General features: G+C 70.0%; 226 protein-coding genes, 3 tRNA genes and 1 riboswitch (1 of these 230 running past the window's edge). Of the genes, 126 read left to right on the forward strand and 103 right to left on the reverse strand.

Annotated features, from left to right (window positions below; genetic code table 11):
* Positions 1–826 carry the 3' portion of an ABC transporter ATP-binding protein gene (locus BLV96_RS19960; protein WP_086671650.1) on the forward strand. The gene continues 287 nt to the left of window position 1, outside the view, so 826 of the gene's 1113 nt are visible here — the last part of the coding sequence; the start codon falls outside the window, past its left edge; the stop codon is at positions 824–826.
* A 52-nt stretch (positions 827–878) separates the two neighbouring features.
* On the opposite strand, the gene BLV96_RS19965 is transcribed toward BLV96_RS19960, so the two are convergent.
* Positions 879–1301 carry a YybH family protein gene (locus BLV96_RS19965; protein ID WP_086671652.1) on the reverse strand — a complete coding sequence of 141 codons (423 nt, stop codon included), beginning with the start codon at positions 1299–1301 and terminating at the stop codon, positions 879–881.
* 81 nt (positions 1302–1382) lie between these two features.
* On the opposite strand from BLV96_RS19965, the gene BLV96_RS19970 reads away from it, so the two are divergent.
* The 3 genes from BLV96_RS19970 (at position 1383) to BLV96_RS19980 (ending at position 3818) form a co-directional block, all read left to right on the forward strand.
* Entirely contained in the window at positions 1383–1742 is a 360-nt protein-coding gene (locus BLV96_RS19970; protein ID WP_086671654.1) for a YciI family protein, read from the forward strand.
* Complete coding sequence (locus BLV96_RS19975) at positions 1739–2914, forward strand: RNA polymerase sigma factor (RefSeq protein ID WP_086671656.1); 1176 nt, start codon at positions 1739–1741, stop codon at positions 2912–2914. Before BLV96_RS19970 ends, BLV96_RS19975 begins: the two co-directional genes overlap by 4 nt.
* A 259-nt stretch (positions 2915–3173) precedes the next feature.
* Complete coding sequence (locus tag BLV96_RS19980) at positions 3174–3818, forward strand: DedA family protein (RefSeq protein ID WP_086671657.1); 645 nt, start codon at positions 3174–3176, stop codon at positions 3816–3818.
* On the opposite strand, the gene BLV96_RS19985 is transcribed toward BLV96_RS19980, so the two are convergent.
* Positions 3815–4711 (reverse strand): EamA family transporter, encoded by an 897-nt coding sequence (locus BLV96_RS19985; RefSeq protein ID WP_086671659.1) that lies wholly within the window; start codon positions 4709–4711, stop codon positions 3815–3817. The two genes, BLV96_RS19980 and BLV96_RS19985, sit on opposite strands and share 4 nt — an antisense overlap.
* A 204-nt stretch (positions 4712–4915) precedes the next feature.
* Here BLV96_RS19985 and BLV96_RS19990 point away from each other — a divergent pair, with 204 nt between their 5' ends.
* Both BLV96_RS19990 and BLV96_RS19995 read left to right on the forward strand, forming a co-directional pair.
* Positions 4916–5848 carry an EamA family transporter gene (locus BLV96_RS19990; RefSeq protein WP_086671661.1) on the forward strand — a complete coding sequence of 311 codons (933 nt, stop codon included), beginning with the start codon at positions 4916–4918 and terminating at the stop codon, positions 5846–5848.
* 24 nt (positions 5849–5872) lie between these two features.
* Positions 5873–6778 (forward strand): LysR family transcriptional regulator, encoded by a 906-nt coding sequence (locus BLV96_RS19995; protein ID WP_086671663.1) that lies wholly within the window; start codon positions 5873–5875, stop codon positions 6776–6778.
* Here BLV96_RS19995 and BLV96_RS20000 read toward each other — a convergent pair.
* On the reverse strand, positions 6768–7370 hold the full coding sequence (locus BLV96_RS20000; RefSeq protein ID WP_086671665.1) for a TetR/AcrR family transcriptional regulator: 603 nt from the start codon (positions 7368–7370) through the stop codon (positions 6768–6770). The two genes, BLV96_RS19995 and BLV96_RS20000, sit on opposite strands and share 11 nt — an antisense overlap.
* 60 nt (positions 7371–7430) lie before the next feature.
* On the opposite strand from BLV96_RS20000, the gene BLV96_RS20005 reads away from it, so the two are divergent.
* A complete protein-coding gene (locus BLV96_RS20005) occupies positions 7431–8042 on the forward strand; it encodes a peroxiredoxin-like family protein (protein WP_086671667.1) in 612 nt (203 codons plus the stop codon).
* On the opposite strand, the gene BLV96_RS20010 is transcribed toward BLV96_RS20005, so the two are convergent.
* Positions 8029–8580 carry a DedA family protein gene (locus BLV96_RS20010; RefSeq protein WP_086671669.1) on the reverse strand — a complete coding sequence of 184 codons (552 nt, stop codon included), beginning with the start codon at positions 8578–8580 and terminating at the stop codon, positions 8029–8031. The genes BLV96_RS20005 and BLV96_RS20010 overlap by 14 nt on opposite strands.
* 80 nt (positions 8581–8660) lie before the next feature.
* A complete protein-coding gene (gene leuA / locus BLV96_RS20015) occupies positions 8661–10421 on the reverse strand; it encodes a 2-isopropylmalate synthase (protein ID WP_167379658.1) in 1761 nt (586 codons plus the stop codon).
* A gap of 218 nt (positions 10422–10639) precedes the next feature.
* Here leuA and BLV96_RS20020 point away from each other — a divergent pair, with 218 nt between their 5' ends.
* A complete protein-coding gene (locus tag BLV96_RS20020; protein WP_091389359.1) occupies positions 10640–11026 on the forward strand; it encodes a hypothetical protein in 387 nt (128 codons plus the stop codon).
* Positions 11027–11107: 81 nt separating this feature from the next.
* Positions 11108–11803, forward strand: coding sequence for a helix-hairpin-helix domain-containing protein (locus BLV96_RS20025; RefSeq protein ID WP_091389422.1), 696 nt, complete (start codon positions 11108–11110; stop codon positions 11801–11803).
* Here the strand turns inward: BLV96_RS20025 and BLV96_RS20030 are convergent.
* Positions 11800–12390, reverse strand: a complete 591-nt coding sequence (locus tag BLV96_RS20030; RefSeq protein ID WP_244180339.1) for a nitroreductase family protein — start codon at positions 12388–12390, stop codon at positions 11800–11802. The two genes, BLV96_RS20025 and BLV96_RS20030, sit on opposite strands and share 4 nt — an antisense overlap.
* A 228-nt stretch (positions 12391–12618) precedes the next feature.
* Between BLV96_RS20030 and BLV96_RS20035 the strand changes: the two genes are divergently transcribed.
* From BLV96_RS20035 to BLV96_RS20050, 4 genes are all read left to right on the forward strand, one after another.
* Complete coding sequence (locus BLV96_RS20035; protein ID WP_091389363.1) at positions 12619–13884, forward strand: aspartate kinase; 1266 nt, start codon at positions 12619–12621, stop codon at positions 13882–13884.
* Entirely contained in the window at positions 13884–14918 is a 1035-nt protein-coding gene (locus BLV96_RS20040) for an aspartate-semialdehyde dehydrogenase (protein WP_086684824.1), read from the forward strand. The genes BLV96_RS20035 and BLV96_RS20040 overlap by 1 nt, the downstream gene beginning before the upstream one ends.
* 88 nt (positions 14919–15006) lie before the next feature.
* Positions 15007–16197, forward strand: a complete 1191-nt coding sequence (locus tag BLV96_RS20045) for an RtcB family protein (RefSeq protein WP_091389365.1) — start codon at positions 15007–15009, stop codon at positions 16195–16197.
* Positions 16198–16213: 16 nt separating this feature from the next.
* Positions 16214–16594, forward strand: a complete 381-nt coding sequence (locus tag BLV96_RS20050) for a hypothetical protein (RefSeq protein WP_208608277.1) — start codon at positions 16214–16216, stop codon at positions 16592–16594.
* Between the two features lie 67 nt (positions 16595–16661).
* Here the strand turns inward: BLV96_RS20050 and BLV96_RS20055 are convergent, their stop codons facing one another.
* Positions 16662–17798, reverse strand: a complete 1137-nt coding sequence (locus BLV96_RS20055; protein ID WP_091389427.1) for an MFS transporter — start codon at positions 17796–17798, stop codon at positions 16662–16664.
* 173 nt (positions 17799–17971) lie between these two features.
* Here BLV96_RS20055 and BLV96_RS20060 point away from each other — a divergent pair, with 173 nt between their 5' ends.
* The 3 genes from BLV96_RS20060 to BLV96_RS20070 all read left to right on the forward strand — a co-directional run bounded on the left by BLV96_RS20060 (position 17972) and on the right by BLV96_RS20070 (position 21323).
* A complete protein-coding gene (locus tag BLV96_RS20060) occupies positions 17972–19498 on the forward strand; it encodes a DHA2 family efflux MFS transporter permease subunit (RefSeq protein WP_244180341.1) in 1527 nt (508 codons plus the stop codon).
* Positions 19479–20078: an acyl-CoA-like ligand-binding transcription factor gene (locus BLV96_RS20065; protein ID WP_208608278.1), complete on the forward strand. Its 600-nt coding sequence runs from the start codon at positions 19479–19481 to the stop codon at positions 20076–20078. Before BLV96_RS20060 ends, BLV96_RS20065 begins: the two co-directional genes overlap by 20 nt.
* A gap of 714 nt (positions 20079–20792) precedes the next feature.
* Complete coding sequence (locus BLV96_RS20070) at positions 20793–21323, forward strand: hypothetical protein (RefSeq protein ID WP_091389369.1); 531 nt, start codon at positions 20793–20795, stop codon at positions 21321–21323.
* Between the two features lie 108 nt (positions 21324–21431).
* On the opposite strand, the gene BLV96_RS20075 is transcribed toward BLV96_RS20070, so the two are convergent.
* Complete coding sequence (locus tag BLV96_RS20075; protein WP_091389372.1) at positions 21432–22481, reverse strand: alpha/beta hydrolase; 1050 nt, start codon at positions 22479–22481, stop codon at positions 21432–21434.
* Positions 22482–22626: 145 nt separating this feature from the next.
* Between BLV96_RS20075 and BLV96_RS20080 the strand changes: the two genes are divergently transcribed.
* The 4 genes from BLV96_RS20080 to gad all read left to right on the forward strand — a co-directional run bounded on the left by BLV96_RS20080 (position 22627) and on the right by gad (position 25712).
* Positions 22627–23175, forward strand: coding sequence for an NADPH-dependent FMN reductase (locus BLV96_RS20080; protein WP_091389374.1), 549 nt, complete (start codon positions 22627–22629; stop codon positions 23173–23175).
* Positions 23176–23309: 134 nt separating this feature from the next.
* The gene (locus BLV96_RS20085) at positions 23310–23732 is read left to right on the forward strand and encodes an organic hydroperoxide resistance protein (protein WP_091389377.1); all 423 of its coding nucleotides are present in this window, start codon (positions 23310–23312) and stop codon (positions 23730–23732) included.
* A gap of 40 nt (positions 23733–23772) precedes the next feature.
* Entirely contained in the window at positions 23773–24249 is a 477-nt protein-coding gene (locus BLV96_RS20090; protein ID WP_091389379.1) for a Dps family protein, read from the forward strand.
* Between the two features lie 74 nt (positions 24250–24323).
* The gene (gene gad, locus BLV96_RS20095; RefSeq protein WP_091389382.1) at positions 24324–25712 is read left to right on the forward strand and encodes a glutamate decarboxylase; all 1389 of its coding nucleotides are present in this window, start codon (positions 24324–24326) and stop codon (positions 25710–25712) included.
* 28 nt (positions 25713–25740) lie between these two features.
* On the opposite strand, the gene BLV96_RS20100 is transcribed toward gad, so the two are convergent.
* Complete coding sequence (locus BLV96_RS20100) at positions 25741–26802, reverse strand: NADH:flavin oxidoreductase/NADH oxidase (RefSeq protein ID WP_086679260.1); 1062 nt, start codon at positions 26800–26802, stop codon at positions 25741–25743.
* Between the two features lie 74 nt (positions 26803–26876).
* Here BLV96_RS20100 and BLV96_RS20105 point away from each other — a divergent pair, with 74 nt between their 5' ends.
* Positions 26877–27503, forward strand: a complete 627-nt coding sequence (locus BLV96_RS20105; protein ID WP_086679217.1) for a TIGR03085 family metal-binding protein — start codon at positions 26877–26879, stop codon at positions 27501–27503.
* A 10-nt stretch (positions 27504–27513) separates the two neighbouring features.
* Positions 27514–27699 (forward strand): tautomerase family protein, encoded by a 186-nt coding sequence (locus tag BLV96_RS20110; RefSeq protein WP_086679218.1) that lies wholly within the window; start codon positions 27514–27516, stop codon positions 27697–27699.
* 63 nt (positions 27700–27762) lie between these two features.
* Here BLV96_RS20110 and BLV96_RS20115 read toward each other — a convergent pair whose 3' ends face one another.
* On the reverse strand, positions 27763–29613 hold the full coding sequence (locus BLV96_RS20115) for a prolyl oligopeptidase family serine peptidase (RefSeq protein WP_086679219.1): 1851 nt from the start codon (positions 29611–29613) through the stop codon (positions 27763–27765).
* A 39-nt stretch (positions 29614–29652) separates the two neighbouring features.
* Between BLV96_RS20115 and BLV96_RS20120 the strand changes: the two genes are divergently transcribed.
* Complete coding sequence (locus BLV96_RS20120; RefSeq protein ID WP_086679220.1) at positions 29653–30417, forward strand: methyltransferase domain-containing protein; 765 nt, start codon at positions 29653–29655, stop codon at positions 30415–30417.
* Between the two features lie 164 nt (positions 30418–30581).
* Here the strand turns inward: BLV96_RS20120 and BLV96_RS20125 are convergent.
* Together BLV96_RS20125 and BLV96_RS20130 are read right to left on the reverse strand one after the other, a co-directional pair.
* Positions 30582–30655 (reverse strand) — tRNA-Pro (locus tag BLV96_RS20125).
* Positions 30656–30684: 29 nt separating this feature from the next.
* Complete coding sequence (locus BLV96_RS20130) at positions 30685–31665, reverse strand: metallophosphoesterase (RefSeq protein ID WP_167379659.1); 981 nt, start codon at positions 31663–31665, stop codon at positions 30685–30687.
* Positions 31666–31784: 119 nt separating this feature from the next.
* On the opposite strand from BLV96_RS20130, the gene BLV96_RS20135 reads away from it, so the two are divergent.
* Positions 31785–33602 (forward strand): serine/threonine-protein kinase, encoded by a 1818-nt coding sequence (locus tag BLV96_RS20135; RefSeq protein WP_086679221.1) that lies wholly within the window; start codon positions 31785–31787, stop codon positions 33600–33602.
* A 39-nt stretch (positions 33603–33641) separates the two neighbouring features.
* Here the strand turns inward: BLV96_RS20135 and BLV96_RS20140 are convergent, their stop codons facing one another.
* Positions 33642–35819, reverse strand: a complete 2178-nt coding sequence (locus BLV96_RS20140; protein WP_208608280.1) for a transglycosylase domain-containing protein — start codon at positions 35817–35819, stop codon at positions 33642–33644.
* A gap of 342 nt (positions 35820–36161) precedes the next feature.
* Between BLV96_RS20140 and BLV96_RS20145 the strand changes: the two genes are divergently transcribed.
* The gene (locus BLV96_RS20145; RefSeq protein ID WP_086679223.1) at positions 36162–36458 is read left to right on the forward strand and encodes a WhiB family transcriptional regulator; all 297 of its coding nucleotides are present in this window, start codon (positions 36162–36164) and stop codon (positions 36456–36458) included.
* A 105-nt stretch (positions 36459–36563) separates the two neighbouring features.
* Here the strand turns inward: BLV96_RS20145 and bagB are convergent, their stop codons facing one another.
* The 3 genes from bagB to BLV96_RS20160 are packed head-to-tail and all read right to left on the reverse strand — an operon-like array spanning position 36564 to position 38947.
* Positions 36564–37673 (reverse strand): ATPase BagB, encoded by a 1110-nt coding sequence (gene bagB, locus BLV96_RS20150; protein ID WP_086679224.1) that lies wholly within the window; start codon positions 37671–37673, stop codon positions 36564–36566.
* Positions 37670–38677 (reverse strand): ATPase BagA, encoded by a 1008-nt coding sequence (gene bagA / locus BLV96_RS20155; protein WP_086679225.1) that lies wholly within the window; start codon positions 38675–38677, stop codon positions 37670–37672. Before bagA ends, bagB begins: the two co-directional genes overlap by 4 nt.
* A 21-nt stretch (positions 38678–38698) precedes the next feature.
* Positions 38699–38947 carry a hypothetical protein gene (locus BLV96_RS20160; protein WP_086679226.1) on the reverse strand — a complete coding sequence of 83 codons (249 nt, stop codon included), beginning with the start codon at positions 38945–38947 and terminating at the stop codon, positions 38699–38701.
* Positions 38948–39052: 105 nt separating this feature from the next.
* On the opposite strand from BLV96_RS20160, the gene sp36 reads away from it, so the two are divergent.
* The 7 genes from sp36 to BLV96_RS20195 all read left to right on the forward strand — a co-directional run bounded on the left by sp36 (position 39053) and on the right by BLV96_RS20195 (position 43434).
* Positions 39053–39214 (forward strand): Sp36 family protein, encoded by a 162-nt coding sequence (gene sp36, locus BLV96_RS20165; protein WP_086679227.1) that lies wholly within the window; start codon positions 39053–39055, stop codon positions 39212–39214.
* A 4-nt stretch (positions 39215–39218) separates the two neighbouring features.
* Positions 39219–39674 carry a RidA family protein gene (locus BLV96_RS20170; RefSeq protein ID WP_086679228.1) on the forward strand — a complete coding sequence of 152 codons (456 nt, stop codon included), beginning with the start codon at positions 39219–39221 and terminating at the stop codon, positions 39672–39674.
* The gene (locus BLV96_RS20175) at positions 39674–40300 is read left to right on the forward strand and encodes a hypothetical protein (protein ID WP_086679262.1); all 627 of its coding nucleotides are present in this window, start codon (positions 39674–39676) and stop codon (positions 40298–40300) included. Before BLV96_RS20170 ends, BLV96_RS20175 begins: the two co-directional genes overlap by 1 nt.
* Positions 40301–40336: 36 nt before the next feature.
* On the forward strand, positions 40337–41488 hold the full coding sequence (locus tag BLV96_RS20180; RefSeq protein ID WP_086679229.1) for a hypothetical protein: 1152 nt from the start codon (positions 40337–40339) through the stop codon (positions 41486–41488).
* Positions 41489–41597: 109 nt separating this feature from the next.
* Complete coding sequence (locus BLV96_RS20185; RefSeq protein WP_086679263.1) at positions 41598–42416, forward strand: NUDIX hydrolase; 819 nt, start codon at positions 41598–41600, stop codon at positions 42414–42416.
* Entirely contained in the window at positions 42413–43183 is a 771-nt protein-coding gene (locus BLV96_RS20190; RefSeq protein WP_086679230.1) for an MBL fold metallo-hydrolase, read from the forward strand. Before BLV96_RS20185 ends, BLV96_RS20190 begins: the two co-directional genes overlap by 4 nt.
* Complete coding sequence (locus BLV96_RS20195) at positions 43180–43434, forward strand: glutaredoxin family protein (RefSeq protein WP_086679231.1); 255 nt, start codon at positions 43180–43182, stop codon at positions 43432–43434. Before BLV96_RS20190 ends, BLV96_RS20195 begins: the two co-directional genes overlap by 4 nt.
* Here the strand turns inward: BLV96_RS20195 and BLV96_RS20200 are convergent.
* Both BLV96_RS20200 and BLV96_RS49235 read right to left on the reverse strand, forming a co-directional pair.
* Complete coding sequence (locus BLV96_RS20200; RefSeq protein ID WP_086679232.1) at positions 43412–44569, reverse strand: carboxylesterase family protein; 1158 nt, start codon at positions 44567–44569, stop codon at positions 43412–43414. The two genes, BLV96_RS20195 and BLV96_RS20200, sit on opposite strands and share 23 nt — an antisense overlap.
* Complete coding sequence (locus BLV96_RS49235; protein ID WP_244180344.1) at positions 44566–45381, reverse strand: VOC family protein; 816 nt, start codon at positions 45379–45381, stop codon at positions 44566–44568. Before BLV96_RS49235 ends, BLV96_RS20200 begins: the two co-directional genes overlap by 4 nt.
* An 83-nt stretch (positions 45382–45464) precedes the next feature.
* Here BLV96_RS49235 and BLV96_RS20210 point away from each other — a divergent pair, with 83 nt between their 5' ends.
* On the forward strand, positions 45465–46427 hold the full coding sequence (locus BLV96_RS20210) for an Lrp/AsnC family transcriptional regulator (protein ID WP_086679234.1): 963 nt from the start codon (positions 45465–45467) through the stop codon (positions 46425–46427).
* Here the strand turns inward: BLV96_RS20210 and BLV96_RS20215 are convergent.
* From BLV96_RS20215 to BLV96_RS20230, 4 genes are all read right to left on the reverse strand, one after another.
* Positions 46424–47482, reverse strand: a complete 1059-nt coding sequence (locus tag BLV96_RS20215; protein ID WP_086679235.1) for a DNA polymerase III subunit beta — start codon at positions 47480–47482, stop codon at positions 46424–46426. The genes BLV96_RS20210 and BLV96_RS20215 overlap by 4 nt on opposite strands.
* 64 nt (positions 47483–47546) lie before the next feature.
* Positions 47547–48794, reverse strand: coding sequence for an MFS transporter (locus BLV96_RS20220; RefSeq protein ID WP_425266185.1), 1248 nt, complete (start codon positions 48792–48794; stop codon positions 47547–47549).
* Between the two features lie 408 nt (positions 48795–49202).
* Entirely contained in the window at positions 49203–49877 is a 675-nt protein-coding gene (locus BLV96_RS20225; protein WP_003081747.1) for a Crp/Fnr family transcriptional regulator, read from the reverse strand.
* 149 nt (positions 49878–50026) lie between these two features.
* Positions 50027–50278 carry a hypothetical protein gene (locus tag BLV96_RS20230; protein ID WP_013230551.1) on the reverse strand — a complete coding sequence of 84 codons (252 nt, stop codon included), beginning with the start codon at positions 50276–50278 and terminating at the stop codon, positions 50027–50029.
* Positions 50279–50505: 227 nt separating this feature from the next.
* Between BLV96_RS20230 and nth the strand changes: the two genes are divergently transcribed.
* Genes nth through BLV96_RS20250 form a run of 4 tightly spaced genes read left to right on the forward strand, consistent with a single transcriptional unit; the run spans position 50506 to position 53666 of the window.
* Complete coding sequence (gene nth / locus BLV96_RS20235; RefSeq protein WP_086679236.1) at positions 50506–51189, forward strand: endonuclease III; 684 nt, start codon at positions 50506–50508, stop codon at positions 51187–51189.
* Entirely contained in the window at positions 51186–51785 is a 600-nt protein-coding gene (locus tag BLV96_RS20240) for a TlpA family protein disulfide reductase (RefSeq protein WP_086679237.1), read from the forward strand. Before nth ends, BLV96_RS20240 begins: the two co-directional genes overlap by 4 nt.
* Positions 51782–52477, forward strand: coding sequence for an NUDIX hydrolase (locus BLV96_RS20245; protein WP_086679238.1), 696 nt, complete (start codon positions 51782–51784; stop codon positions 52475–52477). The genes BLV96_RS20240 and BLV96_RS20245 overlap by 4 nt, the downstream gene beginning before the upstream one ends.
* 4 nt (positions 52478–52481) lie before the next feature.
* Positions 52482–53666 carry a MarP family serine protease gene (locus BLV96_RS20250; RefSeq protein ID WP_086679239.1) on the forward strand — a complete coding sequence of 395 codons (1185 nt, stop codon included), beginning with the start codon at positions 52482–52484 and terminating at the stop codon, positions 53664–53666.
* On the opposite strand, the gene BLV96_RS20255 is transcribed toward BLV96_RS20250, so the two are convergent.
* On the reverse strand, positions 53663–54544 hold the full coding sequence (locus BLV96_RS20255) for a GntR family transcriptional regulator (RefSeq protein ID WP_086679240.1): 882 nt from the start codon (positions 54542–54544) through the stop codon (positions 53663–53665). The two genes, BLV96_RS20250 and BLV96_RS20255, sit on opposite strands and share 4 nt — an antisense overlap.
* Before the next feature lie 109 nt (positions 54545–54653).
* On the opposite strand from BLV96_RS20255, the gene BLV96_RS20260 reads away from it, so the two are divergent.
* On the forward strand, positions 54654–55751 hold the full coding sequence (locus tag BLV96_RS20260) for an FAD-dependent monooxygenase (protein ID WP_086679241.1): 1098 nt from the start codon (positions 54654–54656) through the stop codon (positions 55749–55751).
* Here BLV96_RS20260 and BLV96_RS20265 read toward each other — a convergent pair.
* Genes BLV96_RS20265 through nhaA form a run of 3 tightly spaced genes read right to left on the reverse strand, consistent with a single transcriptional unit; the run spans position 55731 to position 58394 of the window.
* A complete protein-coding gene (locus tag BLV96_RS20265) occupies positions 55731–56651 on the reverse strand; it encodes an alpha/beta fold hydrolase (RefSeq protein ID WP_086679242.1) in 921 nt (306 codons plus the stop codon). The two genes, BLV96_RS20260 and BLV96_RS20265, sit on opposite strands and share 21 nt — an antisense overlap.
* A 4-nt stretch (positions 56652–56655) precedes the next feature.
* The gene (locus tag BLV96_RS20270; protein ID WP_086679243.1) at positions 56656–57156 is read right to left on the reverse strand and encodes a phage holin family protein; all 501 of its coding nucleotides are present in this window, start codon (positions 57154–57156) and stop codon (positions 56656–56658) included.
* Positions 57157–57215: 59 nt separating this feature from the next.
* A complete protein-coding gene (nhaA, locus tag BLV96_RS20275) occupies positions 57216–58394 on the reverse strand; it encodes a Na+/H+ antiporter NhaA (RefSeq protein ID WP_086679244.1) in 1179 nt (392 codons plus the stop codon).
* Between the two features lie 190 nt (positions 58395–58584).
* On the opposite strand from nhaA, the gene BLV96_RS20280 reads away from it, so the two are divergent.
* Positions 58585–60042, forward strand: a complete 1458-nt coding sequence (locus BLV96_RS20280; protein ID WP_086679245.1) for a peptide MFS transporter — start codon at positions 58585–58587, stop codon at positions 60040–60042.
* Here BLV96_RS20280 and BLV96_RS20285 read toward each other — a convergent pair.
* A complete protein-coding gene (locus tag BLV96_RS20285) occupies positions 60039–60755 on the reverse strand; it encodes a VIT1/CCC1 transporter family protein (protein WP_086679246.1) in 717 nt (238 codons plus the stop codon). The two genes, BLV96_RS20280 and BLV96_RS20285, sit on opposite strands and share 4 nt — an antisense overlap.
* 118 nt (positions 60756–60873) lie before the next feature.
* Between BLV96_RS20285 and BLV96_RS20290 the strand changes: the two genes are divergently transcribed.
* Entirely contained in the window at positions 60874–61227 is a 354-nt protein-coding gene (locus BLV96_RS20290) for a cupin domain-containing protein (RefSeq protein WP_086679247.1), read from the forward strand.
* A 58-nt stretch (positions 61228–61285) separates the two neighbouring features.
* Here BLV96_RS20290 and BLV96_RS20295 read toward each other — a convergent pair whose 3' ends face one another.
* The 3 genes from BLV96_RS20295 to BLV96_RS20305 all read right to left on the reverse strand — a co-directional run bounded on the left by BLV96_RS20295 (position 61286) and on the right by BLV96_RS20305 (position 64587).
* Complete coding sequence (locus BLV96_RS20295; protein ID WP_086679248.1) at positions 61286–61759, reverse strand: DUF6319 family protein; 474 nt, start codon at positions 61757–61759, stop codon at positions 61286–61288.
* 142 nt (positions 61760–61901) lie between these two features.
* Positions 61902–63884 (reverse strand): acetate--CoA ligase, encoded by a 1983-nt coding sequence (acs, locus tag BLV96_RS20300; protein ID WP_086679249.1) that lies wholly within the window; start codon positions 63882–63884, stop codon positions 61902–61904.
* 100 nt (positions 63885–63984) lie between these two features.
* Positions 63985–64587: a GNAT family N-acetyltransferase gene (locus BLV96_RS20305; RefSeq protein WP_086679250.1), complete on the reverse strand. Its 603-nt coding sequence runs from the start codon at positions 64585–64587 to the stop codon at positions 63985–63987.
* A 113-nt stretch (positions 64588–64700) separates the two neighbouring features.
* On the opposite strand from BLV96_RS20305, the gene BLV96_RS20310 reads away from it, so the two are divergent.
* Entirely contained in the window at positions 64701–65198 is a 498-nt protein-coding gene (locus BLV96_RS20310) for a phosphoribosyltransferase (protein WP_086679251.1), read from the forward strand.
* Positions 65195–65917, forward strand: a complete 723-nt coding sequence (locus BLV96_RS20315) for a Fic family protein (protein WP_086679252.1) — start codon at positions 65195–65197, stop codon at positions 65915–65917. The genes BLV96_RS20310 and BLV96_RS20315 overlap by 4 nt, the downstream gene beginning before the upstream one ends.
* Here BLV96_RS20315 and nicT read toward each other — a convergent pair.
* The 7 genes from nicT to BLV96_RS20350 form a co-directional block, all read right to left on the reverse strand.
* Positions 65914–67011: a Nickel transporter NicT gene (gene nicT / locus BLV96_RS20320; protein WP_086679253.1), complete on the reverse strand. Its 1098-nt coding sequence runs from the start codon at positions 67009–67011 to the stop codon at positions 65914–65916. The genes BLV96_RS20315 and nicT overlap by 4 nt on opposite strands.
* Before the next feature lie 52 nt (positions 67012–67063).
* Complete coding sequence (locus BLV96_RS20325; protein ID WP_086679254.1) at positions 67064–67993, reverse strand: N-acetylmuramic acid 6-phosphate etherase; 930 nt, start codon at positions 67991–67993, stop codon at positions 67064–67066.
* Between the two features lie 23 nt (positions 67994–68016).
* A complete protein-coding gene (locus BLV96_RS20330) occupies positions 68017–68991 on the reverse strand; it encodes a MurR/RpiR family transcriptional regulator (RefSeq protein ID WP_425266186.1) in 975 nt (324 codons plus the stop codon).
* 238 nt (positions 68992–69229) lie between these two features.
* A complete protein-coding gene (locus BLV96_RS20335) occupies positions 69230–70951 on the reverse strand; it encodes a serine hydrolase domain-containing protein (RefSeq protein ID WP_086679256.1) in 1722 nt (573 codons plus the stop codon).
* A gap of 46 nt (positions 70952–70997) precedes the next feature.
* The gene (locus BLV96_RS20340) at positions 70998–72257 is read right to left on the reverse strand and encodes an exo-beta-N-acetylmuramidase NamZ family protein (RefSeq protein ID WP_086679257.1); all 1260 of its coding nucleotides are present in this window, start codon (positions 72255–72257) and stop codon (positions 70998–71000) included.
* Positions 72254–73993 carry a glycoside hydrolase family 3 protein gene (locus BLV96_RS20345; protein WP_086679258.1) on the reverse strand — a complete coding sequence of 580 codons (1740 nt, stop codon included), beginning with the start codon at positions 73991–73993 and terminating at the stop codon, positions 72254–72256. Before BLV96_RS20345 ends, BLV96_RS20340 begins: the two co-directional genes overlap by 4 nt.
* A 704-nt stretch (positions 73994–74697) precedes the next feature.
* Complete coding sequence (locus BLV96_RS20350) at positions 74698–75528, reverse strand: HAD family hydrolase (RefSeq protein ID WP_086679259.1); 831 nt, start codon at positions 75526–75528, stop codon at positions 74698–74700.
* A gap of 600 nt (positions 75529–76128) precedes the next feature.
* Between BLV96_RS20350 and ssd the strand changes: the two genes are divergently transcribed.
* From ssd to BLV96_RS20390, 9 genes are all read left to right on the forward strand, one after another.
* Positions 76129–77202, forward strand: a complete 1074-nt coding sequence (gene ssd / locus BLV96_RS20355) for a septum site-determining protein Ssd (protein WP_086685002.1) — start codon at positions 76129–76131, stop codon at positions 77200–77202.
* Positions 77199–77372: a hypothetical protein gene (locus BLV96_RS49905; protein WP_158104245.1), complete on the forward strand. Its 174-nt coding sequence runs from the start codon at positions 77199–77201 to the stop codon at positions 77370–77372. Before ssd ends, BLV96_RS49905 begins: the two co-directional genes overlap by 4 nt.
* 246 nt (positions 77373–77618) lie before the next feature.
* Positions 77619–78770 (forward strand): TadA family conjugal transfer-associated ATPase, encoded by a 1152-nt coding sequence (locus BLV96_RS20360; RefSeq protein ID WP_086684999.1) that lies wholly within the window; start codon positions 77619–77621, stop codon positions 78768–78770.
* Positions 78764–79534 carry a type II secretion system F family protein gene (locus tag BLV96_RS20365; RefSeq protein ID WP_086684997.1) on the forward strand — a complete coding sequence of 257 codons (771 nt, stop codon included), beginning with the start codon at positions 78764–78766 and terminating at the stop codon, positions 79532–79534. The genes BLV96_RS20360 and BLV96_RS20365 overlap by 7 nt, the downstream gene beginning before the upstream one ends.
* A 177-nt stretch (positions 79535–79711) precedes the next feature.
* A complete protein-coding gene (locus tag BLV96_RS20370; RefSeq protein ID WP_091389385.1) occupies positions 79712–80425 on the forward strand; it encodes a type II secretion system F family protein in 714 nt (237 codons plus the stop codon).
* A 28-nt stretch (positions 80426–80453) separates the two neighbouring features.
* A complete protein-coding gene (locus tag BLV96_RS20375; protein ID WP_091389387.1) occupies positions 80454–80618 on the forward strand; it encodes a DUF4244 domain-containing protein in 165 nt (54 codons plus the stop codon).
* Between the two features lie 20 nt (positions 80619–80638).
* Positions 80639–80974 (forward strand): TadE family type IV pilus minor pilin, encoded by a 336-nt coding sequence (locus BLV96_RS20380; RefSeq protein ID WP_091389390.1) that lies wholly within the window; start codon positions 80639–80641, stop codon positions 80972–80974.
* Positions 80961–81326, forward strand: a complete 366-nt coding sequence (locus BLV96_RS20385) for an Rv3654c family TadE-like protein (protein ID WP_086685326.1) — start codon at positions 80961–80963, stop codon at positions 81324–81326. Before BLV96_RS20380 ends, BLV96_RS20385 begins: the two co-directional genes overlap by 14 nt.
* Before the next feature lie 637 nt (positions 81327–81963).
* On the forward strand, positions 81964–82578 hold the full coding sequence (locus BLV96_RS20390; RefSeq protein WP_086685184.1) for a bifunctional DNA primase/polymerase: 615 nt from the start codon (positions 81964–81966) through the stop codon (positions 82576–82578).
* A gap of 83 nt (positions 82579–82661) precedes the next feature.
* Here the strand turns inward: BLV96_RS20390 and BLV96_RS20395 are convergent, their stop codons facing one another.
* Entirely contained in the window at positions 82662–85130 is a 2469-nt protein-coding gene (locus BLV96_RS20395) for a DEAD/DEAH box helicase (RefSeq protein WP_091389433.1), read from the reverse strand.
* A 350-nt stretch (positions 85131–85480) separates the two neighbouring features.
* Here BLV96_RS20395 and BLV96_RS20400 point away from each other — a divergent pair, with 350 nt between their 5' ends.
* The 3 genes from BLV96_RS20400 to BLV96_RS20410 all read left to right on the forward strand — a co-directional run bounded on the left by BLV96_RS20400 (position 85481) and on the right by BLV96_RS20410 (position 89210).
* A complete protein-coding gene (locus BLV96_RS20400) occupies positions 85481–87778 on the forward strand; it encodes a sodium-translocating pyrophosphatase (RefSeq protein WP_086684261.1) in 2298 nt (765 codons plus the stop codon).
* Between the two features lie 149 nt (positions 87779–87927).
* Positions 87928–88518, forward strand: a complete 591-nt coding sequence (locus BLV96_RS20405) for a hypothetical protein (RefSeq protein ID WP_086684258.1) — start codon at positions 87928–87930, stop codon at positions 88516–88518.
* A 41-nt stretch (positions 88519–88559) separates the two neighbouring features.
* A complete protein-coding gene (locus BLV96_RS20410; RefSeq protein ID WP_086684255.1) occupies positions 88560–89210 on the forward strand; it encodes a hypothetical protein in 651 nt (216 codons plus the stop codon).
* Positions 89211–89228: 18 nt separating this feature from the next.
* On the opposite strand, the gene BLV96_RS20415 is transcribed toward BLV96_RS20410, so the two are convergent.
* Positions 89229–90035, reverse strand: coding sequence for a S1 family peptidase (locus tag BLV96_RS20415; protein ID WP_086684252.1), 807 nt, complete (start codon positions 90033–90035; stop codon positions 89229–89231).
* A gap of 296 nt (positions 90036–90331) precedes the next feature.
* Between BLV96_RS20415 and topA the strand changes: the two genes are divergently transcribed.
* The 8 genes from topA to BLV96_RS20455 all read left to right on the forward strand — a co-directional run bounded on the left by topA (position 90332) and on the right by BLV96_RS20455 (position 100803).
* Entirely contained in the window at positions 90332–93211 is a 2880-nt protein-coding gene (gene topA, locus BLV96_RS20420; RefSeq protein ID WP_208608281.1) for a type I DNA topoisomerase, read from the forward strand.
* 122 nt (positions 93212–93333) lie between these two features.
* Complete coding sequence (locus BLV96_RS20425; RefSeq protein WP_244180348.1) at positions 93334–93942, forward strand: hypothetical protein; 609 nt, start codon at positions 93334–93336, stop codon at positions 93940–93942.
* Between the two features lie 86 nt (positions 93943–94028).
* Entirely contained in the window at positions 94029–94820 is a 792-nt protein-coding gene (locus tag BLV96_RS20430; RefSeq protein WP_086684250.1) for an ESX secretion-associated protein EspG, read from the forward strand.
* On the forward strand, positions 94813–94995 hold the full coding sequence (locus BLV96_RS20435; RefSeq protein ID WP_086684247.1) for a hypothetical protein: 183 nt from the start codon (positions 94813–94815) through the stop codon (positions 94993–94995). The genes BLV96_RS20430 and BLV96_RS20435 overlap by 8 nt, the downstream gene beginning before the upstream one ends.
* The gene (locus tag BLV96_RS20440; protein ID WP_086684244.1) at positions 94988–95779 is read left to right on the forward strand and encodes a hypothetical protein; all 792 of its coding nucleotides are present in this window, start codon (positions 94988–94990) and stop codon (positions 95777–95779) included. The genes BLV96_RS20435 and BLV96_RS20440 overlap by 8 nt, the downstream gene beginning before the upstream one ends.
* Before the next feature lie 923 nt (positions 95780–96702).
* Positions 96703–97323 (forward strand): hypothetical protein, encoded by a 621-nt coding sequence (locus BLV96_RS20445; RefSeq protein WP_086680952.1) that lies wholly within the window; start codon positions 96703–96705, stop codon positions 97321–97323.
* Between the two features lie 148 nt (positions 97324–97471).
* Positions 97472–99601 carry a bifunctional MFS transporter/dTMP kinase gene (locus tag BLV96_RS20450; RefSeq protein WP_086680950.1) on the forward strand — a complete coding sequence of 710 codons (2130 nt, stop codon included), beginning with the start codon at positions 97472–97474 and terminating at the stop codon, positions 99599–99601.
* Positions 99598–100803 carry a DNA polymerase III subunit delta' gene (locus tag BLV96_RS20455; RefSeq protein ID WP_086680946.1) on the forward strand — a complete coding sequence of 402 codons (1206 nt, stop codon included), beginning with the start codon at positions 99598–99600 and terminating at the stop codon, positions 100801–100803. The genes BLV96_RS20450 and BLV96_RS20455 overlap by 4 nt, the downstream gene beginning before the upstream one ends.
* A gap of 52 nt (positions 100804–100855) precedes the next feature.
* On the opposite strand, the gene BLV96_RS20460 is transcribed toward BLV96_RS20455, so the two are convergent.
* The gene (locus BLV96_RS20460) at positions 100856–102520 is read right to left on the reverse strand and encodes a hypothetical protein (RefSeq protein ID WP_208608282.1); all 1665 of its coding nucleotides are present in this window, start codon (positions 102518–102520) and stop codon (positions 100856–100858) included.
* Positions 102521–102653: 133 nt separating this feature from the next.
* Here BLV96_RS20460 and BLV96_RS20465 point away from each other — a divergent pair.
* Positions 102654–102730: transfer RNA gene (locus BLV96_RS20465), tRNA-Thr, on the forward strand.
* A 163-nt stretch (positions 102731–102893) separates the two neighbouring features.
* The gene (locus BLV96_RS20470) at positions 102894–104393 is read left to right on the forward strand and encodes a tyrosine-type recombinase/integrase (protein WP_086680944.1); all 1500 of its coding nucleotides are present in this window, start codon (positions 102894–102896) and stop codon (positions 104391–104393) included.
* A gap of 1280 nt (positions 104394–105673) precedes the next feature.
* Here BLV96_RS20470 and BLV96_RS20475 read toward each other — a convergent pair.
* Positions 105674–106375 (reverse strand): NUDIX hydrolase, encoded by a 702-nt coding sequence (locus tag BLV96_RS20475; RefSeq protein ID WP_208608283.1) that lies wholly within the window; start codon positions 106373–106375, stop codon positions 105674–105676.
* A 115-nt stretch (positions 106376–106490) separates the two neighbouring features.
* On the opposite strand from BLV96_RS20475, the gene BLV96_RS20480 reads away from it, so the two are divergent.
* The 3 genes from BLV96_RS20480 to BLV96_RS51445 are packed head-to-tail and all read left to right on the forward strand — an operon-like array spanning position 106491 to position 107589.
* Positions 106491–106709, forward strand: coding sequence for a hypothetical protein (locus BLV96_RS20480; protein ID WP_244180350.1), 219 nt, complete (start codon positions 106491–106493; stop codon positions 106707–106709).
* Positions 106706–107011 (forward strand): hypothetical protein, encoded by a 306-nt coding sequence (locus BLV96_RS49240; protein WP_143051001.1) that lies wholly within the window; start codon positions 106706–106708, stop codon positions 107009–107011. Before BLV96_RS20480 ends, BLV96_RS49240 begins: the two co-directional genes overlap by 4 nt.
* On the forward strand, positions 107008–107589 hold the full coding sequence (locus tag BLV96_RS51445) for an ArsR family transcriptional regulator (protein ID WP_086680938.1): 582 nt from the start codon (positions 107008–107010) through the stop codon (positions 107587–107589). Before BLV96_RS49240 ends, BLV96_RS51445 begins: the two co-directional genes overlap by 4 nt.
* A gap of 167 nt (positions 107590–107756) precedes the next feature.
* Here BLV96_RS51445 and BLV96_RS20490 read toward each other — a convergent pair whose 3' ends face one another.
* From BLV96_RS20490 to BLV96_RS20510, 5 genes are read right to left on the reverse strand one after another with little or no spacing between them, the layout of a single operon-like run.
* Positions 107757–109949, reverse strand: coding sequence for an FtsK/SpoIIIE domain-containing protein (locus BLV96_RS20490; RefSeq protein ID WP_086680935.1), 2193 nt, complete (start codon positions 109947–109949; stop codon positions 107757–107759).
* Positions 109939–110751: a hypothetical protein gene (locus BLV96_RS20495; protein WP_086680934.1), complete on the reverse strand. Its 813-nt coding sequence runs from the start codon at positions 110749–110751 to the stop codon at positions 109939–109941. The genes BLV96_RS20490 and BLV96_RS20495 overlap by 11 nt, the downstream gene beginning before the upstream one ends.
* Positions 110748–111080, reverse strand: a complete 333-nt coding sequence (locus BLV96_RS20500; RefSeq protein WP_086680932.1) for a hypothetical protein — start codon at positions 111078–111080, stop codon at positions 110748–110750. The genes BLV96_RS20495 and BLV96_RS20500 overlap by 4 nt, the downstream gene beginning before the upstream one ends.
* A complete protein-coding gene (locus BLV96_RS20505) occupies positions 111077–111421 on the reverse strand; it encodes a WhiB family transcriptional regulator (protein ID WP_086680956.1) in 345 nt (114 codons plus the stop codon). The genes BLV96_RS20500 and BLV96_RS20505 overlap by 4 nt, the downstream gene beginning before the upstream one ends.
* The gene (locus BLV96_RS20510; RefSeq protein ID WP_086680930.1) at positions 111418–111693 is read right to left on the reverse strand and encodes a helix-turn-helix domain-containing protein; all 276 of its coding nucleotides are present in this window, start codon (positions 111691–111693) and stop codon (positions 111418–111420) included. The genes BLV96_RS20505 and BLV96_RS20510 overlap by 4 nt, the downstream gene beginning before the upstream one ends.
* Before the next feature lie 163 nt (positions 111694–111856).
* Here BLV96_RS20510 and BLV96_RS20515 point away from each other — a divergent pair, with 163 nt between their 5' ends.
* From BLV96_RS20515 to BLV96_RS20530, 4 genes are all read left to right on the forward strand, one after another.
* Positions 111857–112285, forward strand: coding sequence for a transcriptional regulator (locus BLV96_RS20515; protein ID WP_086680928.1), 429 nt, complete (start codon positions 111857–111859; stop codon positions 112283–112285).
* A gap of 134 nt (positions 112286–112419) precedes the next feature.
* A complete protein-coding gene (locus BLV96_RS20520) occupies positions 112420–113079 on the forward strand; it encodes an NUDIX hydrolase (protein ID WP_086680954.1) in 660 nt (219 codons plus the stop codon).
* Entirely contained in the window at positions 113076–113483 is a 408-nt protein-coding gene (locus tag BLV96_RS20525; protein ID WP_086680925.1) for an NUDIX hydrolase, read from the forward strand. The genes BLV96_RS20520 and BLV96_RS20525 overlap by 4 nt, the downstream gene beginning before the upstream one ends.
* A 238-nt stretch (positions 113484–113721) precedes the next feature.
* Positions 113722–114828: a three-Cys-motif partner protein TcmP gene (locus tag BLV96_RS20530; protein ID WP_158104212.1), complete on the forward strand. Its 1107-nt coding sequence runs from the start codon at positions 113722–113724 to the stop codon at positions 114826–114828.
* Here BLV96_RS20530 and BLV96_RS20535 read toward each other — a convergent pair.
* Positions 114825–115571 carry a DUF5131 family protein gene (locus BLV96_RS20535; RefSeq protein ID WP_086680921.1) on the reverse strand — a complete coding sequence of 249 codons (747 nt, stop codon included), beginning with the start codon at positions 115569–115571 and terminating at the stop codon, positions 114825–114827. The genes BLV96_RS20530 and BLV96_RS20535 overlap by 4 nt on opposite strands.
* Before the next feature lie 813 nt (positions 115572–116384).
* Here BLV96_RS20535 and BLV96_RS20540 point away from each other — a divergent pair.
* On the forward strand, positions 116385–119351 hold the full coding sequence (locus BLV96_RS20540; protein WP_091389393.1) for a tetratricopeptide repeat protein: 2967 nt from the start codon (positions 116385–116387) through the stop codon (positions 119349–119351).
* Between the two features lie 233 nt (positions 119352–119584).
* On the opposite strand, the gene BLV96_RS20545 is transcribed toward BLV96_RS20540, so the two are convergent.
* Positions 119585–119953: a tyrosine-type recombinase/integrase gene (locus BLV96_RS20545; RefSeq protein ID WP_158104211.1), complete on the reverse strand. Its 369-nt coding sequence runs from the start codon at positions 119951–119953 to the stop codon at positions 119585–119587.
* 119 nt (positions 119954–120072) lie between these two features.
* On the opposite strand from BLV96_RS20545, the gene BLV96_RS20550 reads away from it, so the two are divergent.
* Complete coding sequence (locus BLV96_RS20550; protein ID WP_086680914.1) at positions 120073–121287, forward strand: helix-turn-helix domain-containing protein; 1215 nt, start codon at positions 120073–120075, stop codon at positions 121285–121287.
* Positions 121288–121429: 142 nt separating this feature from the next.
* Here the strand turns inward: BLV96_RS20550 and BLV96_RS20555 are convergent, their stop codons facing one another.
* The 3 genes from BLV96_RS20555 to BLV96_RS20565 all read right to left on the reverse strand — a co-directional run bounded on the left by BLV96_RS20555 (position 121430) and on the right by BLV96_RS20565 (position 123735).
* On the reverse strand, positions 121430–122146 hold the full coding sequence (locus tag BLV96_RS20555; RefSeq protein WP_086680912.1) for a hypothetical protein: 717 nt from the start codon (positions 122144–122146) through the stop codon (positions 121430–121432).
* Positions 122143–122331 (reverse strand): hypothetical protein, encoded by a 189-nt coding sequence (locus BLV96_RS20560; protein WP_086680911.1) that lies wholly within the window; start codon positions 122329–122331, stop codon positions 122143–122145. Before BLV96_RS20560 ends, BLV96_RS20555 begins: the two co-directional genes overlap by 4 nt.
* Before the next feature lie 309 nt (positions 122332–122640).
* Entirely contained in the window at positions 122641–123735 is a 1095-nt protein-coding gene (locus BLV96_RS20565; RefSeq protein WP_143051002.1) for a hypothetical protein, read from the reverse strand.
* Between the two features lie 610 nt (positions 123736–124345).
* Here BLV96_RS20565 and BLV96_RS20570 point away from each other — a divergent pair.
* Positions 124346–125611, forward strand: a complete 1266-nt coding sequence (locus BLV96_RS20570) for a hypothetical protein (RefSeq protein ID WP_086671387.1) — start codon at positions 124346–124348, stop codon at positions 125609–125611.
* A gap of 78 nt (positions 125612–125689) precedes the next feature.
* Here the strand turns inward: BLV96_RS20570 and BLV96_RS20575 are convergent, their stop codons facing one another.
* Positions 125690–126145, reverse strand: a complete 456-nt coding sequence (locus BLV96_RS20575) for a GreA/GreB family elongation factor (RefSeq protein WP_086671423.1) — start codon at positions 126143–126145, stop codon at positions 125690–125692.
* Positions 126146–126268: 123 nt separating this feature from the next.
* Here BLV96_RS20575 and BLV96_RS20580 point away from each other — a divergent pair, with 123 nt between their 5' ends.
* From BLV96_RS20580 to BLV96_RS20600, 5 genes are all read left to right on the forward strand, one after another.
* Complete coding sequence (locus BLV96_RS20580) at positions 126269–126856, forward strand: TetR/AcrR family transcriptional regulator (protein ID WP_086671390.1); 588 nt, start codon at positions 126269–126271, stop codon at positions 126854–126856.
* Positions 126857–126962: 106 nt separating this feature from the next.
* Positions 126963–128165 carry a M14 family metallopeptidase gene (locus BLV96_RS20585; protein WP_086671426.1) on the forward strand — a complete coding sequence of 401 codons (1203 nt, stop codon included), beginning with the start codon at positions 126963–126965 and terminating at the stop codon, positions 128163–128165.
* Positions 128166–128193: 28 nt separating this feature from the next.
* Entirely contained in the window at positions 128194–128718 is a 525-nt protein-coding gene (locus tag BLV96_RS20590; RefSeq protein ID WP_086671391.1) for a gamma carbonic anhydrase family protein, read from the forward strand.
* A gap of 33 nt (positions 128719–128751) precedes the next feature.
* Positions 128752–129174: a 50S ribosomal protein L11 gene (rplK, locus tag BLV96_RS20595; RefSeq protein WP_086671393.1), complete on the forward strand. Its 423-nt coding sequence runs from the start codon at positions 128752–128754 to the stop codon at positions 129172–129174.
* A 335-nt stretch (positions 129175–129509) separates the two neighbouring features.
* Positions 129510–130778 carry a serine hydroxymethyltransferase gene (locus BLV96_RS20600; protein ID WP_086671394.1) on the forward strand — a complete coding sequence of 423 codons (1269 nt, stop codon included), beginning with the start codon at positions 129510–129512 and terminating at the stop codon, positions 130776–130778.
* Here BLV96_RS20600 and BLV96_RS20605 read toward each other — a convergent pair.
* Entirely contained in the window at positions 130766–131527 is a 762-nt protein-coding gene (locus BLV96_RS20605) for an inositol monophosphatase family protein (protein ID WP_167379660.1), read from the reverse strand. The genes BLV96_RS20600 and BLV96_RS20605 overlap by 13 nt on opposite strands.
* Before the next feature lie 82 nt (positions 131528–131609).
* Between BLV96_RS20605 and BLV96_RS20610 the strand changes: the two genes are divergently transcribed.
* Together BLV96_RS20610 and BLV96_RS20615 are read left to right on the forward strand one after the other, a co-directional pair.
* The gene (locus BLV96_RS20610) at positions 131610–132527 is read left to right on the forward strand and encodes an Lrp/AsnC family transcriptional regulator (protein ID WP_244180352.1); all 918 of its coding nucleotides are present in this window, start codon (positions 131610–131612) and stop codon (positions 132525–132527) included.
* A 91-nt stretch (positions 132528–132618) separates the two neighbouring features.
* Positions 132619–134274 carry an MDR family MFS transporter gene (locus tag BLV96_RS20615; protein WP_086671398.1) on the forward strand — a complete coding sequence of 552 codons (1656 nt, stop codon included), beginning with the start codon at positions 132619–132621 and terminating at the stop codon, positions 134272–134274.
* 53 nt (positions 134275–134327) lie between these two features.
* Here the strand turns inward: BLV96_RS20615 and BLV96_RS20620 are convergent, their stop codons facing one another.
* Entirely contained in the window at positions 134328–134846 is a 519-nt protein-coding gene (locus BLV96_RS20620) for an inorganic diphosphatase (protein WP_086671401.1), read from the reverse strand.
* Between the two features lie 176 nt (positions 134847–135022).
* On the opposite strand from BLV96_RS20620, the gene dacB reads away from it, so the two are divergent.
* From dacB to folK, 13 genes are all read left to right on the forward strand, one after another.
* Positions 135023–137347, forward strand: coding sequence for a D-alanyl-D-alanine carboxypeptidase/D-alanyl-D-alanine endopeptidase (gene dacB / locus BLV96_RS20625; protein WP_086671403.1), 2325 nt, complete (start codon positions 135023–135025; stop codon positions 137345–137347).
* Positions 137348–137428: 81 nt separating this feature from the next.
* A complete protein-coding gene (locus BLV96_RS20630) occupies positions 137429–138439 on the forward strand; it encodes a zinc-dependent metalloprotease (RefSeq protein WP_086671405.1) in 1011 nt (336 codons plus the stop codon).
* A complete protein-coding gene (gene tilS, locus BLV96_RS20635; RefSeq protein ID WP_086671407.1) occupies positions 138436–139386 on the forward strand; it encodes a tRNA lysidine(34) synthetase TilS in 951 nt (316 codons plus the stop codon). Before BLV96_RS20630 ends, tilS begins: the two co-directional genes overlap by 4 nt.
* 12 nt (positions 139387–139398) lie before the next feature.
* Positions 139399–139950: a hypoxanthine phosphoribosyltransferase gene (hpt, locus tag BLV96_RS20640; protein ID WP_086671409.1), complete on the forward strand. Its 552-nt coding sequence runs from the start codon at positions 139399–139401 to the stop codon at positions 139948–139950.
* 144 nt (positions 139951–140094) lie between these two features.
* On the forward strand, positions 140095–140460 hold the full coding sequence (locus BLV96_RS20645; RefSeq protein WP_086671412.1) for a hypothetical protein: 366 nt from the start codon (positions 140095–140097) through the stop codon (positions 140458–140460).
* Positions 140461–140482: 22 nt separating this feature from the next.
* Positions 140483–141868: a hypothetical protein gene (locus BLV96_RS20650; protein ID WP_086671414.1), complete on the forward strand. Its 1386-nt coding sequence runs from the start codon at positions 140483–140485 to the stop codon at positions 141866–141868.
* 61 nt (positions 141869–141929) lie between these two features.
* Entirely contained in the window at positions 141930–142715 is a 786-nt protein-coding gene (locus tag BLV96_RS20655; RefSeq protein WP_086671416.1) for an ESX secretion-associated protein EspG, read from the forward strand.
* Positions 142716–142836: 121 nt separating this feature from the next.
* The gene (locus BLV96_RS20660; protein WP_086671419.1) at positions 142837–143652 is read left to right on the forward strand and encodes an ESX secretion-associated protein EspG; all 816 of its coding nucleotides are present in this window, start codon (positions 142837–142839) and stop codon (positions 143650–143652) included.
* Between the two features lie 200 nt (positions 143653–143852).
* Positions 143853–146255, forward strand: coding sequence for an ATP-dependent zinc metalloprotease FtsH (gene ftsH / locus BLV96_RS20665; protein ID WP_086671421.1), 2403 nt, complete (start codon positions 143853–143855; stop codon positions 146253–146255).
* Entirely contained in the window at positions 146233–146838 is a 606-nt protein-coding gene (gene folE, locus BLV96_RS20670; RefSeq protein ID WP_167379683.1) for a GTP cyclohydrolase I FolE, read from the forward strand. The genes ftsH and folE overlap by 23 nt, the downstream gene beginning before the upstream one ends.
* 35 nt (positions 146839–146873) lie before the next feature.
* Positions 146874–147680 carry a dihydropteroate synthase gene (gene folP / locus BLV96_RS20675; RefSeq protein ID WP_167379684.1) on the forward strand — a complete coding sequence of 269 codons (807 nt, stop codon included), beginning with the start codon at positions 146874–146876 and terminating at the stop codon, positions 147678–147680.
* Complete coding sequence (folB, locus tag BLV96_RS20680) at positions 147673–148032, forward strand: dihydroneopterin aldolase (protein ID WP_086684890.1); 360 nt, start codon at positions 147673–147675, stop codon at positions 148030–148032. Before folP ends, folB begins: the two co-directional genes overlap by 8 nt.
* A complete protein-coding gene (gene folK, locus BLV96_RS20685) occupies positions 148029–148520 on the forward strand; it encodes a 2-amino-4-hydroxy-6-hydroxymethyldihydropteridine diphosphokinase (RefSeq protein ID WP_086684893.1) in 492 nt (163 codons plus the stop codon). The genes folB and folK overlap by 4 nt, the downstream gene beginning before the upstream one ends.
* 402 nt (positions 148521–148922) lie before the next feature.
* On the opposite strand, the gene BLV96_RS20690 is transcribed toward folK, so the two are convergent.
* Positions 148923–149858, reverse strand: coding sequence for a helix-turn-helix domain-containing protein (locus tag BLV96_RS20690; protein WP_086684896.1), 936 nt, complete (start codon positions 149856–149858; stop codon positions 148923–148925).
* Positions 149859–149919: 61 nt separating this feature from the next.
* Here BLV96_RS20690 and BLV96_RS20695 point away from each other — a divergent pair, with 61 nt between their 5' ends.
* From BLV96_RS20695 to BLV96_RS20725, 7 genes are all read left to right on the forward strand, one after another.
* Positions 149920–150381, forward strand: a complete 462-nt coding sequence (locus tag BLV96_RS20695; protein ID WP_086684899.1) for a DUF3180 domain-containing protein — start codon at positions 149920–149922, stop codon at positions 150379–150381.
* A 69-nt stretch (positions 150382–150450) separates the two neighbouring features.
* Positions 150451–152658: a DUF6779 domain-containing protein gene (locus tag BLV96_RS20700; protein WP_091389399.1), complete on the forward strand. Its 2208-nt coding sequence runs from the start codon at positions 150451–150453 to the stop codon at positions 152656–152658.
* A gap of 395 nt (positions 152659–153053) precedes the next feature.
* Positions 153054–154157 carry a PrsW family intramembrane metalloprotease gene (locus BLV96_RS20705; protein ID WP_086674443.1) on the forward strand — a complete coding sequence of 368 codons (1104 nt, stop codon included), beginning with the start codon at positions 153054–153056 and terminating at the stop codon, positions 154155–154157.
* A gap of 90 nt (positions 154158–154247) precedes the next feature.
* The gene (locus BLV96_RS20710) at positions 154248–155207 is read left to right on the forward strand and encodes a Rossmann-like and DUF2520 domain-containing protein (protein ID WP_425266189.1); all 960 of its coding nucleotides are present in this window, start codon (positions 154248–154250) and stop codon (positions 155205–155207) included.
* On the forward strand, positions 155204–156109 hold the full coding sequence (gene panC, locus BLV96_RS20715; RefSeq protein WP_086674445.1) for a pantoate--beta-alanine ligase: 906 nt from the start codon (positions 155204–155206) through the stop codon (positions 156107–156109). Before BLV96_RS20710 ends, panC begins: the two co-directional genes overlap by 4 nt.
* An 8-nt stretch (positions 156110–156117) precedes the next feature.
* Positions 156118–156615 (forward strand): aspartate 1-decarboxylase, encoded by a 498-nt coding sequence (panD, locus tag BLV96_RS20720; RefSeq protein ID WP_086674446.1) that lies wholly within the window; start codon positions 156118–156120, stop codon positions 156613–156615.
* Positions 156616–156620: 5 nt separating this feature from the next.
* Positions 156621–157400 carry a type III pantothenate kinase gene (locus tag BLV96_RS20725; protein ID WP_086674447.1) on the forward strand — a complete coding sequence of 260 codons (780 nt, stop codon included), beginning with the start codon at positions 156621–156623 and terminating at the stop codon, positions 157398–157400.
* Here the strand turns inward: BLV96_RS20725 and BLV96_RS20730 are convergent.
* From BLV96_RS20730 to BLV96_RS20740, 3 genes are all read right to left on the reverse strand, one after another.
* Positions 157397–157813: a DUF6640 family protein gene (locus BLV96_RS20730; RefSeq protein ID WP_167379661.1), complete on the reverse strand. Its 417-nt coding sequence runs from the start codon at positions 157811–157813 to the stop codon at positions 157397–157399. The genes BLV96_RS20725 and BLV96_RS20730 overlap by 4 nt on opposite strands.
* 33 nt (positions 157814–157846) lie before the next feature.
* Complete coding sequence (locus tag BLV96_RS20735; RefSeq protein WP_086674580.1) at positions 157847–158152, reverse strand: DMT family transporter; 306 nt, start codon at positions 158150–158152, stop codon at positions 157847–157849.
* Positions 158153–158179: 27 nt separating this feature from the next.
* A riboswitch (guanidine-III (ykkC-III) riboswitch) is annotated at positions 158180–158244 on the reverse strand.
* 25 nt (positions 158245–158269) lie between these two features.
* Positions 158270–159022, reverse strand: a complete 753-nt coding sequence (locus tag BLV96_RS20740; RefSeq protein WP_086674449.1) for a class I SAM-dependent methyltransferase — start codon at positions 159020–159022, stop codon at positions 158270–158272.
* A 77-nt stretch (positions 159023–159099) separates the two neighbouring features.
* Here BLV96_RS20740 and lysS point away from each other — a divergent pair, with 77 nt between their 5' ends.
* Entirely contained in the window at positions 159100–160611 is a 1512-nt protein-coding gene (gene lysS, locus BLV96_RS20745) for a lysine--tRNA ligase (RefSeq protein ID WP_086674450.1), read from the forward strand.
* Between the two features lie 134 nt (positions 160612–160745).
* The gene (locus BLV96_RS20750; RefSeq protein WP_086674451.1) at positions 160746–161096 is read left to right on the forward strand and encodes a histone-like nucleoid-structuring protein Lsr2; all 351 of its coding nucleotides are present in this window, start codon (positions 160746–160748) and stop codon (positions 161094–161096) included.
* A gap of 106 nt (positions 161097–161202) precedes the next feature.
* Here the strand turns inward: BLV96_RS20750 and BLV96_RS20755 are convergent, their stop codons facing one another.
* Positions 161203–162066 carry a helix-turn-helix domain-containing protein gene (locus BLV96_RS20755; RefSeq protein WP_086674581.1) on the reverse strand — a complete coding sequence of 288 codons (864 nt, stop codon included), beginning with the start codon at positions 162064–162066 and terminating at the stop codon, positions 161203–161205.
* Positions 162067–162099: 33 nt separating this feature from the next.
* Here BLV96_RS20755 and BLV96_RS20760 point away from each other — a divergent pair, with 33 nt between their 5' ends.
* Positions 162100–162669: a TIGR03086 family metal-binding protein gene (locus tag BLV96_RS20760; RefSeq protein WP_086674452.1), complete on the forward strand. Its 570-nt coding sequence runs from the start codon at positions 162100–162102 to the stop codon at positions 162667–162669.
* Between the two features lie 340 nt (positions 162670–163009).
* Here the strand turns inward: BLV96_RS20760 and BLV96_RS20765 are convergent, their stop codons facing one another.
* Positions 163010–163771: a (2Fe-2S)-binding protein gene (locus tag BLV96_RS20765; protein ID WP_086674453.1), complete on the reverse strand. Its 762-nt coding sequence runs from the start codon at positions 163769–163771 to the stop codon at positions 163010–163012.
* Positions 163772–164112: 341 nt separating this feature from the next.
* Between BLV96_RS20765 and BLV96_RS20770 the strand changes: the two genes are divergently transcribed.
* From BLV96_RS20770 to BLV96_RS20785, 4 genes are all read left to right on the forward strand, one after another.
* Positions 164113–166671, forward strand: a complete 2559-nt coding sequence (locus BLV96_RS20770; RefSeq protein WP_086674454.1) for an ATP-dependent Clp protease ATP-binding subunit — start codon at positions 164113–164115, stop codon at positions 166669–166671.
* Between the two features lie 102 nt (positions 166672–166773).
* The gene (locus BLV96_RS20775) at positions 166774–167139 is read left to right on the forward strand and encodes a type II toxin-antitoxin system RelE/ParE family toxin (protein ID WP_086674455.1); all 366 of its coding nucleotides are present in this window, start codon (positions 166774–166776) and stop codon (positions 167137–167139) included.
* Positions 167140–167143: 4 nt separating this feature from the next.
* Positions 167144–167497, forward strand: coding sequence for a helix-turn-helix domain-containing protein (locus BLV96_RS20780; protein ID WP_091389402.1), 354 nt, complete (start codon positions 167144–167146; stop codon positions 167495–167497).
* A gap of 58 nt (positions 167498–167555) precedes the next feature.
* Positions 167556–169262, forward strand: a complete 1707-nt coding sequence (locus BLV96_RS20785) for an Hsp70 family protein (RefSeq protein ID WP_086674456.1) — start codon at positions 167556–167558, stop codon at positions 169260–169262.
* A gap of 1 nt (position 169263) precedes the next feature.
* Here BLV96_RS20785 and BLV96_RS20790 read toward each other — a convergent pair whose 3' ends face one another.
* The 5 genes from BLV96_RS20790 to BLV96_RS20810 form a co-directional block, all read right to left on the reverse strand.
* Positions 169264–169713, reverse strand: a complete 450-nt coding sequence (locus tag BLV96_RS20790; protein ID WP_086674457.1) for a YbaB/EbfC family nucleoid-associated protein — start codon at positions 169711–169713, stop codon at positions 169264–169266.
* Positions 169706–170767 (reverse strand): hypothetical protein, encoded by a 1062-nt coding sequence (locus BLV96_RS20795; RefSeq protein WP_086674458.1) that lies wholly within the window; start codon positions 170765–170767, stop codon positions 169706–169708. The genes BLV96_RS20790 and BLV96_RS20795 overlap by 8 nt, the downstream gene beginning before the upstream one ends.
* 8 nt (positions 170768–170775) lie before the next feature.
* Positions 170776–171156 carry a hypothetical protein gene (locus BLV96_RS20800; RefSeq protein WP_086674459.1) on the reverse strand — a complete coding sequence of 127 codons (381 nt, stop codon included), beginning with the start codon at positions 171154–171156 and terminating at the stop codon, positions 170776–170778.
* A gap of 100 nt (positions 171157–171256) precedes the next feature.
* Positions 171257–171895 carry a pyroglutamyl-peptidase I gene (gene pcp, locus BLV96_RS20805; RefSeq protein WP_086674460.1) on the reverse strand — a complete coding sequence of 213 codons (639 nt, stop codon included), beginning with the start codon at positions 171893–171895 and terminating at the stop codon, positions 171257–171259.
* An 82-nt stretch (positions 171896–171977) separates the two neighbouring features.
* Positions 171978–173411: a M1 family metallopeptidase gene (locus tag BLV96_RS20810; RefSeq protein ID WP_086674461.1), complete on the reverse strand. Its 1434-nt coding sequence runs from the start codon at positions 173409–173411 to the stop codon at positions 171978–171980.
* Positions 173412–173559: 148 nt separating this feature from the next.
* Here BLV96_RS20810 and BLV96_RS20815 point away from each other — a divergent pair, with 148 nt between their 5' ends.
* Entirely contained in the window at positions 173560–176721 is a 3162-nt protein-coding gene (locus BLV96_RS20815) for an AfsR/SARP family transcriptional regulator (protein ID WP_086674462.1), read from the forward strand.
* Between the two features lie 112 nt (positions 176722–176833).
* Here the strand turns inward: BLV96_RS20815 and BLV96_RS20820 are convergent, their stop codons facing one another.
* Both BLV96_RS20820 and BLV96_RS20825 read right to left on the reverse strand, forming a co-directional pair.
* The gene (locus tag BLV96_RS20820) at positions 176834–177640 is read right to left on the reverse strand and encodes an ABC transporter permease (RefSeq protein ID WP_086674463.1); all 807 of its coding nucleotides are present in this window, start codon (positions 177638–177640) and stop codon (positions 176834–176836) included.
* A complete protein-coding gene (locus BLV96_RS20825) occupies positions 177637–178614 on the reverse strand; it encodes an ATP-binding cassette domain-containing protein (protein ID WP_086674464.1) in 978 nt (325 codons plus the stop codon). Before BLV96_RS20825 ends, BLV96_RS20820 begins: the two co-directional genes overlap by 4 nt.
* Positions 178615–178775: 161 nt before the next feature.
* Between BLV96_RS20825 and BLV96_RS20830 the strand changes: the two genes are divergently transcribed.
* The gene (locus BLV96_RS20830; RefSeq protein ID WP_086674465.1) at positions 178776–179735 is read left to right on the forward strand and encodes an endonuclease/exonuclease/phosphatase family protein; all 960 of its coding nucleotides are present in this window, start codon (positions 178776–178778) and stop codon (positions 179733–179735) included.
* Here BLV96_RS20830 and BLV96_RS20835 read toward each other — a convergent pair.
* The 4 genes from BLV96_RS20835 to BLV96_RS20850 are packed head-to-tail and all read right to left on the reverse strand — an operon-like array spanning position 179722 to position 182763.
* A complete protein-coding gene (locus tag BLV96_RS20835; protein WP_208608284.1) occupies positions 179722–180519 on the reverse strand; it encodes an SIR2 family NAD-dependent protein deacylase in 798 nt (265 codons plus the stop codon). The two genes, BLV96_RS20830 and BLV96_RS20835, sit on opposite strands and share 14 nt — an antisense overlap.
* Complete coding sequence (locus BLV96_RS20840) at positions 180512–180823, reverse strand: antibiotic biosynthesis monooxygenase family protein (RefSeq protein ID WP_086674466.1); 312 nt, start codon at positions 180821–180823, stop codon at positions 180512–180514. Before BLV96_RS20840 ends, BLV96_RS20835 begins: the two co-directional genes overlap by 8 nt.
* A 17-nt stretch (positions 180824–180840) precedes the next feature.
* Complete coding sequence (locus tag BLV96_RS20845) at positions 180841–181314, reverse strand: hypothetical protein (RefSeq protein WP_086674467.1); 474 nt, start codon at positions 181312–181314, stop codon at positions 180841–180843.
* Positions 181315–181356: 42 nt separating this feature from the next.
* Positions 181357–182763 carry a M1 family metallopeptidase gene (locus BLV96_RS20850; protein ID WP_167379662.1) on the reverse strand — a complete coding sequence of 469 codons (1407 nt, stop codon included), beginning with the start codon at positions 182761–182763 and terminating at the stop codon, positions 181357–181359.
* A 68-nt stretch (positions 182764–182831) separates the two neighbouring features.
* Between BLV96_RS20850 and BLV96_RS20855 the strand changes: the two genes are divergently transcribed.
* Positions 182832–183578: an alpha/beta fold hydrolase gene (locus tag BLV96_RS20855; RefSeq protein WP_086674469.1), complete on the forward strand. Its 747-nt coding sequence runs from the start codon at positions 182832–182834 to the stop codon at positions 183576–183578.
* Here BLV96_RS20855 and BLV96_RS20860 read toward each other — a convergent pair.
* The 5 genes from BLV96_RS20860 to BLV96_RS20880 all read right to left on the reverse strand — a co-directional run bounded on the left by BLV96_RS20860 (position 183568) and on the right by BLV96_RS20880 (position 188108).
* Positions 183568–184524: a peptidoglycan recognition protein family protein gene (locus tag BLV96_RS20860; RefSeq protein WP_086674470.1), complete on the reverse strand. Its 957-nt coding sequence runs from the start codon at positions 184522–184524 to the stop codon at positions 183568–183570. The two genes, BLV96_RS20855 and BLV96_RS20860, sit on opposite strands and share 11 nt — an antisense overlap.
* A gap of 62 nt (positions 184525–184586) precedes the next feature.
* Positions 184587–185462, reverse strand: coding sequence for an HhH-GPD family protein (locus BLV96_RS20865; protein WP_086674471.1), 876 nt, complete (start codon positions 185460–185462; stop codon positions 184587–184589).
* Between the two features lie 9 nt (positions 185463–185471).
* Positions 185472–186413 (reverse strand): glycosyltransferase, encoded by a 942-nt coding sequence (locus BLV96_RS20870; protein ID WP_086674472.1) that lies wholly within the window; start codon positions 186411–186413, stop codon positions 185472–185474.
* 3 nt (positions 186414–186416) lie between these two features.
* Entirely contained in the window at positions 186417–186908 is a 492-nt protein-coding gene (locus BLV96_RS20875; RefSeq protein WP_086674473.1) for a beta-class carbonic anhydrase, read from the reverse strand.
* 99 nt (positions 186909–187007) lie between these two features.
* On the reverse strand, positions 187008–188108 hold the full coding sequence (locus BLV96_RS20880) for a LacI family DNA-binding transcriptional regulator (RefSeq protein WP_086674474.1): 1101 nt from the start codon (positions 188106–188108) through the stop codon (positions 187008–187010).
* Between the two features lie 177 nt (positions 188109–188285).
* On the opposite strand from BLV96_RS20880, the gene BLV96_RS20885 reads away from it, so the two are divergent.
* Genes BLV96_RS20885 through BLV96_RS20895 form a run of 3 tightly spaced genes read left to right on the forward strand, consistent with a single transcriptional unit; the run spans position 188286 to position 190918 of the window.
* Positions 188286–189191 carry a metal ABC transporter solute-binding protein, Zn/Mn family gene (locus tag BLV96_RS20885; protein WP_086674475.1) on the forward strand — a complete coding sequence of 302 codons (906 nt, stop codon included), beginning with the start codon at positions 188286–188288 and terminating at the stop codon, positions 189189–189191.
* Between the two features lie 2 nt (positions 189192–189193).
* Positions 189194–190039 carry a metal ABC transporter ATP-binding protein gene (locus tag BLV96_RS20890; RefSeq protein WP_086674476.1) on the forward strand — a complete coding sequence of 282 codons (846 nt, stop codon included), beginning with the start codon at positions 189194–189196 and terminating at the stop codon, positions 190037–190039.
* A 3-nt stretch (positions 190040–190042) separates the two neighbouring features.
* A complete protein-coding gene (locus BLV96_RS20895) occupies positions 190043–190918 on the forward strand; it encodes a metal ABC transporter permease (RefSeq protein ID WP_086674477.1) in 876 nt (291 codons plus the stop codon).
* 28 nt (positions 190919–190946) lie between these two features.
* Here BLV96_RS20895 and BLV96_RS20900 read toward each other — a convergent pair whose 3' ends face one another.
* The 3 genes from BLV96_RS20900 to BLV96_RS20910 are packed head-to-tail and all read right to left on the reverse strand — an operon-like array spanning position 190947 to position 194599.
* Positions 190947–192155, reverse strand: a complete 1209-nt coding sequence (locus BLV96_RS20900) for a DUF445 domain-containing protein (RefSeq protein WP_086674478.1) — start codon at positions 192153–192155, stop codon at positions 190947–190949.
* A gap of 36 nt (positions 192156–192191) precedes the next feature.
* Positions 192192–193367, reverse strand: a complete 1176-nt coding sequence (locus tag BLV96_RS20905; protein WP_086674583.1) for a DUF445 domain-containing protein — start codon at positions 193365–193367, stop codon at positions 192192–192194.
* A 59-nt stretch (positions 193368–193426) separates the two neighbouring features.
* Positions 193427–194599 (reverse strand): DUF445 domain-containing protein, encoded by a 1173-nt coding sequence (locus BLV96_RS20910; RefSeq protein WP_208608295.1) that lies wholly within the window; start codon positions 194597–194599, stop codon positions 193427–193429.
* Positions 194600–194776: 177 nt separating this feature from the next.
* Between BLV96_RS20910 and BLV96_RS20915 the strand changes: the two genes are divergently transcribed.
* Complete coding sequence (locus tag BLV96_RS20915; protein ID WP_086674480.1) at positions 194777–195670, forward strand: coiled-coil domain-containing protein; 894 nt, start codon at positions 194777–194779, stop codon at positions 195668–195670.
* Between the two features lie 494 nt (positions 195671–196164).
* Positions 196165–196815, forward strand: a complete 651-nt coding sequence (locus tag BLV96_RS20920) for a class II aldolase/adducin family protein (RefSeq protein WP_086674481.1) — start codon at positions 196165–196167, stop codon at positions 196813–196815.
* Here BLV96_RS20920 and BLV96_RS20925 read toward each other — a convergent pair.
* The 14 genes from BLV96_RS20925 to BLV96_RS20990 form a co-directional block, all read right to left on the reverse strand.
* Positions 196812–197483 (reverse strand): HD domain-containing protein, encoded by a 672-nt coding sequence (locus BLV96_RS20925; protein WP_086674482.1) that lies wholly within the window; start codon positions 197481–197483, stop codon positions 196812–196814. The genes BLV96_RS20920 and BLV96_RS20925 overlap by 4 nt on opposite strands.
* Before the next feature lie 73 nt (positions 197484–197556).
* Positions 197557–198195, reverse strand: a complete 639-nt coding sequence (locus tag BLV96_RS20930) for a hypothetical protein (RefSeq protein ID WP_086674483.1) — start codon at positions 198193–198195, stop codon at positions 197557–197559.
* Between the two features lie 2 nt (positions 198196–198197).
* On the reverse strand, positions 198198–199211 hold the full coding sequence (locus BLV96_RS20935; RefSeq protein WP_167379663.1) for a hypothetical protein: 1014 nt from the start codon (positions 199209–199211) through the stop codon (positions 198198–198200).
* 183 nt (positions 199212–199394) lie between these two features.
* On the reverse strand, positions 199395–199976 hold the full coding sequence (locus tag BLV96_RS20940) for a transglutaminase-like domain-containing protein (protein ID WP_086674485.1): 582 nt from the start codon (positions 199974–199976) through the stop codon (positions 199395–199397).
* Between the two features lie 73 nt (positions 199977–200049).
* Complete coding sequence (locus BLV96_RS20945; protein WP_086674486.1) at positions 200050–200655, reverse strand: histidine phosphatase family protein; 606 nt, start codon at positions 200653–200655, stop codon at positions 200050–200052.
* Entirely contained in the window at positions 200655–201017 is a 363-nt protein-coding gene (locus BLV96_RS20950) for a hypothetical protein (RefSeq protein ID WP_086674487.1), read from the reverse strand. The genes BLV96_RS20945 and BLV96_RS20950 overlap by 1 nt, the downstream gene beginning before the upstream one ends.
* Before the next feature lie 14 nt (positions 201018–201031).
* A complete protein-coding gene (locus BLV96_RS20955; RefSeq protein WP_086674488.1) occupies positions 201032–202465 on the reverse strand; it encodes an MBOAT family O-acyltransferase in 1434 nt (477 codons plus the stop codon).
* Between the two features lie 53 nt (positions 202466–202518).
* Entirely contained in the window at positions 202519–203475 is a 957-nt protein-coding gene (gene rlmB / locus BLV96_RS20960) for a 23S rRNA (guanosine(2251)-2'-O)-methyltransferase RlmB (protein ID WP_086674489.1), read from the reverse strand.
* A 28-nt stretch (positions 203476–203503) separates the two neighbouring features.
* The gene (gene cysS / locus BLV96_RS20965) at positions 203504–204892 is read right to left on the reverse strand and encodes a cysteine--tRNA ligase (protein ID WP_086674490.1); all 1389 of its coding nucleotides are present in this window, start codon (positions 204890–204892) and stop codon (positions 203504–203506) included.
* A gap of 43 nt (positions 204893–204935) precedes the next feature.
* Positions 204936–205622: an HAD family hydrolase gene (locus BLV96_RS20970; protein ID WP_086674491.1), complete on the reverse strand. Its 687-nt coding sequence runs from the start codon at positions 205620–205622 to the stop codon at positions 204936–204938.
* A gap of 22 nt (positions 205623–205644) precedes the next feature.
* On the reverse strand, positions 205645–206031 hold the full coding sequence (locus BLV96_RS20975) for a PPOX class F420-dependent oxidoreductase (RefSeq protein WP_086674492.1): 387 nt from the start codon (positions 206029–206031) through the stop codon (positions 205645–205647).
* Positions 206032–206055: 24 nt separating this feature from the next.
* Positions 206056–206523: a 2-C-methyl-D-erythritol 2,4-cyclodiphosphate synthase gene (ispF, locus tag BLV96_RS20980; protein WP_086674493.1), complete on the reverse strand. Its 468-nt coding sequence runs from the start codon at positions 206521–206523 to the stop codon at positions 206056–206058.
* Positions 206520–207140 (reverse strand): IspD/TarI family cytidylyltransferase, encoded by a 621-nt coding sequence (locus BLV96_RS20985; RefSeq protein WP_086674494.1) that lies wholly within the window; start codon positions 207138–207140, stop codon positions 206520–206522. The genes ispF and BLV96_RS20985 overlap by 4 nt, the downstream gene beginning before the upstream one ends.
* Before the next feature lie 53 nt (positions 207141–207193).
* Positions 207194–207685 carry a CarD family transcriptional regulator gene (locus tag BLV96_RS20990; protein WP_004559016.1) on the reverse strand — a complete coding sequence of 164 codons (492 nt, stop codon included), beginning with the start codon at positions 207683–207685 and terminating at the stop codon, positions 207194–207196.
* Positions 207686–207960: 275 nt separating this feature from the next.
* Here BLV96_RS20990 and BLV96_RS20995 point away from each other — a divergent pair, with 275 nt between their 5' ends.
* Both BLV96_RS20995 and radA read left to right on the forward strand, forming a co-directional pair.
* Positions 207961–208626, forward strand: a complete 666-nt coding sequence (locus BLV96_RS20995; protein ID WP_086674495.1) for a copper chaperone PCu(A)C domain-containing protein — start codon at positions 207961–207963, stop codon at positions 208624–208626.
* Between the two features lie 39 nt (positions 208627–208665).
* Positions 208666–210024 (forward strand): DNA repair protein RadA, encoded by a 1359-nt coding sequence (gene radA, locus BLV96_RS21000; RefSeq protein ID WP_086674496.1) that lies wholly within the window; start codon positions 208666–208668, stop codon positions 210022–210024.
* Here radA and BLV96_RS21005 read toward each other — a convergent pair whose 3' ends face one another.
* Together BLV96_RS21005 and BLV96_RS21010 are read right to left on the reverse strand one after the other, a co-directional pair.
* Entirely contained in the window at positions 210025–211137 is a 1113-nt protein-coding gene (locus tag BLV96_RS21005) for a hypothetical protein (RefSeq protein ID WP_086674497.1), read from the reverse strand.
* A complete protein-coding gene (locus tag BLV96_RS21010; protein WP_086674498.1) occupies positions 211130–211723 on the reverse strand; it encodes an RNA polymerase sigma factor in 594 nt (197 codons plus the stop codon). The genes BLV96_RS21005 and BLV96_RS21010 overlap by 8 nt, the downstream gene beginning before the upstream one ends.
* A 56-nt stretch (positions 211724–211779) precedes the next feature.
* On the opposite strand from BLV96_RS21010, the gene BLV96_RS21015 reads away from it, so the two are divergent.
* The 3 genes from BLV96_RS21015 (at position 211780) to BLV96_RS21025 (ending at position 213561) form a co-directional block, all read left to right on the forward strand.
* Entirely contained in the window at positions 211780–212466 is a 687-nt protein-coding gene (locus BLV96_RS21015; RefSeq protein ID WP_086674499.1) for a contact-dependent growth inhibition system immunity protein, read from the forward strand.
* A 30-nt stretch (positions 212467–212496) separates the two neighbouring features.
* A complete protein-coding gene (locus BLV96_RS21020) occupies positions 212497–212871 on the forward strand; it encodes a contact-dependent growth inhibition system immunity protein (protein ID WP_086674500.1) in 375 nt (124 codons plus the stop codon).
* Positions 212872–212967: 96 nt separating this feature from the next.
* Positions 212968–213561, forward strand: a complete 594-nt coding sequence (locus BLV96_RS21025; protein ID WP_086674501.1) for a C39 family peptidase — start codon at positions 212968–212970, stop codon at positions 213559–213561.
* Here the strand turns inward: BLV96_RS21025 and BLV96_RS21030 are convergent.
* Both BLV96_RS21030 and BLV96_RS21035 read right to left on the reverse strand, forming a co-directional pair.
* Positions 213558–214799, reverse strand: a complete 1242-nt coding sequence (locus BLV96_RS21030) for an alpha/beta hydrolase family protein (RefSeq protein WP_086674502.1) — start codon at positions 214797–214799, stop codon at positions 213558–213560. The genes BLV96_RS21025 and BLV96_RS21030 overlap by 4 nt on opposite strands.
* A gap of 43 nt (positions 214800–214842) precedes the next feature.
* The gene (locus BLV96_RS21035; protein ID WP_086674503.1) at positions 214843–215415 is read right to left on the reverse strand and encodes an ArsR/SmtB family transcription factor; all 573 of its coding nucleotides are present in this window, start codon (positions 215413–215415) and stop codon (positions 214843–214845) included.
* 116 nt (positions 215416–215531) lie between these two features.
* Between BLV96_RS21035 and BLV96_RS21040 the strand changes: the two genes are divergently transcribed.
* Positions 215532–216362: a helix-turn-helix domain-containing protein gene (locus tag BLV96_RS21040; protein ID WP_244180355.1), complete on the forward strand. Its 831-nt coding sequence runs from the start codon at positions 215532–215534 to the stop codon at positions 216360–216362.
* A gap of 11 nt (positions 216363–216373) precedes the next feature.
* Positions 216374–216604 (forward strand): DUF397 domain-containing protein, encoded by a 231-nt coding sequence (locus BLV96_RS21045; protein ID WP_425266187.1) that lies wholly within the window; start codon positions 216374–216376, stop codon positions 216602–216604.
* On the opposite strand, the gene BLV96_RS21050 is transcribed toward BLV96_RS21045, so the two are convergent.
* The 4 genes from BLV96_RS21050 to BLV96_RS21065 all read right to left on the reverse strand — a co-directional run bounded on the left by BLV96_RS21050 (position 216582) and on the right by BLV96_RS21065 (position 222756).
* On the reverse strand, positions 216582–217085 hold the full coding sequence (locus BLV96_RS21050; protein ID WP_086674506.1) for a hypothetical protein: 504 nt from the start codon (positions 217083–217085) through the stop codon (positions 216582–216584). The two genes, BLV96_RS21045 and BLV96_RS21050, sit on opposite strands and share 23 nt — an antisense overlap.
* Before the next feature lie 87 nt (positions 217086–217172).
* Positions 217173–219704, reverse strand: a complete 2532-nt coding sequence (otsB, locus tag BLV96_RS21055; protein ID WP_167379664.1) for a trehalose-phosphatase — start codon at positions 219702–219704, stop codon at positions 217173–217175.
* 36 nt (positions 219705–219740) lie between these two features.
* Positions 219741–221180 carry an alpha,alpha-trehalose-phosphate synthase (UDP-forming) gene (locus tag BLV96_RS21060; RefSeq protein WP_086674508.1) on the reverse strand — a complete coding sequence of 480 codons (1440 nt, stop codon included), beginning with the start codon at positions 221178–221180 and terminating at the stop codon, positions 219741–219743.
* 82 nt (positions 221181–221262) lie between these two features.
* Positions 221263–222756, reverse strand: a complete 1494-nt coding sequence (locus BLV96_RS21065; protein WP_086674509.1) for a threonine/serine exporter family protein — start codon at positions 222754–222756, stop codon at positions 221263–221265.
* Between the two features lie 170 nt (positions 222757–222926).
* On the opposite strand from BLV96_RS21065, the gene BLV96_RS21070 reads away from it, so the two are divergent.
* Positions 222927–222999 (forward strand) — tRNA-Thr (locus BLV96_RS21070).
* Positions 223000–223002: 3 nt separating this feature from the next.
* On the opposite strand, the gene BLV96_RS21075 is transcribed toward BLV96_RS21070, so the two are convergent.
* The gene (locus BLV96_RS21075) at positions 223003–223224 is read right to left on the reverse strand and encodes a hypothetical protein (protein ID WP_086674510.1); all 222 of its coding nucleotides are present in this window, start codon (positions 223222–223224) and stop codon (positions 223003–223005) included.
* A complete protein-coding gene (locus BLV96_RS21080; RefSeq protein ID WP_143051003.1) occupies positions 223176–223559 on the reverse strand; it encodes a hypothetical protein in 384 nt (127 codons plus the stop codon). The genes BLV96_RS21075 and BLV96_RS21080 overlap by 49 nt, the downstream gene beginning before the upstream one ends.
* A 59-nt stretch (positions 223560–223618) precedes the next feature.
* On the opposite strand from BLV96_RS21080, the gene BLV96_RS21085 reads away from it, so the two are divergent.
* The gene (locus BLV96_RS21085) at positions 223619–224254 is read left to right on the forward strand and encodes a hypothetical protein (protein ID WP_086674512.1); all 636 of its coding nucleotides are present in this window, start codon (positions 223619–223621) and stop codon (positions 224252–224254) included.
* On the forward strand, positions 224251–226014 hold the full coding sequence (locus BLV96_RS21090; protein WP_086674513.1) for a hypothetical protein: 1764 nt from the start codon (positions 224251–224253) through the stop codon (positions 226012–226014). The genes BLV96_RS21085 and BLV96_RS21090 overlap by 4 nt, the downstream gene beginning before the upstream one ends.
* Positions 226015–226115 lie beyond the last annotated feature (101 nt).

Raw genomic sequence — 226115 nt, forward strand, 5'->3', positions numbered from 1 at the left:
CCGGCGCCGGATGCAGATGATCTTCCAGGACCCGATGTCCAGTTTGGACCCGCGCCAGTCGGTCGAGTCCATCCTGCTCGAGGGCATGCACGCGCACGGCCTCGACAAGGACAAGGAAGCCACCCAGCGGCGGCTGCGTCAGCTGCTGGCCGCGGTCGGGCTCCCGGAGACGTCGCTGCGCAAGTACCCGCACGAGTTCTCGGGCGGGCAGCGCCAGCGCATCGGCATCGCGCGGGCGCTGGCGGTGGAGCCGGACCTGATCGTCGCCGACGAGCCGGTGTCCGCACTGGACGTTTCGGTGCAGGCCCAGGTGGTGAACCTCCTAGAAGACCTGCAGGCCCAGCTCGGCCTGACGTACGTGGTGATCGCGCACGACCTCGCGGTGGTGCGGCACATCTCCGACCGCATCGGCGTGATGTACCTGGGTGCGCTGGTCGAGGAGACCGACGCAGACTCGCTGTACCGGGACCCGCTGCACCCGTACACGCGGGCGCTGCTGTCGGCCATCCCGGTGCCGGACCCGCAGGTCGAGGACACCCGCGAGCAGATCCTGCTCGCCGGTGACCTGCCCTCGCCGGCGAACCCGCCGTCGGGCTGCCGCTTCCACACGCGCTGCCCGTGGAAGCAGGCGAGCCTGTGCGACACCGACCGCCCGCAGCTGCGCGAGATCGGCGGCGGGCACCGGGTGGCGTGCCACTACGCGGAGGACATCCGCGACGGGCGCATCCAGCCGCACGAGGTCGAGCCGGAACTGGTGGAGCTCAGCGGGGCGCTGAACCCCGACCTGGGCCCGCCGGACGTCGGCACGGCCGCCGAGATCCTCTGAGTTCTCGTTCCGAGGGGGCCGGCCGGGGGTTTCGCCCCGGCCGGCCCCTTTTTCACGGCTTGAGGTCGAGCGCGGCGCTCATCGTGCCGTCCATGTGGAACGGCGTCGAGTCGTGGACGTGGGTGATCCGCCACTCGCCGTCCTCCTGGCGGAAGCAGACGGTCGAGCGGAACCACAGCTCGAACGGCTGCGGCATCCCCTTCGGCGTCGTCGACAGCCGCGTGAGCGCGTGGCAGTACGCGATGTCCCCGCCGACGGCGATTTCAAGGTCACGGGTCTCGTACTCGATCGGGCCGTCGAAGCCGCCGAACCACGCTTCGCGGGCTTCGACGTCTTCGCCGTGGTGCACCAGCGGCGGGGCGAGGGTGAACGCCACGGCGTCCGGTGCGTACTGCTCGGCCAGTGCCTTGGCGTCGCGGGCGGTCATCGCCGTCGCCCGGGCCGTCATCAGTTCGCGAATCCGCTGCTCGGTCATGCCATCCTCCTGTGTGCGGTGGGCGTTCGGAGGAGACGTAGGCGCCGCCGTACGGATTTCGACACTCTTGCGGAGGCGATCGTGAAATACGTGGTGCTGATCTACGGCAACCCCGAGTCGCGCCAGGCGTGGGAGGGGATGAGCGAGGAGCAGCGCGCCGCCGGGCTCGCGTACTACCAGCAGCTCAACGACGACCTCGACGAGTCCGGCGAGCGGATCGTCTCCGAGCGGCTGGCCTACCCCGAGCTGGCGACGAGGATCAGCGCCGGCACGACGACCGACGGGCCGTTCGCCGAGGCCAAGGAGTTCCTCGCCGGCTTCTACCTGCTCGACTGCGCGGATCGCGAGCGGGCGCTGGAGATCGCCGCGCGCGTCCCGGAGGCGGCGTTCGGGGTGGTGGAGGTGCGGCCGGTGATGGGGCTGCACGGGCCGGAGCTGTGAACCCGGAGCTGCTGCGGACGCTGGCGCCCCAGGTCCTGGCGGCGCTGGTCCGCCGCTACGGCGACTTCGAGGCGTGCGAGGACGCCGTCCAGGAGGCGTTGCTGGCGGCGTTGCGGCAGTGGCCGTCCGAGGGCATCCCGGAGCACCCGAAGGGGTGGCTGATCACGACGGCGTCCCGCCGGCGCATCGAGCAGCTGCGCAGCGATTCGGCCCGGCAGCGTCGCGAGGAGGCGGTCTTTTCGGCGGAGCCTCCGGACCCCTCGCCGGTCGCGGTCGACGACACGCTGACGTTGCTGCTGCTGTGCTGCCACCCGTCGCTGTCCCGGCCGTCGCAGGTGGCGTTGACCCTGCGCGCGGTGGGCGGCTTGACGACGGCGGAGATCGCCCGCGCGTTCCTGGTCCCCGAGGCGACGATCGGCCAGCGGATCAGCCGGGCGAAGCGTGCGCTTCGCGCCGAGCGCTTCTCCGGGGACGCGGATCCCGAGCGGCTGGCGGCGGTGCTGCAGGTGCTGTACTTGATCTTCACGGAGGGCCACACGGCCAGTTCGGGCGGGTCGGTCAGCCGTGTCGAGCTGACTTCCGAGGCGATCCGGCTGGTCCGCGGGTTGCGGGCGGAGTTGCCGGCCGACGGCGAGGTCACGGGCTTGCTGGCGCTGATGCTGCTGACGGAGGCCCGCCGCCCGGCCCGGATGTCCGCGGCGGGGGCGCTGGTGCCGTTGGCTTCGCAGGACCGTTCGCTGTGGCGGTCCGATTTCATCGCGGAGGGGGTCGCCTTGATCACTGAGGCGTTGGCTTCCGCACCGATCGGCCCGTACCAGCTCCAGGCGGCGATCGCGGCGGTCCACGCGGAGGCCGGTTCGGCGGAGTCGACGGACTGGGCGCAGATCTTGACGCTGTACGACCTGCTGCGGGTGGTGGCTCCGGGGCCGATGGTGACGTTGAACCGGGTGGTGGCGTTCGCGCAGGTCCATGGGGCCGAGGCGGGGTTGGTGGAGCTGGCGGGCGTGGAGTTGAAGGACCACTATCGGGTGGATGCCGTGCGGGCGCACTTGCTGGAGGAGGTGGGGGACTTCGCCGGGGCCCGGGAGGCGTATCTGGCGGCCGCTCGGCGGACGTTGAGTTTGCCGGAGCAGGGGTATCTGCAGATGCGGGCGGCGAAGCTGAAGCCCTGACCGGCAGCAGCAGAACCCCGCCCATCCCTGGGGGCCGTGCCCAAGTCCAGCCTACCGGCGTCCACCGACCGAAACCGCCGTTCACCCCCGCCGTCCCCAAGTTGTCCACATGGGGGTGAACCCTGTGGACAACTGCCACCCCAACCGGGTGACCCCGACTGAAGTAGTACCCCTGGCAATACCTGAGTAGGCCGCCTCCGGCACCCCGCCCCCGGTACCCTGCGAAAAGCAGATTCCGCGACAGCAGGGGGTACGGGCAGTGCACATCGACCAATGGCTGGAGGCGATCCCGCCGCTTTCGGTGTACCTGATCGTCGGCGCGGTGATCATGATCGAAAGCCTCGGCATTCCGCTGCCCGGCGAGATCGTGCTGGTCAGCGCCGCCCTCCTGGCGTCGCAGCACAGCAGCCTGAACCCCCTGTGGATCGGTGTTCTCGCCAGCGCCGGCGCCATCATCGGGGACAGCATCGGCTATCTGATCGGAAAGACCGGCGGGCAACGGCTGTTCGCGTGGGCGGGCCGGAAATTCCCGAAGCATTTCGGCCCGACGCACATCGCCAACGCCGAACGGATCTTCAACAAACGCGGTGTCTGGGCCGTCTTCCTCGGCCGCTTCATCGCGTTCCTGCGCATCCTCGCCGGGCCGCTCGCCGGTTCACTCCGGATGCACTACCCGAAGTTCCTGCTCGCCAACGCCGCCGGGGGCATCGTCTGGGCCGGGGGCACCACCGCCGCCGTCTACTACCTCGGTGTCGTCGCCGAAGAGTGGCTCGGGAACTTCTCCAAGTACGGCCTCGTCGCCGCGATCGTGATCGGCATCGTCGTCTTCTTCATCATGAAGAAGCGGCTCGGCAAGAAGCACGACAGCGAAGAAGCGCCGAAGCAGGAAGAGAACGCGGCCTAGACCGTCACCAGCTCCGGCGACCGCTTGCGCACCGGCCGGAGCGACCCCAGCAGCACCCCGGCGATCACGACCACGGCGGCGCCGACCTCGAGCCAGGTCGGCCGCTCGCCGAGGAACAGGAACGACGCCGTCAGCCCGACCACCGGCACCAGCAGCGAGAACGGCGACACCACGCCGGCCGGGTTGCGGCGCATCAGCGTCGTCCACACACCCGATCCGACGACCGTCCCGATCAGCACCACGTAGGTCAGGCCACCCAGCGCGGTCAGCCCGGTCGGTGTCCCCAGCGTGGCCAGCGAGTGCCACTGCGCGGCCGGGCCCTCCATGACCAGCGACAACGCGAACATCGGCAACGGCGGCACCACCGACATCCACAGCGTGAAGTGCAGCGGGTTGTCCGGCTCGGCCTTGCGCGTGCTCAGGTTGCCGAACGCCCAGCTCAGCGCGCCCAGCAGCGTCAGGACCATCGGTAGCAGGGCCGCGTGCCCGGACTGCTGCCACGCGATCGCCACCATCCCGGCGACGGCCAGCGCGATGCCGGCCAGCTGGTGCGGCGTGACGCGTTCGCGCAGGAAGACCGCGCCGAGCAGCACCGTGAACGGCGCCGACGCCTGCAGCACCAGCGACGCGAGCCCGGTCGGCATCCCGGTGTCCATCGCGATGAACAGGAACGCGAACTGCCCGGTGCCGAAGCCCAGGCCGTAGCCGAGCAGGTGCCGCACCTTCACCTTCGGCCACGGCACGAACAGGATCGTCGGCACGGCGATGACGGCGAACCGCAGCGCGCCCGCGAACACCGGCGGGAACTGGCCGAGCGTCGCGTGGATGGCGAGGAAGTTCAGTCCCCAGAGGACGGCGACGAGCACGGCGAGCAGGCGGTCACGGGTGGGCATGTCTCCACTGTCGCAAGGCCGACAGTGAAGGACCAGCGAGATTATCTGCACGAACCTTGTAGCGGAGCTTCACGAAAATGACCTCTGACCTGGGCCGATCGGTGGACGTCTCGTCTCGGGCGTTGCTCACCCGCCCCGGACGCTATTGCCCGGGATGTCCGGATCCGGTGACGATGGGCGTCCGCCGACGACTGGGAGTTTCCGATGCTGCGAGGCGTACTGCCACTGACCGGGTTCGCGGCGCTGACGGCGGCGCTCGACGTCTTCGCCGGCAACCAGCTGGAGCAGTTGCGGCCGGCGACCGTCGCCGCGGTGTCGTTCACCCTCGCCGCCGTGTTCTTCCTGGTGTTCGCGCTGGTGCGCGACGGCGTGGCCGTGACGTTCCGCCCGCTGCGCGAACTGCGCCGCGACGTCGTGATGATCAACGTGACGACGGCCGCGACCTGGCTTTCGATGCTCTTCGCGCTGCGCTACCTCGAACCGGCGGTGGTGAACGTCGTCGGCATCGCGCTCGGCCCGGTGCTGACGCTGGCGTTCAACCCGTTGCTGCGCAAGGGGACCGCGATCCTGCGCGCCGAATCCTGGGTCGCGATCGGGATCGGTTTGCTGATCGGGCTGCTGGTCTGGGGTTCCTTTACCGGCCACAGTGGACTCGACCGGACGCCCGGCGAGACGCTTACCGGTGTCGTGCTCGTGCTCATCACCGGGGTCGGCTCGGTCACCAACGTCATCTACTCGAAGCGCCTGAGCGACGCCGAACTGCCGCCGCGGCGGGTGCTCGCCGTGCGGTTCTTCCTGATCCTGGCGATGACCTGGGTGCTCGTCGCGATCGACGACGCGCCGGCCGTCGGGGCGGCGTTCGGGCCGTCCGCGCTGATCGCGCTGTTCGGCGTCGCGCTGCCGCTCTACCTGCTGCAGGTCGGCATCCGGCGGACCGAGCCGATCACCGCGTCGATCCTGCTGACGCTCTCGCCGCTGTTCGCCTACGTCATGCAGCTCGCCGACCACCGCCTGACGCCGTCGGTGCTCACGCTCGGCTGCGTCGCCGGGATCGTCGCGCTGGTCAGCGCCGGAACGGTCGCGCGGCTGCGTCACGACCGTGAAGCGAAGGTCACCGAAAGCGCCGCCACTGTGTAGCCGCGCTTCAACTACGCTGGGGCCGTGGATCTGGGTCGCCTGCGCACGCTGCGCGAGTTCGCCGACCGCGGCAGCGTGACGGCGGCCGCGCGGGCGCTGCACTGCACGCCGTCGGCGGTTTCGCAGCAGCTGCGCGCGCTCCAGGGCGAGGTCGGGCTGCCGCTCACCGAACCGGCCGGGCGGGGGCTGCGGCTGACCGACGCCGGCCGCGCGCTGGTCGCCCGCGCCGACGAGGTGCTGGCCGCGCTCGAACGCGCGGAGTCCGAATTGGACACCTACCGCAGCGCGCCGCGCGGGCGCGTGCGGATCGCGATCTTCCAGTCGGCCGGGCTGATGCTGCTGCCGGGCCTGCTGACCCGCGTCGCCGGGTACGACGGCCTGGAGGTCGACGTCCGCGACGTCGACATGACGCCGCCGGAGGTGCCCGGCCTGGTCGCGGACTACGACGTCGTCGTCGCGCACCGGGACGAGCACGCGCCGGAGTTCGACCAGGAGCGCCTGGACGTGGTGCCGCTGCTGCGGGAGCCGCTCGACGTCGCGCTCCCGGCCGGGCACCGGCTGGCGGCCAAGCGGCGGGTGGACCTGGCGGAGCTGGCCGACGAACGCTGGATCGGCGTCGACCACGGCTTCCCGGTGGACGACGTGCTGCGCTCGCTGACCGTCCGCACCGGCGTCCGGCCGGTGGTGGTGCAGCGGATCAACGACTTCCGCATCACCGAGCGGCTCGTCGCGGCGGGCCACGGGATCGCGCTGGTCCCGCGCTACACGATCGACACCCGCCGCGGCAGCGGCCTGGTCAGCCGGCCGCTGGCGGGCATCCGCGCGGCCCGGCTGGTGGAAGCGGTCTGCCGCACGGGAGCGCTGCAGCGTCCGGCGGTCGCCCAGGTGATCGACGAGCTGCGCGCGGAGGTCGCCCAGCTCACCGCTTGAAGCCGCGCAGGTAGGCCAGCGCGATGCCCAGCGCGTCTTCCAGCGCCGTGAGGTCGTGGCGGACGTGGGCCAGCAACAGTCCACCGTGGACGGACGTCATCGCTGCCTGCGCCAGCCGCGCCGGGTCGGCGCCGGGCGCGAGCTCTCCCTTGTCCCGCAACGCGGTCAGCCCGCGTTCCAGGTGGGACTCCCACGTCCGGTAGGCCTGGTCGACCAGCGGCGCGAGCTTCGGGTTGTCGCCCACCTCGCCGGCGAGGTTGCCCAGGGGGCACGCGATCGGCCCGCCCGCGCGGCGGTGGACGTCCAGCAGCTGCTCGGTCCACGTCTCCAGATCGGTCCAAGAAGCCAGTGTAAAGATCGCCGGCTGGTTGCCGAGGATCTGCTCGAGGTACCGGTCGATCACGGCCGCGACCAGCTGTTCCTTGTTCTTGAAGTAGTGGTACATCTGCGATTTCCCGGCGCCGCTCGCGGCGAGCACCTTGTCGACGCTCGTGCCCGCGACGCCGTCGACGTACATCAGCGCGGCCGCCGCGTCGACGATCGCGTCGCGGGTCCGCTTGCCGCGTGGGGTCGAAGCCGCTTGCGCCTCCATGTACTGGATAGTACAGTTCGCCTCACTGTACCGATCAGTACAACTGAACCAGGGGGTTCCATGACGCTCAACGAGGCCCTGACCGACGTCAACGCGAAGGCCCGCGGTGCGCTGCCGCCGGAGATCTTCGAGGTCTTCGAAGCGGCCCGGCGCCGAGCGGCCGAGACGAAGTTCGCCGAGGTGGGCGACAAGATCGAAGACTTCACGCTGCCCGGGGCCGACGGCACGCCGACGAGCCTGGGCGACCTCGTCGCCGACGGGCCGGCGGTGCTCGTCTTCTACCGCGGCCAGTGGTGCCCGTACTGCAACCTGACCCTGCGGACCTACCAGCGGGAACTCCTGCCCGAGCTGACGTCGCGCGGCGCGACGCTGACGGCGATCAGCCCGCAGATGCCGGACGGCACCGTGCCCGTGGAGGGCCTGGAGTTCCCGGTGCTGTCGGACGTCAGCAGCACCGTCGCTCGGGGACTCGGCCTGAGTTATCCCGTGTCCGCCCCGGTCCGCGAGGCGATGGAGCAGCTCGGCACGGACCTCGAGCAGGTCAACGGCACCTGGGAGCTGGTCCACCCGGCGGTCGTCGTGGTGGACCAGGACCGCACGCTGCGGTTCGTCGACGTCCACCCGGACTTCGTCACGCGGACCGAACCGGCGGACATCCTCAAATCGCTTTAGCGCCGCGCTTCACGCCGTAGGTGATCACCGAACCCAGGACCAGGGCGACGCCCAGGGAGAGCAGCATGCTGATCCCGGGTTCGGTGATGATCCGGCCGCCCGCGTAGCCGAGGAAGGCCACGTAGGACGTCCAGAGCGTGACGCCGATGGCGGAGGCGGTGAAGAACTCCGCCATCGGCCACCGCAGGGAGCCGGCGAGCAGCGCGCCGACCGTGCCGCCCGACGGCAGCCAGCGGGCGACCACCAGGACCGGCCGCGGGTGGCGCTGCAGCCGGCCGTCGAGCCAGCCGATGCCGGCGGCGATCTTCCGCCGCCGGCTCAGCCGGTTCAGCGCCGCCCGGCCACCGAACCGGCCGAGGGCGTAGAGCGCCTGGTCCGAGACCAGGCACCCGGCACTCGCGACCGCGATCACGACCGCCAGCGACGTCCCGCCCTGGGCCGCCGCGACGCCCATGCCGAGGAGCGTCACCTCGGTGGGCAGCAGCGGCACCAGCGAGACGACGAACAGCACCAGCAGTCCGGCCGTAGTCGCGTCCACATCTCCATTAACCGCTCGCCGGGCCCGGAAAACTCCTGATCAAGGAGTACTCACAGGAACCCGACAGGCGGCCCACAGGTTCAGCGGTTGGCGCGGTTCACCGCCGAGACGACCGCGCGCAGCGACGCCGTCACGATCGACGGGTCGATGCCGATGCCCCAGAACACCCGGTCCGAGATCGCGCACTCGATGTACGACGCCGCGCGCGCGTCGTCGCCCGGGGAGAGCGTGTGCTCGGAGTAGTCCAGCAGGCGCAGGTCGAAGCCCACCGTCGACAGCGCGTCGAAGAACGCCGCGATCGGGCCGTTGCCGCGGCCGGTGACCTCGTGCTCGTCACCTTCCACCTTCACGGTCGCGGTGATGTCGTACTCGCCGTCGCCGTTGTCGCGCACGTGCTGGCGGACCAGCTCCAGCGGCGTCTTCAGCTCCAGGTACTCGGCCGAGAAGGCGTTGTACATCGTGGCCGGGTCGACCTCGCCGCCCTCGGTGTCGGTGTAGCGCTGGATGACCTTCGAGAACTCGATCTGCAGCCGCCGCGGCAGGTCGAGCTGGTGCTCGGCCTTCATGATGTAGGCGACGCCGCCCTTGCCGGACTGCGAGTTCACCCGGATGACGGCCTCGTACGTGCGGCCGACGTCCTTCGGGTCGATCGGCAGGTACGGAACCTCCCACGGGTACTCGTCCAGCGGGACGCCCTGCTTGCCGGCGGCGTCCTTCAGCGCGTCGAGACCCTTGTTGATCGCGTCCTGGTGGCTGCCCGAGAAGGCCGTGAACACCAGGTCGCCACCCCACGGCGAGCGCTCGGGTACCGGCAGCTGGTTGCAGTACTCGACGGTCCGCTTGATCTCGTCCATGTCGGAGAAGTCGATCTGCGGGTCGATGCCCTGGCTGTAGAGGTTCATGCCCAGCGCGACCAGGTCGACGTTGCCGGTGCGCTCGCCGTTGCCGAACAGGCAGCCTTCGATCCGGTCGGCACCGGCCTGGTAGCCCAGCTCGGCGGCGGCGATGCCGGTGCCGCGGTCGTTGTGCGGGTGCAGCGACAGGATGACCGAGTCGCGGCGCGCCAGGTTGCGGGACATCCACTCGATCGAGTCGGCGTAGACGTTCGGCGTCGCCATCTCGACGGTCGCCGGCAGGTTCAGGATGACCGGCTTCTCCGGCGTCGGCTGCCAGATCTCGGTGACGGCGTTGCAGACCTCGAGCGCGTAGGACAGCTCGGTGCCGGTGTAGGACTCCGGCGAGTACTGGAAGCGGAAGTCGGTGTCCGGCTGCTTCGCGGCCAGCTCGACGACCAGTTCCGCGGCCTGCGTCGCGATCTTCTTGATGCCCTCGCGCTCCTCGCGGAACACGACGCGGCGCTGCAGGATCGACGTCGAGTTGTAGATGTGGACGATCGCCCGCGGCGCGCCTTCGAGGGCCTGGAAGGTCCGCTCGATCAGCTCGTGGCGGCACTGGGTCAGCACCTGGATGCTGACGTCGTCCGGGATGGCGCCCTCTTCGATGATCTCGCGGACGAAGTCGAAGTCGGTCTGCGACGCGGCCGGGAAGCCGACCTCGATCTCCTTGTAGCCCATGCGCACGAGCAGGTCGAAGAACTTGCGCTTGCGCGCGGGCGACATGGGGTCGATCAGGGCCTGGTTGCCGTCCCGCAGGTCGACGGCACACCACAGCGGCGCGCGCTCGATGCGCTTTTCCGGCCAGGTGCGGTCGGGCAGGTCGATGTTCTCGACGAGGTCGTACCAGGGGCGGTAGCGGTGGACCGGCATGGAGGTGCCGCGCTGGGTGTTCCAGGAGGGCTGGTCAGCGGGCGCGGTACGCGAAGGCTTGCGGATCTTGCTCATGGGATTTCGAAGGTCTCCAGCTCGACGGGTGCGACCGGCACCACGAAGCCCCGCGACGAGGAGCCGGTCAGATCAGGCCCCGTCGCGGCAGCGAAGCAGGAGAACACGCGCCACGCCCCCACCATAACCACGCAACGCGGGGTGAGGGAAGCCGGGCTTCTCCCCGTGGGGGTTACCTGTGGGTAGCAATTGGCCGGTCGCCGTGCGAAACTGCGACCATGGGTGAGCACGCAGAGTCGTCATCTTCGGCGGCGTCGTCGGAGGAGGAGACGAAGGTCTCCCGCCGAGCCCCGGTCGACTGGCGCGGCGCGAGCGGCCGGGCGGCCTCGGCGCTGGCGTCGATCGTCCGCTGGGTGGGGTTGATCTTCGCCGCGCTCCTGGTGATCCACGTGATCTTCACGGTCGGCTCGGCAAACCCGGACAACGGCATCGTGTCGTTCGTGAAGTCGTGGGCGGACGGGCTGGCGCTGGGGTTCAGCGATTTGTTCACGCCCAGTGATGAGAAGCTGCGGGTGCTGGTGAACTACGGCATCGCGGCGATCTTCTGGCTCGTGGTGTCGGGGATTCTCGCGAAGGTGATCCGCCGGGTGGGCGGAGGGGCTTGATCTCGCGGATGACGATCGGCGCGGCGTCGTAACGCACGGTCGCCGCCGGGCGACATCAGCACGCCGGAAGGAGTGCTGATCATGTCCGTTTCCCAGCCTGTCGTGCCGAAGCCGAGCGCGGTCGCCCGCGTGGGGAGCCGCTGGTACTTCGTCGTCACCATCGCCACCATCGGGCTGTTCGCCTGGGTGCCGTTCGTGCACGCCGCCGTCCGGCTCGGGCGGAAGTCGCTCTACGCGCGCGCCGCGGTCTTCGGGGCCGCCGCCGCGGTCATGTTCACGCTGCTGTCCCTGTCTCCGAAGGACGCCGCGGGCCACACGGTCGGCACCACCGGGAACCTGCTCACCTCGGTCGCGTCGGTACTGGGCCTCGTCGTCGTGGTGGTCGCCTGCGTCCAGCAGGTCAAGCTCCGCCGGCAGGTTCTCGGCCTCGCGCCGGCCGAACAGGGCGACCCGGCCCTCGCCGCCGCGCTGGCCGCGCGGGCGCGCCGCACCGAAGCACGGAAGCTGGTCGCGAGCGACCCGCTCATCGCGCGGGACCTCCGGATCGGCCGGCCCGACCTGCCGCGGAACTACGACGACGGCGGCCTCGTCGACCTCAACAACGCGCCGGCGGCCGTCATCGCGTCGGTTTGCGGGCTCGACGCCGAAACCGCCGAGGCCATCGTCGGCATCAGGGTGGAAGTCGGTGGGTTCGCCGCCGTCGACGATGTCGGCACCGTCGTTCCCTATGCCGCCCTCGACCGGGTGCGCGACCGGGCGATCGTCCTGCCGGCCTAGAACGCCGGCTTGCCCCACTGGTCGGTGAACGCGAACTCCTCCAACGGCACCCGCACGCGCTCCGACTTCTCGCGCTCGACCCGCCAGTCCTCCTCCAGCACCTCAGGCGCAGCCGGCGACCCCACCGCGATCGCCACCTTCGGGATCGCGTCGTCCGGCAGGCCGAAGGCCGCGCTCACGTCGGAAGCCGAGAAGCCCGCCATCTGGTGCGCCACCAAGCCCAGCTCCACCGCCTGCAGCACCAGGTTCTCCGAAGCCAACCCCAGCCCGTACTCCGCGTACGGCACCGACCCCTTCGCGTTCGTCGTCACCATCACGCCGATCAGCAACAGGCTCGCCCGCCGGGCCCAGGCCTGGTTCCCCGAGTTCAACGTCGACAAGATCGCGTCGAACGACGGTGTCCCGCGCAGGCCCACCAGATAGCGGGCCGGCTGGGTGTTGCCGAACGACGGGGCCCAGCGGGCCGCCTCCAGCAGGGCCCGCACCTGGTCGGACGTCACCGAAAACGACGAGTCCAACGCCCGCGGGCTCCACCGCTCGGCCATCAGGGCAGCGATCGGGACGCTCGTCACAGCTGGCTTTCGCACGATCAAGACGGTACCCGCGAGTGCTGTGCGTCACTCGGGAGGAAGGGCTTCGCGCATTTCCTTGGTGTTGCGGAAGATTTACTTCCGAGTGACCCACGCGAAGGGTCAGCCCCACGTCAAGAGGGTGGCGGGCGGTCCAACCCCCGGTAGGCTCCTCTTCAAATCATGGGACGCGGGGGCTCTCCGGTGCCCACCAGGGAGCCGCCCGGCCCGCGAGGAGGTTCGGGCGTGGCCCTCGTGGTCCAGAAGTACGGCGGATCGTCGCTGGAAAGTGCCGACCGGATCAAGCGCGTGGCGGAGCGGATCGTCGCGACGAAGAAGGCGGGCAACGACGTCGTCGTCGTCTGCTCGGCGATGGGTGACACCACCGACGAGCTGCTCGACCTGGCGCAGCAGGTCAACCCGGCGCCGCCGGAGCGGGAGATGGACATGCTGCTCACCGCCGGTGAGCGCATCTCGAACTCGCTCGTCGCCATGGCCATCGCGGCCCAGGGCGCCGAAGCCTGGTCGTTCACCGGTTCGCAGGCCGGCGTCGTCACGACGTCGGTGCACGGCAACGCGCGCATCATCGACGTCACCCCGAGCCGCGTCACCGAGGCGCTCGAGCAGGGCTACATCGCGCTGGTGGCGGGCTTCCAGGGCGTCGCGCAGGACACCAAGGACATCACCACGCTCGGCCGCGGCGGCTCGGACACCACCGCCGTCGCGCTGGCCGCCGCGCTGAACGCCGACGTCTGCGAGATCTACTCCGATGTGGACGGTGTGTACACCGCCGACCCGCGGGTGGTGCCGGACGCCAAGAAGCTCGACACCGTCACCTACGAAGAGATGCTGGAGCTCGCCGCCAGCGGTTCGAAGATCCTGCACCTGCGTTCGGTCGAGTACGCGCGCCGCTACGGCGTCCCGATCCGTGTCCGTTCTTCCTACAGTGACAAGCCGGGCACGACGGTGACCGGTTCTATCGAGGAGATCCCCGTGGAACAAGCCCTGATCACCGGTGTGGCGCACGACCGCTCCGAAGCCAAGATCACGGTCACCGGGGTGCCGGACCACGCCGGTGCCGCGGCCCGGATCTTCCGCGTGATCGCCGACGCCGAGATCGACATCGACATGGTGCTGCAGAACGTGTCCAGCACCGTGTCCGGCCGCACGGACATCACGTTCACGCTGTCGAAGGCCAACGGCGCCGCGGGCGTCAAGGAACTCGAGAAGGTCAAGGCGGAGATCGGCTTCGAGTCGGTCCTCTACGACGACCACGTCGGCAAGGTCTCGCTCGTCGGCGCCGGGATGCGCTCGCACCCGGGTGTCACGGCGACGTTCTGCGAAGCGCTGGCCAACGCCGGCGTCAACATCGAAATCATCAACACCTCGGAAATCCGGATCTCGGTGCTGATCCGCGACGCTCAGCTGGACGACGCCGTGCGCGCGATCCACGACGCGTTCGAGCTCGGCGGCGACGAGGAAGCCGTGGTCTACGCGGGGAGTGGTCGCTGATGGCGAATGGGTTGCGGGTCGGGGTGGTCGGTGCGACCGGCCAGGTCGGCGCGGTCATGCGCAAACTGCTGGCGGAGCGGGAGTTCCCGATCGCCGAACTGAGGTACTTCGCTTCGGCGCGCTCGGCGGGTTCGACGCTTCCTTGGCGCGACACCGAGATCACGATCGAAGACGCCGCAGAAGCGGATCCGTCCGGTTTGGACATCGCACTGTTCTCCGCGGGCGGGTCGACGTCGAAGGCGCAGGCGCCGCGGTTCGCCGAGGCGGGCGCGACGGTGATCGACAACTCCTCGGCGTTCCGGATGGACCCGGACGTGCCGCTGGTCGTCAGCGAGGTCAACCCGCAGGCCGTCAAGGAGGCGCGCAAGGGGATCATCGCGAACCCCAACTGCACCACCATGGCCGCGATGCCGGTGCTGAAGCCGCTGCACGACGAGGCCGGGCTGGTCCGGCTGGTCGCGTCGACCTACCAGGCGGTGTCCGGCAGCGGGCTGGCCGGCGTCGACGAGCTGGCGGGCCAGGTCAAGGCGGCCGCCGAGCACGCGGCGCTGCTGACCCACGACGGCGCGGCGATCGACTTCCCGAAGCCGGCGAAGTACGTCCGCCCGATCGCGTTCAACGTCCTCCCGATGGCCGGGTCCATTGTGGACGACGGTGAGTTCGAGACGGACGAAGAGAAGAAGTTCCGCAACGAGAGCCGGAAGATCCTCAGCATCCCGGGCCTCGGCGTCTCGTGCACCTGCGTGCGCGTGCCGGTGTTCTCGGGCCACTCGATCTCGGTGAACGCCCAGTTCGAGCGGGCGCTGACGGTCGAGCGCGCGACGGAGCTGCTGACGCACGCGCCGGGTGTCGAGCTGTCGGAGGTCCCGACCCCGTTGCAGGCGGCGGGCAACGACCCGAGCTACGTCGGCCGCATCCGCGTCGACCAGGGCGTCGAGAACGGCCTCGCGCTGTTCATCTCGAACGACAACCTGCGCAAGGGCGCGGCGCTCAACGCCGTGCAGATCGCGGAGCTGATCGCCGAGCAGTCGTAGTACACAGTGGACGAATAAACTCGCTTGGCCGTTTCGCGGTGCCCGGGGGATCCTGGGCACCGCGAAACGCTTTCCAGGGGAGGAAACCATGTACACCGCTGTCGACGGAGCCCGCGTCCCGATCCGGATGTGGGCGGATCCCGCGTCGGTCGAAGACCAGGCCATGCGGCAGCTGCAGAACGTCGCGAACCTGCCGTGGGTGCACGGGCTCGCCGTGATGCCCGACGTGCACTACGGCAAGGGCGCCACGGTCGGCAGCGTCATCGCCATGCGCGACGCCGTTTCGCCCGCCGCGGTCGGGGTCGACATCGGGTGCGGGATGAGCGCCGTGCGGACGTCGCTCACCGCCGCCGACCTGCCCGACGACCTCGGGAAGCTGCGTCGCCGGATCGAAAGCGCCGTGCCGGTCGGGTTCGGGCTGCACAAGTCGCCGGTGAACCCCGCGAAGGTGCACGGCGTCGGCGGCTGGGACGCGTTCTGGCAGGGCTTCGGCCGGCTGCACGAAGGCGTCCAGCAGTTGCACGACCGGGCCGCGCGGCAGATCGGCAGCCTCGGCGGCGGGAACCACTTCATCGAGGTCTGCCTCGAGCAGGGTGGCGCCGACTCGGGGCGCGTCTGGCTGATGCTGCACTCGGGTTCGCGCAACATCGGCAAGGAGCTCGCCGAGCGGCACATGGCGGTCGCGCGGAAGCTGCCGCACAACGCCGACCTGCCGGATCGGGACCTCGCGGTGTTCGTCGCGGGCACGCCCGAGATGGCGGCGTACCGGCGTGACCTGTTCTGGGCGCAGGACTACGCCGCGCGCAACCGCGCCACGATGGTCGCGCTCGTGAAGCTGGCGCTCGCCGAGGTGGTGCCGGGCACCACCTTCGACGACGCGATCTCGTGCCACCACAACTACGTCGCCGAGGAGACCTACGACGGCGTCGAGCTGCTCGTCACGCGGAAGGGCGCGATCCGCGCCGGCTCGGGTGACCTCGGGATCATCCCGGGCAGCATGGGGACCGGTTCGTACATCGTCCGCGGTCTCGGGAACAAGTCGTCCTTCGAGTCGGCGTCGCACGGCGCCGGCCGCCGGATGTCGCGCAACAAGGCCAAGAAGCTGTTCACGGCCGACGACCTCGCGGCGCAGACGGCGGGCGTCGAGTGCCGCAAGGACTCGGGGGTCGTCGACGAGATCCCGGCCGCGTACAAGGACATCGAAACGGTGATCCAGGCCCAGACGGACCTGGTCGAGGTCGTGGCGCACCTCAAGCAGGTGGTCTGCGTCAAGGGCTGAGCGGTACCTTGGCGCCATGACGAGGGGTGGAACGACGGCCGCGCTGCTGGCCGCCGCCGCACTGCTGTTGAGCGGGTGCGACGAGGTCGGCAACGCGGTCGATCAGGGGTCGAAGACGGTCGACAAGGTGGGTGTCTGCACCGAGGCGCTCGGGCTCGCGGACCTGAACCCGCTGGTCGACCCGGACAAGCTCAAGGCGCGGGCCGCGGACAAGGAGAAGCGGCTGCGGGAGCTCGCCGGGGACGTCCAGGACCAGGACGTCAAGAACGCGCTGCTCGGGATGGCCGGGTCGTACGTCGAGGTGCAGAAGGAACGCATCGAAGACGCCGGCGTCGTGGCCCAGTGGGTCCAGCGCAACGTCAAGAAGCTCGACGCCCTCCGCACCGCCTGCAGCTGACGCGCGAAAGCGTAGCTTTCACGTGAAAGCTACGCCCCAGGTGGGAGCTTTCACGTGAAAGCTACGGCTAACCCTCGGCCAGTGCCGGGACCGGCTCCGCGGCCGGTTCCGGTGCTCGCCGGTGGAGCAGGCCGGCCGCCGCGACCACCAGGCCGCCGAGCCCGGCCGCGGCGAAGCCCCACGCCGGGTTCGAGTGGTCGATCGCGAAGCCGACCACCGGGCTGCCCAGTGCCAGGCCGAGCCGCGTCGACGCGTCCTGCAACCCCATCGCCTCGCCGCGGACCTGCGGCGGCGCGATCCGGCTGACCGTCTCGGTGGTCGCCGCGAGCGTCGGCGCGCAGAGCAGGTTCGTCGGGATCAGCACCAGCGTCAGCAGCCACCACGAGTGCCCGGCCAGCCCGACCGGTACCACCAGCAGCGCGAGCAGCAGCATCAGCACGCCTTGGGGCAGCGACCGCTTCACGGCCCCGTGCACGATGCCGCCGGCGATCGACGCCGCGCACATCACCGCGATCACCAGCCCGGTCACGCCGAGGTCGCCGTTCTCCCGCAGCGTCGCGAGCGTCGCCAGCTCGGTGCCGACGAGCACGAACAGCGTGCCGGCGGCGATCAGCAGCGTCGCCACGAGCCGGCCGGTCAGCCAGCTCCGCAGCGGCGGCCGGGCGGTGGACGCGCCGGGCTCGACGGCTTCGCGGATCGGCGGGTTCACGAGCCAGATCAGGAACGCCGTGCCGCCGAACAACGCGCCGAGCGCGCTCAGCGTGAACGTCGGGGAGAGCGTCGTGATCGCCGCGATGCCGAGCGCCGGACCGATCATGAACGTCGCTTCGATCGAGATCGTGTCGAGCGAGTACGCCGCGCGGCGCTCCTCGACCGGCACGAGCGCGGCCAGGACCTGGCGCGCGAGCGACCCCGCGGGCACGGAGAGCATCCCGGCCGGGACCGCGACCGCGGCGAGCGCCGCGTAGGGCAGGTGCGGCGCGGCGAACCAGAACACCGTGGTGCCGGTGCCGCAGAGCGCGACGATCGGGCGCAGGCCGTAGCGGTCGAAGCAGCGGCCCAGCAGCGGCGCGCCGAGGGCCATGCCGAGGGTGATCCCCGCGCCGACCAGCCCCGCGGCGCCGTAGCCGTGGCCCAGCCCGGTGACGATGTACAGCGTCAGCAGCACGCCGTTCATGGTCATCGGCAGCCGCGCCAGGAACATCAGCGCCATCGTCGACGGGACGCGGGGGACGGACAGGACCCGGCGGTACGGCTGGAACGGCACGTACTCGATGAGAACCCAAGGTGGTACGCGCGTGCAAGTTATTTCCCCGTGGCGTTCACCGATTTTGAGAGCTACTCTCATTTGGCAGTAACTATCAATTGGGAGTAGCTATGACTCAACTCCAGCCACGCAGGTGGTGGGCGCTCGGAGCGCTCGCGGTGAGCCTGCTGACCGTCGGGCTCGACCTGACCGTGCTGAACGTCGCCGTGCCGACGCTCGCCGTCGACCTCGGCGCCACGACCACGCAGCTGCAGTGGTTCGGCAACGCGTACACGCTCGCGCTGGCCGCCCTGCTGCTGCCGGCGGGCCTGCTGGGCGACCGGTTCGGCCCGAAGAAACTGCTGCTCGGCGCGCTCGCGCTGTTCGGCCTGGCCTCCCTGGCCTGCGCCTACGCGAGCACGCCCGGCCAGCTGATCGCCGCCCGCGTCGTGCTCGGCGCCGGCGCGGCGTTCCTCATCCCGCTGTCGCTTTCGCTGCTCAACACCCTGTTCCCCCCGGAGGAGCGGGCGAAGGCGCTGACGACGTGGGTGATGGCGACGTTCGCCGGCATCCCGCTCGGGCCGCTGCTCGGCGGCTGGCTGCTCGACCACTACGCGTGGGGTTCGGTGTTCCTGATCAACGTCCCGTTGACCGTCGTCGGCCTGGTCGCGGTGCTGTTCCTGGTGCCGCTCACGCCCGGCTCCGGCCGCGGCCGGATCGACTTCACGGGCATCGCGCTCTCGGCGGCCGGGCTGGTCGCGCTGACGTACGGCTTCGTCCACGCGGGCGAGCACGGTTGGGCCGACCCGGTGACGTACGGCCTGATCGCACTCGGCGTCGCGGTGCTGGCGGTGTTCGGCTGGACGCAGACGCGCACGGCCGCGCCGCTCACCGACCTGGCGTTGTTCCGCGAGCCGCGGTTCGTCTGGGGCGCGGTGCTCGCGACGATGGCGTCGTTCGCGCTGATGGGTTTGCTGTTCGTGCTGCCGCAGCTGTTCCAGGCGGTGCAGGGGGCCGACGCGCTGCAGACCGGCGTGCGGCTGCTGCCGCTGATCGGCGGGATGCTGGTGTCGGCGAAGGTCGCCGAACGGCTGGTCGCGGTGGTGGGCGTGCGGGTGGTCGTCACAGCGGGGTTCGCGCTGCTCGCGGGTGGGTTGGCGTGGGGTTCGGCGACGTCGCCGTCGGACGGCTACGGCTTCACGGTGGCCTGGGCGAGCGTCATCGGGCTGGGCACGGGGTGCACGCTGCCGCCGCTGATGACGATGGCGATGGGCGCGCTCACCGAGGGGCGCTCGGGCGCCGGGTCGGCGCTGATCCAGGTGCTGCGCCAGGTCGGCGGCACGATCGGGGTGGCGGTGCTGGGCACGGTGCTCAACGGCGTCTACCGGGACGGTGTTGCCGTCGGAGGGTTGCCGGCGCCGGTGGCGGACGCGGTGCGCGGGAGTGCGTCGGGTGCGGTGGCCGTCGCGGAGAAGCTGCACCTGCCGTCGCTGGCGGAGTCGGCGCGGGTGGCGTTCACCGACGGCATGGCGGCGACCCTGTGGGTCTGCGCCGGGCTGGGGGTGGCGGGTGCGCTGCTCGCGCTGCTGTTCCTGCCCGGGCGGGCGGCCCCGGAGGTGCGGCCGCGAGAATCGGAGCATGACGTCGTCGCCAGCTGAGCCCTCGGGGCTGCGGGAACGCAAGAAGGCCAAGACGCGCGCCGCGATCCAGCGGCACGCGTTGCGGCTGTTCCGCGAGCAGGGGTACGCGGCCACGACGGTCGACCAGATCGCGGCGGCGGCGGAGATCTCCCCCAGCACGTTCTTCCGCTACTTCCCGACGAAGGAAGAGACGGTGCTGTACGACCCGTTCGACCCGCTCCTGATCGCGGCGGCCCTGGCCCAGCCGGCCGAGCTGAGCCCGATCGGCGCGTTGCGCGCGACGGTGGACGTGATCCGCGAGCAGTTGTCGGGCGAGGCGTGGGAGCAGGAGCGGCAGCGGCAGTTGCTGGTGTTCCGCGAGCCGGAGCTGCGGTTGGCGGTGATGGACAAGTTCGCGGAGGGGATCGAGCTGCTGGCGGGGATGGCGGCGGAGCGGACCGGCCGGTCGCCGGACGACTTCGAGGTCCGCAACTGGGCGGGGGCGGTGGTCGGGGTGGTGCTGGCCGCGTTCGTGGGGGCGGCGGCCGACCCGGAGATGGACACGCTGGTGGTGCTGGACCGAGCGGTGGCGCACTTGGAGGCGGGGCTGCCGCTGTAGGAGTGGGGCTGCGGCTGCGCGGTTGGGCGCGGGCGGCCGGGAGGGCGCCTGCTCGCGGCGGTGGCACGCGCGCTAGCGGTGGCGCCCGGCTGGCGGCCGCTTAGCGGGTGGGGTGCCCTGCCGGCGAATGGGCGCATGCGGCCGGTGGTGCTCGGGAAAGGCGCCAGCCCGCGGCGGGGCGGGTGCAACCCCACCGGCGAGGCTTGGCCGGTCGATGGCGCATGTGGCAGGCGGTGCTCGCGCGGCCGACCGCCGTAAGCCACCCGATCGGCCATCCGTGTCTCCCGCCCCACCTGTGGCCGTTTCCCCACCCTTCCCCGCGCCCGATTTCGGAATTGATTTCGCATTCCCACCCCCACCTCGGGGAACACCGTGTGGGTGGCGGTGCGAGCGTGGGGGACGACCCGTCTGGAGCAGTCTCGACACGCGGTCCGACGGAGTGATGAAGCCAAATGATCACCGTTTACACCCGCGTGAGTGACCGAACTGCTCCACAGTGGACTCCCACTACCACCAGTAACGACAACAACAGGCCAGGATGATCTTCAGGGGGAAGGGCAAGATTTCGACGTTAATCAATTGCGGGGCAGTTCACCTCAAACGCATCCGGCACGTAAGGGTTAGAAAACGTCCCCAACCGGTGATCGGGTGGCTTATCTCCGATACGGGGGGTATCGATTTACCCCGTCAGGTCTCGACGCCAGGAGGTAGGAAATGAAAGGCAAGTTCGGGCGGTCCATCGCCCTGGTAGCCGCGAGCAGTCTGCTGGCGGTCGGAATGGCGGGGCTCGCGGCCGCGAGCCCGGGCGGGGGCAAGGGTTCCTCCAGCACCCAGGCCCTCGCCGCGCAGGTGCTCCAGATGCGCGACGACCTGACCAAGGTGGCCTACGCGGGCAACGTCGGTGCCACGCGCACCGACCTCGGTCACCTGAGCCCGGTGCTCGCGGACATCGCCGCCGGGAAGCGCTACACCGTCCAGACCGACACCGAGCAGCTCGCCGGCCTGGCCAAGGGCCGGGCGGACGAGTCCAGCCGGCTCCTGGCCGACCCGACGGCCAAGGCCCGCCAGCTGCCGCCGCTGCCGGTGCCGATCCCGGCGCTGCCGGACCTGCCGGGGCCGCTGAAGATCGTCAGCGACCTGGTGAAAGCCCTGCTCGCCGCCGTCACCGGCATCCTGGGCGGGATCCTCGGCGGCCTGCCCGTGCCGCCGCTGCCGGTGCCCCCGCTGCCGGTCCCCGGCTCGTAGCCACCGAAAGCAGCCACCGAAAGCAGCCACCGAAAAACAGGGGGACCCGGAGCCCGGTCGCGGACATTCCTCCGCGCCGGGCTCCGGGTTCGTGGTCAAGCGAACGAGTCAGGCGAACGACAAACCCTGCCGCAACGCGCCCGCCGTCTCGGCCAGCGCCTCGCGGAACCGCGTACCCACGCCCGTGAAGTTGATGAACCCGTGGATCAGGTCCTCGTGCCGCCGCAGCGCCACTTCGACCCCCGCCGAGCGCAGCTTCTCCGCGTACGCCTCACCTTCGTCGCGCAGCGGGTCGAAACCCGCCGTGACGACCAGCGCCGGCGGCAAGCCGCTCAAGTCGTCCGCGTGCAACGGCGACAGCCGCGGGTCGGTCAGGTCCGTGCCCGAAGGCACGTAGTGGCCCTCGAACCACTTCATGTGCACGTCGGTCAGGAACAGGTCTTCGGCGAACAGGTCCTGCGAGCGGTACCGCCGCGAGAAGTCCGTCGCCGGGTAGATCAGCAGCTGGAACGCCGGCGCCGGGCCGCCCCGCTGCACGGCCTGCTGCGCCGTGACCGCCGCGAGGTTGCCGCCCGCGCTGTCGCCGCCGACGGCGATGCGCGCCGGGTCCGCGCCGAGGTCGCTCGCCTTCGCGACCGCGTACTCGAACGCCGCGAGCGCGTCCTCCGTCGCCGACGGGAACGGGAACTCCGGGGCCAGCCGGTACTCGATCGACAGCACCCGCACCCCGGCGTGCTTGGCCAGGAACCGGACGGCGTTGTCGTGGCTCTCGCGCGTCCCGATCACCCAGCCGCCGCCGTGGAAGAACACGAGCAGCGGCGACTTTTCGGGCAGCCCGACCGGCGTGTAGAGCGTCGCCGGCAAGTCGCCATCAGGCGTCGGAACGGCGATCTCGCGCACCGAAACCGGCTCGATCGGCTTGCCGCTGACCAGGTGCCGCCCGACGTCGAGCAGGGCGCGCGACTGCTCCACCGACCCCTGCACGAGCTCCGCGCCGGACAGCTTCTGCAGCCGGAGCAGCAGCTGGGCGTCGAGCGCGAGGTCCTGGCCGTCGATGCGCACCGGACGTCCCGCGAGGGCACGCTTCACCGGCGTGGGCAGCCAGAACGCGAGCTGGGACGCCGCGGCCTGGGCGCGGACCGGGAGCGGGATCGCCATCGTTGCCTCCTGGGGGTCGCCGGGGACGTTACTCGTCAGTAGGTATCCGGTCCAGCTGTGACGCGGCCCTCGGTCCCAAACTCTGGATGTCCACTTAAGTGGAGGGGTTAGCCTGAAAGACGTGACTTCAGCCAGGACGCTCAACGTGCTCGGGATCGGCGGCTCTCTGCGGGAGGGCTCCCAGTCCGAACGCGCGCTGCGGATCGCGCTCGAAGGCGCGGCCGAAGTCGGCGTCCGGACCCGGCTGCTTTCCGGGCCGGAACTGGTGCTGCCGTTCTACGACGCCGGGGAGCCGGACCGCGACGAGCGCGCCACCACCCTCATCGAAGCCGTCCGGCAGGCCGACGGGCTGATCGTCGTGTCGCCGGGCTACCACGGCGCGCTGTCCGGCCTGGTCAAGAACGCCCTGGACTACGTCGAGGACCTGCGTGACGACCAGCGGCCCTACCTCGACGGCCGCGCCGTCGGGCTGGCCGCCGTCGCGTACGGCTGGCAGGCCGCGGTCACCACGCTCGAGCAGCTGCGCACGATCACGCACGCGCTGCGCGGCTGGGCCACCCCGCTGGGTGGTTCGATCAACTCCGCCGAGACCAAGTTCGACGAAGGCGGTGGCGCGTCGGACGAGAAGAGCGTTCGCACGCTTCGCCTGATCGGGCGGCAGGTCGCCGAGTTCGCGGTGACGCGCGCCGCATGACGTTTTGCCCGGTGGCCGCCGGGTAATCGATCGACGTGATGCCCGCCATGTGGGGGCACTGTTCCGCGGGTGCGGGATGTTGTGCCCAGTGAGACGCTCGCTGTGGAGCGTCCGCGAACGAAGGCAGGCTGAGCATGGGTCAGGCGATCTACACCGCGGTGGCGACGGCGCGCGGCGACGGCCGCAACGGCGAGGTGACCTCGTCCGACGGCGTCATCGACGAGTCGCTGGCCATCCCGAAGGAGATGGGCGGCCCGGGCGGGGAGAAGACCAACCCCGAGCAGCTCTTCGCCGCCGGTTACTCGGCGTGCTTCCACAGCGCCCTGCAGCTGGTCGCGCGCCAGGCCAAGGTCCCGCTGAACGGCTCGACCGTCACCGCGGAGGTCAGCGTGCTCAAGCAGGACGTCGGGTTCGGTCTCGGCGTCGCGCTGAACGTCTCGCTGCCGGGCCTCGAGCAGGCCCAGGCCGACCAGCTGGTCGAGCAGGCCCACCAGGTGTGCCCCTACTCCAACGCGACCCGCGGCAACATCGAGGTCGCGCTTTCCGCCACCGTCTGACACCCAAGCCCGCACGAGTCCGAGGAAAGGATCACCAGAGATGAGCAAGTCTCCGATCAAGAGCCCGCTTTCCGAGGCCGACAAGGAGATCACCGGTAACGCCCTGCAGGCGACCCTGGTCGACCTGGTCGACCTGTCCCTCATCGCGAAGCAGGCGCACTGGAACGTCGTCGGCTCGAACTTCCGCAGCGCGCACCTGCAGCTCGACGAGCTGGTCAACACCGCGCGCCAGTACGTCGACGAAGTCGCCGAGCGCGCCAACGCCATCGGCATCTCGCCGAACGGCAAGGCCAAGACCGTCGTCGAGAGCTCGGGTGTGCCCGAGTACCCCGACAACTGGCAGTCCGTGGAGTCCACGGTCGCCGCGATCGTCGAGATCCTCGCGGCGCTCATCGAGCGGCTGCGCCAGCGCATCGACGAGACCGACAAGAGCGACCTCGTGACGCAGGACCTGCTGATCGAGATCACCCGCGCGCTCGAAGAGGCGCACTGGATGTGGCAGGCCCAGCAGGCTTGATTTTTTCGCGCGAAAGGGGTCGTTCCGGACGGGACGGCCCCTTTCGCGTTGCCGGGCTCAGTACGTTCGGTGGCATGGTCTTGCATCAGGGGAAAGCCGACCGCCCGGACCGAGCCGGCGGCACGAATCCGATGTACGCCGGGGCGAACCCGGCGCTCGCGGCGGGCTTCGTCATGCCGCACGACAAGCTGCGCGACGACTCGCTCCCGCCGGACTCCGCACTGCAGCTCGTGCGCGACGAGCTGATGCTCGACGGCAACGCGCGGCTCAACCTCGCCACGTTCGTCACGACGTGGATGGAGCCGCAGGCGCGTGAGCTGATGGCCGAGTGCGTCGACAAGAACATGATCGACAAGGACGAGTACCCGCAGACGGCCGAGCTGGAGCGCCGCTGCGTCAACATCCTCGCCGACCTGTGGCACGCGCCCGATCCGACGGACATCATGGGCTGCTCGACGACCGGGTCGTCGGAGGCCTGCATGCTCGCCGGGATGGCGCTGAAGCGGCGCTGGTCCAAGCTCGGGCGCACCGGGAAGCCGAACCTGGTGATGGGCGTGAACGTCCAGGTGTGCTGGGAGAAGTTCTGCGAGTACTGGGAGGTCGAGCCGCGGCTGGTGCCGATGGACGGCGAGCGGTACCACCTCTCGGCTTCAGAGGCCGTCGCACGGTGTGACGAGAACACGATCGGCGTGGTGGCGATCCTCGGCTCGACGTTCGACGGCAGCTACGAGCCGGTCGCGGAGATCGCGGCGGCGCTCGACGCGTTGCAGGAGCGGACCGGCTGGAACATCCCGGTGCACGTCGACGGCGCTTCCGGCGCGATGATCGCGCCCTTCCTCGACCCGGACCTGGAGTGGGACTTCCGGCTGCCGCGGGTGGCGTCGATCAACACGTCGGGCCACAAGTACGGGCTCGTGTACCCGGGCGTCGGCTGGGTGGTGTGGCGCGACCAGGCCGCGCTGCCGTCGGAGCTCGTGTTCAACGTGAACTACCTCGGCGGTGACATGCCGACGTTCGCGTTGAACTTCTCCCGCCCGGGCGCCGAGGTCGCGGCGCAGTACTACACGTTCGTGCGGCTCGGCCGCGAGGGATTCCGCGCGGTGCAGCAGGCTTCGCGCGACGTCGCTCTCCACCTGTCCGCCGGAATCGCCGGGCTCGGGCCGTTTGAGCTGCTGACCCGCGGGGACCAGCTGCCGGTGTTCGCGTTCACGACTCGCGCGGACGCGGGGTTCGACGTCTTCGACGTGTCACGACGGCTGCGCGAGCGGGGCTGGCTGGTGCCGGCGTACACGTTCCCGGAGCACCGGACGGACCTGGCGGTGTTGCGGATCGTCGTCCGCAACGGCTTCACGCACGACCTCGCGGACCTGCTGCTGGCCGACCTCGAGCGGGTGCTGCCGGAGCTGGCGAAGGAGGGCGGCCGCCCGAAGGACCCGTCGAAGGCGACCGCCTTCCACCACTGAGGCCGGAGCTTTCACGTGAAAGCTCCGGTCAGTGCCAGGACTTGGCGCGGGCGTACTGGTCGGGCCACGGGACGTCCGCGCCGAGCGCGTTCGCCGCGCGCAGCGGCCAGTGCGGGTCGCGCAGCAGCGCGCGGGCCAGGAACACGACGTCGGCCTGGTCGTTTTCGATGATCTCCTCGGCTTGCCGCGGGTCGGTGATCATGCCGACCGCGCCGGTCGGGAGGCCGGTTTCGGCGCGGATCCGCTCGGCGAACGGCACCTGGTAACCCGGGCCGACGGGGATGTCGGCGGCCGGGTTGTTGCCGCCGGTCGAGGTGTCGATCAGGTCGATCCCGCGCTCGGCCAGGAGCTTCGCGAGCCGGACGGAGTCGTCGAGGGTCCAGCCGCCCTCGGTCCAGTCGGTGGCGCTGAGGCGGGCGAAGAGGGGGACGTCCGTCGTCGCCCGCACGGCGTCGGCAATCTCCAGCGCGAGCCGGGTGCGGCCTTCGAAGTCGCCGCCGTAGCGGTCGGTGCGGGTGTTCGACAGCGGCGACAGGAACTGGTGGACGAGGTAGCCGTGCGCGAAGTGCAGTTCGAGCACGTCGAACCCGGCGCTTTCCGCTCGGCGCGCGGCCTCCGCGAACGCTTCCGGCAGGGCTTCCACTTCGGCCGTGGTGAGCGCGCGCGGGACGGCGTACTGGCCGAACGCCGTCGCGGACGGGCCGACGCTCTCCCAGCCACCTTCGGCGGGCGGGACGCTGCCGGGGCCTTCCCACGGCCGGTGCGCCGAGCCCTTGCGGCCGGCGTGGCCGAGCTGCATGCCGATGGCCGTGCCCTGGCCGTGCACGAAGTCCACGATCCGGCGCCAGGCTTCGACCTGGGTGTCGTTCCAGATGCCGGTGTCCTGCGGGCTGATCCGGCCCTCGGGGGTGACGGCGGTGGCTTCGGTCATGACGAGGCCGGCGCCACCGGTGGCGAACTGGCCGAGGTGCACGAGGTGCCAGTCACCCGGGACGCCGTCGGTCGCGGAGTACTGGCACATCGGCGACACCCACGCGCGGTTCGGCAGGGTGCGGCCGCGGACGGTGATCGGGCTGAAGAGTCGGCTCACGTAGAGGATCAACGACACGTGCCGGCCGTCTCTTCCCGTCGCCTCCGCGGGTACCGGCGAGTAACGTCGACCACATGGGTGTCGCTGCTGACGAACGCCAGGCCTTGAGCTCCCTCCTCGACGAACTCGGGCCGGATGCGCCCACGTTGTGCGAAGGGTGGACCACCCGGGACCTCGCCGCGCACCTCGTCGTGCGCGAGCACCGGCCGGACGCCGCTCCCGGAATCGTGGTGCCCGCGCTCGCCGGGTACACGCAGAAGGTCCAGGACCGCTACGCCGCCAAACCCTGGGAGACCCTCGTCGCGCAGGTCCGGCAGGGTCCGGGGAAGTTCTGGCCCACCGCCATCGGCCCGCTCGACGAGCTGACCAACACCGCCGAGTTCCTCGTCCACCACGAGGACGTCCGGCGCGCGCAGCCCGGCTGGGAGCCGCGGCCCGCCGACGCCACCCGGGACGCCGCCGCCTGGAAGTCCGCCCGGCAAGCCGCCAAGCTCAACCTCCGCAAAGCACCCGTCGGCGTCACCCTGCGCACGAAAGATGGCCGCGAAGCCGCCGTCAAGACCGGGCCCGACCCGGTCACCGTCGTCGGCGAGCCCGTCGACCTGCTGCTCTTCGTCTTCGGCCGGGACGCCGTCGACCTCGGCTTCGAAGGTGATGCGGCCGCCGTCACCAAGCTTCAGTCGGTGAACCGGGGGCTCTAGGCTGCGCGTCATGCCGATGATCAGCGTTGCCATGTTCCCCGGCCGCACCCCGGCCCAGAAGAGCGCCTTGGTCCGGGAACTGACCGACGCGTTCATCCGCACCTGCGGCGGCAAGCCCGAGGGGGTCCAGGTGACGCTCGTCGAGATCGGCGCCGACCACTGGGCCACCGGCGGCGTCCTGCACTCCGACCGCTGAAACGCCGTGAATGGCACATTGAGGGACTAAGTGTCCCTCAATGTGCCATTCACGGACTTGCGGTCAGCGCAGGCCGAGGGCCCGCAGGGCGAAGTGGACCTCGATCGACGTCTGCTTGATCGTCTCCGCGATCACCAGCGAGCCGTGGCCGGCGTCGTAGCGGTAGAACTCGTGGAGCAGGTCGCGGCCGCCGAGCCGGTCGAGGTAGTTCTCGATCTGGCGGATCGGGCAGCGCGGGTCGTTGTCGCCGGCCAGCACGAGCACCGGCGCCGTCACGGCGTCGACGTACGTGAGCGGCGAGCACTCCCGGTACACCGCCGGCACGTCCTCCGGCGAACCGCCGAAGAGCGCGCGGTCGAACGAGCGCAGCTGCTCCATCTCGTCCTCGTACGCGGCGACGTAGTCCGCCACCGGTACCCCGGCGACGCCCGCCGCCCACCGCGTCGGCTGCGTGCCGAGCGCGAGCAGCGACAGGTAGCCGCCCCACGAAGCGCCGTTCACGACGCACTTGGCCGGATCGCTGAGTCCACTTTGGACGGCCCAGTCGTGCACCGCGGCGACGTCCTCCAGTTCGGTCAGCCCGGGCCGGCCTTCGATGGCGTCGCGCCAGGCCGAGCCGTAGCCGGTCGAACCGCGGTAGTTGACCTCGACCACGGCGAACCCGGCGTCGAGCCAGGTCGCCCGGTAAGCGGAGAAGCGGTCTTCGTCGGCCGCGTGCGGGCCGCCGTGCAGCGAGAACACCGTCGGCAACGGGCCCTCCGGCGCGTCCGACGGCCGCGAGACCAGCGCGTGGATCCGCCCGCCGACGCCTTCGACGAACGCGTCGGTCACCGGCTCGGACCCCGGCGCGCGCTCGCCCGGCGGCTCGAGCAGCACCGAGTCGGTGCCGTCGGTGGTGCGCGACCGGACGGCGGCCGGCTCGGCGGCGCTGGACCACGAGTACTCGACCGTCCCGTCCGGACGGACGCCGGCGCCGCCGATGCGCCCGGCCGGTGTGTCCACAGAGGACAGTGCGGCCGTGTCGAGGTCGTAGCGGTACAACGAGCTGCGGCCTTCGTGGAAGTGGACGACGAGCAGGGCGCGCGCGTCCGGGTACCAGCCGGCGACGACTTCGCCGGGCAGGTCGAGTTCGATCTCGGTCTCGCTGTCGGCCCGGACGTCCCAGACGAGCAGCTCTTCGCGGCCACGGCGTTCGTGCAGCACCAGCAGGCGCTGGTCGCCGGGCAGCGGCGAGAACTCGAGGGCGGTCAGGCCCTTGCCCTCGCCGTCCCACTTGTCGGCCACCGCGGCGAACCCGTCGGTGGCGAGCACCCGCAGGGCGGGGTGGCGCGAGTCGCCGTGCTCGGAGTGGGAGATCGCGATCAGGCTCTCGTCGCGGGAGAGCGACGCGATGCCGGCGTCGTCGGCGTGGCTGTAGAAGCGCTGCGTCTCGCCGCCGATCCGGGCGAACAGCTCGCTGCCGTCGTCGGTCGAGACGCCGACCGCGACGAGGTTCGCGCCGATCTCGAGGCCGGCGGGGTAGCCGTCGTGGACGTCCGGCACGGCCTTTTCGGGCTCGCTGCCTTCGGTCGCGGCGAAGGGCTCGCGCACCCACGAGCCGAACTCGTCGCCGTCGGTGTCGTCGAACCACCAGATCCACGCGCCGTCCGGGGACGGCGTGGCGTGCAGGGTGCCGTTCGGCCGGTCGGTGACGCGGCGGTGCTCGCCGGTCGCGCGGTTCCAGGCGTAGACCTCCCAGACACCGCTGGAGTTGGAGACGTAGATGTTGGCGTCGGGGGCGTCGCGGGCCCACTCGGGCGAGGAGATGCGCGGCGCGTGGAAGCGGGCGCGCCAGCGGTTCTCGGCTTCGGCGTCGTCGAACAGCCGGTCCGGGACCTCCGCGGGCGGATATTGGTTCGCTGACTGCGTGCTCACCCCTCGATCCTGCCACCTTCTGGCCGTACTGTGTGCGGGGTGCTGGAGGGTTACGCGCCGGGCTACGGGCGAGACGCGGTTTCGATGATGTCCGCGCGCACGGCGGTGGAGCGCGCGACGTTCGCCCAGCCGCTGTTCGCACCGGGGACGTGGGTGGTCGACCTCGGCTGCGGCCCGGGCTCGATCACCCTCGGGCTGGCGGCGGAGTCCCGCGTCACCGGGCTCGACCTCGACGCGGGTCAGGTCGAGCTCGCCCGCGCTGCCGCGCGCCGCGCCGGAAGGTCCACTGTGGACTTTCTCGTGGCGTCGGCGTACGACTTGCCGTTCGCCACCGGCAGTGTGGACGTGGCGTTTTCGCACGCGCTGTTCGAGCACCTGTCCCGCCCGCTGGACGCGCTCGCGGAGCTGCGCCGGGTGCTGCGGCCGGGCGGCAGGCTGGCGTTGTCCACTTCGGACTGGAGCAAGGCGCGCCTGCGCCCGAAGACGGCGAACGTCGACGCGGCGCTGAGAGGGCACTACCTGCTGCGCCGCCAGGCGGGCGGCAACCCGTTCGCGGGCCGGGTCATCGCCGACCAGTGCGCGGCGGCGGGTTTCACCGACGTGGTGTCGAGAGCCCGCTACCGCTCGGACATGAGCTACCGCGATCTGGCGAGGTACGTGGAGACGCGGCTGGAGGCGGCGCTCAAGGAGGAGGGCCGGGACCGAGACCAGCTGGCGAGCGCGGCCCGTTCGGCGTGGATGTGGACCCGCGGCGGCGACGGGGACTTCAGCCAGTGCTGGGTCGAAGTGACGGCGACCCGCTGAAACCAGACGGAAACGGAGAGCCGGGTAACGCGCAGCGTGGCGTCGGGGGTCCAGGGGGCGAAGCCGCCCTGGCGGGGGTTTGGGGGTTCGACCCCCAAAGAACGCCGAGAGGGCCGGCAAGGTTGGCGCTTTCCGCCAACACACCGGCCCTCTCGGCTCTCTCGTCGGGGTGGCGGGATTCGAACCCACGACCTCCTCGACCCGAACGAGGCACGCTACCAAGCTGCGCCACACCCCGAGGTACTGCTTAACGGGTCGTGGAGAAGTCTAGCGGACGGTGTCGCGGGCTTTTCGGGGGGCCGTCTTACGCGATTTCGGCGACCCCGATCCGCGCGGGACCAGGGTCAACAAGCTCGCCTCGGGCGGGCACGCGAACCGAGCCGGCGCCCACGGCGACGTCCCCAAACCGGCCGAAACGTGCAGCCACATGTGCGCGCCCCACCGCGAGGCCCCGCGCGCGCGGCTGCGATCCAGCTCACAGTTCGTGACCAGCGCGCCGTAACCCGGGAGCCGGAGCTGGCCGCCGTGCGTGTGGCCCGCCAGGACCAGGTCGTAACCGTCCGTGGCGAACGTGTCGAGCACCCGCGGTTCCGGCGAGTGCGTCACGCCGATGCGGACCGCCGCGCCGCTGTCGGCCGGGCCAGCGATGTCGGTGTAGCGGTCGCGGCGCAGGTGGGGGTCGTCGACACCGGCCGCGAACACCGCCTGGCCGCCGACGTCGATCGTGCGGCGGACGTGCGTCAGGTCGGTCCAGCCGTGCTCGACGAACGCCGCCCGCAGGTCGCGCCACGGCAGCTGGACGCCGTGGATGCGCTTCTTCTTGCCCTTCGGCATCAGGTACCGGGCCGGGTTCTTGGGCTTCGGCGCGTAGTAGTCGTTGCTGCCGAAGACGAACAGGCCGGGGCGGTCGAGCAGCGGGCCCAGCGCGCGCAGCACGGACGGGACCGCCGTCCGGTGCGACAGGTTGTCGCCGGTGTTGACGACGAGGTCCGGGTTCAGCTCGTCCAGCGCGGCGACCCAGCGCTGCTTGCTGCGGTGGCCCGGCAGCATGTGCAGGTCCGAGACGTGCAGGATCGTGAAGGGCCGCGACCCGGGCGCCAGCACCGGAAGCTCGGCGGTGCGCAGGGTCCAGTGGCGCCGTTCGATGCCGACGGCGTAACCGAGGGTCGCGACGCCGAGCGCCACCGTCCCCGCGGCGAGGCGCTTCGCGGTCGCCCCCGACGTGCTTGTGTTACTGAGCGTGCTCACGAAGCCCAGGATACGTGCTCAACGGTTGGGTGAACTCGCCGCCGTTCCGGGGAACCTGCCGCTTAGCATTTGCGTCGGCCCGATAGACGGGAATCAAGCCGGGGGGCTTGGGGAGAACGATGGAGCAGTTCGGGCCGTACAAGATCGAAGGCCTGCTCGGCCGAGGGGGCATGGGCGAGGTCCACCGCGCGTACGACACGGCGCACGACCGCGTCGTCGCGCTGAAGCTGCTGTCCGGTCCGAACGCGGGCGACGAAGCCTTCCGGGCCCGGTTCCGCCGCGAGTCGCAGATCGTCGCGCGGCTGCGCGAACCGCACGTCATCCCGATCCACGCCTACGGCGAGATCGACGGGCAGCTGTACCTCGACATGCGGCTCGTCGAAGGCAAGGACCTCAAGGAGCTGCTGGAAGACGGCCCGCTCGAGCCCGCGCGGGCCGCCGGGATCGTCGAGCAGGTCGCCGGCGCGCTCGACGCCGCCCACGAAGACGGCCTGGTGCACCGGGACGTCAAGCCGTCCAACGTCCTGGTGACGAGCGCGGACTTCGTGTACCTCGTGGACTTCGGCATCGCGCGGTCGATGACCGCCGAAGGCACGTCGATCACCGGCACCGGCAACGTGATCGGCACGCTCGACTACATGGCGCCCGAACGCTTCGGCGACGCGCCGATCACCGGGCTCGTCGACGTCTACGCGCTCGCGTGCGTGTTCTTCGAATGCCTCACCGGACGGCGCCCGTTCCCGGCGGAGGGCGCGGCCGCGCAGCTGGGCGCGCACCTGAACGCGCCGCCGCCGGTGCCGTCGCAGGAGCGGCCCGGGCTGCCACCGGCGCTGGACGCGGTGGTGGCGCGCGGGATGGCTAAGAACCCGGCCGACCGCTACCCGACGGCCCAGGCGTTCGCCGAGGCCGCCCGCGCGGCCGTGAGTGCCCCGGCCGCTCCGCAGCCGACGTGGCAGAAGACCCTGCCGGGCCCGGTGACCCCGCCGCCGACCCTGGCCGCACCGCCGCCCACGCTGGCCGGGCCGCCACCCACCTTCTCCGGGCCGATCCCGCAGCAGCACGCGGTGTCCGCCCCGATGACCCCGCCGCGTCCGATGCCGGCCACCCCGTACGCGGGCCCGCCGACCGGTTCGTACCCCGGCCCGCGGACGGGCCCGCAGCCTTTCACCGGGCCGTCGGGCAAGCTCGCCCCGGCCGCGGCCAGGCCGCCGAAGTCCCAGCGGAACCGGTGGATCGCGCTGTGCGGCGCGCTCGCCGGCGTAGTCGTGGTCGCGCTGCTGATCACGTACCTGGTGACCAAGGACAACGCGCAGACCGCCGGCCCGGGCCCGCAGACGCCACCGGTGACGGTCGAGCCCCCGACGTCGTCGACGCCGGCTCCCGAGAGCTCGACGGAGAAGTCGAGCCCGCCACCGTCCACTTCGGACACAAAACCGGCACCTGACGGCAAGCTGTTCGCCGCGCTTCCCGCGGTGTACAAGCAGTACACGTGCGTGCCCGCCGCACCGCCGGCCGGCACGGCCGCGGCGGCCGAGTGCACGGACTCGACCGTCGGCGACGTGAAGATCGGCAACGTGGTGTTCCAGCAGCCGACCGGGGCGCGCTTCCTGCGTTTCGCGGACGCGGCGGCGATGGACGCGTTCTTCCAGGACGTCGTGAAGACCCAGGGCCTGACCCGCAACGACGCCCAGGGCGCGTGCCGGCCGGACAAGTACCCGAAGATCTGGGGGACGTACTACCGCGCGGAGGTCCCGAACCCGATCCCGGGCGAGTACCTGACGTGCTTCCTCGGCGACCCGGCCCAGCTGATCTGGACGGAGAAGAAGGATCTCGTCGCGGGGATCCTGTTGTCCACCAAGGTGACCGACAACGACGAGCTGGACAAGCTCTACCAGTGGTGGAACACCGAGATCCTGTCGGACATGCCGCAGAACTGAAGAAGGGCCCGCGGTTCCCCGCGGGCCCTTCTGCTCCGGCTACCGGGCGCCGCCGCCCATGTACCGCGGATCCGGTTGCGGCAGCTCCACTCTCGGCTGGCCTTCCATGATGTTCTTCATGGCGCCGAACCAAGTCCGGGCCGGCGCCTTGCCACCGAAGATGTTGCCGCTGGGACACACTCGGACCGAGCCCGGTGCGTTGCCGTCGCAGATGCCGCCCTGGCCGCCGCCGAACTTGAACGTCATGGCCGCGCCCGCCAGCTGCGGGGTGCCGCCGACGAACGTCGCCGAGACGTTGCCCTGCGTCGTGCCCGTCTTGCCGATGATCGGCCGGTCCCACTTCACCGCGCTCGCCGCGCCGGCCGACGTGCCGCCCGGCTGGTCGTCCTTGCTCATGCCGACCGCGAGGGTGTTCGCCAGGCCTTCGGGCACCGCCTGCTCGCACGGCGCTTCCTTGATCGGCACCGGCTGGCCGTTGCGGTCGGTCACGCCGGCGATCGGCGTCGGCGGGCACCAGACGCCGCCCGAGAGGATGGTCGCCGCCACGTTGCCCAGCTCCAGGCCGCTCAGCGGGCTGAAGCCCAGGGTGAACGCGCCGAAGCCCGGCCAGTTCCCCTTGGGGCCGTAGAACTCGGCCTGGCTCAGGCGCTTCTCGTCCTTCTCCGCCTTCGGGTCGACCGTGCCGCCGCCGGCGTTGCTCGCCATCGTGTCGCGCATGCCGAGCCGCTTGGCCATGTCGATGGCCGGCGCGGTGCTGCCGAGCCGGTCTTCGAGCTCGACGAACGCGGTGTTCGGCGACGTCGCGAGCGCCGTCTGCAGGGTCGCGCCCTGGGCGATCCGGCTGTAGTCACCGGCGTTGCCCACGCAGTACCAGCGCGAACGCAGCGGCGGCCCCGTGGACGGGCAGTTGTCGCCGCCACCGCTGAACACGTGGGACACGTAGGTGTCCGGCACCTGGACCGGCGAGTAGATCCCCGCCACGCCCTTTTCGAGCGCCGCGGCCGAGGTGAAGATCTTGTACGTCGACCCCGCGCCGCCGGTGTTGTAGACGCCGGTGGGCAGCGCGTACGTCGTCTGGCCGGCGTCCTGGTCCTGGCCGTAGTCGCGGTTCGCCGCCAGCGCGACCACCTCGTGCCGGTCCTTGCCCGGTCTGATCAGCGACAGCGTGTTCGCGACGTACTTCTGGGTCTTGTTGACCTGCGTCTCCGCCGAGACCTTCGCCTCGTGGTTGGCGCGCTCGTCCAGGGTGCTCTTGATCGTGTAGCCGCCGGTGTACAGCTGGTCCTTGGTCATCCCACCCGCCTTGAGCAGGTAGTCCTCGACGTACTGGCAGAAGAAGCCGGCTTCGGCACCGGCGCCGATGCAGTTCGCCGCGGGTTTGGCCGGGAAGTCCGGCACGACGCCCAGCGGCTCGCCCTTGAAGCGGTCGGCGTCGGCCTTGGCCAGCTTCTTGTTCTCCACCATCCGGTCGAGCACCAGGTTGCGGCGCGCGGTCGCCTTGTCCGGGTGCTTCCACGGGTCGTTGTTGATCGGGTTGTTCACCAGGCCGGCCAGCAGCGCGGCCTGCGGCACGGTGAGCTTCTCCGGCGTCGTGTTGAAGTACGCGTGCGCGGCCGCGCCGATCCCGTAGATCTGGCGGGAGAACTCGACGATGTTCAGGTAGCCCGCGAGGATCTGCTGCTTGGTCAGCTTCGTCTCGAGCTGGATCGCGATCCGCGCTTCCTTGAGCTTGCGGGCGATCGACTGCTCCTGGGCCTTCTTCTGGCCGATCGGGTCGTTCCGGTAGACGACGTTGATCAGGTAGTTCTTCGTGTACTGCTGGGTCAGCGTCGACGCGCCCTGCGTGTCCGCGCCGGTGCTGTTGCTGACGGCCGCGCGCAGGGTGCCCTGCCAGTCGACGCCGTGGTGCTCGTAGAACCGCTTGTCCTCGACCGAGACCAGGGCCCACTTCATGGCCTCGTTGATCTGGTCCGGCGTGATCGGCAGCCGGTACTGGTCGTACAGGGTCGCGATCGGCTTGCCGGTGCTGTCGGTGACGGTCGTCACCAGCGGCGGCGGGATGTCGGCGAGGTCCGACGACGTCTTCTCCACCGTCTCGCTCGCCTGGTTGGACATGACACCGGCCGCCCCCACGACGGGGAAGAGCATGCCGGCGACGAGCACCCCCGCGAGCAGACAGAGGCCGATGAGCTTGAACAAACCATCCGCTTTTCGCACGAGGGCCAGGCTACCCGGGGCGGGTGGGGTGCCGGTGACGCCGTGTCTCCGAGGGTGTGAATTCAGTGACAAAACCGACCCCCTTCGGTGACATCTGGTAACGGAAGGCATCCTGGGTCTCGACGGGGGGAACCGAGGGCCCCTACAGTCCGTCAACGTCTCACGTAGACAAGCCGACGGATGGATCAACGCGGGTGGGAGCTCGCTTGGTCCGATCGGCGGCACCGGCACCGGGGAGGTGCCCGGAACCGACGTGAGCAGAGGGAGACACGCTCGCGGGGGCAAGGAGCGCAGTGCCTTTCCCCGCTGGTGCGTCGATCACCAGGGTAGGGAGCTGGGGGTATGGAAACCAACCAGTCGAGCTGGCGAATCAACGCGTCCTGCCGGGACGCCGACCCGGACGGCCTGTTCGTCCGGGGCGCGGAGCAGAACCGGGCCAAGGCGGTCTGCATGGGCTGCCCGGTCCGGACGGAATGCCTCGCCGAAGCACTCGACGGCCGGATCAACTTCGGCGTGTGGGGAGGCATGACCGAGCGGGAGCGGCGGGCGTTGCTGCGCCGCCGCCCCGACGTGGTGAGCTGGGCGGACCTGCTCGACGCGGCCAAGAGGGACGCGGAGGAGCGGGTGGAAGTCGGCTGAGCGCCGCGGTGGGGTGCGCGGTCCTGCCACCGCGCACTCCCCCGAGCGGCACTTTCACGTGAAAGTGCCGCCCGCAGGGCGGAGCTTTCACGTGAAAGCTCCGCGTCAGCCGGCCAGCTTCACGCCGATGTCGCGCAGGCCCTCCAGGTCGTGCACGTCACCGGCCAGCGCGGGCACCCGTGCCAGCGCCACCTCGGGGTGGGCCCGGGTGAACCGCGCCAGCAACCGCTCCTCGCGCGCCGCCAAGCTGACCCGGTCCGCGTGCAGCCGCAGCACCGCCTCCGCCAGCGGTGCGTTCTGCAGCGTCTCGGCCGCCGCCAGCGCCTCCGCGCCCGACAGCGACGCCAGCACCGGGTGTGTCCGGTTCGCGATCAACCCCGCCAGCGGCATCGACTCCGACGACAGCCGCTCCACGAAGTAGGACGCCTCGCGCAGCGCGTCCGGCTCCGGTGCCGCCACCACCAGGAACGACGTCCCGGACGAACGCAGCAGTTCCGCCGTCTTGCGGGCGCGCTCGCGGAAGCCGCCGAACATGCTGTCGAACGCCTGCATGAACGCCGACGCGTCGGTCAGCAGCTGGCCGCCGATGATCGTCGACACCGCTTTCGCGAACATCGAGAAGCCCGCGTTGACGACCTTGCGCAGCCCCCAGCCGCCGGCCTTCGCCGGGCCCGTCAGGAGGCGGATCATCCGGCCGTCCAAAGCGGACGACAGCCGCGTCGGCGCGTCCAGGAAGTCCAGCGCGGACCGGCTCGGCGGGGTGTCCACGATGATCAGGTCCCAGTCGCCGGTCGCCGCGAGCTGGCCCAGCTTCTCCATCGCCATGTACTCCTGCGTGCCGGAGAACGACGTGGAAATGGTCTGGTAGAAGGGGTTCTTCAGCAGCGCTTCGGCGCGTTCCGGGCCGGCGTGCACGCGCACCATGTCGTCGAACGTGCGGCGCATGTCGAGCATCATCGCCCACAGCTCGCCCTTGGGCTCGAACCCGTCGACCCGCACCTGCTTCGGGTGGTTGCCGAGTTCGCGCAACCCCAGCGCCTGGGCGAGCCGGCGCGCGGGGTCGATCGTCAGCACGACGGTCTGCCGCCCGCGCTCGGCCGCGCGCAGGGCCAGCGCCGCGGCCGTCGTGGTCTTGCCGACGCCGCCGGAGCCGCAGCAGACGATCACGCGGCTCTCCTGGTCGTCGAGCAGCGCGTCGATGTCGATGGTGGTCACAACCGCACCCCCTGGTCGGTCAGGGCTTCGGCCAGGTCGTAGAGGGCCGCGACGTCGACGCCGTCGGTCAGGTCCGGCAGTTCGAGGGTCGGCAGGTCGGCCTCGGCGAGCTGCTCGCGCGCCCGCTGCTCGGCGGCGACGCGCACGGCGTGCTCGACGGTCTCGTCGACCAGCGCGTCCAGGGTCTCCTGCGGCAGCTTCAGCCCGGCCGTCGCGAGCCCGTCGCGGACGCGGGAGGCGTCGACGCGCCCGTCCGCCGCAGCGGTCACCGAGCGCGCGGGCAGCCGCGGCGGTCTGACCCGGTTGACCAGCACCGCGCCCGGGCGCAGGTCGGCGCCGTCCAGCTCGGCCACGGCCTCGACGGTCTCGCGGACCGGCATCTCCTCCAGCAGCGTCGCGAGGTGGATCACGGTCTCGCCGGAGTGCAGCAGCCGCACGACCCCCTCGGCCTGGCCGCGGATCGGGCCGGTCTTCGCGAGGTCGGTGAGGGCCTTGGTGACGTCGAGGAACTTGACGACCCGGCCGGTCGGCGGCGAGTCGACGACGACGGCGTCGTAGGTGTGCCGCCCGTCGGACTCGGTGCGCCCGACGCACTCCTTGACCTTCCCGGTGAGCAGGACGTCGCGGAGTCCCGGGGCAAGGGTGGTCGCGAACTCGATCGCGCCCATCCGCCGCAGCGTCCGGCCGGCGAAGCCCAGGTTGTAGAACATCTCGAAGTACTCGAGCAGCGCGGCTTCGACGTCGATGTGCAGCGCGCGCAGCTCGCCCCCGCCGGGGACGGACGCGATGCGCTGCTCGGCGTAGGGCAGCGGCTCGGTGTCGAAGAGCTGGGCGATGCCCTGGCGGCCCTCGACCTCGATGAGCAGCACGCGGCGGCCTTCGCGGGCGAGCGCGAGGCCGAGCGCGGCGGCCAGCGTCGTCTTGCCGGTCCCGCCCTTGCCGGTGACGAAGTGCAGCCGGGCGCGGGCAAGCTCGTCGGTCCAGCCGGCATGGGGAATGGTCACTTCTTCACCCTAAATCAGCTCTCAGCTGGCCAGCAGCATGACGCTGACCGCAGCGGCGACCGCCGCGACCAGCACCCAGGCGACGAGCCCGGGCAGCACCGTGAGGGTGAGCACACCCACGACGAGCAGCAGCGTGAAGGTGATCACGCCGCCGAGGGCGACCTGGCCCGAGCTCTGCGTCCGGTCGCGCACCTTGGCCATCACGACGAGCACCAGGGGCAGCCCGGCCGCCGCGAGCAGCGCCGTCGCGATCACGCGCCACGTATCCACGGGTCCACGCTAGCGACGTGAGATGAACCACACCCCGGCGCGTCGCACGCCGTTTTCCGGCGGTGGCCCCCGGCGGTCTTGCCCGCTTGGCTACGCTCCCGTTTCATGAGCGCCACCAAGTGGGAGTACGCGACCGTCCCCCTCCTGATCCACGCGACGAAGCAGATCCTCGACCAGTGGGGCGAGGACGGCTGGGAACTGGTCACCGTGCTGCCGAACCCGACGGGCGAGCAGCACGTCGCGTACCTCAAGCGTCCGAAGGGCTGACCTCGTGAGCTGGAGCGAACGGCTGAAGGAGCTCGGCCTCGAGCTGCCCGGCGTGGCGGCCCCGCTGGCCGCCTACGTGCCCGCCGTCCAGAGCGGCAACCACGTCTACACCTCCGGCCAGCTGCCCTTCGTCGACGGCGTCCTCGCCGCGACCGGCAAGGTCGGCGCGGAGATCAGCCCCGAAGAGGCGAAGGGCCACGCCCGCACGTCGGCGCTCAACGCGCTCGCGGCCGTGCACGCGTTGGTCGGCATTGACAACGTCACGCGGATCGTCAAGGTTGTCGGCTTCGTGGCTTCCGCGGAGGGCTTCACCGGCCAGCCGGCGGTCGTCAACGGCGCGTCCGAGCTGCTCGGCGAGGTCTTCGGCGACGCGGGCATCCACGCCCGCTCGGCCGTCGGCGTCGCGGAGCTGCCCATCGGGTCGCCGGTGGAGGTCGAACTGATCGTGGAGGTGCAGTGATGGACCCGGACATCGAGCAGTCCACCCACGAGCTGCTGCTCCGGCTGGCCGGGCGGCTGCCCGACCAGCTGCTGTGGCGGTTCCGCGACTGGCTCGGCGAGGGCGCCATGGGCACGCTCGCCCGGACCCTGCCGAGGTCTTTGCTTAAGCACAGGATTGACCTCGACCAGACGGAGTACCGCCTGCTCGTGGCCGGTCTCATCCCGCACGGCGCCGACTGGCACCAGGTCAGTTCGACGCTGGGGGTAGACGACGTTGCCGAGAACCGGTACACATTCACGGCGAGTGCGCCCGAATGGGTTAACTCGGTCGACTCCGTGTCCGTGTTGATCCACGCAACGTTGCGCGGTCGCCCGGACGTGGGGGAAGTGCGGCAGAGCTGGCGACACGTCGGTGTGGTCGGGCAGGGCACGGCCAAGCGCGTCCTGCTGATCACCGCGCTCAACGGTCTGCCGAGGTTGACCGGTGAACTGCAGCGGGTGCTGCGCGTGCTGGGCGACGAAGAGCCCAGCGTCGAGGTCATCCCGCCGCGCTTCGACCTGCCGGAGTACCACCGGGCCGCGCTGGCCGATTCGGAACTGGTCTGCGTGGGCGCCGCTGCGGGGAACCGGCTAGTAGCCGCATAACGCTCGCCCGCCAGCGAGCTGGGAGGGAGCAAGGCAATGGTGGAGGTCCACGACGGCCCGCCCATGGACGGGTTTTCGGTGCCCCTGCGCCTGCACAACCTGTTGCTGGCCCTGGCGGGCCGGATCGACGACAGCGCACTCACCGAAGCGCGTGAGCTGATCGCCCGGGCCCACATCGACGAGGCGGTCGAGCTGACCACCGGCACGCTCATCGCGGGCCGGATCCCGGTCAGCTCCGCCGAGCAGCGCGAGCTCGCGCTCGTCCTCGAGATGAGCCGCTCGGACGCGACGCTGGCGAACGACCTGCTGGTCGACGAGGCCGAGCCGGTCAACACGCACCGGTTCACCGGCGAGAACTCCCCGGAGTTCGGCATCGCCGAGGCGCTCGACCGGACGCTGCAGGTGCTGCCGGACGTCCGGTCGGTGCACGCGGTGTGGCGCAACACACCGGCCGGCAGCGTGCCGGGCGCGCTGCCGCAGCGGGTGGTGCTGGTCGAGCTGGGGCCGGAGGGCAACCCGCCCGCCGTCGCGTTCCGCGTCGACACGGCGCTGCGCCGGGCCGGGATCCACTCCGTCGTCGAGGTCAGCGGTCCGGGCGTCGCGCACTCCGAGTACCACCAGGCCGCTTCGGCGGCCGCGTCGCCCGCCTGGGTGACCGGGAGCACGACGTCGTCCGCTTCGGTGTACCGGCCCGAGCCGGTCAAGCCGCCGGTGACGGTGAAGGCCGAGCCGGTCGCGGAGTCTTCGGGCAGCCGGCACAGCATCCGGTCGAGCACGGCCACGACGACCCCGCCGGAGCCGGTGGCCCCGGTGGTGCCGATCGTGTCGCCGCCGCCCGCCCCGGAGCCGCCCCGCCAGTCGCGCGTGGAGCGGTCGTCCGACCGGTCCGAGACGCGGGCGGAGCGCACCGCCGACCTGACACCGGCCGAGGTCGCGCAGCTGCGGCAGGCGCTGGCCGAGGACCCGGAGAAGGGCCGCGAGATCGCCGCGGGCAAGCCGTCGATGCACGAGGTCGTCGAGCTGCCCGCGCTGGACCTGGACGACCCGAGCCTGAGCGAGCGCGACCGGGCGCTGCTGCGTGAGCTGCACGCGGAGCTGGCCGAGCGCGAGCGGGCCGAGGCGGCGAAGATGCGGCTCAACGGCGCTTCCCGCTCCGGCGGCGACCAGCGCGGCTGGACCGCTCCCTAGGTTCATCTTCGGCAAAGGCGGAGCTTTCACGTGAAAGCTCCGCCTTTCCGCTGTCTGGGATGCCACAACCGCGCGACGGAACGCGGGGGTCCGGAGGTATGTTCCGGTGGTGGAGCAGCCAACGGAGTTTGTCTTCGACCTCCCCGTCGGTGCCGGGGTAGCCACCCGCGCCAACGCCGACGGGCCGCCCGTCGTCCCGAAGGACGCGGCCACCGTGATCCTGGTCCGGGACGGCGCCGACGGCGTCGAGATCTTCCTGCAGCACCGGGTCAAGGGCATGCCGTTCGCGGGCGGGATGACTGTCTTCCCCGGCGGCGGGGTCGACAAGCGCGACGCTGACGCGTCGGTGGCGTGGGCCGGCCCGGAGCCGTCGTGGTGGGCCTCGCGGTTCGGCTGCGACGACGCGCTCGCGCGGGCGCTGACCTGCGCGGCGGTGCGCGAGACGTTCGAGGAGTCCGGCGTGCTGCTCGCGGGCGGTGCGGACGCCGTCCTCACCGACGTCACGCCGTACGCGGCCGCCCGGCAGGCCCTGGAGACGCGCGAGGTGTCCCTGGCGGGGTTCCTCACCGACGCGGGCCTGACCCTGCGGGCCGACCTGCTGCGCCCGTGGGCGCACTGGATCACCCCCGAGCAGGAGCCGCGCCGGTACGACACCCGCTTCTACGTCGCGAAGCTGCCGGACGGGCAGCAGGCCGACGGCGCGACGTCGGAGGCGTCGGGCTCCGGCTGGCAGCGCCCGGAAGACGCGATCGCGGACGCGCGCGAAGGCCGCCGCATGCTGATGCCGCCGACCTGGCTGACACTGAGCGAGCTGGCGAAGTTCGCGACCGCCGACGACATCCTGAACGAGCGGCGCGAGATCGTCCGCATCGCGCCGACGCTCGTCCGTGAGAACGACCACGTCCGCGTCGTACTGGAGAAGCGATGACTGCCCCCGCGTACGGCGTGCTGCGCCAGGTGTCCGAGACGGCGTCGGTGCTGCTGGAGAACAACCCGTCGTCGATGACGCTCGAAGGCACGAACAGCTGGGTGCTGCGGGCGACGCCGTCGACCCCGGCCGTGGTCGTCGACCCCGGCTACCGTGACCTCGAGCACCTCGAACTGCTGGCCGGCGTCGGCGACGTCGAGTTGGTGCTGCTCACGCACTTCCACCCCGACCACGCCGAGGGCGCGCCGTGGTTCGCCGAGCGCGTCGGCGCGCCGGTACGGGCGTTCGACCAGTCACTGTGCCTCGGCGCTTCGTCCTTTGTGGACGGTGAGGTGATCTCGGCGGGCGGTCTGTCGATTCGCGTGCTGCACACCCCCGGGCACACCGACGACTCCGTGTCGCTGGTGCTCGACGGCCAGGTGCTGACCGGCGACACCATCCTCGGCCGCGGTACGACGGTCCTGCACGACCTCGGCGACTACCTGCGCTCGCTGCGGAAGCTGATCGAGCTGCCGGCCGGCACGCTCGGCCTGCCGGGGCACGGTCCAGAGCTGCCCGATCTCGCCGCGACCGCCGGCGAGTACCTTGCCCACCGGGAACAGCGGCTGGACCAGGTGCGTTCGGCTCTGAAGGAGCTGGGTGCGGACGCGACCCCGCGCCAGGTCGTCGAAGTCGTGTACGCCGACGTCGACCGGGTGCTGTGGGCGCCGGCCGAACTGAGCGTGCAGGCGCAGCTGGACTACTTGCGGTCGGAGGAACAGGGATGAGCAACGTCGAGGTCGAGTTCTACTGGCGTCCGGGGTGCGGGTTCTGCGCCGCGCTGGACCGGCCGATGTCCAGGAGCGGCTTCAACATCCGCAAGATCAACATCTGGGAGGACCCCGACGCCGCCGCGCGCGTGCGCGAGGTCGCGAACGGCAACGAGACGGTGCCGACCGTGATCGTCGGGTCGACAGCGATGGTGAACCCCTCCTTCGCCGAGGTCGAGGCCGCGGTCAAGGCAGCTTCGGCGGGCTGAGCGCGCCGGGCCGCTCTCCGTGGAGGAAGGCGGCCCACACCTCGCGCAGCCCGGTTTCGTTCTCCAGGCCCGCCGGGGCGCCGTCGAGCATCGGCGCGTCCCAGACGTCGTGGGTGCCGAAGAGGAACGGGATGTCGATGCAGTGGCAGGCGCCGAACCGGTTGCCCGGTGCCTGCCAGTCGAAGCGGTAGGTGAAGGCGCCGAGTTTCTCCGTCAGCCGGTCGCTGGTGAAGAACTTGTTCGCCTCGTCGATCGCTTCCGGGGGAGCGTCGGGGACGAAGGCGCGCAGTTCTTCGCGGGTCCAGCTGATCAGCGCCGGGCCTTCGGGCGCGGCTTCGATGAGGTCGTCCGCGACGAGATCGCCGTCGGCGACCAGCTGGAACGGCGGTTCGATCGAGCCGGGCTTGCCGGGGACCGAGAGCTGGGCGGCGAGCAGCCGGTCGATCGGGACCGTGCGGATGTCGTCTTTCAGGGCTTCGGTGAAACGGCCGGCGGACACCGCGGCTTCGTCCGGTGTGGACGGTCGCATCCCGAGTGGCGCGCTCTGCAGGGCGATCCGCTTGATTTCGGTGCGCGGGGACGACCACAGGGCGAGCGTCGACTGCGCGCCGGCCGACTGCCCGCTGAGCGTGACCTCGGCCGGGTTCCCGCCGAAGGCGGCGATGTTGTCGCGAACCCAGTCGAGCGCGGCGAGCTGGTCGGCGATCCCGAGGTTCGGCGGAATCCCTTCGGCGCTCAGGAATCCGAGCACGCCGAGGCGGTAGTTGAGCGTCACGACGACGACGTCGGCCTCGCGGGCCAGGCGCGTGCCGGTGTACCAGACCTGGCCGCCCGAGCCGCTGGAGAACCCGCCGCCGTGGATCCAGACGAGCACCGGCCGGCTCCCGGTGGTCGACGGCGTGAAGACGTTGAGGCTCAGGCAGTCCTCACTCTGCGGCAGGGGCATCGGGCCCAGGGCGTGCTCCAGGCGTGACGGCGGTTGCGGCGCCGCGGGGCCGGGCTCCAGCGCGTCGCGGACTCCGGTCCACGGCCGCGGCCTGGTCGGCAGTTCGAAGCGTTTCGCTGTGGCGTAAGGGATTCCCTTAAACGCTCCGGCGTTGCCGCGAATCCGACCGGTGCTGGTTTCGACGATCATCGTGCCTCCTGTTCGAAGTAGACGGCGGCCCCCAGGGCGTCCTCGGCGCGGACGAAGAATCCCTTGCGGTGAGTCGTGGTCGGGACGTGCCGCTCGACCAGTGTCCGCGCTTTCGCGAGATCCGCCACCACGACGCCGTGGGCCGCGAAGTAAGGCAGTTCCTTCGGGGTTTCGCCGGGTAGGAGGTCGGTCACGCCGACGATGTCGACGAGGTCCTGGCCATCGGTGATCACGGCGTAGCGGCTCTTGTAGGCGGCGATTTCGTCATCGGGGACGACGAGGACGATCCCGGCGACGGCCTTGGCGCCGTTGGGATGGTCGAGGTAGCGCGGCTGGTGGACGTACTCGGGGGTGAGGTGCTCTGCGGTGTGGAGGATGCCTTCGGGAGTGCGGTCGCGTCTGATGTGGACACTGCGGAAGCGTGCGGTGCGAGTGCCTTCGGGTAGTTGGACGTCCCGTTGCAGCTTCAGGACTCCCGACGTCGAAAGACCGGCTTCTTGCAGCCTTCTCGCGGCTTCGTCGGAGTCGTCGACGCCGAAGGAGCAGCCGTGGAGGCCGTCGCCGCGGGCGTCGAGGATGGGCAGGACGTGCCACGGGTCGCCGGCGCCTTCGTCGACGATGCCGATGAGTTCGAGGAAGGAGCCGCCGAAGTAGGCGCAGCGGTTCGCGGTGCAGCTCGGGACCGGTTCGCTCGTGCCGGTCGGGGACGCGAAGTGCCGCGACGGCGGGCTGAGCGTGAAGCCGAGCTGCTCGTAGCGCTGCCAGGTGCGTTCGTAGTCCCGGGTCAGGAAGACGGTGTGGTCGATGTTCACGGCTCCAGCGTGGGCGCCTTCGGCCGTTCCTTCCCTCTGCGCTCGTATTGTGCGCGGAATCCGACAATGTCTAGGCTTGTTTGGTGGAATCCGGCCTGCTCGACGACCTGGACCGCTGTTTGGCGCACGCGTTGCAGCTGGACGGTCGGGCGTCGTTCAGCACGATCGCAGCGGTGCTGGGGGTCTCGGACCAGACGGTGGCGCGCCGCTACCGGAAGCTGCGTTCGTCCGGGGTGCTGCGGGTGGTGGGCGTCCCGGAGGCGGCGCCGCTGGGGCAGGTGCACTGGCTGGTCCGGCTGCGCTGCGTCCCGGACGCGGCAGGCGCGATCGCGGCGGCCCTGGCCCGCCGGCCGGACACGCAGTGGGTGAGCTTGATGTCCGGCGGAACGGAGATCGTGTGCTTCATCCGGGCGCCGCTGCGCGAGGAGGCGGACGGGCTGTTGCTGGGTCACCTGCCCCGGACGCCCCGGGTGGTGTCGATGACGGCGTACCGGCTGCTGCGCCGGTTCGCGGGCGGGCCGGCAGGGTGGTCAGGCCGGTCGAGTGCGTTGTCCGCTGCCCAGGTCGCTGCTTTGCGGCCGGTTCTTTCGGTGGCGTCTTACGTTCCAGAGCCGGGCGACGTGGAGCTGCTGACGGCGCTGGCCCAGGACGGTCGTGCCGACATGTCGACATTGTCGGCGGCATCGGGCCGTTCGGGGTCGACGGTCCGCCGTCGGTTGTCGGCGTTGCGAGGGTCGGGAGCGTTGTACTTCGACGTGGAGGTGGACGCGGCTTTGCTGGGCTACCCGCTGACGGCGACGTTGTGGTTGACGGTGGCCCCATCGGCATTGGAGTCGACGGGGCGGGCGTTGGCAAAGCACCCCCAGGTGGCCTTCGCGGCGGCGACCACGGGCCCGGCGAACATGGTGGCCAACGTGGGCTGCCGCGACGACGCGGCGCTGTACGAGTACTTGGCCGAGGACCTGGGTGGGTTGACGGGAGTTCAGCGGGTGGAGACGGCCCCGATGATCAGGACGTTGAAGCGCTTCGGCACCCTGCAGCCCTAACGGGCCAGCATCGGCATGAGGTAGTAAGTCAGCTCCACCTCCCCGGCCTCCGCCGCCCGCAAGATGCACGCCCGCATCCCCGGCTGGATCGACAACTCCACCCGCTCGCCCGCAAACGCCTGCAACGCGTCCAGCAAATACCGAGCCTGGAACGAAGGCGACGTCCGACCTCCGCTGACCTCGGCCTTCAGCGTCTCCTCCGCCTCACCCGTGTCCTGGCGGGCGCTCGCCAAGCGGACCTGGGCGTCGCCGACCTCCAGGGTCAGCACTCGCCTGTCCTCCGCGTACACCCCCACCCGGCGGACCGCCGCCGCCAGCGCGTCCGCCTCCACCGTCACCTTCGTGTCGACCGCGGAGGACGGGATCGAGTCCTCCGACAAGAACCCCGCGTCCAGGACCGCCGTGCCCACCAGGCCGCCCGGCCAGCTCAACCCGAACCGGCCCGGGCCCGCGTGCAGACCGACCGTGCCCTTCGCCTGGCGGGCCGCCTCGGTCAGCAGCGTCGCCGGGACCAAGACGTCCAACGACCCCGGGGACAGCAGCGGCAGCCGGGCCACCGCCATCCGGTAGCGGTCCGACGCCGTCAGCGTCAGCCGGGAGTCCGCCTGGAGCCGGACTCCCGTGAACAGCGGGAGCGGGTCGTCCTTCGACGCCGTTCCCGCCACGATCCGCAGCGCCGAGGCGAACGCGCCACCGTCCACTTCGGACACCCGGGGTGGCTCGGGGACCGGTGGGCCGGACTCGGTGGACAACAGCGGCAGCGCGAAACGGGCGTTGTCGAGCCGCAAGGCCAGGCGGCTGCCTTCGACGACCAAGCGCACGAGGCCGTCGAGCATCTTCAACGTCTCGGCGAGCGGGGCCGCCGGGACGGTGACCGAACCGTCCGTGTGCGCGGTCGCCGGGCAGTCGAACCGGACGGCCAGATCCGGGTCGCTGCCGGCGACCGTCAGCCCGGCCGCGTCCGCCCGCAACCGCAGCCCGGCGCGGGCGGGCAGCAGCCGCGAAGCGGCGGACACGGCCGCCGAGAGGCGGTGGGCAGGCGCGGTGACGTCCATACCCGCAAGCTAGCGGTGACCACCGACAAAAACGCCACCAGAAGCCGCTGACCTGCGAAAACGACTAGCGGGCGCCGACCAGCGACGGAGCCGCCGGGGCGGAGGCGGGAGCCCGGACCGTCCCCCGCAACAGCCAAACCAGCAGCGCGAGCACCAACCCGGCCACGCTCGCCGTCAAGAAGGCCGCCGACGGGCCGGCGTGCTCCACGACGTACCCGCTGACCGACTGACCGGCGGCCAAGCCGAGCGTCACCGCCGTCAGCACCCAGCCGAACGCCTCCGCCGCGGTCCCGGACGGCGCGACCAGCTCGATCGCCGACGAGTGCGCCGTCGACTGCGGGGTGATCAACGCACCGGCCAGCAGCATCATCAGCGCCAGCCCCCACAGCGAAGACGGCCACGCGAGCAGCGCGACCAGCGCCCCGAAGCCGCCGAGCAACGCCGGCAGCCGCTGGCCCATCCGGCGCGGCCACGGGCGGAGGCTGTACGCCACGCCGAACGCCACCGAGCTCAGCGACCACGCCGAAAGCAGCAGCCCGCCGAACGAAGGCGCGCCGGCCTCGGTCGCCGATGCCGGGACCGCCACCTCGACGAACCCGATCACCACGCCGAACCCGAGCGCGGCCAGCGCCAGCGTCCGCATGCCCGGGCTGGCCAGCGCGCCCAAGAGCGAGCCGGACGAAGATTCGGCGGGACCCCACGCGCGCACGGCCGGGCTCAGCGCGAACAGCACCGCGCCGGTGAACTGCACCGCGACGCCCAGCACCAGGCCGGTGCCCGCCCACGGGGCCAGCACCAGCAGCCCGGCGACACCGGGACCGAGGATGAAGAACACCTCCATGCTGATCGCCTCGTACGAGAACGCCGCGTTGCGCGCGCCACCCGGGGGCAGCAGGCGGGTCCACAGGGCGCGGGACGCCGAGCCGACCATCGGCTCCGACAGGCCGGTCGCCGCGGCGAACGCCACGAGCACCGTCGTCGGGGCGTGCGACTCGATGGCCGCGACCAGGGCGGTCATGGACAGCGCGAGCAGCGCCGACACGATGAGCAACGGCCGCGTCGGGCCGAATCGGTCGATCAGCCGGCCCTGGATCACCGCGCCCACCGAAACGCCGACGAGCGAGCCGGCCGAGACCAGCCCGGCGGCGGCGAAGGACCCGGTCTCGCGCTGGACGTAGAGCAGGGCCGAGATGCCGATCATGGCGATCGGCAGGCGCGCGAGCACGGACGCGACGGCGGGCCACCGGGCGGCGCGGGTCGTCAGCGCGCCGCGGTAGTCGGCCAGAGACGTACGACCTTCGGAGTGGGACACGCGTACCAGTATGCCGCAGAGTGGTACGTGAGTACCAGTTATTTGACGGTCAGCTGCGTCACCAGGTCTCGATCGGGTAACACTAACGATATTCTCCGTGAACTCGTGCAACGAAACGGCCGGGACGGCGTCCTTGAGAGTGAATGGCCTTGAATTCGTGGGTATGGGCCGTGATGGTTGAACAACAGCACAGAACCCAGCTCCCTCCGGCACTTGGGTCGGGGCCTGATCCCGGAGGGCGGGGAGCGCGGATCGTCGGGGGATGGTCCGCGCGACAAACGAAGAGCCGGTGCGCCACGTCGGGGGTGGCGCCCGGCTCTTTGTTTTGATCAAACACTGCGTTTTGGGTGACCAACGAAGAAGGCCCCCTCGCCCGAAAGGGTGAGGGGGCCTTCTTCGTGAAAGAACTCAGCGAGCCCGGCGAGCCAGCCGCTCGGGGTCCAGGATCAGCACGCTCTTGCCTTCGAGCCGCAGCCAGCCGCGGTGGGCGAAGTCGGCCAAAGCCTTGTTGACGGTCTCGCGGGACGCGCCGACGTACTGGGCGATCTCTTCCTGCGTCAGGTCGTGCGTGACCCGCAGCAGGCCCGCCTCCTGGCTGCCGAACCGCTGCGCGAGCTGCAGCAGCGCCCGTGCCACGCGGCCCGGGACGTCGGTGAAGATCAGTTCCGCGACCATGTTGTTCGTCCGGCGCAGGCGGCGCGCGACCACGCGCAGCAGCTGCTCGGCGATCTCCGGGCGGGTCGAGATCCACTGGCGCAGGGCCGGGCGGTCCATGGTGACCGCGCGGACCTCGGTGACCGTGGTCGCGCTCGACGTCCGGGGGCCGGGGTCGAAGATGGACAGCTCGCCGAACATGTCGGACGGGCCGAAGATGCCCAGCAGGTTCTCGCGGCCGTCGGGCGACTTGCGGCCGATCTTCACCTTGCCGGACTGGATGATGTACAGCTTGTCGCCGGGTTCACCCTCGTTGAAGATGACATGGCCGCGGGGGAACTCCACGGATTCCAAGGTCTGGGCCAGCGCCTCCGCCGCTGCCGGCTCCACACCCTGGAAAATGCCCGCACGGGCCAGGGTTTCGTCCACCTCGGGTGCCTCCTCGTCGAGAAACGTTCACGCCCTCCCTCGTGTGGAAGAGCGTGACGCCGATCACTTGCGCGTCAGTCTAGGGCGTACTCACGAGATCGCCCGTCGGACGCGCGCGCCCGCCGGATGATCTCGTTCGAACGTGGAGCCTAACTCCGCACGCGACGCGCGCGTAGCCTGGCTGCCCGTCCGCCCAGCCTACGCAGCCGGAACAGCTCCAGCGCACGGCCGATGCCGTGCCCGTAGAGCGCCCTGACCTCGTTGGGCTGCGCCTGCTCGAGGAACTCTTCGACCTCGTTCTCCTGCACCGCGACGTGCTTGAGCCGGCTCTCCACGCGTTCCATGAACAGCGCGAAGAACATGATCACCAGGGGGACCAGGATGACGAACCAGACGGTCATGACCGGACCCCGAAACACTCAGTGAAAAGCATCTACTCCAGATCCTCGCTCATGGCGGCCGGAAAACTGCGCCGAGGTGGTGCTCTGGCGTGTCGGTCGTCCACCGGTGCACTGACCGGCTCGTCCGACGGCGCCCGTAGGCTATCGGGGTGCCACCTGCCACCACGAACGCCCCCCGTGAGGGCGCTGGTGAAAGCCGGTTAGCTCTGGTGAGACGCGCCAGGCGGATGAAGCGTTGCTTGGACGACGTTTATCCGGACGCCCACTGTGAGCTCGACTTCACCACTCCGCTGGAACTGCTGGTCGCGGTCGTGCTGTCCGCGCAGACCACCGACGTCCGGGTGAACCTGGTCACGCCCGCGCTCTTCAAGCGCTACCGGACCGCCGCCGACTACGCCGGCGCCGACCGGACCGAGCTGGAGGAGTACCTCCGCAGCACCGGCTTCTACCGGGCCAAGGCGAACTCCGTCATGGGCCTGGGCGCGGCGCTGGTCGAGCGCTTCGACGGCGAGGTCCCGGCCAAGCTCGACGACCTCGTCACGCTGCCGGGCGTCGGCCGCAAGACGGCCAACGTCGTGCTCGGGAACGCCTTCGACGTCCCGGGCATCACCGTCGACACCCACTTCGGCCGGCTGGTCCGCCGCTGGGGCTGGACGGCCGAAGAGGACCCGGTCAAGGTCGAGCACGCGGTCGGCGCGCTGATCCCCCGCAAGGAGTGGACGATGCTCTCGCACCGGGTGATCTTCCACGGCCGGCGCGTCTGCCACGCCAAGAAGCCCGCCTGCGGCGCCTGCCCGCTGGCCCGGGACTGCCCGTCCTACGGCACCGGCCCGACCGGTTTCGAGGAAGCCGCGAAGCTGGTCAAAGGGGTCGAAAAGGACCACATCCTGGCCATGGCGGCGCCCCGGTGACGACCGTCACCAAGTGGGCGCTGGCCGCCGCCGTGCTGGCGGTGGCGCTCATCGTGGCGCTGCTGCCCCGCGGGGGTGACGACAGCGCCGCGAAGCCGTCGGAGGACCTGGCCCCGGCCCGGTCCGCGGCGGCGCTCCAAGCGTGTCCGGCTCCGAGTTCGACGCGGCCGGTGAAGCAGCTCGAAGGGGTCAAGGCGGAGTGCCTCGGCGACGGCGCGAGCGTCGACGTCGGCCAGGTCCTTGCCGGGGCTCCGGTGCTGGTCAACGTGTGGGCGTCGTGGTGCGAGCCGTGCCGGACCGAGCTGCCCGTGCTCCAGGAGTACGCGAAGCAGCCGGGGGCCGTGCGCGTGCTCGGCGTCCAGGTGCAGAGCCCCGCGAAGGACGGGCTGGAACTGCTCGCCAAGCTGGGCGTCCACCTGCCCTCGGTCTACGACGGCGACGGGCAGAGCGGGCCGATTCGCACCGCGCTGAAGGTGCCGCCGCGGCTCCCGGTCTCCTACCTCGTCACCGCGGCCGGCGAAGTGCGGTTCATCGCGAACCCGCCGACGTTCGGGAACACTGACCAGGTGCGCGCGGCTGTGGGAGGGACTTCATGATCGGACCGCTGGTCGAGCCGGAGTCCGTCCCCGAGTGGCTCCGTCCGCTGGTCAAGGTCAGCGGCGAGGTCGATTCGAAGACGTTCACCCGGTTCAGCCCGCCCGAGGGCACCTACACGCGCGCCGCCGCGGTGCTCATCCTCTTCGGCGAACGCGAGGCCGACGGCGAGCCCGACGTCCTGCTGCAGCGTCGCGCCGACACCCTGGGCTCGCACGCCGGCCAGGTCGCCTTCCCGGGCGGCGGCGCCGAGGACGGCGACGGCGGCCCGATCGGCACCGCGCTGCGCGAGGCCGAGGAGGAGACCGGGGTGGTCCCGTCCGGCGTCCGGCCGGTCGCGGTGCTGCCGGAGCTGTTCGTCCCGGTCTCGAAGTTCGCCGTGACGCCGGTGCTGGCGCACTGGGACACCCCCTCGCCGGTGCACGCCGTGGACCCGGGCGAGACGGCGTCCGTCGCCCGCGTCGCGCTCGCCGACCTGGCCGACCCGGCCAACCGGTTCACGGTCCAGAAGGCCGGCGCGCCCTGGAAGGGCCCGGCGTTCGAGGTCTCGGGCCTGTTCGTCTGGGGTTTCACCGCCGGGTTGCTGTCCGTCCTGCTCGGCCTGGGAGGCTGGGAGCGCGAATGGGACTCGGGCGACGTCCGGGACCTCGACGAGGCGCTCGCCGCCTACCAGGCGCGGCTGGCAGAGGGGTGACGGCGTGAACTGGGTCGATGTGCTGGTCCTGCTGCTGGCGGTGCTGGCGGCGGTGTCCGGTGCGTACCAGGGCGTGATCGTCGCGCTGCCGTCGCTCGTCGGCGTCGTGCTCGGCGCGCTCATCGGGATCAAGCTCGCGCCGGTGGTCGTCGCCTTCTTCGACGACCCGGTGTGGAAGGTCGCCTTCGCGGTCGCGACCGTCGTGTTCCTGGTCGCCTTCGGCGAGGCGATCGGCGTCTACGTCGGCCGCAAGCTCCGCCAGAAGATCAACCCCGACAAGCTCTCCGGCATCGACAAGACGCTCGGCGCGGTCGTCCAGGCCCTCGTCGTCTTCGTGGTGGCGTGGCTGATCGCGACGCCGCTGACGACCGTGTCCGGCGTGCCGGGGCTCGCCAAGGCGATCAACGGCTCAGTGGTGCTCGGCAAGGTCAACGACGCCATGCCCGAGGCCGCGCAGGGCTTCCCGAGCCAGCTGCGCAAGCTGCTCGACGCGTCCGGCTTCCCGTCCATCGTCGACCCGTTCCAGAAGGCCCCGACGGCCGACACGTCACCGCCGGACCCGGCGCTGCAGAGCAGCGGGACCGTCCAGCAGCTGCACGGCAGCGTCGTCAAGATCCGCGGCAGCGCCAGCTCGTGCTCGCGGTCCCTCGAAGGCAGCGGGTTCGTGATCGCGCCGCAGCGGGTGATGACGAACGCGCACGTCGTGGCCGGCACCGACACCGTCGGCATCGAGACGACCCAGGGCGACTACCCGGCGCGCGTCGTCTACTTCGACCCCGAGGTCGACATCGCGGTGCTCGCCGTGCCGCGGCTGCGCGCCCCGGCCCTGCAGTTCGCGTCCGAGACGGCCCTCGCCGGCGACAGCGCGATCGTGCTCGGCTACCCGCTCGACGGCCCGTACCGCGCGACACCCGCCCGCGTGCGCGGCCGGATCAACCTGCGCGGCCCGGACATCTACGACGCCAACACCGTGCAGCGGGACGTCTTCACCGTCCGCGCCGAGATCCGCAGCGGTAACTCGGGCGGCCCGATGGTGACGCCGGACGGCCGGGTCATCGGCGTCGTGTTCGGCGCGGCGGTCGAGGACCCGGAAACCGGCTTCACGCTGACCGCCGAGCAGGTGCGGGCCGAGGTCGACGCGGCGCCGTCGCAGACGACCAACGTGTCGACCGGCTCCTGCGCGGCCTAACGCCCGAACCGCAGCGCGAGACCGTCCAGCAGCGCCCGCATGCCCGACTCGAAGATGTCGTCGAGCACCAGGTCGTAGCCGGTTTCGCCCAGCTCCCGGAGCATCCGGGCGAACACCGGCCGGCCGCTGACCATCGGCGCCATCGCCGGAGCCTGCTTGTCCATCCACTGCTCCTCGGACAACCCGGACGCGGCCAGCGCGTGCTGCTCGCGTTCGAGGTGGATCGCGATGCCCTGGATGTAGCTGAAGAACAGCACGTGGAGATCGCACAGCGTCGCCGCGTCGACGCCGAGCTCGCTCAGCGCGGCCAGCGCCCATTCGGCGTGCAGGCCGAGGTTGCGCAGCGGCAACGGACGGGTGACCGGCGCGAGCTGGGCCAGCCAGGGGTGCCGGCGGTAGAGCGACCAGAGCGTGCGGCCGCCGAGCGTCAGCCGGTCGCGCCAGCCCGGCGGTGGGTTCTCCGGGTAGCCGCGCTCGCCGTACGCGGCGTCGGCCATCAGCAGCACGAGCTCGTCCTTGCCGCCGACGTACTTGTACGGCGCCATGGTCGCGGCGCCCAGGCGCGCGGCGACGCCGCGCATGGACAACGCGGCCAGGCCTTCCGCGTCGGCGATCTCGATCGCCGTGCGCACGATCCGATCGCGGGTCAGGCGCTGCTGGCTGCCGCGCCGCTCCCGGCTCGCGACGACCGTGCCCGAGCGCGGCTCGGCGCGCACCAGCCCCTCCTGGCTCAGCACGGCCAGGGCCTTGGCGGCCGTTGCCATCGCGACGCCGTGGTCGGCCGCGAGCCGCCGGGTCGAGGGCACCCGCGCCCCCGGCGGGAGCTCGCCGCGGGCGATCCGGCCGCGCAGCTCGTCGGCGATGACCGCGTACTTCACGCTTCCCCCTGATCCAGTACAGACAGCCGGCTGTACTAGTACAGATTTGCCTGTTCAGCTGCGGTAACTCCACTGTGGTGCGCAGCAGCGTACAACCCTGGAGGATCTCTTGCGAAACGTTCTGATCTCCGGCGCCGGTGTCGCCGGCGGCACCTTGGCCTGGTTCCTGTCCCGCGCGGGCTGGGCGGTCACCGTCGTGGAGCGTGCGCCCGGCCCGCGCACCGGCGGCCAGGCGATCGACGTGCGGGGGGCGGCGCTCGACGTCGTCGACCGGATGGGCCTCGGCGACCGGATGCGCGCCCTGCGCACCCGGATGCGGGGAATGTCCATGGTGGACGGTGAGGGCCAGGAGCTGTTCCGGTCCGAGGAGTTCACCTACAGCAGCGGACGGCTCGACAGCGAGGACTTCGAGGTCCTGCGCGACGACGTCGTCGCGATCCTGCACGAGGCGACCGACGTGGAGTACGTCTACGGCGACGTGATCACGGCGCTGACCGAGGAACCGCACGGCGTGCGCGTGGAGTTCGAGCACGGCGGCTTCCGGACGTTCGACCTGGTCGTCGGCGCGGACGGCCTGCACTCGGCGGTGCGGCGGCTGGCCTTCGGGCCGGAGGCGGAGTTCGTCCGCCACCTCGGCCAGTACCTGGCGATCTTCCCCACGGCCAATTTCCTGGGCCTCGAGGACTGGCAGGTCTGGTTCCGGCACGAGCACACCGGCGGCGTGGTCTACCCGGTCCGCGGCAACACCGAGCTGCGCGTGACGCTCGGCTTCGGCTCGGAGCCCCTGCCCCGGATGACGGTCCCCGAGCAGAAGCGGTTGATCGCCGAACGGCTCGGCGGCGTCGGCTGGGAGGTGCCGAAGCTGCTGGAAGCGATGGCGGCCGCGGACGTCTTCTACTTCGACGCGATGGCCCAGATCCACCTCGACCGCTGGTCGGCCGGCCGCGTGGTGCTCGTCGGGGACGCCGGCTACTGCGCGTCCGCGTTGTCCGGCCAGGGCACGAGCCTCGCGCTCGTCGGCGCGTACGTCCTCGCTCAGGAACTGGGCCGCGCGGAGCACGAAACCGCCTTCGCGGCTTACGAGCGTCGGATGCGGCCGTTCGTGGCGCTCAACCAGGCGCTGGCCACGGAAAACCCGACGGGAGGGCCTTCCGAGGAGTCGACCGAGCGCGCGAAGAACGCCATCTCACTCGAGGAAGTCCACTAGCGCCGCCGACGTGCGGTCCGGCGCTTCGAGGTGGGGGAAGTGCCCGACGCCCGGCCAGAGCTCCGGCTCGGCGTGCGGGCCCGCCCAGCGCACCGACGCCGTCGCCGTCTCGGGGAGGATGCAGGTGTCGTCGGCGCCGTGCAGCTGCAGGGTCGGCGCCGCGATCCGGCTTCCGACGGCGTCGGTGAACCGGCGGCCCTCACCGCGGAACTGCGCGCGGAACGCCCACCGGTAGTACTCGAGCGCGCTGTGCGCGACGCCGGGCACGAGCATCGCCTGCCGGAACGCCTCGACGCTGGCGGTGAAGTCCGAAGTGGACCGCCAGCCGCTCCCGGCCCAGCCGCCGAACAGGTCCGCGACGGCGCGGGCGTCGTCCTTCACGAGCCACTTCTCCGGCGCCATCGGCACCTGGAAGCGGAAGAGGTGCCCGGCCGCGCGGCCCTGGCCGCGCCACGGCCGGGCGGCGCCGGTCCGCAGCGCGAGGGGGTGGGCGGCGCCGATCGCCGTCACCGACGAGACGAGCCGGGGGTGCAGGGACGCGACCGTCCAGGCGAGCATGCCGCCCCACGCGTGCCCGACGAGGTGGGCGCGGCGCGCCCCGAGCGACTTGATCAGGCCGCCGACGTCACCGGCGAGCGTCCAGGCGTCGTAACCGCGCGGTGGCTTGTCCGAGTCGCCGTAGCCGCGCAGGTCGACGGCGACCGCGCGGAACCCGGCGTCGGCGAGTGCCCGCAGCTGGTGGTGCCAGGTCCACCAGAACTCGGCGAACCCGTGCAGCAGCACCACGACGGGCCCCTCGCCGAGCTCGGCGACGTGCAGCCGGATGCCGTTGGCGGACACGTCGCGGTGCGCCCACGGGCCGTCGAGCCGGACGCTCGACGGGTCGGGGGACGGGTGCAACGACTCAGTCGCGCGTGGTGGTCAAGTCGGCGTCGGCCGCCTTGTGCGGCTTGAGCGCGGAGGCCGTCTCCTTGACGCTGGCGATCGTCCGCTCGGGTGCCTTGAACTTCTTCACCTTGCGGTAGCCGAGGAACCCGGCCACCGCCGTGACGACCCACATCAGGCCCAGGACGACCAGGAACGCACCCCAGCGGTGAAGGCCGTGGAACCAGTCCGCGAGACCTTCGGAGAGGGCGAAAAAGAAGAAGAACGAGCTGTACAGCAGGACCGTCAGCGCGATCAGGAAGTAGATGGCCCCTTTGAGGCCCTTCTTCACCTCGCCGACCAGCTCGGACTTCGCGAGCTCCATCTCGGCCCGGACCAGGGTCGAGATGTGCTGGGTCGCGTCGCCGACGAGCCTGCCGATCGACTGGTCGCCGGGGACGTCGGTGTCGGAGGACAGCGGGAGGTAAGGCACGGCCCCCACGCCGTCGGGGCCGGTGCGTTCGTGTTTGGGGCTGCTCACCGGGTCATCGTGCCATGACGCCCTGGAGCGGGCGCGGCGGAGTACGCGAGTGTCGGCGATCAATCCGCTTCGGCGTGCACCCGGCTGCGCTTCAGGAGCAGAACCGCCGCGAGCAGGGACGCCACCGCGGAGGCGATCAGCACCGCCGCCTTCGCCAGTTCACTCGTGTCCCCCGGCAGCGCCAGCTCCGCGATCAGCAGGCTGACCGTGAACCCGACGCCGCCGAGCACGGACAACGCGCCGATGTCGCGCCAGCCCATGCCGCGGGGCATTTCGGCGGTCTTGAGCCGCACCGCGAGCCAGCTCGCGCCGAAGATCCCGACGACCTTGCCGCCGAGCAGCCCGGCGAGCACCGCGAGCGGCAACGCCGTCGTGAACACCGCGCCGAGGGCGTCGCCGCTGACCGAGATCCCGGCCGCGAACAGCGCGAACAGCGGTACGGCGACGGCCGCCGACCACGGCTGGAGCCGGTGTTCCAGCCGCAATGCGGGTGCTTCGGCCTCGCCTTCGTCGGCGCGGACGCGGGTGAGCAGGCCGAGCGCGACGCCGGCGATCGTCGCGTGGATGCCCGCCGAGTGCACGGCGACCCAGACGACCAGCGCGAGCGGCACGTACAGCCACGGCGTGCGGACCCGGCGGTGCTGCAGGAAGGCGTACAGCGCGAGCGCGGCCACCGCCACGGCCACCGCGACCAGGTCGAAGCCCGTCGTGAAGACGACGGCGATGACGACGATCGCGCCGAGGTCGTCCACCACGGCCAGCGACAGCAGGAAGACCCGCGCGCTCGAAGGCAGGTTCGACGCGGTCAGCGCGAGCACGCCGAGCGCGAACGCGATGTCCGTCGCCACCGGGATCGCCCAGGCCCGTTCGATGCCCGGCGTCCCCCAGCCGACCGACAGCGCGACGAGCGCGGGCACGACCATGCCGCCGGCCGCGGCCACGACCGGCAGGATCGCCTGCTTGAAGCGGGACAGCTCGCCGATGACGAGCTCGCGCTTGAGCTCGAGCCCGGCGACGAAGAAGAACAGGGCGAGGAGGCCGTCCTTCGCCCAGTCGCCGAGCGTCAGGTTCAGGTGCAGGAACTCCGGGCCGAGCCGGAAGTCACGCAGCGCGTGGTAGCTGTCGCGCAGCGGGGAGTTGGCCCAGAGCAGGGCGACGGCGGTCGCGGCGAGCAGGATCAGCCCGCCGGTCGTCTCGGTGCGCAGGTAGCGGGCGAATTCGCTGAACGGGCGGGTCATCGGGGCGGCTCCCGGGGTCGCTGATCACTGTTGCCGACCAGACTTCCCGGCGCACCTTGAGGTTATTTTAATCCCTCTTTGTCACGGACCGTTATGGCCGCCGCCACATCGGGTACCGGTGGTGATTAACCAGCGAGCCCTCTTAGCATGCGAAACGACAACGAAGTCCGAGACAAAGGAAGACAGAGTTGTGAGCACCTCTACCGAGGTCCAGCGGGACACGAGGTTCTTCGGGCACCCACGAGGACTGGCGAACCTCTTCGGCGTGGAGATGTGGGAGCGCTTCTCCTTCTACGGGATGCTCGGCATCCTGCCGATCTACCTCTACTACCAGGTCGACCAGGGCGGTCTCGGCCTCGCGCAGGAGACGGCGCTCGGCATCGTCGGCGCGTACGGCGGGCTGGTGTACCTCTCCGCCGTCATCGGCGCCTGGGTCGCCGACCGGCTGCTCGGCTCCGAACGCACGCTCTTCTACAGCGCCGTGCTGATCATGATCGGCCACATCAGCCTGGCGCTGCTGCCCGGCCTGACCGGCATCGGCGTCGGTCTCGTGTGCGTCGCGGTCGGCAGCGGCGGGCTGAAGTCCAACGCGACGGCGATCATCGGCACGCTCTACGCCGACGGCGACGAACGGCGCGACGCCGGCTTCACGATCTTCTACATGGGCATCAACCTCGGCGGTTTCGTCGGGCCGCTGCTGACCGGGCTCGCGCAGTCGGAGGTCGGTTTCCACCTCGGCTTCGGCCTCGCCGCCGTCGGTATGGCGCTCGGCCTGACCCAGTACGCGGTCGGCCGCAAGAACCTCGGCGACAAGGCCAGGGAGGTCCCCAACCCGCTGCCGTCGTCGCATCGCGCGCTCGCGGTCGGCGGCGCCCTCCTGCTGGTGGCGGCGATCCTGGTGCTGGTCATGACCGGCGTCGTCACCCCGGGCAACCTCGCCGACGTCGTCGTCGTGGTGGTCGGCGTGATCTCGGTGATCTACTTCCTGGTCATCCTGACCAGCCGGAAGATCACCTCGGACGAGCGCAGCCGGGTGTTCTCGTTCATCCCGATGTTCATCGCCAGCGCGGTGTTCTTCTCGCTGTACCAGCAGCAGTTCACGGTCGTCGCGGCCTACACCGACCAGCGGTTGAACCGGAGCCTGTTCGGCTGGGAGCTGCCGGTGCCCTGGGTCGCCTCGATCAACCCGGTGTTCATCATCGTGTTCGCGCCCCTGCTGGCGGCGCTGTGGACGAAGCTCGGTGAGCGCCAGCCGTCGACGCCGATGAAGTTCGTCCTCGGCACGGTGCTGATGGGTGTGGCGTTCCTGCTGTTCCTGCCGATGGTGGGCAGCGGCAAGAACGCGAGCCCGATGCTCGTGCTGGTCGGCATCCTGTTCGTGTTCACGATCGCCGAGCTGTGCCTCTCGCCGGTCGGGCTGTCGCTGTCGACGAAGCTCGCGCCCGAGGCGTTCCGGACGCAGATGGTGGCGCTGAACTACCTGTCGGTTTCGTTCGGCACGGCGATGTCCGGCAAGCTCGCCGAGTACTACTCGGTCGACGACGAAGCGCCGTACTTCAGCACGGTCGGCGGGGTCGCCATCGGCGTCGGCGTGCTGCTGTTCCTGGGTATCCCCTTCATCCGCAAGCTGATGAAGGGCGTGCATTAGCCCACGGTGACGCCGAAGATCACCCCGACGAAGTAGGTCACCACCATCGTGAGGGCGCCGACGCCGACGTTGCGGAGGATCGCGCGCCCCACGTTCGCGTCGCCGAGCCTCGCGCTGACCCACCCGGTCAGCGTGAGGCCGACGACGACCGCGGCCGCGCACGCCCACACCCGCAGGGAGACGCCGGCCCAGGCGATGGACAGGATCGGCAGCAGCGCGCCGACCGAGAACGCGAGCAGCGACGCCCACGCCGCCTGCCACGGGCTGGTCAGGTTGTCCGGGTCGATGCCGAGTTCGGCCTCGGCGTGCGCCTGCAGGGCGTCCTTTTCGGTCAGTTCGCGGGCGACCCGGGTCGCTAGGTCCGGCGAGAGCCCCTTGCCTTCGTAGATTCCGGCGAGCTCGCGCTCCTCGGCCTCCGGCATCGTCTTGAGCTCCTGCTTTTCCAGCCGGAGCAAGGCCTGTTCGGTGTCGCGCTGGGTGCTGACGGAGACGTATTCCCCACCGGCCATGGAAAAGGCGCCGGCGACGAGCCCGGCGATTCCGGCGGTGAGGATCGTGGTGCTTTCGGTGGTCGCGCCGGCGACCCCGACGACGATGCCGGCGACGGATACGATCCCGTCGTTCGCCCCGAGAACCCCGGCCCGCAGCCAGTTCAGCTTGCCGCCCACGCCCTGGTGCGGTTCGTGGGCGTGCTCCACGGCGATATCGGTCACGGGACAAGTGAAACACGAATGGGGAATCGTGGCGAGACTTGTTCTTTCTGTCAGGTACGCCTAATTAACGAATGCCTTACCTAAGCCGTCCTGTGTGGACTCTCAGCCGCGATGGGCCATGATGGCGGGTATGGAGGACCAGGTGTGGCAGCCGCTGCGGACGGTGGAGGGCCTCCCGCTACAAGGCGGCGAGGGCCGCTTCCGGCTGCTGGAGACGGCGCCGAGCGGGCTGGCGTATTTGATCCACTACCCGGCGGGGGTGGCATCGCCACCACACGCGCACGACCACGACTCGATCGTGTACGTGCTGTCGGGCCGGCTGCGGGGAGCGGTGGACGGCGTGGAGACGGAGCTGGATCCGGGGGATTCGGTGCTGCACCCACGCGGGGTGGCCCACCACGTGGAGGCGCTGACGGACTCGATGTGGGTGGAGTTCAAGTCGCCGTTGCCGGGTAACCCGCCGATCGCCTGAAAGCGGAAACGCCCGGCCCCGCTCGAAGCGGAACCGGGCGTCTCCTGGGAGTTAAGCCTCAGGCGTCCAGTTCGGCGAGGGCCTGCTTGGCCTTCTCGAGCTCGGCCTCGAGCGCCGCGACCTTCGCCGCCTGCGCCTCGCGGGCCTGGTTGATCACCTCGTCGATCGGGCCGGACAGGTCCGCGTGCAGCTCCTTGGCCGCGCGCGACACCGCCGCCGCGGGGATCTCCAGGCCCTTCGCGACCCACTTCGAACCGTTCTTCAGCTCGGCCTGCCACTCGCCGTCGGCGGTGCCGGTGACCGTGAGGATCAGCTCGACCGTGCGGGTCTTCTTCGCCGTCGACGCCGTCGCACCCTTCGGGCGGCCGCGCTTCGGCTTGGGGGCCTCCTCGGCGGCGGGCTCTTCCGAGCCCTCCGAAGAAGCCGGGGACGCGGACTCGGTGACGGTCGCCTCGTCGGAAGAAACCTCCGGAGTCGAAGCCGGAGCAGCCGAAGCGGTTTCCTCGTCGTGCGTCAGGACATCCACGGTCATCGTCGTGTCGTCTCCTTGCCCGGGAAGGGGGTGTGGTTCGCGGCACAGCGTAGAACATGCGTTCGAGCCGTGCCACTCGGGGGGTCATGACAGAGCCCTCCCGGCGCGAAGCCGGAAGGGCTCTGACGGGGAGAACGCTAGCTCACTCCTCGGACTTGCCCGACTTCAGGCCCGACGAGATCAGGTCCATCACCGACGAGTCGGCCAGCGTGGTCACGTCGCCGACCTGCCGGTTCTCCGCGACGTCACGCAGGAGGCGGCGCATGATCTTGCCCGAACGCGTCTTCGGCAGCTCCGGCACGACCATGATCTGCCGCGGCTTCGCGATCGGCCCGATCTCCTTGGCGACGTGGTTGCGCAGTGCCTGGATGGCCTCCTCGCCGCCGTCGACCGCGTTGCCGCGCAGGATGACGAACGCGACGATGCCCTGGCCGGTCGTCGGGTCGGTCGCGCCGACGACCGCGGCCTCGGCCACCGTCGGGTGCGACACGAGCGCCGACTCGACCTCGGTCGTCGAGATGCGGTGGCCGGACACGTTCATCACGTCGTCGACGCGGCCCAGCAGCCAGACGTCGCCGTCGTTGTCGTACTTCGCGCCGTCGCCGGCGAAGTAGAAGCCCTGGTCCTTGAAGCGCGACCAGTACGTGTCGCGGAAGCGCTCCTCGTCGCCCCAGACACCCCGCAGCATGGACGGCCACGGCTTGTCGAGCACCAGGTACCCGCCGCCGCCCGGGCCGACCTCGGTGCCCTGGTCGTCGACGACCTTCGCGGAAATGCCCGGCAGCGCCTTCTGCGCCGAGCCCGGCTTGGTGGACGTCACGCCCGGCAGCGGCGAAATCATGATCGCGCCGGTTTCGGTCTGCCACCACGTGTCGACGATCGGCGTCTTGCCCGCACCGATGTTCTCGCGGTACCAGATCCACGCCTCGGGGTTGATCGGCTCGCCGACCGAACCCAGCACCCGCAGCGACGACAGGTCGTACTTCTCCGGGATTTCCGCGCCCCACTTCATGAAGGTGCGGATCAGCGTCGGCGCCGTGTAGTAGAGGGAGACCTTGTACTTCTGGATGATCTCCCAGTGCCGGCCCTCGTGCGGGGTGTTCGGCGTGCCTTCGTAGACGACCTGCGTGACGCGGTTGGCGAGCGGGCCGTAGACGATGTAGCTGTGGCCGGTGATCCAGCCGATGTCCGCGGTGCACCAGTAGACGTCCTCGCCGGCCTTGTGGTCGAAGACGTTGTGGTGCGTGTACGCCGTCTGCGTCAGGTAGCCGCCCGAAGTGTGCAGGATGCCCTTCGGCTTCCCGGTCGTCCCGGACGTGTAGAGGATGAACAGCGGGTGCTCGCTGTCGAAGGCTTCGGGAGTGTGCTCTTCGGACTGTTCGTCGACGAGCTCGTGCCACCAGAGGTCGCGGTCGTCGGTCCACGGGACGTCGCCCTCGAGCTTGTCGCCGGTGCGCTTGACGACGATGACCTTCTCGACCGTTTCGGCGCCTTCGAGCGCTTCGTCGACGTTGGCCTTCATCGGCGCGGCCTTGCCGCGGCGGAACTGGCCGTCGGAGGTGATCACGACCTTCGCGGCGGCGTCGTCGACGCGGGCCCGCAACGCCGTCGGCGAGAAGCCGCCGAAGACGACGTTGTGCAGCGCGCCGATCCGCGCGCACGCGAGCATCGCGAAGATGGCCTCGGGGACCATCTGCAGCTGGATCGCCACGACGTCGCCGGCGGCGACACCGAGGGACGCGAGTGCGTTGGCGGCCTTGGAAACCTCGGTCTTCAGCTCGGCGTAGGTGATGTCCCGCGTGTCACCCGGCTCGCCGACCCAGTGGATCGCGACCTGCTCGCCGTGCCCGGACTCGACGTGCCGGTCGACGCAGTTGTACGCGACGTTCAGCTTGCCGCCGACGAACCACTTCGCGAAGGGCGCATTGGTCCAGTCCAGTACCGTGGTCCACTTCGTGTCCCACGTCAGCCGCTCCGCCTGCTTCGCCCAGAACGCTTCGCGATCGGCGTCCGCCTCGGCGTAGAGATCGGCCTTCGCATTGGCCTGGCCAGCGAATTCGTCACTGGGCGGGAACGTGCGGCTCTCGGTGAGCAGGTTGTCCAGGGCGGGGGACTGCTCGGTCATGGTTGCAAGGCCTCCTGTAGTGCGCCGACATGACGGCTAGCGGCACGCTAGCGACGTTAGTCCGCCTTGTAAAAGGTTGCACCCACGTTGCCCGCCCGTTTCACCGTGCCAGGCGAGCCCCGGTGACTAAGCGTTCGTTCAGCCGCGCCTTCGCGGCGGGCCACTCCGGCGCCAGCATCGAATAGGTGACGGTGTCGCGCGACGAGCCGTCCGGCCGGATCCGGTGCGCGCGCAGGACACCTTCGCGCAGCGCGCCGAGCCGTTCGATGGCGCGTTGCGAGCGCAGGTTGCGGATGTCGGTCTCCCAGCAGACCCGTTGCGCGTCAAGGGTTTCGAAGGCGTGGGTCAGCAGGAGCAGCTTCGATTCGGTGTTCAGGCCGGTGCGCTGCCAGTCCGCGCCGATCCACGTGTGCCCGATCGAAAGGATCCGGTGCTTCTCGACGACCTGGTAGTACGACGTCGTCCCGGCGACGCGTCCGGAAGCGGCGTCGATCTGCGCGAAGGGCAGCCGGCCGGGCTCTTCGAGCGCCTGCTCGACCATCCGCTCCGCTTCGGGAAGATCCCCCGGCTGCCGGATGCTGAGCCACGCCCAGATGCCCGGGTCGGCGCCGGCTTCCAGGAGGCCCTTGGCGTGCTCGGGCATCAGCGGCTCAAGACGGACGTGCTCGCCGGACAGGGTCGGTCGGGTGCTCCAGTCGGTCACATGCTCACCGTAAGCGGCGCAATGGCTGTCTCTGATAGCCAATTTCCGAGCATTTCCACAGGCCACTTCGGCGTTGCCTATGCTCGGCTGAACCACGACGAAGGGCGAGATCGATGGCCGAAGAGCGGGAAGAGCTGAGCTGGGAGCTGTTCGGCACCGCGAGCCGTGAACTGGCTCACACCATCGCCGACGACGGCTTCGCGCCGGACCTCATCCTGTCCATCGCCCGCGGCGGCCTGTTCGTCGCCGGCGCGCTCGGCTACGCGCTCGACGTGAAGAACCTGCACGTGATGAACGTCGAGTTCTACACCGGCGTCGACCAGCGCCTCGACCTGCCGGTGATGCTGCCGCCGGTGCCCAACGTCGTCGACCTGACGAGCAAGAAGGTGCTGATCGCCGACGACGTCGCCGACACCGGCGCCACGCTCAAGCTGGTCCGCGACTTCTGCCTCGAGCACGTCGCCGAGGTGCGCTCGGCCGTCGTCTACGAAAAGCCGCACTCGACGGTCAAGTGCGAGTACGTCTGGCGGCACACCGAAAAGTGGATCAACTTCCCGTGGTCGGTGCTGCCGCCCGTGGTCGCCCGCGAAGGACAGGTGCTCGACGCATGACCGACCCGCTGAAGCCGCTCCTCGACCTCGAAGGCGTCGCCGCGGCCGCGAAGTCCGCGCAGGACGCCGTGTTCGCGGTCCACCGGCTCCCGGCCAACCTCCGCGGCGGCGCGGCGACCGCGGCCGAGGCGTCGGTCCGCGCGGCCCGCGCGTCCGCCGGCATCGAGGGCGCGAACCCCGAACTACCTCTTGACGGTGCCGTCGCCGACCCGGTGCTCGCCGGCGCGCTGCGCGTCGCGGAGACGCTCGAAACGCTGCTCCCGACGTGGCGCCGCGCGCCTCTGCAAGCCTTGGCGCGCCTGCACGTTCTCGCCGCGGCCGACCTCGTCGACGACCTGGACGCGTTGGGCCGCCCGCGGTCCGGTGGCGGCCGCTTGGAACTGCTCGCCCAGCTCGTCACGGGTGCGACGTCGGTGCCGGGCCCGGTCCTGACCGCCGTGGTGCACGGAGAACTGCTGGCGCTCAAGCCGTTCGGCAGCGCGGACGGTGTCGTGGCCCGCGCGGCCGCGCGGCTGACGATGGTCGCGACCGGCTTGGACCCGAAGGCGTTGAGCGTTCCCGAAGTCGCGTTCTTCCGGCGGGTGCCAAAGTATTTGGAAACCGCGGAGGGATTCGCGAGCGGTTCGCCGGACGGCGTACGCGAGTGGCTGCTCTTCTGCTGCGAAGCGTTCGAAGCCGGTGCGCGCGAAGCGAAGAGCATTTCGGACGCGGCGTCCTAATTGGACAGCTTCGCCGACCACTTCTCTTCGATCCGCCCGAACCGCCACACCGCGAGCGCGACGACCCACGTCAGCACGAACAGCCCGACGATCCCGAACCCGACGTAGTCCAGGTCCACCGACGCGATCGCGGCCAGCGGTCCCGAGGTGATGTCCAGCTTCTCGGCGAGGATCGACACCAGCTCGATGGTCCCGATCACCAGCGCCACCGCGACCGACAACGCCGTCACCGTGATGTTGTAGAAGATCTTGCGCACCGGCTTCGCGAACGCCCAGCCGTAGGCGAAGTTCATGAAGCAGCCGTCCACGGTGTCGAACAGGCTCATGCCGGCGGCGAACAGGATCGGCAGCACGAGGATCGCGTACCAGGGCAGGGCGAACGTCGCCGCGCCGGCGGCCAGCACCAGCAGCCCGATTTCCGTCGCGGTGTCGAAACCCAGCCCGAACAGCACGCCGACGGGGTAGATGTGCCACGGCTTGCGCACGGCCTTCGTCGCGCCGCGCAGCAGCCGGTTCATGACACCGCGGTTGTCCAGCTGGTGCTCCAGCGCGGCTTCGTCGAACTCGCCGTGGCGCATCTTCTTGAAGACCCGCAGGATCCCGATCAGCACGACGAGGTTGAGGATCGCGATCACGTACAGGAACACGCCGGACACCGACGTGCCGATGAGGCCGGTGGCGTCGTGCAACGCCGAGGAGTCGTCCTCGACCTGCCCGGCCAGCGCGCGGACGCCCAGCGAGAGCAGCAGGCACAGCGCGAACACGATCGTCGAGTGCCCGAGGGAGAACCAGAACCCGACCGAAAGCGGGCGCTGGCCGTCGGCCATCAGCTTGCGGGTGGTGCCGTCGATCGCCGCGATGTGGTCGGCGTCGAACGCGTGCCGCATGCCGAGCGTGAACGCCGTGACGCCCAGCCCGATCCCGAACACGCCCGTCGTGCCCAGCGCGTAGTGGTGGGGCGCGACGAAGACCGCCAGCACCACCCAGCCCACGACGTTGAGGAGCAGGACGAACCCCGCCATCCCGCCGACGGACACCCACTCGCGGCGCGAGAGCCCACGCCGCGAGCCGTCTTTCGTACCCGTGCCCACCATCGCCGCCCGCCCTTCCTCATCTGAGAGGTTAGACAGGTGAACAGATGATGGTCTAGCTCGCGCGCACCCGCACCAGGTCGAGCGCCTTCCGCACGTGCCCGCCCGACGCGTGCAGTGCCTTCGCCGCGCTCTTGACGTCCTCGCCGGACAGCAAGTGCACCAGCGCCACCTTGAGGTCGCCCCCGGCCTCGGTGAGCGCGTCCGAGCAGTCCGCCATCGTCATGCCGGTGGCTTCCTGCAGGATCCGGATGGTCCGGCCGCGCAGCTTCGCGTTCGTCGCCCGCATGCTGACCATGAGGTTGGAGTAGGTCCGGCCCAGCTTGATCATCGTCGCCGTGGAGAACGACGTGAGGATCATCTTCTGCGCCGTGCCCGCCTTCATCCGGGTCGAGCCGGCGATCGCCTCCGGGCCGGTGTCGACCGCGATGAGCACGTCGACGCCCGCCGGCTTCGCGGCCTTCGGGTTGCCCGACACCAGGCCGGTGCGGGCGCCCTGGCGCGACGCGGCCAGCAGCGCGCCCAAGACGTACGGCGTCCTGCCCGACGCCGTCAGCCCCAGCACGAAGTCGCCCGGCTGGACCATCGCGGCCATCTCGGCCGCGCCGGCCCCGTCGTCGTCCTCCGCGTTTTCGACGGCCTGGCGCAGCGCGCGCTCGCCGCCGGCGTGGTGCGCGATGAACCAGTCCGACGGCACGTTGAACGTCGGCACCAGCTCCGCCGCGTCCAGCGTGGCGAGGCGCCCGGACGTGCCCGCGCCGACGTAGTGCACCCGGCCGCCGGCCCGCAGGGCGTCCACCGCGTAGTCCACCGCGCGCGCCACCTGGGGCAGCACCGCGGCCACGGCGCCGGCGACCGTGCGGTCTTCGGCGTTGATCGCGCCCAGGATCCCCGCGGTGGACATCAGGTCGATGTCCGTGGTGCGGGGATTGCGGGTTTCGGTCGGCGAATCGACGTGCACCGCCTGCGTGGGGACGGTCATCATGCGCCTCACATTTTCTCCGGTCATTACTTGCCGGTTTCCCGCGGACGGCGACGACCGTCCGGCCTGACCCCCAAGCGGTGCGAGCCGACCGCGTCCCTGGTCGCGTCCAGGGCGTTGACCGACGCGTCCATGTGCCGCTGCGCGACGCCGATGAACAGGCAGTCGATGACGGTGAGCTGGGCGATGCGGCTCGCCGTCGCGCCCGACCGGAACGTGGTTTCCCGGGCTGCCGTCGTCAAAACGTAGTCGGCGACCTCGGTGATCGGGGACCGCGGGAAGTTCGTCACGGCGATGGTGATCGCGCCGTGCTCCCGGGCCACCCGCAGCGCCTCGACGGTGTCGGTGGTCGCGCCGGTGTGCGAGACGCCGATGGCGACGTCACCGGGGCTCAGCACCGCGGCCGAGGTGAGCATGATGTGCGTGTCCGACCACGAGAAGCACACGCGGCCGATGCGGTGCAGCTTCTGCTGAAGGTCCGCGGCGACGAACGCGCTGGCGCCCACGCCGTAGACGTCCACGCGGCCGGCGTTCGCGACGACCTCGATCACGCGCTCCAGCGTGGCGACGTCGAGCTGGTCGGCCGTCTCCTCGACGGCCCGCGCGTCGGCGAAGCTGACCTTGCCGATGACGGCCGCGAGGTCGTCCTCCGGCCCGATCTCGCCGCCGAGGTTGCGCGTGGTGCGCGCCTCGGTGCGCGCGGTGTCCGCGGCCAGCGCGATGCGCAGCTGCGGGTACCCGCCGACGCCGACCGCCTTGCAGAAGCGCGTCACCGTCGTCTCGCTCGTGTTGGCCGCCAAGGCCACTTCGGTGATGCTGCGTCTCGCGACCTGCGCGGGATCCTCCAGCACCACCTTCGCCACGCGCTGCTCGGCGCGGGCCAGGCCGGGGAGCAGGGACCGGATCCGGACCAGCGGGCTCGCGTCCGCGTCCCGCACGGCCGGCTGGACCGATACGGGCTCGGACGGTGCCGTGCCGACTACGGATTCGGTATCACTCACCGTCGGAAAGTTACTAACCGTTGGCATCTGCGACAAGGCTACCCACACCCTTCGGTCGGATCGCAACCCGTCCGTGTCTGCGGATCTGGATTTGCGATTAATCACTGACCAGAAAGTCGCCAACCAGGTCGGTCTTGTTAACGAGGTCAAGCTAACGACTTGGCAACTTAGTGTCGCGGCGCAAACGGCAAGCGGACGGTAAATTCGGTTCGAAGTTCGACGGTCAGCGACAGCGCTGTCACCTTGAGCTCAACTGCCAACCCTCCGCGACGAACGCGGCGGGATTTCGTTCACCGTCGAGGAGTGATCGGCCGCTCTCGGTGACTTTCACACCGTCGACCGAAACTCCGCGACCCGTGTAACTCGGGTCGGTGCTGTAACGCCACCGCAGGCTCACCGACGCGCCGCGCGGCAGCGTGCCCGCCGCCCGCCACCAGGCACGGTGCCCGTGCCCGGAGAGCGACGTCACATCTCCGGAGGGTGCGCCCGGACCGGAAACCGACAGCGCGATCGGTTGCCAGTTCACCCCGTCGGTGGTCGCTTGCAGCTGAAGTGGATCAGAGCTTCCCTCGGTGTCCACGAAGGCGTAAAAGGACACGCGCGCTTGATCACTTTGCGTAGTAAACGGGCCGGTACTCAGCGTGGCGACGCTCGCGTTACCCAGCGTGCTCGTCCAGGCGTCCTTCCCGGCCTTCGGCTCGACGGCCATGGCCCGGGCCAGCGAGGTCGCCCACACCTGGCGCGCGGTGTTGATCGAGCCCCAGTTCCGGCTCGGGTGCACGCGGTTGGTCAGCAGGATCGCGAAGGAGCGCGACTCGGGGTCGATGACCAGCGTCGTCCCGGTGAAGCCGGTGTGCCCGGCGGTGACCGGGGACGCCAGCGCGCCCATGTACCAGGGCTGGTCGAGCTCGAAGCCCAGGCCGTGCGCGTCGTCCGGGAACTGCTGGTTGTAGTTCGTCAGCATCATCTGCCGCACGGTGTCCTCGCCGAGGATCCGGTGCCCGCGGTAGCTGCCGCCGTTGAGCATCGTCTGGGCGAGGACGGCCATGTCGTTCGCGGTGCTGAACACGCCCGCGTGCCCGGCGACGCCGCCGAGCGACCACGCGTTCTCGTCGTGCACGCTGCCGCGGACCATCCCACGCGGCGGGTTCGCCTCGTACTCCGTGGCGGCGACGCGGTTCAGCTTCGACGCGGGCGGGTTGTAGCCGGTGTCGACCATGCCCAGGGGCGCGGTGATCCGGTCGTGGACGACCTTGTCGAGGGGCTGCCCGGTCAGCTTCTCGACGATGAAGCCGAGGGTGAGCAGGTTGATGTCGGAGTAGAGGTAGGTCGTGCCCGGCTTGTTCTTCAGCGGGCTGTCGAGCACGGCCTGCCGGCGCGACGGGATGTCCGGGTAGCCGGCCCACAGCGACGGGATCGGGTCGGCGTCGAACCCCGAGACGTGCGTGAGCAGCATCTTGATGGTGATGGCGGCCTTGTCGCCCGTGGCGAACTCCGGGAAGAACTTCGACACGGGCGTGTCGATGGTCAGCTGCCCGCGTTCGACCAGCTGCAGCACGGCGATCGAGGTGAACAGCTTCGAGATCGACGCCATGTCGAAGATGGTGTCGTTGCGCATCGGGACCTGCTGGTCGACGGGCAGTTCGGTGCCCGCAGCGTCGGCGTACCGCAGCGCGCCGCCGACGGCGTAGCGGTCGACGACCACGCCGTCGTGGGCCAGCAGGCCGACCGCGCCGGAGAAGTGCGGGTGCCCGGTCGTGTCCGGTTTCGTCCAGCTCGCCAGGAAGTCCTCAGCGGCCTTGATCGGCGCCGGGTCCAGGTTGACCTCTTGCGGGCGTCCGTCGCGCAGGGTCGTCCACGGCGCGGCGAAGCCGTGCTGCGGCCGGTCGAAACGGCCCGCGTCGTCGTGGCGTCCGATGGCGCTGGCTCCCGAGGTCAACGTGGTCAGTGCGACCAGCACTCCGGTGGCCGCGGCGATGACCTTCCTAGCACGCACGAGTTCCCCCTCAGCGGTAGAGCAGGTAGTGACGACGTCTGCGGTCGAACTCGGTGAGCTCGGCCCGCCAGGCCCCGGTGACCTCGTCGACGCCCGCGCCGGCGTCGACCATGGTCCGCAGCCGGTCGGACCCGGAGAGCTTGTCGATGTAGTTGTCCGGGCGCCAGGCGAAGACGTCCGGGTGCAGGGCCTTCGCAGTGACGAGCATGGCGACGGCGGTGCGGATGGCGTCGAAGACGCGCGGGTCGTCGACGCTGACCTGCACGCCCCCGCAGGTCTGGTTGACGAACTTGCTGAACGTCGGCACGAAGTAGGTCTCGCGGAACTTCGCGCCGGGCAGCCGCAGGTCTTCGAGCTTCTCGCGCCAGCGCCAGTCGAGCCCGGGCGCGCCGATGATCTCGAACGGCCGGGTCGTGCCGCGGCCTTCGGAGAAGACCGTGCCCTCGAACATGCCGGTGCCGGGGTAGACGAGGGCCGTGTCCGGGGTCGGCATGTTCGGGCTCGGCAGCACCCAGTTCAGGCCGGTCTGCGCGAAGAGCGTGTCACGCTGCCAGCCGCGGACTCCGACGACGTCGAGGTGCTCCAGCTTGACGCCCTCGCCGGGCAGGAACTCCTCGGCGAAGAACCGGGCCAGCTCGCCGGCGGTCATGCCGTGCTGCTGGACGATCGGCTTCTTGCCGATGCCCGAGGCGAACTTGGGGTCGAGCAGCGGGCCGGCCGCCCGGCCGCCGATCGGGTTCGGCCGGTCGAGCACGACGAAGGCGGCGTTCGTCTTCGCGGCGGCCACCATCGCCGTGTAGAGCGACCAGATGTAGGTGTAGAAGCGCGCGCCGACGTCGGCGATGTCGAAGACGACCGTGTCGACGCCCGCTTTGGTGAACAGCGTCGCGAGCTTCGCCGCGTCGGCGCCGTACGCGTCGTACACGGGCACGCCCGTGCGCGGGTCCGTGTAGTCGCCTTCGGAGCCGCCGGCCTGTGCGCTGCCGCGGAAGCCGTGCTCGGGCCCGAAGGCCGCGACCGGCTTGACGCCGGCCGCGACCATCGAGTCGACGATGTGGTCGCCGTTCAGCAGGACGCCGGTCGGGTTCGACAGGACGCCCAGCTTGCGGCCCTTGAGGGACCGCCAGCCCTGGGCGGCCAGCTGCTCCGCGCCGGTGAGCACCCTGGTGGGCTTGCTGTCCGGTTCGGCCTCGGCGACGGCCGAGCCGCCCGCGAGAGCCGGGACCGCGAGCGCGCCCGCGCCGAGGAAGTGGCGCCGGTTCAGGTTCACCAGGTCAGCCCGTGGCCGAAGGGGTACTTGACGGTGTGCACGTCGGCGCCCGCCGGGATGTCGACCGGCAGCTTCCCGACCGGCTTCGTCTCGCCGAGGATCACCTTGGCCAGCGCTTCGAGCGTCGGCCCGATGTAGCCGTAGGTCGCCAGCCAGGTTTGCACGGTGGACGCGTAGCCCGCGTCGTACGGGATCTGCGCGGCGACCGCGACGACCGGCTTGCCGGTGGCCTGCAGCGCGTTCAGGAGCTTGGTCTGCAGGGGGAAGCCGCCGATGTTGTTCGTCAGCACGACGACCAGGTCGACGTTCTTGGCGTTCGCGACGGCCTGCGCGATCTGGGCGTCCGTCGGGGCCTGACCGGTCTGGTAGGCCGTCGCGGCCGTGCCGTGGGCGGTCAGCTTCTGCGCGAGTGTCGTCGTCGTGGAGACGCCCCAGCCGGTGACGAGCGCCGTGGCGGGCTTCTGCTTCAGCGGCAGGACGCCGGCGTCGTTCGCGACGGCCGTGATGCCGCGGTCGGCGATGTCCTGCGCGGTGGCGAGGTTCGCCGGCGTGCCGACGGTCTTCATCACCCGGTTCGGGTCGACGAACGGCGCGAACAGCATGCCGCTCTTGAACTTCAGCTTCAGCACGCGCAGCACGCTCTGGTCGATCCGCTGCATCGGGATGTCACCCGACTTCACGGCGGCGAGCACCGAGTTGATGGCGACGTCGAGGTGCACCGGCATGAGCAGCTGGTCGACGCCGGCCTTCAGGGCGAGGACCGGGATTTCGGCGTCGCTGTGCATCTCGCGGACACCCTGCATCTCGAGGGAGTCGGTGACGACGACGCCGTTGTAACCGAGCTCGTTCCGCAGCTTCCCGGTGACGATCGGCTTCGACAGCGTCGCCGGCTCCAGCGACGGGTCGAGGCTCGGGAACTGGATGTGCGCGGTCATGATCGAGTCGATGCCGGCCTTGATGGCGGCCTTGAACGGCGGCACGTCGGTGGCCCGCCACTGGTCCTCGGTGCTGTCGATCCGCGGCAGCCCGGTGTGGCTGTCGGTCGGCGCGGCGCCGTGGCCGGGGAAGTGCTTCGCGGTCGCGGCGACGGACTTCTGGAAGCCGCCGACCTCGGCGGTGACGAAGTCGCTCGCCAGGCCGGGCTGCCCGGCGAAGGAGCGGACGCCGATGACCGGGTTCACGGGGTTGGAGTTGACGTCGGAGTCGGGCGCGAAGTCCTGGTTGATGCCGACGGCCCGCAGCTCCTGGCCGAGGATGGTCGCGGCCTTGGTGGCGCGGCTCGTGTCCCGCCCGGCGGAGATGGCCATGGCGTTTGGGAACTCGGTGGCCGGCGCGCCCATCCGGGTGACGGTGCCACCTTCCTGGTCGGCGGCGACCTGCAGCGGGATGTGCGCCCCGCTGGTGATGGCGGCCATCTGGAGGCCGTTGGACAGCTTCGCGACCTGGACGGGGTCGTCGAAGTTGTCGCGCGAGTCGTTGTTGAAGTAGATGACGCCACCGAGGTGGTACTTCCGGACGACCTGAGCGGGGGTGTCGACCCCGAAGTCGGTCTGGTTCTTCGGGTTCACCTCGTCGGCGGACTTGCCGTTCACCCAGGTGACGAACAGCTGCCCGACTTTTTGCTCGAGCGTCAGCCCCCGCAGCGCCTGCGTCGCCATGGCCTCGGCCTGCGCGTCGGCGCTCACCCGCGGTGCACTGGCCGCGGTCGCGACACCCACACCGGTGAGGGCGAGCACCCCCGCGACGGGCAGGGCGAGCGCATGGAACCTCCGATTTCGGGTCGTCACGACCAGCCTCCCAGAAAGTTGCGAGCGCCCGGCGGACGTGAGAAGTCCACTCGGAGGCGCCAGTATCGGGAAGCTACTCACCGAATCCGTCGATGTCCATCGACCGACCGAGGCAACGGCCGAGTCGTACCCGGATCGGTAGGGGAAGCCGCTGTTCGCGGCGTGCGCGGCGGCCGAACGGGGGGCGGACCACCGCCTCCACTGGGCTGTCCCGGCTTTCCCGGAAACCTGCCTACCGCATAGACGAGGCGGCGCCCGTGACCCCGAAGGGCCAACGGGCGCCGCCTGCAAGCGCGAACATCTCGGGCGACCAAGCGTGCAACTCTGGTCGTACCTACATGGACTCGGCGTGTGGCGTCCCACTACGCAGTCCCTAGACGACGAGCCTCCCGCGGCGCGCTGCGCGTGGGTACCCGGAGTCCGCGCACGGAGGTTTGCCGGGGTGGAACAGGCTTCTCTTCTACCTGCTCCCTGGCCGACCGAACGTCCGCACCTACTTTCTACGCCGTGAGCCCGGTCACTTCAAGTGCGCGGATGGGTGCACCGGTACAGAGGCTGGATCGGGTGACACCGGCACCCTGCGCGACGGACAATTCGGGGCTGGGCCAAGCAAAGCCGGGGCCGTGCGGCCGTGTGGGTGGCGACCCGGTCGGCTATCGGGACCGACGGCGACGATTGAGGCCGTACCAGGTCGCCCCGGCGGCCACCGCGCCGACGCCGAGCGCGACCATTCCCGCCGATCGGGTGGGGATCCGGCTGCGCAGCGACATCGGCCGGTCGAACGCCAGGATCGGCCACCCGCGCTCGAGCGCCTCGCGCCGCAGGAGCTTGTCCGGGTTGACCGCGTGCGGGTGCCCGACGACTTCGAGCAGCGGGATGTCGGTGCTCGAATCGGTGTAGGCGAAGCACTCGGCGAGGTCGTAGCCGTGGGTCGCGGCGAGCTGCTTCGCGGCGACGGCTTTGTTGGCGCCGTAACAGTAGAAGTCGACTTCGCCGGAGTAGCGGCCGTCGACGATCTGCATCCGCGTGGCGACGCTCCGGGTCGCGCCGAGCATCTCCGCCACCGGCGCGACGACCTCTTCGCCGGTCGCCGACAGGACGATGACGTCGTGCCCGTCTTCGCGGTGGCGCGCGATCAGCTCGGCCGCCTCCGCATACACGAGTGGGTCGACGACGTCGTGCAGGGTTTCGCGGACGATCGCCGAAACCTGGGCGACGTCCCAGCCCGCGCACAGCGCGGAAACCTCGGCCCGCAGCCGCTCGGTCTTGTTTTCGTCGGCGCCGGCGAGCGAAAAGACCAGCTGCGCGTAGGCGCTCCGCAACGCGGCGCGACGGTTGATCAATCCTTCTTTCAACAAGGGCTTGCTGAACGCCAGCGCGCTCGACGAGGCGATGATCGTCTTGTCCAGGTCGAAGAACGCGGCCACCGCGTGCTCCGGGCCCGGCTTCCGGATGCGCGACGGGGCGCTGCTCGGTTCGGCCACCTGCCCAGGATAGGAGCTTGATCGCGGCGCGTCCCGTTGATCCACCACCCGCGCGGCGCGGCGGGGGGAAAATCCATGACAGGAAGGCACTTCCGGCGCGCTGTGCCGTTACCGAACTGTGTGCCTCGCCCGGCGCGCGAACCGGCCACCGGCGGAGTTACAGTGATGGAGCCCGGTGTCCAACCGGGCCGGTTCAGTCCGACCCCCCGGGGCTGAACCCACGGCGGCCCCCGTCCCTCCCCCCTGGCGGGGGCCGCCCTCTTAACCTTCTTCTTGCATTCGGCCCGCGCCTTCGGTGCGGGCCGTTTTGCCTTCCGCTAATCTTTCTCGATTCCGTTTTCCGGACATTCTCGAAAACGGTCGAAATCTTCGAATGCGGATATTCGTCCGGGCTTTCTTCCGCAGGTGCGTCGCGGGCGGGCGCGATCTTGCCACACCCCACCGACAGAACCGGCTCGCGAGCGGCGCGCCGGACGGCAGTTGTCCACAACACCCCGGTTGTCCACAGCCGCCCGTCCGCCCCGTTGCGCCCCCGGGCCGCCCCCCGCGACGGTGGAACCCGGGCCACCCACGGCCCCACCGACGACGGGGGAGGAACGCATGACGGGGGAACGACCGCTCGTGGTCGCCGCGGACGAAACCGTGCTCGACGAAATCCTGCGTGTGGCAGCGGTCGCGGGCTGCGAGCTCGACCGCGCACCGGACCTGACAGCGGCCCGCGGCCACTGGGCCCGCGCGCCACTGGTGGTCCTCGACGAAGAAGCCGCGCGGCTGCCACCCGTGCTGCCCAGGCGGGCCGGGATCCTCCTGGTCTGCAAGGGCAGTCCGGGCCCGCGGACCTGGGAGAGCGCCTTCCGCTGCGGCGTCGAGCGCGTGATCTCGTTGCCGGAGGAGGAAACCGAGCTCGCGGGCGCCTTCGCCGACGTCGTCGAGACCCCGGCGGAGGAGGCCGGTCTGGTGCTCGGCGTGGTCGGCGGCCGGGGCGGCGCGGGCGCGTCCGTCTTCGCCGCGACGCTGGCGCTGGCGGCCGACCGGGATCCGGGCGGGGCCCTGCTGGTCGACTGCGATCCACTCGGCGGCGGTCTCGACCTGTTGCTGGGGCTGGAAAAGACCCCCGGACCGCGCTGGTCGGAGGTCCGGCTGAGCGGCCGCGTCTCGGTACCGGCGCTGGCGGCGGCCCTCCCGCAGCGAAGGCACCGCGGCGGCAGCCTGCCGGTGCTGGCGTGCGGCCGCGAGGGCGAAGGCCCGGCGGTCGAATCCCTGTCGGCGGTCCTCGCGGCCGCCCGCCGGTCGGGCCGCACGGTGGTCTGCGACCTCCCGCGCACGCTGACCGACGCGGCGGCGGAAGCGGTCGCGGTGGCCGACCTCGTCGTGCTGGTGGTGCCGGTGGAGTTCCGCGCCTGCATGGCGGCGAAACAGGTGCTGCGGCCGCTGTCGGCGCTGACGGCCCGGCTCGGGGTGGTCGCGTGTGGACGGTCCCGATCCGGCGTCCCGCCGGTCCAGACGGCCGGCCTCCTCGGCCCGCCACTGCTGGCGTCGATGGCGCCGGAGCGCGGTCTGCCGGCGGCGATCGAGCGCGGCGAGTTCCCGGCCAAGCCGGCGGGCCCGCTGGCCAAAGCGGCAGCCGACGTCTTGGCGGTAGCGCGCCGCGAAGCCCGGGCGGTGAGCAGATGAACGCCAGCCCGCCGGCACCGCCGGTCAAGGTGGCCGAGCTGCTGCTGCCCACGGTCCTGGCCCTCGCCGGCCGCGGCCCGGTGAGCGCGGAGAACTTCCTGACGGCGCTGGCAGGTACTCGCGTGACGGCCCATGCCGGCGACACCCGGCCCCGGGCGGTGGCCCGATGAGCACCAACTCGCCGGTACCGCCTGCCGAGCTCCTGCCGGCCACGGAGAACTTCCTGGCCGCGCTGGCAGGCACTCGTGTGACGGCCCGTGCCGGTGCCACCCGGCCCCGGGAGGTGGCCCGATGAGCACCAACCCGCCGGTACCGCCTGCCGAGCTCCTGCCGGCCACGGAGAACTTCCTGGCCGCGCCGGCGGGCACTCGAGTGACGGCCCATCTCGGTGCCACCCGGCCCCAGGCGGTGCGACCGTGACCACCGACTTCGTCGACCGCGTCCGCAACCGCCTCGCCGGCGACCGCCGCCAAGCCGATCCGGTCGCGGTCGCGACGGCTGTCCGGGCCGAAGCCGGCGGCGCGCTCGGCCACGACGAGGTGCTCGACGCGGCCCGCCGGGCCCGCGACGAGTTCGTCGGCGCCGGCCCGCTGGCCCCGCTCCTGGAGAACCCGGCGACGACCGACGTGCTCGTCACTGGCCCGGCCGAGGTCTGGACGGACGGCGCGGAAGGCCTGACCCGCACCGATATCCGGTTCCAGGACGAAGAAGCCGTCCGCCGGCTGGCGCAGCGCCTGGCGCTCGCGGCCGGCCGCCGGCTCGACGACGCACAGCCCTTTGTGGACGGCTGGCTCCCCGGCGCCGGCCCCCACGGCCGCATCCGCGTGCACGCCGTGCTCCCACCGGTCGCGGCGAACGGCACGTGCCTGTCGCTGCGCGTCCTGCGCCCGGCGACGCACGATCTCGCGAGGCTGCAGGAGCTCGGCGCGTTCGACGAGAACGGCGCGAAGGTGCTGCGGACGGTCGTCTCGCGGCGGATGGCGTTCCTGGTCACCGGCGGCACGGGCGCGGGCAAGACGACGCTGCTGGCGGCGCTGCTCGGCGCGGTCGACCCGGCCGAGCGGATCGTGTGCGTCGAGGACGCCGGCGAGCTGCAGCCGGCGCACCCCCAGTTCGTCAGCCTCGTCGCCCGGCCGGCCAATGTGGAGGGTGCGGGCGCGGTGGGCCTGCCGGAGCTGGTCCGCCAGGCGCTGCGCATGCGCCCCGACCGCCTGGTGGTCGGCGAGGTCCGCGGCGCCGAGGTCGGCGCACTGCTGGTCGCTTTGAACACGGGCCACGACGGCGGCGCGTGCACGGTCCACGCGAATTCCCCGGCCGAGGTCCCGGCCCGCATGGAGGCGCTGGCGGCGCTGGGCGGCCTGAGCCGCGACGCGGTCCACAGCCAGCTGGTGGCGGCGATCCGAGTGGTCCTCCACATGCGACGCGACCCAGGCGGCCACCGACGTCTGGCGGAGGTCGCCGTTCTCCGAGCAGAACACGGCCGCGCACGAGTGGTACCGGTGTGGCGAGCGGGCCGCTGGACGGTCGACCGCCACCTGTTCCCCACAAAGGAGGCGACCGCATGCTGAGCGCGCTCGTCACCCCATGGTTCCCGCTGTGCATGGGAGCGGCCCTGGCGTGCTGGCCCGCGTCGCCAACGCGTCTCCAAGCTGCGGTCGAGCCCCCGACGATATTCCGAGTCCCCGACGCGTGGGCAGTGCTCCGCTGGCTGCTCCCAACCGCCGCTGCAGCCTTCTTGGCGGGCGCCGGAGGGGCGATCGCGGCAGGCGTACTGACGCTGGCGTGGCACCAGGAGCGAAAGGCCCACCGCCGAACGGCGACGGACATCGACCTGGCAACCCACACGGCAACGGCATTGCGCACGATGGTCTCCGAGCTGCGTTCAGGAGCCCACCCGGTAACAGCAGCGGAGGCAGCGGCCGAGGTGGTCCCGCCACTATCCGGCGACCTGCGCGCGTTGGCAACATCGGCCCGCCTCGACGGCGAGCTGAAGGCACCGGCCATCCCCCAGCTGGCAACGGCATGGACATTGGCCAAACGCCACGGCCTCCCACTGGCGGAAGTACTGCAATCCACCCACCGCGACGCGGAAGCAACACTGACATTCGCGCGCCGAACCCGAGCAAAGCTGGCCGGCCCGAGGGCAAGCGCAGCGGTCCTGACGGGGCTCCCGGCGTTGTGCGTACTGCTCGGCGAGGTAATGGGCGCATCCCCGCTGCAGGTACTGACGAAGAGCACGCCAGGCCAGGTCCTGCTGGTGGTGGGCAGCATCCTGCTGTGGGCCGGAACGGCTTGGTGCCGAGCATTGACGGGCCGGGTGCAACTCCAATGACCCCGACCACCCCAGCACACACGGCCCGCCGCCACCCCGAGGTGCCGACGAGCGTCCCTCGCCGGGGCGCGCCCTTCCCCGCACACCGTCCTCTGAACGAGCGGAGGCGCGGCCGATGACCCGGACCGCACTGCCGCCCAGCGCGCCCCGTCCCGTGAGCGGCCGGAGGCGCAGCCGATGACCGCGACCGCCCTCCTTCTCTGCGCCGCGGCTCTACTCATCTGGCCGAGCGAAGCCGCAGCTCGCAGATTCACCTGGCTGTCCGGCACCCCGGCCCCCGAGCCCCGCAAGTGGCCCCGAACGATCCCCCACCTCGCGACCACCCTCGGCGGCATCTCGACAGCGGTCCTGATCGGCGGCCTCCCCGGCGCAGTCATCGGAGCCGTGGTGACCGCCGCCGGCTGGTGGGCCGTCCGCCGGACCCGGCGGCCGCGAGCACCCATCCTCGACCCAACCGCCAAGCTCCACCTCGCCCGGACACTCGACCTCCTGGCGGCCTGCCTCCGCGCAGGTCTACCGGTGCCGTCAGCACTCGACGCCGTAGCCGACACCGCGCCGGCCGAAGCGGGCGCGGCACTGCGCTCGACCGCCGGCCTGCTGGCCCTCGGTTCCCCGGCGGAGGAGGCCTGGGCACCGGTGCAGGCCCTCGCGGGCGAACTGGCGGCCGCGGCGATCCGGACATCCCGGTCCGGCGCGGCGTTCGCCACGGCGGCCGCCGACCTCGCCGGGCGGTTCCGCGAGGAGCTCGCCACCGAAGCGGAGGAGCGCGCCGAACGGGCCGGCGTGGCGCTGGCCCTGCCCGTCGGCCTGTGTTTCCTGCCGGCCTTCTTCTGCCTGGGCGTGCTGCCGGTCGTGCTCGGCCTGGCCGGACGTCTCGGCCCGCTCTTCTGACCACCGACAAAGCAGTGAAGGGAATCCCATGCGCGCGCCCCGCTCCGACGACGGTTCCACGACGGTCGAGTACGCGATCGTCACGGTCGCCGTCGCGGCTTTCGCGGCCGTCCTCTACACCCTCCTCACCGGCGACTCGGTCGTCTCGTGGCTGACGAACCTGGTCATGAAGGCCTTGACGGTGCCGTCGTGAGCCGAAGAGACGAAGGAGCGGTGACGGTCGAAGCAGCGCTCGGTCTGGCCGGCCTGACCGTGGTGACGGTCCTGCTGGTCGCGGGCCTGACGGTCCTGGCGAGCCAGCTCCGCTGCACGGACGCGGCCCGCGAAGCCGCCCGGCTCCTGGCCAGAGGCCAACCCCACGAGGCCGCATCGGCGGTCCACCAGATCGCCCCACCGGGCGCGAACCTCGCCATCCACCAGGAAGGCGACGCAATAACGGTCGAGGTCACTGCCCACTCGGTGGCCGGCCTGCTGCCCTCGGTCGACTTGCAAGCGACGGCTTACGCGGTCGCCGAACCAGGAACGGAGGTCGCCGATGCGCCCGGCTGACCCACACCCGGACAGCGGCGTGGCCACCATCTGGACGGCGATGGCGGTGGCCGCGTTGACGGGAGTCGCGCTCCTCGGCTGCTGGCTCGCGACCGCGGTGCTCGCCCGTCACCGGGCAGAGACAGCAGCCGACCTGGGCGCGCTCGCGGCGGCCTCGCATGCAGTGGAAGGCCCAGCCCGGGCCTGCGAGCGCGCCAGGTGGATCGCGGATCGGATGGCGGTCACGCTCCTGACGTGCAGATGGCAGCGGCTGGACGCCTTCGTCGAGGTGCAGGCACCGGGCCTGCCCTTCGGCGGGCTGCCCGGTCCATCAGCCAGGGCCCGAGCCGGACCCACGAGCCAGCCACCGTGACCGGCCCACCGACCATGGCACGCGCCGGACCCCGCCGGCTGGCCAAGGTGCCCGGTTCGCCAGCCATGGCGCGCGCCGGACCCATCGTCCGACCGCCGCGACCCATCTATAGGAGGGAGCCCACGCCAGCGACCGCTGGCCCGGCGACCGAGCCAGCCGATGCAACCCACCTCCGTCGACCCAGCCGCGGCCGGTGACCGCTCACCGGGACCCCCGGCGGGCCGCCCGCCCGCCGGACGCCGACCGGTCGGTATGCCACGGTGACCGGCTGATCCGCCGGGGCGGACGATAAGTGGCGAATTGTCACGGGCAGCGGTCGATAGTGCACGGCGAGCGGTCGGCCACCCCGCTCACCTGCGCCGATACCGCTCGCGAAAGCCGCCGCTCGGCCGGTGCGAGTACCCCGGAGCCCGGGAGCCAGCGCGACGAACGGTCCGTGGGCGGCTGCCGTTCACCGTCGATCCGCGCCGCCGGGTTCGGTCGGGCGGTAGGGACTACCGGGCGTTCATCGCCGCGTAACCACCGGTTGTCGCGCGGGGGTTCCGGGCAATGTGCAACTTGCCGTTAAGTGAGATGTGCGACACCACGGCAAGGTTTAGCGGGTCGCGGAGAACCGGAACCTAAGGCAGGAAAGACAATGTTGGACGCGAATTGGCCGGACAGCTGGCGCGGCGCCTTCCGCATCGAACTGCGGGCGGAGGCGATCGGTCTCGCCTGGCGCGGCTGGCCGGTGCTCCCGGGCGTCAACCCCGCGCTCACCGAAGGCGACGACCTGACCTGGCGCCGTCCGGTGCCGGCCAGTGACACCTGGCGCGAGCAGATCGGCACCCACGCCCACGAGGTCGCCACCTGGTTCTCCGACCGCACCCACAGCCTCCTCGTCGCGACCGGCACCGTGCTCGACGCCATCGAGGTCGACGACGAACTCGGCAAGCGCGCCTGCCGCCTGCTGCGCGCCCTCGGTCACCCGGCGCCGATCATCGCGCTGCCGAACGGCCGCTGGCTCTTCCTCACCACCGTCGCCGACCGCGTGCCGGCCGAGCTGGCGTCGCGCGCCGACATCCAGTGGCACGGCAAGGACAGCTACATCCCGCTGCCGCCGTCGCCGTTCCAGCACGGTGTCGTGCACTGGCGCGTCAAGCCCGAGGTCTGCGGCTGGCAGCTGCCGGACGCCGCCGAGGTGCACGACGTGCTCGTCCGCGCGCTCGCCGGTGCCGAAACCCCGCAGCTGGTCCAGTCCACCGCGGCCTGAACCACCCGAACCACCGCCGCCGGCCGGTCCCAGCCCGGTCGAGGCGGAGCACGACACAACTCCATGAACCACCAAGTGGCCGTCTAGGCACCGTGTTGACGCAACGCCCCGAGCACGGTTCCCAAGACAGCCACTGCCCCCGCCTTGTCCAGCGGATCGTTGCCGTTCCCGCACTTCGGCGACTGGACGCAGGACGGGCAGCCCGTCGGGCACTCGCAGGAGACGATCGCCTCCCGCGTAGCGGCCAGCCACGGGACAATCGCGGCATAACCGCGTTCGGCGAATCCCGCACCCCCGGGATGGCCGTCATGCACGAACACCGTCGCCTCCCCGGTGTCTTCGTGCCACGCGGTACTCACCCCGCCGATGTCCCATCGGTCGCACGTAGCGAACAGCGGTAGCAGGCCGATCGCCGCGTGCTCGGCGGCATGCAGGGCACCGGGGACTCGTGCCGGAATCAGTCCGGCACTCCCCGGTGCCCTGCCACCACCCTCGTGAACGGGCCCCCGACCGTTCGCCAGGGGTTCCTCCCCGGTCCCCACCGGCCCCGCAGATTCGGTCCCCACCCGATGGCCCCCGGTCCCCACCTCGCCATCAGCCGAAGCCGAAGCCGATGTAGAAGCCGATGCCGAAACCCGCGGACGTCCCCCGACCGCCGGCCCCAGCAGCGGCGACGAGATCGTGTACCAGACCGCCCGCGTGTGCAGGCTCTGCTCCGGCAGGTCCAACGGCGTGCTGTCCAGCACCTCGCCCGAGGGCCGTCGTCGCAGGTAGCCGACCACCTGCGACGTCACCGCCACCTCGCCGAGGCACACGCTCACCCCGCCGAACTCCTGCTTCTCCTGCGTGCTCAGCACCGCGATGTCCACGATCTCGCGCGGTGTCGTCGTCCAGTCCGGGTTCTCCGCGTGGACCATCGCCAGCCCCTGGTCCAGGTCCAGCTCGTCGACGACGTACGACGACCCCTGGTGCAGGTACACCGCGCCGGGGTGGACCGCGAAGCACGCCGATCCCGGGTCGACCGTCCCGAGCATCCGCCCGGAGTCCGACTCGACCACCGCGATCTGCTCGCCGCCCGTGCCGCGGATCCCGACCTCGGCGTGCGGCCGGTCGCGGGACGTCCAGTACCAGCCGCTCGACCGGCGGCGCAGCAGCTTCTGCTCCGTCAGCTCCGCCAGAACCTCCTGAGCCGCCGCGCCGCCGAACATCTCCAGCTCGGGGACCGTCAGCGGCAGCTCCGCCACCGCGCACGCGAGCTGCGGCGCCAGCACGTACGGGTTCGCCGGGTCGAGCACCGCCGTCTCGACCGGCCGCGAAAGCAACGCTGCCGGGTGGTGCACCAAGTACGTGTCCAGCGGATCGTCCCGGGCGACGAACACCACCAGCGCCGAGTCACCCGAACGGCCCGCCCGCCCAGCCTGCTGCCAGAACGACGCGAGCGTGCCCGGGTAGCCGGCCAGCACCACCGCGTCCAGCCCCGCGATGTCGACGCCCAGCTCGAGAGCGTTGGTCGTCGCGACGCCGAGCAATCGTCCCGACAGCAACGCCGCCTCCAGTGCGCGACGCTCTTCCGGAAGGTATCCAGACCTATACGCCGCAACGGTTTCCGTCAACGCCGGGTCCACTTCGGACAGTATGCGACGCGTACCCAGCGCGGCCAGCTCAGCGCCCCGCCGGGACCGGATGAAGGCCAGCGACCGCGCACCCTCGACGACCAGGTCGGCCAGGATTCGCGACGTCTCCGCGCCCGCCGAACGCCGGACCGGCGCGCCGTTCTCCCCGGTCAGCTCCTCCAGCAACGGCGGCTCCCACAACACCACCGTCCGGGCGCCGCGGGGCGAGGCATCCTCCGTCACCGCCTCACAAGGAACCCCGGTAAGCCGTGAAGCGAACGAAGCGGGCGAAGCCGTCGTCGCCGAGGCGAGCACGAACACCGGCGAAGCACCGTAGTGCTCGGCCACGCGCCGAAGCCGGCGAAGCAGCAAAGCGACGTGCGAGCCGAAGACACCGCGGTAGCTGTGGCACTCGTCGACGACCACGCAGCCGAGCCGCCGGAAGAACGCCGCCCACCGCCCGTGCTGCGAAAGGATCCCGCGGTGCAGCATGTCCGGGTTGGTGAACACCCAGTTGGCGTGCGCGCGCACCCAGTCGCGCTCCACCATCGGCGTGTCCCCGTCGAACGACGCCGCCCGGACGCCCGGCACGTCCAAAGAGGACACCGAGCGCAGCTGGTCCGCCCCCAGCGCCTTGGTCGGCGACAGGTAGAGCGCGTTCGTCTTCTCGCCCGCGGCCAGCCGGGACAGCACCGGCAGCTGGTAGGCGAGCGACTTGCCCGACGCCGTGCCGGTCGAAACCACGACGTGCCGGCCCTCGTACGCGTGCGAAGCCGCCTCCGCCTGGTGCGCCCACGGCAGCGCCACCCCGCAGTCACCGAACGCGCGGACCACCGCCGGATCGGCCCACGACGGCCACGGCACGCACGTCGCGGACCGGCCCGGCAGGTCCGCGACGTGCGTGACCGGGTCTTCGCGCGCGGGGATGCCGGCGGTCACCCGCCCCAGCAGCCGCCGGCCCCGTGATTCGTCCACCCGCCGAGCTTGGCACAGGGGTACGACAGTTCCGCCAGATCGCCGGAGCCCCAACGGAATCCGGCCAGAGGGATCGATCAAGTGAGGAGGCTCACAAGGTAACGGAATGTACTGTCCCGGGGACGCCTTAAAGGCGCTGGTTGCGATACCAATACACTCCCGCAATCCACACCCTCTGTGGTGAGCGTCATGCGAGACGTGCATCGCCGCACGGCTAGCGTGTCGCTCGGTACAGGGTCCATGCCAGCGTCGGCCGTGTCGAACCCTCGGCTTGCCGTCGACGCTGGCGATCGGCGACGTCTCCTGGAGGACGAATGTCACGGCAGTTCCTCACGGAGGGCGCAGGCAACATTGCGCTCACCGGAGGTGGCTACACGATTGTCGGTGTAGTCGCCGTGGTCGCGCTTGCCGCACTCGTCATCGGCTACGTCCTGCTCAAGGAGGTGCTGGCCGCAGGCCAGGGCACCGCCAAGATGCAGGACATCGCCAAGGCGGTGCAGGAAGGCGCGGCCGCTTACCTCAAGCGGCAGCGGAACACCCTCGCCATTTTCGGCGTGATCGTGTTCCTCCTGCTCTTCGCACTTCCCGCCGACGACTGGAACGAGAAGATCGGCCGTTCGATCTTCTTCCTGGTCGGTGCGGCTTTCTCGTTCGCGATCGGCTACCTCGGCATGTGGCTGGCCACGCAGGCGAACCTGCGCGTGGCCGCCGCGTCGCGCGAGGAAGGCGGCCGTGAGGTCGCCATGCGCGTGGCGTTCCGCACCGGTGGTGTCGTCGGCATGATCACCGTCGGCCTCGGCCTGTTCGGTGCCGCGGTCGTCGTGCTGGTCTACACCGGCCAGGCGCCCAAGGTGCTCGAGGGCTTCGGCTTCGGCGCCGCCCTGATCGCGATGTTCATGCGTGTCGGCGGCGGTATCTTCACCAAGGCCGCCGACGTCGGCGCGGACCTGGTCGGCAAGGTCGAGCAGGGCATCCCGGAGGACGACCCGCGCAACGCCGCGACCATCGCGGACAACGTGGGCGACAACGTCGGCGACTGCGCCGGCATGGCCGCGGACCTCTTCGAGTCCTACGCCGTCATGCTGGTCGCCGCGCTGATCCTGGGCAGCACCGCCTTCGGCGTGCACGGCCTGATCTTCCCGCTGATCGTCCCCGCCATCGGTGTCATCACCGCCGTCATCGGTGTCTACATCACCAAGGCGCGCGCGGGTGAAGGCGGTCTGGTCACGATCAACCGCTCCTTCTACATCTCCGCGGTCATTTCCGCGGTCCTGTCGGCGATCGCGGCGTTCGTCTACCTGCCGAGCAGCTTCTCCGACTTCGGCGCGGGCTTCGAGAACTCGGGCAACCCGGCGGTCATCGCGACCATCGCGGTGATCATCGGCATCGTGCTCGCCGCGGTCATCCTGAAGCTGACCGGTTACTACACCGGCACCGAGTACAAGCCGGTCAAGGACGTCGCGCAGACGTCGGAGACCGGTGGCGCGACCGTCATCCTCTCGGGCATCTCGGTCGGTTTCGAGTCCGCCGTCTACACCGCGCTGGTGATCGGCGCGGCCGTGTTCGGCGCGTACCTGCTGGGCGGCGGCGTCGCGCTGTTCGCCGTGGCGCTGGCCGGTACCGGCCTGCTGACCACCGTCGGCGTCATCGTCGCGATGGACACCTTCGGCCCGGTTTCGGACAACGCGCAGGGCATCGCCGAGATGTCGGGCGACGTCGACGAGAAGGCCGCGCAGATCCTCACCGAGCTGGACGCGGTCGGCAACACCACCAAAGCCATCACCAAGGGCATCGCGATCGCGACGGCCGTCCTCGCGGCGACCGCGCTCTTCGGCTCCTACTCGGACGCGATCACGAAGACGCTGGCCGGCATGGGCAACGGCGTCGTCACCGGCATGGACGCGGCCAAGTCGTTCGTCAACGCGATCGTCAGCCCGAACACGCTGGTCGGCGTCATCATCGGCGCGGCCGTGGTGTTCATGTTCTCGGGTCTCGCCGTCAACGCGGTCTCCCGCGCGGCCGGCGCCGTCGTCTACGAAGTCCGTCGCCAGTTCCGCGACATCCCGGGCATCATGGAGGGCACCACCCGCCCCGAGTACGGCAAGGTCGTCGACATCGTCACGCGCGACTCGCTGCGTGAACTGACGACGCCGGGCCTGCTCGCGGTCTTCGCCCCGATCGCGGTCGGCTTCGGCCTGGGCACCGGCGCGCTCGCCGGCTACCTGGCCGGCGCGATCGCCTGCGGCACCCTGATGGCGATCTTCCTCGCCAACTCGGGTGGCGCGTGGGACAACGCGAAGAAGCTGGTCGAGGACGGCAACCACGGTGGCAAGGGCTCGTCCGCGCACGAGGCCACCATCATCGGTGACACCGTGGGTGACCCGTTCAAGGACACCGCCGGCCCGGCGATCAACCCGCTGATCAAGGTCATGAACCTGGTCTCGGTCCTGATCGCGCCCGCCGTCGTCCAGTTCTCGATCGGTCCGGACGAGAACGCCGCCGTGCGCATCATCATCTCGCTGGTCGCGGTCGCCATCATCGTGGCGGCGATCGTGGTCTCGAAGCGCCGGGGCACGGTCCTCTCCGACACCCCGACGGAGATCAAGGCCTGACGCACCACCGTTCCCGGGCCCGGCACGCAGCGTCGCGTGCCGGGCCCGGGGCGTGTCAGGCCATCCCACACAGGCCCGGCGACTTGCGAAGCGGCACCGAGTCGGTACCGTCGGGCCGTCCGGGACGTCGTCGAGCAGGAGGTGTTCAGGTGCGGCCGCGGTCAACCGTCTTCGCCGCCCTAACCACGACGATCACGATCGGCCTCGCCGGCTGCGGGCAGCAAGCCCCCGCGCAGTCGCCGGCGCGGGACCAGGGTCTGTCGGTGACGACCGTGGTGCCGCAGGCCGATCCCGCGGCGAGATGGGCGGACGCCTACTGCGGCGCGGTGACGCACCTGGTCCGCACCCTGGCGGACCTGCCGTCCGTCGACCCCAGCACGCCGCAGCAGGCGTCGAGGACGTCCAGTGACCTGCTTTCCTCCGTGGTCGGCGGCCTCGACCAGAGCCTGGCCGGTTTGAACGCGCTCGGCGCGCCCCCGGTGCCATCGGCGGACGGTGGCCGCGAGCACGTCATCGGCCAGTTCTCCGAGATCCGCACGCAGGCCGAGAACGCCCGTCAGCGCATCGAGGCCGTCCGCGGCGACGCGGCGGCCACCAAGGAGGCGCTCGGCGAGGCCAAGGCCACGCTCGATCGCATCGACGCCCTCGACTACCTCAAGGGCCTCGAGGGCGTGCCCGCGCTGGCCGCGGCGGAGCAACGGGCTCCGGCATGCCGCCAGCTCGATCAATCTCCCAGGTGAAGATCTCGCGCTGAATCGAACTTGTGTTCTAGTATAGCGCGGTGGATCGGACGATCTCGCTCTTTTCCGCCGAGGCCAGCGGGCCGGGTCTGGGTGACCTGGCCGGCCTGTTGTGCTGCCACGGCCAGATCACCGGCTTCGGGCGCACGGCCGCCCGGCTGTCGGTGGTCGTCGAGGAGCCGTGGCGGGCGCACGTCCTGGCGCGCGAGTTCCGCTGCCGAGGTGCCGACGTGCAGGTCTCGAAGGCCGAGTGCGGCAACCCGCAGGTGCGCACGTCCTTCCGCGTCGACCTGTTCCCGCTGGCGCTGAGGTGGCTGCGGGAGGGCTGCGCGGGCCCGGCGGAGGACGACTCGGGCAAAGCCGTCCCGGACGACTTCCGGCTGAGCGGGGCGATGCTGCGGATGTGGGTGCTGGCCGGCGGCCGGCCCGGCACGCAGGGTTACCTGCTGGGCGTCGACCCGCTGGCGCCGGACATGCACGAGCGGCTGGTCGAGGCGCTGACGCCGCTGGGTGTCGCGGCGAAGCTGACCGGCCCGAAGGCCGAGGTCCCGGCCGTCAAAATCACTGGGAAACGCCGCTTGGAGGCGCTGCTGGAACTGATCGGGCAACCGCCACCGGGCGCTGAAGCGGCGTGGCCCGGCGCGGCACCGCAGCCGGTCCCGCACCCGGAGGCCGTGACGAGCACGGCCTGACCGGGCGCGGGCGGCGCGTCACGGCCGGGGCAGGGTGCAGCCGGCCTGCGTGAGGGCGATTTCGTTGGCCGCGGTGAGGCACGCGGGAATGCCGTACGTCTCCTGGCCGTAGTTCGTCTTGTAGTGCACGGTGACGTTCCCGGCCTGGTCGACCTCGCACGGGTTGTTGTCCGTGCAGCGGGCGCCGTCCTCGTTGCCGGTGTTGTTCACGCCGACGACCTTGCCGCCGGAGACGATCGGCGAGCCCGACGTGCCGCCGATGGTCTGGCAGGCGGACGTGTAGCGGATCGAGTCCTTCCAGGTCCAGCTGCCCTCCTTCAGGCGGTAGACGAAACCGTCGATGTTGCAGGAGTAGATCCGCTTCCAGTAGCCCGAGACGACGTCGATCGCGGCGCCGGCCGTGGGGTGCGCGTTGGACAGCTCCAGCGGCGAAATCCCGTAGCTCGACTTGATCTGCGCGTAGGTGGTGGTGAGCTGGTAGAGCGACACGTCGGTGTCGGTCATCGTCCCGTAGACGATCTTCTTCGCGCGCAGCGTGCCGGCGTTGCCGCCGCCGGAGTTGAGCAGCGTGAACGTGCGGCTCGACGAGCGGTTGGTGATGACCTGCCCAGGAGCCGGGAAGCCGGCCTCGAGGCAGTGCCCGTTGGACATGACGAGCGCGGGGGCGGAGTCGGGCGTCGCCGCCGGCTTCACGACCGAGCCCGAGCAGTTGGAGAGGGCTACCGTGCCGGCGAAGTTCGCCGCGGCCGCGCTCGCCGGGGTTGTCCCCAGTAATACTGTGGCGGTCGCGGCGGTGAGCAGGGCGCCGAGGAGGCGTCGGGTCATGGCGGATCCTTTCGGCTGGGCGGGGAAACCAGTGAAGCGGTGACGTCCCCGCGCCCACCACCGTCGAACGGAGGGTATCCGGATGGTCACGCGCTAGGCTGCGCGGGACGTGGCCGAAATCACGTGGCGGGTACGTTGGGGAAACATCGTCGAGGTCAGCGGCGATGCGCTGGACACAGGAACGGCGGCGTGTTGGGCCACCTCCACGCCGTCCGGGCCGCGACAGCGTGCACACTGGCAGGTCGAGACGCGGGCCCTGGGCAGGGACGTGGTGCAGTTCCGCCTGGCGGGACGAGATGAGCGGAGAGCAGGACAGCGTGGCAGGAGCACGGACCAAGAAGAACGGAGCCTCGGCGGACAACGGCGCCGGGCACCGGCGGCTGGTGATCGTCGAGTCCCCGACGAAGGCCCGCAAGATCGCCCCCTACCTGGGCGGCGGGTACGTCGTCGAGTCCTCCGTCGGGCACATCCGCGACCTGCCGCGTGGCGCTGCCGACGTGCCCGCCCAGTACAAGGGCGAGTCCTGGGCGCGCCTCGGCGTCGACGTCGACAACGACTTCAAGGCCCTCTACGTGGTGACCCCGGACAAGAAGTCCAAGGTCACCGAGCTGAAGGGGCTGCTCAAGGACGTCGACGAGCTCTACCTCGCCACGGACCCCGACCGCGAGGGCGAGGCCATCGCGTGGCACCTGCTCGAGACGCTGAAGCCGAAGGTCCCGGTCCGCCGGATGGTCTTCCACGAGGTCACCGAGCAGGCCATCCGCGCGGCCGCCGACTCGACCCGTGAGCTGGACGCCGACCTCGTCGACGCCCAGGAGACCCGCCGCATCCTCGACCGCCTCTACGGCTACGAGGTCTCGCCGGTGCTCTGGAAGAAGGTCATGCCGAAGCTCTCGGCGGGCCGCGTCCAGTCGGTGGCGACCCGGATCGTGGTGGAGCGCGAACGCGAGCGGATGCGCTTCACCTCGGCGTCGTACTGGGACATCTCGGCGACGATGGACGCGGGTGAAGAGGCCTCGCCGCGGAACTTCCCGGCGCGCCTGGTCGCCGTCGACGGCGCGCGCCTGGCCACCGGTCGCGACTTCGGCTCGGACGGGCAGCTCAAGTCCTCGAACACCGAGGTCCGCGTGCTCGCGGAGGCCGACGCGCGGCGCCTGGCCGACGCGCTGAAGCAGCGTGACTTCAAGGTTTCGAGCGTCGAAGAGAAGCCGTACACGCGCAAGCCGTACGCGCCCTTCATGACCTCGACGCTGCAGCAGGAGGCCGGCCGCAAGATGCGGTTCACCTCCGAGCGCACGATGCGGATCGCGCAGAAGCTGTACGAGAACGGTTACATCACCTATATGCGTACCGACTCGACGACGCTGTCGGAGTCGGCGATCTCGGCGGCGCGCAGCCAGGCCACGCAGCTGTACGGCAAGGAGTACGTCTCGCCGTCGCCGCGCCAGTACACGCGCAAGGTCAAGAACGCGCAGGAGGCCCACGAGGCGATCCGGCCGTCGGGCGAGGTCTTCCGCACGCCGGGCCAGGTCGCGAGCGAGCTGGACACCGACGAGTACCGCCTCTACGAGATGATCTGGCAGCGCACGATCGCGTCGCAGATGGCGGACGCCAAGGGCACCACGATGTCCGTGCGCATCGTCGGCAACGCGACTTCGGGCGAGGAGTGCACCTTCGCCGCTTCGGGCCGCACGATCACCTTCGCGGGCTTCCTCAAGGCGTACGTCGAGGCCGTCGACACCGAGACCGGTGGCGAAGCCGATGACAAGCAGAGCCGCCTGCCGGTGCTCGAGAAGGACCAGGACCTCACCGCGTCGGACCTGAACCCGGACGGCCACACGACCTCGCCGCCGGCGCGGTACTCGGAGCCGAGCCTGGTCAGCAAGCTGGAAGAGCTGGGCATCGGCCGGCCGTCGACGTACGCGTCGATCATCAAGACGATCCAGGACCGCGGGTACGTCTGGAAGAAGGGCTCCGCGCTCGTCCCGTCGTGGGTCGCGTTCGCCGTGATCGGCCTGATGGAACGGCACTTCGAGCGGCTCGTCGACTACGACTTCACCGCCGGCATGGAGGACGAGCTCGACCGCATCGCGGCGGGCAACGAGCAGCGCGCGCAGTGGCTGTCGAAGTTCTACTTCGGCGGCGACATGGGCGTCGACGGCTCGATCGGCCGCCTGGGCGGGCTGAAGAAGCTGGTCGAGGGCAGCGTCGAGGACATCGACGCTCGCGAGATCAACTCGATCCCGCTGTTCAGCGACGCCGACGGGCACACGGTCGTCGTCCGCGTCGGACGCTACGGGCCGTACCTCGAGCGCGAGGTCAACGGCGAGTCGCAGCGCGCGAACCTGCCCGAGGACCTGCCGCCGGACGAGCTTTCGCAGGAGATCGCGGAGAAGCTGTTCGCGACCCCGCAGGAGGGCCGCACGCTGGGCACCGACCCGGTGAGCGGGCACGACATCGTCGCGAAGGAAGGCCGCTTCGGGCCGTACGTCACCGAAGTGCTGCCGGAGATCGAGATCCCCGAAGACGCGACGGCCGCGCAGAAGAAGGCGGCCAAGGCGAAGGCGCCGAAGCCGCGTACGGGCTCGCTGTTCAAGTCGATGGACATCGAGACCATCACGCTGGACGATGCGCTGAAGCTGCTCTCGCTGCCCCGCGTGGTCGGCAAGGACCCGGAGTCCGGTGACGAGATCACCGCGCAGAACGGGCGCTACGGGCCGTACCTGAAGAAGGGCACGGACTCGCGGTCGCTCTCGACCGAGGACCAGCTCTTCTCGATCACGGTCGAAGAGGCGCTGAAGATCTACTCGGAGCCGAAGCAGCGTGGGCGCTCCGCGACGGCGAAGCCGCCGCTCAAGGAGCTCGGCGAGGACCCGGTCTCGAAGAAGCCGATGGTCGTCAAGGACGGCCGCTTCGGCCCGTACGTGACCGACGGCGAGTACAACGCGACCCTGCGCAAGGGCGACGAGATCGAGTCGCTGACCGCGGAACGGGCGTCCGAGCTGCTGGCCGAGAAGCGGGCGAAGGGCCCGGCGCCGAAGCGGAAGGCACCGGCGCGCAAGCCGGCGTCGACGACGGCGAAGACGGTCAAGGCGGGCACGAGCAAGACCGCCAAGACCGCGGCCGCCAAGTCCACCACGACGAAGCGCAGCTCCACCGCGACGAAGGCCAAGTAAGACCGCTCGCTCGTGAAGGCCCCTGGTCCGCCGGGGGCCTTCACGGCGCCCGGCCACACTTTCGGGTGACCTCTCGAACGGATGTTCGGGAAATTGTCGGTGGTCTCGGGTTTCATGGACGCGTGACCAAGACACCACGCACCGTGCACTCGGTGACCACCAAGATCCTCAAGCCGGTCCGCGCGGCGGCCGCCGGCAGCGCCACCGCCATGGACATGATGGAGTCACTCACCGGCTTCATCGGCACCCGCGGCGTCTGCGGCGTCGCCGTCGCGATGTCCGACGAGCCGTGGACTTCGGCGTTCTTCGACGATCGGGTCAAGTTCGGGATCCGCGGGGACGGCCTGCGCCTGTCCGGGCCTTCGCCGGGCGGCGTCGCGGAGCTGCTTCGCCTGGCGTTGACGCGCCTGCCTCCGCTGCCGCCGGCACCTGGCGGCGGGTTGTACCTCGACGCCGACGAGCGGGGTGTGCTCGAGCCCGAGCAGGAGTGCCTCGTCCTCGATCTGATGGACGACCTGCGGCGGCCCCGGCGCGGCACCGTCCAGCTCGACATCGCCCGCGATGGCACGCCGTCGCGGTGGGAAGTGCTCGCGTTCGTCGACGACGACCGCGGCCGGCACCTGGCGGCGCTGAGCAGACCGCGGGGCGGCCACCGTCGGCTCTGGTGGGTGCCCGGCAGTGTCGACCGGCTCGCGGAGTTCGTCGAAGGGCGGGTGCCGGAGCATGCGTGAACCGCTCGCCGACCGTTCACCGAACGACGTCACCCTCTCGAACATATGTGCGAGAAATTGTCGGTGCCAGGGTGTTCAATCTAGGGGTGAACACTTCAGTCGCCGTCTTCGACGTCATCGACGAGGTCATCGCTCCGCTCTCGGCCGAGGTGCCGGAGCGGCCCTCGGTGATGGAGTTCTACGACCCCGAGTTCGAGATCCCGCCGGTGCTGGCGGACACCGAACCGCTGCCGGGGCGTCGCTCCTCGCCCGCGTCGAGCCTCGCCGACGAGGTGGAGCAGTACACCCGGTTCGTCGCCGGGATGGCCGCGATCGGCCTCGCCCCGGGCGGCGAGGTCACGGCGGAAGCGGTCGGGCTGTACCGGGCGCTGCGCGGCGGGTTCATCCGCGGCGTGGTCACCGGCGTCTTCCCGGCCCGGCGGGAGCCGTGGGAGGTGCGGTTCTTCGGCGACGAGGACTACACCACGGTGCTGCACAAGCTGGGCAACCGCGCGCGGCTGCGGTCCGGCTTCCTGAGCGAGCTGCCGGGCTGGGTGTTCGACGGCCTGCCCGACCGGCCGCCGGGGCCCGGGCCGCACCTGCGCATCGAAACCGACGAGGGCGGCCTGATCCCGCGCCGGTGCGAGCGGGCGATCGAGCAGATCCGGGAGTGCGCGGCCCGGCCGCGGCTGGGCACGGTGCTGGTCGACCTCGCGGTGCGCGACGCGATCCTGGCCGAGTACCCGCACGGCGCGTTCGGGCTGGTGGACAACGACCTGGGCCGCTACCAGTTCAGCGCGGCGGTCGGCCGGACCGGCCGCTGGACGGTGACGTGGGGTCCGGCCTCGCGGAGCACGGCCGAGCAGTGGATCGTCGAGGCGGTGCAGAGCCATGCCTGAGCACGAGCCGGTGCGGACGACGGACGGGGAGGGAGTGGACAGGGTGGTCGCGGCGGCTCCTCGGGACCTGACGGTGCGCGACGCGATCCTCGAGGCGGCCGAGCTGAACAGCGGCGTTCCGGAGCCGCGCGCGGACGACGAGCCCGGTCCGAGCGAGAGGCGGCGGAATGGCTGACCGCACGGCGGCCCGCGAGCTGCTCGAGCTGGCGGCCGGTCCGGTGCTGGCGGCGATGCCGGACCGGGACCCGGTCGACCGGCTCTACAACCCGGACGTCAGCGACCACGACATCCTGGTCCACGGCCCGGTCTCGGACGACCCGGCGGACCTGGTCGCCGAGGTCGAGCGCCACACGGCGTGGGCGGCCTGGATCGACGGGACACCGTTCGGCGAGGAGGGTGAGCTGAACGAGCTGGGCTTCGAGGTGGTGTCGCTGATGCTGCGCGGCTCGGTCCGGGCGGCGCTGTGCGGCGTGTTCGACGGCGAGCCGGAGACGGCGGACATCCGCTGCTACGCGGACGGCGAGCGGGCGTTCATGATGGGCTCGCTGCCGGGCCGCACGGCGATTCACCTGGCGGATTTCGAGGAGCTGCCGGAGATGCTGGTGGCGGAGCTGCCGGAGGTCCCGTTCGGCGCGTCCCCACGCGCGATCTGGCTGGCGGTGGACGACGACGGCCTGGTCCACGACGGCCAGGACGACGACGTCTGGGCAATGCGCGAGCTGCTGGCAAGGCCCCGCTCGGGCACGGCGGTCCTGGACATGCTCGCCTTCGGCGGCTTGTGCGCGGAGTTCCCCGACCACGGGTTCGTCTTGGTGGACACGGACCTCGGCAGATTCGCATTGGCAGCGCTGGACCGCGGCGACGGCTTCCGCCAGCTGGTGTTGAGCCCGTTCAGCCGCGGAATGCTCCGAGACTGGTGCCGAAAGATGATCGACCTGGGACAGGAGGAGGTGCCCTGAGCAAAGGGGCGCGGTGACCCCGCCGACGGGTTGGTTTGAGCCGACCCGACTCAAACCAACCCGCTCCAACCTGCACCGCTCCAACCCGCACCGCTCCAACCCGCATCGTGCCGACCGGCCGACCCGAGCCGAGTGCCCAGGCCGACTCAAGCTGCCCCGGCCCGAACCGCCCAACCCGACCGGACTCGAGCCGGCCTGTGCGGTGCCGGGCCGGGCCAGCCCGACTGGACTCGAGCCGGGCTGTGCGGTGCCGGGCCGGGCCAGCCCGACTGGACTCGAGCCGGGCTGTGCGGTGCCAGGCCGGGCCAGCCCGGCCCGAGCCGAGCTATGCGGTGCCAGGCCGGGCCAGCCCGGCCCGAGCCGAGCTATGCGGTGCCAGGCCGGCCCGACCCGCAGCGCCGACTCGGCCCCGGCTGCCTCGCCCAACCCCGGAGCCGGCCCGCCGGTGGGCGCGGCAACGCAAGCCCCGCTGCAGCGGCTGCTCGGCCCGCCGCGGGCCCGGCCGCGCCCAAGCGCAGCCCCAACCCGCGCCCGCGAACCCACGCCCCTCGCCATCGCACCGGACCGGCCGCCGCCCGCCCAAACCCGTCGCTGCTCCAACCGCCCAACCCGCACCCCCAACCGGCGTACCCCACCCACCTCCGCCTCGACGCCAACTCATGCCCAACCCGACCAGAACCCGGCAAACTGGTCACCAAAGGCCACCTGCCGGCCACCGCCCCGCCGCCAGTCCCTGTGACCGGACTCACTACAATCAGTCACCATTGGCGGTCGACCGGACCACCGGCGGACTGGACACTGCTGGGGGTTCGGGCACGGGCTTGCGCTGCGTGACCGACCCTCCAATGGAGACAGAGCCATTGGGCGGATGCGTTATCCGCCAGCGTCGCTACCCTGGAAAGGCGAGGACATTCAGTAGTGAGGTGGTCACCATGAGCGCGAACGGTGAGGCTCCCTTCTTCAATGCCCCCGAGCTCACTCAGCGCGACGGCACTCTGTCCGCAGTACCCGGCGAAGTGTTCGCCGACCCCGTCTCGGGGCTGGTCACGACCGACCCCGAGCCACGTACCGCGGTCGCGAATGGCCAAGAGCCCCCCGCCATCCCGGTGGCCGGGCCGGTGCCGCACGACGAAGAGGCCGTGCGCCGGATGGTCGAGGAAACCCTCCGGGAGGACGACACCAAGGCCCCGGAGGCGATCCCGCCCGCGGGCACCACGAGCACCGTCGGCGGAGGAGCCGCTCCGCCGATGGGGTTGCTCCCGCGGCAGCGGAACCGGCGGCGCACCTGGCCGAACCGGCCGCCGTTGCAGCGACCCCTGCGGCGGAAGCCGCCCGTGGACGCCGGCGACGACTTCGACGAAGACCTCGAGGTGGTGCCCGTCAAGCGGCGGCGGCTGCCGGCGATGTCGATGCCGGCGTTCAACCGGCCGTCGTCGAGTGCGGCGGGGGTGATGCTCGCCGTCGTGTTGCTGATCGTGTTCGGTTTCGTCGCCATCGAGCTGGTCTCCAGCCTGGTCAGCAGCGTGACCGGGCTGTTCGACTAGCGTCCGCTCGCTGGTCCCCGTCCCGCCGGGACCTCGGGGCCGTCCGCGCGGCAAGGGCCGATCGGGCTACCCTGACTTCACGGTCGGGCGACCTCACGAGGGCGTCCGGCACCGCCGTGACTAGTGGGGTGGGCGTATCAGCGAGGGCGTGCGATCGGTACCCGGGGCCGGCCCGGGTAGGTCGTCGGGCGCCGAGGCGTCCACGATCAACCGGGTCCGGCGGGTACTGGCGATCAAACCGTTCCGGCGCCTCTGGGGCGTCACGTACCTGTGCAGCGTGGCCGACTGGCTGAACATCCTCGCCCTGACCGGCCTGGCCACGAAGCTCACGGACAACTACTTCGCCCAGAACTTCGCGTTCGTCGGCGTGGTGCTCACCGGCCTGGCGCCGGGCCTGCTGTTCGCGCCCGTCGGCGGGCTGCTCGCCGACCGGTTCGACCGCCGCAAGGTGATGGTCGTCGCCGACCTGCTGCGGTGCGGGTTCCTCCTGTCCGTCGCGATCGTCAGCGCGCCGTGGTGGCTGCTCGTCGGCAACTTCCTCGTCGGCAGCGCCGCGAGCATGTGGATCCCCTCGAAAGAGGCCGCGGTCCCGAACCTGCTCCGCCGGCCCGACCAGGTCGAGACGGCCAACCAGCTCGGCATGGTGATGACCTACGGCCTTGCCGTCATCACCGCGGCCGGCGCGAACGCGATCATCACCGGCGTCAACACGACCTTCCACCTGTTCCCCGGGGACAGCGCGAGCCTGAGCATCGCGAAGCTGGTCGTCATCATCACCGGCCTGCTCTACCTGGCCAGCGCGATCATCATCGCCACCCGCATCCCCGAGCTGTCGCTGCGCAACGTCCACGCGCTGCCGGAGCAGAAGGTCAAGCAGGCCGACGAAGAGAAGCTCGGCGTCGGCACGATGATCGCCGACGGCTTCCGGTTCATCCGCAGCACGCCGCTCGTGCGTGGCCTGCTGGTCGGCGCGTTCGGCGCGTTCGCCGCCGGCGGTGCCGTGATCGGCTCGGCCAAGCCGTACTCCTCGAGCCTGCTGGCCGGTGACTCGGCGTTCAGCCTGCTCGTCCTCGCCGTCTTCCTCGGCCTCGCCACCGGCATGGTCTTCGCGCCGAAGCTCGCCCGCCGGCTCCCGCACGACCGCCTGTTCGGCCTCTCGATCATCGCGGCCGCGGTCTCGCTCTCGCTGGTGGCGCTGTCGCCGCACCTGACCATCTCGCTGATCGCCGTCGTGCTGGTCGGCGTCTGCGCCGGAACCGCGTTCCTCACCGGTGTGACGATCATCGGCTCCCGGGTCGAGGACGCCATCCGCGGCCGGATCAACGCGATCTACCAGCTGATGATGAAGCTGGTGCTGTTCGGCACCACGGTCACCGTGCCGCTGATCGTCGGCGCGGTGCAGCGACACACGATCAGCGTCTGGGGCAGTCCGCTCACCATCGACGGCACGCGCCCGGTGATGCTCGTCGGCGCGGTGATCGCCCTGGTCGCGGGCCTCTTCGCCTATCGGCAGATGGACGACAAGCGCACCGAGCCGATCCTCTCCGACCTGCGCAACGCGCTGCGCCGCACGCCGCGGCGCGTCAACGGCTTCCTGATCGCCGTCGAGGGCACCACCGCGATCAACACGGCGATCCAGGCCGTCAACCTCGCCGACTGGATGCGCGGCGGCACCCGGCCGGTCGTCGTCGCGGCCGATCCGGCCCTCGACGACAAGCGGCTCACCGCCCTCGTCTCCGGCGCTTCGCTGACCGGGGCGCGGGCCCAGGCGCTGGCCGCCGCCGCGGTGCGGGCCGACATCGTCGAGCGGCACGTCCAGCCGGCGCTCGACGCCGGTTCCGTCGTGGTCATGGAGCGGTTCGTCGACTCGCCGCTGGCGCACCTCTCGGCCGTCGCCGGCCTGGACAGCGACGAGCTCGAAGGCCTCGCCGACTGGGCGACCGGGCGGCTGCGCCCGGACCTGACCGTCCTGCTGGACTCCGCGCCGCACGGCGCGCCGCGCGACCGGTCGACCGCGATGAACGACCAGTGGCGCGTCCAGCACCTGCTCACCGAGATGGCCGCGGCCGACCCGGAACGGTACGTCGTGATCGACGCCGACGGCACCGACGCCGAGGTGGCCGAGCGCATCCGCACTGCGCTGCGCGCCGTGTTCGTCGGCCGCCTGTCCGCGCTCGCGCCGGCGACGGAAAAGCCGGTGACGCTGCCGCTGGACGTCGACGTCGACGTCACCCTGCCCGTCGAAACCCCGGAAGAGCCTCGCGTGGAGGCGAAGTGACGACGACCGAGCGCATCGGCGTCTGGAACCAGCTCGTCGGCCAGGATCCCGCGGTCGAAACGCTGAGCGCCGCCGCGTCCGCCGCCGCGAAGATCGTCGCCGGGGAGCCCGCCCCGCCCGGCGCGATGACGCACGCGTGGCTGCTCACCGGCCCGCCCGGGTCCGGCCGCTCGGTGGCCGCGCGGACGTTCGCCGCGGCTCTGCAGTGCAGCACCGGGACCGGCTGCGACGCCTGTCCCGGCTGTCACACGACGATGGCGGGCACCCACGCCGACGTCCGGCTCGTGGTGCCGGAGGGCCTGTCCATCTCGGTCGCCGAGATGCGGGCCCTGGTGCAGGCGGCCGCGCGCCGCCCGACCACCGGCCACTGGCAGGTCGTGATCATCGAGGACGCCGACCGGCTCACCGAAGGCGCGTCGAACGCGCTGCTGAAGGCCGTCGAGGAGCCGCCGGACCGCACGGTCTTCCTGCTCTGCGCGCCGTCGGACCACCCCGAGGACGTCTCGGTGACGATCCGCTCGCGCTGCCGCCTGGTGACGCTGCGGACGCCGCTGCCGGAAGCGATCGCGGACGTGCTGGTCCGCCGCGACCACGTCGACCCCGAGCGCGCGCAGTGGGCGGCTTCGGTGTGCGGCGGCCACGTCGGCCGCGCGCGCCGGCTCGCCACGGACGAGGCCGCGCGCCAGCGGCGGGCCACGGTGCTGCGGATCCCGCTGGGCCTGCGGCGGCCGAGCGACGTCTTCACGAGCGCGGACCAGCTGATCAGCGCGGCGGAGGCCGACGCGGGCGAGGCGAGCAAGGCCCGTGACGAAGACGAGCGCAACGAGCTGCGGACGGCGATGGGCGGCGACGGCGTCGGCAAGGGTGTCGCCGGCGCGAAGCGGGCGGCCGAAGCGGCGGTCAAGCAGCTGGAGAAGAAGCAGAAGTCCCGCGCGACGCGCACACAGCGCGACACGCTCGACCTCTCCCTGATCGACCTGGCCGGCTTCTACCGGGACGTCCTGGTGACGACGACGCGCTCCGGCGCGACGCTCAACCACCCCGACCACGCCGACCAGATCCGCGAAGCGGCGCAGGCGTGGACGCCGGAGTCGACGCTGCGCCGTCTCGAAGCGGTGCTGGAATGCCGAGAGGCGATCGACTTGAACGTGAAGCCGCGCATCGCCGTCGAAGCGATGGTCACGACTCTCCGCCAGGGCTGAGCACGAAGAAGCCCGCCAGTCGAACCTGGCGGGCTCCTTCACACCCCTCGGGTCAGTCGCGCGGACGCGGTGACGGCTTGAACGGCTTCTCTTCGACGGCGATCGCCAACGGACGCCGGCGCGTGCCCGGCATCGCGGCCACCATCACCACACCCAGCAGCAACATCGCCGTGCCCGACCAGAACAGTGGCACGGTGTCGTACGCGCCGCCCGTGTAGGCGAGGTTCTTCACCGGTCCCTTCGGCGCCTGACCGCCCGCGGGCGGCGTCGACGTCGACCCGCAGACGACGCCGCCGGTCGGCGCGTAGGCCCGCGCGACCTGCTCGCCGAGCGACAGCTGGGCCAGCGAGGACGGCAGGTTCTTCGCCTGGTCGTCCGGCAGCAGGCTCTTGAGCTTCGTCGTCGGCAGCAGCTGCAGGTCGAACAACCGCGCCGACGCGCCCAGCTGGAAGCCCTTGAACGGCGTGGTCATGTTCGCCGACTTCTGGTCCAGCCCGGCGATGCTCAGCCGCAGGACACCCAGGTCCAGCACCGTGCCGGCGGTGTCGCCGACCTGCTGGATGCCGTTGGTCAGCGTCGAGACGAGGCCGCCGACCACCGGGATGTCGTTGAGCTGCCCGAACTGGTCGCTCAGGCCCTTCAGCGGCAGCCCGATCGGGATGTCCTTGGTCGGGTGCGCCGCGTCCAGCGTGTACAGCGTCTTGCCGCCGGCCGCGATGGTCAGCACCGGCGCGGTGTACTCCACTTTGGACGTTTTCGCGTCACCGGTGGAGGTCACCTTCAGCGTCGGCTGGCTGGCCACCTTGAGGCTGAGCGCCAGCGGGGTGCCCTTGAGGATCTCGATGTCCGCGGCCTGCAGCGTCGACGTCGACTGCACGGCCTTGTTCTTCGAGCCGGGCACGTCGACGAGCTTCACCTGCGAGCGCGACGACAGCGTGTTCGGCAGGCTCAGCAGCGAGCCGGTGCCGTTCGCCGCTGTCTGCCCGCCGCCCTGCAGCAGGCCACCCAGGCTCTGCAGGCCCTTGGTCAGGTCGAACCCGCTGGCCAGCGAACTCGGGTCGAGCTTCGGCTTCAGCGCGTCGAGGCCGAGGTTCGGCATCGACGGGATGACGTTCAGCAGCGACAGGCTCGCCACGGACGTGCTCGCGTCCGCGATGGTGTCGACGCACGGGCCGAGCGTCGGGCTCCACCGCGCGTGCGCGCTCCCGTTCAGCAGCCCGACGTTCAGCAGCGGGTTCGACGGCGCGTTGAGGCCGCCGCTGATCGGCTGCGGGTTGTCCGGCAACGCGGTCTGCACGACGCTGCCGGGTGTCTGCGGCGCGTTCCCGCCGATCGACAACCCGAACGGCGACGCCTGCGCGATCGCCTTCTCGTAGCTGAGGTAGGCGTCGGAGTTCGCCGACGCGCTAGACAGGCCCATGCCCGCCTCGAGCGCCGACTGCTTCGGCAGGGTGTCCCCGAACCCGGGCAGGATGGTCTTCGTCGGCACGGCGTTGGGCAGCAGCCGGATGATCCCGAGCGCGGTCCCGGCATCCCCGACGGCCTGCCCCAGCGGCTGCGGCCCGATGGGCGCCGAGATCGGCGCCTGCCCGGGGTTCGCCGGCTGCGGGATCGGCGTCGTCGGATAGGTCGGATCGGCGTACGCCGGCACCGCGCTGAACAAGACCAACGCGGCAGCCGCCGGCAGGGCCACCGAACGGGGCAGTCTTCGCCGCATGTGCCAGAGCCTCCAGATAGGTCGACCGGGGAGTGAGACCGACGTCATAGGGCCCTAACGACGGTCCCCCCGGAAAGTGACGCGCAGAGCCTCCGCTACACTTGCTACCGTCGCCAGCGCGAGCCGGAGACATGCCGCCTTAGCTCAGTCGGCCAGAGCGATTCACTCGTAATGAATAGGTCAGGGGTTCGATTCCCCTAGGCGGCTCCACCACTTGACCAGGGACTTTCCGGATTCCGGAGGGTCCCTGGTTGCTTTCTGTGTAGCCATCCGTGTAGCCGCTCAGTCGTATGCTGGCCCTATGACCAGCGCAAACAGCTCTCGGAAGCGCACTCGCGGCGAGATCGTGACGCTCCCCAGCGGGTCACTCAGAGTGAAGGTCTACGCGGGCATCGACCCCGTGACCAAGAAGCGGTACTACCTGGATGAGGTGGTGCCCGCTGGTCCCAAAGCCGCAGCTGAGGCGGAGAAGCTCAGGACCAAGTTCCTCAACCAGGTGGACGAAAAGCGCAGCTCACGGACCCGCGCGACCGTGTCTCAGCTGCTTGACCGGTACTTCGAACTGGTGAAGATCGAAGAAACCACCCGCGAGGGTTACAAATCTCTGGTCCGGAATCACATCCAGCCCCTGCTCGGGGACTCCGCGCTCGGCAAGCTGGACGGCGAGATCCTGGATTCGTTCTACAAGCAACTCGGAACGTGCCGCGCTCACTGCCGGGGCCGCAGCTTCGTTGAGCACCGCACGGACCGGCCGCACGAGTGCGACAACCGGTGCGGGCCGCACAAGTGCAAGCCGCTGGCCGACAGCTCGATCCGCAAGATCCAGGCGATCTTGACCGGCGCTGGCAAGCGCGCGGTCCGCTGGGGCTGGATCGGCGTCAACCCGTTCGACCTCGCCGAGCCGCTTCCGGTGCCCCGGCCCGACCCGAAGCCGCCGACTGTGGAGCAGGCCGCTCGGATCGCGACGGAGGCATGGCGAGAACTCGACTGGGGAATGCTCGTCTGGCTCGCGTTCATCACGGGCGCGCGGCGGGGCGAGCTGTGCGCGCTTGCGTGGGATCGGCTCGACTTCTCGACCCGCGTCCTGACAATCCGGAGCAGCATCGCCCAGTCAGGCGGCAAGACGTGGGAGAAGGCCACGAAGACGCATCAGCAGCGCCGCATCTCGCTCGACGAGCGCACCGTGGCCCTGCTGCGCTCGTACCGCGAACACTGCGCAGAGCGCGCCGGGCTGAAGACGCTGAAGCCCGAGGCCCGGATCTTCTCGCTCGCACCGGACGGCAGTACATGGCTCAAGCCCGACTCGGTGAGCCAGCGCTACGCCCGGATGTGCGCCCGCCTCGGCTGGGACATGAACATCCACCAGCTCAGGCACTACTCGGCAACCGAGCTGATCGCGGCCGGCACGGACATCCGAACGGTCGCCGGACGGCTGGGCCACGGTGGCGGCGGCTCGACGACGTTGAAGGTCTACAGCGCGTGGGTTGCAGAAGCCGACGACCGCGCATCCGGCACCCTCGCCGGGCGACTGCCTGATCTGCCGGTCGTGCTCAGTGCGGAAGGCAAGCTCGTACCGGCCACGCCGGATGTCGCGCCCGAGGACGAGAGCCCGTACAAGCGCATCGCGAAGGATCTCCAGGGGGCGATCGTGGCTGGTGTGCTCGCGCCCGGCCACCAGCTCCCGACGGTCGTAGACCTGGCGAAGCGGTACGAGGTGTCGTTTGGGACGGCTCAGCGCGCCATAGCGCAGCTGAGGGCCGCCGGGCTGGTGAGCGTGAGCCGAGGCAAGCGCGCAGTGGTCGTTGACCCGGCATCTGCCGGTGAGGTGGAGCCCGCGAAAGTCATCGGCTTGCGCGAGCATCGCGAAAAGTAGGGTTCGATTTGAGCCCCCCGGAGGGCCCGCTTCGGCGGAGTGGGGGCGCTAGGTCGAAACGGGCCCATCTACGGGGGTGGACGGCGTTGGCGTCGCGAGCCGCGAAGCAGTTCGAGTAGCCGGATTGCATGTTTGCGACCCGGCTCGTCTGCTCGCAAGGACCAGACGATCACGATCAACTGCGTCACGTACCGAACGACCAGTGCCGTCCCTGCAACCCCACCAACTTGAACAATTTCACTGGTCATCGACGTGATTCCCTTGCTCCCGCGGATTGCCGACCCGGAGGTCTGACCTGACGCGCCAGGCGCATCGAGGCACCTTTCCTGTGCCTCGGGGCGCCCGAGCCCCCTTCTCAGGGAACCCTTGAGAGCTGAAGTTGTTCGGTGTGAAGTTGTAGGCCCTACCAGCATGTCCCGACTTGGGGCGCGGCGCAAGCAGACCATGGTCTTTGCGTGCCGTGAGCGCTCCTCCGCCGGGAGAAGGGCGGCCTGGATCGATTTCGTGCTCGCACTTGCGACCGAACGCTTCGTGAGCCGGAGCAGTGTTGGTCTTGTTCGGGGCCTGACACGTGTTGCCCGCCATGCCGGTGCGCAAGGTGCGCCGCGCAGAGGGCAGGTTGGATACCATGGGGCCGCTCCTACGCGGGCAATGAGGCGCTCGGACCCCCGTCATGGCCTAGGAAACCAGGGGGACCGAGCGCTTTCTAATGCGAGTTGGTCGACGTACGTTAGCCCACTGCGGCCGCACTGGTCACGTGACACCCCCTTTCTCGGCGCGTCGCGTCAGGTGCAGGAAGGGGTGGGAAGAGAAACGAAGAGCTCGTGCGACTCTTTGTGACTCTTTTGGATCATGGTCTCGGTGTGTGGTTATGTGCTTCTATGTGCTGACCAGGGCGCATGCTGACGCATGGCGACGCATGGCGCCGCATGTCGATGTTTGGCGAGTACTGGTGCACAGTACTTGGTGCAAAATGGTGCAAAATGGTGCAGGGGAGTGCTGAATATGGCTGAACAATCGCCTCTGGTAATTCCTGGAGTAACCTAGTATTTTCTGGTTTGGAGGTTCCGTAGGACTTCGCGAAGTGGCTTGTAAACCACCGGGTCGCGACCTTCGCTCAACGTTGGCCTGGAGTGTCATATCGCTCGATCTTGCGATCGGAGCCCGCCTCGGCCTGCGTTGCCGCCGGCGGGCCTCCGCAGTTTGTCGACGGCATCCAGGACGGGCTCGCCGACTTCGTGCTTGCGAAGGCCTTCTGCTTCGCGGTCGACGCGAACTCGCTAGGCCGTTGGCGTGGGAAGAATGTCGAGGGCGCGCAAGACTGGCCCGTAGATCTGATCTGCGGGTACGAACCGAGTCAGGTCGGCGCGCTCCACCCAGATTGCCGCGACGTTCTCCACGACGTCGACGTTGCGCGCCTCACCTGCCACGTAGTCGCACAGGACGTACTCGCACAGCACGCCGGTCGTCGGGTGTAGGCGAGTGCCGAGCTTGCGCGTCACGATGCAATGGACGTCGGTTTCGGCCAGGGTCTCCCGCACGGCGATCACGGCCGGGCGACCGCCTGGTTTGACGACGCCAGCGGGAAACTGCCAGTCGAGGCCGTTCGCGTCCTCGGCTCGGCGGCAGACGATGAGCACTTCTGAGCCCCGGACGACCACGGCAATCGCGACGCGTAGCGGCTGGAGCGCGGTCGCGGTCAGCCGGTCGAGCGGCGCTAGCAGTTCATCGATGCTCAGCCCGAAAATGTGTTCCAAGAGGCGAGCCGTGGCCGGGCGGACGGCGCCCAGCGGCCGACCGTCCGGATGGGCGCCAGCGACGAGGCGGCTGAGGTGTCGAACGCTGAGCGTGCCGGGCTCGTCGTGCTCGCGAGCGAACGTCTCGGCGAACTCGGCGAACTCCTCGAAGGTCTGGCGCCGTTCCCGGATCAGCTGTTCGAGCAACGTCCGGGATGCCGGCTGTTCCCCGTCCAAGTCCCGCATCTTCGCTCCCGGGTCGTCCTCATGGCTTCCGCAAGTCGTGTCCCTGTCCTGGCCTGCTGACCAGCTCAAACTGAGACTCATTTCATTCTTACATGAAGGTCAATATTGACCCTAGGTGAAGGTGAAGGGCTCGGGAGCGATGGGGCTGAACGACGGGAAACGCCTGACGTACTGGTGCGGCGGATCGCAGTTCGACACAAGTGGGAACCGGCTTAACGAGATAGATCTGGACGTGCCGTCGCCGAGGTCGATGGCGGACATGACTGAGCAGGACTGGACCGAGGCCGAAGCAGCCTTGAGTGCCTTCGACGCTGAGCACAGGCCGAGCTGGTGACTGTGGTCGCCGAGCGTCCGGTCCGGCGGCTTGGCCGCGTCGTCTCGCGGGCCGAGGCATACGAATGGCGTTGGTTCATCGATGGCCTTCACTGCTACCGGCTGGACCAGCTCGCCGACTATGACGTCTACCTGCTCACGCCGTGGTGCGAGGAAGGGCAGCGGTTCCCGCTGCGGCACGACCGGGACAGCGTCGGGCGCGGACGCGTCCCGTCACCGAACTGGGCAGCCGCGTGCCGAAAGTGCGGCCATCGGCAGCGATCGGCCAACATGGAGGCTCGGCGAGCGGCGGACGGCCGATGAACGCGCGTCTGCTCCTCGGTCGTTCGTTGCCCGGCGCGGTCGGCGAATCCAGCAGGGTGGTGCACCTGTTCGAAGTGCTGCTCGATGACGGCGCACCGGAGCAGTTGACCGCGCTCTGCGGCTCTTCTTTCGGTCGCGGAGAGCTTGAGCGGCTCGACCGTCTACAGGGGATGCCCTGTGAGCCATGCCTACGTCGCGCTCCCGGCCAGGAACCGACCTCCGTGGTGGTGGAGCGGGGCCGGCCGATTCCGATCGCCAACTCCAGCATGGATCTTGAACCGCTGTTGCTCGCACCGACTCGTCTGTACATCGTGACGTTGCTGTCCGAGCGCCAGTGGTGCACGTGCGGCTTCATCATCACCGCTCTGGACATCGCTTCGCCGAACCTTTCAAGGCAGCTGGCCAAGCTGCGCAAAGCAGGGATCGTGCAGACGCGGACGCGCGGGCGAGAACTTCAGGCGTGCCTGACGCGCGAAGGCAGCAGGCGGCTCGTCAACCATCTGAAGGCGCTGCAAGCCGTGGTGTCTCGCGCCGGCAGGCTGGCCGCGATAGGAGCCGGCCAGCGCGACGAAGTGTGACGCCGGGCTGGCGACGTCTCGGAACCCGGCCCATGACCACCTGGCAGGACGAAGTAAGACGGGTCTCGCTGTGCCCGTCTCACCCGTCACCAGCCATGTTTCCGCAGGCCAATTACGGCTGATACCCGTCACGCCGCTTGAGACGGCGTGACGGGTACCGAGACGGGTTACGGGTCGTCCTCCCCGCCCCCGGGATCTAGCTTGCCCACAGCCACGGCGTCGACAGCAGCCCGAACGTCGGCCGTCGAGTAGCCGCGTACTTGCTTCGTCCGGCCGTCCTCGCCGGGCACCCGGAACCGCTCAGGACGGCATCCGTAGTCGCCCATTTGCCTCCCGAACGCCGTCGGCTCGACGTCGAGCGACTCGACCAGCTCGGCGGTCGGCACGAAGTCCCGGCCACCCTCTTCGAGGTCGTCGCCGAGGTACTCGACGACTGCCGCGAGCGGTTCGGGCAGCTCGACTCGTTCAGCCGCCACCGTCGCCGCTTCCGTGCGGCTCGACCCGATGGCGCGTGCCACAGCTGCGTGGTCGAGCGTAGGGCGGGAGTCCTGCCCGGCGGCGTGCCCGGAGAGCGTCCCCGCCGCTTCCCGTAGGGCCCGGCCCTGCTGACAGATGGTCTGCCAATCTTCGTTCGGCATGTAGTAGGTCCGGACGGTCATCGCGAGGACGTCGGCCCCGGCGGCGGTGTCGCCGTCCGGGCGGAGGATGCCGACGCCCTTGTGGGACGGCAGCAGTCGAGACGAGTCGAAGCCGCGAGTGTTCATCTGCTCGCCGAGCACGATGTTGGAGTCGCGCCAGTCCATCACCCGCAACGCGAACCGAGAGCCGAGCACCGCTCGCAGTCCGGACGGGATGGTCTTCGAGTCCGGCCGCTGCGTCGCGACGACGAGCACGATGCCGGCCGCCGGTCCCTTCTTGGCCAGCCACGTCAGCAACTTGCCGACGTACTCGCCCGCAGTGAGCTTCTTCCCTTGCACCGTCACCGGCGTCCGGTCTTCCAACGGCACCTGTACTTCGTCGATGAACACGGCCGTGATCGGCATGTTCAGGGTTCCGTCCCGGGACATGTCCGGGGTCACCTTGGATTCGGGACACGTCAGGTCGTCCAGATCTCGCATGCGGCGGAACCGGCCCTGGACCTCGCCGACCAACTCCACGAGCCAATCGACCAAGGCCAGGACGTGTTCGGTTTCGTCGCCGGACATGAACCGGTGCGCGACCTGGCCGGCGGCGTCCCAGTCCTTCCCAGCCTTGAAGTCCGCCACGTACAGCCGGACCCAGGCGTCCAGGATCAGCCCGGCCGCCGCGAGCCGGGCGGCGAACGTCTTCCCTTGGCGAGGGATAGCCCCGACCAGCAGCGAGGTCCACACCAACGGCAGGTCGATCCGCCGGTCCCGGGCGTCGCGACCGAACGGCACTGGCCGCCACGCATCCCACCGAGAGACCCCGAGCAACGGCGTCCGCAGGGCTGGTGACGCGTAGGGGTCCTCATCCGCGACCCACATCGCTACTCGCCCTGCATGCCCGCCGTTGCCACGGACGCGCTCGACGATGAGTTGCACCTCATCGACCGCCAGCGCCGACGCCAGCGCGTCCCGATTCTTGACCACGTCGGCAGCCTTGCGGGTTGCGGGCAAGTCGACCGTGACCGCCCAACCGTCGCCGATCCGCGTGGCCCGCTCGACCAGCCGCAACGACTCGTCCTTGCCGATCAGCTTCGCGTCCCGGAACGCGTCCACCAGGACCTGCGGGTCCATCGTCCACGTCAGCGTCCGCGGGCCCGCCAACGCGGGCTTGCGGCCCGGACTGCCGTCTTTCCGCCGCCCGAGAACCGCCAGCGCCGCCGACACTGTGGCCCCGGCGATCCACAGAGGATCGGCCCCGTAAACGAGATCGACCACCGCGACTGCCAGCGCGGCAGCGGCGAGCACAGCGCCGGTGACCTTCCAGCGGAACAGCGTCAGTTCCCGGATCTCCGTGAACTTGTCGGCCAGCTTCTCGGACTCCTCCGCCGCCGTCCGGTAGTCGGCAACTCGAACCCAACGCCGCCACCACCGGACGCCGACCACCGCTCCGCGCACCACCGCGCCGAGGTAGCGCCACGGCGACCGGAGCACCGCCGCGACCGCGTCCTTGGCAGCCTGCGTTGCCTGCGGCTTGCTCTTGAGCCATAGCGGCACCCTTGGCGAGTGCAGCCACCATCGTCGGAACCGGTGGCGCGCTGTCCGGCGACGCGGTTGCGGCAACGTGTCGTCGATCAGTTCGCCGTCCAGCACCGGTCCCACGTGCTCGACCTCGCCGGGCTCACTCCGAGAGGAGACCGTTGCACCGTTCACGGAGACGCCGTTGTCAGCGTTCATGACTGGCCTCCCCGGTGCCGAGTTCCGCCGCAAGGGCGGCAGCAAGCCGAGGTGACAGCCCACGCGAGCAGCCCGTCACCTGGCGAACCCACGCCGGCGTGACGGCCGTGCCAGCCGACCAGGCAGTCCGGGCGTCGGCGAGATAGTCGGCGAACAACTTGCGCCGACCTGTCGTCTGGCGAGTCCTCTGCTGGCTGGCGGGCGTCGACTGATGAACCTCCGGTTCGGCGTGGTCGACGGCCACCGTGAACGCCACATTCACAGCTTCGGTGAGCTTGTCGCGGAGATCCGTGATTGCCTCCGTTGCGGCGAACACGATCAGGGGCGGCACCGAGTGCAGCACGACCCCGGCTAGCGAACCGGCCGCGAACGACGCCCAGGTGTTCATGACGTAGGTGGCGCCTAGTGCCAGCCACTTCGCCACGCGAACCCACCGGCCCGTGTGGACCTGGTACCGCGCGGTCACCTGCTCCGCCCGCAGGATCGCCAGCAGAACCAACGACACCGTGGGATCGAGCAGCCAAGCTGCCAGCCACGGCAGCGACCACGGGTCCGAGCCGGCAGCAGCGAACCACTGAACGTTGGCCATGGTGAACGCCAAGCCGAGCACGATCCCGGACCAGCAGAGTCTGTCCACCTGAGACCTGACGCGCTCGACCTGCAGGGCGATCACGTCGGGATGGTCCTTCCAGCGACGCACAGCCGCCGCGTCGGCCGCGTCAGCGGCAAGCCTCTGCGCACTGGCCGGGGCAGGTGGCCGCCCAGCGGCGGCCACCCCTTCCAACCCTCGGAGTTTCGTCATCGCCGACCACCGCCGTGACGCCTGGTGGTGTCCATCGACGTGACTGTCAGGGCCCGGGTGAGTACGTGGGCGGCGATCAGGTCCGGCACGCCGAGCACCACGAGCAGCAGCGTCGGATTGCCAGGATGCGTGATCACCAGCCACTGAATCCCCGTGAACGCGGCACCTGTGAACAGGACACGTCCGGCCAGCGACACGACCCGTGCGGATGCGCGGGCCGCGTCGGCGGCACGGTGTGCCTTGCGCGCACCGAATCGCGAGACCGCGAACAAGACGAGCAGGGCACCGAGCCCGGCGAGCATCTGAGCCGGAGTCAGGTTGACGGTCATCGCTGCTCACCCCGCCCACGACCGGCCCGGCGTTCGCGCCAGGCCTGGTAGACGGCCCGCCGGTCGGACTCGGGCAGCGCACCCCAGACTCCAACGGTGTTGGCGCCGGCGGATCGCAGTTCGAGTTCGAGGCACTCGCTCATTACCGGGCACCCGGCACACAACCGAGCGGCCAGTTCGCGGTCGGGGTTGTCTTCGCCGGTCAATGTGGGCATCTCCGAGCGGTCGAACGCCCAGAAGCACAGGCCGTCTCGGGTCACCACCTCGGCGAGCACGCCTTCCGGCACGATGGCGTACCGATCGAGGTAGGCAGCGATCTCCTTGAAGTTGTCTTGGCTCACCACGACGCACCTCCCGTCGCCTGGTGGGCCTCGCGCTCCATCCGGCGCTTGGCGATCAAGTCGGCAAGGTCGACACAGCCGCCCGACGCCGTGACCTCGGCAATCAGTTCGTTGAGGGCGGCAGCAGGCACGACGTAGCGAGTGCGGATGCGGACTGCGGGGAAGGCGTCGTCCCGGATGGCGCGGTACAGCGTCACCGGGTTGACGCGCAGGATGCGCGCCACTTCCCCGACTGTGTAGAACGTCGGTCCGACGTTCGGATTGGTATCCATGAGAGAACCCTTTGATCGAAGTGCTATTTAATGCTTGAATTCGGGATGATTTAATCCCGCGAAGGCATAGAAGGCCCGAATGCGTCCGCATGAGAGCGGAGAGTGGGACGCGGAATCGCGCGTCGCGCTAGTCTCGCCTTCGAGGCGGAGCGCGGAGGGATACGTGTCGGAAGACTGGGCGGCAGTCGCAAGAGCAATCAATCAGCGCTTGGCCGAGCTCGATCTCAGCCAGCGCGAGCTCATTGCGCGCTCGCAGGTCTCCAAGGCGACAGTTCGCGAAATTCAGCACAACACGGCTCAGCGACGCCGGAGCGATCGCACGCTTGAAGCGCTGTCCCTCGCGCTCGACCTGCACGCCGGGCACTTGGCCGCGGTCCTGGCCGGCCGACGGCCGCCTGAGCTGGGCGAGCCGGTGCTCAGAGGTGACGATGACATCCCGGGCCGGCTGGCCGTGATCGAACACCAGCTGCGCGAGATCACCGACCGGCTCAACCAATTGAGCGACGTGAACGAGCGGCTCGACGAGATAAACGCTAACGTCGAAACGATGCTCAAGCACGTTTCCAACGACCGTGAAATGCGCCGCCGCTGAGGAGTTCGGATGACTGGTTTCCATGCCTCTCAGTCAACGCCGAACACTCGTCTCGAACGATGCACAACCACTGCAGGTCCACTGCACAAGCAGTGCATCAACGGTGCACTTTGTGAGTTCCGGGGGTGCTGCCCGTGGAGTTCGTGAACACGTGGACCGGTCAAACCGCGTGTGCGCTCCAAGCCGCATTCCGCATGAGCAATGAGGCGTTCGCGGAGCATCTCGGCGTAGCCGTCCGCACGGTCGCGTCCTGGCATGCGAAGTCCGGCGTCACGCCGCGCGCGGAGATACAGGATGCTCTCGACACCGCGTTGAGCCGGGCGCCGGACCTGGTCAAGGCGCGCTTCGCGCAGTACTTCGAGGCGGCGAACAGCTCGGCCGACACGGACGCGGCGAGCGCGCAGGCTCTCCGCGTCGCGGTGGCTGTCGTCGTGAATGACGCCGATGTCCTGGTCGTCTGCCGACGCGGAGAAGACGGGGCAGGGATCTCGTGGCAGTTCCCGGCCGGCATGGTCAAGCCCGGGGCTTCACCCGAGACGGTGGCCGTGCGGGAGACACTCGGTGAGACGGGTGTCCACTGTGCTGTCCTGCGCAAGCTCGGCAGCCGACTGCATCCGGTCACTCACGTTTTCTGCGAGTACGTTCTTTGTGAGTACCTGACAGGGGATGCGCAGAACATGGATGTGGTCGAGAATGTCAGCGTCGTCTGGATCGACAAGTCGAAATTGACGCGATTCATCCCGGCCCAGCAGATTTTTCCACCGATACTGGAAGCCTTGGAGGTCCCGGAGTGAGCTCGGACGAGGTGCGGCCCCCGATCGCGGCCGCCGTCATCGTGCAGGACGGCAAGGTTCTGCTCGTCAAGCGCCGCGTGAAGGAAGGCAGCTTGTCGTGGCAGTTCCCGGCCGGCGAAGTCGAGCCCGGAGAGACGGGCAGCCAGGCAGCGGTCCGTGAGACGCAGGAAGAGACCGGGCTGACGGTGACCGAGGTCAAGGTGCTCGGTGAGCGCGTCCACCCGAACACGGGTCGCACTATGATTTACGTGGCGTGTGACGTAGTTGAGGGTGCCGCCAGCGTCGTCGACGACGACGAACTTGTCGAGGTCGCGTGGTCGGGACGTGAAAATCTGACGGAGTACGTTCCGTACCCGTTTTATGTGCCCGTTCAAGCTTATCTTGACGCTGCGCTGTCGTCGTGACTTTCAGTGACTCGTCGCAGACTCTATTCGTCAGTAGACGTTGTAAGTCGCTATCCATCTGCGCAGATGCGGTGCCACCCAAAGAAATGCTGGGGTCATCATTCCGCCAGTGGGGTGATCTCTGCTTGCGAGCCTAGCGTGCCTGCTCCAAGGCGCCTAAAGTCGTCGGTCTGTTATGGACGGGGCGGGGTGCTCGGCTGTCGCAGGACTAGATTCGCTCGATAGAGGGGAGCGTGGAATGGCTGCCGATGATGATCCTGGCAAGTGGGATTGTCCCCCGCATACAAAAGCGAAGCACGACATGCTGGGTCGCTACCTCGACGGTTGGTTCCCGATTCTAGCATCCTGGAGTGGTCGGGTCGTATTTCTGGACGGTTTTGCCGGTCGTGGTCGATATAACGACGGCTCTGAAGGGTCACCGCTAGTTGCACTCAGGCATCTATTAGATCATCGAAGCTTTCCAGTGATGCGCGATCGTGAATTTGTATTCCTGTTTGTTGAAGCCAACGACGCCAACGCCGAGTCGCTTCAGCAAGAGATCGATAAGTTCAAGTCGGAGCGTGCGCCGTGGCCTAAGAATGTAAAAGTAAGCGTCGTTAACGACAAATTCGACGTGACGGCGACGGCGATGATTGACTATCTGCGCGAGCAGAAGAAGAATCTAGCGCCTACTTTTGCGTTCGTTGATCCGTTCGGATACAGCGGTCTGCCGATGGATCTTCTGGCGAACTTGCTCGATCACCCGCACACTGAGGTATTTGTGAACTTTATGGTCGGCCACGTGCAACGTTTTATCGAGCGTGACGGCCAAGAGAACGCGATGCGCAGCCTGTTTGGTATCGACGTGAGAGAGGTTCTTGACGGGTACGATGGTCAGGGTGACCGTGTCGAATATCTTCGCGCCGTCTACGAGCGACAGTTGCAGGAAAAGGCAAAGTTCGACTACGTCCAGTCATTTGCGATGATCAATAGCACTGGAAATATCGGATACTACCTATTGCATGGGACTAAGCATCGCGCGGGCGTCAAGGTGATGAAGAGTGCCATGTGGAAGGTCGATCCAGGCGGCGGGTTCACCTTCTCGGATCGACTTGCGGGTAAGGACGTGCTCTTCACGCCAGAACCTAACTTGCAGCCTCTTCGAGAAGACTTGCTTTCTAGCTTCGCTGGAGCCAAGGGTGTTTCGGTCGATTACATAGAGTGGCATGCAATTCTGCGAACTCCTTATCGGGAGACGCATGTCCGCCCAGTTCTTCGCCTTTTAGAGAAAGAAAAAATCATTACCGTGAACCGCCCTCCGGGGAAGAAGCAGTTTACGGACGGTGTGACGATCGACTTCCCCTAGATGGTCGCCCTTGATGGCATTTCATCCCAGGTCTTACCGTCTAAGTGGCGACCACCGGTCTTTGGGGTTCTTCCGCCCCACTGCTTGAAGAAGAATGCGACATTGTCGCTTCTGCACATATCGCGTAGGTCGGAGACCCATTTGGGGTCCATCGGTCGAGCATTTATCCCACTTTCTCCGCCTGCTATGACCCAATCAATATCGTTGAGCTCAAGGTTATTTACGGGGCCAAGTAGGGGCTCGCAGGATAAAAACCGAACGGCGGCCGGCACTGAGCGGAGATCATTGACGCGATCGGACACGTCTGCGCTCTCGACCGAGACCCCCATCCAGACGTTTTCGGGCCAAGGTAGTTCGGGTGCGATTTTCCGTAGGCGTCGCGCTCGTTTTGTGAGTATTTGGTAGGTATGTTGCGGGGTGCGTGACATTACGTCGAATACCTGTTTAATGAACTCGACAGGTACTCTGGCGTGAAATAGGTCGCTCATTGAATTGACGAATACTAGACGAGGTTTTCGCCATGTTAGCGGGAGTTGGAGCGCGTCGGGATGACAGCTGACTCCGAACCCAGGGCCGCTCGTGCGCGGGTCTCCGTCGAGCTGATAGCGCGGCTGCCCCATGGCCTTAAGGCGCTTCGCCATCGCCATGGCATAGCAGTTATCGCAGCCTCGCGAGACGCGGTCACAGCCAGTGGTTGGGTTCCAGGTCGCCTCGGTCCACTCGATGGCTGAACTGTCCGCCATGGCTTGCTCCCTTCTGCACGCGTGCCAGCATACCTCACATATTCGAACTTATGTTCGATATGGCTGCCGACTTTGTCGGCGCGCAGGTGGCCACGCGAAAGTAGTGCATCGCGTGGAGGGTGTAGCGCTAGCATCGGGGGCCGGCTCGCCGACACGCTTGGGTGCAAGCTTGGACTTGCACCTGGACGGCCTCCAGGCTCACGCTCTGCGCAGGCGCTCGATCGATAGTTCGGTCACGGTGTCTCCGCTTTTGCTTCGTCCGCATGTAGCCAGTCGTGTTGCGAACTGGGGCAGGTCGAGGACTTTCGAGCGCATGTAGCCATGTGGGTCGCACGCAAAGTGCCTGATGGAAGACATGGTGAGCAACATCACAGACACTCGTAATGAATAGGTCAGGGGTTCGATTCCCCTAGGCGGCTCCGCAGGTCAGGCCCCATCCGAGAGTCCTCGGGTGGGGCCTGTTCCGTGCGGTGGGTGACATAGTGAGTGACATAGATGCCTGGTCGGTGGGTGGAGGATGTTCCGACCGTTCACCCGTTTCGGGTAAATCCGGTCAGTCGCCGGTCGCTCGGATCCGCCGGAGCAACCGCGGAGGTACCAGTACCTCGAACTCGACTGGGGGGTAGGCGCGCCACCTGGACGCACGGAGGCGTCTTGTGCGTAGCGTCGCCACTACGCAGCGTTGGTATCAGAACTGCAGTCGCGCGCGACTGTAAGGGTGGCGAGCAATGACCGAGCGGAGGCGCGGGTGAGGTGCAAGGAACTGAAGTGAGGTCTCGCCGGTGGCCGCGAGTCGCAGCGGTGTTCGGAGTTGTGGCGGCGGCGATCTGGGCGGTGGGAACGTTCGGTCTTCCGGGCTGGCTGCTGGCCGATCAGCATCCGGTACGCAACGTTCTAGAGGGGCTGAGTTGGCCCGCGGGAATCGTGGCTACTTTGGCCCTGGGCGCGCCCGGGTTGTGGCGATGGATGCGCGGCCGATCAGCTAACTTACAACCTACATTGGCCGAACGGGCCCCAAGTCCCTTGGTGGGGCGAGCGCTGCACCTGGTCGATGGTGAGCTGCCGCCGGTGTCGGCGGTCGGCTTGCTTGATCTGCGGGTGAAGCCTGCGATCGACACCCACGCTGAGGACGGCTCCGATCTGCCCCCTTATGTCGCCCGGGACATCGATGAGGACTTGGAATGGGCTATCCACGCCGGAGGGATCGTGCTGCTGCACGGCCCAGCCGCGGTGGGGAAATCCCGGGCCGCGGCCGAGGCACTGCGCCGGCTGCGACCCAACCACAAGTTGCTCGTTCCGAACGGCGGCCCTGCACTGCGGGAAATCGCCGACGCCGGCGTGGACTTGTCGGAGACGGTGATCTGGCTCGACGACCTGGAACGCTACCTTGGCGCCGAGGGCCTTGACGTCGGGCTGCTGCAGCGGCTATGCCCGCCCGGGGGTACTGGGATTGCGATGGTCGCAACGATGCGCGATGAGCAACTAGCCCTCCACGCCCACGCCGCTACTCGCTCAATCGCTGACACCAGTACAGGTATCGATCAGGCTGCGGTAGAGGTCCTCGCCGGGGTCCGCGGACGCCGGCGAATCAGAGTTGCCGCGGCGCTCACCGACACCGAGCGAACCCGCGCTGCGCAGGTCGGTGAACGTGACGCCCGGGTCAGACGCGCCGTAGCGGCGCGCGAAGGATTCGCTGAGTACCTGGCTGCTGGAGCTGCGATGATGGACCGCTGGAGTACTGGCGAATCACCTGAGTTCGTCCGTGGCCAAGCCCTAATCAGCGCAGCCGTCGACTGCCGTCGCGCTGGACACCACGATCCTGTGCCCGTCGCGCTCCTGGCCGACCTGCACACCGAATTTCTGCCGTCCGTCTGGCGGGACCGTGCTGACCTGCCCTCGCTTGACGTTGGGTTGCACTGGGCGACCCGGCGGGTCCTCGGCGCCAGTTCCTGTCTGCAACCGACCTCTGACCAGCATTACCTTGCTTCCGACTACCTGCTCGACCGCGCCCAGCAAGCCCACGCGGACTCAACCGCACCACTCACTGGTCCCGTGAGAGACAGAACCTGGTCCGTCCTCACTGCCGCGCTCACCCCTACGCAAAACTTCCGCATAGGCGCTAGCGCCTATTTCGCCAGCCGTTATGACATCGCCGAGCAGGCTTTTATCTCCGGTGCGACCTCCGATCCAAAAGCGCTTTTTTACCTCGGAATCGTGCTTGACCAGCAGCCCGGACGTGAGGCTGAGGCTGAGCAGGTCTTCCGCGACGCTATCGCCGCAGGCGACACCAGGGCCCTGAACAACCTGGGTATTCTGCTCGCCGGGCAGGCTGGTCGTGAGGCTGAGGCCGAGGAGGCCCTGCGCGACGCTGTTGCCTCAGGTGACTCCAAGGCTCCGTTCAACCTGGGAACTTGGTTAAGTAAGCAGCCGGGGCGTGAGGCTGAGGCTGAGGCGGTTCTGCGTGGTGCTTTCGCTGAGGGTACCAATAAGGCTTTAACCAATCTCGGTATTTTGCTCGGCGGCCAGGTGGGGCGTGAGGCTGAGGCTGAGGGGGTCTTGCGTGATGCTGTCGCCGCTGGTGAGGCTAAGGCTTTGTTCAATCTAGGAACTTTGCTAAGTAAGTGGCCCGGGCGCGAGGCTGAGGCCGAGGACGTTTTTCGCGAGGTCGTCGCCGCAGGTAACACCGGAGCTCTTAACAATCTAGGAGTTCTGCTCGCCGGCCAGGTGGGGCGTGAGGCTGAGGCTGAGAAGGTCTTGCGTGATGCTGTTGCATCAGGTGAGACCAAGGCTTTGTTCAACCTGGGTCTGCTGCTAAGTAAGCGGCCCGGGCATGAGGCTGAGGCTGAGGAGGTCTTGCGTGATGCTGTTACGTCAGGTGAGACCAAGGCTTTGTTCAACCTGGGTCTGCTGCTAAGTAAGCAGCCCAGGCGTGAGGCTGAGGTTGAGCATGTCTTTCGCGAGGCTGTCGCCGTTGGCGACACCAGGGCCCTGAACAACCTGGGTGTTCTGCTCGCTGAGCAGTCGGGACGTGAGGCTGAGGCTGAGGAGATCTTTCGGGAGGCTGTGGCTGCTGGTGACACCAGGTCCCTGAGCAACCTCGGTGTCCTGCTCGCTGAGCAGTCAGGGCGTGAGGCTGAGGCTGAGCATGTCTTTCGCGAGGCTGTCGCCGCAGGTAACACCAGGGTCCTGGACGACCTGGGTGTTCTGCTCGGCGGGCAGGCAGGTCGTGAGGTTGAAGCTGAGGAGTTTTTCCGCGAGGCCGTCGCCGCAGGTAATACCGACGCTCTGTTCAACCTGGGTGTCCTGCTCGGCGGGCAGACAGGTCGAAAGTCTGAGGCTGAGGAGTTTTTCCGCGAGGCCGTCGCCGCAGGCGACACCAACGCCTTGAATTACCTGGGTCTTCTGCTCGCTGAGCAGTCGGGACGTGAGGCTGAAGCTGAGAAATTTTTCCGCGAGGCTGCCGCCGCTGGTAGCAGCAGAGCTCTGGCCAATCTGGGTCTTCTGCTCGCCCAGGAGCCAGGGCGTGAGCCTGAGGCCGAACTCGCCTATCGCGACGCTATCGACGCAGGTCATACGGACGCGCTGAATAACCTTGGTGTTCTGCTTGCCGGGCAGGCAGGTCGTGAGGTGGAGGCTGAGGAGTTTTTCCGCGAGGCCGTCGCCGCAGGTAATACCGACGCTCTGTCGAACCTTAGGCTTTTGCTCGGTGAGCAACCGGGGAGTGAAGCTGAGACTGAGGATTTTCGCGCGATGCCGCACCCAGATGTACCGACACTCTGAGCAAGCTGCGGTCTCTGCTCGGCGGGTAAATGAAGCCAAATAAGTCGGTAGCGTAACGAGTCAGGGTTGATCAAATTCGATTGGGGCTTCTTGCCTGTTGCTGCACAAGTGAGTCGCGTCAACCGCGGCGCCTTAGAACTCTCCGGCGTCGTAGTGCTGTGGCTTGGCGTAGTGCGTACGAGCCAGGCTCCCGCCCGAGCTAACGGGCGGGAGCCTGGCTCGTGTCGTAATGGCTAAGGCGCTTGGTCGGCTGACGGCGAACGTTCTGCAGTTTCACTCGTTCCGGGAAAGAGCCGGTCCATCGCGATGGCACCCGACTCGACTACCGGCCGGATCTGCTTCCGGTAGACCAGCTCCGTCACGGCGGTGCTGCTGTGCCCGACCAGCCGCGAGATCTCCTCGATCGGCATTCCGCCGTCCGATAGGATCGAGACGAAGCTGTGCCGTAGCTCCCGGGGCGTCCACTCCGCCGAGTTGAGCCCGGCCGCCTTGATCACCCGGCGGAAGTCTCGTCGGACGTTGTTGACGTCCCGTTCGGTGCCGACGTTGGTTGCGAACACGAGTGCCTGGTCGTGCCAGTCGTCGCCGGCGGTAGCTTTCAATGCCTGCTGTGATGGCGGTTGCCCTCGACGCCGCGCGCGCCGGTGAGCTGCTGATATGTGAGGACGGCAGGCGCATAGCGCAGTAGTCTGGTTACTGCGTGCACACAGCCGGAGGACGGATGACCGCTCACAACCCGCTCGCCGAGAACCTGACGCGCATCCGCAAAGCCCGCGACTTCTCTCAAGAGGGCCTCGCCGAGGCCGCCTCGGTCGGCGTCGACACCGTGGCGCGTATCGAGCAGGGCACTCGGACGACCAGCCGCCCCGCTACCCTCCGCAAGCTCGCGGCCGCGCTCGGCGTCCCGGTCGATGCGCTGCTCGGCACGATGCCGGCGCCGCACTCCCGCGATGTCGACGTGGCTCCGCTCCGTCGGGCGATCACCGCGGATGCGTCCATTCCCGGTCTTGAGGACCTGGCCGACACCCGCGAGCTGCTGCCGCTCCCAGAACTCACAGCCAGCGCGCACGCTGCTTGGAGGGCGTACGTCGATGGGCGCCATGCCGAGCTGCTGCACGCGCTGCCGGTCGTCCTTGCCGACGCTCGTCGGGGCGTCCGCGACACCCGCGACGAGGAGCGCGCCGGCGCGCACCGCGTCTTGTCGACCGCGTACCGGCTCGGCGCCGGCATCGCGGGCCGACTCGGCTTCGACGACTTGGCATACACCGCCGCGGCGCGGGCGATCGAGGCCGCGGCCGAGTCGGACACTCCGGAGGTCGAGGCGGCAATTTCGCTGCGCTACCTGGCGTGGACGCTAGTTCGTCAAGGCCGCGATGAGGACGCAGAGCGCGTCGCTACGCAGGCCGCGGCCGCGATCGAACCGCGGATGCTCGACCGCGACCCGGTGCGCGCTGGTGTGTTCGGCAACCTGCTGTTCAACGCGGCAACCGCAGCGCTGCGTACTGGGAGTGCCGGCCGAGCTCAGGACCTTCTCGCCGCTGCTCACGCACCTGCGATCCGGTCACGAGGAGACACGGCTTCGGAGGCCGCGATCTTCGGTCCGCGCGTCGCCGCGCTGCAGAACGTCGAGCTTGCGGCGAGGTCAGGCGACCCCGAACAGGCCCTCCGTCTGGCGGCCGCCGTACCTGACACCACGGGCGATGTTCCAGCGTTCTGGGAAGCTGGCCATCGTCTGCTCCTGGCGGCGGCAGCTGCTGACCTTCGCCACGACCGAGACGCGCTGGCCTGGCTCGCCGAGGCGCGCGATTTGGCCCCTGATTGGGTGCGCTATCAGCCACTCGGCAAGACCACGATGCGTCGTCTGGTCGATCGAGCTACACGGCGTCGTGGGTCGGAGTTCGCTGCGCTCGCCACCCACTACGGCGTGGTCGAATAGGGATCTATGGTGCCGGAACTACGGGAACGGCCTCAATCGACGCGGAACCGTACGATCGAGTCCCCCGGCGCCGCATACGCAGCTGCGCTGCATTCGTGACGCGACGCAGCCACGCTCAGAGGCCACCGACAAGGTGTTGACGCTAGCGGCAACGTAAGGCTTCGAGATTGGTGGCAGTGTGGCCGCTATCGGGAGGTGTTACTGAATAGCCAAGTTTGGCCAACACTTCTGCTGCGTCCTCAGGTGAGTCGCGCACGATTGCACGTGTCTGTAGGCGTCGCCAGCTTTCGCGGCCATCCTCGATTCGGTCTTGCCATGCTGGGTTGCGGTCAAATTTGAACTCCGTCAGTAGCAAGTCCAAGAAATCTTCTAGGCATGGGCGATATCTGACGCCGCCGACGGGCAGGTGTACCTGTGAAAGCAAGCCGACGTGATCGGGGTTGCACCGGGCAAGTAGCACCGAGGTGGCTCCGCGTTCACCGTTCACGTTCCAGTGGGCAGCAGGCACGGTGTGGGCTTTGTTGTCGAAATCCAGCCGAAAGAGGGGTGGCCCCTCTTTCGGGCGAGCGGAAGTCAGTTGAAACTTTGACTTCCGAACAGCTAGGAACCCTCGACTGCGGTCGAGGGCGCACAAGTACGAAAGGTGGAGATCTGCGACATGATCCCCACCTTTCGTAAGCCAGACTGCGCCGACCTTTTGCAGGGTTCCTGGTCGGATGGCATAGCTGTCCTCGTGTTCGATTACCTTGAGTTTTCGAACTTCCTGGTCTTCTGCTTCCGACATCGGCAGGACCGCGTCGAGCAGATCTTGTATCTGCTGCGCGAACTTGACGCTTTCCTCGTGGAGGTCAGCTGTCACTCGTCCTCGCCAAGCAAGAAGGCAATCTCCTTGAGTCGTTCCAGTGCTGCGCGCTCGTCGCTCGTCGCCAGCTCGCCGGTCACTCGGCTGCGCAAGTCATCCTCGGTGATCCGAAGGTCGCGAAGCAGCTGCTCGCGATCCCTGCGCAGCTGATCGGTCGACACCTTGATCACTTCAACGGTCATCGCTGCCCCCTCCCGGCTCGTCGAACTCCTGCTGACATCATGTGCGGAACCACTGACAGAAACGTACCGCTGTCGTGTCGAACTACCCCTCCGTGGCGAGATGTTATCTTTTCGTTACTGTCCGACGTCCTTGACGGTGGCGGGCGCCGGTTGGGCTCTGATCCTCTGGAGGACCTGGTACGAAGTACGGGGTCCCTGCGAAGTCAAGCGTCGTTCTCACAGGTCGGCGCTCGCTGGCGCCTGCCGACCTACCTAACAATCGCCCCATGGCGTCGGATGTCTCGGTGGACGTCCACCGGGTCAACCGGTCTACATCAAGCCGGGTTCGTCCTCCTCAGAGGGCGCCCAGCCTCCGGCGGTGTCGAAGTTGGCTTCGACTGCGGCATGGAGGGCTTCGAGCCATGGGGTGCGCTGGCGCCAACGCAGGCGTTCGTCGCGCAGTGCCGCATAGATGCCGATGTGGTGGCGGCCGAAGTCCATCCAGCGGGTTGCGAATTTCGGTGCCTCTCGGTGGACGGTGCCGGAGAGCCAATCGACGAGGCGTGGATTGGCTTGGTCGGTGACGGTGAGGTCGGCGAAGCCGAGTTCGGCACGGACTTCCTCGACATGGTCGAGCTGGAGGCGTTCGCTGGGCAGGACGTACTGGTCGTGGGTTTCGAAGATCAGGAAGCCGAGATCCTTCGCGAGCTGGCGGGCGCGGTAGTGAGCTTTTCGACAGATGAGGATGGGCAGCACCGGGTACCGGGGGTGGGAGTTGGCGAGGCCGGCGGCTTTGTGTAGCAGCTGGTAGCTCTCCCAGTGGTTGGGGTAGAGGGTGTGCCGGACGTTCTTGACCTCGATCGGTACAAGGTAGGGGTCGCCAGGCATCTGGGTGCGCGGGTCCATTGTCAGCAGCCAGGCGGCGTTGTCGAGCGGCCCGCCGGGGACGGGCTGTTCGTAGATGGTGGCGACTTCACCGCGTGTGGGCTGCAGGACCCGGTAGCCGTAGGCGGCGGAGGTGAGCAGGGACTGGTGGACGACGGCCTCGCCGCCGGCGCCGATGAGGTTCGGCATGTGCTGGGTGCCGCGGGACCAGCTTTTCCAGCGGGCGATCAGCAGCCGCTTCCGCGCGGCCGCGTCGGAGATCCGGCGTGCCATGCCGCGCTGGACCGGGCTCAGGTGGAAGACGGCGACGTCGCCACCACCGCGGGTGGTGGCGACAAGTTCGTCGACGAGGCCCTCGGCTAGCAGTTCCTTGCGGGCGATGGTGAGTAGGTGCGGGTCGATCGGGTTGTGTCGGTCCTTCCACGAGCGATCGCAGATCCGTGCCTCGAGCTCGACCAGCGGCGCCGCGTGCTGCTCCGCGAGCAGGTCGAGGATCGCTGCGCGGCCGAGCGCGACCCAATCGCCGCGGGAGAGCCTCACCATCGGCGGTTTGCGGTTTCACTACGCGAGGCACCCATATATAGGTATCGGGTCCCCTCCACCGTGCGGCTTGCTCTTCTGGTCAGGAGTCGATGATAGGCAGCATGGCTTGCCCTGTCCGGTGCATTGCTCTGACCTGGCATTTTGAGTATGTCGCGATGCCTCTGAGGTGTGTAGAGGCCCGTGGCTGCCGATTGCAACGATCTGCCGGAGCGGAAGCGAGCTTGCCCGAGGGGGTAGATGCCGTGTGGTGTCACGCGTGGAGCGGGTGCATCCGCGATCCAGCCTCGTCGGCGCTTGCTGAGTGACGAAGCGAGTGACAATCAGGGTGGCAAGCGACGGATGTCCACGGACACTTGGGGATACTGAACGTGCAGGTCAAAGCCCTGTCGTTGAGGTCAACAAGTGACGAATTCCGCTCGTAATGAATAGGTCAGGGGTTCGATTCCCCTAGGCGGCTCCGCAGGTCAGGCCCCATCCGAGAGTCTTCGGGTGGGGCCTGACTCGTCTGGCGGGTGACTAAGTGGGTGGCCGCCGCCGACGAGAAAGTTCCGCAGGTTCAGCCGTTGGGTGGAACAGCAGGCCCGGTGCTCGATGGTCGACTCGCCTCATGTGGCTGCGGGGCGTCGAATGGGTTGCGGAGAAGGTCGCTTCGGCGCGGGAGTCGTGGCGGGCGGGCTGGCTTGGGTTCACCTTCACCGAGACCAGGTCGATCACCGAGGAGCAGGTTCGCGGCCGGGACTCGGTCGTCGAGGCCTTCGCGCGACGCGGTCATCGACCCGACGTCATCGCGGGCGAACACCGGGCCGTGTACCGGACCTTGGCACGGCAGGAGCTGTCGACCAGCCGCTTCCAGTTCGCGGGCTTCATCGCGGGGCTCGTCGTGTTGTTCGCGTTCTGGGTGGGTGTCGGCGAGTACTTCGGCAACCACTCCAACGCGGCCGTGATGATCTTCGCGGGTATGGGTGGCTATGTGCTCGTTGCCGCGCCGATGATGGTGGTCGCCTGGCTGCTGTCGCGCCTGCCGTCGCTCCAGCTTGTCTTCGTGGGCTTGTACTTGGTCGCGGTGACGGTCGCGGCCGGCCTGATCGTCTACGGCGAATTCGCCGGAACAGGGCCGGTGCGTGCGCTTGTCGGCGCCGGCGCCATCCCCGGCGCGCTGGCTTTCGCGGTGGTCGAAGGCGTCCTCACCACCGGGCTTTTGGTGGCCGCCGTGGTCCTCGGCTGGCCGGTCGCCCTGTACGCGCAACGTTATCGGCTGTTGGCGTTTCCCCGCTCGCAGAGCCTGCGCCTGCTGTTCCAGTCCATCGCGATGTCGGCGGCGGACGAGCCGTTCCTGCACCCGGACAACCGGCGGGAGCTCGTCCGGCAGATGGCGAAGCTGGCGGTGATCCTCAAGGTGGCGCTGTGGAAGTCCGTGCGGCCGTCGAACCGGCTGGCGCGTTCGGTCCTGAAGCACCGGTGCGCACTCGCCGCGCAGACGGTCGAGGTGCTAGGGGTCTGGGTCACCCTGCCCGCGAAGACGACCCGCGCCGACTACCAGGAGCGGATGTGCGCGCTCGCGGAGACGCTGATGTCCGGTCGGCTGGACGAGCTCCCGGTCGAGCCCCTCCGCGGCGCCATCAGCTTGCAGACCCGGCTCACCCTGCTGCTCGGCTTCCTGCGGACGGTTCTCATCGGAGTCTTGCCGCTCGGCGCCTTTTACGCGCTCGACCTGTTCGGCGTCTCCCCGCCGAAGGACGTCGCCGGGCCCGTGTGGACGATTCTCTGGGCCTGGCTCCTGGTCGCGTTGCTCAGCGCGCTGGGCGAACTGGGCACCGGACGGACGTTGTTCGACCGCACGCTCGAGCTCTTTTCGCGGATCGCCAAGAAGTGAGACCACCCGGTCGGGGCACCTCAAGACGAGCGAAGGCCCCCAGCTTGTGGCTGAGGGCCTTCGGATGAGCAGGGGGACTTACTTCGGGGCCGTCACCTTGACCACGGTGGACTTCGCTTCGCCGCGGGGGGTTCGGTAGGTGATCTCGTCGCCCGCCTTCGCGCCGACCAGGGCCAAACCCAGCGGGCTGTCCGAGGTGATCGCGTCCGCGTCTTCGCCGGGGACCGTCACCACCTGGAACGTCTCTTCGTCGCCGTCCGAGAACCTGAGGGTCACCACCGTGCCGTCGGGGAGCTGGGAGTTGCCGTAGCCGCCGTGCTCCATCTTCGCCGCGAGGTCCGCGATCTGGCGGTCGAGCCTTGCCGCCGCCTCCGCGCGGTCGATCACGTCCGCCTGGTCCGCCGCGTCGCCGGTGCGCTCCTGCTCGCCGGGTTGCGGCGCGAGAGCGGCCCGTTGCGCGCGCAGGTTCGCGATTTCCTTCTCCAGCTGGCTGCGCGCTGCCGAGCTGAGCCCCTTGTCCCCTGAGATCACCATGCCGCGCATTGTCCGCTGCGCGGACCGGGGTGGCCAATCCGGTTTTTCACCCGGAGGTCATCCACGGGACGTCTGCCCTAGGATTCGGGGCTGCCGTCCAGTCAGAAGGTAACGAGAATCACCGTGAGCGCAGTCCCCGGTCGCAGCGACCGGCTCTCCCCGAACCAGCTGGCCAAGCAGGAGCAGATCGTCGAGGCCGCGCGGATCGTCCTCGCCCGCGACGGGCTCGCCGGGTGCACCGTCCGGGCCATCGCCGACGCCGGCCCGCTCACCAAGAGCGCGATCCACTACTACTTCGCCGACATCGACGTCCTCATCGACCGCGCGATGGCCGCGCACATCACCGCCTTCGCCGCGGGGCTGCGCGAGGTCGCCGAGAAGCACACCGACCCGCGCAAGCGCCTCTTCGCCGTCCTCGAGGAGTACCTGAGCGTCTTCGCCGCCAACCCCAACGCGGCGTTCCTCTGGTTCGAGTACTGGATCGCCGCCGGCCGCGCGCAGCACCCGCAGGCCATCGACGCCATGCTCACGTCGCTCACCGAGCTGCTGGCCGAGCTCCTCGCGCCGCTGGACGTCGACGACCCGCGCGCCCGGGCCCGCGCGCTCCTGTCGTACCTGCTCGGCACGGTCGTCCAGCAGCGGGTGCGCCCTCGGCCGTTTGCCGCGCTGCGCGGCGACATCGAGGCGCTCTGCTTCGCCAACTACGGCTAGCAACGCCCTTTAGATCCGTAGACGTACGGATTGCGCGGTACGTCCGGCTCCGGCCAGGGTCGAGAGACCCCCGAGAGCAGGAGACGCTATGCGCCCACGAACGTGCCTGGCGGCGGCCGCGGCCGCCCTCTTGATGCTCACCACCGGCGGCGTGGCCGGTGCCCAGCCCGCGGGCCCCCAGGTCTACGAGGTGACCGGCACCGGCACGGCCCAGCAACGCACCGAAGTCGCCCGGACCGGCGCCGACATCCTCGACAGCACGAACGGCACGACGACCGTCATCGCCAACCCGGGCGAAGCCGCCCAGCTGCGCGCGCTCGGCTTCGGCGTCAAGGCGCTCGGCGCGGTCAACCGGCCGCGGACCGCGGCGACCGTCGAAGACTTCCCGGCCGGCTACACCGGCTATCACACCTACGCCGAAACGCAGACCGAGCTGCAGAAAGCCGTCGCGAACTACCCGTCGCTGACGAAGCTGGGCAGCGCCGGGACGTCGTACGAGGGCCGCGCGCTTTCGCTGATCAAGATCTCCGACAACGCCGCGACCGACGAGAACGAGCCCGAGGTGCTCTTCACCTGCAACCAGCACGCGCGCGAGCACCTCACGACCGAGATGTGCCTGCACATCGTGCAGCAGCTGACCAGCGGGTACGCCACGAACAGCGCGATCAAGCGGCTCGTCGACAGCACCGAGATCTGGGTCGTCCCGAGCGTCAACCCGGACGGCTCCGAGTACGACATCTCCGGCGGCACGTTCCACAGCTGGCGCAAGAACCGCCAGGGCCCCGGCACCGACACCAACCGCAACTGGGGCTACAAGTGGGGCTGCTGCGGCGGCTCGTCGGGCTCGACGTCCAGCGAGACCTACCGCGGCACGGCGGCTTTCTCCGCGCCCGAGACCCGCGCCGTCTCGAACTGGGTGAACTCCCGCGTGGTCGGCGGCGTCCAGCAGATCAAGACGCACATCGACTTCCACACCTACTCCGAGCTGGTGCTCTGGCCGTTCGGCTACACCTACGACCGGACCGCGCCCGGGCTCACCGCGGCCGAGGCGACGAAGTTCGAGAACCTCGGCCGGCAGATGGCCGCGACCAACGGCTACACGCCGGAACAGTCCAGTGACCTCTACATCACCGACGGCAGCGTCAACGACTGGATGTGGGCGACGCACAAGATCTGGAGCTTCACCTTCGAGATGTACCCGAAGGGCGGCAGCCCCGGCTTCTACCCGCGGGACACCCAGATCGTGCCGCAGACCACGCGCAACGACCAGGCCGTCGACATCCTGATCAACGCGGCTATCACCGGCTGAGCGCAGGGGGGCGGTTTAGGGTCTGGGCATGCCTCAGTTCTCGTTCGAAGGGCGCAGCCCGCAGGTCCACCCGGACGCCTTCATCGCCCCCACCGCCACCCTCATCGGCGACGTCGTCGTCGAGAAGGACGCCTCGATCTGGTACGGCGCCGTGCTGCGCGCGGACTTCGGCAAGATCGTCGTCCGCGAGGGCGCGAACATCCAGGACAACTCGGTCGTGCACGTCAACGTCGGCAAGGTGTGCGAGATCGGCAAGAACGTCACCGTCGGCCACCAGTGCCTGGTGCACGACTGCACGGTCGGCGAGCAGGCGCTGATCGGCAACGGCTCGACCGTCCTGGACGACGCGAAGATCGGCGCGCGGACGCTGGTCGCGGCCGGCGCGACCGTGACGCCGGGGACGGAGGTGCCGTCCGAGGTGGTCGCGATGGGCAGCCCGGCGAAGAAGTTCGTCCCGCTGACGGACTCGGCGCGCCTGTGGGTCGAGCACAACGCGGCGGTCTACCAGGACCTGGCGAAGCGGCACAAGACCGGCGTCGAAGCGCTGGATTGACTCTCCAGTAACTGGAGAGTTTAGCTTCGGGGCATGGCTCCGAAGAAACTCACCCACCAGGTCACGCTCGAACTCAGCGCGGGCAACGCCCCGGTCGTCGACCTCGGCAAGATGCTGGGGCAGACCGGGGTCAACCTCGTCGAGATCAAGAAGGCCTACGACGCGGCGACGGCGGCCCAGCGCGGCGACATCGTGCCGGTGGTCGTCTCGGTGTTCGAGGACCGCTCGTTCGCGCTGCGGCTCAAGACGCCCCCGACGTCGTTCCTCATCAAGAAGGCGCTGGGGGACAAGGGGTCTTCGCGTCCCGGACACGAGGTCGCCGGGAAGATCACCAAGGAGCAGCTGCGCGAGATCGCCGAGCGGAAGCTGCCGGACCTCAACACCTCAGACGTCGACATGGCGATGCGCACGATCGCGGGCACGGCCCGGTCCATGGGCGTCGTGGTCGTCGACTGAGCATACGAAACGAGATCGCATGGGGGCACCGGACGAGAACACGGTGGCGCCACCTTGTCCCGACGGCGCGGAGCTTTCACGTGAAAGCTCCGCGCCCAGGTGGTCGCTTTCACGTGAAAGTGACGGTCCGCAAGAATTCGGCCGGCCGTTCTGCGACCGCACCTCGGGGTGCACCCGCAAGTGGTGTGCCGAACACCGTCGAGCCGCAAGCGCGGTGGACTAAGCTTTCCCGCGCAGCAGCGACTGGCGCCATCGAGGTGGAGCACCACCGGGAAGCGACGACGAGGCCGGCACCGCGCGCCTGGGTGAAGGCCACTCCAGAGCCGGAGTACGCCATGACACACCAGCCGAAACTGAACGCACTCGCCGCCGCCGACCCCGCCATCGCCGGGCTCGTCGAGGACGAGGCGAAGCGCCAGCACGACAAGATCCGCCTGATCGCGTCGGAGAACTACGTCTCGCAGGCCGTGCTCGAGGCGACCGGCACGGTGCTCACGAACAAGTACTCCGAGGGGTACGCGGGCAAGCGCTACTACGAGGGCCAGCAGTTCATCGACCAGGTCGAGCAGCTGGCGATCGAACGGGCGAAGGCGGTGTTCGGCGCCGAGCACGCGAACGTCCAGCCGTATTCCGGGTCTCCGGCGAACCTGGCCGTGTACCTGGCGTTCGCGCAGCCGGGCGACACCGTGCTCGGCATGGCGCTGCCGGACGGCGGCCACCTCACGCACGGCTGGAGCGTCTCCGCGACCGGCAAGTGGTTCACCCCGGTGCGCTACGGCGTCGCGAAGGAGACCGGCCGCGTCGACCTCGACCAGGTTCGCGACCTCGCGCGTCAGCACCGGCCGAAGCTGATCTTCGCCGGTGGTACGGCGATCCCGCGCACGATCGACTTCCCGGCGTTCGCCGAGATCGCGCGCGAGGTGGACGCGGTGCTCGTCGCCGACATCGCGCACATCGCGGGTCTGGTCGCGGGTGGTGCGCACCCGTCGCCGGTCGGGCACGCGCAGGTCATCACGACGACCACGCACAAGACCCTGCGCGGCCCGCGCGGCGCGATGATCCTTTCGGACGCCGAGCACGCGAAGGCCGTCGACAAGGCGGTGTTCCCGGGGCTGCAGGGCGGCCCGCACAACCACACGACGGCGGCGATCGCGGTCGCGCTCGGGGAGGCGCAGCAGCCGTCGTTCAGCGACTACGCGCACACGATCGTCGCGAACGCCCGGGCGCTGGCCGACGCGTTGCTCGCCTGCGGGTACGACCTCGTGTCCGGCGGCACGGACAACCACCTGCTGCTGATCGACCTGACGAACAAGGGCGTGGCGGGCAAGCCGGCCGCGCAGGCCCTCGATCGCGCGGGCATCGAGCTGAACTACAACACGGTGCCGTTCGACCCGCGCAAGCCGTTCGACCCGTCGGGCATCCGCCTCGGGACGTCCGCGATCACGACCCGCGGCCTGCGCCCGGAGCACCAGGTCGAGGTGGCGGCCTGGATCGACCGCACGATCACCGCGGCGGCCGCGTCCGACGAGTCCGCGCTCGACACGATCGCCGCGGAGATCCGCGAGTTCCTGGCGCCGTTCCCGATCCCGGGCTACTCGGCCTGACGCAGGGTTTTCAGCGCTGCCGCGTGGAGTGGTGGCGCGGCGGCGAGGAAACTGCCGGCCGACGGCGTCCACGGGGCGCCGTCGGCGGTGGTGACGACCGCACCGGCTTCGCGGGCGATCAGCGCGGCGCCGGCGAGGTTGGTGGCGTCGGTGCCGTACTGCCAGAAGAAGTCGAGCCGCCCGGCGGCGACGTCGGCGACCTGCCAGGAGGTCGGGCCGAGATTTCGGACGGCGGCGACTTCGCCGAGCACCGCGGTCAGCGACCGCCCGGCGGCCTCGGCCACGCCCGGCTGCCCGGTGACGAACGGCGGCTGGCTGGTCGCCGCTACCGCCGCGTCCAGGTTCTGCTTGCGTGACGGCTCGATCGGCTTTCCGTTCCTGGTGGCGCCGTCGCCCTTCTGGGCCGCGTAGGTCTCGTTCAGGTTCGGTGAATGCAGGACGGCCAGCTCGGGCTCACCGTCGCGGAGCAGCGTGACGGTGACGCAGTACTGCGGCAGGCCTTGGAGGAGCTGAACGGCACCGTCCAGGGCGTCGACGACCCAGACTTCGCCCGCCGGGAGGTCTTCGAACTCGCCGGCCCAGCCGGCTCCGGGTCTTACCTCGGCCAGTGCCGACCGGAGGTTCGCCGCCAAGGGGTCGTCGATGGCGGAGAAGGTTTCGCCGAGCTCTTCGAGGGACGCGGGCGGCCGTTCCGGTGCGCGGACGTCAGCGGCCAGGGTTTCCACGATGTCGATCACGGATGTCAGCATGCACTCAGGATCTGGCCCGGATGGTTCTACCGGGTACTCCAGTGTCCTGAAGTGAGCGAAACTGGACTCCATGGCGTTACTGATGACCGAAATCGAACAGCGCGTTGCCTCGGCTCTGCAGGTCGACGGCCGCGCCGGACCAGGCCGGATCGCCGAGGTCCTCGATCTCTCGCCGCGCACGGTCACCCGGGTCATCGCCCGGCTCCGCGCCGACGGGCGGCTGAAAGTCGTCTGCGTACCCAATCCCGCGCACGGCCTCCGCGGCGCGATGCTCCTGCGAGTCAAGGTCCTCCGCGGCCGCACGCCGGTGATCGCCGACGCCCTGGCCGCCCGCGACGACGTCCTCTTCGTCGACATCCTCGCGGGCGGCGAGGAGATCAGCGCGGTCGCGCTCGGCGGCGTCGACGGCCGGCTCGTGCACGACGCGCTGCCGTCGACCTCCGCGGTCACCGAGCTGCGCGCGCACTCGATCCTGCACGTCTTCTCCGACGCGACGCAGTGGCGAACCGGCCTGCTCACCTCCGACGAGGTCGCGGCGCTGGCTCCGCCGCCGCCCGGCGAGGACGTCACTCTCGACGAGCTCGCCCGGCGCCTCCTGGACCGGCTGACCGCCGATGCCCGGCTCGGTCCCGGTGAGCTGGCCGGAGAAGCGCCGGAGTCGACGGTCCGCCGGAGGATCGAGCGGCTGACCGCGGCCGGTCGCCTACGCACCTACGCGAACATCGACGTCAGGGCGCTGGGCCTGGAAATCGACGCCAACGTCTGGATGACCGTCCCGCCCGGCCGGCTCGACGAGGTCGGGCGAACGCTCGCGACGCACCCGATGGTCCACGGCACCCTCGCCACGACCGGTGTCACGAACCTGATGGCCGCCGTCTGGTGCCGGGACCTCGCGGCCCTCTACGGCTTCGTGACCAGCCTCGATGTCCCTTCCGCCGAGGTGACGGTCGTCGCGAAAGCTGTCAAACGAGGCGCGAGACCGGGCTCACAGAAAATTTGATTGCACCATGCAAGCTCTCTGGGAATACTTGGTCGAGACAAGTAGTTGAGCGGTACAAGCAACTACGCACGAAGGCTGAGGGAGACCCACCATGAGCAACACCACCACGGCGGAAGGAGCAGCCGCTACGAACGGCAAACTGTCCCACCGCCAGATCCTGACCGTCCTGTCCGGGCTGATGCTCGGCATGTTCCTCGCCGCGCTCGACCAGACGATCGTTTCGTCCTCGATGCGCACCATCGCCGACGAGCTCCACGGCCTGAGCCTGCAGGCCTGGGCCACCACGGCGTACCTGATCACCGCGACGCTCTCGACGCCGCTGTACGGCAAGCTGTCCGACCTCTACGGCCGCAAGCCCATGTACCTCACCGCGATCTCGCTCTTCCTGGTCGGCTCGCTGGCCAGCGGCATGGCGACGTCGATGTACGAGCTCGCCGCGTTCCGCGCCTTCCAGGGCCTCGGTGCCGGTGGCCTGATGTCGCTGGCGCTGGCGATCATCACCGACATCACCGCGCCGCGTGAGCGCAGCAAGTACCAGGGCTACTTCATGGCCGTCTTCGGCATCTCGAGCGTGGCCGGGCCGGTCGTCGGCGGGTTCTTCGCCGGCATCGACACCTTCGCCGGCATCACCGGCTGGCGCTGGGTCTTCCTGGTCAACGTCCCGATCGCGCTCGCCGCACTGGTCGTCGTCACCAAGGTGCTGAACCTCCCGCACACCCGCGTGGACCAGAAGGTCGACTACTGGGGTGCCGTCGCGCTGGCCACCGGCCTGGTGCCGCTGCTGATCGTCGCCGAGCAGGGGCGTGAGTGGGGCTGGGGCTCCGCCGCTTCGATCGCCATGTACGTCGTCGGCGGGCTGGGCGTGGCCGCGTTCGTCTGGATCGAACGCCGGATGGGCGACGCCGCCCTGCTGCCGCTGCGGCTGTTCAAGCGGCCGGTGTTCCGGATGTCGACGATCGTCACGGTCGTCCAGGGCGCCGGGATGTTCGGCGCGATGATGTCGCTGCCGCTGTACCTGCAGATCGTCAAGGGTGCGACGCCGACCCAGGCCGGCCTGCAGATGCTGCCGCTGACCCTGGGCATCATGTCCGCGAGCCTGACCAGCGGCCGGCTGATCTCGAAGACCGGGCGCTACAAGATGTTCGCGGTGGCCGGGATCGGCCTGATGGCGGCGGCGCTGTTCGCGCTCTCGACCATCACCGTCGACAGCTCGCTCGCGCTGGTCATGGTCATCGCCTTCGTGATCGGCCTCGGCCTCGGCGCCTCGATGCAGACGCTGGTGCTGGCCGCGACCAACGACGTCCGCCCGCAGGACATCGGCGTCGCCACCTCGGCGGCGACCTTCTTCCGCCAGATCGGCGGCACGGCGGGCACCGCGGTGTTCCTGTCCATCCTGTTCGGCACGGTCGGCGACCGGATCGCGAACGCCATCCGCTCGGCGATGACCAGCCCGGCCTACGTGTCGGCGCTGGCCCAGAACCCCGCGTTCGCGCAGCAGATGAAGAGCGGCGCGCTGGACGTCAACGACACGTCGTTCCTGTCCACGCTCGACCCGACGCTGGCCCGGCCGATCCTGCAGGGCTTCGCCGAGTCGATGAGCACGGTGTTCCTGGTCGGCGGGATCGTGCTGACCGTCGGGTTCGCCCTGGTGTGGTTCCTCAAGGAGAAGCCGCTCTCGGACAAGTCGGCGATGGAGCAGCGCGCGGAGGCCGAGGCGGACGCCCCGGCGCTCGCCCTGGCGCACTGACCGCGTGAAAAAGGCCCCCTCGGGAATCCCGAGGGGGCCTTTTCGCGTGCGGGCTAGTGGGCCGCGCCGCCGTTGGCCTCTTCCTTGGCCAGGCGGTCGGTCTCGCGCTCGTAGGAGCGGGCGATCTCGGCCTCGGCCTCGGTGCGGCCGACCCAGGACGAGCCTTCGACGCTCTTGCCGGGCTCGAGGTCCTTGTAGACCTCGAAGAAGTGCTGGATCTCCAGCTTGTGGAACTCGTTCAGGTGGTGGATGTCGCGCAGGTGCTCGAGGCGCGGGTCGTTCGTCGGGACCGCGAGGACCTTGTCGTCCGGGCCCTTCTCGTCGGTCATCCGGAACATGCCGATCGCGCGGCAGCGGATCAGGCAGCCCGGGAACGTCGGCTCCTGCACGAGGACCAGCACGTCCAGCGGGTCGCCGTCCTGGCCGAGGGTGTCGTCGATGAAGCCGTAGTCGGCCGGGTACTGCGTGGCCGTGAACAGGGTCCGGTCCAGCTTGATCCGGCCGGTCTTGTGGTCGACCTCGTACTTGTTGCGCTCCCCTTTGGGGATTTCGATCGTGACGTCGAACTCCACGCCTGTCCTCACTGCTTCTTCATAGGTCCCGGCATGCCACGCGTCGCGGGCGGCAACCTTCATGACTGTCTTGACGTCTCCTAGTGTGGACTACGCCCTGCGTCGGGGTCGCATCGATGTCGGCCCCGGGGCATGTGAGCTTGGCCCCTTCCGGGGCAGGTGAGAAGGAGTGGTGGGTGCCGGAAAACGACCAGCCGATGTGGCCGTCGTCGGACGAAGACGGCTCGTCGTCCGGTGCGCGGGAGACCACGCCGATGGCGCTGCCCGACCCGCCGGCGAGCCCTCCCGACGGGCCCGGCGTGCCCAAGGTCACAAGCAGTGAAGCGCCGAAGGGATCGTGGTTCGCGCCGAACGTCGCGCCCGAACTGATCCCGGGCCTGAACGTGCCCACCGAGGAGCCGCCGCCCCCCCCGCCGCCCGCGAAGCAGGACCTCGCCGACCGGCTCGGGTCCCGCGAGCCGAAGCCGGAGCCGAAGCCCGAACCGGCCGAGGCCGCGCCGGTCGCGGAGAGCACCCAGTTCATCGAGGTCAAGCAGGCCGAGAGCACGCAGTACATCCAGGCCGAGCCGAAGCCCGCGGACACCCAGCAGATGGCGCCGCGGACGCCGATCGTGCCGGTGGAGCGCAACGTCTGGCCCGGTGCGCAGCCGGAACGGTCCGACGAGCCCCGGTCCGACAAGCCCGAAGCGCAGCCGTGGCGCGAAGAGCTCCAGCTCTGGCGCGAGGAGCAGCAGCGCCGCGAAGAGCAGCTGACCCAACGCCGTCAGGAGCCGCAGCCGCCGCAACAGCCGCAACAGCGCGCCGAAGCGCCCTGGGCACAGCGCATCGACGTCCCGGAACGCACCGCCGAGCCGGCCGAACGGCGTCCCGGCCTGCCGCCGGAGCCGCCGCGCGGGATCGTCCCGTCGGCGTCCGCCGGGTCGCTGGCCCGGCCGATGCGGATCGAGCCGGACGGGCAGCGGTTCGACGCCGAGGCGACCGTCGGGATCGAGCGGCCGACCCAGTTCCCCGGCGCCTTCCAGCAGCAGCCCCAGCCGCGCAACGAGCCCCCCGCGGAGCCACCGCCGCCGCCCCCGGCCGAGCCCGCGGCCGCCGAGGAACCGCCGAAGAAGCGCCGCAAGGGCAAGATCATCGCCATCGTCGCGGTCGTCGTGCTGCTGCTGGCCGGCGGCGGGGTCGCCGCCGCGATGCCGAAGGTGTCGAACCGGCTCGGCCTGCCGTGGGCACCGAACGCGCCGAAGGGCGACAGCCCGGACCCGGTCGCGGCCACGCGCCAGCTGCAGGGGCCGGACACAGCCGGGCAGGCGCCGACCGCGAACGGCGTCAAGTCCGTGCTGTCCGGCCCGGCCGGCAACAGCGCGCTCGGCCAGCTCAACGGCAGCGTCGTCGACCCGGTGACCGGCACGACGCTGTGGGACCACAGCGCCGGGACGGCGGTGACCCCCGCGTCGACGACGAAGGTGCTCACGACGGCGGCCGCGCTGCTGTCCATGGACCCGAACACGCGGCTGTCGACGAAGATCGTCCAGGGCGCCGACCCGGGCACGGTGATCCTGGTCGGCGGCGGTGACGTCACCCTGACCTCGCTGCCGCTGGGCACCGAGTCGCCGCTGTACCCGGGCGCCGCGCACGTCGACGACCTGGTCGCGCAGGTGAAGAAGGCCAACCCGAACGTCAAGAAGGTGCAGGTCGACCTCAGCCTGTTCAAGGGCGCGACGACCGCGCCGGGCTGGGCCGCGGGCGACGCGCCGTCGACGTTCGCCACCCAGATCGGCTCGGTGATGGCCGACGCCGGGCGCCAGGACCCGAAGAACAACAACTCCCAGCGCGTGCCCAACGCGGGCAGCGCGCTGGCGGGAACGATCGCGTCGAAGCTCAGCGCGTCGGCGGGCGGCCAGGCGGCCGCGCCGAAGGACGCGAAGGTGCTCGCCGAGGTCAAGTCGGCCCCGCTGACCGAGCTGGTGTCCGACACGATGGAGCTGTCCGACGACGTCCTCGCCGAGGCCCTCGCCCGGCAGGTCGCGCTGGCGACCGGCCAGGAGGCGACCTTCGCGGGCGGCGCCGCGGCGACCATCAAGGTGCTCAAGGACCACGGGTTCGACACCGCCGGCGTCAAGCTGTCCGACGGCAGCGGCATCTCGACCGAGAACAAGATCCCGGCGAAGCTGCTGACCCAGCTGATGGCGGCCGCGGCGGCCCCGGACGGCAAGAACCCGAACACCGGCAAGCTGCGCGCGATGCTGGCCGGCCTGCCGGTGGCGGGCGGCTCGGGCACCCTCGCGGACAAGCGGTTCGAGACGCCGGCGTCGCAGGCCGGCCGCGGCTGGGTGCGGGCCAAGACGGGCACGCTGACCGGCGTCAACACCCTCGCCGGGCTGGTCCTGGACCAGGACGGGCGGGTGCTGGTGTTCGCGTTCATGTCCAACGGCTCGGACCAGCAACCGGGCCGGGACGCGATCGACGCCCTCGCGACGAGCCTCCGCAAGTGCGGGTGCTCGTAGAACCGTACGAAGATCGTGGCCGGAAACCGACCTGGGCCAGGTAGCGTCGGAAGGGTGAGTCAGGAAACCGAGACCCGGCCCATGGTCGACTGGGCGCTCGCCGCGCAGACGGGCGCGCTGCTCGTGCGCGGCGGCCCGCAGGTTCCGAGAGAAGAGGCCGAGGCGGCCGTCACCGATCTGCGCGAGCTGACCATCACGGCCGAAGGCCACGTCCGCGAGCTGACGAACCTCGGCCTCGACCTGCCGCTGCTGCCCGGCGAGGTCGTCGACCGCCCCGGCTGGGTGCGCTCGGCCGCCGGCGGGCTGGACGCGCTCACCGGGCGCGCGCTGCCGCGGCAGGGCGGGCCGTTCGGGCCGATCCTGGCCGGCGGCGCCGGCGTGCAGACCGGGCTGGTGCTCGCCTTCCTGGCCAGCCGCGTGCTCGGCCAGTACGACCCGTTCGGCGGGCCGGACAAGGCCGGTCAGCTGCTGCTCGTCGCGCCGAACGTCGTCGCCGCCGAGCGGGCGATGGACGTACCCGGGCGCGACTTCCGGCTGTGGGTCTGCCTGCACGAATGCACCCACCGCCTCCAGTTCACCGCGGTCCGGTGGCTGCGCGACTACTTCGCCGACGAGGTCGAGCGGCTCGTCGCCGGGCTCGCGGGCGCCGGCTCCGACAGCCTCGCCGACCTCGTCGGACGGCTGCCCGAGGCGATCAAGCAGGGGCCGAAGCTGAACCTCGCCGAGCTGCTCCAGTCGCCGAAGGAACGCGCGGTCTTCGACCGGCTGCTGGCGCTTTCGACGCTCCTAGAGGGCCACGCCGACTTCGTGATGGACGCCGTCGGCCCACAGGTCGTCCCGAGCGTCGACACGATCCGCGCGCGGTTCACGGCCCGGCGCAAGGGCGGCGGCGTCTTCGACCGGCTGCTGCGCGCGCTGCTCGGCGTCGACGCGAAGATCCGTCAGTACGAAGAAGGCGCGAAGTTCACGAAGCACGTCGTGGACGCCGTCGGCATGGAAGGCTTCAACGCCGTGTGGCGCTCGCCGAACACCCTGCCTTCGCGCGCCGAGATCGCCGACCCGGCCGCGTGGGTCCGGCGCCTGCACGGATGACGGACAAGGCGGTCGCGGCCGTCCGCCGGGCCGTCCGCACGTTCCTGGACGCCGTCGAAGCCCCGCCCGAAATCTGCGTCGGGGTCTCCGGTGGCGCCGACTCCCTCGCGCTGTGCGAAGCCGCCGCGTACGTCGGGCACCACCGCGGCCACCGCGTCCGCGCGCTGGTCGTGGACCACGGCCTGCAGGAGGGCTCGGCGAAGATCGCGCTCGACGCGGCCGCCGCGGCGAAGTCGCTCGGCGCCGACGAAGCCGAAGTGCGCCGGACCGACGTCACCGGGCCCGGCGGCCCGGAAGCCGCCGCGCGCAAGGCCCGCTACCGCGCCCTGGCCGGCCACGACCTCGTCCTGCTCGGCCACACCCTCGACGACCAGGCCGAGACGGTCCTGCTGGGCCTCGGCCGCGGCTCCGGCCCGCGCAGCATGGCCGGGATGCGCCCGCACGACCCGCCGTGGGGCCGCCCGCTGCTCGCCGTCCCGCGCGCGACCACCCGGGCCGCCTGCGCCGAGCTCGGCGTCGAGCCCTGGGAGGACCCGCACAATGCCGAAGCGCGCTTCACCCGCGTCCGGTTGCGCACCGAAGTCCTGCCGTTGCTGGAAGACGTCCTCAACGGCGGAGTGGCCGGCGCACTCGCCCGCACGGCCGCGCAGCTGCGTGAGGACAGTGAGGCACTGGACACAATGGCGGACATGATCTTCACCCGCGCGGGCGGCCCCGAAGGGCTGGATGCCGGCGTCCTCGCGGCCGAGCCCTCGGCGATCCGGCGGCGGGTTATCCGCAGGTGGCTGCTGCAATCGGGTGTGCGCGAGCTCACCGACGCGCACCTCCGCGCGGTCGACGGCCTCGTCGCCCGGTGGCGTGGTCAGGGTGGTGTCTGGTTGCCCGGCAACTTGGAGGCGCGGCGGGCGCATGGCAGGCTCTGCGTCACCTCCCAACCCACCACCTGAGGAGAATGACCCGTGTACGAGGGCGAAATCGCCTCCGTGCTCGTCACCGAGCAGCAGATCAAGGACAAGATCACGGAGCTGTCGGCGCAGATCGCCGCCGACTATCCGGCCAACGGGCAGGGTGAACTCCTGCTGGTGGGTGTCCTGAAGGGCGCGGTCATGTTCATGACCGACTTCGCCCGCGCGCTGCCGCTGCCGACGCAGCTGGAATTCATGGCCGTCTCCTCGTACGGCTCGGCGACGTCGTCGTCCGGTGTCGTGCGGATCCTCAAGGACCTCGACCGCGACATCGCGGGCCGGGACGTGCTGATCGTCGAGGACATCGTCGACTCCGGCCTCACGCTGTCGTGGCTGCTGAAGAACCTCGCGAGCCGGAACCCGGCGTCGCTCGAGGTCGTGTCGCTGCTGCGCAAGCCGGAGGCGGTCAAGGTGGACGTCCCGGTGAAGTACATCGGCTTCGACATCCCGAACGAGTTCGTCGTCGGCTACGGCCTGGACTACGCCGAGCGCTACCGGGACCTGCCGTACATCGGGACGCTGGACCCGAAGGTGTACACGGCGTAGTTCGCCGACCGTTCACCGCAACTACCGGATTTTCGGAACCCCGCGGTCCGAGATTGCGTCATACGCTCTGATCACGTGCGTTAACCTATGCGAAGACCATTCGTGCCCGCGGTGACCGGGTCGGGGGAACGGGAGAGAGCTCAGATGGGGAACAGCAGCGCTGCCGACGCGAACGCCTTCAAGGCCGCGGCCGCGGCGGGTCAGGTCGGGATCGACCCCGACGCCGCGCAGACCGTGCTGAACAAGATCCGCACCGGCAAGGACGCGGTCGAGGCCCTGCTCAGCGGCGCGGGCACGCTCGCGCAGCCGCCGAAACTCGGGGACAACCCGGTCGGCAACGCGATGGCGGCCAAGTTCGTGCAGCGCGCCGACGGCGGGAACGACTCCTACGCCGCCGCGCTGCAGAACCTGCTCGACCAGTACACCGCCGCCGAGGAGGGCATCGTCACGGCGATGTCCCGGTACCACGAGATCGACCAGGCCGCGGCCGACCCGTTCCGCAACGCCTGAGCCCAGAGGGGGATTTCGAGTCATGGCTCCGAACCACAGCGACCAGCCGGCGACGACGGACCCGGGTTCGCTCGTCCCGCTCGGTGACAACGCGTCCTCGCAGAACATCGTCGACAACGCCCGCGGCAGCGCCGGCGGCTTCGACATGGGCAGCGACCGCGCGATCGCCAACCCGCCGAACTGGAACGCGCAGGCCAGCCAGCAGCTGTACAACGGCGCGGTCAACAACAACGACCCCGGCACGGCCGAGGCGACCGGGCACGCCTGGTCCCACCACGGCTCCGAGCTGAAGCAGGCGTCCGACCACCTGTACAACGCGATCTCCGAGCTGGGCAACGCCTGGGTCGGCCGCGGTGCCGCGGGTGCGCAGGGCGCGCTGGTGGCCATCGCGAACTCCGGTTCGCAGGCCTCCGACGCCGCGCACACGATGTCCGACCGGCTCGCCCGGCAGGCCGCGGCGGCCGCCGAGGTCAAGAAGATGCCGGCTCCGAAGGACTACGACCCCAAGCAGTCCATGGCGGCCGCGCTGGCCGGCGGCCCGGCGGCGCTGATCGCCGACCAGAAGGCGCAGGCGGACGCGGCCAACGACGTCAAGGCGCAGCAGGTCGCGTTCTTCAACGCCTACACCAAGGCCATGAGCGAGGTCGACAGCTCGACCCCGAGCTTCGGCCCGGAGTCGCTCGGAATGAAGCCGACCGGTTCGCACAACTCCGTGTCGTTCGGCGGCATCGGCTCCGTCGGCAGCACCGGCCCGGTCCAGGGCCTGTCCGGCGCGGGCGGCGCGGTGTTCGCCTCGAACGGCGCGGGCTTCGGCGGCCACGGCGGCGCGTTCGACGCGCAGCACGCGGGCGTCGTCGGCCCGAACGGCGTCCACGGCGCCGGCGGCTTCGGCCACGACGCGGCGGCGCTCGGCAGCGACGGCGGCGTGGGCGGCACGGCCGCGGGTACGGGCACGGGCACGAGCACCGGCGCGGGCCACGTCACCACGGGTGCCGGGCAGCCGGGCGGCGGCAGCCCGCTGAGCAAGATCGGCATGGGCCTCGGCATCGGCGGTGCCGCGGGCGGCCTCGGCGCGCTGGCTTCCCGCGCGCTGGGCAAGGGCGGCAAGTCGGGCGCGAAGGCGAACGACACGTCGCTGGCCTCGGCCGAGGGCCAGAGCGCCGCGTCGGCCCAGGCGCCGCAGCAGGGTCTCGTCTCGTCGGCGGGCACCATCGGCGGGCAGACCCCGCCGCCGATGAACCCGGGCATGGGCGGCATGGCCCCGCACGGCGCCCAGGGCGAGCAGGACGAGGAGCACACGCACGCGTCGTTCCTCATCGAGGCCGACCCGGACGCGGCTTTCGGCGCCGACCAGGCGACCCCGCCGCCGGTGATCGGTGCGTGGTCCGAGGACGACGAAGACCGCTGATCCTTTCCGGGCCGGGCACGCCGACCGCGTGCCCGGCCCGTTTTCTCTTGGGGGTGGCTCGATGCCGAACGCTGAGCTGCTCACCCCGGTCGAGGTGGACTTCCTGTGGGAGTCCGCCGGGCTGGGCGAGCTGCCGTACCCGCTGCGCGTCCGTTCGCACGGGGAGACCGTGGACGAGCGGTCGCTGTTGCGCCGGCGCACGTTGGAGGGGCTGGTCGCACGCGGGCTGGCCGACGGCCGCGGCCGGCCGGAACCGCACGTCGAGGACTACTTCGGCGTGCTGGCGCAGGCCGAGCTGAGCCTGGACGCGGTCCAGCTGATCGCCCCGGACGCCGAGCCGCTGCTGGCGATCGCCGGCGTGCTGGGCGGGCAGGGGCTGCTGGCCGTCCAGGACACGCGGGGCCTGCACCTGCAGCCGTGCCCGGTGGACGGGCTGGCCAGCGCGATCGTCTCCCTGCTCCCGGGCGCCCCGCGCGGTTCGGAGAAGTCGGTCACGGTCCCGCTGGAGCAGCTGGTCGGCGCGCACGGGGTCGACTTCCTGTCCCGCCGCGGCAACGGCGACGAGCGCGCGTCGGCCGACGAGGACCGCAAGGCGCTGGCGAAGCTGCACGCCCAGCCGCGGCTGCGCGGCGGCCAGATCGCGGCCAACGCGCGTTCACGCGTGGGCGGCCGCACCCGGACACCGGTGCTGAGCTGGTTCGACACGGAGACGGGCCGCTACTTCACCCAGGCAACCCGCGGCCGCGACGGCCGAGACTGGATCACCATCGCCCCCGCCGACGCGGCGACGTTGCGCCACCGGTTGGGCGAGATGCTGGCGGGAGCCGCGCAGACGAGCACGGTCTGACGGCCGCTTCGGCGCTTCTGCCAAGATCGGGCTCCGGCTTTCTCCGAGCGTGCGTGATCCGGCGATCACTTTTTGTCGGTACCGCGGGCTACGCTGAGCAAGAGTCCGATCCGGGAGAGTAGTGATGCAAGAGTTCTTCTCGCCGCTCGTGTTCGACTTCATGTGGGAGTCGGCGCAGGTAGGGGAGCTGCCGTACCCGTTGCTGGTCCGGTCGCACGGCGCGACCGAAGACGAGCGCGTCTCGCTGCGCCACCGCGTCGACGCCGAGCTGAAGGCCCGCGGCATCCGCGATCCGCGCGGCCGGCTCGCGCCGCCGATCGAGGACGCCCTGCAGCTGCTGGCCTTCGCCCCGCTGACCATCGACGCCCTGCACATCCCGCGGTTCGAGGCGCCCACCGTCGGCGTGCTCGCGGCGGCCGACGACACCCTCGGTGTCCTCGTGGTCCAGGACGCCGACGGCATCTGGCTGCGGGACATCCCACCGGACGGCCTGGTCTCCGCTGTCGTCGGCGTGCTCCCGGCCGGGCCGCGCGGGAGCGAGGCGTCGGTCACACTTCCGCTGGACGACGCCCTGCGCACCGCGCCGATCCGGGTGCCCGTCTCCCTCCCGGCCAACCCGGGCGAAGACCGCGGGAAGGCGCGCCGGACGCCGCTGAGCGAACGCGTCACGGCCGACCCGCGGGAGGCGTACGGCCGGATCTCCGGGCAGCCGCGGCAGTGCGGCGGTCAGCTGGCAGCGAACAGCCGTTCGCAGGTCGGGGCCAAGCAACGGTCCCGGGTGCTGGCCTGGTTCGACACCGCGACCGGGCGCTACCTCAGCCTCTCCCGCGCAGGTACGGACGGCCGCGAGTGGGTCACGGTCGCCCCGGCCGACCCGGCGACGCTGCGGACCCGGCTGGGCGAGATGGTGAGCAGTGTGTCGGACGGCACGCGTTAGCGTGACCTCCGAGGACGCCGGCCGGGAACCCGGGCGCGGTATCGCCCGTTGACCTGCGAGAGGCTCACAGGGGATGAACGCGGCGGCGGACGGTACCCTGATGGGACGGGTGTCCAGGCACCGGGTTGTCAACATCGTGATGGCGGGTATCACAGGAGCCGCCCAACCAGGGAGGGTCGAGGCCACCAGGGCCGAGTCGTATGAACCGGAAGAGCGTGCTCAGGAACCCACTGCTGTGGATCGTCGCGGGGTTGCTGGCGTTGTTCGCGTACAACACGATCTTCGACAGTGATCGTGGGTACACCCAGGCACCCATCTCGGTGGCGAACTCCCAGATCTCCTCGAACAACGTCAAGGAAGCCAGCCTCGAGGACAAGGAACAGCAGCTCAAACTGCTGCTGAACAAGCCTGTCGACGTCGATGGCCAGCAGGTCACCCAGATCATTTCGCAGTACCCTTCGGACGCCACCCGCCCGATCTACGACTCGTTGATCGCGGCGAAGAACGGCGGCCAGCCGATCAAGTTCACCACCAAGGTGACCCAGCAGGGCGTGCTGACGCAGATCCTCATCTTCGCCATCCCGCTGGCCCTCGTCCTGGGCCTGCTGATGTGGATGATGAACAACGCCCAGGGTGGCGGGAACCGCGTCCTCAACTTCGGCAAGTCCAAGGCCAAGCAGCTGAACAAGGACATGCCCAAGACGACCTTCGGGGACGTCGCGGGTGCCGACGAGGCCGTTGAAGAGCTGTATGAGATCAAAGACTTCCTGCAGAACCCGGCGCGCTACCAGGCGCTCGGCGCGAAGATCCCGAAGGGCGTGCTGCTCTACGGGCCGCCGGGTACCGGTAAGACGCTGCTCGCGCGAGCCGTCGCCGGCGAAGCGGGCGTGCCGTTCTACACGATCTCCGGCTCGGACTTCGTCGAGATGTTCGTCGGTGTCGGTGCGTCTCGGGTGCGTGACCTGTTCGAGCAGGCCAAGCAGAACGCGCCGTGCATCATCTTCGTCGACGAGATCGACGCGGTCGGCCGCCAGCGCGGCGCCGGCCTCGGCGGCGGTCACGACGAGCGCGAGCAGACCCTGAACCAGCTGCTCGTCGAGATGGACGGCTTCGACGCCCGCGGCGGGATCATCCTGATCGCGGCCACGAACCGGCCCGACATCCTCGACCCGGCGCTGCTGCGCCCCGGCCGGTTCGACCGGCAGATCCCGGTGTCCGCGCCCGACCTGCGCGGCCGCAAGGCGATCCTCGAGGTGCACGCCAAGGGCAAGCCGATCGCGCAGGGCACGGACCTGACCAGCCTGGCCAAGCGGACCGTCGGCATGTCCGGTGCGGACCTGGCGAACGTCCTGAACGAGGCCGCGCTGCTCACCGCCCGCCAGAACGGGCACGTGATCACCGACGTCGCGCTGGAAGAGTCGGTCGACCGCGTCGTCGGCGGCCCCGCCCGCAAGAGCCGGATCATCTCCGAGAAGGAGAAGAAGATCACGGCCTACCACGAGGGCGGGCACGCGCTCGCCGCGTGGGCGATGCCGGACATCGAGCCGGTCTACAAGCTGACGATCCTGCCGCGCGGCCGCACGGGCGGGCACGCGCTGCTCGTCCCCGAGGACGACAAGGACCTGATGACCCGCTCCGAGATGATCGGGCGGCTGGTCTTCGCGATGGGTGGCCGCACGGCGGAGGAGCTCGTCTTCCACGAGCCCACCACCGGCGCGTCCTCCGACATCGAGCAGGCGACGAAGATCGCCCGCGCGATGGTCACCGAGTACGGCATGAGCGCCCGGCTCGGCGCGGTCAAGTACGGCCAGGAGCAGGGTGACCCGTTCCTCGGCCGCTCGGCCGGCCGGCAGGCGGACTACTCGCTGGAAGTGGCGCACGAGATCGACGAGGAGGTGCGCAAGCTCATCGAGACGGCGCACACCGAGGCGTGGCACGTGCTCAACACCTACCGCGACGTGCTCGACGAGCTGGTCATCGAGCTCCTGGAGAAGGAGACGCTGACCCGCAAGGACCTGGAGCGGATCTTCGCGACGGTCGAGAAGCGCCCGCACATCACCGTGTTCAACGAGTTCGGTGAGCGGACGCCGTCGGACAAGCCGCCGATCAAGACCCCGGGCGAGCTGGCGATGGAGCGCGGCGAGCCGTGGCCCCCGCCGGAGAAGGAGAAGCCGGTCCTGAAGCCGGAGCCGACCCCGGTCGGCACCGCCCAGGGCGCGGGCGACCTCCCGGGCGGCCCGCCGTACCCGGCGCCGGCCGACCCGAACGCCAACCCGTACGCCCCGCCGCAGCCGGGCGCCTACCCGAACGGCGGCCGTCCGTACGGCGGCTCGAACGGTGGCCCCAACGGGACGTCGCACTGGCCGCAGACCTACGGCGGCCAGCAGCCGGGCAGCTACCCGCCCGGCCAGAGCGGCCCCCCGAACTACGGTGCCCCTCCGGGCTGGACGCCCGCGACCTCGCCGGGCGGTCAGCCGGGTCAGTCGTGGCGGCCCGGTGGTGAAGAACGCCCTCGTGAGCACGGCTGGTTCGCCGATCAGGCGGGCAACCAGCAGAACGAGGGAGAACGTCGTGACGTGGATGGACCAGACAAGCCGCAGTGACGCCGACCGCCCGGTCTTCGACCAGGACCGGGCGGAGAAGGCGATCCGCGAGCTTCTGCTGGCGTGCGGCGAAGACCCGGAGCGGGACGGTCTCAAGGAGACCCCCGCCCGGGTGGCCCGCGCGTACCACGAGATGTTCGCGGGCTTGTACACCGAGCCGGACTCGGTGCTGGACCGGACTTTCGACGAGTCGCACGAAGAACTCGTGCTGGTCACGGACATCCCGATGTTCAGCCAGTGTGAGCACCACCTGGTGCCCTTCCACGGCGTCGCGCACGTCGGGTACATCCCGAACGCCGCCGGGAAGGTGACCGGGCTGTCCAAACTGGCCCGGCTCGTCGACCTCTACGCCAAGCGCCCGCAGGTCCAGGAGCGCCTGACCTCGCAGGTCGCCGACGCGATCGTGCGGAAGCTCGAACCGCGCGGAGTCATCGTCGTGATCGAGGCCGAGCACCTCTGCATGGCCATGCGCGGTATCCGGAAGCCCGGTGCGCGCACGACCACCTCCGCCGTGCGCGGGCAACTGAAGAACTCGCCGTCGTCGCGGGCGGAGGCGCTCGACCTGATCAAGGCGCGCCGGTGAGCGTAGGGCTTCCCGCTCCCGGCCGGTGCGTCGTGATGGGCGTGCTGAACGTGACGCCCGATTCCTTTTCGGACGGTGGCCGCTACCTCGGGCTCGAGCAGGCACTGGAGCACGCGCGCGAGATGTGGGCGCGTGGGGCCGACCTGATCGACGTCGGCGGCGAGTCGACGCGGCCCGGGGCGGCCCGGGTGGACGCCGAGACCGAGCTGCGGCGCATCCTGCCGGTCATCCGCACGCTCGCCGGCGAAGGGATGGCGCTGTCGGTCGACACGACCCGCGCGGCCGTCGCCGCCGCGGCGCTCGAGGCCGGGGCGCACATCGTCAACGACGTCTCGGGCGGGCTGGCCGATCCGGACATGGCGCGCGTCGCCGCGGACAGCGGGGTGCCGTGGGTGCTGATGCACTGGCGCGGGCACAGCCAGGACATGCAGGCGCTGGCGTCCTACCAGGACGTCGTCGCCGACGTGCGGGCCGAGCTGCTGTCCCGAGTGGACGAAGCGCTCGCCGCGGGGGTCGCCGAAAGCGCGATCGTGCTGGATCCCGGGCTGGGTTTCGCGAAGAACGCCGAGCACGACTGGGCGTTGCTGCGCGGGCTGGACTCGTTGCTGTCGTTGGGTTTCCCGGTGCTCGTGGGGGCGTCGCGCAAGCGGTTTCTCGGCCGGCTGCTGTCCGAAAAGGACGGCACGCCGCGGCCGCCGGACGGCCGTGAGGACGCCACCGCCGCCATTTCCGCGCTCGCCGCGGCCGCGGGGGCGTGGGGCGTACGGGTGCACGAGGTCGGGGCGTCGCTGGACGCGGTCGCCGTGGCCGCCGCTTGGTGGAAGGGTTCCCCGGATGTCTGACCGGATCACGCTGACCGGCCTGCGCGTGTTCGGCCGCCACGGCGTGTTCGAGCACGAGAAGCGCGACGGGCAGGAGTTCGTCGTCGACGTCACGGTGTGGCTGGACCTCGGGCCGGCCGCCGCGTCGGACGACCTGACGAAGACGCTGCACTACGGCGAGCTGGCCGAGCTGGCGGCGGGGATCGTCGCGGGCGAGCCGTACGACCTGATCGAGAGCGTCGCGGGCAAGATCGCCGACGAGGTCATGCGCGACGAGCGGCTGGGCGCGGTCGAGGTGACGGTGCACAAGCCATCGGCGCCGATCCCGCTGACGTTCGACGACGTCGCGGTGACGGTCCGGCGCGATCGGTGAGCCGCGCGGTGCTGTCGCTGGGCTCGAACCTCGGCGACCGGCTCGGCTTCCTGAAGCTGGCGCTCGACGCGGTGCGGCCGGCGCTGGTCGCGGTATCGAGCGTGTACGAGACGAAGGCGTGGGGCGTCGAGGACCAGCCGGACTTCCTGAACGCGGTGTGCGTGGTCGACGACCCGGCGCGCGACCACTGGGCGTGGCTGCGCACGGGCCAGGCGGCCGAGCAGGCGGCGGGCCGGGTCCGCGAGCTGCGCTGGGGGCCGCGGACACTGGACGTCGACGTGGTCACGGTGGACGGCGTCGAGTCGGCCGACCCGGAGCTGCTGCTGCCGCACCCGGGAACGCCGGACCGCGCGAGCGTGCTGGTGCCGTGGGCGGAGATCGAGCCGGCGGCGGTGCTCCCGGGCCACGGCCCGATCGCTCAGCTGCTGGCCGCCCGCCCGGCGGACGAGGTGGCGACGGTCCGCCGGACGGACCTCGAACTGCGCTAAAGCTCCCCACCGCCCCGAGGCGGGCGGTCGATCACCGGGCAGCGGGCGGCCGCCCGCCGCCAACGGCCGGACCCGGCGTGGAGGCGAACCTCGGCCGGCTCTCCTGACTGACCAAGTGCCACCCCGACAGGTAGGCCGGCCAGCCAAGTGCGGCGACGGGTGCGCGGGCGCCTGACCGGCTGGCCAACTGCCTCCCGCTGCAGTGCCGGAGCCTGTGGACAACTCCGGACCCTGTGGACAACCCGACTGCGTGGAACCGGAATCGTCGGTCCTCGCGAGTAACGTTGAAACCGGGGGTCCCCCGAGCGGCCGGGGGGGGGCGGAAAGATGGCCTATCGGTGAGCCGGACGTGGCCGTTACCGATCACGCCCGGCCCGTCGCCGAGTTGTCGTTCCCGTGCGGTCAGCCGCGCAGGGCTTCGATCATGTAGCGGACCGCCGGCTGGGCCGTCGGGACCGGGGGCCAGCCGTTGATCGTCGCCAGCAGCTGCCAGTACCTCTCCGCGCGCGGGTCGCCGCTCGTCTCGAACCGGTCCGCCATCTCGCGGCGGAACACCGGGGACGCCGGGTCCTGGTCCGGCCGGGCCGTCGCCGCCGCGATCTCGGCCGCAAGCGTTTGCCCCGCCTCCGACGTCGGCGAATCTCCTGCCGCCACCGCCGCTTCGGCGCGGGAGACCCAGCCCGGCCAGTTGGTCTGCCAGGCCGAGGACGGCTGCTCGAAGTCGCCGTCGCGGATCTGCTGGGCCTGCGTCTCGCTCATGCCGCGGATCAACGCCCGGAACGAAGGATCCTGGACGAGCTCGGCGAACTCGATCCACGCCTCCAGCTGCTCCGGCGACGGGTCGTCCGGCAGCTCCGGCTTGCCCGCGCGCATGCGCTCGTAGAACCCCTGGTCGATCTCGAGCCCGGACACCATCTCGTCCCAGAACTCGTCCACCAGCCGCTTGCGCTCCTCGTCCGACATCGACGCGAGACGGTTCATCAGTTTCACTTCCTCCAGCTCGGAATCACGCTTGGCCACCGCGCGCAGCACCGCCCGGCGCAGCCGCAGGCGCCGGATCTGCTCGTCCAGCGCCTCGACGTGCCGGGTCGCCAGCTCGCCGACCGTCGCCGACCGCGCCAAAGCAGCCGAGACGTCGGCGAGGCCCAGCCCCAGCTCGCGCAGGGTGCGGACGAGCTCGAGCCGGGCCATCGCCGCGGCGTCGTAGAGGCGATAACCGGCGTCCGTCCGCTCGGTCGGGGGCAGCAGGCCCTCGTCCGAATAGAAGCGGATCGTCTTGACCGGCAGGCCGGTCCGCCGGGCCAGCTCGCCGATGGTGAAAGTCGCGGTGGTGCCCACTTGACGCATGATGAACTCTCCAGTCGGTGGAGAGTCAAGCCTCGCACGGTACGGTTGTCCCATGCACTTCACCCGGCCTCGCGACCTGGTGGTGGCCGGGCTGCTCGGCCTGGTCCTCGGCTACCTCCTCTTCGTCGTCGCGTACGGCTCACTGCCGCAGCTGCCGACGTTCGCCGGCGTCACCTTCGCCGTGCTCGCCCTGGTCGAGGCCGGGCTCGCGTTCTCCATCCGCTCCCGGATCAAGAACGGCCGGGTCGTTGCCGCTATCGGGATCGCCCGATCGGTGGCCCTGGCGAAGGCTTCGTCACTCGCCGGAGCGTTCATGGGCGGCGCCTGGCTGGCCGCGCTCGCCTACGTTTTCCCGCGACGTGACGAACTCGTCGCCGCGGTTCTCGACACCCGGGCCGGCGTCGTCGGCGTCGTGTCGTCAGCGGCCCTGGTAGCAGCGGGTTTGTGGCTGGAGCACTGCTGCCGGACCCCGCGCGACCAAGAGCGGGAGCACACCCGCGGGACGACCGGTTAGCGCTGGAATCCCACCGCTCGCGGGACCGAGTAGGTCTCGTTCGGATTACGAGCAGGTACGGTGTCAGGCATGACCGGCGTGGGTGACGACTCGCGCGGCCGCCTACTGGGCAGGCCGTGGCTCGTCGTCGGATTCGTCCTCGCCATCGGAGCCACCCTCGCACTGGTGCTCAGCGACGATCTCCGCTACCTCAGGCTCGGGATCGTCGCCGCCCTCTGGGCTGCCCTGATCGGCGCTTTCCTCGCCGTGAAGTACCGCAAGCACGCGGCACACAGCGAGGACGCGGTCGCCGAGGCGCAGGCTGTGTACGAACTGGAGCTGGAACGCGAGATCGCGGCCCGGCGTGAATTCGAGCTGGAGGTGGAGGCCGAGAACCGCACCGCGGCCGACTCCCAGGGCCGCGAGGAGCTGGAGGCGCTGCGCGCCGAAGTCTCCGCGCTGCGCGACAGCCTCCAGTCGCTGTTCGGCGGCGAGGTGCTGCTCGAACGCGTCGCGCTGACCGCGCAGGCGACCCGGATGCGCAAGCTCTCCGACGAGAACCGCATGATCCCCGACGCCGCGCCGAAGAAGAAGCCGGCGCAGCTGATGGCCGGGAAGAAGCCGGCCGAGCAGGGCGAGCGGCCGACCGAGCTGATCGACCGCGTGCTCGACGAACGACGTCGCAAGGCGTCGAACGGGAAGCCCGCGAACGGCAAGGGACTCGGCAAGGGCAAGGGCTTCGGCGGCAAGCCGGTCCCGAAGGCCCCGGCGAACGTCTCCGTGCAGAGCACCCAGCAGATTTCGCGGCCGTCGCCGTTGAGCGAGCGCCGGCCGCCGGTGCCGTCGGTCGACCCGGCGCTGAACGCGGCGCAGCGCGAGCTGAAGGCCGCCGAGCTGCGCGCCGAGGCGGCCCGCCGCCAGGCCGAGTCGCAGCCGATGCGGCTGCCGAAGCCGGACGAGGTCGCCAAGCAGCCCGAGCGCCGTCCCGAGGCCGCCGCCGAGCCGACCCGCCAGGTGCCGCGGCCCGAGCCGAAGACCGAGATCCGCCGCGCGCCGGAGCCGAAGACGGAGATCCGCCGTCCCGAGCCGCCGCCCGCACGCCGTGCGGAGCTGTCGCGGCCGGCCATGCGGCCCGCCGAGGTGTCGCGCTCGGACCTGCCGCGCGTCGACGCGCCGCGGCCGGGCGAGGTGTCGCGGTCGGACATCCCGCGGGTCGAGCGGTCGATGCCGGACATCCCCCGCGTGGAACGGTCGATGCCGTCCATTCCGCGGGTGGAGATGTCGCGGCCGGACATCCCGCGCGTGGAGCGCTCGATGCCCGCGATCCCGCCGGTGGAGCGGTCGATGCCGGCCATTCCGCGGGTGGAGATGTCGCGCCCGGACATCCCGCGCGTGGAGATGTCGCGGCCGGACCTGCCGCGCGTCGGCAACGGTGCGCGTCCCAAGCCGCCCGAGCCGCCGCGGCCGGCGCCCGCCCGGCCCGCCCCGGTGAATCCGTCGGAGATGTCCCGGTCGGACATCCGGCCGGTGACCGACCTGAGCGCGGCCTTCCAGAACCGCGACGACTTCGCCGAGCGCCAGCGCCCGAACCGGCCGAAGCCGCCGGAGCCGAAGCCGCCGCCGATGCCGCGGGACGCCACGGCGTCGCGTCGCGACCTCCCGGTCGTCCCGCCGACGGCCCCGGTGCCGAACAACCCGCCGGCCGCGCGGCAGCCGTCGCGGACGAACCTGCCGCCGGTGGTGCCGCCGACCACGCCGGTCCCGGCCGCCGACGGGCGCCGTCCGTCCCGGCTGGAGCAGTTCTCGCGGGCGGACATGTCGCCGATCCTCGAGGAGCCGGCGTCGCGCCACGGGGGTTCGCACCGCGCGCCCGCCGAGGCCGCGCAGGCCGAGACGCCGATGGCGAACCCGACGCTGCCGGAGTCGGTCCGCAACTACCAGGGCCGCTCGGGCGGCCGCCGCCGCAAGCCGGACGAGTCGCAGCAGATGCCGGCCGTGCCCGCCGCCCCGCCGGAGCCGACGGGCGGTGGCCGCCGCCGTCGCCCGGACGGCGAGCCCCCGGCGTGGGAGGGCATGGTCGCCGAGCGGGCGTCGATGTCGCGCCGCAACATGGCCCCGGTCGACCCGGCGGACGTGGAGCAGAACGGCAACGGCAACGGCCACGCCCGCAACGGCCGCCGCTCGACCGAGGCGCCGGGCAGCGGTTCGCACACGGCGGGCCGTTCGGTGAGCGAGCTGCTTGCGGCGAACGGCGGAACGGGCTCAACGCCCCGCCGCCGTCGCCGCGCGGAGGACTGAGGACCGCAGGACCCAAGCGCCCCAATGTGGCCTTCGGTGCGTGTGACGCACCGAAGGCCACATTGGGTGCGTGTGACGCACCGAAGGCCACATTGGGTGCGCGTGACGCAACCAAGGCCACATTGGGTGCGCCTGACGCAACCAAGGCCACATTGGGGCGCACTCGGAGCGCCCGGCTGCCGGCCACGAGCGCGCGGCGGGCCGACCACAGCGCCCGCGGGCCGATCCGGGTCGCTCGGCGGGCCGACCTGGGGCGCCCAGCAGGCTGAACCCAAGCCGTGTGTGCCAGGTGGCGTTTCCGTTCCTGTCCGGTCTGCGTAGGGTGACCGGCTGTGAGCGGAACCCTCTCGCCCGCGACGGGACTCGACCGGGGACGGCGGCCTCGCCGGATCACCGTGCTGCTGCCGGTGCTCGGCCTGATCGTGGTCGCCCTCTGCGGCCTGTTCCTCTTCGGCCTGGCCACCGCGCGGGTCGGCCCGCTCGCCGTCACCATCGGGGTTCTCGCCGCGCTCGTGCCGGTCGCCGGCGTGGTCGCCGGGTTCCTCTGGGTCGACCGCTGGGAGCCCGAACCCGCGAAGTTCCTCCTCCTCGCCTTCGCCTGGGGCGCCTGCATCGCGACCATCACCGCGCTGCTCATCAACACCACCGCCGAGGCCGTCGGCGACGAGCTGCTCGGCAAGGGCAGCGGCAACACCGTCGCCGCGCTGGTCTCCGCCCCGATCGTCGAGGAGGCCGCGAAGGCCCTCTTCGTGGTGCTCCTCGTGTGGCGCCGCCGCGAAGAGTTCGACGGCGTCGTGGACGGTGTCGTCTACGCCGGGTTCAGCGCCGCCGGGTTCGCGTTCACCGAGAACATCTACTACTTCGGCCGCGCGTTCGCCGACTACGGCTTCGGCGACGGGCACAGCCAGGGCGTCATCACGGCGTTCTTCCTCCGCGGCGTCCTCGCGCCCTTCACGCACCCGCTGTTCGCCGTGCTCACCGGCATCGGGATCGGCATCGCCGCGCGGACGACCACGAAGGCGATGCGGGTCCTCGCGCCGATCGCCGGCTACCTGGCCGCCGTCTGCCTGCACGCGCTGTGGAACAGCGCCGCGCTGCTGGGCGGCTCGAAGTTCCTCACCGTCTACTTCCTGATCATGCTGCCGCTGTTCCTCGGCGTGGTCTACCTGGTCGTCCTGCAACGACGGCGTGAGCAGCGCATCATCGCCACCGCCCTGCCGCACATGGCCGCGCAACGGTGGATCGCGCCGTCCGAGGTCGACCTGCTGGCGAGCCTGCCCGGGCGGCGCGCCTGGCGGCGGCAGGCGAAACGCCAGTCCGGCAAGCGCGCCGCGAAGGCCGTCGCCGTCTACCAGGCGAGCGTGACCGAGCTCGCGTTCCTGGACCGCCAGGAGCTCACGAGCGACGACGACCGGCAGCGCCAGCAGGAGCTGCTGCGCACGTTGAAGGCCGCCCGCGCGGAGGCGACGCGCCTCGCCGACGAGGCCGCCCGAGGGTGACCCGGTCCGGGTGAAGCTTGTCACCCGGGCTGAACGCTGCGCGCTCAATCGAGTTAGTCTCGCGCCGTTCGTCCGGTACCCGGGAAGGGACTGGAACGAGAGCAGAGGGAGTCTGCCAACCATGAGCGTCCACAGGCGAACGCCATGATGAGGCCCGCTCGCCTGGCGGTCGGCGTCGTTTCCGCCGGCCGGGTGGGCAGCGTGCTCGGTGCCGCGCTGGCCCGGGCGGGGCACACCGTGGTCGCCGCGTCGGGGCTGTCCGCCGCGTCGCTGGCCCGTGCCGAACGCCTCCTCCCCGACGTGCCCCTGCTGCCGCCCGACGAAACCGTCCGCCAGGCGGACCTGGTGCTGCTCGCCCTCCCCGACGACGCCCTGGCCGGCATGGTCCGCGGGCTCGTCGCGACCGAGTCGCTGCGGCCCGGCCAGATCGTCGTGCACACCTCCGGCGCGCAGGGCATCGACGTGCTCGCCCCCGCCGCCGAGGCCGGGGCGCTGGCGCTCGCGCTGCACCCGGTGATGACGTTCACCGGCCGCGAAGAGGACCTCGAGCGGCTGACGGCGTGCAGCATCGGCGTCACCGCGGCCGCGGACGACGAAGCGGCGTGGAACGTCGGCGAGGCGCTCGCGGTCGAGATGGGCGCCGAGCCGGTGCGCATCCCCGACTCCGCGCGAGCGCTCTACCACGCTGCGTTGACCCACGGCGCGAACCACCTGATGACGCTGGTCGCCGACTGCGCGGAAGTCTTGCGGGAAGCGGGAATCGGGCATTCCGAGCGCCTGGTGGCACCACTGCTTTCGGCGGCGTTGGATAATGTTCTGCGACACGGCGACCGCGCCCTCACCGGGCCGGTCGCGCGTGGCGATCTCGGCACCGTCCGCAAGCACCTCGCGGTGCTGGCGGACCGGGCGCCGGAGGTGGAGCCGGCCTATCGCGCGCTGGCCAGGCGCACGGTGGCGCGTTCGTCGGCTGCCGGGCTGCTGGACACCGCGGCCGCCAAAGACCTCACCGAACTCCTCGACGATCCCGCCGAAGGGCAGCACGACCAGTGACCACACCGAAATTCAGCCGCGGCACGTTGAACACGTTCGCGTCGCCGGAGCAGATGAGCCAGGTCAGCCGGGCCCTGCACGGCGTCGGCCGCAAGCTGGCGCTCGTGCCGACCATGGGTGCGCTGCACGCCGGCCACCGCGAGCTGATCCGCCGCGCGAAGCGGCTGCCGAACAACGTCGTGGCCACGTCGATCTTCGTCAACCCGCTGCAGTTCGGCGCGGGCGAAGACTTCGAGGCCTACCCGCGTCCGCTGGAGGCCGACCTGGCCGTCCTGGGCGAGGACGGCGTCGAAATCGCGTTCACGCCCAGCGCCGACGCCCTCTACGGCGAAGGTGCGGCCGTGACCGTGCACCCGGGCCCGCTCGGCGACGAGCTGGAGGGCGCGGTCCGGCCCGGCCACTTCGCCGGCGTGCTGACGGTCGTCGCGAAGCTGTTCAACCTGCTTCGCCCCGACTACGCGCTGTTCGGGGAAAAGGACTACCAGCAGCTGGTCCTGATCAAGCGGATGGTGCGGGACCTGAACATCGACACGCACGTCATCGGCGTGCCGACCGTGCGGGAGCGCGACGGGCTGGCGCTGTCGTCGCGCAACGTCTACTTGACGCCTGAGCAGCGCGAAGACGCCGTCGTCCTGTCGGCCGCCCTCACCGCGGGGGCGTTCGTCGGGCGCGACGGTGCGGACGCGGTCCTCGAGGCCGCGTCGAAGACCCTCGCCGCGCGGCCCGCGGTCGAGGTGGATTACCTGGAGTTGAGGGGAACCGACCTCGGGCCCGCGCCCGTCGATGGTGAAGCACGACTGTTGATCGCGGCCCGGGTGGGGAGTACCCGGCTGATCGACAACGTTCCGGTGTTGCTCGGCGCCGCCGTCGAACACCCGGAGCGGCTGGACGCAGGGGAATAGGAGTCCACATGTACCGCACCATGCTCAAGTCGAAGATCCACCGCGTCACCGTGACCCAGGCCGACCTGCACTACGTCGGCTCGGTGACGGTCGACGAGGACCTGATGGAGGCCGCGGACCTGCTGCCGGGGGAACAGGTGTCCATTGTGGACGTCACCAACGGCGCGCGGCTGGAGACCTACGTCATCAAGGGCGAGCGCGGCAGCGGCGTGCTCGGCATCAACGGCGCCGCGGCGCACCTGGTGCACCCGGGCGACCTGGTCATCCTCATCTCCTACGGGCAGATGGACGACGCCGAAGCCGCGACGTACGAACCGCGCGTGGTGTTCGTCGACGCGGACAACCGGATCGTCCACCGGCACGCCGACCCGGGCTACGCACCCGAGGGATCGGGGCTGCTGTCCGGCACGGTGACGCTGCCGCCGGAGGAGGAGACGGCGGTGTTCCCGGTCGCGGAGACGGCCGACGCCCGCCGCCTCGACGCGTTGCTGCACGCCGAAAGCTGACGCGCTTGCTGCTCACCGTCGACGTCGGCAACACGAACATCGTCCTGGGGCTCTGGTCCGGCCACGACCTGGTCGGCGACTGGCGCATGCGCACGGACGCGCGCATCACGGCCGACGAGCTGGCGTTGACGGTGCGCGGCCTGCTGGGCCCGCACGCGGATTCCGTGTCCGGCATCAGTGCTTTGTCGACGGTGCCGGCGGTCCTGCGCGAACTGCGCGTGATGCTTGCGCGGTACTACGCGGCGGTTCCGAAGATCGTGGTGGAGCCGGGCGTCCGCACGGGCGTGGCGCTGCTGGTGGACAACCCGAAGGAGGTGGGCGCGGACCGGCTGGCGAACACGCTGGCCGCGCACCACCTCCACAGCGGGACGGCGTGCGTGGTGGTCGACTTCGGCACGTCGACCAACGTGGACGCGATCTCGGCCCGCGGCGAGTTCCTGGGCGGCGCGTTCGCCCCGGGCATCGAGATTTCGGTGGACGCGCTGGCGTTGCGCGCGGCGGCGTTGCGGAAGGTCGAGCTGGTCCCGCCGCGGTCGGTGATCGGCAAGAACACCGTGGAGTGCTTGCAGTCCGGGATTTTGTATGGATTCGCCGGGCAGGTGGACGGGTTGGTCAAGCGGATAGTGCGCGAGCTGTCGCCGGGTGGCACGGAACCGGTTGCGGTGCTGGCGACCGGGGGTTTGGCGCCGTTGGTGATCGGTGAGTCCGAGACGATCACCGATCACGTGCCGGATCTGACGTTGCTGGGGTTGCGGTTGGTCTACGAGCGCAACATCCGGGGTTAGTTCCCGTTGCCGGTTCGCGCTAGCCGGCGCCGTTCGAGCGCGTACCCGAGGGTCGTCACTGCCAGGGCTGGGAAGGCCACCTTGGCCTGCGGAAACTTCTTCGTCCCGGGCGGATCCACGGCCTTCGAGCCCGGGTAGGCCAATGCGGAAATCTGCGTCAGCCAGTACAGCGACGCCAGGACGGCCCCGGCGTCGAGGCCCTCCCGGGTCGACGGCCGGCGCCACAGCTGCCACAGGCTCGTCGCCCCCAGCGCGAGACCGAGGCTCATCGTCTGCCCGTTGTGGAACTTCGCGTGCGGCGGCCAAGCCGGGTTGTGGACGTGGGTTTCGTTCCAATCGGCACGGTACGGACCGACGGCCGTCACGAGTGACGTCAGCGAGATCAATGCTCGTCCCAACGATTTCCTGCTCATCCCCGCAGTATGGAACCTCCAGCTTGATCGAGGTCAAGGCAGGATCTTCAACCCGACCACACCCGCGACGATCAACCCCAGACACGTCAACCGGGCCGCCGTCACCGAGTCGCCGAGCACGACCATCCCGTACAGCGCCGTGCCGATCGTGCCGATGCCCACCCACACCGCGTAGCCCGTCCCCAGCGGGATCTCCCGCAGCGCATACCCCAGCCCGCTCATGCTCAACACCAGCGCGACCACGAACGTCGCCACCGAAGCCGGCTTGAAGAACCCCTTGAGGGCCGCCGCCCAGACCGTTTCCAGGATTCCGGACACCACCAAGACCAACCAGGACATGACAACCCTTTCGCAGTGCTGGTACACACTGCGCCGTCTTGTCCTGACCGGGTACGACGCGCTCGTCCGGGACGCCCGGGTGGGGTCCCTTCCGAAGTTAGCATGACAAAAAATGTCTCAACGGCGACGGGCGCGCAGTCCCCACGTGAGCAATGGCAGGTCGAACTCGCCGCTCGCCGTCGCCGGATTCGCCGCCAGGAACTCGCGCAGCCTCGTCAACAGCGCCGCCGACTCCTCCGGTGCCGAGACGATCACCATCGAATACGTTCCGATCGTTTCCAGCAGGCTCTCCGCCGTGCGCCGTTGCGCATGGTGAAACCGGTCGCTTTCGAACGGTTCGAACTCCGGGTGCGCCACCCCGCGCAAATCCTCCGTGGCCGCCGGCCGGCGGGCACCTTCGCGGTCGAGTTCGGTGAACTTCGCCACCCACGGCACCGAATCGTCTTCGTAGTTCCACATCGGCACCAGCACGCCACCCGGGCGCAGCACGCGGGCGATCTCCGTCATCGCCGCCGGCACGTCGAACCAATGGAACGCCTGGCCGACGAATACCGCGTCGACGTCCGCGTCGGGCAACGGGATCCGTTCCGCGCGGCCCGCCAGCGACGTCGCCGATGGCACCACGCGCCCCAGTTCGGCGCGCATTTCCGGGTCCGGTTCGACCGCTGTGACGTCGAGCCCGAGCTCCGTCAGGGCGAGGGTGAGCTTGCCGGTCCCGGCACCCAGGTCGAGTACGCGCCGCGGTGCATCGCGAGCGCCCGAAAGGCCCCATTCGATCGCTTCCCGCGGGTAGCCGGGCCGGTGCTCGGCGTATGCGGCCGCCCGGCTGCCGAACGAAGCCGCCCGGCGGGCGCGCGTGGGATCACTCACCCGGCCCAGGTTAATGGACGGAAAGGAAAGGTAATCCGGTTGGCGTAGCGCGCACCCGGGTTCGTACCCTATGGGCCATGACCGAAAACCCCGCTTCCACCAGCGTGCCCGCCGAAGACGAACTGCCCGAGCAGATGCGGGTGCGCCGGGAGAAGCGCGACCGGATCCTCGCCGAGGGTATCGATCCCTACCCGGTCGAGGTACCCCGGACGCACTCGCTCGCCGAGGTGCGGGCGGCGCACGAGGGGCTGCCCGTCGACACCGCCACCGGCGAGACCGTCGGCGTCACCGGCCGGGTGATGTTCCTGCGCAACACGGGCAAGCTGTGCTTCGCGAGCCTCCGCGAGGGCGACGGCACCGAGCTGCAGGCCATGATCAGCCTGGCGAAGGTCGGCGAGGACGCGCTGGCGGCGTGGAAGTCCGACGTCGACCTCGGCGACCACGTGTTCGTGCAGGGTGAGGTCATCACCTCGAAGCGCGGCGAGCTGTCCGTGATGGCCGACGCGTGGCGCATCACGTCGAAGGCGCTGCGCCCGCTGCCCAACGCCTTCAAGGACCTGGCCGAGGAGACGCGGATCCGCCAGCGCTACGTCGACCTCATCATGCGCCCGAAGGCGCGGGACGTCGTGCGCACGCGCGCCGGCGTGGTCCGGTCGCTGCGGGAGTCGTTCCACCGCCGCGGGTTCACCGAGGTCGAGACGCCGATGCTGCAGACGCTGCACGGCGGCGCCGCGGCCCGCCCGTTCGTCACGCGGTCGAACGCGTTCGACATGGAGCTGTTCCTGCGGATCGCGCCGGAGCTCTACCTCAAGCGCTGCGTCGTCGGCGGCATCGAAAAGGTCTTCGAGATCAACCGCAACTTCCGGAACGAGGGCAGTGACTCCTCGCACTCGCCGGAGTTCGCGATGCTCGAGTACTACGAGGCGTACGCCACTTACGACACCAATGCGGCGATGACCCGCGAGCTGATCCAGGAGGCTGCGCAGGCGGTGCTGGACACCCAGGTGGTCACCCTGCCCGACGGTTCGGAGTACGACCTCTCCGGCGAATGGACCACACTCGGAATGTACGAGTCGCTGTCCGATTCCCTCGGCGAAGAGGTGACGCCGGAGACACCCGCCGCCAAACTGCACGGATTCGCGCAGGCCAGGGGCCTGGAAGTGGATCCGAAGCTCGGGCACGGGAAGCTCGTCGAGGAACTGTGGGAACACCTCGTCGGAGATCACCTGCACGCCCCCACGTTTGTGCGTGATTTTCCGCTGGAGACGTCGCCATTGACGAGGCAGCACCGCTCGCGGCCCGGCGTCGCCGAGAAGTGGGACCTCTACGTGCGCGGATTCGAACTCGCCACCGGATACTCCGAGCTGGTCGATCCGGTCGTCGAACGGGAACGGCTCACCGAACAGTCACTGCTGGCCGCGCAGGGTGATAGCGAAGCCATGCGGCTCGACGAGGATTTCCTCCGCGCCCTGGAGTACGGAATGCCGCCCAGCGGCGGTGTCGGAATGGGGATCGACCGGCTCCTGATGGCGCTGACCGGTCTCGGTATCCGGGAGACGATCCTCTTCCCGCTCGTGCGACCTGAATAACCCGGCAGTGTCGTTTACCGCAATGAGATTTGCGCTGTCCTCCAGAAGCGGGTACTAATGTTCTAGACAAAGTCTTCTGTCCGGGGCTCGCCCCGTAACCAGATCATTGCGCAAGTCCCCGCAGGAGGAATCGGATGGCACAGAAGGTGCTCGTCTCGCTGGTCGACGACCTGGACGGCAGCGAAGCGGAAGAGACCGTCGAGTTCGGTTTGGACGGCGTCAGCTACCAGATCGACCTCTCTTCGGAAAACGCCGAGGAGCTGCGGGACGCGCTCGCCCAGTACGTCGAGCACGCCCGTCGCGCGGGTGGCCGCAAGCGCGCTTCGGTGCGTCCGGTCGCGGGCAAGGGACCGTCCCGTCCGGCCGCCGTCGACCGCGAGCAGAACCAGGCCATTCGGGCGTGGGCGCGCAAGAACGGTTACGCGGTTTCGGACCGGGGGCGGATCCCGTCCGAGGTCGTCGACGCCTACCACAAGAAGAACTGAGGACCCTTCCGCCGGTCCGGGTGCACGCAGGTCACCGGGCCGGCCGGAAACTCCTCGAAGCGGGGTACAGCCGAGGCCGCCGGGCGAATTCGCCCGGCGGCTTTCTTCATGTCCGTTCGCTGTCCGGTGTCCGTTCGCTGTCCGCTCGCGCCGCCCGGGCGTACTCCGCGGGCGGCGCACCCGTCACCGCCCGGAAATCGCGGATGAAGTGCGACTGGTCGCTATAGCCCAGCCGATCCGCCAGTCCGGCGTAATCCGGCTCACCTTGAGTGGTGATCCGTTGCGCGGCGTCGTTGAGCCGGTAAATCCGGATCGCCCACTTGGGGGTGCACCCGACGTGTTCGGCGAACAACCGCTGTACGGACCGGGTGGTTAGTCCAGTATCCGCGCACAGTTGCGCCACCCGGGTAATTCCGGGATCTCGTGCGATTGATTCCACGGCCTCGGCGGCCCGCCTCGCGGCCGGTGAGAGCACGACGGGATTTGCGATCAGCAAGTTGTCGATCGCGCGGACCATTGGCTCGTCGCCGGCCGCGTTCTGCACCGATTCCGCGGCTTCGATCGCCTTAGGACCGAAAACGTCCGCGAGCGGGACAGCGCGGTCGGTGATGTCACTCACCGGGGCATCGAGGAACGCGCGGAAGCACCCGGGCCGGAAACGCACACCCAAGCCTTGGACGCGGCCTTCGAGGCGGTGGGAAAAGACGTCGTGCGCCGGTCCGTAGACGCCGGACGCGCCGGGGAAGAACGTCACGTGCACCGCGAGGTTCGGCAGGACGCGCTGGTCGTGGGCCGGTTTGCCGCGCAGGTCCCAGTGCAGCACCCAGTGGTAGTCGACGAAGTCCGCCAGCTCGGGCGCCGGTGCGTAGCGGTTGAGCGTGAACATCGTGCGCGCGGTGGCCTCGGCCACGATGCCGCGCGGGATCCGGTGCTCGCCCACGTGCCCACGGTAGCTGTCGCGTTCCTTCAAGACGGCCCGGCGGTCGCCGGGTTGGATCGCGGGATGACCGCCTCGCTCGTCCGGCCCGCCGCGGCCGAGTTCCTCCGGGTCGCCCACGCGGTGACCGACCTGTCCACTCCTACGCCGTGCGCGGGCTACGACGTTCGCGGGTTGCTGAACCACCTCTTGTACTGGGGCCCGTGGCTCCTCGCCGCGGGCCGCCGCGAGGACCCGCCGGTGCCGTCGGCCCCCGAGGCTTCCGCCGGTCTGGTGACCGAGGACTGGCGGGCGGCGCTGGAGAAGCAGACGGAGACGCTGGTGGACGTCTTCGGGACACCATCGGTGTGGGAGGGCATGACGGCGCTGGGAACGGCCGAGCTGCCGGCGGCGGTGGTCGGCGACATGGTGCTGGGCGAGTTCGTCCTGCACGGCTGGGACCTGGCCCGGGCGAGCGGGCAGGAGCTGCGCTGCGCACCCGAGGCGGCGACGGCGGTGTACGAGTCCGCGGTGGCCATGGGTGAGCAGGCGCGGTCGATGGGTGTTTACGGGGAGGCTGTGGTGGTTTCGGAGGGAGCTTCGCCGTTGGAGCGGGCTCTCGGTGCTTCGGGGCGGGATCCGGCTTGGACCGCCTGACGGTTGTCCACAGGGGTGCTCGGATGTGGGCAACTTCGGTGCTCGGGCGGCGATCGGCCGGTTTTGCCGGGGGGGGCGATAGACTGGGACGGGGACGCCCCCCAGGGACGGGCGGGGGCTGTTTGAGGGGTCAAGGCCTTGGCAACCAGCCTCGGGCCGCGGCGGCCACCTCCTCGACTCACGTGCGGGCGGCTCGGCAAAGGTCTTGAACGAGTCATTCAGGACCTCCCAAGCCCTGAATGAGCCTTTCAAGACATCCGGCGAGCCGGTCACCGGCCTGGGCCGCGACCCTTGCAGCAGTCCTGTCAGGGACGGCCGGGGGCATCCGAGGGGTCTGGGGCTACCGGGCGCAGGTGCGTGGGCAGCCGTCGCACTCGGACTCCGCCGGGAGCAAGTACGAAAAGCAGCAGCTCTCGCGCCGCCGGGTCCACTGGCGGTTCGCCAGGCGCAACGTCGAGGCCGACGTCAGCGGCGGGTAGCGCGCGTCGAGCACCAGGGCCGCGTCCGCGACGGCCGCGCCCTCGGTCTCCGGGGTCCGGCCCGCTCCCCACAGGGCGCTCTCCAAGGCGTCCGTCGCCGCGGCCCAGAGCGTCCGGCGGCCGAAGGGGCTGTGGGGCCTGTACGCCTGGACGAACTCGGCCGCGTGCGCCGTGTAGCGCGCCCGGAGGACCGCCGCCAGGGCCCGCTCGTCGCGGACCACCGTCGCGCCCGGGGTGGCCGACGCCGGGTCGGTCGGCAGGCAGCAGAACTCGTCGCCGAGCACCGCCGGCGCCTCCGGGTAGGGCTGACCGGTACCGAGACGGAAGGCCAGGTCCGCGGGCCGGAGCGAGGGCACCCGCCGCTCGTGGTGCAGCAGCAGCGCGCCGATCCGGGCCGGGACGTCCAGGTACCACGCGACCAGGTACGCGTCGGCGGTCCGGGGCGGGGCCTCGCCGTACTCGCGCCGCAGCCAGCCGGTCAGGCGCGTGCGCCACTCGCCCAGGAAGCCGCCCAAGGCCGTCGAACAGCGGAGCCCGCCCGCGGGCACGTCCCGCCGCAGGTCGAGCCGCCGCAGGGACGGCGCGAGGCCGTCGGCTGTCTCGCGGGTGCTCGGCTGCGTCACGACGTCCTCCTTAGGCGTGCCTAACCTAACGGATTGCGCCGATCGGGTGGCTGTCACCCCGGTCACTCCCAGGTTGCGGACTGTTCGCGGTGAGCGGACACCGCGCGAACGGCGGAATCCGGGTGGCCGGTCGCACGTTGGGGTTGACGTAAAGGTGCAGGGCAACCTGAAGATGGAAGCACCCGGCAGACCCCACGTCCGGGTGCGGAAAAGGCCACGAAGAGCCGTAGTGGTACGCCAGCGCGACGGCTTGGCTACTAGAGTGGTCTCACGGTGCTGAATCCATCGCGGTGAAAGCACGATGGAAACGGGCCGCCGGCGCAGCAGTCGAGGGAGTGCACATGTTTGAGAGGTTCACCGACCGCGCGAGGCGGGTGGTCGTCCTGGCTCAAGAAGAGGCCAGGATGCTCAACCACAACTACATCGGCACCGAGCACATCCTCCTGGGTCTGATCCACGAGGGTGAGGGTGTCGCCGCCAAGGCGCTGGAGTCGCTGGGTATCGCGCTGGAGGGTGTCCGCCAGCAGGTCGAGGAGATCATCGGCCAGGGCCAGCAGGCCCCGAGCGGGCACATCCCCTTCACGCCGCGGGCGAAGAAGGTGCTGGAGCTGTCGCTGCGCGAAGCGCTGCAGCTCGGCCACAACTACATCGGCACCGAGCACATCCTGCTCGGCCTGATCCGCGAGGGCGAGGGCGTCGCCGCGCAGGTCCTGGTCAAGCTGGGTGCGGACCTCAACCGGGTCCGCCAGCAGGTGCTGCAGCTGCTCTCGGGCTACCAGGGCAAGGAGTCCACCGAGACCGGTTCCGGCGGTCGCGGCGAGGGCACTCCGTCGTCGTCGCTGGTCCTGGACCAGTTCGGCCGCAACATGACCGTGCTCGCCCGCGAGGGCAAGCTCGACCCGGTCATCGGGCGCGGCAAGGAGATCGAGCGGGTCATGCAGGTGCTGTCCCGCCGGACCAAGAACAACCCGGTGCTCATCGGCGAGCCCGGCGTCGGCAAGACCGCCGTCGTCGAAGGCCTCGCGCAGAGCATCGTCAAGGGCGAGGTGCCCGAGACGCTCAAGGACAAGCAGCTCTACACGCTGGACCTGGGCTCGCTGGTCGCCGGCTCCCGCTACCGCGGTGACTTCGAGGAGCGCCTGAAGAAGGTGCTCAAGGAGATCAAGACCCGCGGCGACATCATCCTGTTCATCGACGAGCTGCACACGCTCGTCGGGGCGGGTGCCGCCGAGGGCGCGATCGACGCGGCTTCGATCCTGAAGCCGATGCTCGCCCGCGGTGAGCTGCAGACGATCGGCGCGACCACGCTCGAGGAGTACCGCAAGTACATCGAGAAGGACGCCGCCCTCGAGCGCCGGTTCCAGCCGATCCAGGTCGGCGAGCCGTCGCTGGAGCACACGATCGAGATCCTCAAGGGCCTGCGCGACCGGTATGAGGCGCACCACCGCGTCTCGATCACCGACTCGGCGCTGGTCGCCGCCGCGACCCTGGCGGACCGGTACATCAACGACCGGTTCCTCCCGGACAAGGCGATCGACCTGATCGACGAGGCCGGCGCCCGGATGCGCATCCGCCGGATGACCGCGCCGCCGGACCTGCGCGAGTTCGACGAGAAGATCGCGAACGTCCGCCGCGACAAGGAGTCCGCGATCGACGCGCAGGACTTCGAGCGGGCCGCCCGCCTGCGTGACGAGGAGAAGACCCTCCTCGGCCAGAAGGGCGAGCGGGAGAAGCAGTGGAAGGACGGCGACCTCGACGTCGTCGCCGAGGTCGACGACGAGCAGATCGCGGAGGTGCTGGCCAACTGGACCGGCATCCCGGTGTTCAAGCTGACCGAGGAGGAGACCACCCGGCTGCTGCGCATGGAGGACGAGCTCCACAAGCGCATCATCGGCCAGGAGGACGCGGTCAAGGCCGTCTCGCAGGCGATCCGCCGTACGCGCGCCGGTCTGAAGGACCCGAAGCGCCCGTCGGGCTCGTTCATCTTCGCCGGCCCGTCCGGTGTGGGTAAGACCGAGCTGTCCAAGGCGCTGGCCTCGTTCCTGTTCGGCGAGGACGACGCGCTCATCCAGATCGACATGGGTGAGTTCCACGACCGCTACACCGCTTCGCGGCTCTTCGGTGCCCCTCCGGGCTACGTCGGCTACGAAGAGGGCGGCCAGCTGACCGAGAAGGTGCGGCGCAAGCCGTTCTCGGTGGTGCTGTTCGACGAGATCGAGAAGGCGCACCAGGAGATCTACAACACGCTCCTGCAGGTGCTGGAGGACGGCCGCCTGACCGACGGTCAGGGCCGCACGGTCGACTTCAAGAACACGGTCCTCATCTTCACGTCCAACCTGGGCACGTCGGACATCTCGAAGTCCGTCTCGCTCGGGTTCGCCGGGTCCAACGACACCGGCACCCGGTACGAGAAGATGAAGCAGAAGGTCAACGAGGAAATGAAGAAGCATTTCCGCCCGGAGTTCCTGAACCGGATCGATGACATCATCGTGTTCCACCAGCTGACGCAGGAACAGATCATCATGATGGTCGACCTGATGATCGGCCGGGTCGAGACCCAGCTCCGCGCGAAGGACATGGAGCTGGAGCTCACGGCGAAGGCGAAGTCGCTGCTGGCCAAGCGCGGGTTCGACCCGGTGCTGGGCGCGCGGCCGCTGCGCCGCACTATCCAGCGCGAGATCGAGGACCAGCTGTCGGAGAAGATCCTGTTCGGCGAGGTCGAGCCGGGTCAGATCATCCTGGTCGACGTCGAAGGCTGGAGCGGCAACCCCGAGGACAAGGACGACCAGGCCCGGTTCACCTTCCGCGGTGAGCGCAAGCCGTCGTCGGTCCCGGACGCCCCGCCGGTCAGCATCGGCGCGGGCCACGAAGAGCAGAGCGGCGAAGCCGAGAACGAGTGATCGGCTGAGTCGGTTCGTCCGAAGGGCGGTTCTCCCGTGGGGGAGCCGCCCTTCTGGTGTCTGGCGAGATCTGGCTATAAGGCGTACATTATAGTCGCCGAGATGGTGTGGGAGATCGAGCTTCACGACGAGGTTGACCGGTGGTTCGTCGGCCTGTGCCGCGAAGATCCGGTCTCCGCGGACCGGGTCGAGGAGGCGATCGACCTTCTCGCTCGTGAAGGCCCTCGTCTCGGACGCCCGTTGGTCGACCGAGTGAAGGGTTCGAGTCTGCACAACTTGAAGGAGCTACGACCAGCGTCGGCCGGAAGCAGCGAAATCAGGATCCTGTTCGCCTTCGACCCGATACGAAAAGCCGTGCTCCTGGTCGCCGGCGACAAGGCCGGGAACTGGAAAGGCTGGTACGACCAGAACATCCCGATCGCGGAGCGTCGCTTCCGCGACCACCTGACGCACGGAGAGGAGCGCTGAGGAGATGAGCCGAACCTGGAAGGCCGTCAAGGCGGACAAGGCGGCTGTCGACCGAGCGGCCGGCCGGGACGTCGAGGCTGCTCGTGCCGCCGCGCGTGAGGCCACCGAGGCCTACGTGCTCGGGTTCCGCCTGGCTCAGCTCCGGGAGGACGCCGGTATCAGCCAGACCGAGCTCGCGAAGCGGATGGGCGTGAGCCAGCCCCGGATCAGCCAGCTCGAGCAAGGTGATCCCGGCCAGATGGAGCTGGACACCCTCCGCCGCTACATCACCGCACTCGGCGGCCGGATGCGGGTCGTCGCGGATTTCGATGATCGCGATGTCACCGTCTCGGCCGCCGAGCGGGACGTCTGCGCCTGAGCGGAGCCGTACCCCCAGCCCGTGAGACGATGCCCGCGGGGCTTGGGAGGGAACCGCCGTGGATGTGCTGTCGATCGACTTCGGGACTTCCAGCACCGTCGGGGTCCTCTCCGCCTTCGGGCGCGGTCCGCGGGCCATCGAAGTCGACGGGTCCGTCACCATGTCCTCCGCCGTCTTCGTCCACGACGACGGGCTCCTCATCGTCGGCCAGGACGCCGAGCGGCAGGCCCGGCTCGATCCCAGCCGCTTCGAACCCAACCCCAAGCGGCGCATCGATGAAGGCACCCTGGACCTCGGTGGCGTGAAAGTCGAGGTCACCGACGCCTTCGCCGCCGTTCTGCGGCGGATCGGCGAGGAAGCCGGACGGCAGCTCGGCCGGCCGCCCGCGCAGACGCGGATCTCGCACCCCGCCGGCTGGGGCGGCACCCGGCAGGACGTCGTCCGGACCGCCGCCGCCAAAGCCGGGCTCGGTGACGTCCGGCTGATCCCGGAACCGGTGGCCGCCGCCGCGCACTACGCCAGTGCCGGCCACCACCACTCCGGGCCCATCGGCGTCTACGACCTCGGGGCCGGCACCTTCGACTGCGCCGTCGTCGGCGTGACGCGGCAGGGCTTCGTCGTGCTCGCCGAGGACGGCCTGCCCGACCTCGGCAGCCTCGACATCGACCAGGCACTGCTCGTCCACATCGGACGGTCGGTCTCGCACGCCGATCCCGCGCAGTGGCAACGGCTGCTGCGCCCGCAGTCCACCGCCGACCGCCGGCTCCGGCGTGCGCTGCTGCAGGACGTCCGGGACGCCAAGGAAAGCCTCTCCCGCCACCCCCAGACCCACGTGCCGATGCCCGAGCCGTTCGGTGACGTCCTGGTCAGCCGGGACGAGCTCGAAGCGCTCGTGCGGCCCAGCCTGCTCCGCAGCGCCGAACTGCTCGGCGCGACGATCCGCCGGGCCGGGCTGACCCCCGCGCAGCTCGCCGGCGTCCACCTCGTCGGCGGGCCGAGCCGGATGCCGCTGCTGGCGACGCTCCTCGCGCGTCAGCTCGGCGTCGTGCCGACCACGCAGGACCAGCCGGAAACCGCCGTGGCCTTCGGGCTGCACCACGTCCCGCTGGGCAACGCCGCCGACCTCACCGTGCCCGCGTTCGCGCCGGTCCGCCCGCCCGTGCCGCCGCCGCGGCCCCAGGCGTGGCAACAGCAACAGCAACAGCAACCCGCCCGGCCCGCGCCACCGCCGCCTCGCCGGAAACGCAAACCGTGGTTCCTCGCGCTCGTCCTGCTGGTGGTCGCGGCGGTCGTGGCCACCGTCGTCGTGCTCGTCAGCCGCGCCGGGGCCGCGCAGGCCGCGCCGGACTGCACGTCGACGGCGCACCGCGACCGGGCCGGGTTCACCCCCTGCCTGCGCTCACTGGCCGGCTCGGTACCGGACCGGAGCACCTGCCGGGAGGATGACCACACCGCCCAGCTGCTGGGTCTCCAGGCCACGGTCATGTGCGAGTTCGCGGGCGGCATCGTCGGCTACTACCAGGGCGTGACCGTCGACGAGTTCGAGGTGAACGTGCACCTGGTGTCTCTCGAGAGCGCCGTCGGCCGCGGCACCTGGGACGGCGGCGGGCTGCACGGCCACTACGTCGCCAGTGCGGGCAAGAAATCGTCGATGTTGATCTTCGGTGTGGACGGGCAGCGGGTGGTCGCGTCCTACGTGCCGGACCAGCCCAGCCACCTCGACGAGCTGGTCGCCGGCTTCACCCGCGCGGTCAAGCCGTCCTGACTCACCAGGCCTTGCCGAGCCGCATTCCCTTGTCGTACCAGTCGTCGTCCCCGACCGGTCCGGCCGGCGGCGCCGCGGGGGCGGCGTCCGAAGACCGGTCCTTCAGCACGACGTCGTCCGGGGCGGGCGAAGGAACAGCAGGAACGGGCGCGGGCAAGAAAACCGGCTCGAACTGAACCCGCCAGCGCAGCCGGTCCATCAGGTAGCCGCCGGTACCGACCTGGGCCAGCAGCTGTCCCGTCCGCTTCGCCGACTCCTGCTGCGCGTCGTTGTACGTCCGCAGCACGACGTCCGCGATCTCGGCCGGCGCCATCCCGGCGACGGCGTCGGTGAGCTGCAGCCGGGTCAGCACGCCGTCGGTGTTGACCGACAGCGAAACGGCGCCGTCGGCAGACGTCGCCGTCGCCGACAGCGCGGACAGCTCGGCCAGGAGGGCTTCGCGGTCAGCCATCCAGCCTCCCGATGTGCGTCGCGCCGCTCGACACCTGCCCGTCCGGCGCGATGTCGACGTTCGCGTCGCGCACGTTCTTCTCGGTCTGACGCGAAGTGTGGTCGGTTTCGAAGTTGTCCGGGTCGAAGCTCGACCCCGGGCTGACGTCCGGCGCGTCGGGGATCGCCGGCAGGTCGACGGCCTCGTCGCCGATGCGGTCCGCGAGCGTCTGGGCCGCTTCTCCGGCGCCGTCACGGATCTTGCCCGCGCTGTCCATGAAGCTGCTGTACAGGTCCATGGCGTTGTCGCCCTTGATCTCCGCCTGGTTGGCGACCACCGCGGTGATCGCGCCGCCCGCGGCGTTGCCGGCGACCAGCGCGCCGTTGGCGGCGGTGAAGATCGACGCGCCCGCCGCGGCGCCCGCGCCGCCGGTGGCGACGGCGAGCAGCCCGGTGACCGCGCCCGCGAACGTCGCCGCGAGCACCTTCGACGCCGCTCCCTCGCGCTTGCGGTCCTGGTCCTTCTTGTAGTCCTCCGCCGTCTGCTTGAACGTCGAGCCGAGGTTGTTCAGGTCCTGCCGGGCCGACGCGATGGCCTCGCGCGCCGCGACGAGGTCGCTTTCCAGCACGGTGATCTTGGTTTCGACCTGGGTGAAGGTGTCGGCCAGGTCGTTCAGGTAGGCCTTGACGGCGTTCGCCGCCTGGCCGCGCCAGACCTCGAGGAACTGCCGGGCGTCGTCGAGCTTCGGCTTCGCGTCGCGCTGCAGCTGCTTCCAGACGGCGTCGTGGTTCATGATCAGGTGCTGCAGGCCGGACGCCGACTCGTGGTCGATGTCGGCGTCGGAGAACTCGCGGTAGACGCCGGCGATCTCGTCCTGCATCTTCCGGACGTTCTCGTTGGAGCTGTCGAAGCCGAACAACAGGAAGTCGGTCGTCCGGAGCACGTCGATGGCGTCCAGGGCGTCGTTCGCGCCCTCCTTGAGGTCCTCGGAAATCCCGTCGAGGAGCTCGGCGCGGCGATCGTCGCCGCTGGACATCGGTTCGGCGTCGAGGCCGGTGTCGAAGTAGCCGTCCATTGGTTCCCTCAGTTCGCTTCCAGGCCCGCGGCTGCGCGGTTGACGTGCTGCTTCGAGTTCTCGTCGGCCTTTTCGTACAGTTCCGCGACCCGCATCAGCGCGTGGCTGGTGTCGGCGGTGGTCTGGTGCAGCTGCGCGACCAGCTTCTGGATCTTCGTCAGGTGGTCGTTGTAGGCCTTGGCGACGGCCGGCATCCCCAGCGTCCGGCCGAAGGCGTTCTGGACGGGCAGCATCCCGGTGATGCCACCGAAGATCCCGCCCCCGTCCGACGACACCGGGACATCGGTCCCGCGCAGGCCGCTCGACGCGGTTTCCGCGGCATCGGCGGCGCTCCCCAGCGCGCGAGCGGAGTCGCGGAGATCCTGCAGGTCGGTCTCGAACCCGATCATCGTTCACCTCTTCTTCCGGGCAGGCGTCCCGACATGTAAACACCGTTCGGTCGCCCGCCAGGGGGATTCGGAGGTGGTGTGCGTCAGATCACGATCATGGTCAATGCTCCGCGCCCGCGGAGACCGCCAGGTCCTCCGTCGTCGCCAAAGCGGTGTCCGCCAACGCTTCCAGCGCGTGCGCGATTCGGTCCACCCCCAGCGACGGCGCGGCCTTCCCCGACGCCGCGACCTGCTCCGGGCTGAACGGGACGTGCACGAACCCGCCGCGTACCCCCGGGAACTCCGCCAGCAGGTGCATCAACCCGTAGAACACCTGGTTGCACACGTACGTCCCCGCCGTGTGGGATACCGAAGCCGGCACCCTCGCCTCACGGATCGCCGCCACGCACGCCTTCACCGGCAGTGTCGTGAAGTACGCCGCCGGGCTGTCCGGGACCACCGGGACGTCCACCGGCTGCTCGCCCGCGTTGTCCGGGATGCGGGCGTCGACCAGGTTGATCGCGACGCGCTCCGGGGTCACCTCGAGCCGGCCGCCCGCCTGGCCGACGCACACCACCAGCGATGGCCGGTGTTCGAGGAAAGCCGCGCGCAACGCCGGCAGCGACGCGGCGAACTCGCACGGCAGCTCGACCGCGGCGACGTCGTCGCGGCGCGCGCCGAGCAGCGAAACCGCCTGCCACGACGGGTTCACCGGCTCGCCGCCGAACGGCGCGAACCCCGTCATCAACACTCTGGCCATGCCCACCTCCGAAAGCCGTGAATGGCACATTGAGGGACTCTAAGTCCCTCAATGTGCCATTCACGGACGTGCCACGGATCGGTCAGGCGGCGGGCTTCAGCCCACCCGGGAACAGGTACTGGTCCGCGGGCTTGCCGGCGCCGTACACCCACGCGTCGAAGAACCCCTGCAGGTTCTTGTGCGCGACGAGCTCGGTGTACCGCTGGAACTCCTGCATGCTCGCGTTCCCGTTGCGGTGCAGCGCCGGCCAGGTCTTCAGGACCCGGGAGAACGCCTGCTCACCGACGTAGTTGCGCAGCGCGTGCAGCATCATCGGGCCCTTGGAGTACACGTACGTGAACTCGTTGCCGGCGCCCATGTCGTACAGCTTGCCGTTCCAGAACGCCGTCGACGCCTTCTTGACGTTGTCCGCGTACTGCTTGTTCAGGTCGACGCCTTCCTTGCCCTCGTCCCAGAGCCACGTCGCGTAGGACGCGAAGCACTCGTTGAGGCAGACGTCCTTCCAGTGCGCCACGGCCACCGAGTCGCCGTACCACTGGTGGGCGTTCTCGTGGACGATCGTCGGCACCGTGCCGGCCCAGCCCGCCGAGTAGATCGGCCGGCTCATCGTCTCCAGCGAGAAGCCGATCTGCTCGTTGAGGAAGATGCCGCCCGCCGCGTCGATCGGGTACTTGCCGAACTTCGACTCGAGGAAGTCGAGGATCTCCGGCAGCCGCGCTTCGGCCTGCTTCGTCGAGTCGGGGACGCCCGGCGCGAACGCGCTGATGATCGGCGTCCCGTCCTTGCGCTTCTGCCGGTCGAAGGTCCACTTGTCGATCGCGACCGTCGTCATGTACGGCACGATCGGCGTTTCCTCGGCCCAGACGTGCGTGGTGCCGTTCGGCGTCTTGATCGACGGCTTCTCGCGGCCGTTCGCGATCACGCCCCACTCGTCGGGCACGGTGATCGCGAGGTGGAAGGTGGCCTTGTCGAGCGGGGTGTCGTTGACCGGGTACCAGGTGGTCGCCGACTTCGGCTCGCCGGCGGCGAACGCGCCGCCCGCCTGGGCGTACTGCCAGCCGTTGTTGCCGAGCGACGGGTCGTTGATCGGCGCCGGCACCCCGTGGTAGGCGACCTTGACCTCGAATTTCTGTCCTCGCCGCAGCGTGCGCGACGGCGTGATGACGAGTTCGTGATCCCCAGTCCTGCTGAACTTCGCGTCGCGGCCGTCGACCTTCACCGAGTCGACCGTCAGGCCGCGCAGGTCCAGGTTGAACGAGCTGAGCGACTGGGTCGCGCGCGCGGCGATGTCCTGGAGCCCGGTGAGCTGGTGCGACGCGGGGTCGTAGGTGACCTTGAGGTTGTAATCGGCGACGTCGTAGCCCCCGTTGCCGTCCTGCGGGTAGTAGCTGTCCCCGGCACCGTCGCTGCCGGGCCGCGCCGGGCCCCAGCCGTCGCCCGCCGCGGCCACGCCGGTGCCGAGGCAGAGGCTGGCGATCACAGCGGCCGCGACCACGGCCGGTTTCTGTCCCCTCATGAACGCTCCTGTCCGTATCGGATGGACCTCGCCTGCAACGTATCGGCCCGGCTGCATGGTTCGAAGGGGTTGCGTCGTTTTTGTCCGGATAATCAGCACTTCCGTCGGCCCGCCCCGCTGCCCGGGCGTCGTCTGGAAAGCTGGACACATGCGCGTTGCGCTGCTGGGCCCGCTGCGGGCGGTGAACGACGACGGCACGCCGATCGACATCGGCGGCGCCCGCCTCCGCATGCTCCTGGCCCGGCTCGCGCTGGACGCCGGGCGCGCCGTCCCGGCCGACGCGCTCGTCGACGGTCTTTGGGGTGGTGAGCCGCCCGCCGACGCCGCCAACGCCCTGCAGTCGCTGGTCTCGCGGCTGCGCAAAGCCCTGCCGGTGCCGGTCGAATCCGGGCCCGGTGGCTACCGGCTCGCCGTGGCCCGCGAAGACGTCGACGCCGAGCGCTTCGAGCGGCTCGCCGCCGACGGCCGCCGCGAGCTGGCCGCGGGCCGGGACGCCTACGCGGCCGAGCTGCTCGCCGAGGCCCTCACGCTGTGGCAGGGCGGCGCGCTCGCCGACGTCCTCGACGCGCCCTTCGCGCCGGCGCCCGCCCGCCGCCTCACCGAGCTGCGGGCCGAGGCGGCCGAAGACCGCTTCGACGCCCTGATCCGGCTGGGCGAGCACGCCACCGTTCTCGCCGACCTGACCGCCGCGGCCGACGCCGATCCGTTGCGCGAGCGCCTCGCCGGGCTGCGGATCCGCGCGCTCTGCGCGGCCGGGCGGCAGTCGGAGGCGCTGGGCGTCTACTCCGGCATCCGCCGCACGCTGGCCGACCAGCTCGGCGTCGACCCGTCGGCCGAGCTGCAGGAGATCCACCTCGCCGCGCTGCGCGGGGAGTTCGCGCCGCCGTCACCGGTGACCGACCGGCTGCCGACCCGGCTCACCTCGTTCATCGGCCGCGACGACGAGCTCAAGCTGCTGGCCGAGCTGCTCGGCGGCGCCCGGCTGGTCACCCTGACCGGACCCGGTGGCGCCGGCAAGACGCGGCTGTCCACCGAAGCGGCGTCGCGGCACCCGGCGCACCAGCAGGGCCGGGTCTGGTTCGCCGCGCTGGCCGGCGTCCGCGACCCCGACGACCTCGGCGGCGCGCTGCTCGGCGCGCTGGAGATCCGGGACATCCGCAGCACCGACACCGAGATCCGCCGGCCGCTGGACCCCGTCGAGCAGGCCGTCGAGGTGCTCGGCGGCGCGGAAGCGCTGCTGGTGCTGGACAACTGCGAGCACGTCGTCGACGCCGCCGCCCGGCTGGCCGACGAGCTGCTGCAGCGGGCGCCGCGGCTGCGGATCCTCGCCACCAGCCGGGAGCCGCTCGCGATCACCGGCGAGGCGTTGTGCCCGCTCGGTCCGTTGCCGGTGCCCGCCGAACGCGCCGCGCCCGCGGAGGCCGCCGAGCTCGACTCGACGCGGCTGTTCCTCGACCGAGCGGCCGCCGTCCGCCCCGACTTCGTGCTCGACGAGTCCACTGTGGACCAGGTCGGCGAGATCTGCCGCCGGCTCGACGGGATGCCGCTCGCGCTGGAGCTGGCCGCGGCGCGGCTGCGGTCGATGACCGTGGCGCAGATCGCCGGGCGGCTCGGCGACCGGTTCCGGCTGCTGACCTCGGGCAGCCGCACGGCCCTGCCGCGGCAGCGGACGCTGCGCGCGGTCGTCGAGTGGAGCTGGGACCTGCTGACCGAGGCCGAGCTGGTGCTGGCCCGGCGGCTCGCGGTGTTCGCCGGCGGCGCCGAGCTGGAGGCGATCGAGGCCGTCTGCGTGGACGAGCACCTGTCCGCCGGCGACGTCCCGTACGTCCTCGGCAGCCTGGTCGAGAAGTCCATTGTGGACACCGTCGAGAGCGGCCGTGGCGAGCCCCGGTACCGGATGCTGGAAACGCTGCGCGCGTACGCCACCGAGCGGCTGATCGAGTCGGGCGAGCACGACCGGTCGCGCCGGACGATGGCGGCGTACTACGCCGACCTCGCGCAGGGGCTGGAGCCGACGCTGCGCACCGCCGAGCAGCTGAAGGCGATCGACGCGTTCGAGGCCGAGAGCGACAACATGATCGCGGCCCTGCGCGGCGCGATCGAGATGTCCGATGTGGACAACGCGGTCGCGTTGCTGGACGGGATGTTCTGGTACCTCACCATCCTCGGCCAGGGCGGGCGGGTCGGCGCGCTGCTGCGGGAGACCCTCGAGTTCGGCGACCGCCTGCCGCCGCCGGTGTCGGCGGCCTACCACGCGCTGATCTACCTCATGGACGCGGTCCCGGTGCGCTCGGACCAGGCCGAGATCCTGCGGCTGGTCGACGAATGCGTGCGCACCGACGCCGTGGACCGCTACCCCGGGCTCGCGGTGGCCCTGCCGATGCTGGCCTTCCTCGGCGGCGACCGCGAAATCGCCGTGCGCGAGGTGCACCGGGCCGCGCGGCACCCGGACCCGTGGACCCGGGCCGGCGGCCACTGGGTGGAGAGCTTCCTGCTCGACGACGCCGGTGACGTCGAGGGCGCGGACCGCGCACGCGACCTGGCCCACGCCGGGTTCGCCGAGGTCGGCGACCGCTGGGGCACCGCGATGACGTTGAGCTTCAAGGGTTACGCGCTGTCGCAGGACGGCAAGAGCGCGGAGGCCATCGAGATCTACCAGCAGGGCCTGGCGCTGTCGATGGAGCTGCGTTCGCACGAGGACGCCGTGCAGCACTGGTGGCGGCTGTCCGTCGAGCGGGCGCGGACCGGGGACTTCGCCGGCGCGTGGCGTGACCAGGAGGCGGCGGAGCGCTACGGCGAAGGCATCACGAACCCGCAGCAGCGAGCCATCCTGATGTTCGGGCGCCTGGAACTGTTGCTGCGCACCGGCGAGCTGGCCGAAGCGCGGACGCTGCTCGACCGCGTCGCCGCGTTCGGGGGCGAGGACTGGTTCCCCGGCGGGATCGGCGACGAGTTCATCCACGCGTTCGAAGCCCGGATCCTGCTGGCCGAGGGCCGCCCGGACGAAGCCGAATCCCACGTGGCCATCGCGATCCGGGCGACGAACCGCCGCGGTGACATGCCGGACCTGGCCGGGTCGGTGGAACTGCTGGCGATGGTGCGCGCGGCGCAGGGCCGTCCCGAGCAGGCCACGCGGGTGCTCGCGGCTTCCGCCGTCGTCCGCGGGCGGCTCGACCTCGGCAGCCCGGAGGTGCGGGCGTTGATCGAGGAGCTGCGTGCGGCGCTGCCGGACTACGACTCCCGCTACGAGGAGTCCCATGCGGTGTCCAAAAAGGACACGATCGCGTGGCTCCTGGCCGAAATCGGCTGAAGGGCACCTTCAGTGCATGGGACGCGCTGAAGGGCACCTTCCTCGCATCAGATGCAAGGAAGGTGCCCTTCAGCTCCCCCTGGCGCGGGTCACCCCCGTGTCGCGCGCCTTTTCAGACCCGCCGGCGGTAAGCCCAAGTCGCCAGCGGGAAGAACACGACGACCGCGCCGGCCATCCAGGCGAGCGCCCCGGCGAGCGGCCCGGCGACGGCGCCGCCGTTCATCAGGCCGCGCAGCGCGTCCGCCATCAGGCTGACCGGGCTGATGTCCGCCCACGCCCGCAGCCACCCCGGCATCGTGGACGTCTGGACGAACACGTTGCTGCCGAACGTGAGCGGCATGATGAAGACGAACATCAGCGCCTGCGCCGAGCCCGGCGACTTCATCAGCATGCCGACGAACACCGAGCCCCAGCAGAAGCACAGCCCGAACGCGAGCGCCAGCAGGATCGCCACGACGAACTCGCCGGGACTGGTCGCGATCCGGTAGCCCATGATCGTCGCGACGACCATCAGCACGGTCAGGCAGACGACGTAGCGGACGACGTCGGCGAGCACCGCGCCGATCAGCGGGGCCGACCGGGCGATCGGCATGCTGCGGAACCGGTCGAACACGCCCTTGGTGATGTCGGTGTTGAGGTTGGTGCCCACGGTGAGGCACGCCTGCAGGATGTTCATCACGATGATGCCGGGCACGACCATCTGCAGGTAGGCGTCGGTCGAGCCGGACAGCGCGCCGCCGAACAGGTACACGAACATCACCAGGAAGATGATCGGCATCAGGGTGACGTCGGCGAGCTGTTCGGGGTTCTTGCGGATCTTCAGGATGCCGCGCCACGCCAGGGAAAGCGCGTGCTGGAACCCCTTGGCGGGGCTGATGTGCCGGGGCGGAGCCGGGCGGTCGAGCGCCAGCGTCGTCATGCGAGGCTCCCTTCGAGGGTCTTGTTCTCAGTGGACTGTTCGGCGGTGTGCCCGGTCAGGGCGAGGAACACCTCGTCGAGGCTGGGCAGCCGCAGCGCCAGCTCGTCGGCGGTGATCCCGGCTTCGTCCAGCTTGCGGACCAAAGTGGACAGCAGGACGGGGTCGTTGACCGGCGCGGTGAGCAGGCCGGTCGCGTCGTCGCGGCTCGGCCGGACGCCGGTGAGGTCGCCGAGGATCCGGTTGACGGCCTCCATGTCGGACAGCTGGGTCGGCCGGACCTGCAGCGTCTGGCCGCCGACGCGGCGCTTGAGCTCGTCGGCGCGGCCGTCGGCGACGACGCGGCCGTGGTCGAACACGGTGATCTTGTCGGCCAGCTGGTCGGCCTCTTCGAGGTACTGCGTGGTCAGCAGCACCGTCGCGCCCTCGGCGACGAGGGTGCGGACGACGTCCCAGACTTCGTTGCGGGCGTGCGGGTCGAGTCCGGTGGTCGGTTCGTCGAGGTAGAGCACCTCGGGCCGGCCGACGAGGCTGGCGGCGAGGTCGATCCGCCGCCGCATGCCGCCGGAGTAGGTCCGGACCGGCCGCTTGGCCGCCTTGGTCAGCTCGAACCGCTCGATCAGTTCGATCGCGCGGGCTTTGGACTGGGCGCGGGAGTGGCCGTACAACCGTCCGATGAGGACGAGGTTCTCGATGCCGTTGAGGTCCTCGTCGACCGACGCGTACTGCCCGGTGAGCCCGATCAGGCTGCGGACCCGTACGGGGTCGGTGACGACGTCGAAGCCGCCGACGGTGGCTCTGCCGGCGTCCGGTTTCATCAGGGTGGCCAGGATCCGGACGGCGGTCGTCTTGCCGGCGCCGTTCGGGCCGAGCACCCCCACGACCTGTCCGAACGGGACCTCGAGGTCCACCCCGTCCAGTGCCTTGGTGTCCCCGAAGTGTTTGACCAGGCCCTCGGCCTGGATCGCGTGCGACATGGGCGTCCTCCTTCACTGTCGCGTTCTGGGGACACTTTGACCGGACGCGCTGGCAGCACGCGCACAGCGCGCTGGCAGGCGCTGGCAGCCGCTGGTGGAGATCTTGTGGAGGAGTTGTCGGTGCTCGGGCCGCGCCGCGGTGGGCTCGGCATACTCGGCACATGACCGTTGCGGAAGAGACGCGCGTCCGGCGGAAGAAACCGCTGGTCACGGCCCTGTTGGTGGTGCCGCTGGTGCCGCTGGCCGGACTGGCCGCGCTGCGCCTGATCGGCTACGACGGCGACTGGTACACGCTGGTCGCGTTGTCGCTGACGCCGTTCGTGGCGGTCGCGGGCCTGCTGCTCGGCGGGCTGGCGCTGGCCTTGCGGCGCTGGTGGGTCGGCGGGATCGCGCTGGTGCTGACGATCGCGCTGGCCGTCCTGGTCGTGCCGCGGCTGTCGGCGAGCGATCAGCGCGAAGTGCACGGGAAGACACTGCGCGTGCTCGCCTCGAACCTGCTCTACGGCCAGGCGGACCCGAAGGCCGTCGTCGATCTGGTGCGTGAGCAGCGCATCGACGTGCTGAACCTGGTCGAAATGACGCCGCGGGTGGTCGACGGGCTGACCGCCGCCGGGCTGTTCCAGCTGCTGCCTTACCGGGTGCTGCACCCCGCGCCGGGCGCGTTCGGTTCGGGGATCGTGTCGCGCTTCCCGCTGAAGGAGGTCAACCTGACGGGTGATTCGGCGGCCAAGCAGCCGGGCGCGCAGGCCGACCTCGGCGACGGCGTGGTGGCGGAGATCGTCGCCGTCCACCCGATCTCCCCGGACGTCGACACGCGGGCGTGGGAGCGCGAGATCAAGGACTTGTCCCGCGCGGCGGGCGAGCACGGCCTGCGCATCCTGGCGGGCGACTTCAACGCGACGCTCGATCACGCGGCGTTCCGCACGGTGCTCTCCCGCGGCTACAACGACGCGGCGGAGGAGCGCGGCGCGGGGTTGACGCCGACGTGGCCGTCGTCGTCCCCGGTGGTGACGATCGACCACGTGGTGGTCGACAACCGGGCGGCGGTCCAGGACTACCGCGTGTTCGACGTGGCGGGCAGCGACCACCGGGCGGTGTTCGCCGAAGTCAGGTTGCCGTGACGAGGGCTCGCAGCGTTTCCAGGGCGCCGGCCGGGATCGAGACGCCTCGGTTGTGGCGGATCTCCGGCTCTCGCGGGTTGATGCGGATCAGCGCGCCGGTCGCCGCGCTGGCCAGTTCGCTGTAGCGGCGGACCGTCGGGACCGCCTGGCCCGCGCCGAGTTCCACCACCACGAGGTCACGCGCGGTCCGGCGCCACGCCGTCAGCTCGTCGAGCTGGGCCTGGCTGCGGTCCGGGACCCAGTCGAAGTCCCCGAACATCAGGATGTTGGGCCGCGCGAGCCCGCCGCACCGCGGGCACGACGGCAGTGGCGGCACCGCGCGCATGGTGTCTTCGTCGATGGCGACTTCGACGTCGGTGGGCCAGATGTCGTCGGAACAGCGGTTGAGGCACTGCAGGTGGTGGATCGAGCCGTGCGCCTCGGCGACGTGCTCGAAACCCGCCTTCTGGAACTGTCTGTCCACATTGGACGTGAACACGCGCACGGACGGCGCGAAGCCGAGCAGTAACCGGAAACCTTCGTGGGGCACGGTTTTCCGGTACAGGTCGAGCCGGTGGCCGTAGAAACCCCAGGCCAGCTCGGGGTCGTCGGCGAAGTGGCGCGGGTCGGCCAGCTCCTCGAACCGCAGCCCGAGCCGGGCGTACGGCGGGTAGGCGCGCCAAAACCCTTCGCCGCCGCGGAAGTCCGGCAGCCCGGAGTCGACGCCCATCCCGGCGCCGGCGCAGATCAGCAGCGCGCCGGCGCCGTTCAGGAGCTCCGCGGCCCGTTCAAGGGCGTCACTCACCCGGCTTCGAACCGAGAACGACCTCGAATTCCAGCAGGTTGGCACCGGTGGACACGGGCTTGGCGCGCTCGCCGGAGTGCGCCGCCGCGGCCGGGCCGCCCTTGGCCCACGCCTGGTAGGCCTCTTCGGTGTCCCACTTGGTGTAGACGAAGTAGCGCGTCTCGCCGGACACCGGGCGCAGCAGTTCGAAGCCGAGGAAGCCGGGCTGCTGGTCGACGGAGTGCATCCGCGCGGCGAACCGCTTCTCCAGCTCGGGGCCGGCGCCTTCGGGAACCTCGATCGCGTTGATCTTCACGACACTCATGAGCCCAGCGTACGGATTCAGTCGTCCGGGCGTTCCGCGCGGGACCGCGTGAAGACCGACGGCAGCCTCCGCAGGACGTCGCCCATGAGCTTGACGAAGTTCCGCTCGGCGAGCCGGTCGTCGGCGCGCAGCTGGAACGCGCCGACGACGGTGACCAGCAGGACGGCACCGATGACCACGACCGGCAGGGCCCAGAGCGCGAGGACGCGGCCGGCCACCAGCAGCAGGGCGACCACGACGACCACGACCGTCAGGTAGAACAGGCCGGAGAACCACGGCGACCGCAACCGCCGGGCTTCACGCCGCTCGAACGCGCTCGCCGACAGCTGCCGCGACACCGCCTCCACTTCGGTGGCGTCCCGGCCGACGACGTGGATCCGCGTCGCGCCCCGCGGGGTGATCGAGATGGTGACGCCGCACTGGGGGCAGATCCCGATTCCCGGCTCGGCAGGAGTACGGCAGTGCGGGCAGACCACCTCGTCTTCGGCCATCGCTCCATCATGGCGACTTCGCGACGGCAGGTGAAGAGGCGCTCAGCTGCGCAGTGAACCCGGGAACAGATCGGCGTCCGCGGGGAGCTTCGTCCCCCGGAACCACTCGTCGAAGAACGCTTTCAAATTCTGCCCGCTCACCGAAGAAGCCATCTTCTCGAAGTCGGCCCACGAAGCGTTCCCATGGCGGTACCGCGCCGGCCAGTCGTGCAAAAGCCGGTCGAACGCCGGGTCGCCGATCTGCCTTCGCAACGCGTGCAGCGCCAGAATCCCCTTGTTGTACACGCCCTCGAACTCGTGGCCCTGGCCCATGCCGACCAGCTTCTGGCCCCAGAAATCCGTGCTGCCCCGGGTGATCTCGATCGCCGCGCGGTAGCGGTCGTCGAGGCTCTGGCCCTCGCGCTCGGCCCACAGCCACTGCGCGTACGACGCGAAACACTCGTTCAGGCAAATATCCGACCAATTCCGGAGCGACACCGAGTCGCCGAACCACTCGTGCGCGTTCTCGTGGACCAGCGTCGGCAGGTCCGCCCACTTCGCGTACGTCGGCCGGGTCTGTGTCTCCAACGAGAACCGGACGTCCTCGTTCAAGAAGATCCCGCCCGCCGCCGACTGCGGGTACGGGCCGAACTTGCTCTTCAGGAAGCCGAGCACTTCCGGGAGGCGGTCGCCGATCGCGCGGCGGCTTTCCGCTCCCGGCGAGTACGCCGAGACCACCGGGGTGCCGTCCGGCAATGTCGACCTGTCGACACTGAACTTGCCGATCGCGATCGTCGTCAGGTAGCTCGCCACCGGGTTCGGCTCGGTCCACGTCCCGGGCGGGCCTTCTCGGCCGTTCGAAATCACCGTCCAGCCGGGCGGGACGTGCGCGGTCAGCGTGAACGTCGCCTTGTCGCGCGGGGTTTCGTTCACCGGGTACCAGAACGCCGCCGAGTGCGGCTCGCCGACCATGTACGCGCCGCCGTCGGCCGAGTGCTGCCAGCCGTTCTCGCTGCCGCCGTCGTGCGGGGTCTTGGCCGGGTCGCCGCCGTAGCGCACCCGCGTGCGGAACGTCGTCCCCGCGCGGATCGGCGACGCCGGCGTGACGACCAGCTCGAACGCCTTCTCGCGGGTGAAGTGCGCCGGCTGCCCGTCGACTTCGACACCGTGGACGTCCAGTCCGCGCAGGTCGAGGTCGAACCGGCTGAGGTCCTGGGTGGCCTTCGCGGTGACCGTCGTGTCGCCGTCGAGGTGGCCGCTCGGCGGGTCGTACGTCACGCCCACCTGGTAGCCGAGAGCGTCGTAACCGCCGTTGCCGTCGTCCGGGTAATACGGATCACCGGCGCCGGCGGCCCCCGGAAGCGGGTGCATGGGCGGCGGCGGTGGCGGCGCCGTGACGGCGTCACCGCTGCACGCCGCGGCGAGAACCACCGCGGCGCAGACGGCGAGGGCAGCGAGTCGGCGGCGCATACGAACCACCATAGGTGATGGAAAGCGATCACTCGGTCACAGTCCGCACCAGCCATTATGGTGACCGCGTGCTCTGTTTCGGCGGCACCGGCGTGCCGATCGTCCTGCTCCACGGACTGATGGGCCGCGCGCGCACGTGGTCGCGGGTCGCGGAGTGGCTCCGGCCCTACGGCGCGGTCTACGGCCTCGACGCGCGCGGACACGGCAGCGCGCCGCGCGTCGGCCCCTGGACCACCGAACGGTTCACCGACGACGTCGCCGCCGCCCTGCGGTCGCTCGACGCCGGGCCGGCCGTGCTCATCGGGCACTCGATGGGCGGCCTGCACGCGTGGACGACCGCCGCGAAGCACCCGGAGCTGGTGCGCGCGGTCGTCTCCGAGGACTTCGCGCCGGACCAGCGCGGCCGGACCGTCGAGACGTGGCGCGGGTACTTCGAGAGCTGGCCGGTGCCGTTCGAGTCACTCGGCCACGTCCGCGAGTTCTTCGGCGACGCGGGCGAGTACTTCGCCGACTGCGTCGAGGAGCGTTCCGATGGGTTTCACCTGGTCGCCGACCTCGAAGACCTGTACGTCATCGCCGCCGAGTGGGGCCGGCGGGACTACTGGGACGTCGTCGACGCGATCCGCTGCCCGCTGCTGCTGGTCGAGGGCGAGCACACGGCGATGCCGCCCGGCCAGCAGGCCGAAGTCGCGACGCGGGTCGAGGGCGCGAAGCACGTCGTGGTCCCGGGCTCGGCCCACCTGCCCCACGACGAAGCCCCGGAGATCTACCGGGGTGCCGTGGAAGCCTTCCTGAGCCAGGTCCTCAAGCGCTAGCGAGGTCCGCCCGCCAAGCCGCTGTCGAGCGATCGGAGGGGACGATCAGCGGCCAGACGTCCGCGCCGAGGAAGCCGGTCTCGTCGGTCACCCTGGTCGCGGTGCATGTGTGGCGCGGCAACCCGGCCTGAACGGACAAAGCGGCCACGGCGTCCTTTGTGGACTTACCGAACACCCCGTCGGTCGGCACGTCGTATCCGTACGCGCGCAGGAACCGCTGGGCCTGCTGAACCTGACGGCCCGTGTCGCCCGGCTTCAGCAGCGGCCACTCGGCTTCGGCGCGCGCCACCGAGACGCCGAGGACGCGGCCGACGGCCGTCCGCAGCTCGGGCAGCCGGTTGTAGAGCACCGTGCCGGGGCACTCGGTCGAGTTGAAGTCGCGGTGGCCCTTGATGAATTCGGGCGAGATGCCGTATTGGTGCGCGATGTAGGTGACCAGGTTCACCAGCGAGTCCCAGAGCGCCTGCGGTACGTCGACCGTGCTGTAGAGGCCCTCGTTCTCGATGCCGATGACCTCGCTGTTGTGGTTGCCGACGTTCGCGCCCTGGACGTGCTGCGTGCCGCCGCGCAGGATCTCCAGGCTGCGGTGCCTGCCCTCGGTGACGAACCCGCCGCGGCTGTTCGTGAACTGCTGGCCGCTGTCGATCCAGCCGTTCTTGTCCATGTGCAGGTTCTGGATGTACCTCGCGACGTAGAAGGCGCGCGCCAGCGAGAAGTCGTTGTTCATCGGCGGATCGACCGCGTGGTGCACGACGATGTAGGTCGGCTTGTGGTTCTCCACCACGATCGGCCCGCTGGCGGGCCGCGCGCCCCACTCGGCGCACCCGTGGATGGTCGGTGTCGGTACCGCCGCCGACGCCGTCCCGGTGGTCGTCATCCCCAGTGCGCCGGCCGCGGTCGCGGTCACCCCCGCTTTGAAGAGGGTCCGGCGGTCAACAGTGACCATGCGGGAAAGGTAGCCCCGAAGCGCGCCTATGACAACTATTGACCAACTTTTGTCGTAGCGCGTTAGTGTTCGCCCGGCAGTGCGAAGAGACCGCCGCTGGTCTGCTCCAGGAGCCCGTCGACGAGCAGGGAGTCCAGGCAGCGGTCACGCTGACCGCCGTCGTGCCACACCAGGTCGAGCCGCGCCTTCTCGACGGGGCCCTCGCTGCCGCGCAGGACGTCCAGCAGCAGGCCGCGGACCTGCCGGTCGGTGCCGGCGAACTTCTGCACGGGCTTGGCCGGGCCGGCGTACTCCGGTTTCCCGGCGAGCTGCCACGCGCATTCGTCGTAGATCGGGCAGTCCGCGCACCGCGGCGACCGCGCGGTGCAGATCAGCGCGCCGAGCTCCATGATCGCCGCGGAGAAGCGGGCGGCGGGCGCGTCTTCGGCAGGCAGCAGCGCCTCGACGTCGTTCATGTCCCGGGTGTTCGACGCGGGCCCGGCGTCCCCGGCGCCGTGCACGGCCCGTGCGACGACCCGCCGCACGTTGGTGTCGACGACGGGCGCACGCAGGCCGTAGGCGAACGCGGCGACGGCCCGCGCGGTGTAGGCGCCGATCCCGGGCAGCGCGAGCAGGGTGTCCACATCGGACGGAACGACGTCCCCGTGGTCCCGCGCGATGACACCGGCGGCTTCGTGCAGCCGCAGCGCGCGGCGCGGGTAGCCGAGCTTGCCCCAGGCCCGCACGACCTCGCCCTGGCTCGACGCGGCCAGCGCCGAGGGCACCGGCCAGCGCGCCATCCACTCGTGCCAGATCGGCTGCACGCGGGCGACGGGGGTCTGCTGCAGCATGATCTCGCTGACGAGCACGCCCCACGCCGAGCACTCCGGCTCGCGCCAGGGCAGGTCCCGGCCGTGCGTGGAGAACCAGTCGAGCAGTACGTCAGCGTCCACAGCCACGCCGGGAGGCTACTTCGCGTGCTTCGGCAGCTCGCGAGCGACCTCGTCCGGTGACGGCATCGCAGCGATCTCCGCGGCGACCGCCTGGGCCGCCTCACGGCACGAGTACGCCTTCCGGGCCTGCTCGGCGACGGCGTCCGCGCTCAGCTCGCCGGGCAGCAGCCGCACCCCGGCACCCACGGCGACCAGGGCCTCGGCGTTGGCGAACTGGTCAGCCCCCTGCGGCAGGACCAGCTGCGGGACACCCGCGGCCAACGCGCTCAGCGTGGTGCCGCTGCCGCCGTGGTGGACGACCAATTCCGCCTGTGCGATCGCCGCCGCTTGCGGGATCCAGGCCCGGGCCGTCACGTGGGCCGGCTGCGCCCGGAGGGGCACCCCGCCCGTGGCCACCACGATGGGCGTGCCGAGCGCGGCCAGCCCCTCGATCGCCGTCTCGAGCACCTCAGGGGTGCCGAACGCCGTGCCGAGCGTCAGGTAGATCAGCGGCCCCCGGAAGTCTCCCGGCTCGGCGAACGGCACCGGGCGCAGCGCGATCCGGTCCGCGGTCGCGAGGAAGTCCTTGTCCTGCAATGACGGCGGGCAGATGTCCAGGTGCGTCTCGCCGGCCGGGCGCACGAGCCCGATCCCGTCGGGGAACAGCCGGCCGAAGCCGTGCCACAACGCCGGGATCCCGGCCCGCTCCGCGGCGACAGCCACCTCCGGGACGCCCCACCCGTGCACGACCAGGTCCGGCCGCAGCCGCTTCAGGTCCGGCTCGAGGTCCTCGGCGTAGATCTCGTAGAACGAGTCCGCGGGCCGGAACGGGTTCAACCCGAGCCGGTCCAGCGGGGCGTGGACGTGCTCACCCGCGGCGAAGTGCACTTCGTGCCCGACGTCCCGCGCCGCGACTGCGAGCGGGACCATCGGGTACGTGTGACCGGCCGAAGCGAGGCCGGCGAAGAGGACGCGCAAGGCCTACTTGACCTCGGAAAGCTTCCCGGTCTTCACGTCGTAGACGAACCCGCGGACGTTGTCGGTGTGCGGCAGGTACGCGCTCCGCCGCACCCGCTCGACCGACGTCCGGACGCTGTTCTCGACGTTGCGGAACGCCTCGACCGCCCACGTCGGGCGCAGGCCGGTGGCCTCTTCGAGCTCGTCCTTGAAGTCGTCCTCGGTGACCGTCGACAGACCGCACTCCGTGTGCTGGACGACCAGCACCTCACGCGTGCCCAGCTTGCGCTGCGAAAGCGCCAGCGAGCGGATCATGTCGTCGGTGACCACGCCGCCCGCGTTGCGGAGGACGTGCGACTCACCCTGCAGGAGGCCGAACAGCTCGAACACCCGGATGCGGGCGTCCATGCAGGTCAGGATGGCCACCTGGAGCGACGGCTTGGGGGACGACCGGTCGCCGGGCGTCACCTCGCCGAGTTCCTGGTTGCGCTTGAGCAGAACGTCGATCGAGGTCATCGGTCACCTTCCGGCCAGTGGCCCCGCGGCGCGGGCGTGCCACTCCATTTGACCCGGTGAGTACCCCGCTGGGCAATGCAAAACGAGCTATGTCACGGGTCAGCCCCCGAACCAGGGCTCCTCGACCGTCCTGGGGGGTGCCGACGTGCGGCCGACGCGCAGCTCGGTCGGCAGCGTGATCACCTTCGGCGCGCTGCGCTCGGCCGAGCCGAGCAGCAGCCGGCCCGCCATCTTGCCCTTCTCGAGCACCGGCTGGTGGACCGTGGTGAGCCCGATCCGCTCGGCTTCGGCGATGCCGTCGAAGCCGGTGACGGTCAGGTCCTGCGGCACCCGCAGCCCGCGCCGCTCGGCCTCGGCCATGGCGCCGAGCGCGAGGATGTCCGAGGTGCAGATCACGGCCGTGATCTGCGGGTACGCGTCCAGCAGCTGACGCGCGGCGGACGCGCCGTCGTCCACCGTGTGGTCGAAGCGCTCGACCACGGGGACGCCCGCCCAGTCGACGCCGGCCGCCGAGAACGCCACGGCGAGCGCTTCCAGCCGGGTGCGCTGGACGTGGAAGTGCGCGCCGCTCTGGCGCGTGGCCGTGACGAAGTCGTCGTTGCGTTCGCGGGCCAGGCGCATGCAGATGACGCCGACCTGCCGGTGCCCCAGCGCCACGAGGTGCTCGGCGATCTTGCCGACCGCCGCCGCGTCGTCCGGGCCGACGCGGTCGATGCCCTCGAGGCTCGGCTGGTCGATGATCACCGTCGGGACCGGGCGTTCCAGTACCGCCGCCAAGTGCGGGTCGTCGTCCGGGACGGAGTAGACGACGAACCCGTCGACACCGGCCCGGTGCACCGCGGCGACGTCTTCACGGCCGGGGCTGGCGGGCACCAGGTGCAGGCCGACGCCGGCGTCTTCGCAGGCCAGCGCCAGTCCTTCGAGGACGCCGACGGCCGCGGGGTCGCGGAAGGCGTAGGAGAGGTTCTCGGTGAGCAGCAGCCCGACCGCGCCCGCCTTGCGCGTGCGCAGCGAGCGGGCGACCGGGTCCGGGCCGGGGTAGCCGAGCCGCCGCGCGGTCTCGAGAACCCGGCGGCGCAGTTCCGGGGACAGCTGGTCCGGCCGGTTGTAGGCGTTGGACACCGTGGTCCTGGACACACCGAGCTCCGCCGCGAGCGACGCCAGCGTCGCCTGCCTCCGGGTGCGAATAGGACGTCCCATCAGCAAACCGTAACGGTTCAGATCACTTTCTTGAAGAGACACCCCGGGTGGTCGATGTCTCGATCCGCATGCACGCATTCGCATACACCAAAACGTGATCGGATGGCCAGGATGTCATCCGGATGGGGTAAGGTGAATCTGACAACGGTTTCCATTAGCGTCTTCAGGAGTCACCGAATGAGTTCCCGTCGCACCAGGAGCGTGCTCGCCGCCGCTTCGGCCCTGTCCTTGTTCGCCCTGGCCGCGTGCTCCGGTGGGACCTCCGACGGCGGCGGGCAGTCCGGCGGCTCGGACAAGGTCAAGGTCGTCGCTTCGACGGACGTCTGGGGCAGCGTCGTCAGCGCCGTCGGCGGGGACAAGGTCGAGGTCAAGGCGATCATCCACGACCCGTCGGCCGACCCGCACTCCTACGAAACGACCGCCGACGACGCCCTCGCGGCGAAGGACGCGAAGCTGCTGCTGTCCAACGGCGGCGGCTACGACGAGTTCTTCGACAAGCTCACCGCGCAGGCCGGGGACGCGAAGAAGCTCGTCGCCTACGACATCGCCGCGACCGGCGACGAGAACGAGCACGTCTGGTACGACCTGCCGGGCGTCGACAAGGTCGCCGACCAGGTCGCCGCGCAGCTCGGCGAGCTGCAGCCCGCGTCGAAGCAGGCCTTCACCGACAACGCGACCGCGTTCAAGGCGAAGGTCGACGCGCTCGAGAAGCGCCTCGGCGAGCTCGGCACGACCCACCCGGGCGCGAAGGTCGTCGTCACCGAGCCGGTCGCGCACTACCTGCTCCAGAGCGCGAAGCTGACCGACGCGACGCCGAAGGCGTTCTCCGACGCCGTAGAGAACGACACCGACGTCCCGGCGGGCGCGGTGAACGAGTACAAGCAGCTCATCGCCACCAAGCAGGTCAAGGCGCTGATCAACAACGCGCAGACGGTGACCCCGCTGACCCAGGACGTCGTCGGGCAGGCGAAGGCCGCCGGGATCGGCGTCGTCGACGTGACCGAGACGCTGCCGCAGGGTGTGACCGACTACATTGGCTGGATGACCGGGGAAGTAGACGCGCTGGCAGGAGCGTTGAAGTAGGCATGGCTCCTGTCTCTGACGACGTACGCCCCGCGGTCCGGGTCCGCGGGGCGGGCCTCGCGTTCGGACCCCGGACCCTCTGGTCGGGGCTGGACCTCGTCGTCGAGCCGGGGGAGTTCCTCGCCGTGCTCGGCCCGAACGGCTCCGGCAAAAGCAGCCTGCTGAAGGCGCTGCTCGGCATGCAGGGCCTCTCGGCCGGCTCGGTCGAGATCGCCGGCGGCCGCCCGGGCGGCGCGAACCGCAAGGTCGGCTACATCCCGCAGCAGCGCGCGATCGACGAGTCGCTGACGCTGCGCGGCGTCGACCTGGTCGGGCTGGGTCTCGACGGGCACCGCTGGGGGCCGGGACTGTTCGGCATGGCGGCCCGGCGCCGGCTCGTCGCCGGAGCGATCGACGCGGTGGGCGCGACGCGGTACGCGAAGCAGCCGGTCGGGCGCCTGTCCGGCGGCGAGCAGCAGCGGCTGCGGGTGGCGCAGGCCCTGGTCGGCGACCCCGAGGTGCTGCTCTGCGACGAGCCGCTGCTGTCCCTGGACCTCGCGCACCAGCGCGCGATCAGCGAGCTGATCGACCGGCGAAGGCGGGTCTCGGGCACCGCGGTGCTGTTCGTGACGCACGAGATCAACCCGGTGCTGCCGTTCGTCGACCGGGTGTTGTACCTGGTCAACGGCTCGTTCCGGATCGGCAAGCCGGACGAGGTCATGACCACCGAGACGCTGTCGGAGCTGTACGGCACCCGCGTCGAGGTCCTCAAGGTGGGCGGGCAGATCCACATCGCGGGCGCGCAGAGCGCGTTGTGCGAGGAGGAGCCGCACCACCACGAACACGACGTCGAAGAGCAAGTGGGCTGAGTCTTGGATCTGTTCGACTTCGGCAAGACGTGGGAGCTGATCACCGAGCTGGACGGCGTCCAGACGGCGCTCCTGGCGGCGGCGATCCTCGGTTTGGTGGCGGGGGTGCTGGGCCCGCTGATCGTGATGCGGCGGATGTCGTTCGCGGTGCACGGGACGTCCGAGCTGGCGTTCACGGGCGGCGCGGCGGCCCTGTTGCTGGGGATCGGCGTCGAGTACGGGGCGTTGATCGGCGCGGTGGTGGCGGCGCTGCTGCTGGGGATCCTCGGCGCGCGTGACGCGGACCGCGACTCCGTGATCGGCGTGATCCTGTCGTTCGGGCTCGGGATGGGCGTGCTGTTCCTGTCGTTCTACAAAGGACGGTCCGGGAACAAGTTCGGGATTCTGACCGGCCAGATCATCACGATCGATTCGACGAACCTGACGTTGTTCGTGGTGTCGTCGGTGGTGGTCTTGGCGGTCCTGGCGTTGGTGTACCGGCCGTTGCTGTTCGCTTCGGTGGACCGGAACGTGGCCGTGGCGCGCGGGGTGCCGGTGAAGACGCTGACGGTGGTGTTCGCGCTGCTGGTGGGGGTTTCGACGGCGTTGAGCGTGAAGGTCGTCGGGTCGCTGCTGGTGGTCGCTTTGATGGTGACGCCGGCCGCGGCGGCCGCTCGCGTGACGGCTTCGCCGTGGAAGGCGACGGTGCTGTCGGTGGTGTTCGCGGAGGTTTCGGCGATCGGCGGGATCGTGCTGTCGCTGGCGCCCGGCTTGCCGGTGAGCGCCTTCGTGACGGCGATTTCGTTCTTGATCTACGTGGTCTGCCGGGTGATCGCTTGGCAACGCGACCGCCGCACCCGAGTGAGCACGGTGGAACCCGCGCTCGTCGCGGCGGCTTGAGGCGGCACTTTCACGTGAAAGTGCCGCTTTAGCCGAGCATCAGCAGGACCTGCAGCTCCCCGACCACGAACCCGATCACCCCGCCGACCGCGATCAGCTTCCATTCGTCCTGGCGGAACGCCGGCCGCAGCAGCCCCTCGAACTCCAACGGCGTCAACGCCAGCATCCGCTGCTCGATCATCTTCGCGACGTCCATCGCCTCGGTCAGGTACCCCTCGGCGTACCGGGCCGTGGAAGGCAGCTGCTCCAGCGCCTTCAACGCCGCCGCGTGCTTCATTTCGCGAAGCCGCGTGCCGCCCAGCGTGCGGGACAACGGCAGCTGGGCGTCCACCGCCGACGACACCATCTGCTCCACCAACGCCGCCAGCCGGTCGGCGCGCGGGCCGCGCAGCACCGCGTCCAGCAGGTTCTGGACCGTCAGCACCTCGTTGGCGATCAGCTCGCCGTACTGCCGCGCGACCTCCGCGCGCCGGCGCTGGAACTTGCCCTGGAAGATCACCCGGCCGACGCGGACCGGCTCGCGCGGGACGAAGATCAGCTTGATCGCCAGCCAGTCCGTGCACAGCCCGATCACGCCGCCGAACGCCGGCAGGATCCACGGCTCGCGCGTGAACGCCCAGACGATCGTCTGGATCAGGCCGAGCCCGAAGCCGAAGTAGATGCCCATCCGCGCGATGAACGCCATCTCCGGGCGGGACGTCTCGCGGATCAGCCGCACGAGCAGGGCGCGATCGCGCGTGAGCCGCTGGACCGTCATGTGCTGGACGTCGAGGACCTCGTCGAGGTTCTCGCGGACGTCGTCGAGGAACTCCCGCACCAGCCGCGGTGCCGACGCCTGGACCTGCTTGATCAGCATTTCCTGGGCCAGCGTCGGCATGACCTCCCACAGCCGCGGGTGGTGCTCGGCGAGCACTTCGCGCGCGATGTGGTCGACCGCGCGCAGCAGCGGCTGCTCCAGCTCGCTGGTGATGATCACCGGGTCGATCCGGCCGAAGACCTCGCGCAGGTCGAGCAGGTTGGCCGTCAGCAGCTCGGTCGCGACCGCCGCCATCCGCCCGCCGTGCTTCGGGACGACGCCCTGCCAGCCCAGCAGCGGCGGGATTCCGACGAAGTCCAGCGGCCGGAACATCATCTCGATCGCGACGCGCTTGGTGACGTACCCGATCAGCGCCGCGATGAACGGCATCGCCGCGTACAGCGGCCAGTGCAGGGCGAGGTCGTGCAGGACAGCGTCCACCCCGACCTCCTCATCCCGAGAACGGAACCGTACCGGCTACCCGAGCAGGGCGAGCACCTGCAACTCGCCGACGAGCCCGCCGATCACCGCGCCGACGGCGATCAGCTTCCACTCGTCCTGCCGGAACGCCGGGCGCAGCAGCTGCTCGAACTCCAGCGCGCTCAGCTTCTTCATCCGGTCGACGATCGTGTTGCGCACGTCGAGCGCGTTGATCGCGTAGTTCTCGGCGTAGCGGATCGTCTCCGGGACGCGCTCCGCGGCCTTCGCCGCCGCCGTCTGCTTCATCTCCTGGAACTTCTTCGTCCCGACGGCGATGGCGACGAACGGCTTGACGACGCTGGCCTGCGCGTCGATCGTCTTCTGCACCTCGCGGGTGATCATCGCGAACAGCTTGTCCGACTTCGGCCCGCGCAGCACCGCTTCCAGCAGGTTGGGAATGGTGATGATCTCGCGCGCGATCATGTCGCCGTAGTCGGCGGCGACCTGGTCGCGGCGCTTCTGGAAGATGCCCTGCCAGGTGTAGAGCCCGAAGAACCGGCGCGGCTCGCGCGGCAGGAAGATCATCTTCAGGGCCAGCCAGTCGGTGAGCCAGCCGATGCCGAGACCGAACAGCGGCAGCACGATCGGCGACTTCGTCAACGCCCACACCACCAGCTGGACGCAGCCGAGGATGAACCCGAACCAGACGCCCGAGCGCGCGATGAACCGCATCTCGGGCCGCGAGATGTCGCGGATCAGCCGGTTGAGCAGCGCTTTGTCGCGGACGAGGTTCGTCACGACCATGTGCTGCAGGTCGAGGACGTCTTCGATGTTGCCGGCGATCTCGCGCATGATCTTCGTGATCGCCTTCGGCGCCTCGGCCTGCACGCGCTTGAGCAGCAGCTGCTGGGCGCCGTTCGGCAGCACTTCCCACAGCCGCGGCTGGTAGGTCTCCATCACTTCGCGCGTGACGTCTTCGACGACCCGCAGCAGCGGCTGCTCGATCTCCTTCGCGACCTGCGCCGGGTCGAGCCGGGCGAAGATCTCCTTCGGGTCGACGAGGTTGGTCGTCAGCATCTCGGTGGCCGTCGCCGCCATGCGCTCGGCGTTCGCCGGCAGCACGCCCTGCCAGCCGAGGAACGGCTTGACGCCGGTGAACTCGAGCGGCCGGAACATCATCTCGATGGCGACGCGCTTGGTGACGTAACCGATCAGCGCCGCGACGAACGGCATGGTGACGTACACCTGCCAGTGCGAGCTGAAGTCCACTCGCGCACGCTATCGGCACTTGATCAGTGCAGCAGGAGCAGCACCTGGAGTTCACCCACCAGTCCGCCGATGACCGCGCCGACGGCGATCAGCTTCCATTCGTCCTGTTTGAACGCCGGGCGCAGGATGCCTTCGAACTCCAGCGGGGTCAGCTGCCGCATCTTCTCGACGATCGTGTTGCGGACGTCGAGCGCGCCGGTGGCGTAGCTCTCGACGTGCTTCACCGTTTCGGGGAGGTACTCGATCACCTTGGCGGCGGCCGCGCGCTTCATCTCCTGGTACTGCCGGCCGCCGATGGTGAGGGCGACGACCGGCTTGGCCACGCTGACCTGCGCGTCGATCGTGCGCTGGACCTCGCGGGTGATGAGCGCGAACAGCTTGTCCGCGCGCGGGCCGGTGAGGATGGCTTCGAGAACGTTCCGGACGGTGAGGACCTCGTCGGCGATCAAGGCGCCGTAGTCCGCGGCGACCTCCTGACGGCGCTTCTGGAACATGCCCTGCCAGCGGAAGAAGCCGAACCCGCGGGGCTCGCGCGGGTAGAAGATCATCTTGAGGGCCAGCCAGTCCGTGACGAAGCCCGTGACGAAACCGAAGATCGGCATGATCAGCGGCTGTTTCGTCAGCGCCCAGGCGACGAACTGGACGAGCCCGATCACGAACCCGAACCAGATGCCCGAGCGCGCGATGAACTTGAACTCGGGCGCGGCGACCTCGCGGATCAGCCGGCAGGTCAGCGACTTGTCGCGGACCATGGCGCCGATGAGCATGTCGTTGACGTCGAGGACGTCGTCGATGTTGGTCGAGACCTCCCGCATGAGCCGCTTGACGACCTGCGGCGCCTGCGCGCGGACCTGGTCGACGAGCAGCCGTTGCGCGCGCGAGGGCAGCATTTCCCAGAGCCGGGGCTGGTAGGTCTCCATGACTTCGCGCGTGACGTCCTCGACGGCCTTGAGCAGGGGCGCTTCGAGCTCTTTGACCATTTCCTCCGGGTCGAGGCGGCTGAAGATCTCCTGCGGGTCGACGAGGTTGTGGGTCAGCAGATCGACGGCGGTCGTGGCCATCCGCCGCGCGTTGGCCGGGATGACGCCCTGCCAGCCGAAGAACGGCTTGGCGCCCTTGAACTCCAGCGGCCGGAACATCATCTCGATGGCGACGCGCTTGGTGAGGTAGCCGATGAGGGCGGCGATGAGCGGCATGGTGGCGTAGACGTGCCAGTGCGCGGCGATGTCAGCGAGTATGTCCACAGTGGCCTCCTCGCTTTGACCGCTGGTCAACACCGGTCAGGATGCCATGCGTCACCGGGGGTTCCAATATCCGTGATGCATCCGTTTGGCGGTACGTGCGGACAGGCCCCAGCTCATTAAGGTGGCGCGATGGTCGCGCCTGAGAAGCCCCAGTCCGCCCCGAAGACAGCCCAGTTCGCCGTGGGTGTCCGCGGCTACAACCAGCGTCAGGTCGACGAACGCCTCGCCGAGCTGAACAAGGACCTGCGCGAGACGTCCCGCAGCCGCGACGAAGCCGTCGCGACGTCGTCGGACCTCTCGAAGGCCCTCGCGTACGCGCAGAAGGAGCTGGCCGAGACGAAGGCCGCGCTGGCCCGGATGAGCTCGAGCCCGTCCGGCGCGGGCGCGATGGCCGAGCGCGTCCGGATGATGATGCAGCTGGCGGAGGAGGAGATCGCGGACCTGCGCGCGGCGGCGGAGGCGGACGCGGCGTCGACCCGCGACCAGGCCGACAAGTACGCGCACGAGACCCGCCGCACGGCCGACAAGCTGGCGAAGGACGCGGAGGAAGAGCGCGCGCGCCTGCGGTCGGAGGCGAAGGGCGAGATCGAGAAGCTGAACGCGGCGGCGGGCGCGAAGAGGGTCGAGCAGGCGGCGGCGGCCGAGCGGGCCCGCAAGGAAGCGGACGCGGCGGCCGAGGCCAAGGCGGCGGAGGCGCGGGCCGAGGCGGACCGGGTGGCTGCGGAGGAGCTGGCGGCGCGGAAGAAGAAGTTCGACGAGGAGAACGCGCGGCAGAAGCAGGAGACGGAAGCGGCGCTGACGTCGGCTCGGTCCCAGCAGGCCGACGCCGATCGGAACCGGAAGCTGGCGCTGGACCTGCGGACGAAGGTCGCGGAGCGGATCGCGGCGACGGATGTCGCGGTGCAGGAAGCCATGCGGTTGCTGGCTCCGGAGCCTGCTGCGACGGAGAACGGGGAGCGGAAGCCGGCTCCCGCTCCTGCGCCGAAGGCCGCGCCCGCGCCTGCCGCACCGGCGAAGGCCTGACGGCTCGCCCCAGAACGCCGGCTCCCCTCGGATCGTCGAGGGGAGCCGGGCCAATTTCGAGCCAAGGGTTCCCGAGCCCGCCCGGCTCGCGGAGGCGATCCTCGGCCATGCGCACCACCCGGCAATCAAGCACCGACTCGGCCGTCACGGCGCCTGAAGACCGTCGCGCGGAAGCTGACCACCGGTGGCCGCACCGGGCTCGTCTTCAACGACACTCGCGACCGCGTCGGCGCCTTCCTCGTCCAGGCCGGCGGGTGGACCCTCGACGCCGACCAGAACGCCAATGTCTTGAATGACTCATTCAGGACCTCCCAAGACCTGAATGAGTCATTCAAGACACTCGGGCTTCGCTCCGGCGGCGCTCCGGTCGAGCGGCCGCGGGCATCCCGGGCCAATCGTGTAAATCCCCCGGCCGGGGAGGTGGCCGAAGCTCGTGGGTGGCTGGCAGTCTGCATGACAGCCGCTTGATCACCCCGCGAGAACGGACCCGCCGCATGCTCCTCGAGACCGAACGGGCCGCCGTGTGCGCCTACGCGCGGCGGATGGTCGGGGACGGCCTCGTCGTCGGGACCTCCGGGAACGTCTCCGTGCGGGCCGGGGACCTCGTCGCCGTCACGCCGACCGGCGTCCCCTACTCCAGCATGAACCCGGCCGATGTCCCCGTCGTCGACCTCGGCGGCCAGGTCGTCGACGGCTCGCTCAAGCCGACCAGCGAACTGCCGATGCACCTGTCCGTGTACTGGGACGTGCGCGATCCCGACAGCGAGCCCGTCACCGCTGTCGTGCACACGCACTCGCCGCACGCCACCGCCGTCTCCACCCTCGTGCGCGAGGTTCCGCCCATCCACTACATCCTCGCGACGATCGGCCCTTCGGTGCGCGTCGCGCGCTACGCCACGTACGGCACGCCCGAGCTGGCCGCCGCCGTGCTGGACGCGCTCGACGGACGCCGTGGCTGCCTGATGGCCAACCACGGCACCCTCACCTACGGCGACGGCCTCGAGGCCGCCTACCACCGGGCCCAGCAGCTCGAATGGGCCTGCCGCGTCTGGCTGCTCGCCCAGGGCGCCGGCCGGCCCGCCCTGCTGCCGCCGCCCGAGGTGGCGAGGGTCGTCGACCGGCTGCGGGGCTACGGCCAGAACTAGGACGCCAGCGCGTCGACGGCGTGGACCGCGTCCAGCAGCTCCGCGACCGTCGGGTCGTCGACCGCCTCCTTGATGCACTGCCACAGCTGGAGGTTCGCCGTCGCCCAGCGGGAGTACGTCGCCGCCGCCTCGGGGTTGTAGAAGTAGTACCCCTCGTCGTGGACGTCGCACTGCTCGCCGACGATCTTGTCCGCCAGCTCGCGCAGGCTCAGCCCGTTCTCGCGCAGGTACCGGTGCGCGAGCACCACCGGCGTCACCGGCAGCGCCTTGAACAACGTGTCCGCGTCGCTCAACGCCTGTGCTTCCAGCGAAATGTCACGGCCGCGCGTGGCCATTTCGGCTTCGTCGATGATCTCGTCGATCCACCGCGCGACCCGAGGAGGAACCTCGCACTCCTCGAGGATCTCCAGCCGCAGGCTCCGGCCCGCCGCCGCGGGCGAGTTGCGGAGCACGAGGTAGTTGACGTCGTGCACCAGTGCCGCCACCTCGACGACCGCGCGGTCGGCCCCGTTGTGCTGGGCGAAGCCGGCCGCCTTGGCGCGGACGAAACTCACGTGGTGCCAGCCGTGGAACGGCAGCCGTTCGGCATAACGGCGGCAAAGCCGGTGAACCCGGTTCGCGACGGCGTCGACGATGACATGGTCGATCGTGCTTTCCTGCGTGCGCATACACCTCTCCGATCCCGGCCGTGGTGTTCAGACGGGTGGAGTAATGGTAAGCGCCCTTGACGCCGGTGTGTAGCTAGATGCGGTCGGCCAATTCCCCCAATCGGACCTCTACCGGAACGTGACGATGGCCGATTCCCGTGGCGGGATCGAAAGAAATGCTGAAGCTGCTCACCGGCCGTGATTTCACGAGGAACGTCATGGTGCCGTCGGCCGCTTCGGGGATGCGGTGGAATTCGTCGGCCAGCATGGTGATGCACGCGCCGGCCTGGCACAACATGCTGCGCCGCCGCCGCGCGGACGTGATCAGCCCGGTGCCGGCGTCGACCGTCGTCTCGTATCTCTCGTGCAGGTAGTCACCACGGAGAATGGTGGTGCAGAAGTGGTACCTGTGGTTGTGCACGGAATCCGCGTACCCTTCCCGCCAGTCCGCCTGCGCCTTGTATTCGTGCAGCCAGAAGGAAAACGGGTCGGACGGCGAATCGAGCAGGCACCAGGCGAAGTGGGTGGTCGTTTCGCGGGACGAGCGCAGCACCTTCGCGGCCTGCGTGGACGACAGCGCGCGCAGTTGCGTACGCAGTTCGTCCCGCAGGCCCGGCTGAGCGGCCCACGGCCGGAACCACTCGTCGACGGCGCGCCAGCCGGCGGCCAGGGGGAACTCGGCCGCGCGTAGCCGCGTGGCCAGTTCGGAAAGGGGGGACAGGCGGGTGAGCAAGGTCAGCTCCCTAGCTCGGCGACTTCGGAGAACTCCGTGCGGAAAGCGTGGAACTTGCCTTCCAGCTCGCGGAACTGCTCCTCGGACAGGGGGGATCCGGTGATCTTTTCGAACAGCGCCAGGAAATCCGTCCGCGTCGTCGCGGACGTGATGCGGAAGTGGCGGCCGGTCCGGGACTGCGAGACGCGCACGAACTCGGCGCGCTCCATGTTGTAGAGGAAGGAACCCTCGGTGAACCGCAAGGACCGCGGGTACAGCTTCGTGGCGCCGCGGACGTCGCTGTAGAGCGACACCCACACGCTGTCGTCGAACAGTTCGAGCCGGTCCAGCGGCGGGTCGGCGACCACGGTGATGTCGACCTGCGCGCAGCGGCTGCGCGCCAGGAAGAGGCCGACGAGCCCGATCCGGATCTCTTCGTCGAGCCGGGTCTGGATCTGTTCGGAGTCGACGTCGCCCGCCTCGCGGCGCAGCAGGTAGCGGGCGCGCCCGCTGATCGAGCTGGCGTCACGCGGGTCGGCGATGACGGCCCGGAGTTCGCGTTCGGTGCGGGAAAGCAACAGGCGGGCGGCCGCGTGCCGCCCGGAGAAGCCGCGGAAGAAGTACTGCCGGGTCGCGTTGAGGTCGGCCATCAGCAACCGGTTGAAGCCGGGGTCGGGGTCCGTGGTCGCCTCGAACACGTCGGTGGGGAAGAACTCCTTGTTCAGCGCGCGGTATTCGGAGCTCAGGTCCTCCAGCGCGCGCCGGCTTTCCTCGATCACCGGGGTCACCAGCGCCTTTTGCGAAGCGCTGGCGGTGATCAGCGTGGTGCCGAACCCCACGATCGCGGAGATCAGGGTGCCGGTGCCCAGCGACGTCACCAGGTTCTTCCCGGTGCCGGGGTCCATCAGGCCGGCGAGCCACAGGCTGAGGCCGGCGACGACGACGAGCACCGTGAGGAGCAAGCTCGTCCTGGTCCAGAAGATCTCCTGCAGTGGGGTACGGCGGCGGGATCCGCCATCCGCGGCCACTTGCTTCACCTCCCTCGAACCACCCGAACGGACGAACGCGTAAAGTGTCTGTTCGAGCGCGCGGAGTCACTTTACGCGTCCTGCGGGGGGCGCGAAATAAGAAGTTCGGGGGACAAGGCTGACGGACGGACGTCACTCTCGGCAATAATTAACCAGGTTGACGAGGTTTTCGTAAATCACGGAAAACCGGCCTCAGAGCGTGGCCGGGAGCCCCTTTTCGTACCAGCCCGGGCCGGGTTCGGCGCGCATCAGGAAATCCACGACGACCGCCGCGGGGGCCGGGTGGATCTCCGGGTGATCGCGTTCGCCGCGCGCGGGGTCCACCGGCCAGGCCAGTTTTTCCTCGTCGAGCGAAAACTCCCCGCGCGCGCCTGTTCGATTGCCGCGCGCGTCGAGCCGCACCCACTTGCCGCGCAGGTGCACGCCGTTCAGCCCGTGCAGCGCGGACAGCTCCTGGTAGCAGAACCCGGCCGGAATCCCTTGTGCGCGCAGCAAAGCGGCGAGCAGGTGGGCTTTGGCGTGGCAGATCCCGACGCGCTCGCGAAGGACGTCCGACGCTCGCCACGTGACCCGCAGGTCGCCCGCGTCGATCACGTGGTCGACTTCGTCCCGGACGAACCGGAAGGCGGCCTCGGCGCGGGCGACGGGATCGTCCCCGGCTGCCCGGAAGCGGTCGGCCTGGGCGCGGATCGACGGGTGCTCGTGATCGACAACGGCGTCCGAGACGAGGTAGTCGCTCAGCCGAACGGAGGTGGGCGACGGAACGGGACTCATCCGGCCATCCTGACAGGTGCGGCCATTCGGGCGAGCCTCCTTTTCCGGGGTGGCAACGCTCCGCGTTCATCGGTTACGGAAGGTAAAACTCCGGCGGAAAGCCCGTCCAGCGCAGATCGGCGGTCAGGTGACCGACGTCGTTGTACGTCAGCAGGGCGGCGGGCCGTCCCGGCGAGTACCGGATCACGGTGAGCGCGGCGTTGGCGTGGTTGAGCGCGAGCCACCGCCAAGGCGGCGCGTCCTGCGAGGCGCGCACGAGCCAGCCGGCGAGGAAGTTGTGCGTGATGAGCACTTCGTACCGCGTCTCGGCACCCGGCACGGGCCCGGCGAACCGCCGCTCGGCCTCGGCGGCGAGCTCTTCGTCGGCGGGCGGCAGCCGGCGGGCGAAGGCGTGCAGGAGGTCACCGGAGGTTTCGGGGAGCTCCTCGCGCATCGGCGTGTAGGGGACGAAGTCGCCGGCCGCTTCGTCGACGTAGACGGGAACACCGGGCAGCTGGGTGGCGATGAGCGCGGCGGTCTGGCTCGCGCGCGGGAGAGGGCCGTGGTGGACGGCGTTGACGGGGACCTCCCGCAGCCGCCGGCCGAGCAGAAGCGCTTGCCGGCGCCCGGCTTCCGTGAGATCACCGGTGGGCCCGGCTTCGCCGTGTCGGGTGAGGAAGAGGTAGCGCGTCGCGAGCATCAGCCGACGGGGACGAGTGCACCCTGGGGGCCTTGGCTGGGCGCGAACTGGGTCTGCAGCCGGATCGGCGCGGGGTGCGGCGGGAGGACGGTCGAGGCGAACGGGGTGATCGTGTAGTCGCGGCCGCTGTTGGTCTGGAGGTGGACGCTGACGTGGACGTTCCGATCGGCGGGGATCTCGAAGGTGACGGCGCCCCAGGAGACGATGTACTGGCGGCCGTCGACGCTGGCGATGGGCGCGTAGGCGCGGACGGTGTGGCCGAGGTGGGGGATGTCGATCGTGAGGAGGCGGCGGGGCCCGGTGTGGTGGTCGACATACGGGATCACGCCGGGCACCCTGGCCAGGTCGGTCGGCTCGGTCATCCTTCGGGCTCCACTCAGAACTGGTAGTACAAGAACGGGCTGAACGTCCCCGTCGCGATCAGGATCGCCGCGTACACCAGCCCCACCGTCATCACGCCGATGCGCAACGCCGTGGCCGGCTTGCTCCGGGACGACTCCAGCAACGGCCCCGTCACCGGGTGGGCCGGCAACAAGAAAACCGCCAGCGCCGCCAGCAGCAGCACCAGCCGCTGGTTCGTGAACGCCTCTGCCACGCCCGCGCCCAGCCCGTCGAAGTCCGGGATCAGCATGTGGCCGATCATCGACAGTGCGTGGCCCAGGTCCGCCGACCTGAAGAACACCCAGCCGAACACCACCAGCAGCATCGTCAGCGCCCGGCGGCCCAGACGTGACCAGCGGGATGACGGGTTCAGATCGAAACCGAACCGGCGCTCGATCACCAGCAGCGCCCCGTGGTAGCAGCCCCACACCAGGAACGTCCACTGCGCGCCGTGCCAGAAACCCGTCAGCAGGAACACGATGCACAGGTTGCGGTACGTGTGCGCTGCGCCGTTTCGGTTGCCGCCCAACGGGATGTACACGTAGTCGCGGAACCAGCGGCTGAGACTCATGTGCCAGCGGCGCCAGAACTCCGTGATCGTCACCGACGAGTACGGCCGCGCGAAGTTCTCCGGCAGCCTGAACCCCAGCATGCGGCCCAAGCCGATCGCCATGTCCGAGTAGCCCGAGAAGTCGAAGAACAGCTGGAGCGTGTAACCGATCGCGCCGAGCCACGCCGTCGCGAACGTCATCTCGTCCGGCGGGACCTTGAAGCACGCCTCCACCAGCGGGCTCAGCGAGTCCGCGATGATCGTCTTCTTGCACAGCCCCAGCGCGAACCGCGGGAAGCCCGCCGCGATGTCGTCCAGGCGGTGGGAACGCAGCTGCGGGAGCTGGTCGGCGATCTCGCGGTACCGGACGATCGGGCCCGCCACCAGCTGCGGGAACATCGCGATGTACGCCGCGAACGCCACCGGGTTGCGCAGCGCCTGGCGCTCGCCGCGGTAGATGTCGACCACGTACGAAATGTGGTGGAACGTGTAGAACGAGATGCCGATCGGCACCACCAGGCTCGCCACCGGCACGCTGCCGCCGAACCAGTGCGCGACCGCCGCGATCTGCTGCGTCGCGAACCCCGCGTACTTCCAGATCAGCAGGACCGCGACGTCCAGCGACACCACCGCGATGAGGATGCGGCGCCGCCGGACGCCGTGCACGTCGAACGGGTTCGGGGCCAGCAGCGGGCCGGCCAGGAAGTTGACGACCATGCAGCCCAGCAGCAGGAACACGAACGGCCCCGCGCCGATCGTGTAGAACAGCAGGCTGCCGACCGCCACGATGCCGTTTCGCCAGCTCCGCGGGCACACCAGCACGGCGACGAGCACCGCCGGCATGAAGTACCACAGGAACAGTGGCGATACGAACGACATCGGGTCCCCTCGGCTTTATCCGATGGTGACCTTAACCCGACCGGGTGGTGCCGTCAGACCCGACCGGCGACACGGCGGCGGCGCGCCACCTCCGCGAGCAGCACACCGGCCGCCACGGACGCGTTCAGCGACTCCACACCCGCCGCCATCGGGATCGACACGGTCGCGTCGCACGTCTCACGGACCAGGCGCGACAGCCCGCGGCCCTCCGAACCGAGCACGATGACCAGCGGGTCCGCCGCCAGCTCGAGCTCGTCGATGTCCACCGAACCGTCGGCGTCCAGGCCGACCAGCATCAGGCCTTCGTTCGCCCACGCCTTGAGCTGGCGGGTGAGGTTGGTCGCGACCGCGATCGGCAGCTTCGCCGCGGTGCCCGCGCTCGTCCGCCACGCCACCGCGGTCATGCCCGCGCTGCGCCGCTCCGGCAGCAGCACGCCGTGGGCGCCGAACGCGGCCGCCGAGCGGATCACCGCGCCCAGGTTGCGCGGGTCGGTGACGCCGTCCAGCGCCACGAACAGGGGCACCTCGCCCGAGTTGCGGGCCGCCGCCATCAGCTCGTCCGGGTGGGCGTACTCGAACGGCGGGACCTGCAGGCCCAGGCCCTGGTGCACGGCCCGGTTCGTCTTGCGGTCCAGCTCCTCGCGCGGGATCTCCAGGATCGAGATGCCCTTGTCGCCGGCCAGCCGGACGGCGTCGTTCACGCGGTCGTCGATCTCGATGTTCAGCGCGACGTACAGCGCGGTCGCGGGGACGCCCGCGCGCAGCGCCTCGACCACCGGGTTGCGCCCGGCGATCAGCTCCGGCTTGTCGGCCTTCTTCTGCCGCGCCGCGTCGCGCTTCGTCTGGGCGTTCGCCTGGCGGTAGGCCTTGTGCCCGGGGCGGTCCTCCGCCTTCGGGGTCGGCCCCTTGCCTTCGAGGGCCTTGCGGCGCTGACCGCCCGAGCCGACGACGGCACCCTTCTTGGTGCCCGTCTTGCGGATCGCGCCCTGGCGCCGCGAATTGCCTGCCATGGTGAAAGTTTCCTTGCTAGTAACGGGATCAGTCGGACTTGACTGTCCACTGAGGACCGTTGGGGGTGTCCTCCACCACGATGCCCGCCTGCGAAAGGCGGTCACGGGCGGCGTCCGCACGGGCGAAGTCCTTCTCGGCGCGGGCCTGCTGGCGCTCGGCCAGCAGCCCTTCGACGATCCGGGACAGCGCGTCCTTGGTGGGCGTGTCGGAACCGCCCGCCTCGGACCAGCGCGCGGACAGCGGGTCGAGGCCGAGCACGTCGGTCATCGCGCGGACGGCCGCGGCGAAGTCGAGTGCCTTGGAGGTGTCGCCCGCGTCGAACGCGGCGTTACCGTCGCGGACCGTGTTGTGGACCACGGCGAACGCCTGCGGGGTGGCCAGGTCGTCGTCGAGCGCGTTGGCGAACTCGGCCGGGATCGTGCCCAGCGTCACTTCACCCGACTGCGCGGCGCGACGCAGGAACGTCTCGATCCGCCGGTAGCCCTGTGCGGCTTCGGACAGCGCGCCGTCGGAGTACTCGATGGTCGAGCGGTAGTGCGGCTGGACCAGGTAGTACCGCAGCTCCGGCGCGCGGTAGCGCTCCAGCATCGACGGGATCGACACGGTGTTGCCGAGCGACTTCGACATCTTCTCGCCCGACATGGTCACCCAGGCGTTGTGCAGCCAGAACCGCGCGAAGGCGTCGCCGGCCGCGTTCGACTGGGCGCGCTCGTTCTCGTGGTGCGGGAAGACCAGGTCGATGCCGCCGCCGTGGATGTCGAACTCCGCGCCGAGGTAGGCCGTCGCCATCGCCGAGCACTCGAGGTGCCAGCCCGGCCGGCCGTCGCCCCACGGCGTCGGCCACGACGGCTCGCCCGGCTTCGCGCTCTTCCACATGGTGAAGTCGCGCGGGTCGCGCTTGCCGCGGGTCGGCGTCTCGCCCTGCTGGACGTCCTCGAGGACCTGGCCGGAGAGCTTGCCGTACTCGTCGAACGACTTGACCGAGAAGTAGACGTCGCCGTCCGCGACGTAGCCGTGGCCGCTCTCGATGAGGCGTTCCATCAGCTCGACCATCTGGGTGACGTGCCCGGTCGCGCGCGGGTTGACGGACGGAGGCAGGCAGCCGAGCTGCTCGTACGCCTCTTCGAAGGCGCGCTCGTGCGTCGCGCCCCACTCCCACCACGGCCGGCCGGCTTCGGCGGCCTTGGTGAGGATCTTGTCGTCGATGTCCGTGACGTTGCGGACCAGCAGCACGTCCAGTCCACTGTGGACGAGCCAGCGGCGCAGGACGTCGTAGTTCAGGACGCCGCGGACGTGCCCGATGTGCGGAACGCCCTGCACGGTGGCCCCACACACGTAGATCGACGCCGTTCCGCTACGGACGGGGTGGAATTCCCGCACGCTCCGGGTCGCTGTGTCGAAAAGGTGAAGGGCCACCCTCAAAGGGTACGGGGTCGGGCGAGAGGAATATCTCTGGGTGTCAGCCGACGCCGTGGGTGCGCAGGGCCGTGAGCAGGGCGTCCGGCCGGTCGGCGGTCGGCAGCGGGTCGACCAGCGCGAACTCGCAGCCGAGCGCGCGGGCGCCGCCGTCGGCCTCCTCGCTGTCGCCGACCATCAGCGTCTCGGTGGCCGGGACGCCGAGGGCCTGCACGGCCGTGCGGAAGATCTCCAGCTCCGGCTTGATGGCCCCGACCTCGAAGGACAGCACGAACTCGTCGACGTAGGCGTCCCACCCGCGCGCGGTGAAGGCCGGCCGGATGTCGAAGGCGATGTTGCTCAGCACGCCGACCTTCAGGCCCCGCTCGGACGCGGCCTTCAGCGCGGCTTCGGTGTCCGGGTACGGCGTCCACTGGCTGGGATCGATGAGCCGGTCGTAGAGGGCTTCGGCCTGGTCGCGGTGCGGGACGCCGGACTTCTTGAGCACCTCGAGGTAGACCTTCCGGTGCAGCACGGGGTCGCGGTCGCGCTCCCGCCAGGCGTGCACGTGCTCGGCGTCCAGCTCGACGACCTGCCCGACCGGGGCGGTCATCCGCCGCATCAGCTCGGCCTGCGCCTCGATGTCGAGCGGCTCGCCTTCGTGGTTCGTCAGTTCGGTGAGCCACGACTCGTCCTGCTCGAGCCGGAAGAGCGTGCCGGAGTAGTCGAACAAAACGGCCCTGATCGTCATGGTTTCCAGCCTAACGGGACCCTCAGGCCGAATGCCCTGTGATGTGTTCGGGGAAAACGCGCACGAGCACGCGCACGACCTCGGGCGGCTCGGGCGGGAAGACGTCGCCGGTGTACTTGCGGGCGAGTTCGTCGTTCAGCTCGGCACCGCCTTCGACGGTGACCTCGGCGCGCCCGCGGATCTCGACGTAGTTCTCGGGATCGGCCAGGTCGAAGACGGAGAGCGAGACGCGGGGATCGCGCCGGATGTTGCGCTCCTTGCGCCGGCCCTGGACGGTCACGAAGACCACGGTGTCGCCGTCCCGCTTCGCCCAGACGACCGAGCTTTGCGGCGAGCCGTCGGCGTTGGTGGTGGCGACGACGGGGTAGTTGCGGCCGTCGAGGAGGGCCTTGGTGGCGTCGTTGAACATGGTCCGGACCCTAGAGCCTGGGGGCTAATCCGCGGCGAGCAACAGCGCCGTCGCGAAGGCCGCGATCCCCTCCCCGCGCCCGGTCAGCCCCAAGCCGTCCGACGTGGTCCCCGACACGCTCACCGGGCCGCCCGCCGCCTCCGACAGCACCTTCTGCGCCTCCTCGCGCCGCTTCCCCACGCGCGGCGCGTTGCCCACGATCTGCACCGAAGCGTTCCCCACCCGCCAGCCAGCGGCGACGACCAGCTCCCGGACCTCCGCCAGCATGTCCACGCCGTGAGCGCCGTCCATCCGCGGATCACCGGTACCGAACACCGCGCCCAAGTCCCCCAGCCCCGCCGCCGACAGCAGCGCGTCGCACAGGGCGTGCGCTGCCACGTCGCCGTCCGAGTGCCCCGCGCAGCCGTCCACTCCCGGCCACCGCAGACCCGCCATCCAGCACTCGCGGCCCGCTTCGACCGGGTGGACGTCGACCCCGTTGCCGATCCTCACAGCGTCTCCTCGTTCTTCGGTGCCGCCGCGATCGCCTCGGCCAGGGACAGTTCGAAATCCGTTGTGACGCGCATCGCGTCCGGGTGGCCGTCGACCAGTGCCGCGCCGGTGACGTCCCACGGGTCGGCCGCCGCCCGGAACGCCGGCAGTGTGTAACCGATCGGGGTCTGGACGGTGCGCAGGTGCGTCCGGTCCTCCGTGCCGACGATGAGCGAGTCGGCTGAGGTCACCTTCACCGTGTCCGCCATCGGGAGCACCGGGACGACGATCGGGCTGTCACCCACCGCGTTGATGACCTCACGCACGGTTTCCGCAGGAATGAAGGCACGCAGAGCGTCGTGGAGGAGTACAACTGAGTCACGGGAAAGATCGGGCTCGACGGCGGCGAAGGCCTGCCGGAGCGAGCCGGGGACGACCCGGCACGGGAGGTCCGAGAGGACCTCGGAAAACAACGACGCACACCGCTGGGGGGCCGCCACGAGCACCGAATCGATCTCCGGTACGCCGAGCAGCCCCCGCACGGTGTGCGTGAGTAGCGCCTCACCATGGACCGGCGTGAGAGCGAGCTCTCCGTCGGAGGCATGATGTGCGACGGTCACGATCACGACGACGTTCATCGGTTCGCGATCGTAGAGGCATCCACCCGCCCGTCGGGTGGACCACCCTGGGCTCAGACCGTCGCGGTTTCCAGAACTTCGTCGAGGAGGACTTCAGCCTTGTCCTCGTCGGTGCCCTCCGCGAGCGCGAGCTCGCTGACCAGAATTTGCCGCGCCTTGGCGAGCATGCGCTTCTCGCCTGCCGAAAGCCCGCGGTCCTTCTCTCGCCGCCAGAGGTCGCGCACCACTTCGGCCACCTTGTTCACATCGCCGGAGGCGAGCTTCTCGAGGTTGGCCTTGTACCGACGAGACCAGTTGGTTGGCTCCTCGGTGTGCGGAGCACGCAGAACGTCGAAGACCTTGTCCAGTCCTTCTTGCCCGACGACATCGCGTACGCCTACGATCTCGGCGTTGTCAGCGGGCACGCGAACCGTGAGATCCCCTTGCGCGACCTTGAGGACGAGGTACTTCTTTTCCTCGCCCTTGATCACGCGGGTCTCGATGGCTTCGATGAGTGCGGCACCGTGGTGCGGGTAGACGACGGTCTCTCCGACCTTGAAAACCATGTGTCCTCTGCCCCTTTCGCTGACCCCATCCTAGCACGGTCCGCCAGTGCCCACCTAGCGGGCCGGACTCGTCCTCGCAGGTCAGCGGCCTGAGCGGGGCTTGACAAACGTCCGACGCCCGTGCTCATGCAGGTGATGGGGACGCGTTTCCCGAGGTGGTACGGAATCCTTTGTGGACGGTTGATCTTGGGCGCAACGCGGACCGGTTCTGCCCGGGAGATCGCGCCCGGCTAGTCTTCGCGGGGACGAGGCCGTGAAACTGGAAGGACTGCGACGTGAGGCTGCAGAATCGTCGCGTGCTCGGCGCGGGCGTGCTGGCGCTCGGTGCCGCGCTCGCGCTCGCCGGGTGCGGGGCCGGCCAACTCACCCAGACCGACTCGCAGCAGCCTGCGGTCAACGGCACGCATGCCCAGGTCAAGACCATTGTGCTGCGCGACGCCGCGGTCCAGTACCCGACGTCGGGTCCCGGCTACCCCGCCGGTGCGACCCCGTCGCTGACGCTGACCGTCGTGAACATCGGCACCCAGGACGACTCGCTCGTCTCGGTGACGACCGAGGACGGCACCCAGGCGACCGTGGGCGGCTCGAAGACCGTCGTCGCCGCGCACTCGCTGGTGATCGGCCCGGACGACGCCGTCGAGTCCACCAATGAGGTGCAGACCACACCGCCGACCTCGACCTCCGGCGCGCCGAGCTCCACCGGGACCGCCACGGGCACGAGCTCCAGCTCGTCCGCCACCGCCACGACGACGCCGGAGGCGCCGACGTCGAGCGCGACGCCGACGGCGCCCGAGAAGGTCGGCCAGGCCACGGTCAAGCTGCCGGCGCTGAAGCAGCCGCTGTGGCCCGGGCAGACGATCAAGGTGACGTTCGTGTTCCAGAACGCGGGCCCGGTCACCGTGGAGCTGCCGGTCGCGGCTCCGGCGCACGTCAAGGAGTAGGTCCCCGGTTTTGTCGGTGGTCGCCGATAGCCTCGCGGGGTGAAGAAAGGGACCACCTACCGCTGCGGGAGCTGCGGGTACGAAGCGGCCAAGTGGCTGGGCCGGTGTCCGGAGTGCCAGGAATGGGGCTCCTTCGAGGAACGCGGGGCGCCGGTCAAGCCGGCCATCCAGCGCGTCGCCGCCGGGGCGCCCAGCGCGCCCGCGCGGCCGATCGGCGAGGTCGACGTCGAAGCCGCGCGCGCGAAGCACACCGGCGTTTCCGAGCTCGACCGCGTACTCGGCGGGGGTCTCGTACCGGGCGCTGTGGTGCTGCTCGCCGGTGAGCCCGGTGTCGGCAAGTCGACCCTGCTGCTCGAAGTCGCTTACCAATGGGCGAAGACCGTCGACAGGTCCCTGTACGTAACCGGCGAGGAGTCCGCGGGCCAGGTCCGGTTGCGCGCTGAGCGAACGGGCAACGTCCACGACCGCATGTACCTCGCCGCCGAGAGCGACCTCTCCGCCATCCTCGGCCACGTCGACGACGTCAAACCGGGCGTGCTGATCGTCGACTCGGTGCAGACGATGGCATCACCGCAGGTCGACGGCTCGCCGGGTGGCGTCACGCAGGTCCGCGCGGTGACGTCCGGGCTCGTCGCGCTCGCCAAGGAGCGCGGGCTGCCCGTGGTCCTGGTGGGGCACGTCACGAAAGACGGCTCGGTGGCCGGCCCGCGCGTGCTCGAACACCTGGTGGACGTCGTGCTGCAGTTCGAGGGCGACAAGCACTCGACGCTGCGGATGGTCCGCGGCATCAAGAACCGCTTCGGCGCGGCCGACGAGATCGGCTGCTTCGAGCTGCAGGAAGAAGGCATCGTCGGCGTGCCGGACCCGTCCGGCCTGTTCATCAGCCGCACGGCGGAACCGGTTCCCGGTACGGCGATCACCGTCTCCCTGGAAGGCAAGCGGCCGCTGCTGGGCGAGGTCCAGGCGCTGGTGTCGTCGACGTCGGCACCGCAGCCGCGGCGCGCGGTGAGCGGGCTGGACTCCGCGCGCGTGGCGATGGTCCTGGCCGTCCTCGAGAAGCGCGGCGGGCTGAAGCTCGGCGACAAGGACGTCTACACCGCCACCGTCGGCGGCATGAAGATCACCGAGCCCGGGATCGACCTCGCGCTGGTGCTGGCGCTGACGTCGAGCTTCGAAGACGTCGCTTTGTCGCCCCGGCTGGTGTCCGTGGGCGAGGTCGGCCTGGCCGGCGAGATCCGCCGGGTGCCGAGCGTCGGTCGCCGGCTGGCCGAGGCCGCGCGACTCGGCTTCACGCACGCCCTGGTCCCGCCGGACTCCGGGAAGCCGCCGGCGGGAATCCGCGTGTTGGAGGTGGCGAACGTCGCAGACGCGTTGAACGCGGCCAGTCACGCCCGCTGATCACCCCGAGGTCCCGGTGATGGCGAAGAAGTACAGCGTCGCCGGGGCCCGGGGGGCCTGCGGCGCGAACGGCACGTTGTTCTCGGTGGTCGTGGCCGGCGGACCCACCGAACTCGGTGGTCCCACGGGCACGCTCAGCGGTACGTCCGGGCGGGTGGTCGTCGTCACCGGGGTGCCCGGGGGGAAGTCCCAAGCCAGCAGCTGGGCTGTCGCCGGGTCGAAGTACAGGCGCTGGCCCGTGTCCTTCTCGCCGACCACCGTGGCCGGGCGGCCGTCCGGCGCCTGGCCGGGGACCGCGAACCCCATGGCGATCCCGCTGAGGGCGTCGCGCAGGCCCTCGCGGACCGGCTTCGGGGCCAGGCCCAGCTCCAGCACCATCCGCACCATCGTGAGGGCCTCGTTGGCGGTGTGCGCGCGGCCGTCTTCGGTGACGTCGATGGTGTCGAACAGCAGGCGCTTGACCAGCTTCGCCGGGTCCGCGCTCAGCGATGCCACCAGGTCGGCGTCGGGGGACAGCCAGTTCGTCAGCGGGGTGTTCCACCCGGGCTGGGTCATGCCGGTCATACGGGGTTCGCCGGGGAACACGCCGGCCGGGCCGTACTCGTCCTTCGGGGCGCGGTTCACGTCCGCGCGCTCGCCCGGCGGCAGGCCGTCGATCGCGCCCGTCCACATCGTGCGGCGGTGCCATGTCCCCTTCGGGTCGGCGGGGATCCACAGCTCCACCTTGCGCTGGACGTTGACCGGCTTGCCGAGCACGATCTCCGGCACCCAGGTGAGCCGTTGCGCGTAGTGGAACTCGCCCGGTGCCAGCGGGCGGTCCAGGTAGGCGAGCGACGTGGCCGGGCGGGCCGGCTCGGGCGCCGGCGGCCGCAGCGAAACGACGATCCCGAGCCCGCCGACCAGCGTGACGACGGCCGCGGCCACCGTGATCCACCGCCAGGTCCCGCGCCGGCGCGGCCGGGGCTGCGCTTCTTCGGCGGTGCCGGCCGCGGCCATGAGCGACGCGCGGGCGAAGGCGAGGTTGTCGTCTTCGTCGACGTCGTCGTGCAGGTCGGCGAGGGCCGCGTCGAGTTCGGCGTCGGACCAGATCTTCCGGACGTTGTCTTCACGCAAGGTCCTGCACCTCCTCTTGAGCCGGGGCGTTCGTCCTGAGCCAGCGTCTGATCCGGTGCAGCCGGGACCGGACGGTACCGGGCGGGATGCCGAGCGCTTCGGCGACCTCGACCGGTTCGAGCCCGGCCCAGGAGACGAGCAGTAGCGTGTCGCGGTCGGCGGGGCTGAGCTTGGCCAGCGCCCCGGCGAGCTGCGCGGCGCGCACCTGGGCATCGACCCGCTCGGCGACGCGGGCGTCGTGCGCGGCGTGGGTGTGCTCGCCGGCCCGGGCGAGCCGCGCGGTGGCCTGCAGCCCGCGCAGTTCGGACCGCACGTGGTGGCGCAGCAGGTTGGTGGCGATGCCGTAGAGCCACGAGCGCGCGGTGCCGAGTTCGGGCTGGTAGCTCTCCCGCCGCTTGAGCGCGACGAGGAAGGTCTCGGCGACGAGATCGTTGGCGGGTTCGGGCCCGACGCGCCGGGCGAGGTAGCGCCGGAGAGCGGCGGCATGGGCGTCGAAGAGCCGCCCGAACGCCGGCCCGGGCTCGCTTCCGCCCAGGTTCGGGCGGTCGTGCCCCCAGATCTCCGATCCCTCGTGGATCACCTGCATGCCCCCAGTTGCCCGCAGGGGACGATAGCGTTCACGGTGGACTTGGGGGGATTTCGATGATCGTGAAGTGCACTGCCGACAGCGGCGGTCAGCGGGTGGCGCCCGCCTATGGTTTGACCTACGTCCGGCCGCCCGAGTTCCGGCTGGCCAGGGGGCGGGAGTACGAGGTCTACGGGTTCGCGCTGTTCGAGAAGGGACCGGCGTTCCTCGTCCGCAACGACGACCGCTACCCGGAGTGGTACGCGACGAGCGTGTTCGAGGTCCTCGACAGCGCGGTGCCGGCCGACTGGCGCGCCGGGCGCGGTGACGGGTACGAGTTCGTCCTCGGTTACCCCGAACTGGCTGCTTCGGAGACCGTCATGGCCGAGCTGGTCGAGCTGCGGCAGGACGCCCTGCGGCCCTTCGCCCGGCGGGTGCAGGCCCGGACCAGCGCACTGCCGGTCGAGGCGACGTCTCCGTTCGCCACGCTCGTCGACTTGGCCGCGCACTTTCACCAGGACTACGACCTGGTCGCCGACACGGTCCTCGGTGTCGTCGACGCCTATGCCGTGGGCCGGGCGGAAGAAGTCCGGGCCGTCGTGGCCGAGCTCGATGCCTTGTTCGCCGCGGGGATGGACGAGGTTGTCGCGCACCGGATCTGGATCGTCGAAGGCTGGTCGATGTACGACCCGGCGCGGGATGGGGTGACCTGTCTCGAGTGGCTCAAGCAGGTCCGGGACCACCTTGCGGGCGTGGTCCGATGATCGTGAAGTGCACTGCCGACAGCGGCCGCCATGGCCGAGCTCGTCGAACTGCGGCAGGTCGCGCTACGGCCCTTCGCCCGGGAGGTGCAGGCCAGGACCAGTGCGCTCCCGGTGGAGGCGACGCCTTCCTTCGACGTGCTCCTCGAGCTCGCCGAGCAGTTCCACCAGGACCACGACTTGGTCGCCGACACGCCGCTCGGCCTCATCGATGACATCTACGAGGGCCTCGACGACGAGAAACAAGCCATCGTCGCCGAGCTTGATGCCCTCTTCGCCGCCGGCATGGACGACGTCGTCGCGCACCGGATCTGGCTCGTCGAGGGCGGGGCCGGCTACGACCCCGCCCGGGACGGCATGACCTGCCTCGACTGGTTGAAACAGGTCAAAGACCACCTTTCGGCGTGATCCATCCGGGGCGGGGTGAGAGACACGACCGCCCCGGACCCCGATCATCCTCGTGAGGCGCCAACTCATTAGCGCCACACCTGGGGAAGGATCGCCATGCGTAGATTCCGCGCGGGCTTCGTCGCGCTCGTTGCCACCCTTGGGCTCGTCGGCCTGCCCGCCGTTGCCCAAGCCACCACCGAAGCCGTTCTGAACATCCAGTACCAAGTGCAGCAGACCGGCTATTGGTGCGGGCCCGCCGCCACGCGGATCGCCATGTCCGCGCGGACCGGGAACCTGCCCAGCCAGGGCACCCTCGCCGCGCAGCTCGGGACCACCACCAACGGCACCGACTGGGTCGGGCAGGTCACCGGCGTCCTGAACCAAGACCTCGGCACCTCCTGGTACGAGACCAAGGAAATGCCGAACGACCCGCCCACGCAGGCCCAGCGCGACCTGCTCTGGCGGGACATCACCCTCGACATCAACAACGGCTACGCCATCGTCGCCAACATCGTCGCGCCCGCGAACAACCACCCGCCCGGCTACCCGAACTACACCATCTACCACTACTTCACGATCATCGGCTACGACAGCTCGGACATGACCGTCAAGATCGCGGACCCGGCGAGCTTCGGCGGGAACCAGATCTACTGGCTCAGCTTCAACCAGCTCGCGACGCTGATCCCGCCGAAGGGCTACTCCGCCTAGATCCCCAAAAGCCCCCAATACAGAGCCCAGGGGATGAACACCACACCGCCGGCCAGAGCCACGCCGAGCCGCGGGGTCCGGTGCCGCCACCACGCCACCGCCGTGCCGATGGTGGCGGCCACCGCGCCCAGCGCCAGCAGCTGCAACACGAGCCACGGCAACGGCCTGCCCAGCACGACCGGGCCCAGTCCCTTGCCCATCGTCGTCTGGATCAGCACGTCGACGACCAGGAACCCGACCACCGCCAGCAGCCCGGTCACGCCCAGCCAGCGCGTGCCGCGACGCAGGCTGAAGCCGAACGCCACCAGCAGGAACACCAGCACTGCCAGCTGGAGCCACGTCGACTCGTACCAGGCGAGCGGAGTCACGGAGCCGCTCGGCCGGTCCTGCGCGGGCGGTGCGTCAGCCGAAGACGCAGCAGGTAGGTCGTGCACCCACGTGCCCACCAGTTCCAGGTAGCCCGGCGCGTAACCGGGCAGCTTGTCGTAGCCGTCCGTCGTGCGACGCAGCTGGTGCTGCGCGTCCGGGAACACCCGCAACGTGTAGTGTGCCAACGACTCCTGGAAGATCCGGACGGCTTCTCCTGGCGGTGTCAGGATGTCCTTCGCGCCCCACAGCCCGAGTACCGGCTGACGCAGGCTCTTCAGCACCGGCACCGGGTCGTAGTACGCCTCCGGGAACACGCCGCCGCCGACCAGCTGGCGCATCATCGTCGACGACGCCATCCGCACCATCGAGCCGTCCATCCCCAAGCGCCGCAGCTGGTTTTCGATCGCCCACGCCTGTTGCCGCGACGGTTCCACCCCGTTCGCCCCCAGCGTCACCACGAAAGCCACGTTGGCGGAACGGGAAGCGGCAAGAGGTGCCACCCAGCCACCTTCGCTCAACCCCCAGACGCCGACCCGCGACGGGTCCACCTCCGGCCGCTTCCGCAACGCCTCGACGGCCGCCAGCGCGTCGTCCGCCAGTGTCGAATACGACCGCGAGAACTGCGAATACCCCTCGGTCCGCTTGTCGTAGATGAGCGTCGCGATTCCTTGCCGCGCAAAGACTTCCGCCTGGTCGCGGTAGTCCTCACGGCTGTGTTCCCCCGAGCCGTGAATCATCACCAGGCCCGGTAGTTTCGTGCCCCCCGGTGGTGCGACGACGCTGCCGTGCAACGTCACTCCGCCGTTCGTGAAAGTCACGTCCGAACTGTCCGCGGCCGAAGCCGGCGGAGCTGAAAGAGCCAGGATCACCCCGGCCAGTAGTAGAGCCCCTCTTCGCATGTGAGATCCCCTGTCATGTTTTTTCCCCTGGGTCCGGGAACGCGAGCAGGCGCACGAGCACGCGCCGCGCTTCCGGTGACCGGTCGTCCTCGGGCCGCCAGTACCGGCGGAACAGCTCCATGTAGTCGTCCCAGAACTGCTTCAGTTCCTCCGCGGTGAGCCACGTGCCGCCGCGGGCGTAGAGCAGCGCGTCCGGCCAGTCGCCGGGTAGCTCCTCGCGCGATTCCGCGAACCGGTTCAGCTTTTCGAGGTCGTCCTCGAACCCCTGGCGCTGCATGTCGTCGAACAGCACGCGGGATTCGGCGCTCTGCGAACTGCGGCGCGGCCACCGGATGTCCCGCGGCCGCGTCCGCCACCACCGTTCCTTGCCCTTGGCCAGTTCCGGGACGTCCTCGACGAACCCGAACCGCGCCAGCTCCCGCAGGTGGTAGCTGGTCGCGCCGGTGTTCTCGCCGAGCGTCTGGGCGAGCTTCGTGGCTGTCGCCGGGCCCGCGGACAACACGCCGAGTATCCGGCGGCGCAACGGGTGCGTGACGGCCTTCAGGACGTCCGGGTCCAGTTCTTCCGGTGGTGGAGCGCTGGTCATGACACGACTGTAGCCGTGCAAAGAAAGTTGTGCAAAGAAATCTGTGTACGCGGGAATCCCAGATTGTCGGACCCGGGTCTTACTATCCGTGTCCATGTGGTTCCGAGGGGTCAGCCGTGGGTGAGCCGAACCTGCCCGCGCGGCAGATGGGGCGTCAGCTGAAGCGCATGCGCGAACGGCTCGGCATGACGCAGGACGAAGCCGGCGCGCCGCTGCGCATGTCGACGAGCAAGATGTCGCGCATCGAGATGGGGTACCTGCCGCCCTATCACGACTTTCGCGCGCTCCTCGATCGTTATGGCGTGATCGTCTCCGACTGGGACGAGTACATCTCCGCCTACGACCGGGCGAAGGAGAAGGGCTGGTGGCACCACTATGGGGTGGGTAATCGCGGCTTCCTGCCCATCGAAGCCGAGGCGAGCAAGGTGCAGGAGTTCCAGTTCGGCTACATCCCCGGACTGCTGCAGACGGAGGCCTACATGCGCGAGGTCTTCGTGGCGGCGCGGGTGCCGATGAAGCCGAAGGTCCTGGAGAACCAGGTGGCCGTGCGCCTGCGGCGCCAGTTGCGGCTGACCGAGGAGCCGCTCCTCACCTATCACGCGATCATCGACGAGAGCACCCTGCGGCGGCCGATCCTCTACGGGAAGGCGCGCCAGGAGCAGCTGCGGAACATCATCGAGCGGGCCGTCTTGCCGAATGTCACGGTCCAGGTGGTGGCTGAGGAGGTCGGTGCCTACCCCGGGCAGTTCGGCAGCGTGACCGTTGCGGGCTTCGAAGATCCCGAGGAGCCGGACATCGCTTACGTCGAGCACATCATCGGGTCCGTTCACATCGAGAAAAAGGACGAGGTATCCGCTGCTAGGCTGGCTCTGAAGGATTTTGCGGACCGGGCTCTCGACGAGGAGGATTCGGTCGCGCTGATCGAGCGGCTCTGCGCGGGAGGCTGATTATGTCCACTGTGGACGCACGGTGGTTCAAGAGCAGCTATAGCGGCGACGGTGAGGGCAGCAACTGTGTCGAGGTGGCGTGGCTGAAGAGCAGCTACAGCACCAGCGGCAACAACAGCAACTGTGTCGAGGTGGCGTTCGGTGCACCCGTCGCCGTGCGGGACTCCAAAGCCCCGGCCGGCGAACTGCACCTGAGCGCCGCCGCCTGGTCGGCCTTCCTCACCACATCGGGTGATCGCTGAACTTCCGCAGCGTCTGCACCGACGGCCGCACGAAGAACATCCCGGCCACGTAACCCAACGTGGCGAACGCGAACGTCGCCAGCGTCGTCAGCAGGTCCGGCCGCAGCCGGAACACGATCGGAACCGCGAAGAGCCCGAGAATCAGCACGAGCGTCAGCACGTACGTGAACAACAACGCGGTGCGCGCCGCCGTCGCCGTCGCGACCACCAGGTAGTCGCCGCGCAGGCAGCGCCTTGACGTCAGCACCAGCACCGCGATCGCCAGCACGCCCGCCGGCGGCAGCACCACCGCGCCCTTCTCGACCAGCGAATCCGGGAAGGGGTGCCCGTGGGCGAGGCTCTCCAGGAACGTCGTGAGGCCGACCAGCGCCACCATCGCGGCGATCATCGAGCACCCGACGACCACCGAGCCCGCGCGCACCCGCTCGGCGAACCGGGGTGGCAGGGGCATGAACTCGACCTGACCGAAGGTTCCCTGCACCGACCTCACCTCCGAACGCCGTGAAGGCCACCATAAGGAACTTGTGCTTCCTCATGGTGGCCTTCACGACGATTCAGACCGAAAGGGCTAGCGGGCCGCCAGCAAGTTGGCGCACCGGATCAGCCCGATGTGCGAATAGGCCTGCGGATGATTGCCGAGGGACCGTTCGGCGATGGGGTCGTACTGCTCGGGCAGCAGGCCCGTCGGGCCGGCGGCCGCGACGATCTGGTCGAACAGCTCCTGGGCCTCGGTGCGCCGCCCGGTGAGCAGGTACGCCTCGATCAGCCACGCCGCGCAGATGTGGAACCCGCCCTCACCACCGGGAAGGCCGTCGTCGCGGCGGTAACGGTACACAGTGGACCCACTGCGCAGCTCCGCCTCGATCGCGGTGACCGTCTGCTGGAACCGCTCGTCGGCCGGGTCGATCAGGCCGGTGAGCCCGACGAACAGCGAGGCGGCGTCGAGGTCCGTGCCGTCATAAGCCGTGGTGAAGGCCTGGACCTCGTCGTTCCAGCCGTGCGTGAGGACATCGTGCTTGATCTCCTCGCGCAATCCCTGCCAGTTGCCCGGGATTTCCCGGCCGTACTGCTCGCCGAGCTTGATCGCGCGGTCGATGGTCACCCAGCACATCACCCGCGAGTAGACCCGGTGGCGCGGCACGTGCCGCTCCTCCCAGATCCCGTGGTCGGGCTCGTTCCAGCGCCGCGTCACGGCTTCCGCCATCGCGCGGACCAGCTGCCAGTCCTCGTCACGCAGGTCGCTGCGCGCCGCGGCCAGCGTGCCGACCAGCTCGACAACCGGGCCGAAAACGTCCAGCTGCACCTGGTGGTTCGCGAGGTTTCCGACGCGAACCGGGCGAGAACCGGCATAACCGGGCAGCGACTCGATGACCGCTTCGGCGCCGATCACGCTGCCCGCCAAGGTGTACAGCGGGTGCAGCCGCTCCGGGCCGGCCAGCGTCGCGAGCACGCCGTGCAGCCACCGCAGGTAGCCCTCGGCCTCCTCGATCGAGCCCAGGTGCACGAGCTCCCGCACGGTCATCGCGGCGTCGCGGATCCAGCAGTAGCGGTAGTCCCAGTTGCGGACGCCGCCGATCTCCTCCGGCAGCGACGACGTCGCCGCGGCGAGCACGCCGCCGGTGTCGGTGTTGACCAGGCCGCGCAGGGTCAGCGCCGAGCGCAGCACCAGGTCGGTCTGGACCGTCGGGAGCCGCAGCTTCGACGTCCACTCGCTCCAGTAGCGGCCGGCGCGGTCGCGTCGCTCCACTTCGGACAGTTCGTGCGGGCCGAGGTCGGTGGTGCCGCAGCGCAGCTCCAGCACGACCGGCTGGGTCGGCGTCGGCTGGACCAGCGCGCTCGCGGTGTCGTGCAGGCCGTCGGAGGTGATGGTCCACTCGACGCCCGGCGAGTACAGCACGAACGGTTCCGACGTACCGAGGACCCGCACGCCGCCTTCGACGATCTCCAGCTTCACCGGCACGCCGCCGAACTCGGGACGCGGCGCGAACTTGACGCTCGCGACCGCCTCACCCGAGATCACGCGGACCAGGTCGGTCCGGTGCTGCGGGCTCTCCGGCTCGAGGTAGTCGGTGACGAGCAGGCGCGACCAGCGCGTCTCGACCGTCATCGTGTTCGGCAGGTAGCGCTGGCCGAGCGGCAGGCCGTTGCGGTGCGGCTTGATGGAGAAGTGGCCGGCCCCCTCGCCGCCGAGCAGGTCGGCGAACACCGCGGGGGCGTCCGGGCCCGGGTGGCAGAGCCAGGTCAGCTTCGCGTCCGGCGTCAGCAGCGCGACCGAGCGCTCGTTGGCCAGCATCGACAGGCGTTCGATCGGCGGCGCGGACTCGCCGTAGAGCCAGTTGCGCCGCTCTTCCAGCATGAACGCGAGCACCAGGGCGACGTCCACGGTGTCCGGAACGTGGTAGCCGGCGAGCGTCTCGCCGTCGCCGACCTTGATGCCCAGGTCCGGGCCGGACAGGCGGGCGAAGGCCTTCTCGTCGGTGACGTCGTCGCCGAGGAAGATCGCCGCGGTGGCACCGACCTGGTGGCGCAGGATGTCGAGCGCGCGTCCCTTGTCCGTCTGGACGACCGCGAGCTCGACCACCTCCTTGCCGTCGGTGGTCGACACACCCTCCCATGTGGACGGTCCGTTGTGGACGGCCGCGAGCACGCGGCGCCCGGCCTCGTGCTCGGCGCGGCGCACGTGCACCGCGATGCTGGCCGGCTTGACCTCCAGCGACACGCCCGGGACGTCCAGCACGAGCTGCTCCAGCTCGGCCTCCAGCCGCCGGTGCAGCTCGCGCGCCTTCTCGTCGAGGGCGTGGATGAAGCCGATGTCGAACTCCGAGCCGTGGCTGCCGACGAGGTTGACCTCCGACGGCAGCCGGGAGAGCGTCGCCAGGTCACGCAGGGCGCGGCCCGAGATGACCGCCGTGGTGGTCTCGTGGAGACCGGCGAGTGATCTGAGGGCGCCCACGGACTCGGGCAGCGGACGGGCCTCGTCCGGGTTGAGGGTGATGGGTGCCAGCGTGCCGTCGTAGTCGCAAGCGACCAGCAGACGCGGCGTGCGGGCGATCTGGACGATCGCACGCCGCAGCTCGGCGGGCAGGGCCTCGGCAGTCAACACTCCTCCTCAGGAGCTCGTGCGTGGTCGTTCGGGTCAGTCGACCGCTTCGGCACCCAAAGCCTGTAGGAAAGAGCGCGCCCAACGATCGACATCGTGCGTGAGGACCTGGCGACGCATGGCGCGCATCCGGCGACGGCCCTCGGCCGGGTCGAGCGTAATGGCAGCTACTAAAGCGTCCTTCACCCCGTCCAGGTCGTGGGGGTTGACGAGGAATGCGCTAGAGAGCTCGGCGGCCGCACCGGCGAACTCGGACAGCACCAGCGCGCCGCCGAGGTCGTGCCGCGCGGCGACGTACTCCTTGCAGACGAGGTTCATCCCGTCACGCAGGGGCGTCACAACCATGACGTCCGCGGCCGTGAAGAAGGCGGCCAGCTCGGTGCGGTCGACCGATTGGTGCAGGTAGTGGACGACCGGGTGGCCGACGCGGGAGAACTCGCCGTTGATCCGGCCGACCATCTGCTCGATCTCGCCGCGCATCCGCTGGTAGTGCTCGACGCGCTCGCGGCTGGGGGTCGCGAGCTGCACGAACGTGACGTCGTCCGGCTGCAGCCGGCCCTCGTGCAGCAGCTCGTGCAGCGCCTGCAGCCGCAGGTCGATGCCCTTGGTGTAGTCGAGGCGGTCGACGCCGAGCAGGACCGTCTTCGGGTTGCCGAGGTCGCGGCGCAGCTGCGCGGCACGCTCCTGGACACCCTTGGTGCGGGAGAGCGTGTCGAGGCCGGCGGCGTCGATGGAGATGGGGAAGGCACCGACGCGGACCGTCCGGTCGCCGACCTGCATGGTGCCCGGCCGCGACCGCACGCCGACCGCGCCGCGCGTCGACTCGAGGCCGATCAGCTGGCGGCACAGCCAGAGGAAGTTCTGCGCCCCGCCGGGGCGGTGGAAGCCGACCAGGTCGGCGCCGGTGAGGCCGCGGATGATCGCGGCGCGCCACGGCATCTGCATGAACAGCTCGACCGGCGGGAACGGGATGTGCAGGAAGAAGCCGATGCGCAGGTCCGGTCTGAGCTCGCGCAGCATCGCCGGGACCAGCTGCAGCTGGTAGTCCTGGATCCAGACGGTCGCGCCCTGGGCGGCGACCTCGGCGCTGGCCTTCGCGAACCGCTGGTTCACCTTGACGTAGCTGTTCCACCACGCGCGGTCGAACACCGGGCGCTCGACGACGTCGTGGTAGAGCGGCCAGAGCGTGGCGTTGGAGAAGCCCTCGTAGTAGTCGCGGACCTCGTCGGCGCTCAGCGAGACGGGGTGCAGCACGAGGCCGTCGTCGTCGAACTCGTCGACGTCGACGTCCGGGATGCCCGGCCAGCCCACCCAGGCGCCCTTGCGCGACCGGAGGAACGGCTCGAGCGCCGAGACGAGCCCGCCGGGGCTGGCCGTCCAGCGGCGTTCACCGTCCGTGGTGCGTTCGAGGTCCACCGGTAGCCGGTTCGCCACTACGACGAAGTCGGCCTGGTTCCCGTTCTCCTTGTCACTCACAGCTGCTGCTCCTCGCGTCCTGGGTCGCGGCCCCAGAGTGAAACCCTATCGCGATAACCATGAACAGCCGGTGACCGCCGAGTTACTCCAAGCTTCGTTCGGTCGGTTCGAGCGGACCAGCCATGCGTGGTCCGGCGAACCGCCGCTCGAGCCTGCCCAGGCCGGTCCGCACCGGCTGGGCGAGCCATTCCCCGAGTACCACGCCCGCTGCCAGCGCAAGCCCGATTGCGACGGCGGTCATGAGCGTCGAGATGTTGCCGCTGGGCTCGACCCCGATCTGATACAGACCACGGTAGGTCGAGAGGCCCGGAAGCAGCGGAGTGATCCCGGACACGGCTACTACCAGTGGAGTAACACCGAGTCGCCGCGCGAGCACGCCACCGCAGAAGCCGACGAGCGTCGCGGCGATGGCGGAGGAGCTGACCCCGTCCAATCGGGCGAGCATGAGCGACCCGTAGACGGCGGCGCCGATCCCCCCGGCGGCCGCGGCGACCAGCATCGCGCGCATCTTGGAGTAGCTGGCGAGCGCGAAGCAGGCGGCGGCGCCGGCCCCGCCGAGCACGACCATCGGCAGCTGCGTCGCGGTCGACGTCGGCACGTCCGGCAGCGGCGTGCGGGGGAGGCCGAGCATGACGGCGATCCGCAGGGCGAGCACGACCCCGGCGATCAGGCCGGCGGACATCAGTGCCGTTTCCATGGTGCGTCCGGCGGCGGTGACGTTGTAGCCGGTGATGGCGTCTTGAACGGCGGAGACGGTGGAGAGGCCCGACAGCAGCACGGTGACCGCGGCGGCGACCACGAGTGTCGGTTTGTCGGTGGTCAGGACGTTGAAGCTGACGATGGCCATGGCCGAGAGCGTCGCGACCAGGCCGCCGATGACCTGCTGGAAGAAGAAGGGCAGGCCATAGCGGTTCACGAACCGCCCGATCCGGTCGATGACGCCGGAGATGACGAAGGCGACGAGCGCGATGTCGAGGCCGCCACCGAGCAGCAGGGTGATGAAGGCGGCGACCCCGCCCCAGGCGAGCGTCGCGGTCCAGCGCGGGTAGGGGTGCGAAGCCTGCGTGATCCGCTCGAGCTCCTGCTGGGCTTGCTCAGCCCCGACGTTCCCGCGGACGATCTGCCGGATGAGCTTTTCGGTCTCGGTGAGCCGGGTGTAGTCGAGGCTCCGGCTCCGCACGACGCGCAGCGCGGTGACGGGCGAGAGGTCGCTGCCGCGGTGGCAGGTGACGGTGATCGAGGTGAAGATGACGTCCACCTCGCAGTGCGGCAGCCCGAGCGCCCCGGCGATGGCGATGATGGTGGCGGTGACGTCCGAAGCGCCGGCACCGCTGGCCATCTGGACCTCACCGATGCGCAGGGAGAGGTCGAGCACGAAGTTGACGGTGGCCTCGTCGGGCAGCTGAGGCCCCATGGCCTCCTCGGCGTCAACGGCGGGGAACTCCCCGGTCGGAGCTTCGAGGACGTGCCAGGGGCGGCGCTTGAGGAGGTTCGGGCGGTGGACCCGCGGTTTTTGTTCGGGAGGTTCGAGGAGGGGCCATCTGGTCGTGCTGTGCCCGTTGCTGTCGATCTTCAAGATCCACCTCCTCGTCGTGTCGTCTCCTGGGGTGCATCGACAGGGGTGTGTCCGTCGTTGCAGTGGCGTTGACCACGTTGCTCCATAGTGGCCTGGAGCAGGTGATCTTGCCTCTTGACGGGGTCTCGTGGTGGGGCCGATACACTGGGGGCGGCGCTCTTGGGCGCCAGGCCGCTATAGCTCAGCTGGTAGAGCATCTGTCTTGTAAACAGAAGGTCAGGGGTTCGAGCCCCCTTGGCGGCTCCGCTACAAGCCGTTGCGGCAGACGAGAGCCGCGACCCGGTCGGCTTCGAGCTGCCAACGCCGCAACCGGTGCCGCAGTGTCACGGCGACGAGCGTGGCACTGCTGAGGACACTGGCCGCCGCCACGGCGGCGATGTCGCCGTCGAGGCCGCCGTTGATCGCCCAGATGATGCCGATCACCGCGGCCGACGCGGCGAGCGCGAACGCCGAGACCGTGCGCGCCACGTCCACTCCTCGCCCGCCTCGATCTCCTTCCGGAGCGATCGGGCCGTCTCTTGGACGGCGGTGCCGCCCGCGCCGAGTTCGATGATCCGGTCGGCCGCGGCCGCGCAGAACTCCCGCTGCTCCCGCGTCGTCATGACCGGACGGTCGTCGCGGGTCAGGCTTCGCACCCGCACGGTCGATTCCGCGAGCGCGCGGGCGAGCCGGTCGCGGATTTCCTCGTCGCCGGGATCCGTGGTAATCGCGTCTTCCAGACGTTTCAAGTCGGCGAAAAGATCTTTCAGGGAACTGTTCACGCGAGGATTCTCCAGAGCGTTCACATCGGTCGGGGGCACCATGCTACGGTCTCCGCTCTCGGCGACGCGGCCAGATCACGGTTTTGGGGAGGATCTCGGGAATGTCCGCGAGCAACACCCGGTTCGCAGCCCTTGTCGGTGCGGCGAACTTCCTTCTTTGCGCGGCGGTCGGAACGGTACTGCTGCTGGTGAACGGAAGCGAAGGACAAACCGTCCAGTCGGTTTCGGTAACAGATCCGGTTGCGCCTGATTACGAATCGTCGACCCCGACCACCGGCATTTACTCGACCACGCCGGAGCCGGTCGCCGACAGCTACGAAACCGTCACCGCGCCCGACGGATTCAGCACGGTCGTCCCGCGGGGCTGGCCGAGTGAGCCGAAGAACCCGGGCTCGTACCAGGCGACCGATCCGGCCGACGAATCGCACTACGTCCGTTACGGCGCCAGTGATGCGCGCGGGGACCTCGTCGACACCCACGTCGCCGCCGAAAAGGACACGGCCACCCGGCTCACCGGCCTGCACCGCGTCCGGATGGACCGGATCGACGTGCGCGGCAGCGAAGCCGTCGACTGGGAATTCACCTGGGAGTCGTCGACGCAGGGAACGCGGCACGTGCGCGCGGTCTACTGGCGCAGCGGAGGAGTGGAGTATTTCGTGTACGTGTCCGCCCTGGACTCGGCGTGGCAGCCGATGCCGGAACTGCTGACCACAATGCTCGACCGGAGCCGTCCGTGACCATCCACGAGCCGTCGACCGACTGGACGCGTTTCGCCACGGCCGAGCACGCCGAAGCCGAATCGGCTCCACTCGACGACAACACCCGCTACCTCGCCGCGGCCGCCCACCTCGACCGCCGTTATGCCGACGACGTCGTCCGCGAATCGCTGGTCGAAGATACGCGCCAAGTGCCGTTGACGCCCGGTTTGGACACCGCCACGGTGCTGACCGAAGTCGTCGCGGCGCGGACGCGGCGCAAGTTCCGCGACGGTGCTCTGGCGCTGTTGACGTTCGCTTTCGTGACGACCGGTTTGGGCAGCCCCTTCCTGGCCGCGTGGCTGAGCTGGGCGGCTTTGCTGTCGGTCAAGCCGATCTGGAAATCGGTGCGGTGGGGCCGGCCCGGTTCCGGGTTGTTCGTCGTCGGGAAGCTGGCGGCCGTCTTCTTCCTGTTCACGGGCGCCATCCTGCTGCCGTTGCTCGGCGAGCTGATCTCCTGGCTGCAGCAGCAGAGCAGCTCGAGCCGGAGCACCCGCGTCAGCTCCGGCGGCAATCCGTTCGACACCTCCGACCTGCTGCCCAGCTGGTTCGGGCTGGACGCGGCGGTGATCTCCGGCTCTTCGGCCGTGCTGATGCTGGTCATCCTGATCGCGGACCGCGTTGTCGTCTGGCGGACGGTCAGGCGGTACTTCGGCCGCCGGGCCCGGGTGCCGGGTGGCGAACGCCCGTCGCCCGACCGTCTCGCGCTCCTCTTCAGCCCGCCGCGGCTCCGCCGGGGTCTCGAGCGCCACCGCGCCGGCCGCGTCGGCGAATCGCCCGACGCGCGGGTGCCACTGATCGTCTACCGGGGACGCAATCCCTTCGTCGGCGCCGGGACCAGCGTCACCCCGTGGTCGCTGGCGCTGCCATTGGAACAGCTCGGCTCGGCGGCCGAGGAGCCGCTCACCACCGCGCGGTTCTACGAAGAAGTCGGGAAAGCGGTCGAGGAACTGCAGCGACACGCGGCTCTCTCCCCGGACGAACGCCTCCGGGACCTGCGGGTCGAAGGCATGGTGTTCAGCCCGGCCGAAGGCCTGATCGACCGCGTGCACGACCCGGTCACGAAGCCTTACCTGCGCGGGGTTTCCGAGCCGCCCGCGCACTTCCTGCCGACGGAGGAGGCGCAGCGGATCTACCACCGCCCGCGGGAGTGGGCGCGGTACTACCTCTGCTTCCAGGTCGAGACGTGGAACCGCGAGCTCGTCCTCTCGGCGTTCCTGCACGCGGCCGTCGAGGAGAGCACGCTGTACATCGAGTGGACGCCGTGCGTGCTCCCGCCGATCCGGCAGGAGTTCCGCGCCGGGGACACGATGACCGCGGACTGGTGGCGACCGGTCTGGCAGGGCTTCCTCCGGTGGCTGAAGCTCCCGGTGACCGGCCCGGGCCGGTTCTGGGCCGCGCTCAAGGTGATCCGGCCGCTGCCGCACGACGGGCACACGCTCAACGCCGATCGCTACGGCTCGGCGCGCACGTTGCGGGAACTCGGCGCGGCCGATGCCGCCCGCGACTACTTCCAGGTCGTCGACGCCGAGCGGTACACGAAGCTGCTGGAAAGCCGGCTGGTGCCGGCGATCAGCAAGGTGCTCAGCGACTCCGGGTACTCGCCGGCGTCGTTCGAGCGCCGGGTCGCCGCCGTCACGACGAACAACGTGACCATCCACGGCAGCAACACCGGTCCGATGGTCTTCGGCGGGGTGGTCGAAGGCGATGTCACCGGCGGAACGCTCGCGTCCCGGACCTGAGGAACTCGATGCCCGAGCAGAATTCCTTCACCAATACCGGGACGAACACCGGGCCGGTGATCTTCGGCGGTACCGTCCACGGTTCCGTGCGCGGGGGTGAC

The organism is Amycolatopsis pretoriensis, from assembly GCF_900107925.1.
Classification (GTDB): Bacteria; Actinomycetota; Actinomycetes; order Mycobacteriales; family Pseudonocardiaceae; genus Amycolatopsis; species Amycolatopsis pretoriensis.

Coding starts and splice junctions, on each gene's coding strand:
- BLV96_RS20020 (WP_091389359.1), top strand. CDS start 10,640: ATGGGTGAGCACGCAGAGTCGTCATCTTCGGCGGCGTCGTCGGAGGAG.
- BLV96_RS20105 (WP_086679217.1), top strand. CDS start 26,877: ATGGGTGTCGCTGCTGACGAACGCCAGGCCTTGAGCTCCCTCCTCGAC.
- BLV96_RS20075 (WP_091389372.1), bottom strand. CDS start 22,481: ATGGCGATCCCGCTCCCGGTCCGCGCCCAGGCCGCGGCGTCCCAGCTC.
- BLV96_RS20630 (WP_086671405.1), top strand. CDS start 137,429: ATGGTCGACTGGGCGCTCGCCGCGCAGACGGGCGCGCTGCTCGTGCGC.
- BLV96_RS20365 (WP_086684997.1), top strand. CDS start 78,764: ATGCTGAGCGCGCTCGTCACCCCATGGTTCCCGCTGTGCATGGGAGCG.
- BLV96_RS20180 (WP_086679229.1), top strand. CDS start 40,337: ATGGTGGAGGTCCACGACGGCCCGCCCATGGACGGGTTTTCGGTGCCC.
- BLV96_RS20435 (WP_086684247.1), top strand. CDS start 94,813: ATGCCTGAGCACGAGCCGGTGCGGACGACGGACGGGGAGGGAGTGGAC.
- BLV96_RS20200 (WP_086679232.1), bottom strand. CDS start 44,569: ATGATCGTCGAAACCAGCACCGGTCGGATTCGCGGCAACGCCGGAGCG.
- BLV96_RS20770 (WP_086674454.1), top strand. CDS start 164,113: ATGTTTGAGAGGTTCACCGACCGCGCGAGGCGGGTGGTCGTCCTGGCT.
- BLV96_RS21085 (WP_086674512.1), top strand. CDS start 223,619: ATGTCCGCGAGCAACACCCGGTTCGCAGCCCTTGTCGGTGCGGCGAAC.
- BLV96_RS20535 (WP_086680921.1), bottom strand. CDS start 115,571: ATGGCGGACAGTTCAGCCATCGAGTGGACCGAGGCGACCTGGAACCCA.
- BLV96_RS20820 (WP_086674463.1), bottom strand. CDS start 177,640: ATGACGACGCTGGCGCTCGACCGCCCGGCTCCGCCCCGGCACATCAGC.
- BLV96_RS20230 (WP_013230551.1), bottom strand. CDS start 50,278: ATGACCGTCTGGTTCGTCATCCTGGTCCCCCTGGTGATCATGTTCTTC.
- BLV96_RS20655 (WP_086671416.1), top strand. CDS start 141,930: ATGCCGAACGCTGAGCTGCTCACCCCGGTCGAGGTGGACTTCCTGTGG.
- BLV96_RS20850 (WP_167379662.1), bottom strand. CDS start 182,763: ATGCGCCGCCGACTCGCTGCCCTCGCCGTCTGCGCCGCGGTGGTTCTC.
- BLV96_RS20730 (WP_167379661.1), bottom strand. CDS start 157,813: ATGAGCAGGAAATCGTTGGGACGAGCATTGATCTCGCTGACGTCACTC.
- BLV96_RS20550 (WP_086680914.1), top strand. CDS start 120,073: ATGACCGCTCACAACCCGCTCGCCGAGAACCTGACGCGCATCCGCAAA.
- BLV96_RS20795 (WP_086674458.1), bottom strand. CDS start 170,767: ATGGACGGCTACTTCGACACCGGCCTCGACGCCGAACCGATGTCCAGC.
- BLV96_RS20950 (WP_086674487.1), bottom strand. CDS start 201,017: ATGACCGAGCCGACCGACCTGGCCAGGGTGCCCGGCGTGATCCCGTAT.
- BLV96_RS20460 (WP_208608282.1), bottom strand. CDS start 102,520: ATGCGGCGAAGACTGCCCCGTTCGGTGGCCCTGCCGGCGGCTGCCGCG.
- BLV96_RS20490 (WP_086680935.1), bottom strand. CDS start 109,949: ATGAACGCTGACAACGGCGTCTCCGTGAACGGTGCAACGGTCTCCTCT.
- sp36 (WP_086679227.1), top strand. CDS start 39,053: ATGAGCGCCACCAAGTGGGAGTACGCGACCGTCCCCCTCCTGATCCAC.
- BLV96_RS20440 (WP_086684244.1), top strand. CDS start 94,988: ATGGCTGACCGCACGGCGGCCCGCGAGCTGCTCGAGCTGGCGGCCGGT.
- BLV96_RS20500 (WP_086680932.1), bottom strand. CDS start 111,080: ATGACCGTCAACCTGACTCCGGCTCAGATGCTCGCCGGGCTCGGTGCC.
- BLV96_RS20415 (WP_086684252.1), bottom strand. CDS start 90,035: ATGACCCGACGCCTCCTCGGCGCCCTGCTCACCGCCGCGACCGCCACA.
- tilS (WP_086671407.1), top strand. CDS start 138,436: ATGACGGACAAGGCGGTCGCGGCCGTCCGCCGGGCCGTCCGCACGTTC.
- BLV96_RS20910 (WP_208608295.1), bottom strand. CDS start 194,599: ATGCCGCTCATCGCCGCCCTCATCGGCTACCTCACCAAGCGCGTCGCC.
- rplK (WP_086671393.1), top strand. CDS start 128,752: ATGGCTCCGAAGAAACTCACCCACCAGGTCACGCTCGAACTCAGCGCG.
- BLV96_RS20055 (WP_091389427.1), bottom strand. CDS start 17,798: ATGTTCCTGGCGCGGCTGCCGATGACCATGAACGGCGTGCTGCTGACG.
- BLV96_RS20195 (WP_086679231.1), top strand. CDS start 43,180: ATGAGCAACGTCGAGGTCGAGTTCTACTGGCGTCCGGGGTGCGGGTTC.
- BLV96_RS20940 (WP_086674485.1), bottom strand. CDS start 199,976: ATGAGTCCCGTTCCGTCGCCCACCTCCGTTCGGCTGAGCGACTACCTC.
- BLV96_RS20375 (WP_091389387.1), top strand. CDS start 80,454: ATGCGCGCGCCCCGCTCCGACGACGGTTCCACGACGGTCGAGTACGCG.
- BLV96_RS51445 (WP_086680938.1), top strand. CDS start 107,008: ATGAACGCGCGTCTGCTCCTCGGTCGTTCGTTGCCCGGCGCGGTCGGC.
- BLV96_RS20370 (WP_091389385.1), top strand. CDS start 79,712: ATGACCGCGACCGCCCTCCTTCTCTGCGCCGCGGCTCTACTCATCTGG.
- BLV96_RS21025 (WP_086674501.1), top strand. CDS start 212,968: ATGCGTAGATTCCGCGCGGGCTTCGTCGCGCTCGTTGCCACCCTTGGG.
- BLV96_RS20880 (WP_086674474.1), bottom strand. CDS start 188,108: ATGGGACGTCCTATTCGCACCCGGAGGCAGGCGACGCTGGCGTCGCTC.
- BLV96_RS20735 (WP_086674580.1), bottom strand. CDS start 158,152: ATGTCCTGGTTGGTCTTGGTGGTGTCCGGAATCCTGGAAACGGTCTGG.
- BLV96_RS20845 (WP_086674467.1), bottom strand. CDS start 181,314: ATGGCCGAAGACGAGGTGGTCTGCCCGCACTGCCGTACTCCTGCCGAG.
- nhaA (WP_086679244.1), bottom strand. CDS start 58,394: ATGACCCGCCCGTTCAGCGAATTCGCCCGCTACCTGCGCACCGAGACG.
- BLV96_RS20575 (WP_086671423.1), bottom strand. CDS start 126,145: ATGGTGATCTCAGGGGACAAGGGGCTCAGCTCGGCAGCGCGCAGCCAG.
- BLV96_RS20290 (WP_086679247.1), top strand. CDS start 60,874: ATGATGGCGGGTATGGAGGACCAGGTGTGGCAGCCGCTGCGGACGGTG.
- BLV96_RS20000 (WP_086671665.1), bottom strand. CDS start 7,370: ATGGAGGCGCAAGCGGCTTCGACCCCACGCGGCAAGCGGACCCGCGAC.
- BLV96_RS19990 (WP_086671661.1), top strand. CDS start 4,916: ATGCTGCGAGGCGTACTGCCACTGACCGGGTTCGCGGCGCTGACGGCG.
- BLV96_RS20175 (WP_086679262.1), top strand. CDS start 39,674: ATGGACCCGGACATCGAGCAGTCCACCCACGAGCTGCTGCTCCGGCTG.
- BLV96_RS21080 (WP_143051003.1), bottom strand. CDS start 223,559: ATGGTGCCCCCGACCGATGTGAACGCTCTGGAGAATCCTCGCGTGAAC.
- BLV96_RS20090 (WP_091389379.1), top strand. CDS start 23,773: ATGAGCAAGTCTCCGATCAAGAGCCCGCTTTCCGAGGCCGACAAGGAG.
- BLV96_RS20065 (WP_208608278.1), top strand. CDS start 19,479: ATGACGTCGTCGCCAGCTGAGCCCTCGGGGCTGCGGGAACGCAAGAAG.
- BLV96_RS20650 (WP_086671414.1), top strand. CDS start 140,483: ATGGCTCCGAACCACAGCGACCAGCCGGCGACGACGGACCCGGGTTCG.
- BLV96_RS20245 (WP_086679238.1), top strand. CDS start 51,782: ATGATCGGACCGCTGGTCGAGCCGGAGTCCGTCCCCGAGTGGCTCCGT.
- BLV96_RS20645 (WP_086671412.1), top strand. CDS start 140,095: ATGGGGAACAGCAGCGCTGCCGACGCGAACGCCTTCAAGGCCGCGGCC.
- BLV96_RS20315 (WP_086679252.1), top strand. CDS start 65,195: ATGACCGACCCGCTGAAGCCGCTCCTCGACCTCGAAGGCGTCGCCGCG.
- BLV96_RS20925 (WP_086674482.1), bottom strand. CDS start 197,483: ATGCGCACGCAGGAAAGCACGATCGACCATGTCATCGTCGACGCCGTC.
- BLV96_RS20970 (WP_086674491.1), bottom strand. CDS start 205,622: ATGACGATCAGGGCCGTTTTGTTCGACTACTCCGGCACGCTCTTCCGG.
- BLV96_RS20495 (WP_086680934.1), bottom strand. CDS start 110,751: ATGACGAAACTCCGAGGGTTGGAAGGGGTGGCCGCCGCTGGGCGGCCA.
- BLV96_RS20390 (WP_086685184.1), top strand. CDS start 81,964: ATGTTGGACGCGAATTGGCCGGACAGCTGGCGCGGCGCCTTCCGCATC.
- BLV96_RS20750 (WP_086674451.1), top strand. CDS start 160,746: ATGGCACAGAAGGTGCTCGTCTCGCTGGTCGACGACCTGGACGGCAGC.
- BLV96_RS21010 (WP_086674498.1), bottom strand. CDS start 211,723: ATGCAGGTGATCCACGAGGGATCGGAGATCTGGGGGCACGACCGCCCG.
- BLV96_RS20985 (WP_086674494.1), bottom strand. CDS start 207,140: ATGAACGTCGTCGTGATCGTGACCGTCGCACATCATGCCTCCGACGGA.
- rlmB (WP_086674489.1), bottom strand. CDS start 203,475: ATGGCAGGCAATTCGCGGCGCCAGGGCGCGATCCGCAAGACGGGCACC.
- acs (WP_086679249.1), bottom strand. CDS start 63,884: ATGACCGAGCAGTCCCCCGCCCTGGACAACCTGCTCACCGAGAGCCGC.
- gad (WP_091389382.1), top strand. CDS start 24,324: ATGGTCTTGCATCAGGGGAAAGCCGACCGCCCGGACCGAGCCGGCGGC.
- BLV96_RS21020 (WP_086674500.1), top strand. CDS start 212,497: ATGGCCGAGCTCGTCGAACTGCGGCAGGTCGCGCTACGGCCCTTCGCC.
- BLV96_RS20810 (WP_086674461.1), bottom strand. CDS start 173,411: ATGAGGGGACAGAAACCGGCCGTGGTCGCGGCCGCTGTGATCGCCAGC.
- BLV96_RS20385 (WP_086685326.1), top strand. CDS start 80,961: ATGCGCCCGGCTGACCCACACCCGGACAGCGGCGTGGCCACCATCTGG.
- BLV96_RS20890 (WP_086674476.1), top strand. CDS start 189,194: ATGGCTCCTGTCTCTGACGACGTACGCCCCGCGGTCCGGGTCCGCGGG.
- panD (WP_086674446.1), top strand. CDS start 156,118: ATGTACCGCACCATGCTCAAGTCGAAGATCCACCGCGTCACCGTGACC.
- lysS (WP_086674450.1), top strand. CDS start 159,100: ATGACCGAAAACCCCGCTTCCACCAGCGTGCCCGCCGAAGACGAACTG.
- BLV96_RS20025 (WP_091389422.1), top strand. CDS start 11,108: ATGTCCGTTTCCCAGCCTGTCGTGCCGAAGCCGAGCGCGGTCGCCCGC.
- BLV96_RS20615 (WP_086671398.1), top strand. CDS start 132,619: ATGAGCAACACCACCACGGCGGAAGGAGCAGCCGCTACGAACGGCAAA.
- BLV96_RS20190 (WP_086679230.1), top strand. CDS start 42,413: ATGACTGCCCCCGCGTACGGCGTGCTGCGCCAGGTGTCCGAGACGGCG.
- folE (WP_167379683.1), top strand. CDS start 146,233: ATGGACCAGACAAGCCGCAGTGACGCCGACCGCCCGGTCTTCGACCAG.
- BLV96_RS20400 (WP_086684261.1), top strand. CDS start 85,481: ATGTCACGGCAGTTCCTCACGGAGGGCGCAGGCAACATTGCGCTCACC.
- BLV96_RS20915 (WP_086674480.1), top strand. CDS start 194,777: ATGGTCGCGCCTGAGAAGCCCCAGTCCGCCCCGAAGACAGCCCAGTTC.
- BLV96_RS20145 (WP_086679223.1), top strand. CDS start 36,162: ATGGAAACCAACCAGTCGAGCTGGCGAATCAACGCGTCCTGCCGGGAC.
- folB (WP_086684890.1), top strand. CDS start 147,673: ATGTCTGACCGGATCACGCTGACCGGCCTGCGCGTGTTCGGCCGCCAC.
- BLV96_RS20780 (WP_091389402.1), top strand. CDS start 167,144: ATGAGCCGAACCTGGAAGGCCGTCAAGGCGGACAAGGCGGCTGTCGAC.
- pcp (WP_086674460.1), bottom strand. CDS start 171,895: ATGGCCAGAGTGTTGATGACGGGGTTCGCGCCGTTCGGCGGCGAGCCG.
- BLV96_RS20560 (WP_086680911.1), bottom strand. CDS start 122,331: ATGACCGTTGAAGTGATCAAGGTGTCGACCGATCAGCTGCGCAGGGAT.
- BLV96_RS20570 (WP_086671387.1), top strand. CDS start 124,346: ATGTGGCTGCGGGGCGTCGAATGGGTTGCGGAGAAGGTCGCTTCGGCG.
- BLV96_RS20860 (WP_086674470.1), bottom strand. CDS start 184,524: ATGGTCACTGTTGACCGCCGGACCCTCTTCAAAGCGGGGGTGACCGCG.
- BLV96_RS20005 (WP_086671667.1), top strand. CDS start 7,431: ATGACGCTCAACGAGGCCCTGACCGACGTCAACGCGAAGGCCCGCGGT.
- BLV96_RS20325 (WP_086679254.1), bottom strand. CDS start 67,993: ATGATGACCGTCCCCACGCAGGCGGTGCACGTCGATTCGCCGACCGAA.
- BLV96_RS21035 (WP_086674503.1), bottom strand. CDS start 215,415: ATGACCAGCGCTCCACCACCGGAAGAACTGGACCCGGACGTCCTGAAG.
- BLV96_RS20050 (WP_208608277.1), top strand. CDS start 16,214: ATGACGAGGGGTGGAACGACGGCCGCGCTGCTGGCCGCCGCCGCACTG.
- BLV96_RS20885 (WP_086674475.1), top strand. CDS start 188,286: ATGAGTTCCCGTCGCACCAGGAGCGTGCTCGCCGCCGCTTCGGCCCTG.
- BLV96_RS20825 (WP_086674464.1), bottom strand. CDS start 178,614: ATGTCGCACGCGATCCAGGCCGAGGGCCTGGTCAAACACTTCGGGGAC.
- BLV96_RS20295 (WP_086679248.1), bottom strand. CDS start 61,759: ATGACCGTGGATGTCCTGACGCACGACGAGGAAACCGCTTCGGCTGCT.
- BLV96_RS20610 (WP_244180352.1), top strand. CDS start 131,610: ATGACCGAAATCGAACAGCGCGTTGCCTCGGCTCTGCAGGTCGACGGC.
- BLV96_RS20700 (WP_091389399.1), top strand. CDS start 150,451: ATGACCGGCGTGGGTGACGACTCGCGCGGCCGCCTACTGGGCAGGCCG.
- BLV96_RS20840 (WP_086674466.1), bottom strand. CDS start 180,823: ATGAGTGTCGTGAAGATCAACGCGATCGAGGTTCCCGAAGGCGCCGGC.
- ssd (WP_086685002.1), top strand. CDS start 76,129: ATGACGGGGGAACGACCGCTCGTGGTCGCCGCGGACGAAACCGTGCTC.
- BLV96_RS20830 (WP_086674465.1), top strand. CDS start 178,776: ATGACCGTTGCGGAAGAGACGCGCGTCCGGCGGAAGAAACCGCTGGTC.
- BLV96_RS20040 (WP_086684824.1), top strand. CDS start 13,884: ATGGCGAATGGGTTGCGGGTCGGGGTGGTCGGTGCGACCGGCCAGGTC.
- BLV96_RS20790 (WP_086674457.1), bottom strand. CDS start 169,713: ATGGCTGACCGCGAAGCCCTCCTGGCCGAGCTGTCCGCGCTGTCGGCG.
- BLV96_RS20590 (WP_086671391.1), top strand. CDS start 128,194: ATGCCTCAGTTCTCGTTCGAAGGGCGCAGCCCGCAGGTCCACCCGGAC.
- BLV96_RS20875 (WP_086674473.1), bottom strand. CDS start 186,908: ATGACCTCGATCGACGTTCTGCTCAAGCGCAACCAGGAACTCGGCGAG.
- BLV96_RS20975 (WP_086674492.1), bottom strand. CDS start 206,031: ATGTTCAACGACGCCACCAAGGCCCTCCTCGACGGCCGCAACTACCCC.
- BLV96_RS20135 (WP_086679221.1), top strand. CDS start 31,785: ATGGAGCAGTTCGGGCCGTACAAGATCGAAGGCCTGCTCGGCCGAGGG.
- BLV96_RS19965 (WP_086671652.1), bottom strand. CDS start 1,301: ATGACCGAGCAGCGGATTCGCGAACTGATGACGGCCCGGGCGACGGCG.
- BLV96_RS20310 (WP_086679251.1), top strand. CDS start 64,701: ATGGCCGAAGAGCGGGAAGAGCTGAGCTGGGAGCTGTTCGGCACCGCG.
- BLV96_RS20920 (WP_086674481.1), top strand. CDS start 196,165: ATGCTCCTCGAGACCGAACGGGCCGCCGTGTGCGCCTACGCGCGGCGG.
- BLV96_RS20815 (WP_086674462.1), top strand. CDS start 173,560: ATGCGCGTTGCGCTGCTGGGCCCGCTGCGGGCGGTGAACGACGACGGC.
- BLV96_RS20110 (WP_086679218.1), top strand. CDS start 27,514: ATGCCGATGATCAGCGTTGCCATGTTCCCCGGCCGCACCCCGGCCCAG.
- nicT (WP_086679253.1), bottom strand. CDS start 67,011: ATGGTGGGCACGGGTACGAAAGACGGCTCGCGGCGTGGGCTCTCGCGC.
- BLV96_RS20045 (WP_091389365.1), top strand. CDS start 15,007: ATGTACACCGCTGTCGACGGAGCCCGCGTCCCGATCCGGATGTGGGCG.
- topA (WP_208608281.1), top strand. CDS start 90,332: ATGAGCGGAGAGCAGGACAGCGTGGCAGGAGCACGGACCAAGAAGAAC.
- BLV96_RS20905 (WP_086674583.1), bottom strand. CDS start 193,367: ATGCCGTTCGTCGCGGCGCTGATCGGTTACGTCACCAAGCGCGTCGCC.
- folP (WP_167379684.1), top strand. CDS start 146,874: ATGGGCGTGCTGAACGTGACGCCCGATTCCTTTTCGGACGGTGGCCGC.
- BLV96_RS20945 (WP_086674486.1), bottom strand. CDS start 200,655: ATGCTCGCGACGCGCTACCTCTTCCTCACCCGACACGGCGAAGCCGGG.
- BLV96_RS20800 (WP_086674459.1), bottom strand. CDS start 171,156: ATGATCGGGTTCGAGACCGACCTGCAGGATCTCCGCGACTCCGCTCGC.
- BLV96_RS21015 (WP_086674499.1), top strand. CDS start 211,780: ATGATCGTGAAGTGCACTGCCGACAGCGGCGGTCAGCGGGTGGCGCCC.
- BLV96_RS20955 (WP_086674488.1), bottom strand. CDS start 202,465: ATGTCGTTCGTATCGCCACTGTTCCTGTGGTACTTCATGCCGGCGGTG.
- BLV96_RS20760 (WP_086674452.1), top strand. CDS start 162,100: ATGACCGCCTCGCTCGTCCGGCCCGCCGCGGCCGAGTTCCTCCGGGTC.
- BLV96_RS20215 (WP_086679235.1), bottom strand. CDS start 47,482: ATGGACGTCACCGCGCCTGCCCACCGCCTCTCGGCGGCCGTGTCCGCC.
- BLV96_RS20060 (WP_244180341.1), top strand. CDS start 17,972: ATGACTCAACTCCAGCCACGCAGGTGGTGGGCGCTCGGAGCGCTCGCG.
- BLV96_RS20085 (WP_091389377.1), top strand. CDS start 23,310: ATGGGTCAGGCGATCTACACCGCGGTGGCGACGGCGCGCGGCGACGGC.
- BLV96_RS49905 (WP_158104245.1), top strand. CDS start 77,199: ATGAACGCCAGCCCGCCGGCACCGCCGGTCAAGGTGGCCGAGCTGCTG.
- leuA (WP_167379658.1), bottom strand. CDS start 10,421: ATGAGCAAGATCCGCAAGCCTTCGCGTACCGCGCCCGCTGACCAGCCC.
- ftsH (WP_086671421.1), top strand. CDS start 143,853: ATGAACCGGAAGAGCGTGCTCAGGAACCCACTGCTGTGGATCGTCGCG.
- BLV96_RS19985 (WP_086671659.1), bottom strand. CDS start 4,711: ATGCCCACCCGTGACCGCCTGCTCGCCGTGCTCGTCGCCGTCCTCTGG.
- BLV96_RS20605 (WP_167379660.1), bottom strand. CDS start 131,527: ATGCTGACATCCGTGATCGACATCGTGGAAACCCTGGCCGCTGACGTC.
- BLV96_RS20530 (WP_158104212.1), top strand. CDS start 113,722: ATGGCTGCCGATGATGATCCTGGCAAGTGGGATTGTCCCCCGCATACA.
- BLV96_RS20475 (WP_208608283.1), bottom strand. CDS start 106,375: ATGCGGGACTTGGACGGGGAACAGCCGGCATCCCGGACGTTGCTCGAA.
- BLV96_RS20510 (WP_086680930.1), bottom strand. CDS start 111,693: ATGGATACCAATCCGAACGTCGGACCGACGTTCTACACAGTCGGGGAA.
- BLV96_RS20070 (WP_091389369.1), top strand. CDS start 20,793: ATGAAAGGCAAGTTCGGGCGGTCCATCGCCCTGGTAGCCGCGAGCAGT.
- BLV96_RS20695 (WP_086684899.1), top strand. CDS start 149,920: ATGCACTTCACCCGGCCTCGCGACCTGGTGGTGGCCGGGCTGCTCGGC.
- nth (WP_086679236.1), top strand. CDS start 50,506: ATGAAGCGTTGCTTGGACGACGTTTATCCGGACGCCCACTGTGAGCTC.
- BLV96_RS20600 (WP_086671394.1), top strand. CDS start 129,510: ATGACACACCAGCCGAAACTGAACGCACTCGCCGCCGCCGACCCCGCC.
- BLV96_RS20990 (WP_004559016.1), bottom strand. CDS start 207,685: ATGGTTTTCAAGGTCGGAGAGACCGTCGTCTACCCGCACCACGGTGCC.
- BLV96_RS20775 (WP_086674455.1), top strand. CDS start 166,774: ATGGTGTGGGAGATCGAGCTTCACGACGAGGTTGACCGGTGGTTCGTC.